The 230,686-nt window shown below is 52.8% G+C and carries 188 protein-coding genes and 1 tRNA gene (2 of these 189 running past the window's edge); 122 read left to right on the forward strand and 67 right to left on the reverse strand.

Features of this window, described 5'->3' with window-relative positions; genetic code table 11:
* Positions 1 to 1,658, reverse strand: partial view of a S9 family peptidase gene (locus tag J7I43_RS12575; RefSeq protein ID WP_209146027.1) — the 5' portion only. It extends 298 nt beyond the left edge of the window; the window shows 1,658 of its 1,956 coding nt (coding positions 1-1,658); the start codon lies at positions 1,656 to 1,658; the stop codon falls past the left edge of the window.
* Between the two features lie 149 nt (positions 1,659 to 1,807).
* Here J7I43_RS12575 and hflX point away from each other — a divergent pair, with 149 nt between their 5' ends.
* Both hflX and J7I43_RS12585 read left to right on the forward strand, forming a co-directional pair.
* Entirely contained in the window at positions 1,808 to 2,998 is a 1,191-nt protein-coding gene (gene hflX, locus J7I43_RS12580; protein WP_209146028.1) for a GTPase HflX, read from the forward strand.
* Positions 2,998 to 3,342 carry a Rieske (2Fe-2S) protein gene (locus tag J7I43_RS12585; RefSeq protein WP_209146029.1) on the forward strand — a complete coding sequence of 115 codons (345 nt, stop codon included), beginning with the start codon at positions 2,998 to 3,000 and terminating at the stop codon, positions 3,340 to 3,342. The genes hflX and J7I43_RS12585 overlap by 1 nt, the downstream gene beginning before the upstream one ends.
* 138 nt (positions 3,343 to 3,480) lie before the next feature.
* Here the strand turns inward: J7I43_RS12585 and J7I43_RS12590 are convergent, their stop codons facing one another.
* From J7I43_RS12590 to J7I43_RS12605, 4 genes are all read right to left on the reverse strand, one after another.
* Positions 3,481 to 5,934, reverse strand: coding sequence for a glycoside hydrolase family 31 protein (locus J7I43_RS12590; RefSeq protein WP_209146030.1), 2,454 nt, complete (start codon positions 5,932 to 5,934; stop codon positions 3,481 to 3,483).
* Positions 5,935 to 6,020: 86 nt separating this feature from the next.
* Positions 6,021 to 7,571: a RagB/SusD family nutrient uptake outer membrane protein gene (locus tag J7I43_RS12595; RefSeq protein WP_209146031.1), complete on the reverse strand. Its 1,551-nt coding sequence runs from the start codon at positions 7,569 to 7,571 to the stop codon at positions 6,021 to 6,023.
* 28 nt (positions 7,572 to 7,599) lie between these two features.
* Complete coding sequence (locus J7I43_RS12600) at positions 7,600 to 10,551, reverse strand: SusC/RagA family TonB-linked outer membrane protein (protein WP_209146032.1); 2,952 nt, start codon at positions 10,549 to 10,551, stop codon at positions 7,600 to 7,602.
* A gap of 226 nt (positions 10,552 to 10,777) precedes the next feature.
* Positions 10,778 to 12,370, reverse strand: a complete 1,593-nt coding sequence (locus tag J7I43_RS12605; RefSeq protein WP_209146033.1) for a DUF6377 domain-containing protein — start codon at positions 12,368 to 12,370, stop codon at positions 10,778 to 10,780.
* A gap of 138 nt (positions 12,371 to 12,508) precedes the next feature.
* On the opposite strand from J7I43_RS12605, the gene J7I43_RS12610 reads away from it, so the two are divergent.
* The 4 genes from J7I43_RS12610 to J7I43_RS12625 all read left to right on the forward strand — a co-directional run bounded on the left by J7I43_RS12610 (position 12,509) and on the right by J7I43_RS12625 (position 20,491).
* Positions 12,509 to 12,582, forward strand: a tRNA-Asn gene (locus tag J7I43_RS12610).
* A gap of 425 nt (positions 12,583 to 13,007) precedes the next feature.
* Positions 13,008 to 15,776 carry an SNF2-related protein gene (locus J7I43_RS12615; RefSeq protein WP_317197073.1) on the forward strand — a complete coding sequence of 923 codons (2,769 nt, stop codon included), beginning with the start codon at positions 13,008 to 13,010 and terminating at the stop codon, positions 15,774 to 15,776.
* Positions 15,777 to 15,867: 91 nt separating this feature from the next.
* The gene (locus tag J7I43_RS12620; RefSeq protein WP_209146035.1) at positions 15,868 to 17,799 is read left to right on the forward strand and encodes a site-specific DNA-methyltransferase; all 1,932 of its coding nucleotides are present in this window, start codon (positions 15,868 to 15,870) and stop codon (positions 17,797 to 17,799) included.
* Positions 17,792 to 20,491 (forward strand): DEAD/DEAH box helicase, encoded by a 2,700-nt coding sequence (locus tag J7I43_RS12625; RefSeq protein WP_236023390.1) that lies wholly within the window; start codon positions 17,792 to 17,794, stop codon positions 20,489 to 20,491. Before J7I43_RS12620 ends, J7I43_RS12625 begins: the two co-directional genes overlap by 8 nt.
* A 165-nt stretch (positions 20,492 to 20,656) precedes the next feature.
* On the opposite strand, the gene J7I43_RS12630 is transcribed toward J7I43_RS12625, so the two are convergent.
* From J7I43_RS12630 to J7I43_RS12640, 3 genes are read right to left on the reverse strand one after another with little or no spacing between them, the layout of a single operon-like run.
* Positions 20,657 to 21,643: a type II toxin-antitoxin system HipA family toxin gene (locus J7I43_RS12630; protein ID WP_209146037.1), complete on the reverse strand. Its 987-nt coding sequence runs from the start codon at positions 21,641 to 21,643 to the stop codon at positions 20,657 to 20,659.
* A gap of 2 nt (positions 21,644 to 21,645) precedes the next feature.
* Positions 21,646 to 21,969 carry a HipA N-terminal domain-containing protein gene (locus tag J7I43_RS12635; RefSeq protein ID WP_209146038.1) on the reverse strand — a complete coding sequence of 108 codons (324 nt, stop codon included), beginning with the start codon at positions 21,967 to 21,969 and terminating at the stop codon, positions 21,646 to 21,648.
* Positions 21,966 to 22,184 (reverse strand): helix-turn-helix domain-containing protein, encoded by a 219-nt coding sequence (locus J7I43_RS12640; protein ID WP_209146039.1) that lies wholly within the window; start codon positions 22,182 to 22,184, stop codon positions 21,966 to 21,968. Before J7I43_RS12640 ends, J7I43_RS12635 begins: the two co-directional genes overlap by 4 nt.
* A gap of 254 nt (positions 22,185 to 22,438) precedes the next feature.
* On the opposite strand from J7I43_RS12640, the gene J7I43_RS12645 reads away from it, so the two are divergent.
* Positions 22,439 to 23,002, forward strand: a complete 564-nt coding sequence (locus tag J7I43_RS12645; protein WP_209146040.1) for a nucleotidyl transferase AbiEii/AbiGii toxin family protein — start codon at positions 22,439 to 22,441, stop codon at positions 23,000 to 23,002.
* 378 nt (positions 23,003 to 23,380) lie between these two features.
* Here the strand turns inward: J7I43_RS12645 and J7I43_RS12650 are convergent, their stop codons facing one another.
* The 4 genes from J7I43_RS12650 to J7I43_RS12665 are packed head-to-tail and all read right to left on the reverse strand — an operon-like array spanning position 23,381 to position 28,772.
* Positions 23,381 to 23,935, reverse strand: coding sequence for an HD domain-containing protein (locus J7I43_RS12650; RefSeq protein WP_209146041.1), 555 nt, complete (start codon positions 23,933 to 23,935; stop codon positions 23,381 to 23,383).
* Positions 23,928 to 26,057 (reverse strand): DNA ligase D, encoded by a 2,130-nt coding sequence (ligD, locus tag J7I43_RS12655; protein ID WP_209146042.1) that lies wholly within the window; start codon positions 26,055 to 26,057, stop codon positions 23,928 to 23,930. The genes J7I43_RS12650 and ligD overlap by 8 nt, the downstream gene beginning before the upstream one ends.
* Position 26,058: 1 nt before the next feature.
* Positions 26,059 to 27,222, reverse strand: coding sequence for a zinc-dependent alcohol dehydrogenase (locus J7I43_RS12660; protein ID WP_209146043.1), 1,164 nt, complete (start codon positions 27,220 to 27,222; stop codon positions 26,059 to 26,061).
* Positions 27,223 to 27,227: 5 nt separating this feature from the next.
* Entirely contained in the window at positions 27,228 to 28,772 is a 1,545-nt protein-coding gene (locus tag J7I43_RS12665) for an FAD-dependent oxidoreductase (RefSeq protein WP_209146044.1), read from the reverse strand.
* A 201-nt stretch (positions 28,773 to 28,973) separates the two neighbouring features.
* Between J7I43_RS12665 and J7I43_RS12670 the strand changes: the two genes are divergently transcribed.
* From J7I43_RS12670 to J7I43_RS12685, 4 genes are all read left to right on the forward strand, one after another.
* Positions 28,974 to 29,594, forward strand: coding sequence for a Crp/Fnr family transcriptional regulator (locus J7I43_RS12670; RefSeq protein ID WP_209146045.1), 621 nt, complete (start codon positions 28,974 to 28,976; stop codon positions 29,592 to 29,594).
* 84 nt (positions 29,595 to 29,678) lie between these two features.
* Complete coding sequence (locus J7I43_RS12675) at positions 29,679 to 30,044, forward strand: helix-turn-helix transcriptional regulator (RefSeq protein WP_209146046.1); 366 nt, start codon at positions 29,679 to 29,681, stop codon at positions 30,042 to 30,044.
* A gap of 53 nt (positions 30,045 to 30,097) precedes the next feature.
* Positions 30,098 to 30,838, forward strand: coding sequence for a DUF547 domain-containing protein (locus J7I43_RS12680; protein WP_209146047.1), 741 nt, complete (start codon positions 30,098 to 30,100; stop codon positions 30,836 to 30,838).
* Between the two features lie 288 nt (positions 30,839 to 31,126).
* A complete protein-coding gene (locus J7I43_RS12685; RefSeq protein ID WP_378108751.1) occupies positions 31,127 to 31,885 on the forward strand; it encodes a 1-acyl-sn-glycerol-3-phosphate acyltransferase in 759 nt (252 codons plus the stop codon).
* On the opposite strand, the gene J7I43_RS12690 is transcribed toward J7I43_RS12685, so the two are convergent.
* Together J7I43_RS12690 and J7I43_RS12695 are read right to left on the reverse strand one after the other, a co-directional pair.
* Positions 31,865 to 32,881: a VOC family protein gene (locus J7I43_RS12690; RefSeq protein ID WP_209146049.1), complete on the reverse strand. Its 1,017-nt coding sequence runs from the start codon at positions 32,879 to 32,881 to the stop codon at positions 31,865 to 31,867. The genes J7I43_RS12685 and J7I43_RS12690 overlap by 21 nt on opposite strands.
* Before the next feature lie 10 nt (positions 32,882 to 32,891).
* Positions 32,892 to 33,686, reverse strand: coding sequence for an SDR family oxidoreductase (locus J7I43_RS12695; RefSeq protein ID WP_209146050.1), 795 nt, complete (start codon positions 33,684 to 33,686; stop codon positions 32,892 to 32,894).
* A 341-nt stretch (positions 33,687 to 34,027) separates the two neighbouring features.
* On the opposite strand from J7I43_RS12695, the gene J7I43_RS12700 reads away from it, so the two are divergent.
* The 4 genes from J7I43_RS12700 (at position 34,028) to J7I43_RS12715 (ending at position 39,380) form a co-directional block, all read left to right on the forward strand.
* Positions 34,028 to 36,166: an alpha-L-fucosidase gene (locus J7I43_RS12700; RefSeq protein ID WP_209146051.1), complete on the forward strand. Its 2,139-nt coding sequence runs from the start codon at positions 34,028 to 34,030 to the stop codon at positions 36,164 to 36,166.
* Positions 36,167 to 36,254: 88 nt separating this feature from the next.
* Positions 36,255 to 36,653, forward strand: coding sequence for a lipocalin family protein (locus tag J7I43_RS12705; RefSeq protein WP_209146052.1), 399 nt, complete (start codon positions 36,255 to 36,257; stop codon positions 36,651 to 36,653).
* Positions 36,654 to 36,835: 182 nt separating this feature from the next.
* Complete coding sequence (locus tag J7I43_RS12710; protein ID WP_209146053.1) at positions 36,836 to 37,534, forward strand: murein L,D-transpeptidase catalytic domain family protein; 699 nt, start codon at positions 36,836 to 36,838, stop codon at positions 37,532 to 37,534.
* Between the two features lie 52 nt (positions 37,535 to 37,586).
* A complete protein-coding gene (locus tag J7I43_RS12715) occupies positions 37,587 to 39,380 on the forward strand; it encodes a glycoside hydrolase family 9 protein (RefSeq protein ID WP_209146054.1) in 1,794 nt (597 codons plus the stop codon).
* Between the two features lie 3 nt (positions 39,381 to 39,383).
* Here the strand turns inward: J7I43_RS12715 and J7I43_RS12720 are convergent, their stop codons facing one another.
* Positions 39,384 to 39,935: an RNA polymerase sigma-70 factor gene (locus J7I43_RS12720; RefSeq protein WP_209146055.1), complete on the reverse strand. Its 552-nt coding sequence runs from the start codon at positions 39,933 to 39,935 to the stop codon at positions 39,384 to 39,386.
* A gap of 178 nt (positions 39,936 to 40,113) precedes the next feature.
* Between J7I43_RS12720 and J7I43_RS12725 the strand changes: the two genes are divergently transcribed.
* The 4 genes from J7I43_RS12725 to nagA all read left to right on the forward strand — a co-directional run bounded on the left by J7I43_RS12725 (position 40,114) and on the right by nagA (position 47,785).
* Positions 40,114 to 41,094 (forward strand): FecR family protein, encoded by a 981-nt coding sequence (locus tag J7I43_RS12725; RefSeq protein ID WP_209146056.1) that lies wholly within the window; start codon positions 40,114 to 40,116, stop codon positions 41,092 to 41,094.
* Positions 41,095 to 41,359: 265 nt separating this feature from the next.
* On the forward strand, positions 41,360 to 44,890 hold the full coding sequence (locus J7I43_RS12730) for a SusC/RagA family TonB-linked outer membrane protein (protein WP_209146057.1): 3,531 nt from the start codon (positions 41,360 to 41,362) through the stop codon (positions 44,888 to 44,890).
* Between the two features lie 19 nt (positions 44,891 to 44,909).
* Positions 44,910 to 46,655 carry a RagB/SusD family nutrient uptake outer membrane protein gene (locus J7I43_RS12735; protein ID WP_209146058.1) on the forward strand — a complete coding sequence of 582 codons (1,746 nt, stop codon included), beginning with the start codon at positions 44,910 to 44,912 and terminating at the stop codon, positions 46,653 to 46,655.
* A 23-nt stretch (positions 46,656 to 46,678) separates the two neighbouring features.
* A complete protein-coding gene (gene nagA / locus J7I43_RS12740; protein ID WP_209146059.1) occupies positions 46,679 to 47,785 on the forward strand; it encodes an N-acetylglucosamine-6-phosphate deacetylase in 1,107 nt (368 codons plus the stop codon).
* A gap of 3 nt (positions 47,786 to 47,788) precedes the next feature.
* Here the strand turns inward: nagA and J7I43_RS12745 are convergent, their stop codons facing one another.
* On the reverse strand, positions 47,789 to 48,568 hold the full coding sequence (locus tag J7I43_RS12745; RefSeq protein ID WP_209146060.1) for an RDD family protein: 780 nt from the start codon (positions 48,566 to 48,568) through the stop codon (positions 47,789 to 47,791).
* Between the two features lie 57 nt (positions 48,569 to 48,625).
* Between J7I43_RS12745 and J7I43_RS12750 the strand changes: the two genes are divergently transcribed.
* The 5 genes from J7I43_RS12750 to J7I43_RS12770 are packed head-to-tail and all read left to right on the forward strand — an operon-like array spanning position 48,626 to position 54,118.
* On the forward strand, positions 48,626 to 49,612 hold the full coding sequence (locus J7I43_RS12750) for a stage II sporulation protein M (RefSeq protein WP_209146061.1): 987 nt from the start codon (positions 48,626 to 48,628) through the stop codon (positions 49,610 to 49,612).
* Positions 49,609 to 50,562 (forward strand): DUF4129 domain-containing protein, encoded by a 954-nt coding sequence (locus J7I43_RS12755; RefSeq protein WP_209146062.1) that lies wholly within the window; start codon positions 49,609 to 49,611, stop codon positions 50,560 to 50,562. The genes J7I43_RS12750 and J7I43_RS12755 overlap by 4 nt, the downstream gene beginning before the upstream one ends.
* On the forward strand, positions 50,559 to 51,794 hold the full coding sequence (locus J7I43_RS12760; protein ID WP_209146063.1) for a DUF4350 domain-containing protein: 1,236 nt from the start codon (positions 50,559 to 50,561) through the stop codon (positions 51,792 to 51,794). The genes J7I43_RS12755 and J7I43_RS12760 overlap by 4 nt, the downstream gene beginning before the upstream one ends.
* A complete protein-coding gene (locus tag J7I43_RS12765; RefSeq protein ID WP_209146064.1) occupies positions 51,794 to 52,774 on the forward strand; it encodes an AAA family ATPase in 981 nt (326 codons plus the stop codon). The genes J7I43_RS12760 and J7I43_RS12765 overlap by 1 nt, the downstream gene beginning before the upstream one ends.
* A 9-nt stretch (positions 52,775 to 52,783) precedes the next feature.
* The gene (locus J7I43_RS12770; RefSeq protein ID WP_209146065.1) at positions 52,784 to 54,118 is read left to right on the forward strand and encodes a DUF58 domain-containing protein; all 1,335 of its coding nucleotides are present in this window, start codon (positions 52,784 to 52,786) and stop codon (positions 54,116 to 54,118) included.
* Here J7I43_RS12770 and J7I43_RS12775 read toward each other — a convergent pair whose 3' ends face one another.
* Both J7I43_RS12775 and J7I43_RS12780 read right to left on the reverse strand, forming a co-directional pair.
* Positions 54,119 to 56,785: an outer membrane beta-barrel protein gene (locus J7I43_RS12775; protein ID WP_209146066.1), complete on the reverse strand. Its 2,667-nt coding sequence runs from the start codon at positions 56,783 to 56,785 to the stop codon at positions 54,119 to 54,121.
* A gap of 402 nt (positions 56,786 to 57,187) precedes the next feature.
* Positions 57,188 to 57,940 carry an SDR family oxidoreductase gene (locus tag J7I43_RS12780; protein WP_209146067.1) on the reverse strand — a complete coding sequence of 251 codons (753 nt, stop codon included), beginning with the start codon at positions 57,938 to 57,940 and terminating at the stop codon, positions 57,188 to 57,190.
* A 158-nt stretch (positions 57,941 to 58,098) separates the two neighbouring features.
* Between J7I43_RS12780 and J7I43_RS12785 the strand changes: the two genes are divergently transcribed.
* Positions 58,099 to 59,592 (forward strand): OmpA family protein, encoded by a 1,494-nt coding sequence (locus J7I43_RS12785; protein ID WP_209146068.1) that lies wholly within the window; start codon positions 58,099 to 58,101, stop codon positions 59,590 to 59,592.
* A gap of 73 nt (positions 59,593 to 59,665) precedes the next feature.
* Here J7I43_RS12785 and J7I43_RS12790 read toward each other — a convergent pair whose 3' ends face one another.
* The 3 genes from J7I43_RS12790 to J7I43_RS12800 all read right to left on the reverse strand — a co-directional run bounded on the left by J7I43_RS12790 (position 59,666) and on the right by J7I43_RS12800 (position 63,749).
* Entirely contained in the window at positions 59,666 to 60,139 is a 474-nt protein-coding gene (locus tag J7I43_RS12790; protein WP_209146069.1) for a Dps family protein, read from the reverse strand.
* 29 nt (positions 60,140 to 60,168) lie between these two features.
* The gene (locus J7I43_RS12795; protein ID WP_209146070.1) at positions 60,169 to 61,077 is read right to left on the reverse strand and encodes a transglutaminase domain-containing protein; all 909 of its coding nucleotides are present in this window, start codon (positions 61,075 to 61,077) and stop codon (positions 60,169 to 60,171) included.
* A 98-nt stretch (positions 61,078 to 61,175) separates the two neighbouring features.
* Positions 61,176 to 63,749, reverse strand: coding sequence for an NACHT domain-containing protein (locus J7I43_RS12800; protein WP_209146071.1), 2,574 nt, complete (start codon positions 63,747 to 63,749; stop codon positions 61,176 to 61,178).
* A gap of 713 nt (positions 63,750 to 64,462) precedes the next feature.
* Between J7I43_RS12800 and J7I43_RS12805 the strand changes: the two genes are divergently transcribed.
* The 5 genes from J7I43_RS12805 to J7I43_RS12825 all read left to right on the forward strand — a co-directional run bounded on the left by J7I43_RS12805 (position 64,463) and on the right by J7I43_RS12825 (position 81,357).
* The gene (locus J7I43_RS12805) at positions 64,463 to 75,220 is read left to right on the forward strand and encodes an Ig-like domain-containing protein (RefSeq protein WP_209146072.1); all 10,758 of its coding nucleotides are present in this window, start codon (positions 64,463 to 64,465) and stop codon (positions 75,218 to 75,220) included.
* 90 nt (positions 75,221 to 75,310) lie between these two features.
* Positions 75,311 to 76,321 (forward strand): PorP/SprF family type IX secretion system membrane protein, encoded by a 1,011-nt coding sequence (locus J7I43_RS12810; RefSeq protein ID WP_209146073.1) that lies wholly within the window; start codon positions 75,311 to 75,313, stop codon positions 76,319 to 76,321.
* Between the two features lie 30 nt (positions 76,322 to 76,351).
* Positions 76,352 to 78,337 (forward strand): OmpA family protein, encoded by a 1,986-nt coding sequence (locus J7I43_RS12815; protein ID WP_209146074.1) that lies wholly within the window; start codon positions 76,352 to 76,354, stop codon positions 78,335 to 78,337.
* Between the two features lie 638 nt (positions 78,338 to 78,975).
* Positions 78,976 to 80,382, forward strand: coding sequence for an MATE family efflux transporter (locus J7I43_RS12820; RefSeq protein ID WP_209146075.1), 1,407 nt, complete (start codon positions 78,976 to 78,978; stop codon positions 80,380 to 80,382).
* 51 nt (positions 80,383 to 80,433) lie between these two features.
* Complete coding sequence (locus J7I43_RS12825) at positions 80,434 to 81,357, forward strand: PfkB family carbohydrate kinase (RefSeq protein WP_209146076.1); 924 nt, start codon at positions 80,434 to 80,436, stop codon at positions 81,355 to 81,357.
* A 156-nt stretch (positions 81,358 to 81,513) separates the two neighbouring features.
* On the opposite strand, the gene J7I43_RS12830 is transcribed toward J7I43_RS12825, so the two are convergent.
* On the reverse strand, positions 81,514 to 82,314 hold the full coding sequence (locus J7I43_RS12830; protein ID WP_209146077.1) for a S1/P1 nuclease: 801 nt from the start codon (positions 82,312 to 82,314) through the stop codon (positions 81,514 to 81,516).
* Positions 82,315 to 82,444: 130 nt separating this feature from the next.
* On the opposite strand from J7I43_RS12830, the gene uvrB reads away from it, so the two are divergent.
* The 4 genes from uvrB to J7I43_RS12850 all read left to right on the forward strand — a co-directional run bounded on the left by uvrB (position 82,445) and on the right by J7I43_RS12850 (position 88,380).
* The gene (gene uvrB, locus J7I43_RS12835) at positions 82,445 to 84,493 is read left to right on the forward strand and encodes an excinuclease ABC subunit UvrB (protein ID WP_209146078.1); all 2,049 of its coding nucleotides are present in this window, start codon (positions 82,445 to 82,447) and stop codon (positions 84,491 to 84,493) included.
* Positions 84,494 to 84,908: 415 nt separating this feature from the next.
* Positions 84,909 to 86,294 (forward strand): ammonium transporter, encoded by a 1,386-nt coding sequence (locus J7I43_RS12840; RefSeq protein WP_236023361.1) that lies wholly within the window; start codon positions 84,909 to 84,911, stop codon positions 86,292 to 86,294.
* A gap of 251 nt (positions 86,295 to 86,545) precedes the next feature.
* On the forward strand, positions 86,546 to 87,553 hold the full coding sequence (locus J7I43_RS12845) for a porin (RefSeq protein WP_236023393.1): 1,008 nt from the start codon (positions 86,546 to 86,548) through the stop codon (positions 87,551 to 87,553).
* A 164-nt stretch (positions 87,554 to 87,717) separates the two neighbouring features.
* Entirely contained in the window at positions 87,718 to 88,380 is a 663-nt protein-coding gene (locus J7I43_RS12850) for a DUF2461 domain-containing protein (protein ID WP_209146081.1), read from the forward strand.
* A 122-nt stretch (positions 88,381 to 88,502) separates the two neighbouring features.
* Here J7I43_RS12850 and J7I43_RS12855 read toward each other — a convergent pair whose 3' ends face one another.
* Positions 88,503 to 88,754: a hypothetical protein gene (locus J7I43_RS12855; RefSeq protein WP_209146082.1), complete on the reverse strand. Its 252-nt coding sequence runs from the start codon at positions 88,752 to 88,754 to the stop codon at positions 88,503 to 88,505.
* 479 nt (positions 88,755 to 89,233) lie between these two features.
* On the reverse strand, positions 89,234 to 90,223 hold the full coding sequence (locus J7I43_RS12860) for an aspartate-semialdehyde dehydrogenase (protein ID WP_209146083.1): 990 nt from the start codon (positions 90,221 to 90,223) through the stop codon (positions 89,234 to 89,236).
* A 99-nt stretch (positions 90,224 to 90,322) separates the two neighbouring features.
* On the opposite strand from J7I43_RS12860, the gene J7I43_RS12865 reads away from it, so the two are divergent.
* The 3 genes from J7I43_RS12865 (at position 90,323) to J7I43_RS12875 (ending at position 95,165) form a co-directional block, all read left to right on the forward strand.
* Positions 90,323 to 92,530 (forward strand): lamin tail domain-containing protein, encoded by a 2,208-nt coding sequence (locus tag J7I43_RS12865; protein WP_209146084.1) that lies wholly within the window; start codon positions 90,323 to 90,325, stop codon positions 92,528 to 92,530.
* 209 nt (positions 92,531 to 92,739) lie between these two features.
* Positions 92,740 to 93,360, forward strand: a complete 621-nt coding sequence (locus J7I43_RS12870; RefSeq protein WP_209146085.1) for a DUF5606 family protein — start codon at positions 92,740 to 92,742, stop codon at positions 93,358 to 93,360.
* An 86-nt stretch (positions 93,361 to 93,446) separates the two neighbouring features.
* Positions 93,447 to 95,165, forward strand: coding sequence for a M3 family oligoendopeptidase (locus J7I43_RS12875; protein WP_209146086.1), 1,719 nt, complete (start codon positions 93,447 to 93,449; stop codon positions 95,163 to 95,165).
* Between the two features lie 51 nt (positions 95,166 to 95,216).
* On the opposite strand, the gene J7I43_RS12880 is transcribed toward J7I43_RS12875, so the two are convergent.
* Genes J7I43_RS12880 through J7I43_RS12900 form a run of 5 tightly spaced genes read right to left on the reverse strand, consistent with a single transcriptional unit; the run spans position 95,217 to position 98,849 of the window.
* Positions 95,217 to 95,645, reverse strand: a complete 429-nt coding sequence (locus tag J7I43_RS12880) for a Fur family transcriptional regulator (RefSeq protein ID WP_209146087.1) — start codon at positions 95,643 to 95,645, stop codon at positions 95,217 to 95,219.
* A gap of 11 nt (positions 95,646 to 95,656) precedes the next feature.
* Complete coding sequence (locus J7I43_RS12885; RefSeq protein WP_209146088.1) at positions 95,657 to 96,283, reverse strand: SCO family protein; 627 nt, start codon at positions 96,281 to 96,283, stop codon at positions 95,657 to 95,659.
* A gap of 37 nt (positions 96,284 to 96,320) precedes the next feature.
* Positions 96,321 to 96,902, reverse strand: a complete 582-nt coding sequence (locus tag J7I43_RS12890) for a hypothetical protein (protein ID WP_209146089.1) — start codon at positions 96,900 to 96,902, stop codon at positions 96,321 to 96,323.
* Positions 96,895 to 98,223, reverse strand: coding sequence for an ABC transporter permease (locus J7I43_RS12895; protein ID WP_209146090.1), 1,329 nt, complete (start codon positions 98,221 to 98,223; stop codon positions 96,895 to 96,897). The genes J7I43_RS12890 and J7I43_RS12895 overlap by 8 nt, the downstream gene beginning before the upstream one ends.
* Entirely contained in the window at positions 98,220 to 98,849 is a 630-nt protein-coding gene (locus tag J7I43_RS12900) for an ABC transporter ATP-binding protein (protein WP_209146091.1), read from the reverse strand. Before J7I43_RS12900 ends, J7I43_RS12895 begins: the two co-directional genes overlap by 4 nt.
* 165 nt (positions 98,850 to 99,014) lie before the next feature.
* On the opposite strand from J7I43_RS12900, the gene J7I43_RS12905 reads away from it, so the two are divergent.
* From J7I43_RS12905 to J7I43_RS12915, 3 genes are all read left to right on the forward strand, one after another.
* Entirely contained in the window at positions 99,015 to 99,428 is a 414-nt protein-coding gene (locus J7I43_RS12905; protein ID WP_209146092.1) for a MerC domain-containing protein, read from the forward strand.
* Between the two features lie 117 nt (positions 99,429 to 99,545).
* Positions 99,546 to 100,772, forward strand: coding sequence for a GTP-binding protein (locus tag J7I43_RS12910; RefSeq protein WP_236023362.1), 1,227 nt, complete (start codon positions 99,546 to 99,548; stop codon positions 100,770 to 100,772).
* Between the two features lie 108 nt (positions 100,773 to 100,880).
* Positions 100,881 to 103,097, forward strand: coding sequence for a TonB-dependent receptor (locus J7I43_RS12915; protein WP_209146093.1), 2,217 nt, complete (start codon positions 100,881 to 100,883; stop codon positions 103,095 to 103,097).
* 138 nt (positions 103,098 to 103,235) lie between these two features.
* Here J7I43_RS12915 and J7I43_RS12920 read toward each other — a convergent pair whose 3' ends face one another.
* Both J7I43_RS12920 and purN read right to left on the reverse strand, forming a co-directional pair.
* Positions 103,236 to 103,898 (reverse strand): hypothetical protein, encoded by a 663-nt coding sequence (locus tag J7I43_RS12920; RefSeq protein WP_209146094.1) that lies wholly within the window; start codon positions 103,896 to 103,898, stop codon positions 103,236 to 103,238.
* 55 nt (positions 103,899 to 103,953) lie between these two features.
* Positions 103,954 to 104,541 carry a phosphoribosylglycinamide formyltransferase gene (purN, locus tag J7I43_RS12925; RefSeq protein ID WP_209146095.1) on the reverse strand — a complete coding sequence of 196 codons (588 nt, stop codon included), beginning with the start codon at positions 104,539 to 104,541 and terminating at the stop codon, positions 103,954 to 103,956.
* Between the two features lie 545 nt (positions 104,542 to 105,086).
* Here purN and J7I43_RS12930 point away from each other — a divergent pair.
* The 15 genes from J7I43_RS12930 to J7I43_RS13000 all read left to right on the forward strand — a co-directional run bounded on the left by J7I43_RS12930 (position 105,087) and on the right by J7I43_RS13000 (position 121,071).
* Positions 105,087 to 106,322 carry a c-type cytochrome gene (locus J7I43_RS12930; RefSeq protein WP_209146096.1) on the forward strand — a complete coding sequence of 412 codons (1,236 nt, stop codon included), beginning with the start codon at positions 105,087 to 105,089 and terminating at the stop codon, positions 106,320 to 106,322.
* Positions 106,323 to 106,381: 59 nt separating this feature from the next.
* Complete coding sequence (locus J7I43_RS12935; protein ID WP_209146097.1) at positions 106,382 to 109,483, forward strand: TAT-variant-translocated molybdopterin oxidoreductase; 3,102 nt, start codon at positions 106,382 to 106,384, stop codon at positions 109,481 to 109,483.
* An 86-nt stretch (positions 109,484 to 109,569) separates the two neighbouring features.
* The gene (nrfD, locus tag J7I43_RS12940; RefSeq protein WP_209146098.1) at positions 109,570 to 111,003 is read left to right on the forward strand and encodes an NrfD/PsrC family molybdoenzyme membrane anchor subunit; all 1,434 of its coding nucleotides are present in this window, start codon (positions 109,570 to 109,572) and stop codon (positions 111,001 to 111,003) included.
* A 41-nt stretch (positions 111,004 to 111,044) separates the two neighbouring features.
* Positions 111,045 to 111,635 carry a DUF3341 domain-containing protein gene (locus J7I43_RS12945; RefSeq protein WP_209146099.1) on the forward strand — a complete coding sequence of 197 codons (591 nt, stop codon included), beginning with the start codon at positions 111,045 to 111,047 and terminating at the stop codon, positions 111,633 to 111,635.
* Between the two features lie 209 nt (positions 111,636 to 111,844).
* Positions 111,845 to 112,369 (forward strand): c-type cytochrome, encoded by a 525-nt coding sequence (locus J7I43_RS12950; RefSeq protein ID WP_209146100.1) that lies wholly within the window; start codon positions 111,845 to 111,847, stop codon positions 112,367 to 112,369.
* 47 nt (positions 112,370 to 112,416) lie between these two features.
* Positions 112,417 to 113,616: a hypothetical protein gene (locus J7I43_RS12955; RefSeq protein WP_209146101.1), complete on the forward strand. Its 1,200-nt coding sequence runs from the start codon at positions 112,417 to 112,419 to the stop codon at positions 113,614 to 113,616.
* A gap of 62 nt (positions 113,617 to 113,678) precedes the next feature.
* Positions 113,679 to 114,761, forward strand: a complete 1,083-nt coding sequence (locus J7I43_RS12960; RefSeq protein ID WP_209146102.1) for a cytochrome c oxidase subunit II — start codon at positions 113,679 to 113,681, stop codon at positions 114,759 to 114,761.
* A 231-nt stretch (positions 114,762 to 114,992) separates the two neighbouring features.
* Positions 114,993 to 116,690, forward strand: coding sequence for a cytochrome c oxidase subunit I (locus tag J7I43_RS12965; protein ID WP_209146103.1), 1,698 nt, complete (start codon positions 114,993 to 114,995; stop codon positions 116,688 to 116,690).
* Positions 116,691 to 116,779: 89 nt separating this feature from the next.
* Positions 116,780 to 117,661, forward strand: a complete 882-nt coding sequence (cyoE, locus tag J7I43_RS12970) for a heme o synthase (protein ID WP_209146104.1) — start codon at positions 116,780 to 116,782, stop codon at positions 117,659 to 117,661.
* Positions 117,662 to 117,674: 13 nt separating this feature from the next.
* Entirely contained in the window at positions 117,675 to 118,229 is a 555-nt protein-coding gene (locus tag J7I43_RS12975) for a cytochrome c oxidase subunit 3 (protein WP_209146105.1), read from the forward strand.
* Between the two features lie 43 nt (positions 118,230 to 118,272).
* Positions 118,273 to 118,950 carry a cytochrome c oxidase subunit 3 gene (locus tag J7I43_RS12980; protein ID WP_209146106.1) on the forward strand — a complete coding sequence of 226 codons (678 nt, stop codon included), beginning with the start codon at positions 118,273 to 118,275 and terminating at the stop codon, positions 118,948 to 118,950.
* A 56-nt stretch (positions 118,951 to 119,006) separates the two neighbouring features.
* Positions 119,007 to 119,393, forward strand: a complete 387-nt coding sequence (locus J7I43_RS12985) for a cytochrome C oxidase subunit IV family protein (protein ID WP_209146107.1) — start codon at positions 119,007 to 119,009, stop codon at positions 119,391 to 119,393.
* Positions 119,394 to 119,526: 133 nt separating this feature from the next.
* Positions 119,527 to 120,210: an SCO family protein gene (locus J7I43_RS12990; protein ID WP_209146108.1), complete on the forward strand. Its 684-nt coding sequence runs from the start codon at positions 119,527 to 119,529 to the stop codon at positions 120,208 to 120,210.
* A gap of 12 nt (positions 120,211 to 120,222) precedes the next feature.
* On the forward strand, positions 120,223 to 120,792 hold the full coding sequence (locus J7I43_RS12995; protein WP_209146109.1) for a DUF420 domain-containing protein: 570 nt from the start codon (positions 120,223 to 120,225) through the stop codon (positions 120,790 to 120,792).
* A 54-nt stretch (positions 120,793 to 120,846) separates the two neighbouring features.
* A complete protein-coding gene (locus tag J7I43_RS13000; RefSeq protein ID WP_209146110.1) occupies positions 120,847 to 121,071 on the forward strand; it encodes a hypothetical protein in 225 nt (74 codons plus the stop codon).
* Here J7I43_RS13000 and J7I43_RS13005 read toward each other — a convergent pair.
* The gene (locus J7I43_RS13005) at positions 121,068 to 121,679 is read right to left on the reverse strand and encodes a MarR family winged helix-turn-helix transcriptional regulator (protein ID WP_209146111.1); all 612 of its coding nucleotides are present in this window, start codon (positions 121,677 to 121,679) and stop codon (positions 121,068 to 121,070) included. The two genes, J7I43_RS13000 and J7I43_RS13005, sit on opposite strands and share 4 nt — an antisense overlap.
* A 288-nt stretch (positions 121,680 to 121,967) precedes the next feature.
* Between J7I43_RS13005 and J7I43_RS13010 the strand changes: the two genes are divergently transcribed.
* Both J7I43_RS13010 and J7I43_RS13015 read left to right on the forward strand, forming a co-directional pair.
* Entirely contained in the window at positions 121,968 to 123,122 is a 1,155-nt protein-coding gene (locus J7I43_RS13010; protein WP_209146112.1) for a chloride channel protein, read from the forward strand.
* Between the two features lie 47 nt (positions 123,123 to 123,169).
* Complete coding sequence (locus J7I43_RS13015) at positions 123,170 to 124,012, forward strand: FkbM family methyltransferase (RefSeq protein ID WP_209146113.1); 843 nt, start codon at positions 123,170 to 123,172, stop codon at positions 124,010 to 124,012.
* 67 nt (positions 124,013 to 124,079) lie between these two features.
* On the opposite strand, the gene J7I43_RS13020 is transcribed toward J7I43_RS13015, so the two are convergent.
* Both J7I43_RS13020 and meaB read right to left on the reverse strand, forming a co-directional pair.
* A complete protein-coding gene (locus J7I43_RS13020) occupies positions 124,080 to 124,406 on the reverse strand; it encodes a DMT family transporter (protein ID WP_209146114.1) in 327 nt (108 codons plus the stop codon).
* 174 nt (positions 124,407 to 124,580) lie between these two features.
* On the reverse strand, positions 124,581 to 125,486 hold the full coding sequence (gene meaB / locus J7I43_RS13025) for a methylmalonyl Co-A mutase-associated GTPase MeaB (protein WP_209146115.1): 906 nt from the start codon (positions 125,484 to 125,486) through the stop codon (positions 124,581 to 124,583).
* Positions 125,487 to 125,539: 53 nt separating this feature from the next.
* On the opposite strand from meaB, the gene J7I43_RS13030 reads away from it, so the two are divergent.
* From J7I43_RS13030 to J7I43_RS13060, 7 genes are all read left to right on the forward strand, one after another.
* Entirely contained in the window at positions 125,540 to 126,415 is an 876-nt protein-coding gene (locus tag J7I43_RS13030; RefSeq protein ID WP_209146116.1) for a glycosyltransferase family protein, read from the forward strand.
* Between the two features lie 57 nt (positions 126,416 to 126,472).
* Positions 126,473 to 127,108 carry an LON peptidase substrate-binding domain-containing protein gene (locus tag J7I43_RS13035; RefSeq protein ID WP_209146117.1) on the forward strand — a complete coding sequence of 212 codons (636 nt, stop codon included), beginning with the start codon at positions 126,473 to 126,475 and terminating at the stop codon, positions 127,106 to 127,108.
* Positions 127,109 to 127,117: 9 nt separating this feature from the next.
* On the forward strand, positions 127,118 to 127,861 hold the full coding sequence (locus J7I43_RS13040; protein WP_209146118.1) for a type III pantothenate kinase: 744 nt from the start codon (positions 127,118 to 127,120) through the stop codon (positions 127,859 to 127,861).
* A 124-nt stretch (positions 127,862 to 127,985) separates the two neighbouring features.
* Positions 127,986 to 129,137: a hypothetical protein gene (locus tag J7I43_RS13045; protein ID WP_209146119.1), complete on the forward strand. Its 1,152-nt coding sequence runs from the start codon at positions 127,986 to 127,988 to the stop codon at positions 129,135 to 129,137.
* Positions 129,138 to 129,146: 9 nt separating this feature from the next.
* Entirely contained in the window at positions 129,147 to 129,698 is a 552-nt protein-coding gene (gene lptC / locus J7I43_RS13050; RefSeq protein ID WP_209146120.1) for an LPS export ABC transporter periplasmic protein LptC, read from the forward strand.
* Positions 129,699 to 129,851: 153 nt separating this feature from the next.
* Positions 129,852 to 130,841, forward strand: a complete 990-nt coding sequence (locus J7I43_RS13055; RefSeq protein WP_209146121.1) for a potassium channel beta subunit family protein — start codon at positions 129,852 to 129,854, stop codon at positions 130,839 to 130,841.
* A gap of 298 nt (positions 130,842 to 131,139) precedes the next feature.
* Positions 131,140 to 131,478, forward strand: coding sequence for a tRNA-binding protein (locus J7I43_RS13060; protein WP_209146122.1), 339 nt, complete (start codon positions 131,140 to 131,142; stop codon positions 131,476 to 131,478).
* A gap of 530 nt (positions 131,479 to 132,008) precedes the next feature.
* Here J7I43_RS13060 and J7I43_RS13065 read toward each other — a convergent pair.
* The 3 genes from J7I43_RS13065 to lysS all read right to left on the reverse strand — a co-directional run bounded on the left by J7I43_RS13065 (position 132,009) and on the right by lysS (position 136,509).
* Positions 132,009 to 134,144, reverse strand: a complete 2,136-nt coding sequence (locus J7I43_RS13065; RefSeq protein WP_209146123.1) for a S9 family peptidase — start codon at positions 134,142 to 134,144, stop codon at positions 132,009 to 132,011.
* A gap of 264 nt (positions 134,145 to 134,408) precedes the next feature.
* Positions 134,409 to 134,780, reverse strand: a complete 372-nt coding sequence (locus J7I43_RS13070; protein WP_209146124.1) for a DoxX family protein — start codon at positions 134,778 to 134,780, stop codon at positions 134,409 to 134,411.
* A 190-nt stretch (positions 134,781 to 134,970) separates the two neighbouring features.
* Positions 134,971 to 136,509: a lysine--tRNA ligase gene (gene lysS / locus J7I43_RS13075; RefSeq protein ID WP_209146125.1), complete on the reverse strand. Its 1,539-nt coding sequence runs from the start codon at positions 136,507 to 136,509 to the stop codon at positions 134,971 to 134,973.
* A gap of 202 nt (positions 136,510 to 136,711) precedes the next feature.
* Between lysS and J7I43_RS13080 the strand changes: the two genes are divergently transcribed.
* Positions 136,712 to 137,539 (forward strand): universal stress protein, encoded by an 828-nt coding sequence (locus J7I43_RS13080; protein WP_209146126.1) that lies wholly within the window; start codon positions 136,712 to 136,714, stop codon positions 137,537 to 137,539.
* A gap of 24 nt (positions 137,540 to 137,563) precedes the next feature.
* Positions 137,564 to 138,295, forward strand: a complete 732-nt coding sequence (locus J7I43_RS13085; RefSeq protein ID WP_209146127.1) for a DUF4197 domain-containing protein — start codon at positions 137,564 to 137,566, stop codon at positions 138,293 to 138,295.
* Positions 138,296 to 138,369: 74 nt separating this feature from the next.
* Here the strand turns inward: J7I43_RS13085 and J7I43_RS13090 are convergent, their stop codons facing one another.
* From J7I43_RS13090 to J7I43_RS13100, 3 genes are read right to left on the reverse strand one after another with little or no spacing between them, the layout of a single operon-like run.
* Positions 138,370 to 139,530 carry a DUF4268 domain-containing protein gene (locus J7I43_RS13090; protein ID WP_209146128.1) on the reverse strand — a complete coding sequence of 387 codons (1,161 nt, stop codon included), beginning with the start codon at positions 139,528 to 139,530 and terminating at the stop codon, positions 138,370 to 138,372.
* 25 nt (positions 139,531 to 139,555) lie between these two features.
* The gene (locus J7I43_RS13095) at positions 139,556 to 140,440 is read right to left on the reverse strand and encodes a flavin reductase family protein (RefSeq protein WP_209146129.1); all 885 of its coding nucleotides are present in this window, start codon (positions 140,438 to 140,440) and stop codon (positions 139,556 to 139,558) included.
* Positions 140,437 to 141,453 (reverse strand): fumarylacetoacetate hydrolase family protein, encoded by a 1,017-nt coding sequence (locus J7I43_RS13100; RefSeq protein ID WP_209146130.1) that lies wholly within the window; start codon positions 141,451 to 141,453, stop codon positions 140,437 to 140,439. Before J7I43_RS13100 ends, J7I43_RS13095 begins: the two co-directional genes overlap by 4 nt.
* Before the next feature lie 58 nt (positions 141,454 to 141,511).
* On the opposite strand from J7I43_RS13100, the gene J7I43_RS13105 reads away from it, so the two are divergent.
* Positions 141,512 to 143,449 (forward strand): polysaccharide deacetylase family protein, encoded by a 1,938-nt coding sequence (locus tag J7I43_RS13105; protein WP_209146131.1) that lies wholly within the window; start codon positions 141,512 to 141,514, stop codon positions 143,447 to 143,449.
* A gap of 62 nt (positions 143,450 to 143,511) precedes the next feature.
* Positions 143,512 to 144,174, forward strand: a complete 663-nt coding sequence (locus J7I43_RS13110; protein WP_209146132.1) for a sterol desaturase family protein — start codon at positions 143,512 to 143,514, stop codon at positions 144,172 to 144,174.
* 29 nt (positions 144,175 to 144,203) lie between these two features.
* Here the strand turns inward: J7I43_RS13110 and J7I43_RS13115 are convergent, their stop codons facing one another.
* The 7 genes from J7I43_RS13115 to J7I43_RS13145 all read right to left on the reverse strand — a co-directional run bounded on the left by J7I43_RS13115 (position 144,204) and on the right by J7I43_RS13145 (position 150,723).
* The gene (locus J7I43_RS13115) at positions 144,204 to 144,539 is read right to left on the reverse strand and encodes a hypothetical protein (RefSeq protein WP_209146133.1); all 336 of its coding nucleotides are present in this window, start codon (positions 144,537 to 144,539) and stop codon (positions 144,204 to 144,206) included.
* The gene (locus tag J7I43_RS13120; RefSeq protein ID WP_209146134.1) at positions 144,540 to 145,478 is read right to left on the reverse strand and encodes a DUF6263 family protein; all 939 of its coding nucleotides are present in this window, start codon (positions 145,476 to 145,478) and stop codon (positions 144,540 to 144,542) included.
* Positions 145,479 to 145,496: 18 nt separating this feature from the next.
* Positions 145,497 to 146,270 carry a TIGR02757 family protein gene (locus tag J7I43_RS13125; protein WP_209146135.1) on the reverse strand — a complete coding sequence of 258 codons (774 nt, stop codon included), beginning with the start codon at positions 146,268 to 146,270 and terminating at the stop codon, positions 145,497 to 145,499.
* 88 nt (positions 146,271 to 146,358) lie between these two features.
* Complete coding sequence (locus tag J7I43_RS13130; protein WP_209146136.1) at positions 146,359 to 147,498, reverse strand: cystathionine gamma-synthase; 1,140 nt, start codon at positions 147,496 to 147,498, stop codon at positions 146,359 to 146,361.
* Between the two features lie 392 nt (positions 147,499 to 147,890).
* On the reverse strand, positions 147,891 to 148,505 hold the full coding sequence (locus tag J7I43_RS13135) for a DUF2911 domain-containing protein (protein ID WP_209146137.1): 615 nt from the start codon (positions 148,503 to 148,505) through the stop codon (positions 147,891 to 147,893).
* A 100-nt stretch (positions 148,506 to 148,605) separates the two neighbouring features.
* Positions 148,606 to 150,093, reverse strand: coding sequence for a sulfatase family protein (locus tag J7I43_RS13140; RefSeq protein ID WP_209146138.1), 1,488 nt, complete (start codon positions 150,091 to 150,093; stop codon positions 148,606 to 148,608).
* A 36-nt stretch (positions 150,094 to 150,129) separates the two neighbouring features.
* Positions 150,130 to 150,723, reverse strand: coding sequence for an acyl carrier protein phosphodiesterase (locus J7I43_RS13145; RefSeq protein WP_209146139.1), 594 nt, complete (start codon positions 150,721 to 150,723; stop codon positions 150,130 to 150,132).
* A gap of 428 nt (positions 150,724 to 151,151) precedes the next feature.
* Here J7I43_RS13145 and J7I43_RS13150 point away from each other — a divergent pair, with 428 nt between their 5' ends.
* The 4 genes from J7I43_RS13150 to J7I43_RS13165 all read left to right on the forward strand — a co-directional run bounded on the left by J7I43_RS13150 (position 151,152) and on the right by J7I43_RS13165 (position 154,558).
* Positions 151,152 to 151,610 (forward strand): PepSY-like domain-containing protein, encoded by a 459-nt coding sequence (locus J7I43_RS13150; RefSeq protein ID WP_209146140.1) that lies wholly within the window; start codon positions 151,152 to 151,154, stop codon positions 151,608 to 151,610.
* 128 nt (positions 151,611 to 151,738) lie between these two features.
* Complete coding sequence (locus J7I43_RS13155) at positions 151,739 to 152,713, forward strand: deoxyhypusine synthase family protein (RefSeq protein WP_209146141.1); 975 nt, start codon at positions 151,739 to 151,741, stop codon at positions 152,711 to 152,713.
* A 411-nt stretch (positions 152,714 to 153,124) separates the two neighbouring features.
* Positions 153,125 to 153,733: a TetR/AcrR family transcriptional regulator gene (locus J7I43_RS13160; protein WP_209146142.1), complete on the forward strand. Its 609-nt coding sequence runs from the start codon at positions 153,125 to 153,127 to the stop codon at positions 153,731 to 153,733.
* 213 nt (positions 153,734 to 153,946) lie between these two features.
* A complete protein-coding gene (locus J7I43_RS13165) occupies positions 153,947 to 154,558 on the forward strand; it encodes an outer membrane beta-barrel protein (protein ID WP_209146143.1) in 612 nt (203 codons plus the stop codon).
* A gap of 645 nt (positions 154,559 to 155,203) precedes the next feature.
* Here the strand turns inward: J7I43_RS13165 and rho are convergent.
* Positions 155,204 to 156,895, reverse strand: coding sequence for a transcription termination factor Rho (gene rho / locus J7I43_RS13170; protein WP_262898733.1), 1,692 nt, complete (start codon positions 156,893 to 156,895; stop codon positions 155,204 to 155,206).
* Between the two features lie 375 nt (positions 156,896 to 157,270).
* On the opposite strand from rho, the gene asnS reads away from it, so the two are divergent.
* The 4 genes from asnS to J7I43_RS13190 all read left to right on the forward strand — a co-directional run bounded on the left by asnS (position 157,271) and on the right by J7I43_RS13190 (position 160,761).
* Positions 157,271 to 158,707, forward strand: a complete 1,437-nt coding sequence (gene asnS, locus J7I43_RS13175) for an asparagine--tRNA ligase (RefSeq protein WP_209146145.1) — start codon at positions 157,271 to 157,273, stop codon at positions 158,705 to 158,707.
* Positions 158,708 to 158,896: 189 nt separating this feature from the next.
* Positions 158,897 to 159,427 carry an ExbD/TolR family protein gene (locus J7I43_RS13180; RefSeq protein ID WP_209146146.1) on the forward strand — a complete coding sequence of 177 codons (531 nt, stop codon included), beginning with the start codon at positions 158,897 to 158,899 and terminating at the stop codon, positions 159,425 to 159,427.
* A gap of 54 nt (positions 159,428 to 159,481) precedes the next feature.
* Positions 159,482 to 160,438 carry an isopenicillin N synthase family dioxygenase gene (locus tag J7I43_RS13185; protein WP_209146147.1) on the forward strand — a complete coding sequence of 319 codons (957 nt, stop codon included), beginning with the start codon at positions 159,482 to 159,484 and terminating at the stop codon, positions 160,436 to 160,438.
* Positions 160,439 to 160,509: 71 nt separating this feature from the next.
* A complete protein-coding gene (locus J7I43_RS13190) occupies positions 160,510 to 160,761 on the forward strand; it encodes a hypothetical protein (RefSeq protein ID WP_209146148.1) in 252 nt (83 codons plus the stop codon).
* On the opposite strand, the gene J7I43_RS13195 is transcribed toward J7I43_RS13190, so the two are convergent.
* The gene (locus tag J7I43_RS13195; protein ID WP_209146149.1) at positions 160,762 to 161,808 is read right to left on the reverse strand and encodes an alpha/beta hydrolase; all 1,047 of its coding nucleotides are present in this window, start codon (positions 161,806 to 161,808) and stop codon (positions 160,762 to 160,764) included.
* Between the two features lie 198 nt (positions 161,809 to 162,006).
* Between J7I43_RS13195 and chrA the strand changes: the two genes are divergently transcribed.
* On the forward strand, positions 162,007 to 163,200 hold the full coding sequence (chrA, locus tag J7I43_RS13200) for a chromate efflux transporter (protein ID WP_378108712.1): 1,194 nt from the start codon (positions 162,007 to 162,009) through the stop codon (positions 163,198 to 163,200).
* On the opposite strand, the gene J7I43_RS13205 is transcribed toward chrA, so the two are convergent.
* From J7I43_RS13205 to trmB, 7 genes are read right to left on the reverse strand one after another with little or no spacing between them, the layout of a single operon-like run.
* On the reverse strand, positions 163,197 to 163,946 hold the full coding sequence (locus J7I43_RS13205) for a LytR/AlgR family response regulator transcription factor (protein ID WP_209146151.1): 750 nt from the start codon (positions 163,944 to 163,946) through the stop codon (positions 163,197 to 163,199). The genes chrA and J7I43_RS13205 overlap by 4 nt on opposite strands.
* A 29-nt stretch (positions 163,947 to 163,975) precedes the next feature.
* Positions 163,976 to 166,051, reverse strand: a complete 2,076-nt coding sequence (locus J7I43_RS13210) for a histidine kinase (protein WP_209146152.1) — start codon at positions 166,049 to 166,051, stop codon at positions 163,976 to 163,978.
* Positions 166,052 to 166,064: 13 nt separating this feature from the next.
* On the reverse strand, positions 166,065 to 166,304 hold the full coding sequence (locus tag J7I43_RS13215) for a 4a-hydroxytetrahydrobiopterin dehydratase (RefSeq protein WP_209146153.1): 240 nt from the start codon (positions 166,302 to 166,304) through the stop codon (positions 166,065 to 166,067).
* Between the two features lie 39 nt (positions 166,305 to 166,343).
* On the reverse strand, positions 166,344 to 166,787 hold the full coding sequence (locus tag J7I43_RS13220; protein ID WP_209146154.1) for an IPExxxVDY family protein: 444 nt from the start codon (positions 166,785 to 166,787) through the stop codon (positions 166,344 to 166,346).
* Positions 166,788 to 166,844: 57 nt separating this feature from the next.
* On the reverse strand, positions 166,845 to 167,237 hold the full coding sequence (locus tag J7I43_RS13225; RefSeq protein WP_209146155.1) for an MGMT family protein: 393 nt from the start codon (positions 167,235 to 167,237) through the stop codon (positions 166,845 to 166,847).
* Entirely contained in the window at positions 167,170 to 167,367 is a 198-nt protein-coding gene (locus J7I43_RS13230) for a DUF5522 domain-containing protein (RefSeq protein ID WP_209146156.1), read from the reverse strand. The genes J7I43_RS13225 and J7I43_RS13230 overlap by 68 nt, the downstream gene beginning before the upstream one ends.
* Positions 167,339 to 168,046: a tRNA (guanosine(46)-N7)-methyltransferase TrmB gene (gene trmB / locus J7I43_RS13235; protein WP_209146157.1), complete on the reverse strand. Its 708-nt coding sequence runs from the start codon at positions 168,044 to 168,046 to the stop codon at positions 167,339 to 167,341. The genes J7I43_RS13230 and trmB overlap by 29 nt, the downstream gene beginning before the upstream one ends.
* A gap of 569 nt (positions 168,047 to 168,615) precedes the next feature.
* On the opposite strand from trmB, the gene J7I43_RS13240 reads away from it, so the two are divergent.
* A complete protein-coding gene (locus tag J7I43_RS13240) occupies positions 168,616 to 169,083 on the forward strand; it encodes an Lrp/AsnC ligand binding domain-containing protein (RefSeq protein ID WP_109695159.1) in 468 nt (155 codons plus the stop codon).
* 92 nt (positions 169,084 to 169,175) lie between these two features.
* Here the strand turns inward: J7I43_RS13240 and J7I43_RS13245 are convergent, their stop codons facing one another.
* Together J7I43_RS13245 and J7I43_RS13250 are read right to left on the reverse strand one after the other, a co-directional pair.
* A complete protein-coding gene (locus J7I43_RS13245) occupies positions 169,176 to 170,225 on the reverse strand; it encodes a tryptophan 2,3-dioxygenase family protein (protein WP_209146158.1) in 1,050 nt (349 codons plus the stop codon).
* Between the two features lie 124 nt (positions 170,226 to 170,349).
* Positions 170,350 to 171,135, reverse strand: a complete 786-nt coding sequence (locus J7I43_RS13250; protein ID WP_209146159.1) for an SDR family oxidoreductase — start codon at positions 171,133 to 171,135, stop codon at positions 170,350 to 170,352.
* Positions 171,136 to 171,311: 176 nt separating this feature from the next.
* Between J7I43_RS13250 and J7I43_RS13255 the strand changes: the two genes are divergently transcribed.
* The 11 genes from J7I43_RS13255 to J7I43_RS13305 all read left to right on the forward strand — a co-directional run bounded on the left by J7I43_RS13255 (position 171,312) and on the right by J7I43_RS13305 (position 184,463).
* A complete protein-coding gene (locus J7I43_RS13255; protein ID WP_209146160.1) occupies positions 171,312 to 172,025 on the forward strand; it encodes a DUF4290 domain-containing protein in 714 nt (237 codons plus the stop codon).
* Positions 172,022 to 173,332 carry a UDP-N-acetylglucosamine 1-carboxyvinyltransferase gene (gene murA, locus J7I43_RS13260; RefSeq protein WP_209146161.1) on the forward strand — a complete coding sequence of 437 codons (1,311 nt, stop codon included), beginning with the start codon at positions 172,022 to 172,024 and terminating at the stop codon, positions 173,330 to 173,332. The genes J7I43_RS13255 and murA overlap by 4 nt, the downstream gene beginning before the upstream one ends.
* An 8-nt stretch (positions 173,333 to 173,340) precedes the next feature.
* Complete coding sequence (gene gmk, locus J7I43_RS13265) at positions 173,341 to 173,916, forward strand: guanylate kinase (RefSeq protein WP_209146162.1); 576 nt, start codon at positions 173,341 to 173,343, stop codon at positions 173,914 to 173,916.
* Positions 173,917 to 173,966: 50 nt separating this feature from the next.
* On the forward strand, positions 173,967 to 175,235 hold the full coding sequence (locus tag J7I43_RS13270) for a hemolysin family protein (protein ID WP_209146163.1): 1,269 nt from the start codon (positions 173,967 to 173,969) through the stop codon (positions 175,233 to 175,235).
* 635 nt (positions 175,236 to 175,870) lie between these two features.
* Entirely contained in the window at positions 175,871 to 176,716 is an 846-nt protein-coding gene (tatC, locus tag J7I43_RS13275) for a twin-arginine translocase subunit TatC (RefSeq protein ID WP_209146164.1), read from the forward strand.
* Between the two features lie 37 nt (positions 176,717 to 176,753).
* The gene (rpiB, locus tag J7I43_RS13280; protein ID WP_209146165.1) at positions 176,754 to 177,212 is read left to right on the forward strand and encodes a ribose 5-phosphate isomerase B; all 459 of its coding nucleotides are present in this window, start codon (positions 176,754 to 176,756) and stop codon (positions 177,210 to 177,212) included.
* 133 nt (positions 177,213 to 177,345) lie between these two features.
* Complete coding sequence (locus J7I43_RS13285) at positions 177,346 to 178,902, forward strand: M28 family peptidase (protein WP_209146166.1); 1,557 nt, start codon at positions 177,346 to 177,348, stop codon at positions 178,900 to 178,902.
* Positions 178,903 to 179,027: 125 nt separating this feature from the next.
* A complete protein-coding gene (locus tag J7I43_RS13290; protein WP_209146167.1) occupies positions 179,028 to 181,352 on the forward strand; it encodes an ATP-dependent helicase in 2,325 nt (774 codons plus the stop codon).
* A 62-nt stretch (positions 181,353 to 181,414) separates the two neighbouring features.
* A complete protein-coding gene (locus tag J7I43_RS13295; RefSeq protein WP_209146168.1) occupies positions 181,415 to 181,876 on the forward strand; it encodes a regulatory protein RecX in 462 nt (153 codons plus the stop codon).
* A 74-nt stretch (positions 181,877 to 181,950) separates the two neighbouring features.
* Positions 181,951 to 182,742 (forward strand): amidohydrolase, encoded by a 792-nt coding sequence (locus J7I43_RS13300; RefSeq protein ID WP_209146169.1) that lies wholly within the window; start codon positions 181,951 to 181,953, stop codon positions 182,740 to 182,742.
* Between the two features lie 32 nt (positions 182,743 to 182,774).
* Positions 182,775 to 184,463, forward strand: coding sequence for an ArnT family glycosyltransferase (locus J7I43_RS13305; protein WP_209146170.1), 1,689 nt, complete (start codon positions 182,775 to 182,777; stop codon positions 184,461 to 184,463).
* A gap of 69 nt (positions 184,464 to 184,532) precedes the next feature.
* On the opposite strand, the gene thiL is transcribed toward J7I43_RS13305, so the two are convergent.
* Positions 184,533 to 185,561, reverse strand: a complete 1,029-nt coding sequence (gene thiL, locus J7I43_RS13310) for a thiamine-phosphate kinase (protein WP_209146171.1) — start codon at positions 185,559 to 185,561, stop codon at positions 184,533 to 184,535.
* 6 nt (positions 185,562 to 185,567) lie between these two features.
* Entirely contained in the window at positions 185,568 to 186,338 is a 771-nt protein-coding gene (locus tag J7I43_RS13315) for an inositol monophosphatase family protein (RefSeq protein ID WP_209146172.1), read from the reverse strand.
* Between the two features lie 86 nt (positions 186,339 to 186,424).
* Here J7I43_RS13315 and J7I43_RS13320 point away from each other — a divergent pair, with 86 nt between their 5' ends.
* Together J7I43_RS13320 and J7I43_RS13325 are read left to right on the forward strand one after the other, a co-directional pair.
* A complete protein-coding gene (locus J7I43_RS13320) occupies positions 186,425 to 187,966 on the forward strand; it encodes a GH3 family domain-containing protein (protein ID WP_209146173.1) in 1,542 nt (513 codons plus the stop codon).
* Between the two features lie 15 nt (positions 187,967 to 187,981).
* A complete protein-coding gene (locus J7I43_RS13325; protein WP_209146174.1) occupies positions 187,982 to 188,620 on the forward strand; it encodes a LysE family translocator in 639 nt (212 codons plus the stop codon).
* A gap of 120 nt (positions 188,621 to 188,740) precedes the next feature.
* Here the strand turns inward: J7I43_RS13325 and J7I43_RS13330 are convergent, their stop codons facing one another.
* The 3 genes from J7I43_RS13330 to J7I43_RS13340 form a co-directional block, all read right to left on the reverse strand.
* Entirely contained in the window at positions 188,741 to 189,778 is a 1,038-nt protein-coding gene (locus J7I43_RS13330) for a 2-oxoacid:ferredoxin oxidoreductase subunit beta (protein ID WP_209146175.1), read from the reverse strand.
* A 508-nt stretch (positions 189,779 to 190,286) separates the two neighbouring features.
* On the reverse strand, positions 190,287 to 192,053 hold the full coding sequence (locus tag J7I43_RS13335) for an N-acetylmuramoyl-L-alanine amidase (protein ID WP_209146176.1): 1,767 nt from the start codon (positions 192,051 to 192,053) through the stop codon (positions 190,287 to 190,289).
* A 77-nt stretch (positions 192,054 to 192,130) separates the two neighbouring features.
* The gene (locus tag J7I43_RS13340) at positions 192,131 to 193,924 is read right to left on the reverse strand and encodes an acyl-CoA dehydrogenase family protein (RefSeq protein WP_209146177.1); all 1,794 of its coding nucleotides are present in this window, start codon (positions 193,922 to 193,924) and stop codon (positions 192,131 to 192,133) included.
* Positions 193,925 to 194,020: 96 nt separating this feature from the next.
* Between J7I43_RS13340 and J7I43_RS13345 the strand changes: the two genes are divergently transcribed.
* Both J7I43_RS13345 and J7I43_RS13350 read left to right on the forward strand, forming a co-directional pair.
* Positions 194,021 to 194,836 (forward strand): alpha/beta fold hydrolase, encoded by an 816-nt coding sequence (locus J7I43_RS13345; RefSeq protein WP_209146178.1) that lies wholly within the window; start codon positions 194,021 to 194,023, stop codon positions 194,834 to 194,836.
* A 5-nt stretch (positions 194,837 to 194,841) separates the two neighbouring features.
* Positions 194,842 to 195,987, forward strand: a complete 1,146-nt coding sequence (locus J7I43_RS13350) for a glycosyltransferase (protein WP_209146179.1) — start codon at positions 194,842 to 194,844, stop codon at positions 195,985 to 195,987.
* A gap of 35 nt (positions 195,988 to 196,022) precedes the next feature.
* Here the strand turns inward: J7I43_RS13350 and J7I43_RS13355 are convergent, their stop codons facing one another.
* The gene (locus tag J7I43_RS13355; RefSeq protein ID WP_209146180.1) at positions 196,023 to 197,015 is read right to left on the reverse strand and encodes a terpene synthase family protein; all 993 of its coding nucleotides are present in this window, start codon (positions 197,013 to 197,015) and stop codon (positions 196,023 to 196,025) included.
* A 515-nt stretch (positions 197,016 to 197,530) separates the two neighbouring features.
* Between J7I43_RS13355 and J7I43_RS13360 the strand changes: the two genes are divergently transcribed.
* The 22 genes from J7I43_RS13360 (at position 197,531) to J7I43_RS13465 (ending at position 217,554) form a co-directional block, all read left to right on the forward strand.
* On the forward strand, positions 197,531 to 198,661 hold the full coding sequence (locus J7I43_RS13360; RefSeq protein WP_209146181.1) for an ABC transporter permease: 1,131 nt from the start codon (positions 197,531 to 197,533) through the stop codon (positions 198,659 to 198,661).
* Positions 198,662 to 198,710: 49 nt separating this feature from the next.
* Positions 198,711 to 199,154 carry a hypothetical protein gene (locus J7I43_RS13365; RefSeq protein ID WP_209146182.1) on the forward strand — a complete coding sequence of 148 codons (444 nt, stop codon included), beginning with the start codon at positions 198,711 to 198,713 and terminating at the stop codon, positions 199,152 to 199,154.
* A 90-nt stretch (positions 199,155 to 199,244) separates the two neighbouring features.
* On the forward strand, positions 199,245 to 200,315 hold the full coding sequence (locus tag J7I43_RS13370) for a glycosyltransferase (protein ID WP_209146183.1): 1,071 nt from the start codon (positions 199,245 to 199,247) through the stop codon (positions 200,313 to 200,315).
* A 41-nt stretch (positions 200,316 to 200,356) separates the two neighbouring features.
* Positions 200,357 to 200,716 (forward strand): gliding motility protein GldC, encoded by a 360-nt coding sequence (gene gldC / locus J7I43_RS13375; protein ID WP_209146184.1) that lies wholly within the window; start codon positions 200,357 to 200,359, stop codon positions 200,714 to 200,716.
* Positions 200,717 to 200,744: 28 nt separating this feature from the next.
* Positions 200,745 to 201,197, forward strand: a complete 453-nt coding sequence (locus tag J7I43_RS13380) for a GatB/YqeY domain-containing protein (RefSeq protein WP_209146185.1) — start codon at positions 200,745 to 200,747, stop codon at positions 201,195 to 201,197.
* A 9-nt stretch (positions 201,198 to 201,206) separates the two neighbouring features.
* Positions 201,207 to 201,746, forward strand: coding sequence for a CvpA family protein (locus J7I43_RS13385; protein ID WP_262898711.1), 540 nt, complete (start codon positions 201,207 to 201,209; stop codon positions 201,744 to 201,746).
* Between the two features lie 71 nt (positions 201,747 to 201,817).
* Complete coding sequence (locus J7I43_RS13390) at positions 201,818 to 202,603, forward strand: alpha/beta fold hydrolase (RefSeq protein WP_209146187.1); 786 nt, start codon at positions 201,818 to 201,820, stop codon at positions 202,601 to 202,603.
* Positions 202,604 to 202,715: 112 nt separating this feature from the next.
* Positions 202,716 to 203,378, forward strand: coding sequence for a CBS domain-containing protein (locus tag J7I43_RS13395; protein WP_209146188.1), 663 nt, complete (start codon positions 202,716 to 202,718; stop codon positions 203,376 to 203,378).
* A gap of 10 nt (positions 203,379 to 203,388) precedes the next feature.
* On the forward strand, positions 203,389 to 204,903 hold the full coding sequence (locus J7I43_RS13400; protein WP_209146189.1) for a POTRA domain-containing protein: 1,515 nt from the start codon (positions 203,389 to 203,391) through the stop codon (positions 204,901 to 204,903).
* Positions 204,904 to 205,794, forward strand: coding sequence for an NAD kinase (locus tag J7I43_RS13405; RefSeq protein ID WP_209146190.1), 891 nt, complete (start codon positions 204,904 to 204,906; stop codon positions 205,792 to 205,794).
* 60 nt (positions 205,795 to 205,854) lie between these two features.
* On the forward strand, positions 205,855 to 206,718 hold the full coding sequence (porG, locus tag J7I43_RS13410) for a type IX secretion system protein PorG (protein ID WP_209146191.1): 864 nt from the start codon (positions 205,855 to 205,857) through the stop codon (positions 206,716 to 206,718).
* 143 nt (positions 206,719 to 206,861) lie between these two features.
* Positions 206,862 to 207,623, forward strand: coding sequence for an isoprenyl transferase (locus J7I43_RS13415; RefSeq protein ID WP_209146192.1), 762 nt, complete (start codon positions 206,862 to 206,864; stop codon positions 207,621 to 207,623).
* Positions 207,604 to 210,354 (forward strand): BamA/OMP85 family outer membrane protein, encoded by a 2,751-nt coding sequence (locus tag J7I43_RS13420; protein WP_209146193.1) that lies wholly within the window; start codon positions 207,604 to 207,606, stop codon positions 210,352 to 210,354. Before J7I43_RS13415 ends, J7I43_RS13420 begins: the two co-directional genes overlap by 20 nt.
* A gap of 65 nt (positions 210,355 to 210,419) precedes the next feature.
* The gene (locus J7I43_RS13425) at positions 210,420 to 210,938 is read left to right on the forward strand and encodes an OmpH family outer membrane protein (protein WP_209146194.1); all 519 of its coding nucleotides are present in this window, start codon (positions 210,420 to 210,422) and stop codon (positions 210,936 to 210,938) included.
* A 63-nt stretch (positions 210,939 to 211,001) separates the two neighbouring features.
* Entirely contained in the window at positions 211,002 to 211,544 is a 543-nt protein-coding gene (locus J7I43_RS13430; protein WP_209146195.1) for an OmpH family outer membrane protein, read from the forward strand.
* Positions 211,545 to 211,854: 310 nt separating this feature from the next.
* Positions 211,855 to 212,010 carry a 50S ribosomal protein L34 gene (rpmH, locus tag J7I43_RS13435; RefSeq protein WP_120517234.1) on the forward strand — a complete coding sequence of 52 codons (156 nt, stop codon included), beginning with the start codon at positions 211,855 to 211,857 and terminating at the stop codon, positions 212,008 to 212,010.
* Positions 212,011 to 212,032: 22 nt separating this feature from the next.
* Entirely contained in the window at positions 212,033 to 212,428 is a 396-nt protein-coding gene (locus J7I43_RS13440) for a ribonuclease P protein component (RefSeq protein ID WP_317197078.1), read from the forward strand.
* A gap of 22 nt (positions 212,429 to 212,450) precedes the next feature.
* Positions 212,451 to 212,681, forward strand: coding sequence for a membrane protein insertion efficiency factor YidD (yidD, locus tag J7I43_RS13445; RefSeq protein WP_236023364.1), 231 nt, complete (start codon positions 212,451 to 212,453; stop codon positions 212,679 to 212,681).
* A gap of 31 nt (positions 212,682 to 212,712) precedes the next feature.
* A complete protein-coding gene (locus J7I43_RS13450; RefSeq protein WP_209146197.1) occupies positions 212,713 to 214,371 on the forward strand; it encodes a S41 family peptidase in 1,659 nt (552 codons plus the stop codon).
* A gap of 100 nt (positions 214,372 to 214,471) precedes the next feature.
* Positions 214,472 to 215,278, forward strand: a complete 807-nt coding sequence (locus J7I43_RS13455) for an endonuclease/exonuclease/phosphatase family protein (protein WP_209146198.1) — start codon at positions 214,472 to 214,474, stop codon at positions 215,276 to 215,278.
* 88 nt (positions 215,279 to 215,366) lie between these two features.
* Complete coding sequence (locus J7I43_RS13460; RefSeq protein WP_209146199.1) at positions 215,367 to 216,758, forward strand: Gfo/Idh/MocA family protein; 1,392 nt, start codon at positions 215,367 to 215,369, stop codon at positions 216,756 to 216,758.
* A gap of 19 nt (positions 216,759 to 216,777) precedes the next feature.
* The gene (locus J7I43_RS13465; protein ID WP_209146200.1) at positions 216,778 to 217,554 is read left to right on the forward strand and encodes a 3-keto-disaccharide hydrolase; all 777 of its coding nucleotides are present in this window, start codon (positions 216,778 to 216,780) and stop codon (positions 217,552 to 217,554) included.
* Positions 217,555 to 217,625: 71 nt separating this feature from the next.
* Here J7I43_RS13465 and J7I43_RS13470 read toward each other — a convergent pair whose 3' ends face one another.
* On the reverse strand, positions 217,626 to 218,219 hold the full coding sequence (locus tag J7I43_RS13470) for a superoxide dismutase (protein WP_209146201.1): 594 nt from the start codon (positions 218,217 to 218,219) through the stop codon (positions 217,626 to 217,628).
* A 280-nt stretch (positions 218,220 to 218,499) separates the two neighbouring features.
* Between J7I43_RS13470 and J7I43_RS13475 the strand changes: the two genes are divergently transcribed.
* The 3 genes from J7I43_RS13475 (at position 218,500) to J7I43_RS13485 (ending at position 220,744) form a co-directional block, all read left to right on the forward strand.
* Positions 218,500 to 219,192, forward strand: a complete 693-nt coding sequence (locus J7I43_RS13475) for a LuxR C-terminal-related transcriptional regulator (RefSeq protein ID WP_209146202.1) — start codon at positions 218,500 to 218,502, stop codon at positions 219,190 to 219,192.
* Positions 219,193 to 219,410: 218 nt separating this feature from the next.
* A complete protein-coding gene (locus tag J7I43_RS13480) occupies positions 219,411 to 219,620 on the forward strand; it encodes a hypothetical protein (protein WP_209146203.1) in 210 nt (69 codons plus the stop codon).
* A 179-nt stretch (positions 219,621 to 219,799) separates the two neighbouring features.
* Positions 219,800 to 220,744: an SPFH domain-containing protein gene (locus tag J7I43_RS13485; RefSeq protein ID WP_209146204.1), complete on the forward strand. Its 945-nt coding sequence runs from the start codon at positions 219,800 to 219,802 to the stop codon at positions 220,742 to 220,744.
* A gap of 68 nt (positions 220,745 to 220,812) precedes the next feature.
* Here J7I43_RS13485 and J7I43_RS13490 read toward each other — a convergent pair whose 3' ends face one another.
* Together J7I43_RS13490 and ligA are read right to left on the reverse strand one after the other, a co-directional pair.
* Positions 220,813 to 221,256, reverse strand: a complete 444-nt coding sequence (locus J7I43_RS13490) for a nucleoside deaminase (protein WP_209146205.1) — start codon at positions 221,254 to 221,256, stop codon at positions 220,813 to 220,815.
* On the reverse strand, positions 221,253 to 223,349 hold the full coding sequence (gene ligA / locus J7I43_RS13495) for an NAD-dependent DNA ligase LigA (RefSeq protein ID WP_209146206.1): 2,097 nt from the start codon (positions 223,347 to 223,349) through the stop codon (positions 221,253 to 221,255). The genes J7I43_RS13490 and ligA overlap by 4 nt, the downstream gene beginning before the upstream one ends.
* Positions 223,350 to 223,421: 72 nt before the next feature.
* Here ligA and J7I43_RS13500 point away from each other — a divergent pair, with 72 nt between their 5' ends.
* The 4 genes from J7I43_RS13500 to J7I43_RS13515 form a co-directional block, all read left to right on the forward strand.
* On the forward strand, positions 223,422 to 225,062 hold the full coding sequence (locus J7I43_RS13500; protein ID WP_209146207.1) for an amidohydrolase: 1,641 nt from the start codon (positions 223,422 to 223,424) through the stop codon (positions 225,060 to 225,062).
* Between the two features lie 47 nt (positions 225,063 to 225,109).
* Positions 225,110 to 225,814: an NUDIX hydrolase gene (locus J7I43_RS13505; RefSeq protein WP_209146208.1), complete on the forward strand. Its 705-nt coding sequence runs from the start codon at positions 225,110 to 225,112 to the stop codon at positions 225,812 to 225,814.
* A 581-nt stretch (positions 225,815 to 226,395) separates the two neighbouring features.
* The gene (locus J7I43_RS13510) at positions 226,396 to 229,740 is read left to right on the forward strand and encodes a methylmalonyl-CoA mutase family protein (RefSeq protein WP_209146209.1); all 3,345 of its coding nucleotides are present in this window, start codon (positions 226,396 to 226,398) and stop codon (positions 229,738 to 229,740) included.
* Between the two features lie 41 nt (positions 229,741 to 229,781).
* A protein-coding gene (locus J7I43_RS13515) for a MutS-related protein (protein WP_209146210.1) crosses the window boundary here: on the forward strand, positions 229,782 to 230,686 show its 5' portion. It continues 874 nt past the right edge of the window; 905 of the gene's 1,779 nt are visible here — the first part of the coding sequence; the start codon lies at positions 229,782 to 229,784; the stop codon falls past the right edge of the window.

Here is a 230,686-nt window from a genome sequence, read left to right on the forward strand (position 1 = left end):
AGTTCTTCGGTGGTGCCGTACCAGCTGCGCAGGTCGAACAGGCCGTCGTGCGCGATGAAGGTTTTAAAACGGTTTTGATGAACGCCCGCCAGCATGTACACGGAATAACCGCCGTAACTCGCGCCCACCGCGCCCAGGCGCGATTTGTCCACGTATGGTTCTTTGCTCACGTCGTCGATGGCGGAGAGGTAATCGCGGATGGGCTGGCCGCCCCAGTCTTTGCTGATATCGGCATTCCATTTCACGCCGTGGCCGGGCATGCCCCTGCGGTTGGGCGCCACGATAATGTAACCTTCCGCCGCCATCAGCTGGAAGTTCCAGCGGTAGGAATAAAACTGGCTCACGGCGGATTGCGGGCCGCCCTGGCAATACAGCAGCGCAGGGTATTTTTTACTGGCGTCGAAATTTGGCGGATAGATCACCCACACCAGCATCTGCTGCCCGTCCGTGGTTTTTACCCAGCGTTCTTCCACTTTGCTTTGCTCCAGTTTGCCGTAAATATCGTTGTTCACGCCAGTGAGCTGTTTCACGGCGCCGCTTTTCAGGTCTACCGTATACAGTTCCGCGGCGTGGTTCATGTCCGTGCGCGTTACCACCATGGTATTGCCGTGCTGGCCCACGAAGCCGTTCAGGTCGTGCTGGCCTTTGGTGAGCTGGCGAACGTTTCCGCCGGTTACTTCAAATAACTGCTCCGTGCCTTTGGTAACGGCCAGGAAAAAAATGCGGCGGTCGTTTTTGCTGAAACAGGCTGCAGACACGGTGCCGTCCCACTTTTCGGTGAGATTGACGCGTTTGCCTGTAGCCAGGTCGTATTCGATGATGTCGTTTTTATCGGCCTCGAACCCGTCGCGCGCCATGCTGAGCCACAGCATACGTTTGCCGTCCGCGCTGAAAGCGGGCGCCACGTCGTAACCCGGCATGCCTTCGGAAAGATTTTCCGTTTGGCCGGTGGCGAGGGTGTAACGGTAAATGTCGGTATTGGTGCTAACGGCGTATTCCCTGCCGTATTTCTTTTTACTTACGTAAACGATCTGCTTGCCATCCGGGCTCCAGGTGAAGTCTTCCGCGCCACCGAAAGGCATCTGGGGGCAGTCGAACTTCTCGTCTTTCATGATGTCCACCGGCTCGCCGACCTTGCCCGTGGCCGCGTCCCAGTCGGCGAAGAATACGTGGTTGAAACTGCCGTCTTCCCAGGTGTCCCAATGGCGGTAGTTCAGGCTGGTATATACCTGCGCGTTGGATTTGGGAAGATCGGGATAACGGTCTGCCCCGGTGATTTTTTCCAGTTTCACTTCTTTGGAGAAAAGGATGTGTTTGCCATCCGGCGAAATGCGTGCATTCTGCAGCCCGCCTTCCGTTTCGGTGCGTTGTTTGGCGTTGGCGCCGTCGCTGTCCATTTCCCACAACTGGCCTTTGTAGCTGTACAGGATGCGGCCGTCGGGCAGCAGCTGCACTACGGATTCCCCGCCCGGGGCGGTCGTAAGCTGCCTGGCCGCGCCGCCGGAAACGGGGATGGACCAGAGATTGCGCTCGCTTTTGTTTTCCTGCATATTGTAGCGGGAAACGCCGAATATGACCGATCCGTCGTCTGTTATCGTTTCCCCGCTTACCCTGCCAAGTTGCCACAGCAGCTCGGGGCTCATTTTTTGTTGTGCCATGCTTTGCTGAATGAATAAAATACCTGCTAACAGGAATGTTTTACGCATTGGTGTAGATTTTGTTGTGGTGAGGCATAAATGTAGGAAAATTTAGCCTGATGCCTCACCCGGCGGTAATTCATTAACTTTGCAAAAATTCTGAATATACTTTGATAGAAAAAACACAGGCAGTAGCCCAGGACGAGCGCGCGGTGCTGGTAGGACTGATCCATAAAGAGCAAACCGAAGCGCAGGTGCAGGAGTACCTGGACGAACTGGCCTTCCTGGCAGACACGGCCGGCGCCACCGCGGTGAAACGTTTTACGCAGCGGCTGCCGCACCCGGACAGGGCCACTTTCATCGGCAAGGGCAAACTGGAAGAAGTAAGGCAATACGTGGCGGGGAAAGATATCAGCATCGTTATTTTTGACGACGAGCTTACCGGCTCGCAGATCTCCAACATACAAAAGGAGCTGAAAGTAAAGGTGATCGACCGGAGCGACCTCATTCTGGACATCTTCGCGCGCCGCGCCCGCACCGCACAAGCAAAAGTGCAGGTGGAGCTGGCGCAATACCAGTACATCCTGCCGCGCCTCCGCGGCATGTGGACGCACCTCGAGCGCCAGAAAGGCGGTATCGGCATGAGAGGCCCCGGTGAAACGGAGATCGAAACGGACCGCCGTATCGTGAAGGATAAAATTTCGCTGCTGCGCAAACGGCTCGCGGAAATCGACAAACAATCGCTTACCCAGCGGAAAGACCGCGGGGAATACATCCGTGTGGCGCTCGTGGGTTATACGAACGTGGGCAAAAGCACCATCATGAACGTGCTGAGCAAAAGCGAAGTGTTCGCCGAAAACAAACTGTTCGCCACGCTCGACACCACCACCCGCAAAGTGGTGTTCGAACAAACGCCGTTCCTGCTGAGCGATACGGTAGGGTTCATCCGCAAACTGCCGCACCACCTGGTGGAAAGCTTCAAATCCACGCTGGACGAAGTGCGGGAAAGCGACATCCTCATGCATGTGGTCGATATCAGTCATCCGAAATACGAAGACCAGATCGAAGTGGTGAACCGCACGCTGACCGAGCTGAAATCGCTGGACAAGCCCACGGTCCTCGTCTTCAACAAAATGGACCTGTACGAAAAACAGACCTTCGACGAATGGCTGACGGAGGATGTGAAAAAAGATATCCTCAACCAATTTAAAGAAAGCTGGCAGCACCGCTCGCACGGCAACGCAGTATTTATTTCCGCCACGGAAAGAATGAATATCGAGGAACTGCGCAAAACCATACTGGATAAGGTTGTGCAGCTGTACCGCGAACGTTACCCCTATAAATCCGAATTTTTCTTTTGATGGCCAAACAATACAACTGGCACCGCTTTGCCGACGCAGGCGACCCCGTGGCGGGCGAAGCGGCTATTTCCGTGCATGAAGTGAACGGCAAAAAGATCTGTTTTACCCGCTACCAGGGCGAGTTGTACGCCTTCGCGCACAAATGCCCGCATGCGGGCGGCATGATGTCTGACGGGTTTATCGACGAGCGTGGGAACGTAGTTTGCCCGCTGCACCGTTACAAATTCAATATCCGTAACGGGTACAACAGCAGCGGCGAAGGTTTTTACCTGAAAACATACCCGCTGGAACAACGGGAAGACGGGCAATACCTTGGCCTGGAAAAAAGCTGGCTGAGCTGGTAGCGGCGCGGCCCTAACGATCGCCTTACAGCAATTTGGCGGTCATTAAATTTAACGAAAACCGCGCGGGGGGATGTTAACAAATCGAAAAGGCCGCCCCCTCCGGAGCGGCCTGCGCCGGTGAGCGAACGCACCGGCATGTTATTGACCAAAACGAATTTTGATCACTTCAGCACTATTTAGCACCAGCACTTTTAATACCGCACAACTCACCGCGGGATTGGATTCTCCCTGCGGATCGAAACGGGATACGGGCTGGATGAATGCGGTATTTCCCTGTTCAACATCCGCCGGTTTACCATCGACCGAAATCTGCTGTTGACCGAAACCGTGGAGGACCAGCTGGATATGTTTGAATTTGGAGCGCAGTTTTCCGCTGGCCTGCTCCAGGGTGAGGGAATTTTCCTGCGGGCGGTAGGAAATGTTGCGCTGGAAAAATCCGTCTTTTTCATAATCGAACGTTTCCCCATCGTCTTCATAATACCTGAAATCGTTACCGATATTGCCTTTGTAAACATGGAGGAACAGCGTGTCCGAAGGTTTTTCCCGTGTGCTTTGCACCAGCGACTGCATGGGAATAATGCTGCTTTCTTTGACGTACACGGGCAGCGTGTGCATGCCCAGCGTCAGCATTTTTTCCCGGCCGCCGTTTTCTTTGCCGTCGTCGTACAGGTTGTACCAGTCCCCTTCGGGGAAATACACCGGCGCATACGCCTGTTTGCTTTCAAACGGCGCGATGAGGAACGCGGGGCCGAACTGGTATTCGTTCTGGAAACGCGTGTCGTACACTTTCGGGTCGTGCGTATTGGCCAACGCCAGCGTGCGCATGAGCGGCAGGCCGGTTTGTGTGGCGTCGTAAAAACAGGAATAGATGTACGGCAACAGTTTGTACCGCAGGTTGATGTAGTTGCGTGAAATTTCCAGCACTTCTTCACCGAAAGCCCATGGTTCCGCAGATTTGGTGTTGATGCCGGTGTGGCTCCTGCAATACGGCGTGAAAGCGCCGATCTGTATCCAGCGGGCGTACAGCGCGGGGCTGCCATTGCCGGTGAACCCGCCAACGTCCATGCCGGTGAAAGGCACGCCGCTGAGGCCCAAACTGTTCATGAGGCGAACGCCCAGCAGCATGTGATCGTCTTCGGCGCGGTTGTCGCCCGTCCAGATGGCGGAATAACGCTGCAGACCGGCGTAGCCGGCGCGGGTAAGGATGAAGGGGCGCTGGTTGGGCACGGCTTCTTTGGCGCCTTCGTAGCTGGCGCGCACCATGGCCAGGCCGTACACGTTGTGCGCCTGCTGGTGCGTCACCGGGTTGCCTTCAAAATCGAACAGCACATTGTCCGGCATACGCTGGCCCCAGGTAGCGATCTCGTTCATATCGTTCCAGAGGCCGGAAACGCCCGCGTTGGTAAAAAGTTTCACCTGCTGTTTCCACCAGCTTCTGCCTTTGGCGCTGGTGAAATCAGGGAAATGACACCAGCCGGGCCATACCTGGCCGGTGTAGTTTTTCCCGTCGCTGTATTTGATGAAAATGTCATCCTTCAGCCCGCTTTCATAAGCATGGTAACCCTTTTCCACCTTGATGCCCGGGTCTACGATCACCGTGGTGCGGAAGCCGAGTTTCTGCAGCTGCGCGTTCATGCCCGTGGGATCGGGGAAACGTTGTTTGTTCCAGGTGAAAAGTTTGTAAGCGTCCATGTAATGAATGTCCAGCGTAATGCCGTCTGCCGGCACCTGTTTTTCGCGCAGCGTTTGCGCGACGCGCAGCACTTCGGCTTCCGGGTAATAGCTATAGCGGTTTTGCTGGTAGCCGAGGCTCCAGAGCGGCGGCATTTTCATGCGGCCGGTGAGTTGCGTGTATGCGGAAACAATGCCCGCCACCTGCGGGTGGTAGATGAAATAATAATTCATTTCGCCGCCGTTGGCGGAGAAAGAGGAAAAACGGTCGTTGCTCGCGCCGAAATTAAAATCGCTGCGGAACGTGTTGTCGAAAAAGATGCCATAGCTCAGGCCGTGATGTACGCCGATGTAAAAAGGAATGGTGGAATAGATCGGGTCCTGCGTAACCGTATAGCCGTAAGCGTCGGTATTCCAGTTGGTGTAGGAGCTGCCTTTGCGGTCGAGATTGCCGGTCTTTTCACCCAAACCGATAAACCGTTCGCCTTCCTGCATCGTTTTGTATGTGGTCACTTCCTCGCCGATCCAGCTGGTGCCCAGCCCCGGTTCGTCTGCATTGATCACTTTGCCGTCTTTGGTGTAGAAGGTAACGGAGAAAGGATTTTTGCCGATGCGCGCCACCAGCGAATCCGTTGCTATCCGCACTTCTTCCCCGTTCTGCGTTACCTGTGGCGCAAATGCCTGCGGCTGGGCGGTCACGGCGTAAGAGAAGTCTTTGGCGAGCGGCTGTTTGTCCATTCTCACGCGTATCACGGAAGGACTGTAAGCAGTGATCACGGCAAATGCATTTTGCGTGCGGATGCTTACCTCCTGCCCTTTGATGTTTACGGCGGTTACCTTTCCGGGCGTTTTTACCGGCTGCGCCATGGCCGCTATGGAAAGCAGCAGGCAGCAGCAAAGTGTGATTGTTCCTTTCATCATGTCGTGGGTTTTTGCAAAAAAGAATCCGGCAAGAGGCGTGTGTTACGCCTCTTGCGGGGATGGTGCCGCCTGTGGAAACAAGGCGGTTAGTACCCTGGATTCTGTTTGAGGTTGGGGTTAACAGCCAGATCGCTTACAGGTATCGGGAAAAGCAGGTTCCGCGGATCGTCTGAAGGTTTCAGCTGCCAGGGTTGGAGATATTTGTTAAACCGGATAAGGTCCTGCCGGCGCCAGCCTTCCCAGTACAATTCGCGGCCGCGCTCGTCGAGCAATACGTCCAGCGTAAGAGCGGCCAGCGGTGTGGCTTTGCGTTTCACGCGCAGCTGGTTCACGATCAGCAATGCGCCGGCGGCGTTGCCATTGCGCAGCAGGGCTTCGGCTTTCATCAGCATTACGTCCGCCAGGCGGAAAAACACCCAGTCGTTGTTGCCGTTGTTGCTGTTGGAGCCGCCGGGCGTTACCATATCGGGCGGGTATTTCACCACGCGGATGCCTTTGATCTCGAGATCGTTGCCGCTTTCCTGCAGGGCCAGCTCGCGGGTGAAGGCGAGATTGTTGCCTTTGCGGTCTTTGAGGGCGTTGCCGTCTTTGTCGTACTGCTGACCGACGAGCATGCCTACATGCAGGCCGGTTAACGGCGTTACGCTGGCGTATGCGCCGCCGCGGCGGGTATCCACCGCTTCAAATTTGTCGTAGAAGGCGGATACGGTAGAAAAACCGTTCCATCCGCCCGGCGTCTGGTGATAATGCAGCGTGGGCGCCCAGTGGCAGAAGGCGGCGTTTCCCGCGCGCACGGTGCTTTGACCGGGACCGTTTTGCTGGGTGAAAATGTTTTCGGTGCCGATCTCGTCGTTGTTATAAGCGAGGTTGTCGAAATAATTATTGGCGAGCGAATAACGCCCGGAAGTGAGGATCTGATCGCAGAGCGTAACCACCTGGGTGAGGTCCGCCGCGTCGAACGCGGGCTGCGCCGGGTTGAGGAACGCGCCTTTGTTGAGATGCGTTTTGATGAGCAGCGTACGGGCCCCGTCTTTATTGGCGACATAAGCCGGCACGTTCGCGGAACGTTCGGGCAAGTCGGGTATAATCGCAGTCAGCTCCGCGATGATAAAATTCACCGCTTCCTCGCCCGCCAGCACTTTAGGCGCCTGGCGCAGGTCTTCGCCCGGTTCGCGGAACGGCACCTGGCCGAATGCGTCCAGCACGGAGAACATGGAAAGGGCGCGGAGAAAACGCGCTTCCGCTGCCTGTTGTTTCGACGGGCGGAAGTTCAGCACGTTGGTGGCGGAATACTGCAGCAGCAGCAGGTTAGTGAAAGTGGCGCCTATGATGGGATGTTCGGCCGTCCAGGTGTGGGTTTTGAGGGAACGCCACTGGCCGTTGTCGTCCCAGTCGCCGCCGCGGGTGGGGGCCACTGCTTCGTCAGACGGCATTTCCTGCAGGGCCCAGAGATTGCTCTGGTCCTGGTAAGGCAGTTGCAGCCCGTCATAGGCGGTTTTCAATAAGGATGCCACCTGGATCACGGAATCGGCCTGGCTTCTTTCGAGGGTGGAGCCGAGCTGTTCGTCCAGCTTGGTGCAGCTTGCCAGTGTAAGGCTGGCCAGCGCGACCATTGATATTTTTTTATAGAAATGCATGATCGTTCGTTTTTGAGTGAATAATGGATTAGAGAGACACGCTTACGCCAAGGATGATGTTGCGCGCCGTCGGGTAAGGCGAATATTCGATGCCGAATGAATTGACGCCGTTGATGCTTTTATCCGTATTCACTTCCGGATCGAACCCGCTGTAATTGGTGATCACAAAAAGGTTCTGGCCGGTGAGGGAAATATTCACGTTTTTGAAAACTTTGCCGATGTTGCCAAGACTGTAACTGACGGTTGCGTTTGTCAGTTTCATAAAATCTCCTTTTTCGAGATACCGGGAAGAAGTGGTGATCGGGTTGGCGAGGTTCTCGTTGTTGCCCATCAGGCTCCGGGCGATGTTGCGGGAAGAAAGGTTGTTCACCGGCAATACGGTATTGGCCGTGTTGTTGTAAATATCCTGCCCGAACGCGCCGTTGAAATTGATGGCCAGGTACCATTTTTTGTAAGACAGGTCGGTGCCGATGCCGAGCAATTGTTTCGGGTTCGGGTCGCCCATGTAGTACATGGTGTTGCCGTTGTCCGCATATTGTGCAAGACCGTCTTTATCGAGCCCTTCGTATTTGCGCACGTAGAACACGTTGAGCGGATGGCCGTTGGCGAAACGCTGAACGGTAGCGCCGGTTACGCCCTGGCCGCTGATCGCGCCGGTAAGCACGTCCGGCCCGGTGTAGTTCTGCAGTTCGTTGCTGATGAAAGTGGCGTTTACGCCGAGGCCCCAGAGCAGATCTTTACCCCGTACGATCTCCCCGCGCAGGGCCAGTTCCACGCCTTTGTTGGTGATATCCCCGGGCATGTTGATCCAAAGGTTGGAAGCGGGGCCGGGCACGATGGCGGTGTAGTTGAACAGGAGATCGGTGGTTTTTTTATGGAAATAATCCACGCTGCCGCTGATCCTGGAATCGAGGATGGCGAAATCGAGACCGGCGTTCAGCTGGTTGGATTTTTCCCATTTCAGGTCGGGGTTGGCTACGTTTACCTGTCTTGCGCCACCCGAGCCGGCCAGTGCGTATTGTTCCTGTGCGGCTCCGGCAGGGAATTCCTGGTTGCCGGTAATGCCCCATCCGAGGCGCAGGGCCAGGTTCTGGAAGAAGCTGCTTCCTTTCATGAATTCTTCACTGCTGATATTCCATTTCGCCGCGAAAGAAGGGAAATAACCGTAGCGGTTGTTCTTCCCGAATTTATTGGAACCGTCTGCGCGCATGGTGGCGGTGAGCAGGTATTTGTCCTGCAGGTTGGCCGTTACCCTTCCGAAAATGGATTGCAGCTCAGATTGCGGGTTCACGTAAGAAGAAATAAAAGTATTGCTCTGCAAAGCGTTCTGCAAAATACTGGTGTACGGCAGGGCGTCGGTGGTGAAGCCGAGCGCGCCGAGGTCTACGCCTTTGTACACAAAGTCCTGGTACTCGTAACCCACCACCGCGTTGAGATTGAGGGCGGTGGAAAGTTGTTTGTTGTAGCTCAGGGTGTGGGTGAACAGTTTGGTGGTGAGCTCGGCATTGCCGTAGTATGCCTGGCCGAGGCCTTCCACGCCGGGCAGGGTGATGTACCCTTTCAGTTCGGTGCGGCGGATGCCGGTTTGGCGGTTGATGGAAAAGAGGAAACGGTATTCCAGGTCGTCGGTGACCTTGAAATACGGGCTGATGCTGCCGAGGATGTAGGAAATATTGGCGTTATCGTCCCAGGCTTCAGACATGGCGAGCGGGTTCACCGCGGCGTTGCCGCCCAGCTGGTTCAGCGAGCCGTCCGGTTTATGCAGTGGCACCGTGGGGTTCCACTGCAGCGCCTGGCCGATGAGGCTTCCGCGATAGTCTGCGTTGTTGCTGATGGGGGCGAGCTGTTCCACGGTTTGTGCGGCCATGAGGTTAAAATCGAGGCCGAGTTTTTTGCTTTCCAGGAATTTGAACTGGCCGGAGAGGTTGCCGGTATATTTTTTCAGGCCGGATTTACGCACGATGCCTTCCTGGTTCATGAGGCCGAAAGAAGCGCGGTAACGGCCGTTTTCGCCGCCGCCGCTGATGCCGACGTTGAAGTTTTGCGTAATGCCGGTGCGGGTGATGGACTTCATGCCGTCTTCGTTGGCGCCGCCGTCGCCGCTGGTGAACTTATACGATTCGAGCACGCCGCGGAATTCATCCGCGCTCAATACTTTCAGTTTTTTCATGATGGTGGATGCGCCCACGGAATAGTTGAAATCCAGTTTGGCAGGGCCTTCCACACCCTTTTTGGTAGTGATGATGATCACGCCGTTGGAGCCGCGGGAACCGTAAATGGCGGTGGCGGACGCGTCTTTTAAAACGTCCATCGACGCGATATCGAAAGCGTTCACGAAGTTGAGCGGGTTAGCGTCTGGCGTAATGCCGAGCCCGTTCGCATTGATGTTGGGGCGGGCAACGCGGCCGTCCAGCGGAACGCCGTCTATCACGTAAAGCGGCTGGTTGCCGGAGCGAACGGACGATACCCCGCGGATGCGCACGGTAGTGGCTGCGCCGGGAGCGCCGCTGGTGTTCACCACCATCAGGCCGGCCACTTTACCCTGTATGAGCTGGTCCGGCGCATTGGCGATGCCCTTGTTAAAATCTTTGGCTTTCAGCGAAGCAACGGAGCCTGTAAGGTCTTTTTTACGGGCGGTGCCGTAGCCTACCACCACCACGTCGGTAAGGGTGGTGTTCTCGGTTTGCAGGGTCACGTTCACTTCCGATTTCCCCGCGATGCTCACTTCCTGCTGGGTGTAGCCGATAAAACTAACGAGCAGCGTAGTGGCGGAAGCGGGCACATTGAGCTTAAACACGCCGTTTGCGTCGGTAACGGTGCCGGTGGAAGTGCCTTTCACCTGTACGCTGGCGCCGATGATGATCTCGCCTTTGTCGTCGGTGATCTTTCCGGTAACGGGTTTTGTCTGGGCCACAACTGCCGCCGCGAAGAAAATAAGCGGACAGAAAAGCAGCGCTTTTAGTAGACGGATTTTGGTCATAACGTAGTATTTAGTGAGTTTTTAGGATAAGTACAGTGGGTGGAATACTGTACGTGGAATCGTGTTTTTGGTTGAACAAGATCAAAGTAACCGGGAATAACAGTGGCGGCAAATTAGTATGGTCGGATTATAGAAATTAAAGGGCGATTTGGATAAGTTGACCAAATTAAGGGGTTGGTATATAGAAGGTTATGATTACATATAAATAATCGTAATATTGCTCGGTTTATATCTTAATTTCCATGATCCGGTCTTCAAATTCCTCGTTTGGGAGGATGGATTTGTTGCGGATGCGGGTTTTGTAGGCGTAAATGGTGTTCACGGAATATTCGAGGATGCGGGCGATCTTTTCGTTTTCGGAGATGCCGATACGGATCAGGGCGTAGATGCGGAGGTCGGTATTGAGGAGCTCGTTTTCTTTGAGGTGGATGCGGTCTTCTTCTTTAAAAAAGGAGTTGAACTCGGAGACGAAATTGGGGAAGATGCGGAGGAAGATGCGGTCGAAGTTGTGGAAAAGCTCTTCGCGTTCCTGTTTGATATTAATATTATTGACGATGTAGCGGATCTCGGCGTATTTGTGGTCGGTAAGACGGCTGTCCACCTGGTTCTTCAGTTTTTCTATCTTTTCGATGAAGGACGTGGCGATATGGAAGCAGTAACCGATGTATTCTTCCTTTATCTTATTGGATTCCAGCAGTTTGTCGTTGATTTCCTGTTGGCGCTGGTGGGCTTTGGTGATGATGTTCTGGGCGGTTTTGAGTTTGCGGAACTGTTTGAAGATGATAAACGACAGAACGATAGACGCCAGCAGCAGGAAGATGGCGATGCCGAGGTAGACGAACAGCCGGTTTTTCTGGCTTTCGACGGTATTGAACCTTTCGCCTTCGATAATGGGGAGAATGGCGCTGACCTGCACTTTGCGCTGGCGGGCGCCGTAGAAGGTGGCGTCTTCCACCGCCCGTTCGATATATTTGGAGGCATTTTTCACGTCGCCCGTCTGGAACAGGATGGAGGCGAGGTTAAAAGCCGCGGTAGTTTCCTTGATGGAGCCCTTTGTATCGGCCATGGCTGATTCCGCGAGCAGCCCGATGGCTTTGTCGTATTCCTTCCGGGAGACGTAAATGGAGCCCAGGTTGGCCTTGATCATGGCTTGCTGGTGGAAGGTAAGGTTGAGGGCGAGGCATCGGTTGAGGTAATATTGGGCGGAATCCATCTGCCCCATTTTAAAGAATTTGTAGCCGAGACAGCTGAGGCGTTCGAAGTGATTGTCCGGGTACATGGCCGCCGCCGAATCCGTAAAACGCTGGGCTTCGCGGAGGTATTGGGGGGAATAGTGGCGGTCGTTCACATAATCGGCGAGGTCGTAATAATACCGCCGTACGAGCACGAAATACTCCGCCTTCATGGAATCCCGCAGGTGGCGGACGCTGAGGGTATCCAGCACGGCGGCAGTTTCGCGGAACATGCCGGAGGAGAGCAGGATAAAGCCGAGTTTGATATTGGCGTAAGCGATCCGGCCTGGGTCGTTCATTTTTTCGGCGATGGCGCCGAGGGTGAGGGCGTAAGAGAAGGCGGAATCGTAGTTAAAGGCCTTATAGGCTTCGTAGAGTTTGAGGCAGGCGTTGTATTTTTGTTCCGGGAGGCGGGCGTTGTGGAAGTTGATTTTGAGGGCGTTCAGCTGGGCATATTTTTGCGCATCGAATTCGCGGGTTTTTTCGATCGTGAGGTTGAGCTGATGCAGCAGGCTGTCTTTACCGGGCAGGGCAAAAACCCTGGGGTTTATGAAGATCAGCAGCAGGGTGAACGGGATCCACTTCATATTAATTCTGGCTGCTATAAAGATATCAGAAATAGGGGTGTTTAGAAAAAAAGTTGAAATAGATTTTGCAGAAATAAAATTTTGTCTATTTTTGCAATCCCAATTTGCGATTGAGATTCAATAACGAAGCGGGAAAATTCCTCCTTAGCTCAGTTGGTTAGAGCATCTGACTGTTAATCAGAGGGTCGCTGGTTCAAGTCCAGCAGGGGGAGCAGAAAGTTATCAAAACCGAATGAAGGATCGCGAGAGCGGTCCTTTTGTTTTTTTGGGAAATGTCAACAATGGAATAATGCCCTTAAATACTACTCCTTAACGTATCCGCTAATAATTGCCAGTAGAAATTTCGTTCTTTAGTATAAGAATGTTGTAGGCAAGGTTCTCCAATCCTTTCCAAATCAGCGAATGTTTCATTGCGGATTTTTTTATCTACAAAGCAATAAAAAATCTGAAATACAGTAAATTAGCTCTAATTTTTTGCTAGTAGAATGACATTAAGAAATAGAGAAAAACGATGCCCCTTACTTTATATCACGCCAAATACTTTTCATATGATCTAACGAGGCAACTCCCGTCGTCGGACCTGGGGAAGTTTGCGGCATCTCTCCAGAATGCTCAGGTAGACCTGAATCCTCATCAGGTGGATGCTGCACTATTTGCTTTTCAGTCACCTTTATCTCAGGGAGCTATATTAGCAGATGAAGTCGGGCTAGGTAAAACTATAGAAGCAGGAATTATATTATCCCAGCAATGGGCTGAAAAGAAACGAAAACTGTTAATCATTACTCCTGCTAATTTAAGGAAGCAATGGAGCCAGGAGCTGGCAGATAAGTTTTATCTGCCATCCGTTATCATTGAAACAAAATCTTTCAATGAAGAAATAAAAAACGGCAATCTCAATCCGTTTGTGCAGGCTGACAATATTGTCATTTGCTCCTATCAATTTGCGAAATCAAAGTCCGAATATATTGAACAAACTAAATGGGACTTAATTATTGTAGACGAAGCGCATCGCCTGCGAAATGTGTACAAACCGTCCAGCAAAACAGCCAATGCAATTAAGAACAGTATTCGCAGGTATAAAAAGGTATTGCTGACGGCTACACCGCTCCAGAACTCCATCCTGGAGCTATATGGATTGGTTAGTATTATTGATGATTATGTCTTTGGTGACTTAAAGAGTTTTAAAGCACAATATTCCAGGTTAATTGACGAGGGAAACTATCAGGAATTAAGGAGCCGTATCCAACCAGTTTGCCACAGAACGTTAAGGCGGCAGGTACTGGAATATATTAACTATACCGAACGCATCGCTATATGCCAGGAATTTATACCTACGGATGAAGAATATCAATTATATCGATTTGTTTCGGATTATCTCCAAAGAGATAAACTGTATGCTTTGCCCAATAGCCAAAGACAGTTAATGACCTTAATCTTGAGGAAATTATTGGCTTCTTCTTCGTATGCTATTTACGGTACGTTAGATGCATTAGTAAAGAAACTGGAAGGCATTCTTGACAAGCAAGAGACGGATAATTTATTGCTTAAATTAGATGCTGACTACGAAACAGCAGATGAGTTAGAGGATGAGTGGCAGGATGAAGACGTGTTAATTAATGACGAACCTTATTCCGACGATGATATTGAACAGATAAGAGCAGAATTAATAGACTTAAGGCAATTTCGTTCGCTTGCCTATACTATTCAGAAGAATTCAAAAGCTGAGCAGTTGTTAGTTGCTTTAGAAAGGGGATTTTCTGAGCTGCAGCGATTGGGCGCCAATAAAAAGGCATTGATATTTACCGAAAGCAGGAGAACGCAGGATTTTTTGTATCGGATGCTTGAAGTAAATGGTTATAAAGATGAGCTGGTTCTGTTCAATGGCGTAAATAATGACCGCGAATCGGGAAAAATTTATAAGAAATGGTTGGCTGAAAATAAGAAGACCGATAGGGTGACAGGTTCTCCGACTGCGGATAAACGAGCTTCTTTAGTCGAGTATTTCAAGAATAACGCGACTATAATGATTGCTACTGAGGCTGCTGCAGAGGGCATCAATCTACAGTTCTGTTCATTGATTGTCAACTTTGATCTTCCCTGGAATCCTCAGAGAATTGAGCAACGCATTGGTCGTTGTCACCGTTATGGACAGAAACATGATGTAGTTGTTATTAACTTTTTAAATAGGAAAAACGCTGCTGATGTAAGAGTTTATCAGCTTTTAGATGAAAAATTTCAGTTATTTAATGGTGTTTTTGGTGCGAGCGATGAGGTTTTGGGTGTAATAGGGAATGGCGTAGATTTTGAAAAAAGAATTGCCGCTATTTATCAGGATTGCCGCACACCGGAAGAGATACAGAAAGCTTTTGATAAATTGCAGGATGAATTGAAACCTCAGATTTCGGAGCGTATCCATGAAGTAAGGACAACTTTAATGGAAAATTTTGACGAAGAGGTAAGAGAGAAACTAAAGAGTAATTTGTTGGAAGCCAAAAGGCATCTGACAGGATTTGAAGATAAGCTTTGGAAAGTTACGCAGTTCTACCTGAGTGACTGCGCTGAGTTTTCCTCCGATTATACATTTAAGCTTACCAGTAACCCCTTTCCCGGGGAAAAAATCCATGAAGGGCCTTATATGATTCTAAAATCATCGGACGAGCAGCGAAAATCCGATATTCCAGTGCCTGATGATACCAATATTTACCGGATAGGTCATAAATTGGCTCAAAGAATATTGTCTGAATGTAAGTCTTTAGAGAGCCCGGTTAAAGAAATTATATTTGACTATAAAAATACACCTACGAAGGTCGCATTGTTGGAGCAACTTGTTGGCCAATCTGGCTGGATGCAAGTACATTTTTTTTCAATTCAATCTTTTGAGCCGGAGGATTATTTGTTATTGGTATGTATGACTGATAGCGGTAGGTTTATTGATCATGAGACCGCGCACCGGTTTTTTTCTTTGCATGCAGAGGAAAAAGGTATATGTGAGCTTACTGATAACTTGAAATTGACGCTGCAAGAGGAGGCTTATAAGATAAGACAGGGGATTGTCAATGATAATGCCGCCAGGAGCCGGGATTTTTTTGACACAGAAATGGATAAGCTGGATCAGTGGGCGGACGATATGAAAATTAGCCTGGAGAAAGAAATCAGGGATTTGGACGCAGAGATAAAACTGAAAAAGGCGGAAGCAAAAAAGGCCCTAAATCTGGAGCTGAAAATCGGGTTACAGCGAGAGGTGAAAGAATTAGAAAAGAAACGTAACGGGAAGCGCCAAACTCTTTTTGTAGCACAAGATGAAATAGACGCAAAAAAGGACAACCTGCTTTCGGAAATCGAAGCCAGGTTAAATCAAAAACTTGAACAAGAAGAGCTGTTTACTATTAGATGGGTTATTGTATAAGCATACGTCAAGCGATGCTTGAGCGCATTTATTGGTAGGCTATGACCCTGCTGGATGAAAAGAACTTATTATCTATAAGTGAAAAAAATTAATGGCAAAGAAACGACTACAAAAATTAGAACTAACGTGGATTGGTAAGGGCGAGGAGCTAAAGCTCGAGCCCCGTATTCTAGTAGAGAGTCCGGAATATTCTTATGGAGATCCGGATACCGGAAATATGCTTATTCAAGGTGACAACTTATTGGCATTAAAAGCACTGGAACAGGAGTACGCCGGGAAGGTAAAGTGCATCTATATAGATCCTCCTTTCAATACTGGCGCCGCCTTTGAAAATTATGATGATGGAATAGAGCATTCGATTTGGTTGGACTTAATGTATCGAAGATTACGTGTGTTATATTCTCTTCTTCACAACGAGGGCTCAATATTTGTTCATCTAGATGACAATGAAGCAGATTATTGCAAGGTAATTTTAGATGCTATTTTTGGCAGAAATAACTTTATAAGCAGAATCACCGTGGATGCCCGCTCCCCTTCTGCCTTTAGTACGGTAAATCCTGGTGTTTTCAAATCGTCTGAGTATATGCTTTGGTATGCAAAAAACAAGTCTGCTTGGGAGAGTAGGAGTATGAGAATTGCATCTACAAGAGATATGGCCTATAATAGGTTTATTGTAAATAGGGACGAAGACGAATCGAAATGGATTTTTATTCCTTTAAAGCAGGCTTTTCTGGAATGTGTAAATAAGGATAAGCTTGGTGAGATAGAGAGCTTTCTGGCAAGTATTTATAGCAAATGCCAAGGTTTAACAAAAAAACAGATCGAGTTGTGGATTAAAGAAAATATTACGTTTCATTTAGGGTTTAATTTGAAGCTCGTTTCAAACTATCTTCACAATAAGCTTGCTATGGAGAATTATTCAATCTTTAAACAAGCTGTTTACATGTATATTTTAGAGAAATGTTCTTATAACTATACCGAGGTGGATTTTGACGACTTTGTTTTTAAGAATTCTCACAGTGTGTTTAGAGAGACTGAAATATCTGATGATGGGGCTGGGCAGGAGATAGTTCGTTTGAAATATACGTCGCTTGAAGCGCCATCAAAAATATTTAAGTTAATTAGAGGTAACGAACTTGCTCCTGTTTACATATCGAATGGAAAACAAATATCTTTTTATAGCAAGAATGTTGAGGAAATAGACGGAAAACTTTCTTCAACTAAATTATTAACAAATATTTGGACTGATATTTCTTGGGAAGGAATAGCCAAAGAGGGAGGTGTGAAATTTAAAAAAGGAAAGAAGCCTGAAAGGTTATTGAAGCGTTGTTTAGAATTAGCGACAAATGAAGGTGATTTGGTTCTTGATTCCTTTTTAGGTTCAGGAACTACCGCAGCGGTCGCTCATAAAATGCGTAGAAAATATATAGGTATTGAATTAGGCGAGCAAGCTGTGACCCATAGTTTCTCTAGATTAAAATCAGTTGTCGACAATGATCAAACCGGTATAAGCAAAGCCGTCAACTGGAAAGGCGGCGGCGGCTTCAAATTCTATACCTTAGCCCCAAGTTTATTGAAGCTAGATAAATTCGACAACTGGATTATCAGCGAAGAATATAATGCCGATATGCTGGCGGCTGCCATGGCTAAGCAGGAGGGCTTTGTTTATCGACCAAGCGAAACACAGTACTGGAAACAAGGCCAGAGTAGCGAACAAGATTTTATTTTTACGACAACGCAATTTTTTACATTGGAGGCATTGGATCGTATCCATGAAACCATGCAGACTGGAGAAAGCCTTTTGATTTGTTGTAAGGCATTTCAACAAGAATGCATATCAAAATATTCCAATATTACCATAAAGAAAATCCCCCAACTTTTACTAAACCGATGCGAATTTGGTAAGGACGATTACAGTTTGAACATTGTCAATCTGCCTACTGAGAAGAAAAACAGTATTTCAACCAATGACAAAAGTAGTAAACAAATAAAACCCAAAACCTTGTTTGAAGAAGATGAATAAACAAATATTAGATAATATTAAACAACGTTTATCCCTGCGTCAGCCTTTGCAAAACGCATTGGACATTATGGCTGATATTGCTGATAAATTGAAGCTGTCGAAAGCAGCCGTCAAAGAAGCTGAATATGAGCATTATCTTAAAGAGTGTCAGGAACGCATTCTTAAAAATTATCCAGCCTGCACAGATTTTCAAAGAGCGTTTCCATCCATTACATTTTCAATTGCTACTGGCGTAGGGAAAACCCGGTTGATGGGTGCCTGTATTACCTACCTATACCTGGAAAGGGGAATCAGGAATTTCTTTGTTCTGGCGCCCAACCTTACTATTTATGATAAGTTGATTAAGGATTTTGGTGATCCGTCGCATGCTAAGTATGTGTTCAGTGGGATTGCTGAATTTGTACATAACCGTCCCGTTATCATCACAGGTGATAATTATTCGCAACAAGGAAGCCTGTATGCGGAGAGCGAGATTCGCATCAATATTTTCAATATTTCTAAATTCAACTCCGACAATAGAGGGACCAGAAAAGAAGGCGTATCGCTTGCTCCCAAAATCAAAAGACTTTCTGAATACCTGGGTGAATCCTATTGGAATTACCTTTCCGGCCAGGATGATCTGGTAATCCTAATGGACGAGGCGCATCGTTACCATGCTGATGCATCCAAGAGTGCGATTAACGAACTGAGCCCCGTAATGGGAATTGAACTGACGGCAACTCCCTTTGATGAAAAGAACATGCCTTTTAAGAATATTGTGTATGAATACAATCTGGCGCAGGCATTGGCGGATGGTCAGTATGTAAAAAATCCCGCTATTGCTAAGCGGAAGAACTTTCAGAAAGGCAATCTCACAGAGAAGGAGGTGGAACTAATCAAATTAGAAGATGCAGTTTCCATTCATCAGGATACCAAAACCGAACTGGAGCTCTACTCCAGGTCTAATAATGTAAAGTTGGTCAAGCCATTTATACTTGTTATCTGTAAGGATATCAATCATGCAAAGGAAACCTTTGACTTTATTAACTCGGAGGAATTTTATAAGGGAGAGTTTATTGGCAAGGTATTACAGATAGATAGCTCTACCAGAAAAGAAGAAGAAATTGATCGCCAGTTTGTTTCTTTGGAAGACCCTGATAACGAAATCGAAATTGTAATCCATGTTAATATGCTTAAAGAAGGGTGGGATGTTACCAATCTATACACGATTGTCCCGCTTCGGGCGGCAAATGCAGGTGTATTGATTGAGCAAACTATAGGCAGAGGGTTACGTTTGCCGTATGACGGCAAAAGAACTGGAGTAGATAAAGTTGATAAGCTAACCATTATTGCTCATGATAATTTTGATTCCGTTATTGCCGAAGCCCAAAATCCGAATTCGATACTCAATAAAGTATCTTTTGTAGAATTGGAGGATGCTGATCTGAATGTCAAAACTAAGGTAATCACGTCGCCTTCGGTAATAGATCAGCAACTGCAAACTGAGCAGGAAAAGATAGCGGCGATCGTTAACGTTAAAGAGAAGGAAAAGGCTCAGAATAATCTGGATGCGAAAAAGGCAATCGTCAATGTGTTGCCCTCTTTCAATAAATCCTCATTGGTAAAGAACGCCAGCGACTTAACAAAGCCTGAAGTAAAGGACGAAGTCATCCGTAGAATCACAGAAGATTTGAATAAGGGGCAAAGCAACTTATTTACACCTCAGATTGTAGAAGCAATTAAATTGGAATATGAAGACGTTGTAGCGGCATTTCAGCAACATATCATAGAGATTCCTCGCATGGACTTGGTTCAGGGAGAGATCAAAGCTTGGTTTGATGATTTTGATCTGGATAGCTCCGGTTTTGATTTCAAGGCGTTGGATGAACAAATAATTCGAATGGGGTTGAAAGACAGAGTGGTGGAAACCTTGGGGGTATATTCTAGTGGATCTTACGGAGATCCTCTTGATCTTATAGTAAGTGAATTGCTCAACTACCCGGAGATTGACTATGACGACAACGCCGACTTATTGTACAAATTAGCCACACAAGCTAACGAAGCATTAGCCAGTACGCTGGATGGGGAAAGGGAGATAAGCAAGACGGTATTTCAATTTAAGAAAGCTATCGCAGCTCGGATACACGACCAGATGCAAACACATTTTAGATTGACAAAACCTGATTATATAGCGCCTACCGTCTTGCCGTTCACCAGAATTGAACCGCATAGTTTTTCCGCTTTGGCAGATAACGGATATAGGGATTACAGAGATGTTGTAACACCAATATCATTCATACCTAAGCTGGTTTTTAATGGTTTTGAAAAGTCGTGTCATTTTGAATATAAGTTCGACTCGAAAACTGAACAAGATTTAGCGTTCGTTCTGGAGAATGATAAGGAAGTGCTGAAGTGGCTGCGTCCGGCGCCGAACCAGTTTCGGATTTATTGGAATAATAATTCTAGCCGCTATGAACCAGATTTCATAGTAGAAATTGCAGATACCATATTTATGGTAGAGCCAAAATCTAGCGCAAATATTCAGGACGTTGATGTACTGGAGAAAAAAGAGGCGGCTGTTCAGTATTGCAAATTTGCGACCGAGCATAATGTGAAAAATGGTGGTAAGCAATGGAGATATTTGTTGATTCCCCACAATGAAATTTCAAGAACTGTTTCTTTCAGTTATTTGACTGTCAAATTCGGTGAGTAGGAAAAAAATAGCACTAATTATTTTGGCATATTTACGGTAGTGTTTAGATAACTGTGTAAAGGTTAGGATGGTAGGAATGGGAGTTCAGGGATATTGTATCTGTAACATTACATTCTCCACCCATTCAAATTTCTATTGCCGAATTTGCAATCATCGATTAGTCTTTCACGTCTTTTCCAGTTGCCGCAGTCGACCTTGATACGATTGCCAGTAATTGCGTTTAGTGGTTTCATCCAGATAGGACGCCAACGTTAATTCCTGCACCTTATCTGTTTCGGAAAGCATAATTTGCCTGATTGCATCGAAGGAGGCCCGGGAAATGCCTGCCTGATCGGCCAATACGGAGAACTGCTGCATAATTTTCCCCTGCGCTAAATTTCCGGGTAACAGGCCATCATCTAAGGCGAAATCCTTGTCCTTAATATGAATCCGGCTGTTAAGCAAGTCATACGCCGGACTCAGACGGTAATCACCCATTGGTGTTTCGAGAAGAGAAAAATTCTTGAAATGTGCATCACCATTTGAAAAGAGATAGTTGAACATGAGCAGCTTCAGTAATTTCGGCGCTTCCACGGGATAAGCCGGGACGTGTACTTGCATGAGCAGGAATAGCTGCAAATAGTTGCCGAGATATTTATAGTGTTCTCCGTGTGATTGGGGCGTACGCCCGGCTAGTGATGCAAAATCTTCCTGCGCGAGTTTTCTATCATTTTCATCGACATCAAAACGTTTGGTGATGTACGCGGGTGCTCCATTCCGGAAGAAGATCAGCGCATTCTCCGCCGTTTCAATATGATATACTTGTCGCGCGATCTGCATGGTAAGGTGTTCATTTGCGGGCATCTGGTCCGGTCGCCGGCCGGCTGCCGGAATTGGTTTCAGGATGTAACTTCCTCGTTCGCCCTCGTTAATCAATCGAAGTTTGTTCTTCTCGAGCAGAACGGAGAATTTTTCTTGTACACCGGAGATAGATATGCGTTTTCTGTTCTCATCAAAGAGTTCATCCATTGCCGGATTAGTCGCGGGAGAATCATAGGGAAGAAGATGACTGACCTTGCGGCCCTTGAAGACCCTGACGAGTGCCGTTCGACTATAGGTATGGTAGCCAGCGGCCAGCGTACCGGGACAATGTTGGATATCTGGTAAAGGCATGGTTAATCGATTTTAGACACGGTAACCGCGCCGATGGTATCTGTTTGGGCAATCGTCAGCAGTAACCCGAAATAGTCGGTCTTGTCCAAGTGGTTAAGTTGGCAAACGACCTGTTTGTTTGATCCTTCCGGCAGCATGTTGTAGAAGAACGGGAATAGGTGATTAGAATGGTATGGGGAGGCGGTCTTCGGCAATGTAAGGCTGATCGCCGGCTTGCTACTGTCTTCTACCCACGATGCGTTATACTGGAATGTGAACGTACCGTCATCATGTTGTGTTAAGACGCCGGCTTCTTGCCCTTTGAAAAGAATGTTAGCTGCTCTCATGCGTTAATCCCCCTGTTTTTAATGATGACCGTTACCTCAAGGCCCAGTGCGTCACCGAGCTTTTGGAGCGTTTGCAAGGTAGGATTGCCCTTGCCGCTTTCAAATTGTTTCAAGGTTCTCAATGCTACGCCGGAAAGTTGAGCGAGCGTCTCCTGCGTCACATTTAGAGATTCCCTTCTGGCTTTCACGATGTTGAAAATTTCTTTGGAGTGCATTATAGTACCTATTTCATAGTAAAATTAAGCATTCTGGATTAAAATTCAATATAAAGTGCAGTGAAAAGCACTTTTTAATTAAAATATGTATGAAGCACGGGCAAATACAATAAAAAGGGCAGTATAGTGCCCTTTTTGAATAATTCATCTTTCCATTCGTCCTTAAAGCCACCCAATGCTGCAAATATTCCCTTTCCATCGAAACAGGGGCATAAATGCGTGAATTTTCTTGGAAAGCCATTCATTTCGGGTGTTTGGAAAAGAAAAAATCCATAAAATTCACCATAGAATCGGCATTCCTCAAATCCGAAACGTTTTGGAAAGAATTGGTGTTGGACGGCATTATTCTCCAGGCTGGCGTACAGGCGTCCCCGGGAATTAAGATCAAACTGGAAGTTGACCGACGGCCCCCACTCGGCTTCAAAACAGAAGAGAAATTGTTATTGAGACCGTTTTCGTTTTATGTAAAGTGTTTTACGCTGCCATGCCTTTTTGCAGAAAAAATGCATGTGCTGCTGTTCCGGAACTGGAAACAGCGGGTGAAGGGCCGCGATTGGTATGATCTTGAGTGGTATATTAAAAAAGGCATACCCCTCAACCTGCATCACTTTCTTCTCCGTGCGCAGGATACGGGCGATTGGCCTGCAGGCGAAATTACTGGAGAACAAGTCTTGCAATTATTAAAAGAAAAGATAGCCGCCGTTTCGTTTGACGCGATCCGGGAAGACATCGTCAGGTTTATTCCCGACGAAAACGTACTCGACATCTGGAGCCCGCAATATTTTAACGCCCTTGCCGACAAAATCAAATTCACCTGAACAGCACACCCACACCCAACCAGGCGGACTATGGTCTCACCCACCTCGTTGCGGATCCCGGAAAGAAAAAACAAACAATCGACAGGAGATTGGCGGGATAAACAGTCCACGGCGAAAGATATTTCGAAACAACCGGCGCACAGTTGCTGTAATGCAAGATCCGGCAGTTCGATCTGCACCTGCTGATGCTCACCTTCGCCCAGTCCTATGGTATAACGCCGCCCGGGCGCATACACGGCATAATAAGTAAAAGGCTCCAATGTTCTTTTCTGGCCGCGGGCATTTTCACTTTCCCCTCAATACCTTTCTTCGTTGCACCTAGATCCATAGCTAAGGGGTAAATGCTCTCCCGGTAAGTTAATTAGTTTGCTACGCAAATCAAAGATCCCCCATCTCCAGTCCTTCCTCCACCAAAGCCGCCGCCCTGGCCCGCAAGTCCTCATTCCCCTTATCACAGGTTTTCAGCACCGCCCGGTATTCCTTCAGAAAAACTTTCGCAAAATCCGGGTCATGCTCCACCACGTCTTTCGCATTGTCGAGAATGTCCGCGTATTTGATGGTTTGCGATTGGGGTGAAGTGGAAGCCAGCCGCATCAGCTCCCGTGTTTTCCTGGCGCGGCGGTTCAGGCGCGGATAGGCGGCTTTCGTGAAAACGTCCGTCAGTTCTGTTACATAACGCAGCACAAGGTTAGCAGTATCATGATCCATGACCGATTCGAGGAAATCAAGCAATTCACGCGAAGAAACAGGCGTATCCTCCACCACATCGTGCAGCAACGCGGCGGCAAGCATCGCCATATCGCTGGAATATTCGCGAACGGTTTCCATCACCCGGATGGGATGCACGATATACCGCTCCGGCGAATATTTCCGCGTCTGGTTGCCGTGCGCTTTGTCCGCAAAGTCGCGAACCGCCTGTAATATCTTATCCATTCTTCGACCTGTATTTTGAAATGACAGCCTGCAAAGCGATTCCCTTCCCCAGCACCGGTTTAAAAATATCCCCGAGGCTTTCGGCGCGTTCGGCGGCATTGAAAATGTTGAAATCCTTCATCCGCAAACCTTTCTTCACTTCATTCCACTCCAAAGGCATCGACACCGTGGCGCCCGGTTTTGGCCGGAGGGCATAAGGCGCGGCCAGCGTCGCATGCGGACGGTTCTGTAAAAAATCCAAATACATCTTCCCGCCACGGTCCCGCACCGCCCGCTCGATGCTCGTAAACCGCGGTATCTCCCGGTGCACCAGCGTTACGATGATGCGCGCAAACTCTTTCGATTGTTCGTAAGTGTATTTTGCGCCAAGCGGAATGTAAATATGCAGCCCGGTGGAACCGCTCGTTTTGCAATAACACGGCACTCCCATATCGTCCAGCACGGATTTGGTCACCAGCGCGGCTTCCACTACCTGGTCGAACGACTGCTTCGCAGGGTCGAGGTCGATGATGCACCAGGTAGGATGTTCCGGTTTTTTGATGGTGCTGCTCCAGGGGTTCAGCTCGATGCAGCCCAGGCCGGCCATATACAACAGGCTGGCCTCGTCCGTGGCGAGCATGAAGTTTTTTTTCTCCCCCTCGCTCGTTTCATACGGGTATTGCTCGATCCAGGCAGGAACTTTGCCCGTTACGTCTTTCTGGTAAAAACTTTCGCCGGTAATGCCGTTCGGGTGGCGGTTGAGCGACTGCGGCCGGTTTTTTAAATAAGGCAGAATAAACGGCGCAATGCGGTAATAATAATTGATCAGATCTCTTTTGGTGATCTTTTCCTTCGGCCAGTAAATTTTGCTGAGGTTCGTGAATTTCAGTTCTTCGCCGTTCACTTTCCGCACCTGCGTTTCGTCGGTCGGGTTCAGTAATGTTTTGCGGGAACTTTCCCCGCGAGGCGTAATGCCCGCCAGCGGTGAAACGATCTTCGAAACAGGAATTTCTTTTTCCAATCCCACCGCCTGCGCTTTTTTATCTTCCCGCAACCCTTCGAAAGACGGATGCCGCATCACCCCGTCAGATGTCATTTCCGCGAAGCTAACTTCCGCCACTATCGAGGGTTTCAGCCAAAATGCCTGCGCCTTCGGCGGATTGGGCCTGAAACGTGACGGTTTATTCACGTCCGGCTCTGTTGTGAACGGGCTCTTTTTTACCAGCAACGGCTTAAATTGCTGGAGCATGTCTTTTTGCTGCTGCTGGTTGAAGCCCGTGCCCACTTTGCCGGTATATTCCAGCTTGCCTTTGTTGTACACGCCCACCAGCAACGCGCTGAATGGTTTGGAAGAATCTTCATTTTTGGTATACCCGCCGATCACCACTTCCTGCCTTTTCTGCGATTTGATCTTCAGCCATTCTTTCGTCCGTTCTCCGCTGTGGTAAAGGCTATCGGCCTTTTTAGCGAGAATGCCTTCCAGCCCCATTTCCCGCGCCGCGTTCAGCATTTCTTCGCCGGAAGTTTCAAAATCATGACTGAGCCGGATGAGCCCGGTTTTCGGTATAAGTTTCTTCAACTGCTCGCGCCTCGCAGTCAGCGGCAGACCGGTAAGGTCTTTGCCTTGGTACCACAACAGGTCGAACACAAAATATTGCAGCTCGCCGTCCGCTTCGCTGCGCCATTGCTGCAACGCGGAAAAGTTCGCCGTGCCCTGCTCGTTCACCACCACTACTTCACCATCCACCACGGCATTAATTCCCCACTTTTCGAGCGCGGCGTAAACAGGATAAAATTTTTCGTTGAAGGATTTATTGTTGCGGGAACGAAGCTCCGTCATGCCTTTTTTCATGAAAGCGATGGCGCGGTAACCGTCCCACTTGATCTCGTACAGCCAGCCTTCGCGGTCGAACGGCTGGTCAACCAGCGTGGCGAGCATCGGCAGGATTTCCGACGGTAACGGTTTTGCCGGCGCTTTTTTCACCGCGACGGTCATTCCGCCGGAAGGTGGTTTTGCTGCAGCCGCTGTTTTCCCGGCAGGTTTTTTCGCCGCTGCCGCAATCTTCATCGCTGCTTTTTTCGCTGCGGGTTTGTCCTGCGCCTTTATCGCCTTTCCCTTTTTTATCGTCCGGGTTACTGCCATATTACGCTCCGGGTTTTAATATTACTTTAACGCAGTCGTCTTCTTTTTTGTTGAAGATCTCATACGCATGCGCCGCCTGGCTGAGCGGCAGGGTATGACTGATAATATCGTCCAGCTTCACTTTCCCGGTGACCACCAGCTCGATCAAATGATCGATATACTTATGCACCGGCGCCTGCCCCTGGCGGATCGTAATGCCTTTGTCGAACATGCGGTGAACGGGGAAATTGTCGTACGGACTGGCGTACACGCCCACAACAGTGACCGTACCGGCGCGGCGCACCGCCCTGAAACACATTTCCAGCACTTTCATGGAACCTTTCTCAAAATTCACCACGGCTTTCAGTTTGTCCATTACATCGCGCTCCGGTTCGTAACCCACCGCATCCACGCACACGTCCGCCCCGCGGCCTTCCGTGATGCTGCGGATGTATTCCACCGGGTCCGTTTCATGCGGGTTCACCGTTTCCACGTTATTCACCAGCCGCGCGCGTTCCAGGCGGTAATTGAGCGGATCGATGGCGATCACCCGGCTGGCGCCCTGCAGCCACGCTGCTTTCTGCGCCATCAGGCCCACCGGGCCGGAACCGAATATCGCCACCACTTCGCCGCCTTTCATCTGCGCCCAGTCGATGGCACTCCAGCCGGTGGGGAAAATATCGGTGAGGAACAATGCCTGTTCGTCCGTCAGCGTATCCGGCACGCGCCGCGGGCCGAAATCCGCGTAAGGCACACGCACGTAATCCGCCTGGCCGCCGGAATAACCGCCGTACAGATCGGTATACCCGAAAAGACCGCCGCCTTTTTCTTTCAGCAGGTCGCCGTCCGGGCCGTACATTTCGGGGTTGGAATGCTCGCAGTTCGTGCTGGAGCCGTGTGTGCAGAAAAAACAATGCCCACAGGCAACGGGAAAAGGCACTACCACGCGATCGCCCACTTTCAGGTTCGAAACGCCGCGGCCCGTTTCCATCACGGTGCCCATAAACTCATGCCCCATGATCATATCTTTCGCCTGCGGCACGGAACCGTGGAGGATATGCAGGTCTGAACCGCAAATGGCTGTAGACGAGACTTTCAGGATCACGTCGCTCATGTCTTCGATCTTCGGGTCGTCCACGGTGTCTACCTGGATCTTTCCCGGATGGTGAAATACTGCTGCTTTCATATCTTTTATTTTTTTGAATGTTCCAGGGCTTTTTCCATAGGGGCAGCTTCAAGGCTCATGGAAGCCGGGCCCGTCAGCACATTACCGTCCGGATCATAACGCGCGCCGTGGCAAGGGCAATCCCACGACAGCTCGGCGTTGTTCCACTTCACTTCGCACTGCAGATGCGTGCAAACGGGGGATACGGCGTGAATGCCGCCTTTGCCGTCTTTGTGTATCGCGATCTTTTCGTCTTCATACGACACCACTTTCCCTTCGCCCGGCGCCATATCGGCCAGCTGCTTCAGGTCTTCATGCGGCAGCAGTTTACTGACGAACTGTTTCACCACATCGGCATTATGGCTGATAAAACTTTTGAAGCCAGCCACAGGTTTGATGCGGTTGGGGTCGAACAATGTCTCGTATTGCGCGGCGCCTTTCGCAACCAGGTCGCGCAGCAGGATGGCAGCCACGTTGCTGTAGGTCATGCCGTTCCCGCCAAAGCCCGTCGCTACGTAAATGTGCTCCTGCTGCCCGGGAAGGTGCCCGATGTAAGGCAGCCCGTCCGCCGGTTCAAAGTACTGCGACGACCATTTATAGCTGATCTCTTTGACGTTGAAATATTTGCGGATGTGGCTTTCGAGCTGCGTGAAATGCGCGGCGGCATTGGCCGTTTCGCCGGTTTTATGGTCTTTCCCGCCCGCGATCAGGTATGGCTGCCCGTTTACCATCTGCGTGCGGTAATAATGATAAGGGTCTTCCATATCGTAACTCAGGTCTTCGGGGTATGCTTCATCGCTGAGGGTTACGGCCATGGCGTAACTGCGGTAAGGCACACAGCGGAGATGCAGCAGGTTTACGCCCGGCGGAATGTGTGTGGCGTAAATAAGGTCTTTCGCCACAAAGCGCCCCTGGCTGGTTTCAACGGTCACGCCATCGGCGTTATTCTCCACGCCGGTCACCCGCGTTTGCTGTAAAATGGCGCCGCCGAGCGATTCGAATGCGCGCGCCAGCGCAAACACATATTTTACCGGGTGGAATTTCGCCTGGCCTTTTACGCGCATGGCGGTAGTAAAAGGAATGGGCAGCGGAATGTTGTTTGCGGCAAATGCCTCCACGCCGGCGTCAACGGTTGCGTCTAACAGCTGTTGCAATGTCTTGTCCTGATCGCCGTTCTGGGCAAACAAATACGCATCTGCTTCGGAAAATCCACAGTCGATATTGAGCCGCGATACATTGCTGCGGATCAGCTGTAGCGCGTCCTGCGCCGCTTGTGCGGTGGCTTTGGCATTGTCTTTCCCGAAATTTTTCGCAATGGTTGCATACGGCGTGTCCAGTAAAGTATTGATATGCGCCGTGGTGCCGCCGGTAGTGCCGAAGCACAGCTCCCGCGCTTCCAGCACCAGGCAGCGTTTGCCGCGCTCCGCCATCAGCAGGGCCGTGCTGATGCCCGTAATGCCGCCGCCCGCCACGATCACGTCGAAATCTTTTGTATCGGTGATGGGCGCAGGCTTGTAGGCGGTTTCCCCGTTTTGCCAAAGACTGGTGCAATGGCCGTCGCGCTGGATCATGACAATCGGTTTTGGTTCATTACCTGTCTTCCAAAGCATATGCCCAAACCGTTTGATCACAAACAACTGTGAGCGTGGAAGCGGTTTTTCGCGGAATGAGTTCTTTCCATATATTTGCGCCAGCCTTTTTGTTAACCGCAGCATATCCGAAAAAAACCGATGTTGCATGCGTTCAACCAGAATTAACCCGGCGGTAACGACGTGTTGTGGAAACTCTCGCCAGATGAGCTATCCGCATTTTTGTACGACAACATGTTCAGTTATTTCAGGCGCATCTATCCGCTTTGCAGGGAAGTGGAAGATGAGATACTCGGCCATTCTGTGGTCGTAAAATTCAAAAAAGGAGACATTATTCTTAAACACGGGCAGGTATGCCGGTATTGTTATTTTGCAGGCCACGGGCTGGCAAGAGCGTATTATACCAGCGAAAGCGGGAAAGACGTTTCTTCCTGGTTCATGAAGGAAGGAGACATCATCATTGCCGTACAAAGTTTTTTTGAACAGATGCCCAGCAGGGAAACGATCGAAGCGGTGGAAGACCTCGTTTGTATTGGCCTGAAACATGGAGCGCTGCAGGAAATCTACCAAAAATTCCCGGAGTTCAATTTCATCGGCAGGATCTTAACGCAGAAATATTACATCCAGATGGAAGAAAGAGCGTTTATGCTGCGCATGGACAACTCGGATGAAAAGTACCGGAAATTCGAAGCGTATCACCCGGAAATACTGACGCGCGTGCAGATAAAGGACATCGCTTCCTATCTCGGCATTGCGCCGGCCACGCTCAGCAGGATCAGGAACAGAAGAAGAATGATTTCTTGACAAATGTCAAGCGAGGGAAAAAATGGTTGATGGAACTTTGTCTTGTCAGATGATATCCGTTAACCAATTAAACCTTGTTCTGATATGAAGAATACGATCGGCAAGAAATTTTTTTACATCCGGATGCTGCACGGCTTTACCCAGGAATACGTTGCGCGGAAAGCGGGTATTTCCACTACGTCTTACATCGACCTGGAAGCGGGCCGCGTGAAGAACCTGGCGGTGAAACGCATAGAGAATATCCTGGCTTTATACGGGCTTACGGTCGAGCATTTTTTTTCGTTCGGGCCGGACGATCTGTTAAAACTGATAAAAGGAGAGATCAGCATATCGGGAGAAAAACACCTACGGGAAATGACTATCAGGATAGAGGCCATGTACCAGTTATTATTTCATTTGGTGGATAAGTTGTCCGCCAGCCGGGTTGGCAATCGCGTTGGTAAAACGTAACTTTACCCAAACGCCCCAAAATCCGGTTCACCCCTAAATCCGTATCTATTACGATGCAACACCTTATTAAACCGTATCTGGTTTGTTACTCGGTGCTCAGCAGTCATGAGTACATCCACCAGGCCCAGGACGCGCTGGTGCCGCTTTCACAGGAATTGCTTTTTGCCGCCCGTACAGGCAATCCCGTTGTTGCCCAACTGCAGGCCCTTGCCACGGTAGACCGCAACGAACTGCTCCGCCAGCTGGATACAGACCGGCTGAAAATGACCTTCTGGATCAATGTTTACAATGCTGCCGTACAGATCGCGCTGGAGGGCAACAGCACCCTGTTTGAAAACAGGGCCGCGTTTTTCCGCAAAAACATCATCACCGTAGCCGGCCACCCGCTCAGCCTCGACGATATCGAGCACGGCATCCTGCGCCGCTCCTTGCTGAGGCTTCGCGCGGGAAGGCTGCTGCCCAACGGCTTCGAAAAAATGTTCCGCGTCACCCGGTTGGACCCCCGTATTCATTTCGCCCTCAATTACGGCGCCCGCAGCTGCCCGCCCATCGAGTATTACGACGACGCCCGCATCGACGAGCAGCTGGACCTCGCCATGAAAAGCCATCTCCAGGAAACCCGGCAAACCCCCGGCGCCATTTTCCTGCCGGCTTTTATGAACTGGTACCGCGGCGATTTCGGCGGCAAAAAAGGCATGCGCCGCATCCTGCAAAAGCTGGGCCTGCCCGAGTTTGAAGCCATCCGCTTCCAGCGGTTCGACTGGAGCCTGTTCCCCCATAACTACCGGGAATAAGATTTAGAATAATTTTTGGTTTTCAGGCTTGTTTTCAGCAAAACAATGAGCGATATTACAGCCCTTCTTTGTTCATTCAACCCCGTTTACCGGTGCACGGAATGTGAATGTTCCCGGTAAAAGGGCGGTTTTAAAAACTGTGCCGTCTTGTTGTACGCATTGCTGAAAATCTGGGCCAGGCTTGCTTTGTGGCTCTATTGCGGGAAAATTACCTTTCGTTACCGGGGCAGCAATGCGCCCTGCATTCTTGCCTGTACGCATCCCAATTCTTTCCTCGACGCCATCGTGATGGGCGCCTACATGCCGCGCAGCCTGCACTTCCTGGCGCGGGGAGACGCGTTCCGCAAACCGCGCGTCGCTTCCCTGCTGAAAGCCATGCATATGATCCCCATTTTCAGGCTGAGCGAAGGAAAAGAAAACCTCCAGCGCAACGAAGAAACGTTTAAGCTCTCGCTGAACGTGCTGCGGCAAAACGGCTGCATCCTCATTTTTCCCGAAGGCATTTGCGTGAACGAAAACAAGGTGAGGCCGCTCAAAAAAGGCACCGCCCGGTTGGGCGCCAGCGCCTGGGAAGAGCCCGGGCTCGATCACCTCGTCATCCAGCCGGTATCTATCAACTACAGCTCTTTCACGGCTGTGCCGAAACATATCGAGGTCGTATTCGGGGAGCAGATCAAAAAAGGAGACGCGGAAAATGTGCGGGAAGTGAACGACATACTGTACAACCGCCTGGAAGCCGGCATGCACAAAGCCGCAGCGCGTAAAGGGCATTCCATATTGCTGGTGTTTCCCGCATTGATCGGGTATATCACGCAGCGGTGGTTTTATGTGATGTGGAGGAATTTTGCGAAGAAAAAAACAAGGAACACCGTGTTTTACGATTCCGTGGTGTTTTGCCTGCTGATGCTGACCTATCCTGTTTTCGTACTGGCGGTAACGTTGTTGCTGGTATTGATCGCAGGCCCATGGGGCTGGCTGGCGTTTCCGCTCTTGCCATTCACCGCATGGGCCTACAAAGAATACCGTTTATTTCACACGGCTGAGTGACAGCATGCGGATCATCCAATCCGGCAGCGGCTTCTCCAGCGAGCGTTTTTTCAAATTCAGATAAAGCCCCCATTTCTTGAACAGCGGCACCTTATGCGTTTCCACCAGCTCTATCAGCGTGCCGTCAGGATCTTCGATATAACAGAAACGGCCCGCCGCGCTTTCCATGGCGAAAGAATCTTCGCTGTCGATCGAGAAAGTATACCCGTTCGCCAGCGCATGTTCTTTCAGCGCGCACATGTTGATCACGTCGAAACAAAGATGAATGAAACCGCAATCGCCCCAGAAACGGTTGTCGTAGATCTTTACCGGCTCCCTGTCCAGCGCCTGCACCAGTTCTATTTCCGCTGAGCCCAGCAGTTTATTGAACGCGCCGATGCCGCCGGGATGCTTGCGCAGCAACACTTTGCGGAAAGAAGGCGTGGTTTCGTCGTAGATCATGTCGCGGATGCCGAGAATGTCGCGGTAAAAAGCGATGGCCTTGTCCATATCGCGCACGCCGATCACCGCGCCAGACACGCCGCCGCATACGCCGCTGTTGTTATGGAACCAGTGGTGGCCGGGCACGAACTCGAAATGATTGTTGTTGGCGTCCGTTACCTGGAACCGCATGTGGCCTTCCGCGTCTTTGTAAGGCTCGCCCACCTGCAGCCCTTCGTATTGCAGCAGGTGTTTGCGCGCGGCGGCAAGGTCGCGGCATTTGATCTTGGCCGCATAGATGCCGAGGTCGCCGTATTGCGGTTTCTGTAAAGGTTCGGCGGGCTGCCTGTCCTGGAACTGCCAGATCTCGAAGCCGCCGCCGCCCTGCATATTCAGGGAAAGCACTGCCCTGCGGCGATATACGGTGCCTCCCGTGTAAGGCGTCATGAGGGCGGCTTCGGAAGTATCGTCGAAAATGAGCACGTTCATACCGAAGTGGTCCTTGTAACCTAACATGGATTCGCGCACGTTTTTCACGCCGATCCCTATTTGCTGTATTCCTGTGATATATGCCATAATAATAGGATTATGTGTGTTTCATCCCGGCTTTCCGGGCAATGGTATAGTATAAGGGACTGATATTTTTCCGTAGCCACCAGAGCACTTTTTCGCTCCTCGCTATCATTACGTGTTTTTCTTTTTTTCTCATCGCCTTCAGTATCCTCGCGGCACAGTCCGCCACGGGAATGCCGTTTGCCTGCCCTTCGTCCATCTGGTTGTGCGCGGCGCCGCTTGCGGTAACGGCGCTGAGCGAGATCGGCGTGTTCACTCTCCCCGGGCTTACGATGGTAATATCGAATCCCGGGATGGTGTGCTCTACCTGCAACGTTTCGAAATACCCTTTCAGCGCGTGTTTGGAAGCGGCATAAGTGGTTCTGAGCGGAAAGCCCATCAAACCGGCCATGCTGCTGATCACTACTACCTGCCCGTGTTTCCGCTGCCTGAAATGTGGCAGCAGCTGGCGGGTGAGGGTAACCGGCGCGAAAAAATTGATCTCCATCAGCCTGCGCTCCACTTCCGGCAGCGTATCTTCCGCCAATGCCCGCTGGGTAACGCCCGCGTTGTTGATCAGTATGTCTATCCCGTCAAAAGCGGCCAATGCGGCGGCGGCCAGTTCGGGCGTTGCGTCTTTTTCAAGATCGGCCGGCAACAGTTTGCAGGGCGTTTCGCATTGCTGCTGCACTGCTTCCAGCGCTCCGGCGTTCCTCCCGGTGAGTATCAGCTTCGCTCCTTCGCGGGAAAGCTGCCTGGCCAGCTCGGCTCCCAGGCCGGAAGAAGCGCCCGTGATCCACACCACTTTGTCTGAAAAATAACCCATCATCGTTTTCTTTGCGTTTCAACGGTTGCGCATATACGCGTGCAAGCCTTTAACGAAACCAGCTCAGGCAAATTGTGCCCTCCGGTCCCGGATTGCAGCATCTGGATGCGGCTGCCGTGCATACGCAGGCATTAAATAGTATGTTTCGCAGGGAGCAGCGTGGCGCTTGGTTAGTTCGCATATTTCCTGGCGTTGGTATAGTTTTATGAGCGCCGGCATCCCCGCAAGCTGAACGGTAAGACCCAGGTTTATGCATAGTTTCACACCCCTCATCTCTTCGAACAGTTGTAGTCGATACAGGCTGAAGATAAGCAATTTTAAAAATCTTTTAATACCTTGACCAGATGAAAAGATTATTGTATATAATCGCCGCCTGCCTGCTTTACGGCGTAACCGCGCCCGCGCAGATCAGCCCGGCGGCTATGCGGCAGTGGAAAGACCGGAAATATTCCATGTTCATCCACTTTGGCGTGTATTCCAAACTGGGCGGGGTATGGGAAGGCAAACCCGTCAGCCGCGGCCTCAGCGAACAGATCAGGGCCCATGCCGCCGGCCTTTACAGCGATACTTACGAAGAGGTGGCCGCCACCTTCGACCCCGAAAAATGGAACCCCGACAGTATCGCCCTGCTCGCCAAAAACGCCGGCATGGGCGCTATCGTGATCACTTCCAAACACCACGACGGCTTCGCCCTCTGGGACTGCGCTTATACCACGTTCGACATCATGGACGCTTCTCCCTATAAAAAAGATATCCTGAAAGGCCTGTCTGAAGCCTGCAAGCGCCATGGCATCGCATTCGGGTTGTATTTTTCGCTCATCGACTGGCATTTCCCGGCCGCCATGCCCATCTCCGGGCATAATTCCGATTCCATCCCGCCCGATCATCATACTTATAATAAAAACCAGGTGACCGAGCTGCTCAGCAAATACGGCCCCGTTTCCGAGCTGTGGTTCGATATGGGCAGCATGACGCTCGAACAAAGCCGGGAAATGCGCGAACTGGTGCACCGCCTTCAGCCCGATTGCCTCATCGGCAGCCGCATCGGCAACAATATGGGCGATTTTACCGTGATGGGCGACAACCAGGAGCCGGATTACATCATCGGCGTGCCCTGGCAAAGCCCCGCCTCGTTTTTCCACGAAACATGGGGCTATCGTTCCTGGCAGGAAAGGGGCGACATCCGTAAAAAAGAAAGGGAAAAACTGACCAGCCTCGTACGGGTAGCTTCCCGGGGCGGCAATTTCCTGCTCAATATCGGGCCGAAAGGCGATGGTACCGTGGTGCCTTTTGAAGAAGAAACACTGCTGGCCATCGGCGATTGGCTGAAAAAGAACGGCGAAGCCATTTACGGGACCAACCCCGATCCTTTCCATGTACCGTTCGAATGGGGCAGCGTTACCAGCCGGGAAAATAAACTGTACCTGTTCATGATGAAACAGCCGAACAACAATACCATCCTGCTGCCCGGTCTGAAAGGAAAAGTAAAGGAAGCCTACCTGCTCGAAGGCAAAATCCCGCTGAAAACCACTTCCATCAAAGAAGGCATGTTGGTACAGGTGCCCGCCGGGCTGGACGTAAGCCAGTGGTTCAAAGTGATCGTGCTCGACATGCCGGGCGGCTACACCGTGCCGCCGGTGAACATCGTACCGCTCGCGAAATCGGCGGAACTGGACAACGGGAACGCTTTCAAATATTTCAGCAACGCCACGGTAGATTACAACACCAGCTTCACCAGCACCATCAAAAACGCCTGGACGTTGCAGCCGGCTGCCAGCGGCACTTTCAAGCCGGTGTTGTATTATGCGACGGAAGAAAAGGACCGGAAAATAAAATTGCAGCTGGGCGCAAACACCAGCGAAGTAACGCTTGACGGCGGGGAAGAACTGAAGCTGGACAACGACCTCCGCAATACCCGCTTCAGCGAACTGTACCTGCTGGGGCCGCTGTATTCCGGCGTGGGCGGCACGCACGGCGACCTTCACAACGTAGACCTTTCCAAACCCTGGCCGCGCGCCAACGGGCAAAAATGGGCGAAACATCCCGGATACGCCAACGGCACGCAATATTCGCTGCCCGCCGGCCTGATGACGGGTTATTATGCGCTGCAGGAGATCACGTCTCCCCGCGCGCAGCAGCTCCTCGTAAAAGTGACCGGCGGCGATGCGGTAATGGTGTTCCTGAACGGGAAAGATCTCTTCATCCAGAACAATCCCTACAAAAAAGACAGCATCGTACATTATGTGCTGCTGCCGCTTTCCGAAGGAAAAAACCAGCTGGTGGTGAAACTTTTCAACCACTTCAAAAAATCGCTTCCTTTTAATATCGACTATGCCGTTCCGCAGGTGTATTACCGCAAAACGCTTCCGCCGGTGGAAATGGAGAAAGGAAAATATTATCCCGTCAGCTGGCAGCTGGCCAACCCGCTTACGCCGCACGACGAAATGGGAATGCCAAACTTAAAACTGGAGATCACCCAATAAATACAAAAGGCCCCGCCACCGCGGGGCTTTTTTTTCCGGGCAACCGCCCGCGCATTTTTCGCGTAACCATCGCAGTAACCATTACTTTATGAAGAAGCTCATTTTTCTCGCGGTGTTTTTCGCCGCATGTTCCTCCAACAACAACGATAACGCCGGCCCCGGCGCGGTAACGTCTGGTACCTGGCGCGTCAGCCACTTTTCCGAGCGGGGAGACGATGAAACGGGCGATTTTTCCGGCTACAGTTTCTCCTTTTCCGGCAACGGCAGCGCCACCGCCGTAAGATCCGGAAACAGCCAAACGGGCACCTGGTCGGTAAACGGCAGCAGCACCCGTTTTTCCATCGACTTCGGGGCGAAAACCGACGCCAATAAACCGCTCGGGGAGCTCACCGACGACTGGAAAGTGATCTCCATTTCGGCCAGCGAGATCAAACTGACGGACGACAATGCCACCAGCGCCGAATTCCTGACCTTCGCAAAGAATTGATTTTCAATAGTACATTTTTGACGGGAATTCGACAATTCAATGATTGTAACAACAATACCCATAATGGATTTTTCGTATCTTTGTGCCTGCCAACAACCATTATTGAAAAACCATTTTTTGTAAGGAAAGATATGAAGCGGATGAAATTACGCATTAGCAAAAAAAGATACATACTGCCTTTTGTGGCACTAACTTCTCTATTCAGCCTGAAAGTATCCTCTATCGGTAAAAAGAACAGCGGTATTGTGGCGCCCGTTGCGGCTACCGCCACTGCTATGTCTGCCGAAGCTGCTTTGTACGAAACTTTGTCGCTGGATTCGCTGGGGCTGTCGCCCGAGGCGTACCAGTACGCCTTGCAGGGGCACGACCGCCTGCAGAAAGAAGGGAAGCTTCGCAACGACGATATTTTGTCGATCGTGGACTTCAGTTTGCCTTCAACGAAAAAAAGGCTGTTTGTGATAGACCTTGCGTCGGGGAAACTGCTGTTTAATTCCCTGGTGAGCCACGGCAGAAATTCCGGGAGGGATATGGCTACGGCTTTTTCCAACGCGCCCGAAAGTTTTAAAAGCAGCCTGGGTTTTTATGTGACCGGCAACACGTACCGCGGGGCGCATGGTTATTCGCTGCGGCTCGAAGGCGAGGAAGAAGGGATCAACAATAACGCCATGGACCGCGGCATCGTGATGCATGCGGCGGATTATGTGAATGAAAAACTCGCCCGCATGCAGGGTTATATCGGCAGAAGCCTCGGCTGCCCCGCCATACCGCCCGCATTGCATAAAAAGATCATTGCGAAGATCCAGAACGGCAGTTGCCTGTTCATGTACAGTCCCGATGAAAAATACCTGTCTTCGACAAAGATGTTTCAGCATACTGTATAACAACCGTGCATAATTCGGGGATTGTCTTACTTTTGAGGACATCCCCGGCCAAATGAAGATACTTAGCACGATCACCCTTTTATTTCTTCTACCATTACTGATAGCTGCAGAGAAACAAACGCCGGAAGCATATATCCGTATCAATCAACTCGGGTATTTGCCTTCCGGCGTTAAAGCAGCGGTTTGGGGAAGCCCTGGTAACCAGACCATCAGCGATTTCCACCTGGTGGATTTCACCAATGGGAAAGTCGTGTTTACCGGCCCTGCCAGTAAGCCTTTCGGCAGTTACGGCCCTTTCGCGCAAACTTACCGTCTCGATTTTTCCGCTTTCCTGCGCCCCGGCGTGTATTACCTGAAGGCGGGCGGAGTAGTGTCTCCCGTGTTCCGCATCGGGAAAGACGTGTACAACGGCGCCGCGGATTTTTGTCTCCGTTACCTCCGCCAGCAGCGCTGCGGTTTTAATCCCTATTTAAAAGATTCCTGTCATACCGCAGACGGCTACACGCTCTACGGCCCCATGCCCGACAGCACGAAGATAGACGCCATAGGCGGCTGGCACGACGCCAGCGATTACCTCCAGTATTCCACTACGTCCGCCAACACCGTATATCACCTGCTGGCCGCTTACCGCGACTTCCCGCAGGTGTTTTCCGACCATCACGACGCCAACGGGCTTTCCGGGCAGAACAGTACCGCTGACGTGCTCGACGAAGCGCGCTGGGGGCTGGACTGGCTGCTGCGCATGCATCCGCAGCCGGACTGGCTGTTCAACCAGATCGCGGACGACCGTGATCACCGCGGCATGCGTCTTCCAGCGCTGGATTCTTTTTATGGAAGGGGGCATGAACGGCCTGTTTATTTCTGCTCCGGCCAGCCGCAGGTACAAGGCGTGAAATACAACAAAATGAACAAAAGCACCGGCATGGCTTCCACGGCGGGAAAATTCGCCAGCGCGTTCGCCCTCGGGTATGCGGTACTGGAAACAAAAGACCCGGCGTATGCCCGCAAACTCAGGATGAAAGCCGGAACGTCGTACGCGCTTGGATTGGAGAACCCCGGCGTGCAGCAAACCGCTTCGGTACTGTCGCCATACATCTACGCGGAAGACAACTGGACGGACGATATGGAGCTCGCAGCCGCGGAGCTGTTCGCCATCACGAGGGACCGCAGCTACCTGAAAGAAGGCATGAAATATGCGGCCGGCGAAACCATTACGCCCTGGCTGGGCGCCGATACGGCCAATCATTATCAATGGTATCCTTTCATTAATATCGGGCATTACGAAATGGCGCTGAACGCGCCCGGCAATGATAAAAAACTGCTGACGGGATATTACCGGGAAGGCATTGACCGGGTATGGCAAAAAGCGAACAAAAACGCGTTTTACCGCGGCGTTCCTTTCATCTGGTGCAGCAACAATCTTACCGCTGCTTTTGCGATACAATGTTACTGGTACGAAAACCTGAGCGGGAAAAACGATTACGCCGCGCTTGCGCAGGCGAATGTAGACTGGCTTTTCGGCTGCAATCCCTGGGGCACCAGCATGGTGTACGGTTTGCCCGAGTACGGCGATGCGCCGGCAGACCCGCATTCCGCATTCACACATTTAAAAAATTACCCGATAGACGGCGGGCTGGTAGACGGCCCGGTGTACGGCTCGATCTATAAAAGCCTCATCGGTATACGCCTTGCAGACCCCGACGAATATGCGCCTTTTCAAAGCGACCTGGTGGTGTACCACGACGATTACGGCGATTACAGCACCAACGAACCTACGATGGACGGCACCGCGTCGCTGATCTACTTGCTGGCGTTGAAGGAAAATGAAGGAATGAAAACAAAGTAGGCGTTACCACCATCCGATCAAAAAACCGATCAGCAGCGTGGTGCGCTGCAGGCCGTTGCGCAGCAGCCGCAAAGCCTTGCGCATATGCTGTTCCACCGTATTCACGGAAATGCCGGAACGTTCCGCGATCTCTTTGTTGCTCAGCTCTTCCGAGCGGCTCAGCAGGAACACCTGCCGGCATTTGTCCGGCAGCTGGCGGATGGCGTCGGCCATTTGAAGCGAGAGCTCTTTGTGTGAGAGATAGGTTTCCACATCGTTGGAAACGGCTGGCGGGCGCGTTTCCTGGAACACTTCGTATTTGTGATGGATGTATTGGCGGTGCAGGTAATTCAGCACACGGTTGCGCAACGCGGTAAAAACGTAGGCTTTGAATGAAGTGTGAATGTCGAGGCGGTCTTTCCTTTCCAGCAATTCCAGGAATACTTCCTGTACAAATTCGCGGGCGGTTTCTTTGTCGCCGGTTTTTTCATATGCCTTTTTCAGCAACATCACCGCATAACGTTGGTACAACGCGTCAAACGCTGCCTGGTCGCCCTTTTTCCAGTATGTGAGCAAATCTGCGTCCGTATGGTGTGTGTAGTGTGGGATAGACTTTGGTTGTTTTCGTAAATAAATGTAAGGAAAAATAAGGGCTATTTTCAAAGTCAAAACAAAAAGAAATATTTTTTTAATGGGGTAACGGTTCGTGTTTTATTGTTTGTCTTTTAGGATAAGAGACGTATAATTACCGCTTATGGGCATGATCGATGTAAAAGAACTGCTGGAGAAATATAAAGCGGGCGCCTGCACGCGGGAAGAGCTGCGTGTGCTGGAAGAATGGTATGAAAGCTGGCGCCATCCGGACGCAAAGCCTGTGCAGTGGCGGCCGGACGAAGAGCTCACACAGGAACTGCTGGAGGATTTCCGCGAGATACGCCGAAGCAGGGAAACGCTTTTCCGCCGCGGAACGGCCGGAGCCTGGTGGAAAGCCGCGGCAGTGGCCATTCCCATTATCGGGATCGGCGCATTGTTGTGGATAAGCCGGCCTTCCGTGAACACGCCCGCCTCCGGGCCGGTACTGGCCGTAGCGCCGCCCGGGCCGGACAGCAAACGTTTCATCCTGCTGCCCGACAGCAGTACCGTGGTATTGCGGGAGGGCAGCACCCTCATATATCCCGATGCGTTCACAGGCGATACCCGTGAAGTAACGCTCACCGGAGAAGGGTATTTCGACATCAAAGAACAATCCGGCAAACCTTTCCGCATCCGCTCGGGCAAACTGATCACCACCGTGCTGGGCACTTCCTTCAATATCAAAGCCTATCCGGGCCAGCCTTCCGTAACGGTCACCGTGTCTGCCGGCAAGGTGAAAATAGAAGAAGGCGGCAGCAACAAGCTGCTCGGCATTTTATTGCCGGACCAGCAGATCGTATATGAAAACGAAACGGCGGCCACCAAACCCGTGAAAGCCGCGGAGACAGTAGCCTGGATAAAAAAAGGCATGGACTTCAACAACGTGCCCTTCGAAGAGATCGCGCGGCGGATAGGGGAGCAGTACCAGGCGAAGATCTTTTTCGCCAACGACGCACTTCGTAAATGCCGCATCCGTGCTACATTTGAAGGCACCGAAACGCTCGATGAAATAATGTATATCCTTTGCACCGTCGGCAATGCCACCTACACTATCCGGAATAATGAAGTGACGCTCAATGGAGATGGCTGCATGAAAGAATAACACACCGCTAACAATGTTCAAGTAACCAAAATCTTATGCCATGACCCGGATAATTTCTCCGCCTTCCTGAGAATTACGGAAATGAAAAACCCCTCCGTGCTGTGGTAGGTCGGGAGGGGAACAGCTTAAAACGCAAACAGCCCGAAGGCTGATTCTTCAACATTTTAAACTATTGCAATTTATGCAAAAATCAGCGGTTTTTGCTAAAGAGCGGCTATTGCCTGCTCTGGCGTCAGCTGTTTGTTCCACGCAAATGCGTTTCATTATGAGATTGAGCCTTACCACCATCATTTGTATGCTGGTTAGTATTCACCTCCTTTGGGCCATGCCTATCAAGGGGCAGGCGCTGGATGATAAAAAAGTCACCATGGAGGCCGCCGACGTAACGCTTGAAAAGGCGCTGTCGCAGCTGGAAAAGCTGTCTGGCTTCCACATCGCGTATGCTTCCGAGAACGTGGAGCGTTTCGGCCGCGTGCGGCTGCCCATGGCCACGCGCAGCGTAAGCGCCACGCTCGTTGCGCTGCTGCGGCAAACCGGCCTGGGGTATCAGCTCACCGAAAAAACGATCATGATCGTTCCGGAACACGACCTGCCTTCCGCTGAAACCACCGCACAACCGGCCGATACCACCATCGAAATAAAAGGAAAAGTGACAGATGAAACGGGCCATCCCATGCCCGGCGTGTCCGTCCGCATCAACGGCACCACAAAAGGCGTATTCACAGACGGGCTCGGCGCATTTACGCTTTCTGCGAACCGCGGGCAGGTGCTTGTGTTCACTTCCGTGGGCGCCATTCCGCAGGAATACGTAGTGAGAAGCGCCGCCAATATCAACATCGCGCTGAAGGCAGACAGCCGGAAACTGGAAGACATTGTGGTAGTGGGTTACGGTAAACAGCGCAAGGCCAATCTTACCGGCGCCGTATCGACCGTAGACGTAAAACGCACGCTGGGATCGCGGCCTATTACCGACGTGGGGCGCGGGCTGCAGGGCGCGGTGCCGGGCCTTACCATCACCACCGCCAGCGGCGACCTGGGGCGCAACCCCAACATCCGGCTGCGCGGCATGACGGGCTCGCTCAACACCGGCGCGGCCGGCGCGCAACCGCTGATATTGGTGGATAACGTGGAGGTTCCCAGCCTGCAGATGATCAACCCGCAAGACATTGAATCCGTATCCGTATTAAAAGACGCCGCCTCCGCTTCCATTTACGGAACGCGCGGCGCATGGGGCGTGATACTCATCACCACCAAATCGGGCGCAAAAGGCGCACCCGCGGCCATCAATTATACCAACAACTTTTCCTGGAGCAAACCCACCGCCGTGCCCGAGATCGCGGGGGCCGTGGAAGGGGCGGAAGCCGTGCTGCTCAACCGCCGCCGCTCTTCCAACAATCCCGCCGTCAATTCTTTCGGCGTATTGGGCATGTATTTCGACGACATCGGCATCCAGAAAATGAAAGAATGGGAAGAAAAATACGCCGGGCAGGACCTTGGCGACGAAATGGTGCCCGGCCGCGACTTCGAAATAAGGAACGGCAACTTCTACCCTTACCGCCCCTGGGATGCGAACGAACGGTACATGAAGAAGTACGCCTTCCAGCAGAAACACGATCTTTCCGTGGCCGGTGGCGGCGATAAGACCAGCTATCATCTCGGGCTGGGATATCTCAGCCAGACGGGCATGCTCAAATTCAAAACAGACCGCTTCGACCGCTACAACGCCACGCTCAGCATTAACACCGCCGTAAACAGCTGGCTGGATGTACGCGGCAAAATGATGCTGTCGCAGTCGAAACTCGAAACGCCTTTTTCTTTCTCCGCCACACAACTCGGCCCATGGTATTATCTCTACCGCTGGCCGAAAGTATATCCTTACGGCACTTACCAGGGCAAACCGTTCCGCAGCGCCGTAACGGAAATGCAGCAGGCAAAAATGGACGAAGACAAAAGCACTTTCACGCGCGTGCAGGTGGGCGCTACGCTGAAACCCATGAAAGATCTGACCATCGATGTGGATTACACATATTCCAGCACTAACCAGCATATTCATTCCGTGGGCGGCGAAACCGGCGCGATCAACTTCTGGTTCGGCAATTTCAGCTATGTGCCCAATTACCAGGGTCCGGAATGGAACCGCGTAAAATATACTTCCAACTGGAACGATATGAACACCGGCCGCGCATTCGTCACTTACACGAAAAACCTCGGCGAACATCACCTCAAAGGCATCGTGGGCATGGACGTAGACCTGTTCCGCAACTGGTCGCAGGTGTCTGAAAGAAGGGGGTTGATAGACCCGAACCTCGGCGAGATCGGTTTGTCTACCGGCGACCAGTTCGTAAGCGGCAAACGTGGGCATTGGGCTACCAACGGGTATTTCGCGCGTATCAACTACGATTATAAAAATAAATTCCTGCTGGAAGTGAACGGCCGTTACGATGGTTCGTCCAAATTCCCGAAACACGACCAGTTCGGGTTTTTCCCCTCAGTGTCCGCTGGATATGTATTGACTGAAGAACATTTCATGGAGCTGACCAAACCTTTCCTGTCGTTCCTGAAACTGCGCGGCAGCTACGGCTCCATCGGCAACCAGAACGTAGGCGATGTAACGTTCCTTTCCGTGATGTCGTCCAGCACATCCAACTGGCTGATCGGCAATACGAACATGATCACGTTCAGCACGCCCAACCTCGTGCCACGCACGCTCACCTGGGAAACCATCTCGACGCTTGATTTCGGGGTAGACGCGCGTTTCCTCGACAACCGCCTCGGCGTCACTTTCGACTGGTACAACCGCACCACGCAGAACATGATCGGCGAAACCGTGGGCCTGCCTGCTACGTTCGGCGGTTCCGCGCCGAAAGAGAATTTTGGTGAAATGCAAACGCGCGGCTGGGAACTGGCGGTGGATTACATGCATACATTCGACAACGGCATCCGGGTGACGGCGCTCGCCACGTTAAGCGATTTCCAGGAAGAGATCAGGCGTTTCGCCAGCGCCACCACCAACGTGTACCGCAATTACCAGGGCCGCAAGATCGGCGAGATCTGGGGATATGTGACCGACAGGCTTTTCCAGGAAAGCGACTTCACCAAAGTGGGCGACAAATGGGAGCCGAAAGCCGGCATCCCCGACCAGGGCGCGCTTACGCAGGGCAGCTCGTGGTTCTACTACACGCCCGGCGACGTGAAATACAAAGACCTCAACGGCGACGGCCAGGTCAACTGGGGCTCCGAAACCACAGACGATCCCGGCGACCTGCGCGTGATCGGCAATTCCACCCCGCGTTACCAATACGGCATCAGGCTGGGCGCAAACTGGAAAGGCGTTGACCTCGGCGTGTTTTTCCAGGGCGTGGGCAAAAGAGAGCTTTGGCCTTCAGGCCCCATCTTCATCCCCGGCTTCAACGAAGCGGAAGCCTGGTACGAGCACCAGATGGACTACTGGACGCCCCAGCGCGCCGACGCGTTTTACCCGCGGCCGACGAACCACGACAAAAATGAAAGCAATAAAAATTTCTTCCGGCAGAGCCGTTATTTGCTGGATATGTCGTACCTGCGCCTGAAAAACGTAACGCTGGGCTACACGCTTCCCCCGGCCATCAGCCGCACGGCGCATATCAAATCCGCCAGGGTGTATGTAAGCGGTGAAAATTTACTCACATGGGATAACATGTCCGTGCCCATTGACCCGGAAATTGATTACACCGCCGAACAAACGGACCGTTCCGCATTCGGCAGGGTTTACCCCTACCGCAAGGAATTTTCTTTTGGCCTTCAAATCACTTTCTAAAGCGAAAAACCGACTGGTTATGAAATCGAAAATATTCATCGTGATACTGCTGGCGGCGCTGGGCGCGGGGTGCAAAAAGGATTTCCTCACCCGCCTTCCGCTGGACCAGATGGAAGACGCCACGTACTGGACCAATGAAAACAACGTGCGCACTTTTTCATACGGCTTTTACCCGACCTATTTTCCCGGTTACGGCAGGTTGTTTGCCCTGGAGGTGTATTTTTTCTCCGGCCAGCCGCTCAACGACGATTTTGCGCCCACCGCGCCGGTAGCGTTTACCAAAAATATTCCCGCTTCCGCCACCAATACCGCCTGGAGTTTTACCAACGTGCGCAAAGCGAACATCATGCTGGAGCGCGTGCAAAGCATGAGCATGCTCGACGGGGCCACGCGTGCGCATTGGGCCGGCGTTGCCCGCTTTTTCAGGGCCATGGCCTATTACAAGCTGGTAAAAACTTACGGGGACGTGCAATGGTACGGTAAACCGCTGGAGGTGGAAGACGAGCGGCAGCTTTACAAACCGCGCGACAGCAGAACGCTCGTGATGGACAGCGTGCTGCTGGACCTGCAATATGCCGCCGAAAATGTGCGCGACGCCGATGGAGAAAAAGGCCTGAACGTCACCAAATGGGTGGTGATGGCCTTTATGAGCCGCATCATGCTGTTTGAAGGCACCTGGCAGAAGTACCACCAGCTGAGCGAAACCAAAAGCCGTGAATACCTCGAAGCCGCCAAATGGGCCGCCAACGAAGTGATCACCAAAGGCGGCTATTCGTTCTCGCACAGTTACCGCGAATCGTTTAATTCGGCGGACCTCGCCCCCAACAAGGAAATCATCATGTACCGGCGGTACGTGGCGGGCATGATCACACATTCACTGATGAGTTACAACAATAAAGAACCGCAAACCGGCCCCAACAAAAACCTGATCGAAACGTACCTGTGTACGGACGGCCTGCCCATCGGCCTTTCCCCGTTGTACCAGGGAGACAAAACCATCGGCAACGTGCTGGCGAACCGGGACAGCCGCATGACGCACACCTTCAACCCCGAGCTTCGCCCGAACGGCTCGCGCACGCGCACGAACAATCTCGGCATCAGCACTTCCGGTTACTGCACCTGGAAATTCCTCGACGACGCGCTGCGCGAAGCGCCCACCGGCGAATCGAGCCTGAACGTATCGCATGCCCCGGTGATCCGCCTGGGCGAAGTGATGCTCAATTACGCCGAAGCCGCGGCCGAACTGGGCGGCCTTACACAGGAAGACCTGGACAAATCCATCAACAAACTGCGCGCCCGCACGGTAGGCAACGGCACGCCGCTGCCGGCTTTGCAGGTGATGGGCGGCGAGCCCGCGGTGAACGGCGCCGTGTATCACGATCCCGCGAAAGACCCCGGGGTGCCGTACATGATCTGGGAGATCCGCCGCGAGCGCCGCGTGGAATTTTGCATGGAAGGCGCCCGCTTCGATGATCTGCGCCGCTGGCACAAGCTGGATTACATGGACACGAAGGTTCACACCGACCTCAACCGCGGCGCATGGATCAAACGCTCCGAATGGAACAAACCCAACCCTCCCGGCGGTTCCTGGCTGAACAACGTTACGCTCGAAGGGCCGGAGGAAGGATATATAATTCCGTCGGTTTCGCCGCTGGCGGATCGCATTTATGACAACGATAAAGTATATTTGGAACCGGTACCGCAAGACCAGATCAAATTGTTCAAAGACAAGAACGTGACCCTGTCGCAGAACAAAGGCTGGTAATTCCAAATAAACAAATGATCAGTATGCTTACAGCGCTCACCCATGCAGTGATTTACACCGGCAAAGAAGAACTCAAAGGAAAGGCATTATTACTGGAGAATGGCATTGTAAAGGGGTGGACGGACGAGCAAAACATACCATCGGATTTTCATATCATCAACCAGAACGGCCGGCGCATCGCGCCCGGATTATTGGACCTGCAGATATACGGAGGAGGCGGCCTGTTGTTTGCCGACAGCCCCTCCTCCGCTGCTTTGAAAACCATTTCGGACGCATTGCTGAAAACCGGCACCACGGGTTTCCTGCTCACCCTCGCCACCAATGAAATGAGCGTGTTCGAAAAGGCGATAGACACGGTGAGGGACCATCCGCATCCTGCCTTGCTGGGCCTGCATCTCGAAGGGCCTTACATCAACCCCGTGAAACGGGGCGCGCACATTGCGTCGTGTATCAAAAGACCTACGCTGGAAGAAGTAAAAAACCTGCTGGACAGGGCGCAGGGCGCCATTAAAATGATGACGCTGGCGCCGGAAATGTGCGATCCCGCGGTGATCGACCTGTTGCTTGCCAACCAGGTGATCGTTTCTGCGGGCCATAGCAACGCTACTTTTTCCGAAGCGGCAGACGGCTTTAAAAGGGGCATTCAAACCGCCACGCATCTTTTCAACGCCATGAGCCCCTTCCATCACCGCGACACCGGTTTGCCCGGCGCGGTATACCAGAACCACACCGCGTACGCCAGCATTATTCCGGACGGTATTCACGTGAGCTACGAAGCGTTGTCCGTTTCCAAAAAACTGATGGGCGAGCGGCTGTTCATCATTACCGATGCCGTAGAAGCCAGCAACGGCGCATACACCCACGTATTTACCGGCGACCGTTATACTTTGCCTGACGGCACTTTGTCCGGCTCCGCGCTCACCCAGCTGCGGGGCGTGGCAAACTGCGAAAAATACGCCGGCATCAGCCTCCCGGAGGCCCTGCGCATGGCTTCCACCTATCCCGCACGATTGATCGGCCACCCCGAGAGAGGCGTTATTGCGCCGGGGCAGCCTGCTTACCTCACTATCTTCGACGATCAGTTCAAGCCCCAGGGCACCTACATCAAAGGCGAATTTTTTGAGGGGTAGATTTTATTTTCTCGTCACCAGGTAATTGTAATCGTTCAGCAGGGTTTCCAGGAAAGGAATGGCTTCCATATCGGTTTCTATATGCAACACTTCTTTGATCCTCAACGAAATACGTTCCGCCATCGAGGGGTCGCCGGTGCGGGCCACGGTATCGAGCACGGTTTTGATCTTGCTCAGGTCGCGGTCGCTCAGCCGCAGGATCTGTGAAAACTGGGGCGTATAATCGGGCTGATGCACCTCGCGGAAGATCGTGTCCTGGATGGTATGCCTTTCTTTCGTTCTCACCAGGATGGTACCGGCCGCCAGATCGCCCAGCCGCTGGTTGTAGGGGTTTCTGAGCACCACTACCACGGGCACGATGCCCATCAGCAGGATGATCATGGCGCCCCAGGCGTCGCTCAGGCCGGCCAGCGCAAAAACGCACAAGAGCGTGAACAGCGGCGATTCCACCAACCGGAACATCCAGCGGAGCACGATCTGGCTGGCGCTGGGCACATTTCCCATCAGGCTCACCACCCGGATGTCCATCACCCGTTTGCCCAGGCTCTGCCCTTTCATGGCCAGCTCCGAGATCAGGTAATAAAAAACGATAGGCGCCCCGATGAAGATGGTCACCGCAAAATACCCCTCCGCCCCGATCTTACCCAGGAAAAGGGACATCAGCAGGAGGTATGCCCCCCTGATCAGCAAGTCTATCAGGTAAGCTACCGCCCGGCGCCCGAGGTCGGCGGCTTCAAATTCCAGGTCGATGTTAAATACGGTAGGTATTTTGATAATAGGCATAACCAAAATTAAAATTTATTATATTTCCACTCCAGTAATTTTTAGGACCCGTACCGCATGAGAGAATCTTCATTTATTAAACGGAACCTTGACCGGTGGACAAAGATCCGTGAGCAACCCACCGACGACCCGGATGTGATGGCGGAACGCTTTACTTCCCTGCTTGACGATCTTGCTTACGCCAAAACTTTTTACAGTCACAGCAAGGTTACCCACTACATCAACGGTATGGCGTCCGGCATTTTTCAGCGCATTTACCGCAATCATACCGGCGATAAAGGCCGCATCGGCAACTTTTTTTATTACGTGCTGCCGCTGATCATCCGCAAACATCACCGGCTCTTCTTGTTCACGTTCTGTTATTTCCTGTTGTTCTGCATCATCGGCGCGTTTTCCGCCGCGCACGACGAAACTTTCGTGCGGGGCGTGCTGGGCGACGGCTATGTGAATATGACGGAGGAGAACATTGCCAACGGCGACCCCTTCGGCGTGTACAAAAACGAGAACGAATGGCAGATGTGGGCGCGGATCGCGATCAATAACATCAGGGTGAGCCTGATCTGTTTTATCTGGGGCATCGCCTGCTCGGTGGGCACGCTGTGGATACTGTTCTCCAACGGCATCATGCTCGGCTCTTTCCAGTATTTCTTTTTCTCGAAAGGACTGGGATGGGCTTCCGTACTGGTGATTTGGATACACGGCACGCTGGAGATATCTTCCATCATCATCGCCGGCACCGCGGGCATGATCATGGGCAACAGCCTGCTTTTCCCCGGCACGCATACGCGGGTGGAATCGCTGAAACGCGGCGCCATGGAAGGTTTGAAAGTCACCGTAGCGCTCGTTCCCATTTTTATCGTAGCCGCTTTCCTCGAAAGTTTCGTGACGCGGCACACCAGCATGCCTATCGCACTCAGCATCAGCATACTCATTATTTCCGCCGCGTTCATCGCCTGGTATTTTGTAGTGTATCCCATCAAAGTGCAGCAAAAAGGCTACCGCCTCGACCTGGACGGCAAACTTTTAAAACCGGGCGCAGCATGAAACGTTGGAAATATTTGATATTGCCCGCGCTTTTCTGCCTGAGCCTTCACGCCGCGGCGCAGGATCAAAAAGAAAAGAACAAGGATTTCGATGAAATGGAATGGCGCGTGCTCGATTCAACGGAAGAAGACAGTGACGAAGAAGCAAACCCCGAAGAAGTTTTTGCCGATTCCGTGCTGACGGCTGAAGTGGATACCACGCCTTTCACCGATGAAACGGCGGCGGAAGACAGCGAAGAAACCGAAGACCACCGCAGCGTAGAGCACAAGATCCGCAGCGGCGCAATTCCTTATTCGCGTTGGGACAATCAGCGCCTGGGCGACTGGAGCGAAAGCGGGCAGGTGCGGCTCACCATCCGCAAGCCCGCCGCGGGAGACCTGGCGGAACTGCGGGAAATGAGCGCGCTTAATTATGATAAAGACGAAAATCCTGTGAAAGCCTCCGGATCTTCCCCCTGGCTGCGCTCGTTGGGCGCCTGGGTAAGGGCCAACCGGAGCGCTCTCCTGTGGTCTTTTTATATTTCCCTGGGCGCGTTGCTGGTGATGGTACTGGTGCTTTTTATCAGGAAAAACGATATTTCGTTCCGCTGGTCTTCCGGCAGCCGGCGCTATGGCGACTTTAACACCGTGGCCGAGGAAGGGCCCCTGAATTATGAAGCGCTGGCCGCTTCGGCCGCCGCGGAAGGGCGGTTGAGAGACGCCGTGCGGTTCAGGTACCTGCACACATTGCAGCTGCTGGAAGCGCGGCAGCTGATCGCGCCGGGGAAAGACAAAACCAACATGGATTTCCTGCGGGAATTGTCGCGCACCGCATTTCACAAACCTTTCGCCGCATTAACGCTGCATTATGAGTACATCTGGTACGGAAAACTCCCGCTCAGCAACGGGCAATTCTCCCACCTGGACGATCAGTTTGCCGCCTTTACTCAATCCATAAAGCAATATCCGTGAGAACCGGCATCATCATAAGCATTTCCGTGATCATCACCGTGCTCGCCGTGCTGTTGTGGATCGGCGTGGCCACGAAGATTGACGGCGGCCGGCAATCGCAAAGCAGGCTTAACCGGGGGTACGTTACTTACAGCAGCCGCGACAAAGCGCCGTTCGGCAGTTACGTGCCTTACAAGCTGATGCAGCAGTTTTTTAAAGACGCCAAACCGAAAACGGCCACCCGGCCTTTCGTAAAAACATACCAGAAAACCAGCGACCTGCAGCTGCAGAACGCGGTGTACATCATCGTGGCCAGGCGGATGTGGCTCACTGAAGCGGACGCGGAAGCGATGGCGGAATTTGTATCCGCCGGCAACAAACTTTTCCTCGCCGTGGAAGAAACGGATTCCCTGCTGGAGACCACGTTCGGATTCAAGGTAAAGACCGGAAGCTTCATACAACATCCCACCACCGTCACCCAGCATTTTTCCAACCCGAACTTCGGGGCGGATACCACGTTCACCGCACCGCGGGGCATCCAGCTGAACAATTCCCTCGCCGCGCCCGATTCGGGCATCATCACGGCGCTGGGCACCAATAAAGACCATCTGCCGAACTTCTTCAGGGTGCCTTACGGCAACGGGCAGGTGTACGTGATGCTGAACCCGATGACCTGGACCAATTATTTCCTGATGAAAAACGACAACATCAGGGCGCTGGAACTGCAAATGGCCTATCTGCCGGAATATCCGTCCAGCGTGTATTGGGACGAGTTCTACAAACACCAGGACGGCCCGCAGCAAGGCGATTTTTCCAACTGGCAGGTACTGATGCGGCATCCTTCGCTGCGCTGGGCGTTGATCCTCGCCGTGGTGCTGCTGTTGCTGTACGTATTGTTCGAAGGTAAACGCAGGCAACGGCTTATTCCACCCAAACCCGCACTGGCCAACAATTCGCTGGATTTCGCGGAAACGCTCGGGCGGCTGTATTACCTGCATCACAACAACGCTAACCTCGCCAACAAAATGACGACGCACCTGATGGACTACATCCGGCAGAACTATTACCTGAACACCAGCGCCGTCAATGCCGAATTTATTACGGCGCTGTCGCGCAAAAGCGGCCATACGCGCGAATCGGTGGAAAGGCTGCTGACCATGGCGGGACAGGTGCGGCTGGCGGACAGCATCAGCGACGAACAATTGCAAGACTATTATAACAGCATCTATCAATTCTATTTAAAAGCGAACTAATGGAAATAAACACCTTTGAGCCCCGCACAGACCTCAGCGAGCTTCACGAAGCGATTGCGGCCATCAAAGCTGAGATCGGCAAAGTGATCGTAGGCCAGCAGCAGATGGTAGACCTCCTCACGGCGGGCCTGCTCGCCACCGGCCACATCCTGATAGAAGGCGTGCCCGGCGTAGCCAAAACGCTGGCCGCAAAACTGCTCGCCAACACGATCGACGCGAAGTTCTCCCGCATCCAGTTCACACCGGACCTTATGCCGGCAGACGTGCTGGGCACTTCTATCTTCAACCCGCAGAGCAAGGAATTCGAATACAAAAAAGGCCCTATCTTCGGCAATATCATTTTGATAGACGAGATCAACCGCGCCCCCGCCAAAACGCAGGCCGCGCTGTTTGAAGTAATGGAAGAACGCCAGATCACCAACGACGGGCAAACGCACCTGCTGGACCAGCCGTTTATGGTAGTGGCCACGCAGAACCCGATCGAGCAGGAAGGCACGTACCGCCTGCCCGAAGCGCAGCTGGACCGTTTCCTGTTCAAGATCGAAGTGAAATACCCGGCTTTGCAGGAAGAAATTGAGATCCTGCAGGCGGCGAACGTCCAGGGCGGTCATGCCCAGATGCTCGCACAGGTACGGCCCGTGGTGAGCGCTGCAACGGTGATCAGGTTGCAGCAGAAAGTGCGCGAAGTGATCATGGAAGACAAACTGCTGCAATTCATCGCCAGCCTCGTGCACGAAACGCGCATGAACCAGAGCATTTATCTCGGCGCTTCACCGCGAGCGTCCATTGCCGTGATGAATTGCGCGAAAGCCGTGGCCATCATGAACAACCGCGATTTCGTAACACCGGACGATGTGGTGTACATCCTTCCCCACATCCTCCGCCACCGCATCATGCTCACGCCCGAACGCGAAATGGAAGGCATTACGCCAGACGAGGTGATCGCAGAAATACTCAAAGCCGTAGAAGTACCCAGATAACAAGAACGGATGATCCAGTTTTATAAATCGTTTTTCCTCAGCATGCGGTTCTACCTGTCGCTGGGCGTGGTGATCGCATTATATGTGACCGCCTTTTTCGTGCCGGTGTTTTTCCACGTGGCCAGCACCGCGCTGGTGGTGTGCGCCGCCTTGCTGCTGCTGGACGTTTCGCTGCTGTACCTGGCGCGCAGGGCCGTGCAGGCCGAGCGCCGCATGAGCGACCGCTTCAGCAACGGCGACGAAAACGAAGTGGAACTGCACGTGCGCAACGGGTACACTTTCCCCGTGTCGCTGAACATACTCGACGAGCTGCCTTTCCAGTTCCAGCAACGCAATTTTTCCCTCAAAGGCCATCTTAAGACCCGCGAAGAAAAAACCTTCAAATACAAACTGCGCCCGGTAGAAAGAGGCGAATACCATTTCGGGCAGCTGCACGTGTACGTGCGCAGCGCCTTCGGCCTGGTAACGCGGCGTTATTCAGTTGCGGCGGAAAAGATGGTGAAAGTATACCCGTCTTTCATCCAGCTGCGCAATTACGAACTGTTCTCCATCAAACACAAGCTGAGCGAAATGGGCGTGCACCGTAAACGTGTGATCGGCCACAGCATGGAGTTCGACCATATCAAGGAATACATCCGCGGCGACGATGTGCGCACCCTCAACTGGAAAGCCACCGCCCGCCGCGGCACGCTGATGGTGAACAACTTCACGGAAGAACGCTCCCAGCAGGTGTATTGCGTGATAGACAAAGGCCGCAACATGAAAATGCCTTTCGACGGCCTCACCCTGCTGGACTATGCCATCAACGCATCGCTGGTGTTCAGCAACGTGGCGCTTGGCAAAGGCGATAAAGCGGGGCTGGTCACTTTCACCGGCAAACAAACCGAAGTGCTGCCGGCCAGCAACAAAAAAGTACAGTTAAATAAAATACTCGAACAACTCTACGGCCAAACCACCGCCTGGACGGAAAGCGACGTGGAAAGGCTGGGCGTGCACCTGCGCGCCTCATTGTCGCAACGTTCGCTGCTGATGCTGTTCACCAATTTCGAATCCATCACCGGCCTGCAACGGCAATTGCCTTTCCTGCGGCAGATCGCGAAATACCACCTGCTGCTGGTCGTTTTCTTCGAAAACACCGAGATCAAAAAACTGAATGAAACGCAGGTGAAGGAAGTGGAAGAGATCTATATCCAGGTGATCGCGCAGAAGTTCGCGCATGAAAAGAAACAGATCGTGAGAGAGCTGGCGCAGTACGGCATTATGTCGTTGCTCACCACGCCCGAACATCTGACGGTGGACGTGGTGAACAAGTATCTTGAGCTGAAATCACGCATGATGGCGTAGTTACAGCGGTTCTTCCTTCTCGTAGTCTTTCGGCCCTTTTTCGCCCATCTTCGTGAACTTGCGGATGTTGTACGTAACGTTCAGGCTGAAGAAACGCACATTCCTGCGGCTGTTCGAATATTGTTCGTACGTGTTGGTAAGCTCGTAGAAGTTCCGCACGGTAGACCCGAAAATGTTCTCACAAGTAAACGCCACGTTCAGCTTGCGCTGGAAAAGATTTACCTGCCCTTTCAGCCCGCTGTTGAAACGCGCTTCCTGCTTGCCTTGCGAATAATACCTCGGACCGTTGTACCGGCCGTTCACCGAAATGGAGAATACGCGGATGCGGTAAGCCGCCCACACGGTCAGGTTGGAAGTCCAGCCGGAAACGTTCGCAAATTTTTCACTTACCGCCTCCTTGCCCTCTTCGCCGCCGTCCGTAACGGTTTCGTAATACCGCAAACCGCCGCTGATGTTCATGTTGAACGAACCGTTATTGTTGCCCAGCGCTTTGAAGATATGCGAATTGAGCGTGACGTACGCGCTTTTATCCGTGCGCGACGCGAGGTTCACGTAGGTGCTGGTATTGATGATGGTGCTGTCGTTGATGTATTCCGCTTTGGTGTAGCGGCTTATAATGTCGCTCGCATCCTGCCTTTCAATGCCTACTTTCACCTGGTTGCGTTTGATCTGCGCCATGTATTCCATGCGGTAGTCTTTAGTGAAAGACGGGCGCAGGTTGGGGTTGCCCGTGCGGATGTTGAAGCTGTCTGCCGTGTTCACAAAGGGATTCAGCTGGTCGGGCGAGGGGCGGTCCATATTCCGGTTGAAGTTGAACGTGAGCTGCTGCTGTTTGTAATCGTACTGGAAGTTGACGCCGGGCGAGAAATTCGTGTATTTGAACGGCACCGCGTTCTTCAGCGAATCGAGCAGGGCCATCTGGTTGAAGTATTGAATGCCGGGGTTGAAACGCAGGTTGGCCATATGATCTTTCCAGGGGCTGTAATTGAGGCCCATGGAGCTGCGCACCTCATACGTTTCGTTGTTGAAACGGTTGCCCGCATATAGTTCTTCCGATTTGTTGCCCAGGTAACCCAGGCGCCCGGTGAAATTATAGCCCAGCTTGCGGCTGCGTTTGCCGACAGACACGTTGGCCGCGTAGTTTTGTTTGAAGTCCGAATAATCGGTAGACAATTTGGGAGCGGGCAGCAATTCAAAATCGTTCACGTTTTTACGGGTGGCGAGGTTGAGGTTCATGCCGCCGCCAACTTCCGCGCTGGCGCTGAGGTCGTAATATTTGCCATCTGAAAGCGGCTGGCGGAAGTGGATATTGGAACGGATGTTGAAATTCCCGTTCTTCCTGTCGTTGCGCTGCAGTGATGTATCGTCGGTGAGCAGGTAAAAATAATCGTTGTTGCCGTAGCCGTTGCCGCCGCTTTTGGTAAAGTTGAAGCCGGCTTCGAGTTTCTTTTGCGAATTTTCTTCGTATTCCTTAAAATAATACCAGTCGGTAACCGCGCGGTATCCTCCGCGCCTGTTGCGGCTTTCCTGGTTTTTGATCATCGTGGGTTTTTGGGCGTAGTTGCTGTTGATGCTATTGTTTTCAGCGTCGCTGCCGTCGCCGGTCCAGCCGAGGGTTACGGAGCCGCGCAGCCTTTCCTTTTCGGTGACCTTCAGTTCGTAACGGCCGTTCAGGTTGTGGTTGAAGTTATAGGACGTGCGGAAATTTTTCTGCGAAAGATAAGAGCTGTCGCCGCCGGGCGTTTTCGGGAAATAGGTACGGCTGAGGTAACTGCTGTCGGAATTATATTGCCCGTTGTTGAAATACGTTACCTGGAACGGCGCCAGGTTGAGGTTGTAACGCATCTTGGCGTTGAGGTTGCGGCGGCTGTCCACGCCCGCCGTAAAGGCTGCGGAATAACCGCGGAACTGTATTTTACGGGTAATGATGTTGATGTAACGGATATTGGTCCTTCCCTCCACGAGCGCCTGCTCCGCTTCCACCGCGTCCGGCGGGGCTTTGAGCACTTCGATCCGTTCGATCATAAACGAGGGAAGATTGTTGAGATAGCTGTTGGCGTCCATGCCGGTGAGCGCGATGGGTTTGTCGTCCACATAAAACTTCACACGGTCCTTACCTTCCATGGTGATGTTGTTGTTCGCGTCTATCGTTACGCCGGGCACGTATTCGAGCAGTTCCATGCCGGTGCCGCCGGGCAGGAAGTTTTCATCGGGGGTGAACACGATGCTGTCTTTATTCATCGTGAACATTTGTTTCTGCCCCACCACTGTCACTTCTTTCAGGCTGCGGGCGCCGGTTTCGAGCAGTATGGTGCCAAGGTCGCGCTGCGTTCTTTCCGCGGTGAGCTTCACTTTTATGAAATAAGGATTGTATCCCAGCGTGCCTACTTTCACGAGATAAGTGCCATATGGCACAGGTTTCAGGAGAAATCCGCCTTTTTCATCGGCGGCTACGCCGGTCACAATGGTGGAATCATCTTCATTCAGCAAAGCGACGGTAGCGAAGGGGATGGGTTCTTTATTGGTGGATTGCAGAACTTTCCCGCTGATGGCGCCCGTTTCTGTGTCTTTGTTAGACGGAGGCTGCTGCGCGTTTGCCGTGAAAAATGAAAACATACATCCCAGCAGGCACAGGAGGGCCATGCCGCGTTTTGGCTTGATACTCATCTATTAAAAACGTATAGGTTGATGTCGAAAAATACGATCCCGCTTTTTTCTATCCGTAATATTTACACATATGCATGATATGCAGGATAAATGGTAACGTACACGTTGCCGGAAATTCGCGGGAACGGGGTATCTAAGGTAAGACGTTATTTATCCGGTAATCTTTGCCCGAACAGGCGATCTTTCTTCAACAGGATGGATGAACGGCGTGAACGCGGGATTTTCGGCCCGCGATGATCCTGTCAGCATTCGCTGCGAAGGCGCTCCAACGGTACTGTCATCATAACGCTTTAGTAGTGCTTTAGTAGGGATACCGTAGCATAACCGTAGTAAATTGCGCAATTGCGCATAAAAAAATCCCGGCATTCGCCGGGACTTTTTCCAATTATGACCAAAATCCCGTCAGGGGGCAAGATATGCCCCGTCTACCGGGTAATAAGCGCCAGTAACGAAAGAAGCTTTTTCCGAGCTGAGCCAGATCACTAGTTCGGCTACCTCTTCGGCGCGGCCCAGCCTGCCGATGGGATGTTTGGACACCAGGGCGGCTTTCATTTCCGGGGGCGCCTGCGCCAGCAAGGGCGTATCGATAAAGCCCGGCCCTACGGCGTTTACGCGGATGCCCCGGGCGGAATACTCTATCCCGGCGTTCTGCGTAAGCCCCACCACGCCATGTTTGGCGGCCACGTAACCCGCGGAATGGGCAAAACCCACCTGGCCCAGGATAGACGACATGTTCACGATCGCCCCGCCGCCGTTTTCCAGCATGGCCGGTATCTGGGATTTCATGCAGTAAAATATGCTCGCGAGGTTCACGGCAATCACCTTGTCGAAGCCCTCCACGCTCATATCCGCTATCAGCGCCTGTTCCCCGCCTATGCCCGCGTTGTTGCAGGCAACGTCCAGCCGGCCGTAATGTTTCAGGGCGGCGTTCACGAGCCGCTCGCATTCCGCCGGTTTGCTCACGTCGCACTTTTCGAACTGCGCGTCGCCGCCGGCCTTGCGGATAACTTCCGTAACGCTGTTCCCGCCTTTTTCGTTCACGTCGGAAACGATCACTTTGGCCCCGGAAGCCGCGTACAGCAAGGCGGTAGCCTCCCCGATGCCGGAGCCCGCGCCGGTTACCACCGCCACTTTGCCGGAAAATAACTGTTCCATTTTCATACTGTTTTAAATGAATAATGGGCACAGGGAATGAAGTATTAACAAAAAGAGACGGAAAGGGTTAAACCTTTCTATTGCACAATTGTGTTAACTTGCCATAAGTATATAATAATTAATGTGTTTTTCTGTTATTATGATAGAGTTCCCGCGCTATGAAACTAACGTACAGGCACATATTATTTTTTATCCATGTCCTTGGCTGCTTCTCCACCGCTAAAGCACAGAACCTTATTGCCAATCCCAGTTTCGAAGATGTAAATATCTGTACCGAATATCATGCCCCCTGCAGTCCTTCCGCCTGGGAGAGCGTGGCGCCCGAGCACCTGAAAATGCATTATCTCTATTCGCAGGATGCCATGGCCGGCACTAATGTGGTGCGGTTGGTGCACCGCCAGCGCGGGATGCGGAGCTACATCCAGGCAAAACTGTTATGCCCGCTGGAAGCAGGCCGCCAGTATAAAGTGACCGTTGTGGCCGGGAAAGACTTCCGGGGCGCGCTGGAGCTGGGCCTGCGGCTGGACACGGGGTACATTTACCGCCTGAGCGCCGTTTCGCTGGACACGCTGCCGCCCACGATCGTGATCACCGAGAAAAATGCCGTGCAGGTCAAAAAAGGGGATATCGATTTTTACCGCATGGAAAAAGTGTTCACCGCCCCTGCAAAGGCCAGCCATTTAATAGTGGGAAATTTCGCGAAAGCGGTTCCCCGGGGCGAAATCGACCAGAGAGAAAGTTTTTACATAGACAGCATCGGCCTCGAACCGCTGGAAAGCGGCCCGCTTTGCGAAGGCGCCCAGCAGGTGAAAGACGAGCTGTACGCCCAGCACCGCCGCCATACCGTGCCCCCGATGTACTTTAAACAGGAAAAAACGAAGCTGGACATCCGGCAGGGCAGACGGAACTGCCTTACCCTTACCGTTAAAGACGAAAGCATTTTCACGCCGAAAGGCCGCTCCCGTTACCCGGATGCCGCCGCACGCCTCGATTCGCTGATACGGGTATACGATCCCTACGCGGGCACGAAGGTGATCGTGACGGGTTATTCCTTCAAACCCGGCACCGGCAATTACAACAAGATTCTTTCCACGGTGCAGGCGCAGAAGCTGAAAGACGTGCTGGTATACCGCCACGGCTTTACGGTAGACGATGTGGAGGTATACGGCCGCGGCAGCGCCGAACCACGGTACGATACCACCACGGAAGCCGGTAAAGAGGAAAATAATTTCGTGGAAATTGAGTTCTGCCTGCCCAAACCGCCGCCTGAACCGGTGGTGGCCGTCGCCCCGCCGCCGGCACCAGACACGCTCGTGATACCGGACGTGCTGTTTCGCTTCAACAGCAGCGAACTGAACACGAAGCTGTATGATGCGCTGGACAGCCTGGTGGCCCGCATCCCGCGCAACGACACCATTCAGCTGCAGATCCTCGGGTATACGGACAATGTAGGCACCGAAGCCTACAACCTCAATCTCAGCCGCATGCGCGCGGCCGCAGTGGCGAAATACCTGGAAGGCAAAGGACTGGAAAAATACATCCGGCATGTGTCCGGCCTTGGCGAAACCGCGCCCGTGGCGCCGAACGATTCGCAGGAAGGCCGGCAGCGCAACCGCCGGGTGGAGATCATCATCTACAAAGGCTCCGATTAAATATCGGCAGGGCAGCAAAAAAGAAAAGGCCGGTTCCTTTGCGGACCGGCCTTTTCAATTGTATCCCGGGTGATTATTTGCTCAGGTAAGAACGGAGCATCCAGGCCATTTTTTCGTGCTGACGCAGCAGGCCGGTCACGAAATCGCTGGAGCCAAGGTCTTTTTGTTTGTCGGCAAATTCGGTGATCAGTTCGCGGAGGACGCGGATGATGGTCTCATGGTCTTCCACCAGGTTTTTGATCTGCTCAGACTGGTTGCTGGTATATTCGGGCTCCAGCAGATTGGTCAGTTTCAGGAAATCCACGAGGCGGCCGGTGCTGTAATGCCCGATCATGCGGATGCGCTCTGCAATTTCGTCAATGATCTCTGCCAGTTCGCCATATTGCCCTTCATAAAAAAGGTGCATCTCGTGAAAATTGTCCCCGACCACATTCCAGTGATAGTTGCGGGTTTTGGTGTACAAAATGTGTTCGTCTGCCAGCAAAACCTGTAATTTTTCCGCAACGGCCTGCAAATGTTTTTCGGGAACTCCGATGTTTACTTTCATGGTTATAATGTTTTTGGGTATGAAAAATTCTATAGTTCAATCAGGGCATACACTTTATCGTTCAGATAACGGCCGCCGGGATTCCACGCGGAATAATCCAGGTTGATCCAGTATTCGCCTTTCATCTCATGATAATATAACTCTTTAACAGGCGGATTGTTGAAAAGGTGCACAATTGCCTGTTTCATCGTTTCGAAAGCTTCCTGGTCGCCGCAATACAGCTCCGGGTAAGCGTGCCCTTTGATCAGCACGATCCTCATGCGGGCGCCGATGCTTTCCATGCAGCTCGCCATCAGGATGGAATGGTCGTCGCAATCGCCGCCCAGCCCGTTCCGGATGGTTTCCATGGGGGTGGCGAAGTATTCATCGCGCTGGCTGTCGTTCACATATTTGAAATTGTGACGAATGTATTTAAAAAGCGAGAGATAACGCACCACTTTGCCGTATTTGGGAAAATATTCGTCGAAATAATCGAGTGAATGCCGCACGGCGAAATTGCGCACCGTGGAATCGCGGTAATCCGTCTTTTCACGGATGCCGCGCACGGTTTTGTCCATGTACGTCTCCACTTTGCGGGGGTAAAAACTGAGGATGTCCAGCTGTTTGTTGTCCCGCGTGCCCCAGTTGCCCTGCACCATGCCCTGGTAATCGTTCAGCACATTGGAAAAAGAATAACGGCCGGTAAAAAAATTGAAAACGAGGACGCCCGCCACCAGCACGAAAGCGGGGATGATGAGGGGCTTAAAAAGCCACAGCAGCAGGCGGGTGAACAGGAAAGCGATCAGGATGGAAAGGAAAAGGTCGATATGCCACTGACCCAGCTGCACGACGGGCATGAACCGGTTGATATACGGGGCCAGGGGCAGTATGGTCAGCAGGCTCAGGAGATTCAGCAGGAAATGCTGGAAAGTTGTGTATTTGCTTTGATCGATCGGCATTACGGTATCTGGTACCGTAAAATTATGCCAATTTATGCGGTGCGCCCCGGGAAATATTGTTAAAATGCTATCAATATTTCCCGGGGGCGGCCGGACGTTTAAATCTGCTCAAAAGCGGGTACTGCCTGTTTGAAAGAAGTGCTTTCGCGGATCAGTATCATTTTGCGCTGGGTGTCCTTCCCCTGTTTTTCCATTTGCAACTGGTGGTATATTCGGTTAAGTACGCTGTAGTTCAGCAATGCAAATATTTTGAAATCCAGCCGCTGCGCCATATCCATTGCGGATTCCGCTAAACGGATGGCTTTGTGGAAGTCTTTTTCGTGGTAATGTATCTGGGCGGCGATGGTTTTCTGGAGCGTATCGATGTGGCGGCCGTTGAAGAAGTCTGAGGAATAATGCCTGAGCACATTTTCCACATGCCTGCAGATGCGTTTGGCGGAAGGAAGGTCGCCGGTGGAAACATGCGCCTGCGCTTTCCAGCAGAGCACCATCAGGTGGAAAGGATCGGCGCGGTTGAAAAGAATGCCGGGATATTGTTCGAACAGCCGCCGGGTGAACAGCAGCAGCTGCTGGTAATCGCCCAGTGTGAGGAACACGAGGCATATGCCGCGGTACACCGCTCCTTCCCCGACGGTAATGGCCTTCTGCGGGGTGAAATTCCAGTATTGCGCATAATTGTAGATCTTTTCTTTCATCTTCCCGTCTACCTGCCCGAACTTGAGATATTCGTATACGAAAAGAAAAACCTCGTACGGGCTGATCCACATTTCCCCGATTATTTCGTTCCGCGCGCAGAGTTTTTTGATATTGGCCAGCTCTATTTCGCATTGTTCCGCATCCAGCTGCATCAGGGCCATGAAGAACAACGTGCTGCGCACCTGCAGCTTGTCTTCCGCCGATTCCGCCATTCCCAGCAGGGCGTTCAGCATTTTTCTTTTTTTGAAGCTGATGAAGTCGTCGTTGATGAACTGGCTGAATGGGTTTTTCTGGAAATAGCCCGGGGGGAAGATGGCAGACAGCGGCAGCTGCTGCGTGCTTTCCTGCTGGTAATGCAACACCACGTATTCCAGCAGGTGCGCCTTTTCCTGCGTGGCCAGCGGCAGCTGGAAAAAATGCCGGATGTTTTCCGCCTGCTGGCGGGTAATGGCATACCGCAGCAGCCATTTGAACACCGCGACGCGGAAAGGGCTTTGCGGGAAATAATCCAGCACATGGCGGAGCAGCGGTTCAGACACGTTTTGTTCCTGCTCCGCCAGGAAATGCATGGCGGTGAAATATTCCAGCAGGAAATTGTGCGCAAAACGCACTTTCACGTTGAACATGATCTCCTGGCTGAGGTTCTCCTCCACGAGAATGTTATCCGCCAGCAATTCTTTGTAAGCCGGGAAAAGGTCCGCGTTTTTATTGAGCAGCGTGCATTTGTCCGTATACAATCCCGCTCTTCCCATATCCAGCAGCTGCAGCATTTTATCGATGATCCGCACTTTGAATGAATTGGCGGGAGAACTGAACACGCGGTTCTGGATAAACCGGCTGATCACTTCGTACAGGCTCAGGTTCTCGTCTATGAAAGGCTGGCCCGGCGTGGCGTTCAGCTGGGTGAAAAGTTGCAGGTAGTAAGGATGCCTAAGTTTCTGCAGGAAGCTGTCTGAAAAGAGCCGCACGGTGGAAGGGTCGAAATCGAAATTATAAAGCACCGATTTCACTTCCTGTTCAGTAAGCAGCGGTATGTTGGTATTGGTGTCTTCGTCCATTTCCGGCCCGAGGTACCAGTATTTGCGGAATGAAGGGTATTGGTGGCTTTGGTGGAATACTTCGCCCCAGGTGCTGGACCGGATGGAGAGGATCACTTTCACCCAGGGATGCTGATCGTTGGAATACACGAAATCTTCCAGCTTATTATAAAGGAGCTTGAGTTTGTCGGCCCCGAGCGCGATCTCGTCGAACCCGTCGATGATCAGCACGAGCCGGCCGCCTTTTTCGCTGGCGTGGGTGGAAAAATATTCTCGGAAGTTGTCGCCGTTGCCGAGGCTGAGTTGATTATCGAGCCACGCGGAGAGGGAAAAGCCTTTGAGGAGGAGGCTTCCGGCGGCGTGCGCGTTGATGAACCAGCAAACGTCATTTTGATACACGGGGTCTCGCCCGAACCAATAATGTTCGGCGGCGTGCACGAGGGCGAGGGATTTTCCCCAGCCCGCGGGTGCGATGAACACGGTGGCGGCGTAGCTGCTTTCGAGGAATTTTTCGATGTGGGAAAGGCAGTACTGTCGCGGTGCGGTGTTTTCGAAAGGCACGCCACTGCGGTTCTTGAGGGTGAGCATGGTGTAATGGGAAACAGCGGCGGCGCGTTTCCGGATATCGGCCCATTTGGACTGGTCGTCTTCGGACTGAGGCCGGAAAGTTTTTTTATAGAAATGAGTTTGAAACTCTTCCCAGTCTCTGAACCTGCAAAACTGCGCCAGCGTGTTGAGGGTATAGCGTGAGAAGCTGTGTTGCGTGACCGCAAACCCGAAAACACGTTTAAGAGTGGTTTCGCTGACGAGTTTTCCTGTATGGTTAAGAATAGCCTGGGCGAGGTGTTTACACTGGTTTGGTTGAATGTTTTCCACCCCGAATTGTCGCAGCACTTCGCTTTGCAAAGTGATGATGAGGTCGTAGGACAGGTCGATCATAAGGGCACAATTAATGGATTAGGACTATAGAGGCCTCGTAATAATGGTACAGGTGAATAGATACGTAGGCGACTGAATGTTTGGATTTGAGTTTTTTGAAAATGAACGGACTGAACAAGAAATAGTTGATTGAACAAACATGTTTTTCATTTTGATTATCAATTAAATGTTATGAGCCGCACGCAATAAAAAAGTATAAATCTTTTTTTGCTGGATAATCCTTTTCACAAGGATGATTGAGTGCGGCAAAAAGAGTGAAAGCGCTGAACACACAGGTATGTTTTTACGGGTTCGTGACATTCGTACATGACTATACGAGATACGCAGCTTGAACATGTTTTGTTCACTGTTCATGAAAATGAACAGAATGAACAAGCTATTCAAAGAATGAACAGAGCGCTTTTTGTTCACGTGAATGAACAGGAATGGTACATCGATTCCCGGTTGAAGCCCTTTAATTTCGTGTTGTCAGATATGTAGTGCTTCCGAATATACCTTAGATCAAACCGAGAATGTATCCTATCAAAAACAAATTAAACGGCTCCGAATTACCTGGATTTTTTTTGACGTGATATCTGTGAAAATACCGGTTCTCCTATGTGTATGAAATAGGCTTATAAGGAAAGAAACCCCTGTGTCCTCACAGGCCGTATCCCGCTACATTACCAGGATCAAACGCAAACATTACTTCATTATAACCCAAACCATTGTATATGAGTTTTAATGTTACTCCTAAATGCCTTTTGCGCGCCCTTATTGTCTTTTCCGCGTTCTGGCTTTCCAGCTGGCCGGTGACAGGTGCGCGCGCTGCCGCGAATGCCGCGCCCACGGCCTTTACGCAGTACTGGTGGTACCCCGCCCAGGTTTCCGGCACGCCGGAATACCCGTACGGCAGATCACCGCTGACAACAGCCGGCAGCAGCACTTTCAAAGCAAACGCCTTTTTTGCCGCAGGCCCCATTTACAGCGCCGGCGCGAGCGACCAGGAAATCAAACCTTCCATATTGCTCTGCCCCCTCTGCGCTATCAACAACGACGGGCTCAGTCACGACGGCGACCCCAACACCGCCGCCGAAGTGAACGCCACGCTGGGGATTCTCGCCAACGTAGGCCAGCGCATTATATTCCCCGGTACGTACGAAGCGGGAGATACCGTAGTGGTAGACTTCGCGGTGCCTTCCACGGTAGTGGACCTTTCGCTGCTCGGCGGCATCCGCCTGGCCGCGTTCAACGGCACCTCCACCACGCCCGTGCTCGATGTTCCGCTTAATTCCCCTCTTATCAACGTGCAGGCGCTCGGGGTAGGCGCCGGCGGGAAACAACGCGCCAAAGTGGCCATCCCCGCGCAGTTCGACAGGGTGGAAGTTACCATCGGCGCGGTGCTGAACACGCTCAGCAACCTGCTGATCTACGAAGTGACCGCCATGGTGCCCGTTACCATCACGCCTTCCGGAACGCCCGTGATATCTCCCGCAGGCAGCTCCGCCGCGCTCACCGCTTCCATGCGCCTCGGCGCCGCCACCTTCGAATGGTTCGACGCGCCCACCGGCGGAACCTCACTCGGCACCGGCGCTACGTTCAACACACCCGTGCTTACGCGCGGCGTGCATACCTATTACGTTTCCGCCACCACCACGGCCGACGATAAAGACAGTTATCTGCGTACAGCCGTGACCGTAGACGTGGGCGGCGGTCCCGGTCTTTTATGGACATACGGCGACCAGCAGGCGAGCCCCCGCCTGTCCGGCATCTGCGCGTTGTGTACCGTGGTAGACCCGCTGAACGCCGTGGATGCGGATCCCAACACTTCTTCGCTGTTATCCGCCCCCGTGGGCGCGCTCAGCAGCGTAGGCCAGCTGATCCAGTTCCCCGGCATCTACCAGGCGGGAGACAGCATCGTGCTCGACCTGGAATTGCCCGGCCAGCTGTACACCAAATCGATACTGACCAACATCACCATACAACCTTACCTGGGCGCGGCCACATCCGGGCCTGCCACCGATCTCGGCACCGATCTCATCAACGTGCAATTGCTGGGTATCGGTATCGGCGGCACTAACAAGTTCAGGGTGAGCATACCCGCCACCGCCCCGTTCGACGGTGTGCAGGTGAACCTGAACGCCGTGCTGGCCGAACTGGCCGCCCTGCGCATCTATGAGGCCGCCGCCATGATACCCGTGGCCGTTACGCCTTCGCCCGCGCAAATACCTTATAATACTTCCGCTTCGCTGAACGCCACCGTGCGGCCTTCAGGCGCCACCATCAACTGGTACGCCACGCCCACCGGCGGTTCGCCGCTGCAAACGGGCGCTGCCTTTAACACGCCGCAGCTTACCCGCAGCACTACTTATTACGTGGAAGCTTCTACTCCCGATGGTCTTACCAGTTATTTACGTACTGCCGTTACCGTTACACTCGGCGGTGCAGACGGTCCGTTATGGAGTTATGGCGATACCGAACAAAGCCCGCAGCTGAGCGGCATCTGCGCCGGCTGCTCCGTGCAAAACCCGGAACTGGCCATCGACCACGATACCACTACCGCTTCGAATATCAGCATACCGCTGGGCGTGCTCAGCTCCGCCGGCCAGCTGATCCGCTTCCCGGGCAATTACCAGGCCCTGGACAGCATTATACTCGACCTGGCCATCCCGGCAGGACAATTGCTCAACGCGCAATTATTATCCGGCATCCGGGTAGAAACCTTTAACGGCGCCACTCCCAACAACGATGCGGCCTCGTTCAGCACCGCGCTTGCCAACGCGCAATTGCTGGGCATTTCAGTGGGCCCCACCGGTAAATTCAGGGTTGCGCTGCCTGCCACCGCTCCGTTCGACGCGGTGCAGGTATCGCTCACGCCCGTAGTAGGCGGTCTTGCCAACCTGCAGGTATTCGAAGCCACTGCCATGGTGCCGGTAACGGTAAGCCCCGCCGAACAAACCGTTCCGGCCGGCACCACCGCCTCCATCACCGCGGGCAACCGGCTTTCGGGCGCAATCTTCAACTGGTATACATCCTCCACCGGCGGTTCACCCGTAGGTTCCGGCGCAACGTTCACCACGCCGCCCATGAGCCGCCGCACTGTTTATTACGTGGAAGCATCCACGCCTGACGGTCTTACCAGCTTCAGCCGTACCCCCGCTGCCGTAAACGTAGGCGGCGGCCCCGGCCCGCTGTGGACGTACGGCGACCGCCAGGCCGGCGCCGTGATCACCGGCGTTTGCCTGAATTGTACCGTTACGGACGGAGACAATGCGGTGGATGAGGATACCGCCACTTCTTCGCTTATCACCACTACCGTTGGCGCATTGGGTTCCGTTTCGCAGCTGATCCATTTCCCCGGCACTTACCAGGCCGGCGACAGCGTAGCGTTCGACTTGGAACTGCCCGACCAGCTGTTCAGCCTGCAGGCGCTGAGCGGCCTCACCGTACAGTCATATACCGGCAATACGCCCAACGGCGATGCCGTTACGCTCGATAATAACCTTGTGAGAATAGAACCGCTGGGCCTCGGCGTTGGCACTACCGGCAAATTCCGCGTGATATTGCCGGTGAACAACGCGTTCGACGGTGTAAGCATCGGCACCAATTCGGCGTTGTCCGCGCTCGGCAACCTGCGCGTATACGAAGCCGTGGCCTTTATGCCCGTGACGGTTACGCCGCCCGCCCCGGTGATCCCTTCCGGCACCACTGCCACCATGACGGCCAGCGTGCGCGCTCCGGGCGCTACCTACGCCTGGTACGATGCGCGTACCGGCGGCACCTTGCTTGGGTCTACCGCAGACTTTACCACACCACCGCTTACCCGCAGCAAAGAATATTATGTGGAAGCGTCCACGCCCGATGGCAAAAAGAGCTTTGTTCGTACTGCCGTTCCAGTTACAGTTGGCGGCGGTCCCGGCCCGCTCTGGACGTACGGCGATAACCAGCAAAGCCCCGTCATTGGCGGCGTTTGTCTCGGCTGCATTGTGCAGAGCCCTGATCTTGCGGTAGACGGAGACACCACCACCGCTTCACAGGCCATCATCACCGTTGGCGCGCTTGGTTCGGTAGGGCAGATCATTAAATTCCCCGGCACCTACCAGGCGGGAGACAGCATTTCCTTCACGCTCGGCGTGCCCGCACAGGTACTGAGCGCGCAGTTGCTCTCCGGCATCCGGGTGCAGACGTTCAACGGCACCACGCCCAATAACGACGCCATTATGCTGGACAACGATCTCATTAACCTCCAGGCGCTCGGCCTGGACGTAACGGGCAATGTCAGCAAATTCCGTGTAACCGTACCCGTTAATGCCGGGTTTGACGGTGCGCAGGTAGACCTTACCGGTCTTGTTTCAGCGTTGGGCAGCCTGAATATTTATGAAGCCGCGGCATTTATACCTGTAACGGTAATGCCGCCTTCCGCCACGGTTCCGTTTGGCCACGATACGACGTTCATCGCGTCCATCAGGCTGCCGGACGCTACGTTCAGCTGGTACGATACGCCCACGGGCGGTACGCCGCTGTTCACCGGCACTGCTTTTAACACGCCGGTACTGATCGCAGACAAAACATATTATGTAGAAGCCGCCACGCCCGACGGGCTGAAGAGTTATATCCGCACGGCGGTGCCTGTTACGGTAACCGTTGGCCCGGCCAGTCCCGACCTGAGCTGCGGCCGCGGCGTTACGCAGAGCGGCTCCACTTTCGGACTTTGCCTGCTGTGCTCGATCCAGGATTCGACGATGGCGGTAGACGATAATGCGCAAACTTCCTCGTCGATACATGTGCCGGTGGGCCTGTTGGGCGCGGGCGCTTACCAGCGCTTCCAGTTCGGCAACCCAAGTGCTCCGGGCGACAGTCTTCGCATAGTGGTAGGCTCCACTACCGGCCTGCTCAACCTGCAATTGCTGGGCAACGTCACCATCCGCCCGCGCAATAACGGCGTTGAAAACGCGGCGGACGTGCGCCCGCTGAACAACGGCCTGCTTACCCTGCAACTGCTGGACGGCGGCAGCCGCCAGGTGATCTCTTTCGCGCCCTCCGCCATATTCGACGAAGTGGAAATAAGGATTGCCGGCGTTGCATCCGCATTGACGGAGATCAACATATTTTATGTACAGCAAATAACGCCGCGCGCAACGGCAGCATCCGATACCGTGAACGTATGCAGCGGTACGCCCGCTGTGCTGAACGCTTCCGGTCCGGCAGGCGCTACCTTCCGCTGGTACGATGCGCCGACAGGCGGCACGCTGCTCTTCACCGGCGCCACTTTTACCACGCCGGCTGTTACCGCCGACGGAGTGTACTACCTGGAAGCCGCTTCCGCAGGCTCCACCTGCCCGAGCGAAGTGCGCAGCCCCGTATTTGTAAAAGTCGGCCTGCCCACCGTTACCGTAACGGCCAATTCAGTGACCATCCCGCAAGGCGGTACGGCCACCTTTAACGTGAACACGCCGGATACCGCGCTTACCTACAACTGGTACAGCGCACCCGCCGGCGGCACTCCGCTGTTCACCGGCCCGAGCTTCACTACGCCGCCGTTGAATGCCACCACGACTTTCTATGTGGAAGCAAGCAATTCAGACGGTTGCGTAAGCGCGCAGCGTATCGCCGTGATCGCAAACGTAGTGATCACAGATCCTGACGCGCCCTGCGATATCGCCACCACGCAGGTCAGCAATGCGAACGGCATATGCCTGGGCTGTTATGTAGATAATCAAAATTCCGCCGCCGACGCGAGCACCACCACCTTCTCCAGCATGCACGTAATTGCGGGGCTGCTGGGAGGTTACGTGCAGCAAACGCTCATCTTCACAGGGGCCAGCGATGCGGACGACAGCGTGAGAATGCTGATCTCCTTCCCGTCTTCGCTTGCAGACGTGGGGCTGCTGGGATCGCTGCAACTGGCGACTTACAACGGCACGACATACAATAACGACCGCACCGATTTGAACGGAGGGTTGCTTTCGCTGAAACTGTTGCCTGGCAACACGCAGGCGCTGGTGTCCTTTGCTCCGTCAGCGATATTCGACAGGGTGGAACTTCGCATGAACTCAGGCGTGGCTACCGCGCTTAGCGCAGTGAATGTGCATTACGCACAACGTTTTGTGCCGGTACCCGATCTGCAGGTAGACACCGTGTCCACCTGCCCGGGCAGCACCGCCACGCTGGCGGTTGCGCCGAGGCCGAACACTGTGTTCCGCTGGTACAGCACGCCCACGGGCGGCACACCGCTGTTCACCGGTACTTCTTTTGAATCAGGCCCTGTAAGTTCCGATACGGCCTTCTATGTGGAAGCCGTTAAAACATCCACCAACTGCGCGAACCCGGTTCGTACCATCGGTGTGGTGAACATCGACAGCGTACCGGCTGCGCCGACGCTGGAAAGCACTGCAGTGACCACTTGCAGCGGCGGCAGCGCAACGCTGAGGGCAACCGCCCCGGCCGGCGCCACCTTCCGCTGGTACGATACGCCCACCGGCGGTACTGCGATATTCACGGGCGCTGCGTTTGTAACGCCCGCGCTCGACAGTTCCGTAGTGTATTATGCTGAAACGGTATCTTCAGGCGGTTGCGCCAGCGCGACCAGAACGGCGGTACAGGTAGATGTGACCGCGCGCCCCGGCACGCCGGATGTTACACCGAACGGCACCTCCATCTGCGCGGGCAATATGGCTACCCTCACGGCAAGCTCCGCAACGCCGGGCGTTACCTTCAACTGGTACGCCAGCGCCGCATTGGACAGCATCATCTTCAGCGGGCCGGTATTTACCACGCCGGCGCTTAATACAACGACCACTTATTTTGTTACGGCCGCAAACGGCCAGTGCCAGAGCGCAACGCCAAGGTCTGTGACCGTACAGGTGAACGCAGCGGCCATACAGCCGACCGTAAGCATGCTGCCTGCGGGAGGTATTATTGAATACGGTCAAACCGCCACGCTTACCGCTACATCCGGCACCGCAGGCGCAACATACCGCTGGTTCCTGGATTCGCTGGGCACTGTGCCTGTGTTTACAGGAGCGCAGTATGTAACGCCGCAACTTGCCACCACGACCAAATATTTCGTGGAAGCAGTAGCGCCGTCTGGTTGCGCCAGCATGCGCGCATCGATCACGGTGAGGGTGAACCGCAATTTTAATCCGGGCTGCGATTTCGCGAACGCGCAAACCTTTAACATAAATGGCATTTGCCTGCTTTGCGCCGTTACGGACGCGGATAATGCGGTAGATACCGACACGACGAACTTTGCGAACATCCAGCTGCCGGTGGGTGTTGGAGGCAGCGTGTCTTACTTCTTCGATTTCGGTACCCTCGCCGCGGCGGGTGATACCGCGAAGATCCGGTTCGCCACACCGGCCGGCCTGCTGGACGCGGCAGCATTATCCAACATCCGGGTAACGTCGTACAACGGCGCTACTTCCAACAACGACACGCGCACGCTGAGCAGCAGCGCGCTGAGAGTAGTGTTGCTGGGCGGCGGCAATCAGCAGGTGGTGCTGTTTGCACCCGGCGCGGCGTACACAAGAATAGAAATAAAACTCAGCGGCCTGGTAGGCGCGTTGCTGAATATGAACCTGTATTACGCGAACCGCGTGCTGGCATCGCCGGCCGTAACGGCGAGCGCAACCACGCTATGCGCCGGCGGACAGGCTACTTTAACGGCAACAGCGTCCGACAGTGCAACGGTGCGCTGGTACAACGTACCGACAGGCGGCACGCCGTTGTTCACCGGTAAAGTTTACACTACCGGCAATATCACCGCCACCACTACTTATTATGCGGAAAGCTACCGTGCGTCCACCAATTGCGTGAACCCGATCCGTACGCCGGTGACCATCAGCGTACTGCCGGTTCCCGACGCACCGGTAATTATCAGCGGCGATACATCCATCTGCACCGGCGGCGTAGCGATACTCCAGGCGAGAACGGTGGACCCCGCGCACAGCATCCGCTGGTTCGACGCGGCTTCCGGCGGGGTAGCGCTGTCTCTCGACAGTGTGTTCACCACCCCGGCGCTCTCCGCTAACAAGACTTATTATGCAGAAGCATACAACGGCGCATGTGGCAGTCTCACAAGAGTACCGGTAACGGTAACCGTGGGCACGCAACCGACCGATCCGGTGCTCGAATCCAATAACCTCACCATCTGTTCCGGCAACACTGCCGAACTGAAGGTAACTTCCAGCACGGCAGGCCTCACCATCCGCTGGTACACCGTACAGGCCGGTGGCACGCCGGTAGCTACGGGCGCCACCTTCGTTACGCCAGTGCTTTCATCCACCACCATTTACTACGTAGAAGCGGTGAACAACACAGGCGGTTGCATCAATCCTGGCGGCAGGCTGCAGGCAACGGTGAATGTGAATGCAACGCCGGCGGTACCGGTATTGCTGGATTCAGTGACCTCCATTTGCCGCAACCAGCCGGCTACATTGTCCGTGCGCAACCCGCAACCGGGCGTGACCTACAACTGGTACGACGCGGCCACAGGCGGTACGCTGCGCTACACCGGCGCCAGCATTACAACGGCCGCACTCACCGATACGGCCACGTTCTTCGTGGAAGCTGCAGGCACGGGCAACTGCGCCAGCACCAGCCGTGCGGTAGCCGCAGTAAGCGTGGTAACATTGCTGCCTGCACCGACAGTTGAATCCGCAAACGTATCCGTATGCCGCGGTTCCCAGGCGGTACTGCGCATCAGCAGCCCGCAGGCAGGGGTAACGTACAACTGGTACGACGCCCCGGGTGGCAACCTGCTGTTTACCGGCCCGGTTTACACCACCGGCGTAGCAGTGTCGAACGCTACTTATCATGTGGAAGCCGTTGGCTCGGGAGGCTGTGCCAGCGCGGGCCTTACCCAGGTGAACGTAACGGTGACCGATGCGCCCGCATTGCCGGTGATCGTCGGCAGCACCACCGTATGCCAGGGCAGCCCGATCAGCCTGAGCATTCAGAACCCCGTGGCTACGATCACTTATAACTGGTACAACGTAGCGACCGGAGGCACCCGTCTTGCACAAGGCGCCACCTTTGCACCCACGGGCGTAACCACCACCACGACCTATTATGTTGAAGCTGTAAACGGCAGCTGCACCAGCGCGGGCAGAACATCTGTGACCGTAACGGTGAACCCCGCTCCGCCGGCAGTAACCGTAGACGCGACTGCGAAAACAGTGTGCACCGGCAACAGCGCCGAACTGCATGTAACCAACGTGCAGGCGGGCATTACCTACCGCTGGTACGATGCGGCGACGGGCGGCACCCTGCTGGCCTCTACGCCGGATTACACGAGCGCGGCGCTTACAGCGAATAAAGATTTTTATGTTGAAGCGGTGAACGCAAGCAATTGCGTAAGTACTGGCAGAACGAAAATAACCGTAACCGTTGTGAGCGGGCCTACCCCGCCAACGGTTGAATCGACCAGCGTGGCCGTATGCCGCAATGCACAGGCTACATTGCGCGTAACAAATGCGGTGGCGGGCAACACCTACAACTGGTACGACGCCCCGGGCGGCACCCTGCTGTTTACGGGCACGGTATTTACCACCCCGGCCGCTACCGCACCGGCAGACTATTACGTGGAAGCCATCAGTGCCGGCAACTGCGGCAGCACAACGCTTACGAAAGTGGAGGTTACCATAACCGAACCACCCGCCGTTCCTGTTGTTGGCGGCACCACCACGATCTGCCTCGGCGCACCGGTAACGCTTACCATTACCAGTCCGCAAACCGGCCTGACCTACAACTGGTACAGCGCTGCCACCGGCGGCACACCCCTGGCACAGGGCACATCCTTTGCGCCCAGCGGCGTAACCGCTACCACTACCTACTATGTAGAAGCAGCGGCGGGCGCCTGCACCAGCACCAGCAGAACCACCGTGACCGTAACGGTGAACCCCGTTCCTCCGTCTGTAACGGTAGAAGCTTCCACGAAGTCTGTATGCGCGGGCAACCAGGCAACCCTGAACGTAACCAACGTGCAGCCGGGCCTTACTTACCGCTGGTACGACGTACCGACGGGCGGCACGGCGCTGGCCAGCACGCCGACCTACACGACCAGCGCGATCACGGCGAATAAAGACTTCTATGTTGAAGCCGTGAACACGTCCAATTGCGCAAGCGCAACCCGCACAAGAGTAAGCGTGACCATTACCAACGGTCCTGCATTACCTGCGGTAGCCGCTTCCGTAACGGTATGCCGCGGCAACCGGGCAACGTCCAGCATTATCAATCCGCGCACCGATCTGCAATACCGCTGGTACGACGCGCCGATCGGCGGCACGCTGCTGTTCACCGGCAGCATGTACACCAGCAATCCGCTCAGCGCAAGAGATACCGTGTATGTTGAAGCGATGGCTGCAGGCGGTACCTGCACCAGCAACGGGCGCAGCCAGGTAATACTGATCGCGTCGGACGCACCGGGCACCCCGGTACTGACAGATGGCGGCGCAGTAACGATCTGCACCGGTTCCACCGCTACCTTCACCGTACAGAACCCGCTGCCGAATACGACTTACCGCTGGTACGACGCTGCCGTGAACGGCAACCTCCTGCAGGATAATGCAAGCCCCACGTTCACCACACCGGCGCTTACCGCCAACCTGGACGTATATGTTGAAGCGGTGATAGGCGGAGGCTGCGCGAGTGCAGGCAGGGCCAAAGCGACCGCAACGGTAGGCAACATACCACAGCCGCCGGTTGTGAACGCGGACGCAGGCACTGTTTGTCCTGACAGCACCGCAACGCTCAGGGCCACATCGGCACAGGCAGGCGTAACCTTCACCTGGTACACGACGGCCACCGGCGGCAACGCCATATTCACCGGTCCAGTGTTCACCACGCCGGCGCTCACTGCGGCAACTACCTACTACGTAGCGGCCGGCTTTAGCGGCGGATGCGTCAGCGCAACCCGCACGCCGGTTACCATTAATATTTACGCGGTGCTGCCCGCACCGACGGTATCGGTGGCGAACAGAACGGCGAACTCCATCACCTTTACATGGAACGCCATTGCAGGCGCGCTGGGCTACAGGGTATCTACCGACGGCGGCGTAACGTTCACGCAACCGAGCTCCGGCCTCACCGGCACCACGCATACCGTTACCAACCTTCAGCCGAACCAGGTTGTCACCCTGCAGGTGATGGCTGTAGGCGCCAGCGAATGTGCGAACAGCGCATGGTTCCAGGGCGGCGGCGGAACGGATAACCCCGCGGGCAACCTCATCTTCGTACCGAATGCCTTTACCCCGAACAACGACGGTACCAACGACATCCTGTATGTATACGGCACCACGATCGCGACGCTGGAAATGAGGATCTACAACCAGTGGGGCCAGCAGGTATTTGAAACGAAAGATAAAGGCCGCGGATGGGATGGCACGATGAGCGGCAAAAAACAGCCGATCGGCGTATACAACTACGCATTGCGCGCTAGCCTGCAGGATGGTACAACCGTACAGAAACGAGGGACCATAACAATTATCCGTTAAACAGATAATCAGGCAAGCAAACACAAAAAACCGCCGGAGTGAAGCTTCACCCTTCATTCCGGCTAACTCAAACTCAAAAAAAATGTTCCTATGAAGAATAAAATATTAATCACTGTGACGCTCCTTTGCGCCTTGCTTGCAAATCCGGCACGCGCGCAGGTTGACCCGCATTTTTCCCAGTATTATGCTTATCCTTTATGGCTGAACCCTGCACTGGCGGGCGTGATAGACGGGGATTACCGGCTTACCGGAAATTACCGCAACCAATGGGCGAATTTCGGAAACCCGTATTCAACGGCCGGTGTGTCTTTCGATGCGCCAACGAAGAAAAATCTCGGCCTGGGCGTTACCGCGCTGAATATGTCCGCCGGCGATGCAGGTTACAACTATTTCAATGCAATGGCCACCGTTTCGTACAGCGGCGTAAAAATGGGTAAGAACGGTACCACGCAGCTGGTAGCGGGCATCCAGGCGGGGGTGATCAATCGCCGGGTGGACCAGAGCAAATTCCAGCTGGGCAGCCAGTACAACCCCGTAATGGGCTTCGACCCGAGCATCCCTTCCGGCGAAACGCTGAGGGCTACTTCATCCACTGTTTTTGACGCCAATGCCGGCCTTCTCCTGTTTGATGGAAACCCCAACCACCGCTTTAACCCATTCATCGGGGTAGCGGGCGCGCACCTTACGCAACCAGACGACCCGTTTGTAGCGGAAGATAAGGAAAGCCGTTCGCTGCCCATCCGATACACCGTGCATGGTGGTTCGCGTATACGCCTTACCGATATGGTGGGCATTACGCCGCACGGTCTTTACATGCGCCAGGGCAACGCCGAAGAGATCGTTGCGGGCGTGTATTCGCAGATCAGGGTGAACCTGGAATTCGACCTGCTGCTGGGCGCCAATTACCGCATCAACGACGCGGTATCGCCGTTCGCAGGTTTCCATTACAAAAATTTCACCCTCGGCCTCAGCTACGACGCCAATACGTCTAACCTGCGCAGGCTCACCAAAGGCAGCAATGCTTTCGAAGTGTCGTTGTCTTTCATCGGCCGCAAACGCAGGATCATGCAGCCCGAATATTTCATTTGCCCGAGGTTATAACCGCCCCGCTCACATCAAACGATGCACCTTATGAAAAGAATTACACTCATATGCATACTGGCGCTGACGGGGATCTTCGGGTCCCTGAAAGCCCAGTACGTACAGGATTACAAACGCACGGCCGATCTTTATTTCGAGCAGAAGGATTTTTATTCCGCCGCGCAATATTACAGCAAGGCGCTGGGCACCTTCGCCGTGAAACCCGGCGAATACAGGCCCTACCAGCTGGATAAAGACGGCAAGAACAAACAAAAAAAGCTCAAGGATTACGAACAGGTCGTGTACCGCCTCGCCGAATCGTACCGCATGTACCGCGACTTCGGCAACGCCGCCAAATATTATGAAGAAGCCACCAATTTCGACCCAATACAATTCCCGCTGGCCCGCTACTGGTTCGCGGTTTGCGTAAGAGCTAATGCAAAAACGGCGGCCGATTACGAAAAAGCGCTCGCACAGTTCAAACAATTCAAAAGCGGGTATAAAGCATTCGACGAGCCTTCAAAAACGGCCGACCTCGAGATCAAAAACTGCGAATTTGCCATCGAGGAAATGAAATACCCGCCGCGGTTCGAAGTGGAAAAAGTAACCGGCAACATCAACCAAGGCGGCGCCAATTATGCGCCCGTACCGGTGAACGAAGGCACTTTTTATTTCACTTCTTCCCGCCTGGATTCTACGCTTATCAATAAAAAAACAAACCCGTTCGTGAACACCTTGTATGTTGCAACGGGCGACGATAACAATTTCAACAGCCGCGAAAAAGTATCCATCCCCATGGAAAAAGGCGTGGAGCAAGGCGTTGCTTCCCTCACGCCGGATGGCAATACGCTTTACGTAACGCGCTGGACCGTAAAAGACGGCAACAAAAAATCCGCGATCTACCGCAGCACCCGCAGCGGCAACGGATGGACGGAGCCGCAGCTGATCTTCAAAGAAGCGGATTACAGCGATAAAGAACCGTTCGTGACGGCAGACGGAAAATACCTGCTCTTCGTTTCGGACCGCCCCGGGAGCGCCGGCAAATTCGACCTTTGGGTATCGGCCATCACGGGCGGAAGCCTCAGCGAGCCAAGCAACATGGGCAAAACGCTCAACTCCCCCGGCGACGAAAGCGCGCCGTTCTACGATCCCGCGAAACAGGTGCTGGTATTCAGTTCCAACGGCCGCGTGGGTTTCGGCGGCATGGACTTTTTCACCAGCAAAGGCGATTTCAGCAGCGCATGGTCCGCCCCCGAAAATCTCGGTTACCCCATCAACTCCGCGAAAGACGATCAGTATTACGCCGGGCTTACACCCGCCAGCGCCACACAGAAAGGCTTCATCAGTTCCGACCGCGAGTCCATCTGCTGCCTGGAAATATTCGCTTTTAAAAGAAGGGTGAAAATGGCCGGCGGCATGGTGCTCGACTGCGAGACCAACAAACCGCTGCAGGGCGCGAAGATCACTTTGCTGGACAGCGCGCAGAAAGCCGTGGAAGTGCAGCAGTCCGGTATTGCGGGTAATTACATGTTCGAAGTGGAAATGAATAAAAAATACCGCGTGGTGATCGAGAAAGACAATTATTTCTCGAAGAATTACACCTTCAATACGGAGCAGTTGTCTATGGTCGATTCCATGATGAACCCCACCGTTTGCCTGAAACGTTTTGAGATCGACAAGCCGATCGTAATCAACGACATCTTCTACGATTACAACAAAGCCACCTTGCGGCCCGAATCGAAAGTGATATTGGATACCCTGTATTATCTCCTGCTGGATAATCCCAAAATGGAGATCGAGCTGGGCGCGCATACGGACAGCAAAGGCACGGACGCCTACAACCTGAAATTGTCCAACGCCAGGGCCAAATCCTGCGTGGATTATCTCATCGGCAAAGGCATTCCCGCCAGCAGGGTGATCAGCAAAGGTTACGGCGAATCGAGGCCGGTGGCGCCTAACACGCTGCCCAACGGCAAAGACAATCCTGAAGGTCGCCAACTCAACAGGCGAACGGAATTCAAGGTGTTGAAAAATTAATGCAAACGCAGAAAGACGTTCTTACCGGGAATTCTTTCCCACCATGAACCATATCCTATTCATATACAATCAGCAGCCGGGCGCGTCCGGCTGCTCTCTTTTTATGCGGGGCATAAAAAAAACTGCCCTGTTAAACGTAACAGGACAGTCCGATCCATCTATCAACTAAAAGAATATAAAGTAACATTAAAGGAAGAAACATGCTCCGGAACAGCGGACTGATCACAGCGCCGCTGTTCCCTGGGGCATGGGTGAAATCCAAGCATGGTTTCCGTTAAATAATCTGGATTTCAGTTATGTTTCCGGTTGTGATACGTGGGTAAAACGGGGAAGGACTTCAAATGTTACAATCCGGCACGGAAATATTTGAAAATTACCGGGTTGTGCGCCTCACTTCCTTTACCGGAGGGCTTTTCCTGACAAAATCCTTTCGTCATGCCGGGCGGGTGGACGATGCCGTTTCGTAAAATAACGCGCGGCCGGATCAACTAATCATTTACCTTTGTGGCCTTCAATCCACTGCATATGATAATCTGATCAGTCGGCTGCTGTATGCTGACAAACCTCGCTCTCAACGATCCGCGTTTCAGCTGAAACGCTATGTAATCTCCTTTTAATTACTGAAAACAAGTGAAACAATGTCGCACGTAATGTCGCGTACAAAAAAACTATTTACGCTTATCAAAGAAGCCCTGAAAGGGGAAGAACGGGTATATACCGAAGGAAGCATCAACCGCGCGCTCATTTTGCTGGCCATCCCGATGGTGCTGGAAATGAGCATGGAATCGCTTTTCGCACTGGTAGACGCTTATTTTGTGGGTCACCTCGGCAAGGCGGCCATCGCCACCGTGGGGCTGACGGAATCGGTGCTGAGCCTTATTTATGCATTGGCTTTCGGCATCAGCATGGCCGCAACCGCAATGGTAGCGCGCCGGATCGGGGAAAAAGACCCGGAAGGCGCGTCGAAGGGCGCGGTGCAGGCGCTGTACCTGGCGCTGGGATTTTCGCTCGTGGTGAGCATCGTGGGATTGATCTGGTCCCGGGAAATATTGCTGCTGATGGGTGCAGACGCGGCGATGGCGGAATACGGGCAGGGCTATACTAAAATCGCCATGGGCGGCAATGCGGTGATCGTGCTGCTGTTCATCATCAACGGAATTTTCCGCGGCGCCGGCGACGCCAGCATTGCCATGAAAAGCCTGGTACTAGCGAACGCCCTTAATATCGTGCTGTGCCCGCTGCTTATCTACGGCTGGGGGCCTCTGCCGCCGCTGGGGCTGGAAGGCGCGGCCATCGCCACCATGATCGGCCGCGGCACCGGGGTGGTCTACCAGGTGTATTACCTGTTGGGCGGTAAAAAAACGATCACCGTCAACTGGCGGCATATCAAGCCAAGGCTCCCCGTTATCCTGCAAATGATGAAACTGGCCGCGGGCGGTGCTTTGCAGATGCTGATCGGTTCCGCCAGCTGGATCTTCCTGATGCGCATTATTTCGCAGTTCGGCGAAGACGCGATGGCCGGATATACTTACGCGATCCGCATCATCGTGTTCGCGATATTGCCGGCCTGGGGCCTTGCCAATGCAGCAGCCACGCTGGTGGGGCAGAACCTGGGCGCGGGGGAGCCGGAAAGGGCTGAAAAAAGCGTCTGGAAAGCCGCTTACCTCAATATGTTTTTCCTCGGCGGCATTTCCGTGATCTTTATGGTGTTCGCGCCGGATATTTTACGCGTGTTCTCGCAGGACCCTGCCGTGCTGGCTTATGGCATCGAAGGGCTGCGGCTGATCAGCATCGGGTACGTGTTTTACGCTTTCGGCATGGTGATGGCGCAATCGTTTAACGGCGCCGGCGATACGAAAACGCCGACCTACATCAACCTGTTCGGTTTCTGGCTGCTGCAGATCCCGCTGGCCTACCTGCTGGCCATCGTGCTCAAATGGGGCCCCACCGGCGTATTCTGGGCCATCGTGATCGCCGAATCGTCCATAGCCGTAACGGCCATTATTATATTCCGGAGAGGGAACTGGAAGAAAGTAAAGGTTTAATAGCGAATTTGTTACATTTGCTGCGTTTTTAAACCTCTAATCTTTTTATACATGTCTCTTACCGTAGTGGGCACCATGGCGTTCGACGATATCGAAACGCCGTTCGGGAAATCAGATAAGATCGTGGGCGGTTCCGCCTCATATATCGCATGGGCGGCTTCCAATTTTGTGCAGCCCATAAACCAGGTGTCTGTGATCGGGGGAGATTTTCCCCAGGAAGAACTGACCGCCCTCGTCAACCGCGGTGTTGCGATGGACGGTGTGCAGGTGAAAAAAGATGAAAAATCTTTTTACTGGGCCGGCCGCTACCACCTGGACATGAACTCGCGCGATACGCTGGTGACGGAACTGAACGTACTGGCGGATTTCCAGCCGGTGATCCCGCCATCTTACCAGGGCAGCGAATTCCTGATCCTCGGCAACCTCACCCCGCAGGTGCAGATGAGCGTGATCAACCAGATGAACCCGCGCCCGAAGCTGATCGTAATGGATACGATGAACTTCTGGATGGACGTGGCGCTGGAAGACCTGCTCAAAACCCTCAAAATGGTGGATGTGCTGATGGTGAACGACAGTGAAGCCCGCCAGCTGACCGGTGAATTTTCCATCGTAAAAGCGGCGAAAAAGATCCTGACCATGGGCCCGAAATACCTGATCATCAAAAAAGGCGAACACGGCGCGTTGCTGTTCCATGAAAATCATGTGTTTTTTGCGCCCGCCCTGCCGCTGGATGAAGTATTCGATCCCACCGGCGCGGGAGACACTTTTGCGGGCGGATTTGTAGGCCACCTCGCCAAAACAAAGGATATTTCCTTCGAGAACATGAAAACCGCGATCATCGTAGGTTCCGCCATGGCTTCTTTCTGCGTGGAAAAATTCGGCGCACAGAAGCTGCGGGAGATCACGAAAGAGGATATCAGCGCGAGGCTCGAACAGTTCGTTCAGCTCGTGAATTTCGATATCGACCTGGTGTAGCCGGTTTCATAAACGGCTTAGCATAAAAAGAGCGCGCAAATACTGCACGCTCTTTTTTTATTAAAAAAGTATTTAATAATTCTTTCACGGGAATGCCCCGCCAGATAAGCTCTTCGGGGGCAGATGTTGTATATGAAAGGAAGTATTTAAGAACTTTTACCGGTAAATATCGTTCAACACTTTCGCCAGCCTGAGACCGCCTTTCAGCAGCTGGTTGTTCAGGTCGTTCACGAACACATAATTATAACGGTAGCTCAGTTTCGCGCCGTTGGGGGAGCCGTCGTACACTTTGTCTGACAGTATATGCGACTGGTACATCCAGTCGGGAATGCCGCCGGACTGCATGGTTTTTACATCGGCGGGCGTTACCACGCGGGTGAGGATGTTGGTGTATTCGGTATAGCTGTACTGCTGGAAATCGATGAGGTATTCATCCCAGACCTTATGAAGATTGGTAGGCCGGTCGAACCAGCTGAGCTGCACCTTGTTGCCGCCCATGTCTTCGTCGCGGCCCACGTGCAGGGGCTGGTGCATGTCGCCGATCATATGCACGAGAAAGGCGAGGGCGAAACGTTTGCGCGCGGGCGTGGTGGAAGCTGTTTTAAGCTCTTTGATCATGGCGAGCGTCTGGCTGTAGAGGTTTTCGCCTTTTGTTTCTTTCAGCAGCCGGTCGAATTCCTGGCGGGAAATATGGCCGGGAAAATCGAGGTAATGCCAGCTGGAAGTATGGTTATACTGCCCGGTGGTGTCGGATTTGATGAAATCGGGCCAGTTGGCGATCATGGCCAGGCTTTCTTTGCCGATAATTTTGCTGACGCCGAGTTTGGCTTTGGCGGTCAGGTAAAAAGACGCGATTTCCGCTGTAACTCTGTGTCCTGTGGAGCCCCAGGCATTCGCCCGGATACTGCCGGCCAGCATGATGGCTGCCAGCGCCAGGCCGAAAAAGTGTTTCTTCATGTAAACAGGTTTGTCGAAATTTGTACCCGAATTTCGGACGGAAAATCTGAATTGAGAACAGAAAACTTTAACAAGTTATTCCCCCGATAAAATCCGACATTCGTTTTCCCGGATACAAAATCAGTAATTTATGCCTTTTAAACTCCAGGCTCCATATAAACCCGCCGGCGACCAGCCCGCAGCCATCCATCAACTGACGGAAGGGCTGCAGGACGGGGAGCTCGCTCAAACCCTGCTGGGTGTTACCGGCTCGGGCAAAACGTTCACCATCGCCAATGTGATACAGAACACGCAGAAGCCCACGCTGGTGCTGACGCATAATAAAACCCTCGTAGCCCAGCTCTATGGCGAGTTCCGGCAGTTTTTCCCGGAAAACGCCGTGGAATATTTCGTGAGTTATTACGACTATTACCAGCCGGAAGCCTACATGCCGGTGAGCGATACGTATATCGAAAAAGACCTCGCCATCAACGAAGAACTGGATAAATTGAGGCTGAGAGCCACGTCGAGCCTGCTTTCCGGCAGGCGGGACATTATCGTGGTGGCCAGCGTGTCCTGCATTTACGGCATGGGTAACCCGACCGACTTCGAAAACGGGATCATCCGCATCCACAAAGGGCTCACCATCGGGCGCAACACGCTGCTGCACGGGCTGGTAAACGCTTTATACAGCCGCACCACCGGCGATTTTAACCGCGGCAACTTCAGGGTGCAGGGCGATACGGTGGACATTAACCTGCCATACGTGGATTACGGCTACCGCATCACGTTCTTCGGAGACGAGATCGAAGAGATCGAAAGTTTCGACGTGAGCAACGGCAAACGCATCGGCGTGCTGGAAACGGCCGCCATTTTCCCCGCAAACCTTTACCTGGCGCCGAAAGACCTGATGGTGCAGATCCTGCACGAAATACAGGACGAATTGGCCGCGCAGGTGGAATATTTTAAAGCCGAAGGCAAGCTCATCGAAGCGCAGCGTTTATCCGAGCGCGTGAATTACGACATAGAAATGATCCGGGAGCTGGGATATTGCAGCGGTATCGAGAACTATTCGCGGTTCCTGGACAGGCGCAGGCCCGGAACACGGCCTTTTTGCCTGCTGGATTATTTTCCGAAAGATTTCCTGCTGGTGATAGACGAAAGCCACGTAACCATTCCGCAGGTGAGCGGGATGTACGGCGGCGACCGCTCGCGCAAGCTGACGCTGGTAGACTACGGATTCCGCCTGCCCAGCGCGCTGGACAACCGGCCGCTGAACTTCCATGAATTCGAAAACCTGCTGAACCAGACGATTTTTGTAAGCGCCACCCCCGGCGAATACGAACTGAAACAAACCGAAGGCGTCGTAGTGGAACAGGTGGTAAGGCCCACCGGCCTGCTGGACCCGCCGATCGAAGTGCGGCCGAGCAAAAACCAGGTAGACGACCTGCTGGACGAGATCGACAAACGCGTGCTGAAAGGCGACCGTGTGCTGGTGACCACGCTTACCAAACGCATGGCCGAGGAAATGGACAAATACCTGCATCGTATCAATATAAAAAGCCGGTATATCCACTCCGAAGTGGATACGCTGGACAGGGTGGAAATCCTGCGCGACCTGCGGCTGGGGAATATCGACGTGCTGGTAGGGGTGAACCTGCTGAGGGAAGGGCTTGATCTGCCCGAAGTGTCGTTGGTGGCGATCCTGGATGCGGACAAAGAAGGATTTTTGCGGGACGAGCGTTCACTGACGCAGACAGCGGGCCGTGCGGCGAGGAATGTGGACGGTTTGGTCATTTTTTATGCGGATAAGATCACCGACAGCATGCAGCGCACGATCGACGAGACGGACCGCAGGCGGGAAAAGCAGCGCAAATACAATGAGATTCATGGTATTGTGCCGAAAACGGTGAAAAAATCGAAAGAGCAGATCATGGGGCAAACGTCTGTATTGTCTATCCGCAGCTTCGACGAGAGCAGCCCGTACGCCGTGCACGATGAAATGGCCGTGGTGGCGGACGAAGGAGTTGTTTTTAACCAGAATACGATCCAGAGCATTCCGCAGATGGAAAAATCGATCCAGCGGGTGCGGAAGGAGATGGAAAAGGCGGCGAAAGACCTGGATTTTATGGAAGCGGCCCGTTTGCGCGACCAGATGTTTTCCATGCAGCAGGAACTGGAGAATATGAAGCGGAAATAGTTGCTGAAACAACAAACATTAAATAGAATTATTTGTAATATGAATGAAGGGATAGTCCTGTTTTTCGATAAACAGTATTATCCCTTATTATATTTAAATCCTTTATGGTCAAGTCTTTCGGGGCATTTTTCCAAATTTACGGTAGCACATTCATACCGCCGGATTAGATTTTCGTAATTTGTTGATCGTATATGCTTTAATTCGTTGATAAATAGCTAATTATACTCCATTTTCAGCCCTTCTTTACCCTTCCATATTACCCAAAAACATAATTTATATTATTACTAATCGATATATGATTGTTTTTGGAGCCCCATATTTCCCCATATTTTCAAAGTTTTCCAATTTTCGGGCCTTCTATTTGAGGTTTTAAATCACCTGCCTACTTTTATTACGAAATTTAAAACGATACGCTATGAAGAAAATTTCATTTCAGGATTATCTGCCATTCATATTTTTGACTGCGCTTGCAGTAATTGGCATCTTTTTTCCAACAGTGCCTACTTTTTCTGACGCAAGCAAGTACAACGCGGCAGATGTTGCCTGGATTCTGGTGGCAACTACCCTCGTATTCTTAATGACGCCTGGTCTCTCCTTCTTTTACGGAGGTATGGTGAACAAAAAGAATGTGATCTCTACCATGATGCAAAGCTTTATCGCGACCGGCCTCATCAGCATTATCTGGGTGGTGGTTGGCTTCAGCCTTGCATTCGGCGAATCCCAGGGCGGCCTGATCGGTAGCCCCACCACTTACTTTTTCTTTAATGGCGTAGGTTCCGGGCAGCCCTGGGGCACTATTCCCTTATTATTGTTCGCGCTGTTCCAGCTGAAGTTCGCCGTGATCACCCCCGCCCTCGTGGTTGGCGCCGTGGCCGAGCGTATCCGCTTCACTTCCTACGTACTGTTCATGGTACTGTTCAGCCTCCTGGTGTATGCGCCCATTGCACACTGGACATGGCATTCTGAAGGCATTCTCTTTAAACTCGGCGTGCTCGACTTCGCGGGTGGTACCGTGGTACATATTTCCGCAGGTTGCGCGGCCCTCGCAGGCGCCATCGTGCTGAAACGCCGTAAGGACCACATCCAGAAAAAAGAACTGCAGCCCGCCAATATTCCTTTCGTACTGATCGGTACCGGCCTGCTCTGGTTCGGCTGGTTCGGTTTCAACGCAGGTTCTTCACTGGCTGCAAACGGCCTCGCCGTTTCCGCTTTCGCTGCTACCAACACTGCTACTGCCGCTGCCGGTCTCTCCTGGATCTTCTTCGACGTGATCCGCGGCCGCAAACCTTCCATGCTCGGTTTCTGTATCGGCGCTGTAGTTGGTCTCGTTGCCATCACGCCCGCCGCCGGTTATGTGGGTGTTCCCCAAAGCCTTTTCATCGGCTTCGTTGCAGCGATCATCTCTAACCTGGTGGTTCATTTCAAAAACAAATCATCCATCGACGATACGCTGGACGTATTCCCCTGCCATGGTGTAGGCGGTATGACCGGCATGCTGCTCACAGGCGTGTTCGCTTCCACCGCTATCAACCCTGCCGCGGCAGATGGTTGGGCTTACGGAAACTTCAGCCTGTTCTACAAACAAGTGCTCGGCCTGCTGCTGGTGGTAGCTTACAGCTTCACCGTATCCTGGGCTATCTTCAAGCTGATCAATTTCATTCACCCGCTGCGCGTATCTGAGGAAGAAGAAGAGCTCGGCCTGGACGTTACCCAGCACAACGAGATCTACCATCCGAACATGATGAGCATCAACGGCAATGGCAAGATCGCCGAGGAAGAAGTAGGTGTTCAGCACCACTAGTCCTTACATCCCTTACAATTTTTATCAACCAGTATACTTAGTTTTTTTGTTTGATCCGGAATTATTGTTTGTCGCCACGGTAGCCGAAAAACGCCGTGGCGGCAAGCGGTCCGGACCCGCTTTGCCCCGGCCGAATCAGCGCCTTAACGTAAAATCAGCAGCCATTCGACGATCATTTTATTAACCAATTTTCTAAAATTCCCATGATGATGAGAAAAAGTTTATTCGCAATCCTGGCTGTCTTGTTCGCTATGTCTGCCCAGGCCCAGGATTCCTTACGCTTACTGCCTCCCGGTTTTAAACTGTCCGGTTCCGCCGACGTGTATTATAAATACAATTTCAACGAAAGCACCGACGGTAAGACCAGTTTTACCAATACGCACAATTCTTTCGAATTGAACATGATCTCCCTCAAGCTGGAAAGCTCCTTCAAAAATGTGGGCATGGTGGCGGATATCGGTTTCGGTAAAAGAGCGGAAGACTTCTCTTACAACGACGACAAAACCCGTCTCGCCATCAAACAGCTGTACATTTCCTATGCGCCGGCCGAATGGCTGAAATTCACCATGGGCAGCTATTCCACGCATGTGGGCTACGAACTGGTAGACGCTTACGCCAACAGGAACTACAGCATGTCATATATGTTTTCCTATGGGCCCTTCTTCCACACCGGGGTAAAGGCAGATTTGACGTTCGGGTCGCACAGCTTCATGGTGGGGGTGTTTAACCCGACGGATTTCAAATCCGCCACCTGGGGTGGGATCAAATTCATCGGCGCACAGTATGGATTTGCGCCTTCCAGCGTGCCGTTCAAGTTTTACCTGAACTATATCGGCGGCAGGGATACATTCCAGACCCGCAACGACCAGCTGGACGCGGTGATCACTTATCAGCTTACGCCCAAGTTCGGCCTCGGTTACAACGGTACGTACTCCATGTATAAGAACGGCGTGAACACGAACTGGTACGGTTCCGCGCTGTACCTGAACTACGACCCGGTTGAAAGCCTGGGCTTCACGCTGCGCGGCGAGTATTTCGGCGATAAAGACAACATCAAAGTATATACTGATAAACTGGAATATCCTGAAGGCGGGAACATTTTCGCCCTCACGCTTTCCGCTCAGTACAAGGTAGGCGGCTTTACGCTGATCCCCGAGGTGCGGTTCGACAGCGGATCGAAAGACGTGTTCTTCGACAAGAACGATGCGCCGAAAAGCTCTTCAGCCAACGTTTTGCTGGCGGCGATCTATAAATTCTGACCTTAATTTACAGGCTCATATAATAAGGTTTAACACGACCACAATGCTTCGGAGGCCGGTTATTTTAGCCGGCCTTTTTTATGCTCCTGTTTTGCCCGGCGGAAAATTTCCGCTTGGCAAACAGGAGTTTTTGTATCTTTTTGCGCCCAAATGGGGGTAAAATTATGCTACAACGTTCCACATTGAAATTCCTGAAAGACCTGAGGCAACATAACGAGAAGCCCTGGTTCGACGATAACAAAACCCATTATCAGCAGGCGAAAGAGGATTTCGAGAGCCTTACCCGGCAGTTGATAGACGGTTTGGCGCGCATAGACCCGGCGATGGAATCGTTGCAGGTCAAAGATTGTGTGTTCAGGATATACAAAGACGTTCGCTTCTCGAAAGACAAAACGCCTTACAAAACCAATATGGGCGCGTATTTCGCAAAGGGCGGCAAAAAGAGCCCTTATGCGGGATATTATTTCCAGCTGGAGCCGGGCGGAAACAGTTTTGTAGCGGGCGGCCTCTGGATGCCCGAAGCGCCGGTGCTCAAAAAAGTGCGGCAGGAAATCGATTATAATTTTGAAGAGTTTCAGGGCATCGTTGGCCAGAAAGACTTTATCCGCGTATTCGGCAAAGTGAACGGCGATTCGCTGAAGTCGGCTCCGCAGGGTTATCACGAAGACAATCCGGCGATTGCATATATTAAACTGAAAAGCCTGGTGGTGAATTCAGGCTTTACTGATGAAGAAACGATCCAGCCGACATTAGTTAGGGAAATACTCAAAAAATTCGCGGTGATGCAACCCTTTATCAATTTTCTCAATCACGCGCAGGACGAATAATGGCCTTTTTTGCCTCCCGGACTAGTTACCGGAGAAAAACTCTTTTTGGGGAAGTTCTTCCGGCAACTAGTGTCAATACCAATACATGAACAGGACAGAAACAGTTGGAAGAAAACAGTAAATCAATTCTTGTGTATCAAAAACTCAAATGGGCGTGATTTACGGTTCTTCAATAGATTTTCTTTGTCAACCCTCGTTTGCGCAAACTGCTGGTTATAAACGTTCGCTACTTCGATGATCGGGATGATACCGTCTAATGTATCTTTCTGATCGACAATGTTCATGATGCGGGAGACTTGTGAGGAAAAGTTAGTGCTCCACTCTTCTGTAAACTTGTGCATTAACAAAAGTTCACGGTTCGTGTTGGTTTTCATAGGATAAAGGGTGTTTAGTTTGATAGTTTAGTTTTCATGGAAAAGTCAGATAAAGAATTTATTAGCATAGGATTGTAATTCAAAGTTGGAGTTTATCCCTCACATATCTATACTACTTCTGTGTAGTTTTTATTAGCAATGCATTAACAAAAAATGAACGAAGGAATAATAGTTGGACAGGTAGCACGCTCTCAGTGCACGCAACGACAGATTTTCGTATAACCCACATCGTATTTTTTTGACGGGGAAATGAAATTACTATAAAAAATTACAAATTCCAAATGTTCAACTGTATAATTCCTTGACCCTAAAGGTTCGATGACAGGCTTGTGAAATTCCCGGCCAAAGCCAATTGAAAAATCGGTTGAAAATAGCCAGTGGTAATTGATTGAGCTACAACTGCATAAAGGATTTAAACAAAAAGGCTGAAGAACGTTACAACGCGCTTCAGCCTTTTTAAAATTTATTTTTTAACCGGCTTATAACCAGTTCTTTTCATTGAGGTATTCCGCAATTTGTACAGCGTTGGTTGCCGCGCCTTTACGCAAGTTGTCTGCAACGATCCAAAGATTTAACGTGTTAGCCTGCGATTCGTCCCGGCGGATGCGGCCCACAAAAACCTCGTCTTTATCATGTGCGTCTTTCGGCATCGGGTACACGGCGTTCGCCGGATCGTCCGTCACTACCAGGCCCGGCGCAGCGGCCAGCAGGCTACGTACTTCCGCCAGGTCGAAGTCTTTGGCGAACTGGATGTTCACGCTTTCGCTATGACCGCCCATTACCGGTATTCGTACAGTCGTGGCCGTTACTTTCACATTTTCGTCGCCCATGATCTTCACGGTTTCTTTCACCATTTTCATTTCTTCTTTCGTGTAACCGTTGTCCAGGAACACGTCGATCTGCGGGATCACGTTCAGGTCGATCTCGTGCGCATAAGCCTTCGGGCCTTCAACGCCTTTGCGCTCATTCATCAGCTGATCAACGGCTTTTACGCCGGTGCCTGTAACGGATTGATAAGTGGAAACCACAACGCGCTGAATGCCATACTTCTTATGCAGCGGCTCCAGTACCAACACCATTTGAATGGTGGAACAGTTCGGGTTCGCGATGATCTTGTCTTCCGGCGTCAACGCATGGGCGTTCACTTCGGGCACTACCAGTTTTTTGGTAGGGTCCATGCGCCAGGCTGAAGAGTTGTCGATCACCGTGATGCCCGCAGCGGCAAATTTGGGCGCCCATTCCAGGGACGTGCCGCCGCCGGCGGAAAAGATGGCTACGTTCGGTTTCATGGAAATAGCCGTATCCGCGTTCACAACTTTGAACTGCTTACCCTTGAATGTCACTTCCTTGCCAACAGATTTCTCGGAAGCTACGGGTATCAGTTCCGTTACGGGGAAATTCCTTTCCGCGAGTACTTGCAACATTTTAGAGCCTACCAGTCCGGTCGCTCCTACTACGGCTACTTTCATTGTTTTATTTAATTATTAAAATGAGGACCCAAAATTAATACAGAAAAAGAAGAATTTTTTAAATTCGGTGAGTTTGTTAACCTATTAAATAGTTCTATCATGCAACCCATTGTTTGCGGCCTCCTCATGGCCCTGTTGCCCGTGGCTGCCACGGCGCAGTTTTCAGAATCTTTTACGGACGGTGATTTTTCTCAAAACCCGCGCTGGCAGGGCATGGACACGTCGTTCCGGGTAGAAGGCGGCATGCTCCGCAGCAGTCATTCCCAGCCAAACAGCTCCTTTTATCTTTCCACCGCGTCCGCCGCTGCGCTCGCCACGCAGTGGGAATTTACGGTGCATCTCGACTTTTCCACCTCCGCCCTGAATTATGCGGACGTGTTTCTCACCGCGGAAACGCCGCAGCTGGAAGCGGGATATTTCGTCCGCATCGGGTATACCACGGATGAAGTAAGCCTTTATTACAAAAACCGCGAAGGTTTTACCACTAAGCTCATCGACGGCCGGGACGGCGTTACCAATCACGCGCTGCAGCTGCGCGTCACCCGCACTTCCGGTGGCGTATGGACATTATATACCGATGGCGTGGAAGAAGGTAAGGTTAGGGATACTACCTACATGTTATCTGCCTGGTTCGGCGTGATGGTACGGCAATCCACCGCATCGTTTTTCGGCAAACATTTTTTCGACGACATCGGGATAAAACCGCTGGACGCCACGCCGCCTTACGTTCCGCGGCGTTACGATGTGCTGATACACGAGATCATGGCAGATCCTTCGCCCACGGCCGGTTTGCCGGAAGCGGAATACGTGGAGCTGCGGAATGTGAGCGGGAAAGATATTAACCTGGGCGGATGGTTGCTGAAAGGCAGAAGCATTCACGCTGTATTGCCTGCGTACAAGTTGTTAGCAGACAGTATAGTGGTGATCGCTTCCTCATCCAATGCTTCAATGTTCTATCCTTCTCTCAGCGGCGGCAGTTCATTTTCTATTTCGAATGAAGGGGAGTTGATGGTGTTGTACGATAATAAAGGACAAGTGATACATGCGGTGGATTTCCGCGCGGAATGGTATGGCGGCGGCGTGCGGGCGCAGGGCGGTTGGAGCCTTGAAATGAAGGACGTGCGATGGCCCTGCGCCTGCGCGGAGAATTTCGGGCCGGGCGGCACGCCGGGGAAAAATAACCGGGTGGAAGAAAATATCGAAGCGCCCGTTTTGCCGCGGCTGCTGCATGTTTCCGTGGCGGATGCGCAGCATGTGCGCCTGCACTTCAGCGCCCCGTTGGACAGTGCGGCCGCTTCGCAGGCGGGCCGCGCGGATGCGCCGTTGTTCAGTACGTTGCTGATCGGTTTGACGGTGCCCATGACTGCCGGAACTATTTACGATCTGAACGTGGCCGGCCTGAAAGACTGCGCCGGCCGCGGGTTACCGGATGTCAGCGTACGGTACGGCCTGCCACAAATCGCCGATACCGGCGATCTTGTATTCAGCGAATTGCTGTTTGACCCGCCACAGGGCGCGCAGGATTTTATCGAGTTGTACAACCGCAGCACGAAGCCGGTGGAGCTTAACGGTCTTTATTTCGCGCAGCGCGACGAACCGGGCGGGCTGAAACCGGCCGTGCCGCTGGTGCAAACGCCTTACCTGCTGATGCCGGGCGAATACATCGCGTTTTCGGAAGATGCGGTTTCGGTTTGCCGGCATTACGCCTGCCTGGGCCGCCTGGAAAATATCGCCGCGCTGCCGTCTATGCCGCAGGACGAAGGAACGGTGGTATTGTTGAGGGCAGACGGCCTGGAGCTGGACGAGTTCGGTTACAAAAAGGCCATGCATACAGATGTTTTCCACGACACGAGAGGCATATCGCTGGAAAGGCTGTGGATGGACAAAGCGGCGCCGGAGCCGGGAAACTGGCATTCCGCCGCGTCTACCGCAGGTTATGCCACGCCGGGCTATCGCAATTCGCGCCGGGCGCCGGAGACGGCGGGAGAAGAAGGTTTCAGGCTGGAGCCGGAAAAGTTCAGCCCGGACAACGATGGTCACGACGACCTGGCGTTTATCCACTGGAATCTTCCCGCGGCGGGTTTCACCTTCAACATTACCGTGTATGATGCCGAAGGCCGAGCCGTTCGCCAACTGGCGCAGAATGTGATGGCAGGCAGCAGCGGCAGCATAGGCTGGAACGGCAGTCTGGAAAACGGGATGCCCGCGTCACCGGGGATTTACGTTATTTTTGTCAGGGCATACGATGGCGAAGGCAGGGTAAAACAGTGGAAATCCGCCGTGGCACTGCAGTTGGACGGAAAATGACGGAACGCCCGGCCGAATTTCGCCTGGTTTTGCTGAAAAGATCCTGAACGGCTGTACAAGCAGGCCCTCCCGGGATTAACAATTTTAACCAAATCCGCTTCTATGGCTGGTTTTACGGCAATGCCGGCGCCGGGGCGGAAGGGGTGAAAATTTGTCAGCATTATATCTATTGCTAATTTTTTATATTTGCCGTTCTTAAAAATCAATTCATGCAGTACAGAGAAATTGTTGCAGTAACCGGATTAGGCGGTTTATTTCAATTGCTGGCCAGCAAACAGGACGGCGCTATTGTAAGATCGCTGGAAGATAAAAGCACCCGCTTCGTATCTTCCCGGGTACATAATTTTACCCCATTGGAGAGCATCGAAGTATTCACCACGGGCGACAACGTGAACCTGACAGCGGTTTTCAAAGCAATGCAGGAAAAAGAAGCGCAGTTTGCACCTGCGGACGCCAAAGCGGATAACAACGCCATCAAAGCATATTTCAAAAACGTATTCCCCGAATTCGACGAAGACCGCGTATACGTAAGCGATATGAAGAAAATGGTGAAATGGTTCGCCATTCTCAAAAAGAACGACCTCCTGAAATTCGAGGAAGAAACAGAAGAAACCGTAGCGGAAGAAGCTGCCCCCGCACCTGTGGAGGAAGCCAAACCCAAAGCCAAGGCAAAAACAAAGAAAGAAGAAGCTGCAGGCGAAACGCCCGCCGAAGAGAAACCGGCCCCGAAGAAAAAAGCCGCCGCTAAAAAAGCTGCTGCCGACGCTGAGCCCGCAGAAGGAGAGGAAAAGAAACCAAAGACCACCCGTAAGAAGAAAACAGAAGAATAAAACAGAACTGCCGATACCGGACTGGGCTGTACCTTGAACATGGTACGGCCCTTTTCTTTATTTTTACTATCCTTAATTTTTATATCATGCAAAATGCTCATATCACTGCCCCGGCAAGGCAGTTTTTACCGAAAGACTTTACCGTAACCACCTGGGACGCATTGCAGCCGTATTTCGAAACCTTGCAGAACAGGGAGATCGACAGCAAAGAAACCATGGAAAAGTGGCTGGCGGACCTCAGCGAACTGGAAGCCGTGATCAGTGAAGACGCCTGCTGGCGCCAGATCCGCATGACGCGCGACACGGCGGACAAATCTTACGAAGAAGCGTTCACTTACTTCTGCATGGAAATTCAGCCCAAGCTGCAGCCCTACGCAGATGCGCTCAACCGCAAGCTGCTGGCGAGCGGGTTTAAAGACCAGCTCGATCAGCAATTGTATTTCACATACCTGCGCAACGTTCAAAAACAAGTGCAGCTGTTCAACGAACAAAACATTCCCATCCAGGCGGAACTGAGCGTAATGGCGCAACAGTTCGGCGTGATCTCCGGGGCCATGACCATCAACATAAACGGTCAGGAATTTACTTTGCAGCAGGCCGCCAAGTTCCTGGAAAGCCCGGACCGCAGCCTGCGCGAAGAAGTATTCACCAAAACCAATACCCGCCGCCTGCAGGACAAGGATAAACTGGACGAGCTTTACACTTCGCTGGTGGGCAAACGCCACCAGGTTGCCCTGAACGCCGGTTACGAAAACTACCGCGACTACAAATTCGTGGAACTCGGAAGATTCGAATACACCAAAGAAGATTGTTTCCAGTTCCATACCGCCATCAAGGAACATATCCTGCCGCTGGTGCGCCAAACGCTCGAGCGCCAGCGCGTAAAACTCGGGCTGGACGAGCTGCGCCCCTGGGACAGCGACGCGGAGCCGGAAGGCACGCAACCGCTGGAACCGTTCAAAAGCGGCGAAGAAATGCTCAACAAATCGATCCAATGTTTTAATGAACTGCGGCCGTTTTTCGGGGAATGTCTCAGTGTGATGAAAGAAATGGGCCGTCTCGACCTGGACAGCCGCAAAAACAAAGCGCCCGGCGGGTATAATTGTCCGCTGGCGGAAACCGGCGTGCCGTTTATTTTCATGAACGCCGCAGGGCAGATGAAAGACCTTACCACTATGGTGCACGAAGGCGGTCATGCCGTACATTCGTTCCTCAGCCATCCGCTGAAACTCAGCGCCTTTAAGGAATACCCGATGGAGATCGCGGAAGTGGCCAGCATGAGCATGGAATTGTTTACGATGGACCACTGGCATATTTTCTTTGACAATCCCGAAGAACTGCGCCGCGCGAAACTGCAGCAGCTGGAGCGCGCGATCGTGATCTTCCCCTGGATCGCCACGATCGACAAATTCCAGCATTGGGTATACGAACATCCGCAGCATACGGTGGAAGAACGCACCGCTGCGTGGACGCGCATCCTGGATGAATTTTCTCCCGGAAACGTGAACTGGGAAGGATTTGAGCATTTCCGTGCCGGCAGCTGGCAAAAACAGCTGCACCTGTTTGAAGTGCCGTTTTATTACATCGAATATGGTATTGCACAACTGGGCGCTATCGCAATGTGGAAACAATACAAGGAAAATCCCCAGCAGGCGCTCGACAATTACGAAAAAGCGCTCAGCCTGGGTTACACCAAAACCCTCCGCGAACTGTACGCCGCCGCGGGCATCCGTTTCGATTTCTCACCGGAATATGTGAAAGAGCTGGCGGGTTTCGTGCAGCAGGAGATCGATAAGATCGTGTGACAAAAAAGGCGCCCCATGCCGGGCGCCTTATAAAAAATTCGGAGAAATAATTTAGTGACAAGCCTTGCAAACTCCGCTCACCACCACTTCCACATTGTGAACGTCGTATCCCTTCGGCAGAGACAGCACCGGGATGTCCGTTTCTTCAAGACATTGCGTGCTGCCGCATTCTTCACAACGGAAATGCACATGATGATCGTGATGCTCATGCTCGCGGCATTCCGAACGGCAGATCGCATAACGAACGGAAGTGTCAGTGGTCGGGATCTTATGTACGATGCCTTTGTCGAGGAAAGTTTGCAGCGTACGGTAGATCGTAACCCTGTCAAACGACTTTCCGCTCAGTTTCTCAAAATCCGCGTGCTCGAGCGCGCCGTTGCTTTTGAGGAACAGCTCCAGTATTTTCACCCGCGTATCCGTCACGCTCAACTTGCTGGACTTCAGCAGTTCCACAATAAGCTCTTTGTTCTTTGAAGCCATGTTAAAAACTTTTATTCATGTACAAGCCGGTCGATGTCCGTGATCAGCTTTTCCACATCTTTTATTTTCGTTCCTTCATACAGCCCGCGTATCCGGCCGTCGCCGTCTACCAGCGCAAACCATTGCGTGTGTATGAAATCGTCCGGCCCGGTGTACTGGCCATCGTCTACCAGGTAACTTTCGCGCGCCATTTTATACAGCTCGCGTTTGTTGCCCGTGAGGAAATGCCAGTTCTTCGCGTCCGCGCCGTGTTTTTCGGCGTATGCCTTCAGCACCGGGATGGAATCATAATCCGGGTCGGAGGTGTGCGACAGGATCATGAAATTCGGGTTCGATTTATAAGCGGCATAAACCTTTTCCATGTTCTTGTTCATCACGGGGCAGATGTTGGTGCAGGTGGTGAAAAAATATTCCGCCACATAGATCTTCCCCCGCATATTGTCCTGCGTGATGGTATCCCCGTTCTGGTCCACAAAAGAAAAGCCCTGCACTTTATGCCCGGGCGTGCCCAGCACCGGCAGTTTCTCTTTCCCGAAAAATTCCCCCGTGCCTTCTTTGATCATCAGCCCTGAATAGCCCATAAAAGCTACGCTCAGCAGCACAAAAAAGATGATATAGAAGATCGCTTTTTTTGACATATCAATTCAGCTTAAAATCTGACCTGTAAAGTTAAGACTATTTGCCGATCAGCACGGCATCGTCCAGGTTATAATATAATTCATAAATGTTTTTCTCGTTGAGCCTGAGCTTTCCTTTAAATTTCACGTAATCATCCGTTTCAAATTCAGGTTTGCCGGATTTGAATTTCAGCGCCATGATCGTTTCCGGTCCCGCGCCGCCGCAGAAAAAACAGGAGCTGTTCGGGTTGGCGGAAAGCACGTACATGCCGCCTTTTACGTCTACCGGTATCACGTAACCGCTGATCACGATCGTTTTCCCGTTCATGGCTTTGATGTTGCGTGAAAAGGACGGGTAAAGCATGGGCATCTGCATCTTTTCGTCCCACTTGCGGTCGAAGATCACGTCCGCCAGCTGTTTCCAGGAAACGTTCACCGCCGCCGTGTCTACCCAAACCCGCGTCATGGGCACGTCTGTAGTGGAAACGGGAAGACTGGCGCCCGCTTTTTGCCTGAGCTCCAGCACCTGGCCGAGATAACCGGCCGCAGCGCCGCCATGTCTGCAGTACTGCGAAATGTTGGAGCAGGAAACCATCAAAAAAGCCATCAGGCCGAGTAATATTTTTTCTGTTTTAAGCATTGGCGAGCGTTTTGGAAATATTGAGCCTGAAAGCCCTCACAGCAGGGAAAAGCGCGGCCAGCAAACAGGCGGCCAGGATGGCGGCCGCGGTGTAACCGTCTGCGGCGGTGATTTTCCAGGCGTTGGAAAAATTCAGGTGATAATGTGTAAAGATCTCTTGTTGTAAAAGGAACAAAGCGGCGCGGCTCAGCAAAAATCCTCCGATGATGCCCGCCAAAGCCAGCATGGCCGCTTCGGAAAGCACGAGGCCCAGCAGTTTTGCCCGTCCGCTGCCCATGCTGCGCATCAGGGCCAGCTCGAAGCGGCGTTCGTGCGTTCCCTGTACCAGCATTACAAAGATACTGCAGGCGGCCAGCCCGGCCAACAGCCAGCCCAATATGCGGAGTATCTCCGTGCCTGCGCCCAGCAACGATTGCAGCCGGTTCACCTCGATGGCGGGCACGGCGGCCTGCATATTCGTGTTTTCGTTGATCATCCTCGGCAGCTGCAATTGCGCCAGCGGGCTTCTGAATTTGATCAGCACCGCGGTGATCTGCTGTTCCGCTTTCGCGGGCTGCATCGCCATAAACGGCACGCCTGCGGGAGCGGCTTTTTCAGCGGCTTCTTCGTGATGATCATGCTCTTCATGACCGTCGTGCCCTTCGTGTGAAATTACGGCCTCTTCGCTGGTTTTTTTATGATCGTGCTCATCCCGGTCATGACTTTTCACGGTTTCATGGATCTGCCAGACGCTGTTGAGCGGCGTAAGTATCAGCTGGTCCAGCGAAAGCCCGGTTAGCGGCAAAATGCCCGTTACCACGTACTGATGTTCTTCATGCACATGCCCTTTTTCGCCCAGGCCATGCGTTCCCGCGAAAGTTTGACCGATTTTCAAACCCGTGCGTTTCGCAACGGTAGCGCCGATCACCACTTCCATGCTCTGGCTGAACACCTTGCCGGACGCGGGTTTTACCTGGTATTTATCGAGGTAGGCGGGCGTGGTGCCGATGATGCGGTAACCGTGATAAGAATCGCCGAGCGACAATGGGATGGCCGATTCCACCAGCGGGTGCTGCATAAAGCGGCCGGCTCCCGCGAGGGAAATATTCCCGGTGGGCGCGTCCAGATGGTATACGCTGCTGAGGATCAATTGTAAGGGGCTGCCTTTGGCGCCCAGCACCATGTCTATGCCGTCGATCTGTTTTTCGAGCTGCTCGCGGGATTGGCGGTTCAGTGAAATGAGCACGAGCAGCACGGCGGTGCTGCAGGCCAGCAGCAGCCAGCAAAGCACGGCGTAGAGCGGTTTATGTAAAAGATTTTTGAACGCGATTCGAAGGATCATAGGAGCTGGATATGGTCTTTGAAAATTTGTTTCAACCGGTTGTCGTGCGTAACGATCAGCAGCGCGGCGTTTTGCTGTTGCGCCTGTTCCGCCAGCAGTTGTGCGACGGCTTCGCAGTTATGATCGTCGAGGCTGGCGGTGGGCTCGTCTGCCAGCAGCACCTGCGGGCTTTGCAGCAAAGCCCTGGCGATGGAGGCGCGTTGTTGTTCGCCCTGGCTGAGCTGAGCCGGTTTTTTATGCAGCAGTGCGGTGATGCGGAGTTTATCCGCCAGCAGAGGCAGCCGTTCCCGCGGATGATCTTCTTTTACCAGCGCGGCGGGCAGCAGGAGGTTTTCTTTGATGCTCAGCGAAGCGATAAAATGCGAACGCTGAAAAACCAGCCCGATGTTTTTTCCCCTGAAAGCGTCCATGGCGGAAGGTTTCAGCTGTGGCAGCGAGGTGCCGCCTACCTGTACGTCTCCCGAAGCGGGGCGCAGCAGGCCGGCCAGCAGGTGCAGCAGCGTGGTTTTGCCGGCGCCGGACGGCCCGGTGATAAGCAGGGCATTCCCGCCTTCGCAGGCGAGATCGGGGAATTGCAGCAAGCGCCCGTTGGGATGGGCGTACGCGAGGTTTTTGGTGTAGATCATATCCTTCCCGGTTCTTTAAGGCAACTATGTTGCATTTCTATATTTATGAGCGGCTAAGATAGCCATCGATGCTAATAATTCTCAGAAAAAATAAATTAATTTGCAACAATGTTGCAAAAGTACTGTAGATTTGTTCCCTCACAAAATAAATTCTGACGGATGCGGATGAATGTCTTTTCAAAATGGAACCTGGACGCGGTGGGGATCGGTGCGTCTCTCGCCTGCGCGTTGCATTGCGCGTTGCTGCCTTTGCTGATCACGGCTTTGCCTTTGCTGGGGCTTGAAGTGCTGGAGAACGACAGGCTGGAATACGGATTGCTGGCGGTGTCGTTCGTGGTGGGATATGCGGCGCTTTTCAGGGGATATCGTCGTTATCACCGCCATTGGTGGCCATTGCTGTGGTTCACGCTGGGGTTTGCGGGTTTGCTGGCGGGGCATTTCCTGGCGCCGGAAGGGCTGGAGGCCGCCATTATCACGACCGGGGCTTTGCTGATCATTATTGCGCATATGTTGAATCTGCAGGGTTGTAAAAAATGCCGGGTGGTAAAAAAAGAGCGGGAAGACCGTGCCGCCGCGTGAAACGCCTGAATGCTCACGCGGTGATCCCGGCTGAGCGGCCGATGCAGCGCATGGAACGAACCACCCGCCGGGATAATCAATGCAAGTGAAACCTTGAACACAACAAACCATTTAACCATGCCCAACACACTTCAACTTTCCCCTCAAATGTTCCGCAAATTCCCGCCGAAGCTGCCTGTAACCGTGCTGAGCGGATTTCTCGGCGCGGGAAAGACCTCTTTGCTGCAACACGTATTGCACAACCGTGAAAATCTTCGTGTAGCCGTTATCGTGAACGATATGAGCGAAGTGAACATCGACGCGCAGCTTGTTCGGAATACCGGCACGCTCAGTAAAACAGAAGAAAAACTCGTTGAAATGAGCAACGGCTGTATCTGCTGCACGCTCCGCGAAGACCTGCTGCTGGAAGTACAGCGCCTTGCTGAAGAAAGGCGTTTCGATTACCTGCTCATCGAATCCAGCGGCATATCGGAACCTTTGCCCGTAGCGCAAACTTTTACTTACAAAGACGACCGGCAGAATATCGATCTCGGCGCGTTTAGCACGCTGGACACGCTGGTGACCGTGGTAGACGCGTTTAATTTTCCACGCCTGTTCGGCAGCCGGCAATTGCTGCAGGATGAAGGGCTGGCCGATGATACAGATCATCGCAGCATCGTGAACCTTCTCACCGATCAGATCGAATTTGCCAATGTGATCGTGCTTAATAAATGCGATCTCGTCAACGAAACGGAAAGGAACACGCTCAAATCTATTCTCCGCAAACTGAACGCGGACGCGCGCATCATCGAAGCGGAACAGGGAAAGGTGCCGCTTGAAGAGATCCTTCACACCAAAAGTTTCGACTTCAACAAAACCTCCCAAAGCGCCGGCTGGATAGCCGAACTGGAAAAAGAGCACACGCCGGAAACGGAAGAATACGGCATTTCATCCTTTGTATACCGCCAGCGCGCGCCTTTCCACCCTGCGCGTTTCTGGCGATTCATTCAACGGGAATGGCCCGCGGAAATCATCCGCTCTAAAGGTCTCTGCTGGATCGCCAGCCGGCCGGATGTTGCGATCAACTGGAGCCAGGCAGGCGCTTCACTGATGGCGGACCGCGCCGGGTCATGGTGGTGCAGCATCCCGAAAAATGAATGGCAGCTCGATAGGAACTCCGCAAAGATCATCTACGACCGGTGGCACCCGTTGTTCGCAGACAGGTACAGCGAGATCGTGATCATCGGCCAGAACATAGACCGGCAAAGGATTACCGCGTTGCTGGACAACTGCCTCTGCAACGATGGCGAAATAAATGAATGGCTGGATGGCGTGAAATTCGAAGATCCCTTTCCGGAGCTGTAATTTAGGCTAATCTAAAAATAAATTTAGATTGCTATTTATTTAGATTTTAAATTTGTCTCAGAAAATCTACATATGATCCCCCGGATTTTACATAGCCTGACTATATGTTTGTTCCTCACACCGGCCCTGGACGCAGAAGCGCAGGGCCGGTTAAAAGGAACGGTAACCGCCGGCCGCCAGCCCGTGCCTTTCGCTTCCGTTGGATTTAAAGATCTCAAAACAGGCGTAGTAACAGACACCGCAGGTGCTTTCGATCTGAAAAACGTGCCTGCCGGCAAACGCGTAGTGCAGGTGAGCGCCGTGGGATATGTTACCGCGGTGCAGAACGTGAACGTAAAACCTTCCGGCATCACCACTTTCAACATTACCCTCGAGCCCACTTCCTCCAACCTGAACGAAGTGGTGGTAAGCGGCACTTTACGACCCGTTACGAAAATGGAAAGTCCCGTGCCGGTGGAAGTATACTCGCCCGTGTTTTTCAAGAAAAACCCCACCCCCAGCATTTTCGACGCGCTGCAAAATGTAAACGGGGTAAGGCCGCAGCTCAACTGCAACGTGTGTAACACGGGAGACATTCATATCAACGGCCTGGAAGGCCCCTACACAATGGTGATGATCGACGGCATGCCGATCGTGAGCGCGCTTTCCACGGTGTATGGTCTTTCCGGCATACCGAACAGCCTGGTAGACAGGGTGGAGATCGTAAAAGGCCCCGCATCTACGTTGTACGGGTCCGAAGCGGTGGCCGGGCTCATCAACATCATCACCAAATCGCCCGCCACTTCGCCGAAATTCACGGCGGACGTGATGGGCACCAGCTGGCGGGAATACAGTGCAGATCTGGGCTGGCGTTTTAATGCCGGCGCAAAGGCGCAGTCGTTGCTGGGACTGAACTATTTTAATTACCAGCACCCGGTGGATAATAATGGAGACGGGTTCACGGACATTACTCTGCAACACCGCATTTCCGTGTTCAACAAATGGAACTTCCGCCGGAAAAACGACCGTGTGGCCACCATTGCCGCGAGATATTTTTATGAAGACCGCTGGGGCGGGCAAACGCAATGGAACAAATCCTGGCGCGGAACAGACAGCGTGTACGGCGAAAGCATTTACACCGGCCGCGTGGAAGTGCTCGGTCAATACCAGCTGCCAACGCGCGAGCACATCATGTTCCAGACTTCTTTTAATTACCACGACCAGAACTCCGTCTACGGCTCCACTATATTCCTCGCCAAACAAAGCATTGCGTTCGCGCAGCTGACCTGGGACAAACAGGTAGGCAAACACAACCTGCTGGCGGGCGTTCCGTTCAGGTACACCTTTTATGACGACAATACCGTAGCCACCGCTGCGAAAGAAAAAAACAATCCGGACAAAACAATCCTTCCCGGCGTGTTCGTGCAGGACGAGATCAAACTGGCGACGGGGCATAATCTGTTGCTGGGCATGCGGTACGATTACAATTCCATTCACGGCAACATTGTGACGCCGCGCCTCGCGTACAAATGGGCGCCCAACTACCGTAACGTGCTGCGGCTGAATGCCGGGACCGGTTACAGGGTGGTGTCGCTATTTACGGAAGACCATGCTGCGCTGAGCGGCGCCCGTACGGTGGTGGTGCAATCCGAGCTGAAACCGGAACGCAGCTGGAACGCAAATCTCAACTACACCAAAAAGATCCCGCTGAACAACGCTTTCCTCAACCTGGACGCAACGGCCTTTTATACTTATTTCTCCAACCGCATCATGCCGGACTATTCGAAGCCCGACACCATATTATATGACAACCTTCACGGCCACGCCATTTCCAAAGGCTTCAGTCTCAACGCCGACGTAATGTTTGCTTTCCCGCTGAAGATCATGGCCGGGGCTACCGTGATGGACGTGTATCAAAAAGAAGGGGGCCGGAAAACCCGTCAAATGCTCACCGAACGTTTTTCCGGCACCTGGGCGGTATCGTATGCGTTCAGCAGGCTGGGGCTGACGGTGGATTACACCGGCAATATCTACGGCCCCATGCTGTTGCCCGTGCAACCGAACGACCCGCGGCCGGACCAATCGCCGGTCTGGAGCATCCAGAATTTGCAGCTGACGAAAAAGCTCGGGAAGGAGTGGGAATTGTACGTCGGGGTGAAAAACCTGCTGAATTTCCTGCCGCCGAAAAATTCCATCGCGCATGCGCATGATCCGTTCGACAAACGGACGGGGTATAATGCGGACGGATCGGTTGACCCTTATAATTTGCTTTTCGACCCCACTTATGTGTTCGCCCCGAACCAGGGCATCAGGGGATTTTTAGGGGTGCGGTTCACCAAACAATAGTCTATAGCCAGGTTTATACCGCTGCGGCGCTGATCTTAAGGGATGGCGCCGCGTTTTTTGTAGCGCATGACAATTTCTTGTGACAATCTTGTGGTTGCTTGATTGTCAATTGTTTGAGTGATTTGTGTAAAAACGCTATTAAAGGCTCAGTCCTACTTTTATCCCCAAATGGAGGCTGGGGAGCACGTTCCAGAGGTCGTTCTGTTCGGTCGTGATCGTGTTGCCGTTGATGTTATGCCGGGTGTATTTATATTGTTTCCCGCGGATGCCGATGCCGAGGTACGGGTCGAGGATGAACTTGTCGCGTTTGATCTGGCGGCCGAGCAAAAACTGGATGCCGTAGACATTTTTATCGGCGCTGTTCACATACACGGAGTTTTCGAAATTCACGTCTTCGTCCGGGTAAAACACTCTTTTATAGAACAGTACGGGCTGGAAGTAGGTGCCCTGGGCGTTGAAGGCGGATTGCCGGCGGAAGAGGTACCATTTGAGGCCGGCCCTGAACCCGAGGCCGCGGCCTTCCACGAATTGTTCGGTGCTGATGCCGGGTTTTCGCTGGCCGATGTCTACCCGTTTAAAAAAAACGAAATCCGGGTAATCGGTATAGATCCCGCTGACGCCGAGCTCGAGGCTGAGTTTTTCGGAGAGGTCCTGCTCGAGGTAAATATCCAGTTCATTAATAATAGTGGTGGGATTTACCTTGAGGTAGGTCCTTTTGCGGAAGGGATCATCCTGGTTTTGGGCGGCGGCGGTCAGGCCGGTGATTACTAGCAGGAGAAAAAAGGGTATTGTTCTTTTCATACAGCGGTAGGTTGAAGCTGTTGAGGCGGACAGTTTACGGCAACAGCCATGCAAATTATGACAATAATCGTTCCACAATCAGGGGGAACCAGTGGTGCTCGAGGGCCTGTATTTTTTTGGCGAGGACGTCTGCCGTATCGCCTGGCAGCACGGCGCAGCGTTCCTGGAGGATCACGCCGCCGTCATCGTATTTTTCATTGACGAAATGAATGGTGATGCCGCTTTCGGTATCGCCGGCGGCCAGCACGGCTTCGTGCACGAAGTGGCCGTACATGCCTTTGCCGCCGTATTTGGGCAGGAGGGCGGGATGTATATTAATGATACGTCCCTCGAAAGCCTGCACGAGGTTGGCGGGCACTTTCCAAAGGAAACCGGCGAGTACGACCAGGTCAATATGATGATCCTGCAATAGTTTAACGTAAGTATCGCCGCGGAAGAACTGTTCTTTGTCGATGAGCACGGCGGGGATCTGTTCTTTTTCGGCTATTTTGAAGATGCCGGCTTCCGCTTTGTTGGACACGATGAGGGAAACCTTTGCCAGGGCTGAGTTTCGGAAATGATCGATGATCTTTTGGGCATTGGTGCCGGCGCCGGAGGCGAAAATGGCGATATTTTTCAAGCTGGTCTGTTTGATCAGCTGCAAAAATAGGCAGATTAAGCGTTTATGAATCAGCTCTTTTTTCCTAAATTTAGGGAACGGGCTATCCTATTTGTGCGCAAGTTGATGATAATCATCGTGTGTGTTTGACGAAAATCAGGGGAACTCAACCTTTATTATTCTATCTTGTTAAGGATTGTTAGCTTCTTTCGGCGCTGGGCATTTATTCGCCAGGCAGGAACTTGATATCGGGCCGGCCATTTTCTTTCTTGCAAAAATAGTATCACTGAACTCCGTCGTTTTCCGCTGTGCGGGAAATATGATTTTTATCAGGAATTTATAACGGAGTTGAAGCGGGCAGTCTGTTAGGTAGGGTTACAATCAGCTACAGCAAAGCGTTTCCGCCGGTTTCGGCCACGCGGATGATAGATAAAAAGTGCTTTCAAAACAAGGACAATTTTTTTTCCGTTGTTGGTAAATTGTCAACATTCTGTCTTATTTTTGCTGGCACTTTTAAGAAACCTTAGGTCAAATCATAAACTAAATAGGCTGTGTATCGTCGTGTTTCCATTCGTTTGCGTAAGCAATTTGTGAGTGTTCTTATCCTATGCGCGGGACTGGTTAGTTCTTTTTCCGTTGCTCAGGCTGCAGACCCTGCTGCTGGTAAGGCGCTATTTCAGCAGAATTGTGCTTCTTGTCACAATGTTCATAAAAAATTGACCGGTCCTGCCCTTGCAGGCGTTGAAGACCGGTGGGCTGACAAGAAACTGCTCCATTCGTGGATTCGCAACTCTGCGGCAGTTCTGAAAACTGGCGACAAGTACGCCAATGACCTTTTCAATCAATATAACAAGCTGCCGATGACCGCGTTTCCCGCGCTCACCGACGCCAATATTGATGATATCCTGGCCTACATCGGCGCCGAAGCGGCAAAACCTGCGGGTGGCGCTAAAGGGGCGGACGGCGCAACAGCGGGAGCAGGGGCTAAAGAAGAAGGCGGCAACAGCCTCCTTTTCGGCATTATCACCCTCATCCTAGCGATCGTTGCGGTGATCCTGATGCAGATCAACAGCAACCTGAACAAACTCGCTGCTGAGAAAGAAGGTCACGAGCAGATGGAGCCTGTTCCTTTCTATAAGAACAAAGCGTACATCGCGCTCTGCATCGTTCTCCTCTTCGTGGTAGGCGGTTACTTCACCATCCAGGGCGCTATCGGCCTGGGCCGCCAGCAGGATTACATGCCGGAGCAACCCATCTTCTACTCCCACAAAGTGCATGCGGGCATCAACCAGATCAACTGTCTGTACTGCCACTCTTCCGCCGAGAAGAGCAAACATGCCATGATCCCTTCCGAGAACGTTTGTATGAACTGTCACAAGGCCATTACGGAATACACCGGGCCGGACCTGTTCACCGCGGAAGGCAAAAAAGTGAACGGTACCGCTGAGATCCAGAAACTGTACGATCACATCGGCTGGGACAAAGACGCGCAGCGTTATACCAAGCCCGCCACGCCGATCGAATGGACCAAGATCCACAGCCTGCCCGACCACGTTTACTTCAACCACTCCCAGCACGTAAGCGCCGGCAAAGTACAATGCCAGACCTGTCACGGCGAAATCCAGAACATGGACGAAGTGAAACAGTTCGCGGATCTGAGCATGGGTTGGTGTATCAACTGTCACAGAACTACCAAAGTGCAGTTTGCTGAAAACGACTACTTCACCATTTTCGAAAAATTACACAAAGATTTTGCTGATAAAAAGATCGACAGTGTAACCGTGGAAATGCTGGGTGGTACGGAATGTCAGAAATGCCACTATTAATATAATAAGGTCTAATTAGGAAGAGACAAATTTTTCAAATCGTAACTCGATATAATCACATGGAGCAAAAAAAGTATTGGAAAGGCTTGGAGGAGTTGCACAATACCGCTGCGCATCAGGAAGTAGTGAAGAACGAATTCAAAGAGGAACTGCCTTTTGAAGAGAGTGACAGCTTTCTGGGTGCAACCACCCCCCGCCGGGACTTTCTGAAGTACCTGGGTTTCACCACTGCGGCCGCTACGATCGCAGCCAGCTGTGACATCCCTGTAAAGAAGGCCATCACTTACGTGAACAAGCCGCAGGAAATTACGCCCGGCGTAGCCAACTATTATGCTTCTGCCTATACTGTAGACGGTGAGTACGTTCCCCTGGTGGTGAAAACCCGTGAGGGCCGCCCCATTAAAGTGGAAGGCAACGAATTGTCCGCCATCACCGGCGGTTCTACCACAGCACGCGTTCAGGGCTCCGTTCTGGCGCTGTACGATGTGGCCCGTCTCCGTTATCCCGGTATCAATAATGGTCCTGATAAAATCAAACTGGAAGATCGCGTAAAGGAACTGACCTTTGCGGACCTCGACAAACAGGTGGCCGCCGCTATCGCAGGCAAACCGGTCGTACTGCTGTCTTCCACCATTCTCAGCCCTACCACCAAGAAACTGATCGGCGAATTCCTGGCTAAATATCCCGGCAGCCGTCACGTTACCTACGACGCGGTTTCTTATTCCGGCATGCTGCTCGCCAACGAAGCATCTTACGGCAAAAGAGCGCTGCCCACTTACCATTTCGAAAACGCGAAAGTAGTGGTAAGCCTTGGCGCCGATTTCCTCGGTACCTGGCTCAACCCTTCAGAATACTCCCGTCAATATGGCGTTGGCCGCAAGATCAACCAGAAGAGCCCGGAAATGAGCAAACATTTCCATTTCGAAAGCATGATGACCCTCACCGGTGCGAATGCGGACGAAAGGTACACGCACCGCCCTTCCGAAGCCGGCGTAGTTGCGCAGGCCCTGCTGGCGGCGCTGGGCGGCGGCATTTCCGCTCCGAACATCGCTGACGCGCGCCTGAAAGAAGGCATCGCCAAAGCGGCGAAAGCCATCCAGGCAAACCCCGGCAAAACGCTGGTGGTTTCCGGCAGCAACGACGTGAACGTTCAGACGCTCGTTAACGCGATCAATAACCTCGCGGGTTCCAACGGCACTACCATCGACTGGGCAGTGACCAGCAACTACCGCCAGGGCATCGACGCAGACATGGTACAGCTGGTGAACGACATGAACGCAGGCAGCGTAGGTGCGCTCCTCGTTTACGGCGCAAACCCCGCTTACGATTATTTCGACGCAGAAAAATTCAAGGCCGGCGTTAAAAAAGTAGGCGTAACCGTTTCTTTCAACGACCGTTACGACGAAACCACCCAGCTTTGCAAATACATCGTGCCCGACCATCATTACCTCGAAAGCTGGAATGATGCGGAAGGCCGCAGCGGTTACTTCGCGTTTGTGCAGCCCACGATCGCGCCGCTGTTCAAAACCCGCGCTTTCCAGTCTTCACTGCTGAACTGGAGCGGTAACACGACCGCCTGGGAAGATTACCTGAAGAACGAATGGATCGCGAAACTCGGCTCACAGGAAGCATGGGACAAAACCCTGCAGGACGGTGTGATCGAGCCCGCCCCGGGCGCGGCACTGGCCGGCGCCGCCTTCACTGGCGACGTTGCTTCCGCTTCCGCCAAGATCTCCGCTCCGAAAACCAGCGGTTTCGAACTGGCGCTCTACGAAAAAGTAGCGATCGGTAACGGTAAAGAAGCGAACAACCCCTGGCTCCAGGAAATGCCCGATCCTATCACGCGCGCTACCTGGGACAACTACGCCTGTATATCCAATAAAGTGGCTAAAACCTTCAAAACCGAACTGGGCGACGATTACGAGATCAACGCGGAGAAAGAGGTGCTGAAGATCACTTCCAAAGGCAAAACCGTTGAGCTGCCGCTGCTGATCGTGCCCGGTATCCATCCCGAAACGATCGCCATTGCAGTAGGTTACGGCCGCGGCAAAAAAGAATTCATCGGTAAAGCCGCCGGCGAAGTAGGCGTAAACGCTTATCCTTTCGTATCCTTCAACGGCACTACATTCGATTATTTCGCACCTGAAGCCAAGATTGAAGCTACAGGCGCCACATACGAGGTTGGCCTGACCCAGACGCACAACAGCTACGAAGGCCGTCCGATCATTAAAGAAACCACCCTCGAAGAGTTCATCAAGAACCCGAAAGAGGTGAACCACGACCGTGCGCACCTGTTCGAAACATTCGGTGAGAATTTCCGCAACGACGCCACGCTGTACCACGAGCACCAGTACCCCGGCATCAAATGGGGCATGAGCATCGACCTGAACACCTGCTTCGGTTGCGGCGCCTGCGTGGTGGCTTGTACAGCTGAAAACAACGTGTCTGTGGTAGGTAAGGAACAGGTGATCAAAGCGCACGAAATGCACTGGCTGCGTATCGACCGCTATTTCAGCGGCGACGAGAACAACCCTGAAGTGGTGTTCCAGCCGATGTTGTGCCAGCACTGCGACAATGCTCCCTGCGAGAACGTTTGCCCGGTAGCCGCCACCAACCACTCTTCCGAAGGTATTAACCAGATGGCTTATAACCGTTGTATCGGTACCCGCTATTGCGCTAACAACTGTCCGTATAAAGTTCGCCGCTTCAACTGGAGAGACTGGAACGGTGCGGACAGCTTCGACGACAACCTGCTGGACGTTGCTGATATGAACGATGCGCTTACCCGCATGGTGCTGAACCCCGACGTGGTGGTTCGCAGCCGCGGTACGATGGAGAAATGTTCCTTCTGCGTACAGCGTTTGCAGGATGCCAAACTGGCTGCGAAAAAGGCCGGCCGCCCGATGAAAGACGGCGAAGCCCGCACCGCCTGCCAGCAGGCCTGCGCTACCGATGCGATCGTGTTCGGCAACGTGAACGATAAAGAAAGCCGCATTTACAAGGTTCGTAACGAAGAGCAGACAGACCGCCTCTACTACGTGCTGGAAGAAACGCATACGCTGCCTTCCATCAACTACCTGGCTAAGATCCGTAACAAGGACGCAGCTCCGGCAGCCGCAGCGCACGGCGCTGAGCACAAAAAAGAGGAAGCTCATCACTAGTATTAGAACAAGTAAAGAATCAGTTTTAAGTTTTGAAACAACCTAGTCCCGGAAGCGATTCCGGGATGAGCAAAGCTCAGAATACTATGCATTTGAAGTACGAATCCACACTGAGAGAACCTTTAGTAGACGGGGTTAAGGATTATCACCAGGTAACTGAAGATATCATCAGTCCCATTGAGGCCAAGCCCGGAAAGCTGTGGTATATTGGTTTATCTATCTCTGTCCTGCTGCTGCTGTTCGGCGCGTTCTCCGTTACCTGGGAAGTATACTGGGGCACCGGGGTGTGGAACCTGAACAAGACTATCGGCTGGGGCTGGGATATCACCAACTTCGTATGGTGGGTAGGTATCGGTCACGCCGGTACGCTGATCTCCGCGATCCTCATGCTGTTCCGCCAGGGATGGCGCACCGGGGTGAACCGCGCGGCTGAGGCGATGACGATCTTCGCGGTAATGTGCGCGGGCCAGTTCCCGATCTGGCACATGGGCCGTGTTTGGATGGCGTTTTTCGTAATGCCTTACCCCAACACCCGCGGACCGCTGTGGGTGAACTTTAACTCCCCGCTGCTGTGGGACGTGTTCGCGATCTCTACTTATTTCACGGTTTCCCTGCTGTTCTGGTATTCCGGCCTGCTGCCGGACTTCGCCACCGTTCGCGACAGGGCTAAAACCAAACTCCGCAAATACCTGTATGGTGTTGCTTCTTTCGGCTGGACCGGTTCCACCAAACACTGGCAACGTCATGAATCCTTATCGCTGGTGCTGGCGGGTCTTTCCACCCCCCTCGTACTTTCAGTGCACACCATCGTATCTTTCGACTTCGCCACTTCCGTGATCCCGGGCTGGCATACCACCATCTTCCCCCCGTACTTCGTAGCGGGTGCGATCTTCTCCGGTTTCGCCATGGTGCAAACCCTCCTGATCATCACCCGTAAGATCCTGGGCCTGGAAGATTATATCACCATCGGCCACATCGAGGCAATGAACAAAGTGATCGTGCTGACCGGTTCCATCGTAGGTGTGGCTTACCTCACCGAACTGTTCATGGCATGGTACTCCGGCGTTCAATATGAATTCGATTCCTTCTACAAGTTCCGCGCCGCGGGCCCCCTGGGCTGGAGCTACTGGATCATGATGACCTGCAACGTGATCAGCCCGCAGGTGTTCTGGTTCCGTAAAATGAGAAGGAACATCATGGTAACGTTCATCATGTCCATCATCGTGAACATTGGCATGTGGTTCGAACGTTTCGTGATCATCTGTACTTCGCTGTACCGCGACTACCTGCCGTCCAGCTGGAGCTACTACCGCCCGTCCTGGCCCGAGGTTGGTTTTTACCTCGGAACTTTCGGCCTTTTCTTCACCTGTTATTTCATGTTCGCCAAATACTTCCCGGTTATTGCAGTAGCGGAGATCAAATCCATTCTGAAAACATCGGGTCAGAACTTTAAGGAGAAAATGACGGTTTACGAAGACCAGGACGCTGAAAAATTCGCGCACGATCAGGCGCATCACTAAGATTAGAATCAGATTAACAGAATTACAGAATAATTATCCATATGGCTGTTAAAAAATTTGTTGTAGGCAATTTTGATGACGAGGCGGTATTGTTCCCGGCCGTTAAGAAAGTTCGCGCGGCTGGTTACAAGATCCACGACGTGTATACGCCTTTCCCTGTGCACGGTTTGGACCATGCGCTGGGCCTGAGAGAGACGAGCCTGCACACGGCGGGGTTCATCTACGGCATCACCGGTACCACTACCGCATTGTCTTTCATGAGCTGGATATTTACAACAGATTGGCCGCTGAACATCGGCGGTAAACCGCACTTCCCCTTACCGGCGTTCATTCCCATCACCTTCGAGCTGACTGTACTGTTTTCGGCCGTGGGCATGGTAATGACCTTCATGTATCTCTGCCAGATGGCGCCGTTCGTGAAGAAACACATCTTCCACCCGCGCCAGACGGACGACCAGTTTGTAATGGTGATAGAGCTGACCGAAAAAACGCCCGCGGCGGATGTAAAAGCATTCCTCGACAGCGTGGGAGCGAAAGAGATCAACGAACAAACGGTGGAAGCCGGATGGTGGATCGGCCGTTTCGACAGGGAAGACAAGCTGTTTTCCAAACAGGTAGCGGTGAATGCGTAATTAAATTAGAAAGATCAGTTACAATAATGAGGCGAATGAAACCGAGCAAAGCGAGGTTCCATCCGGCCCTGAGAAAAGTCAAATAATAACGGATGAAAATCACTTCCAACATACTGATTGTAGCGGCCCTGGCAGGTGGAGCCTTCCTGGCTTCCTGCGGAAATAAAGGACCGCATCACAGAAAGCCCGGGAAAATCTATATGCCGGACATGTACGATTCCCGTGCGTACGAGTTTTACAATCCCCGCCTGGCAAGCCTGAAACCGGTGGAAGGTACGGTGAAAAGAGGCGATATGCTGCCTTATCACCTGAAAGCGGAAGATACGGCGCAGGCGAACGGTGTGAAGAACCCGCTCGTGTTGGACGAAGCCGGCCTGAAAGCAGGCAAACACTATTACGATATCTATTGCGGCGTTTGCCACGGCCAGAAGCTGGACGGCAACGGCCCGCTCTATAAAGGCGGCGACGGCCCGTACCCCGCAGCCCCGGCAAACCTGCTGACAGGCAAGGTGCTCGGTTATACGGAAGGCCGCATCTTCCACGTTATCACTTACGGGTACAACGTGATGGGCAGCTACGCCAGCCAGCTGGATATCGAGCAGCGCTGGAAAGTGGTAGGATATATCAAGAGCATGCAGAACGGCGGTAAAGCGCCGGAAGCTCCGGCCGCTCCCGCTGCGGATTCAGCGGCTACCGCGGCAACTCCCGCGCCGGCAGTGGCGGCAGCGAAATAATTTGTTTTAAACGCATTTCGAACTTCGTATTTTAATATACAACAGTAATGAAGGACCAATTTGTAGTACCAGCAAGATTAAAAACGACCAGCTTCGTGCTTTTGGGTATAGGCTTGCTGACTTTATTGATCGGATTATTTGCATTCTCGGATGAGCACGGTTCTACCCGCTTCTGGGCAGGGATACTGCAAAACAGTACTTTCTTCCTGATGGTGGCGCTGGCCAGCACCTTCTTCATCTGTGTGACCACGCTGGCGCAGGGTGGCTGGCAGATCGCCTTCCGCAGGGTGCCCGAAGCCATCTCCATGGCAGTGCCCGTACTGGGCGGCATTTTGCTGGTAGTGCTGGCGTTCCTCATCTTCGGGAACAAAGGTCATATTTACCACTGGCTGCACCCGCATGGCGACCGTATCCTGGAAGGCAAATCGCCTTTCCTGAACGCCGGTTTCGTGTCTATCGCTTCGGTGATCACCATTGGCCTGTGGGCGTTCCTGAGCATCAAGCTCCGCAATATGTCCCTCGCCGAAGACAAAATGCAGCTGGACCACGAAGGCCGCAAAAGCCTGATCTGGAAGGGTACCGTTTGGTGCGGCATTTTCGCTGTTGTATATGCGCTGAGCATGGGTTCCACCACGCCCTGGCTCTGGTTGATGAGCATCGACGCACACTGGTTCAGCACCATGTACAGCTGGTACACCTTCGCCAGCACCTGGGTTTCCGGTCTGAGCCTCATCGCGCTGTTTGTTATCTACCTGAAAAGCAAAGGATACCTTCCGATGGTGAACGAAGAGCACATGCACGACCTCGGCAAGTTCATGTTCGCCTTCAGCATCTTCTGGGCATATCTCTGGTTCAGCCAGTACATGCTGATCTGGTACGCCAACATGCCTGAAGAGACCATTTATTTCCAGCCGCGTGTTTGGGGCGAGTTCCGTTCGGTGTTCTTCCTGAACCTGATCATCAACTTCATCGCGCCGCTGCTGATCTTTATGAAACGCGCTACCAAGCGTAACAATACAATCGTTGCATTTACGGCAGGTCTGATCATCTTCGGCCACTGGCTCGACTTCTGGCAGATGGTGGCACCCGGCACGGTGAAACACCTCGTGTTCCCCTGGTACGAACTGGGCGTTGGTCTTGGTTTCCTTGGCCTCACCATTTACCTGGTGGCCATGCAGCTCGCGAAAGCGCCGCTGACACCGAAGAACCATCCGTACCTGAAAGAAAGCATTATTCACCACACCTGATGCGTGGCATAAAGCAAGAAACAACGTTTAGCATTAGATAACTTAATTATTATTCATTAGCAATGTCAGGATATTTAGCAGTTTTTGTAGTTGTTCTCATATTCGTCGTGATCTTCCAGATCGCGAAGGCCAGCGAATATGTGTCCATTCTGAAAGGTGAAAAGAAATCGCGGGAGCAATCCAACCGTATCAACGGTTTCCTGATGATCGTATTCCTGGTATTGGGCCTGATCGGTGTATGGTGGTGCCACGATCTGCTGGAAGGCAGAATGCTTGGCGAGCCCGCTTCCGAACAGGGGATCGAGATCGACAGGCTTATCAAGATCACCTTCATCATCACCATGGCCGTGTTTGTGGCAACCCAGATCCTGCTGTTCTGGTTCGCTTTCAAATACCAGGAAAAAGAAGGCAAAACCGCCTTTTATTTCCCGCACAACAATAAACTCGAAGTGATCTGGACGGTGATCCCCGCTATCGTGCTCACTGTGCTGGTTGCCTTCGGTATCCGCCACTGGCTCCGTATCACCTCCGAAGCGCCGAAAGACGCGATGATCGTGGAAGTGACCGGCAAACAGTTCAACTGGATCGTTCGTTACCCCGGTAAAGACGGCCAGCTCGGGCGCAAGAACTTTAAAAATATCAACAACGAAGACAATCCTGTTGGCCAGGATTGGGCTGATAAACTGAACGAGGACGATGTGATCGCTCCGGACCTGCACGTTGTGGTAGGTAAAAACGTGAAGCTGATCATCGGCAGCCGCGACGTGGTGCACGACGTTGGTTTGCCCCACTTCCGCCTCAAAATGGACGCTGTGCCGGGCATCCCGACCACCCTGTGGTTCAAGCCCCTGTACACTACCGCGGAAATGAAAAAACGTACCGGCAACCCGGATTTCGTTTACGAACTTTCCTGCGACCAGATGTGCGGCAGCGGCCACTACTCCATGAAAGCGAACATTATCGTAGAGACACAGGAAGAATATGACAAATGGTTAGCCACTCAGCCTACGCAGTATGCCCAGGCACACCCTGCAGACAGCAAGGACGCGCCGCCCGAGCCCGCGAAGGATTCTACCGCCACCGCTGCCAACGCAGCCGATGCCGGTAAAAAAGTAGCCCTGGCGGAAACTGCTGAAAAGCACTGATCATTTAAGCCGACTGAGATTTTAGGAGCGAAAAAAATTTAAGAAAAAGCCGGAGAGCCTGCCCCGTTTAACGGCTGATCATAAACAGAACTTATTATGAGTAACGACGCAACATTGCACAATCAGGATTTAGCGCATCACGGCCACGTGGAGCATGGGCATGGAAATGGCCACGATGGTCACGGTCACGACCATCACCATGAAACCTTCATATCGAAGTATGTGTTCAGCATGGACCATAAGATGATTGCGAAGCAATTCCTCATTACCGGTATCATCTGGGCCATCATTGGTGCATTCTTCTCTGTATTGTTCCGTTTGCAACTGGGTTATCCCGAAGCTACCTTCCCCTGGCTGGAAAGCATTCTCGGCCATTGGGCAGAAGGCGGCAGGATCACAGCTGAAGCTTATTACGCGCTGGTTACCATGCACGGTACCATCCTCGTGTTTTTTGTATTGACCGCCGGTTTGAGCGGCACCTTCTCCAACCTGCTCATTCCCCTGCAGGTAGGCGCCCGCGATATGGCTTCTCCCTTCATGAACATGCTGAGCTACTGGTTCTTCTTCCTGGCCAGCGTTATCATGATGAGCTCCCTGTTCGTGCAGACCGGCCCCGCTTCCGGCGGCTGGACCAGCTACCCCCCGCTGAGCGCGCTGGGCGACGCTTCCATCGGTTCCAAGATCGGTATGGACCTCTGGCTCGTGAGCATGGCGATCTTCGTTGTGTCTTCCCTCCTCGGTTCACTGAACTATATCTCCACCATCCTCAACATGCGTACGAAAGGCATGAGCATGACAAAGATGCCGCTCACCATCTGGGCGTTCTTCTTCACCGCGGTGCTCGGCGTTCTGTCTTTCCCCGTACTGCTGAGCGGTTTCGTGCTCCTGCTGTTCGACCGTCACGGCGGCACCAGCTTCTACCTGAGCGAACTGTTCGTACAGGGCAAAGTACTGCCCAACGAAGGCGGCTCCGCGATCCTCTACCAGCACTTGTTCTGGTTCCTGGGTCACCCCGAGGTGTACATCATCATCCTCCCCGCGATGGGTATGGTATCTGAGATACTCGCAGTAAGTTCCCGCAAGCCGATCTTCGGTTACCTCGCGATGGTGGGCTCTATATTTGCCATCACTGTGCTGGCGTTCCTGGTATGGGCGCACCACATGTTCGTGACCGGCCTCAACCCGTTCCTCGGCGCGTTCTTCGTACTGCTGACGCTGCTGATCGCGGTGCCTTCCGCCATCAAGGTGTTCAACTGGATCACGACGATCTGGCGCGGGAATATCCGTTTCACGCCGGCCTCCCTGTTCTCCATCGGTTTCGTGAGCACGTTCATCTCCGGTGGTCTTACAGGTATCTGGCTCGGTAACTCCGCTATCGACATTCACCTGCACGATACTTACTTCGTGATCGCGCACTTCCATATCGTAATGGGCGTATCCGCATTCTTCGGTATGTTCGCCGGTATCTACCACTGGTTCCCGAAAATGTATGGCCGTTACATGAACCAGACGCTCGGTTTCATCCACTTCTGGATCACGCTGGTGGGCGCTTACCTGATATTCTGGCCGATGCACTACGAAGGTATGGCCGGTATGCCGCGCCGTTACTTCGATTACAGCAACTGGCAGTCCTTCAACATGTTCGGCGGCCTCAACCAGTTCATCAGCTTCGTGGTGATCATCGTGTTCGCAACACAATTATTATTCGTATTCAACTTCTTCTATAGCATTTTCAAAGGCCGTAAACTGACCACGCCTAACCCGTGGGATGCTACGACCCTCGAATGGACTACGCCGATCCACCCCGGTCACGGTAACTGGCCTGGCGAGATCCCCGAAGTTCACCGCTGGGCTTATGATTACAGCAAAGACGGGAAAGATTTCATCCCGCAGACGGTGCCTGTATCGCCTGACGAATCCAAGCACTAATGCCGTTATGCAGGGTGAAACCTGCATACAGGGAAGTTGTGGAACAGAAATAGTGAAGAAACAACATGTTGCAAGAAAATTCCATAAAGTTGTCTTTATCATACGCCATTGCAAGCAGGGTGAAGGATTACTTCATGATGATGAAGTTTACGCTCACATTCATGGTAGTTTTCTCCTGCGTGGTTGCCTACTTGCTGGTACCAGGCGTGGAATTTGACCTGATAAAAGTTCTTTTATTATTTGCAGGCGGCATCCTGGTTTCCGGTTCTGCGAACATCATTAACCAGATCCTGGAAAAGGAAACGGACAAACTGATGGCGCGTACGGCCCCGAGGCCGCTGCCCGCAGGGCGTCTTTCCATATCGGAAGCCGCAGTGGTATCGGTAGTTACCGGTTTGGCCGGCATCCTGATCCTCGGTTTCGGTTTTAACTGGCTGAGCGCCATGGTGAGCCTCGTTTCCCTCGTGCTGTACGGTTTTGTGTACACGCCCTGGAAAAAATGGAACTCGCTCGCCGTGCTGGTAGGCGCCGTTCCGGGCGCTTTGCCCCCGCTGATCGGCTGGGTGGCCGGCGCAGGCTCGTTCTCCGAAGGCGGCTGGGCGTTATTCGCCATACAGTTCCTCTGGCAGTTCCCGCACTTCTGGGCGATAGCCTGGGTAGCGCATACGGACTATACCAGGGCGGGCTTCAAGCTGATGCCTACAGACCGCGGCCCGGGAAAGATGATCGCGATGCAGGCGGCCATGTACACCATGCTGCTGATCCCTGCTGGTGTAGCGCCTTACCTGCTGGGCATTACCGGCGCCATTTCGGCGGTAGTGGCGATACTCATAGGCGGATTTTACCTGTACAGGGCTATCGAGTTATACCGGAAATGTGATGTGCCATCCGCCAGGAAACTGATGTTCGGTTCTTATATTTACCTGGCGGTAATTTTACTGGCGCTGTTGTTTGATAAAGTTAAACTGTGAGGAAATGTTGACAATGAACGCTCAAAAAAACAAAATACATCCGCACAAGTATTCCATGTGGATCGCTATGGCCAGCATTACGATGATGTTCATAGGTTTCACAAGCGCATACGTAGTCAAGCGGGCACAGGCCAACTGGTTCAGCTTCGAGCTGCCGGCTGTTTTTTATGTGTCCACCGGGGTGATCTTGCTGAGCAGCCTTACCATTTACCTGGCCCAGCGCCAGTTCAAGGCAAGGAACATGAGCGCATACAAACAGCTGATCTCCGTAACCGCCCTGCTCGGCATCGCATTTGCGGTTTGCCAGATCATCGGTTTTGCGGACATGAAAGATCACGGGCTGCCGTTGAACAAGACCGTATCGGCCAGTTTCATTTATGTGATCGTAGGCGCGCACGTGCTGCACGTGATAGGCGGGGTAGTAGTGCTGCTGGTGCTGTTTGCAAGGGCCTTCCGCACCAGGGTCAGAACATACAGCGCGGTGCCCATCGAAGTGGCCTCCACATACTGGCATTTTGTTGACGGGCTTTGGATTTATCTGCTGATATTTTTCAGCCTGGCACGTTAGAATAAGAGAAGTTTAGAACCAATAAAATTCATAATTCGTACAAATGGATAACGCAGTAACAGCGAAGAAAAAATGGTGGAACGGAGGGCATTCGCCCTTTAGCGTGAGCTATGGAAAGTTGATGATGTGGTATTTCCTTATCTCGGATGCCTTCACGTTCGGCGCATTGCTGATCGCATACGGCACGCAACGTTTCATGGCTGAAGCATGGCCCGACCCGAACGTGGTGTTCCACGCATTCCCGTTCATGGGACATATGGATCTGCCGCTGGTATTCGTGAGTTTGATGACCTTCATCCTCATCATGAGCTCCGTGACCATGGTACTGGCCGTAAACGCCGGTCATTACATGGACAGGAAGGCGGTTATCAAATGGCTGAGCCTGACCATCGTAGGCGGTATCATGTTCCTCGGCTGCCAGGCCTGGGAATGGACGCACCTGCACGAAGTAGGCGCTTGGTGGGGCAGCAACCCCTTCGTTAACCACGACGGTTCCGCTGCATTGTCCACCAACTTCACCGACTTCTTCTTCACCATCACCGGCTTCCACGGCCTGCACGTAACATCCGGCGTGGTGCTGAATATCATCGTACTGATCAACGTGCTCAAAGGCACTTACGAGCACCGCGGTCATTATGAAATGGTGGAAAAAGTAGGGCTGTACTGGCACTTTGTAGACCTGGTTTGGGTATTCGTATTCACCTGCTTCTACCTGCTGTAAGCATCCCTTAATTTGAACTGAACGAATTTTTATAAAGAGAAAAGTATTCTGAAAACATGGCGCATACACAAAACGCAAACGACAGGCAGGCAGCCATCAAATCCATCTGGAAAACGTTCTGGATCCTGCTGATTGTAACCATGGTGGAAGTAGGGCTCGCGTTCCTGCACCTGTATACCGGCTTCCCCGGCAAACTGCTGCTCAACTCCATCTTCATCGGCCTCACCATCGTGAAAGCATTTTTCATCGTGGCAGAGTTTATGCACCTTGGCCACGAAGTAAGGAACCTGATCATGACCATCCTGTTCCCGCTCCTGCTGTTCGTATGGTTCATCATCGCTTTCCTGGCAGACGGAGACAGCTGGAAGAACATGCGCAAAGACCTGGCTCCCGGTACCCCGGTGAAAAAGGAAGCCCCGGCCCACGCGCCTGCGCATCATTAACAAGTTAGCATAACCATAACGCAGAATGTAAAAGTGATTCCATCCACGCTGATAGCATCACTTTTACATTTTTGCTTTTATAAACCCTTTAAAACTTACCGTCATTTCCAGAAAAGCATTATTAGGCGTTGCATTGGCCATCCTGGTGCCCTTAACCGGTTACCTGATCGTGGACCATTACGGCAGGGACGTGATACACGTGCCGCCCTATCTCATTGCTGAGAGAGTAGATACCGTGGTGAAAGATGGAAAGACCTCCTACGACACCGTTTTTCACCAGGTGAAGGACTTCACCCTCACCAACCAGCTCGGCGAGCAGGTAAGCCTTAAAAACGCGGAAAACCGGATCGTGATCGTGAACTTCTTTTTTACCAGCTGCCCCGTGATCTGCCCCCAGCTGATGAAGAACCTGAAACGCGTGCAGGATACCTACAACAAAAACGATACGCTCATCCAGATCGTGTCGCTTACCGTAGACCCCGCCCGCGATAGCGTGGAAACGCTGAAGAAGTACGCAGACAAACGCGGCATCGACCCGAAAAACTGGTGGATGCTCACCGGCGACAAAAAAGAGATCTACGACCTCGCCCGCCACGAATTTTTTGTGAACGCCCTCGAAGGCACCGGCGGGCCGGACGATTTTATCCATACCGAAAAATTCGTCGTGATCGATAAAGACCGCTACATCCGCGGGTATTACAACGGGATGGACAGCAACGACGTGCGCCGGATGGTGAACGACATTGCCGTGCTGCACCTTGCCAAAGACAAAAAGAAGCCCGGGCTGCTCAAACGCCTTTTTTCCTCCGGCAATTAAAATTTGTGAACGATGAATCTGAAGAACAGGAACCTGAACATCCCTATCGCCCTCGTGTCTATCCTGATACCCGTGGCGGTGGCCATACTTTTTGTACTGCCCAAACCCGATATGGAAGTAGGGTTCGACGTGAAAATGATGCCTTTTTTCCATGCCGTGCTCAATTCCGCTACGGCCGTGCTGCTGCTGGCCAGCCTGTATTTCATTAAAAACGGCCACCAGAAAGCGCATAAATGGGCGAACCTTTCCGCCGTAATACTCTCCGTGTTTTTCCTGCTTTCTTACGTTACCTATCACTTCCTCACGGAAAGCACGAAGTTCGGCGACATAGACCACAACGGCGTGGTGGACGCCGCCGAAATAGCGCTGGTAGGGGGCGTACGGTATGCGTATTATTTCCTGCTGCTCACGCACATCCTGCTGGCGGTGGTGATCGTGCCGATGGTGCTGTTCACCCTGCTGTTCGCCTTCCAGGGCAACAACCCGAGGCACCGCAAACTGGCCCGTTTTACCTGGCCCGTTTGGTTTTATGTGGCGGTAACCGGCGTGATCGTGTATATCATGATCCAGCCGTATTATTGAGCGGAACTGATATAGATCAGTGACTGTAATGGAGAAAACCTGTAATTTCGGAAAGTGAAAAAGATATTCCTTCTCATCATGATCGTTGCGCTGCTGGTTCCCTGCAGCGATTTACTGGCCCAGTGCTCGTTGTGCACCAAAACCGCGCAGCAGCTCGGCGAAGGGCCCGCAAAAGGACTGAATAACGGTATCCTGATGCTGGCGTTCACACCGCTGGCGCTTGGCGCATTCCTCGGCTGGCGCTGGTGGAAATCCCAGCGCGCCGTTAGCGACAATTAACCCGCCGGCATCCGGAATTCCGGGCAATCCACTCTTAGATCTCCCGCTTTCAAAAAAGCATTCACAAGGTTGCAGTAATGCAGCTTTCCTTTCTTTTCGTAGAACCGGCAGTTCAGGCACATCCGCTGCGGCGTGATCACAAGTTGCCCGTTGAGGTCCTGGATCAGGTAGAGCAGCTGTTCCAGTATGCCCGACTGTTTTTCGGGCCCCATTTTCTGAACGGATATTTCCATCGGTTCCGCGAAACGCTCCACTTTGCGCGCAAGTGCTTTGCCTTCGCGGGTAAGATGCAGGGAATGACTGCGGCTGTCTTCCGAATCTTCTTTTCTTTTTACAAAACCTTTCGCGGCGATCGATTTGATGGCGTCGCTCACGGTCGCTTTGGTCATGTTGAAATGTGCAGCCAGATGTGTGACAGTCTTCAGTTTTTCCGGATAATGAAGTAAGTAGGTAAGTATCTGTACCTGGATAGGACTGATCCCGTATTGTTTGGCTTCCTGCCAGAGCATCACGCGGAAAGCTTCAGAAATTCTTTCCAGTGCCGCCACCACTTTGCTGGACGTGTGGGTAGCCTGATGCTCAGGATTAAAGGTAGATTCCTTTGCCATTTTTTTAGTTGAACTGTATCGTTTTAGTATGGTTTCTTAATTTAAATTGAATTTTTTCATCGGAAAATGGGCCTGCACGGGAGGGCCGAATGTACGAAACTTTTGGTGCGTGTGCATAGCACATTCATGGTGTTTCATGAAACACTTCGAAATCGTCGTAATTCTTTTTGTGCAAGCATTTCAGCGGATTATTGAACAGTCGTCCCGGGCCTTTTACACAATCTAGTTGGCATTTTTTTATTTGCTATATTTATCACGTTAAAGGATAAAATCCTAAACAACATCTCCTTGAAACTACCCGCATTTTTTTCCCATCGTGAAGGGTTGCCCATAGCAGATGGCCTGCCCGTTCCGCCTTATATCCATCAGCCACTCAAACGAGTGGGAGTATTGTGTCTTTGCATCGTTCTGCTTTCAACCGTCATCGGCGCGGCTGCGCTTTTGCTGTTGGAGGGTTTGCTTGGGCTGGAACATTTTGCAACGAATATTGTTCCGGGTATTGCGCTCGCCGCGCTGATCGTGGCCGGCGCGCTGGCCGCCGGCTGGCTTTGGAAAAAGACCGGGTGGTGGAAACCCTTGTCCCAGCTCGTTTACAGCGTTACGGGCATGCCGCTGGGGCCGGAGGGAATTTTATTGAAGGTGGCTGTGTTACTGCGGTTGGGCCGCAGTTTTTCGTCCGCGGAAAAAGACGTATTGGCCGTTAGCGCCATTGCGGCGGGTATTGCCGCATGGTTCGGCACACCGCTCGCCGCGGCCGTCATGGTCTGGTTCTCCATCACGCGCAGAAGAACGGGATATGTGCTACTGGCGGCTTTCACGGGCGCGGCCCTGCATTACGCATGGTTCGGCCCCCGGTCTTTGGGACCGTTTGAAATGCCCGGAGCGGCGGCCACGGGCGTGTATATTTTACTCGGCTTATTGATGGGCATTTTATCCGGTCTTATCGTGCGCGCGGTGCAGGCGCTCAACATGTTCAGCGGGCGTTATCTCAGCATTGCCGCGGTGGCGCTCATTGCGGTGCTGGTATGCCTGAAACCCTTGCTGTTCGGGCCTGGCATTGGACTCGGCCGGCAGGCGCTGACGCTGGAAAATGTGACGCTTTCGCTGCTGATCAATATAGCGTCTTACAAGCTCATTACCTTGATAGCCGCCGCCGGCGCGCGTTTCCCGGGAAGCCTCCTTACGCCGTTTGCGGCGGTGGGCGCGGCTTCGGGCGTGCTTACGGCCTTGTGGCTGCAATCGCTTTTCAGCACGGTGCCGCTCAATCCTTCGCTGGCGGCGGTTGTTGGCATGGCCGCCATGCTTGGCGGCGTTACGCGGCTACCGCTGATGGCCGCGCTTTTCGCGCTGGAAATTTCCTGGCAGCCCGCTGCCATAGCGCCCGTGGCGCTGGCCTCGCTGGCGGCTTACGCGGCTTCCACCGTTTTCCTCCGGAGGCTGTGAGAAAATAAACAAAATGGAAGTATCTTGGCGAAAACAACCAACAGCTCATGTCCATCTTATCCTATTTCAAAGCGTCGTTCGCACGGAAAAAAGCGCGCCGCGTGTTCCGGCAGTACGGCACCAGGACCGATACCTTCCATCTCGCCAACAACGAGACCATCGAGTTCGCCAACTGGCTGAACCCCCTGCTGAAACCGAAGGTCATCACGCAACATGAAGTAGATTTCTTCCGCAAATACATCCCCGAAGGTTCACTGGCGATCGATATCGGCGCCAACATCGGCGACCTTACCGTGGCCATGGCCATCGCCGCGGGCGGCTCCGGCAAAGTGCTGGCGCTCGATCCCAACCCGCACGTGTTCAGCGTATTGCAGGAAAATGCGAAACTCAACAAAGGCAAGGCCAACATCGTACCGCTGCAGTTCGCCGCGGCAGACAAAGACATGAACTTCTACTACGCCTCTTCCGAAGCTTCCATGAGCAACGGCGGGCTCATCACCGACCTCAACGACAACCGGCACGGCAAATACAAACTCAAAGAGCCCATCAAAGGCAAACACCTCGGTAATTTCCTCGAACAGGAATACGCCGGCGAGCTGCAGAAACTTTCCCTGATAAAGATTGATACGGAAGGGCTGGATTATTTCGTGCTCACCACGCTGGAGAATATCCTCGAAAAATATCACCCCGTAATTATCGCCGAGATCTTCCTGGAAATACCGGTGAGCATGCGCAACGATATATTCGACCTGCTGAAGAAACACGGCTACACACTGCTGAACGCCGGCCTGCTGGAAACAGACAAGCCGATGGTGACCAGGCCGGTGAATACGAAGGAGGACATGCCTAAGGTGGGGCAAACGGAAAACATCATCGCATATAAGGCTTAAAAACGCCTTTTTTTACCTGATAAAGTAACAGGCCCGGACTAACACGTTCCGGGCCTGTTTGCGTTCCTTAATGCCCTTCCGAAACAAATTTCAGCCCGATGATGGAGCCGATCAGCATCGCCAGGAAAAATATGCGCCAGAGCGTGGCGGGCTCTTTGAAAAAAAAGATTCCCGCGATAGCGGTGCCTGCCGCGCCAATGCCCGTCCATACCGCGTAGGCCGTACCGATCGGCAAACCGTTATTGATCGCTTTGTTCAGCAGGAAAAAGCTCAGCGAGATGCAAGCTACGAAGCTCAGCGAAGGCCAGAGCCTGGAAAAATTCTCGGAATACTTCAATGAAATGGTGAACCCGATCTCGAAAAGACCGCCCAATACTAAAAATAACCAGGCCATAACAAAATGATTTGTTCTGTTTAAAATAGAAATATGTTGAAATGAAATGTGTGGGTTGCGCGCGCAGGATCAGCCGCCGTAATTGAACACGGCGTAAGTGAAGAAAAGACGGAATACTCTTGTAACAGTAACCATTCCTGCGTTTTTTTGTTCAGACGGGGCGAAGATACGATTTTACCGGGTATACTGCTGAACGATGCGGTAAAGATTGAACTGCGGGTCGTTCATTTGCCGCTGCACGTCTGCGTACAGCGATTGTTTGTTCACGTCCTGCATGCGCCGGTGCTGGATGAGCTGGTAAGCCTTTTCCGCCAGCAGCAGCGCCTTGCGGTGGCTGTGCCCCTGCACCTGGTCGCGGTGCGCGTCCAGCGCGGCAATCAGCTCGCCGATGCCTTCGTGTTGTATGGCGATGGTTTTTACGACGGGCGTTTCCCAGTTGTCGCTGCGCCGGGTATGCGCCAGCAGCCGCAGGTTGCGGGCGAATTCGTCTGCCTTCGGCCGGTCGGCCTTGTTCACGGCGAACACGTTGGCGATCTCCATCAGCCCCGCTTTCATAGTCTGTATTTCGTCTCCTGCTTCGGGTACTACCACCACCACGGTGGTATCCGCGATGCCGGCGATCTCCACTTCGCTCTGGCCTACGCCGACGGTTTCGATGAAAAGATAATCGAAGCCTGCCGCTTTGATGAGGTCGCTCACTTCCATGATCTTCGGGCTGAGGCCGCCGAGCGCGCCGCGGCTGGCCATGGAGCGGATGAATACGCGGGGATCGGAAAAATGTTCGCTCATGCGGATGCGGTCGCCCAGGAGCGCGCCGAAATTAAAAGGGGAAGAAGGATCTACCGCGATGATGGCGATCCGCTGGTCACGATTTAACAATTCCGTGATCAATGCATTCACGAGCGTGCTTTTGCCCGCCCCCGGCGGGCCTGTGATGCCGGTAACGCGCGTGTGGCCGTTGGGCGGCAATGCTTCGAGCAACCGTTCATAACCCGGTGTTTCGTTCTCCACCAGCGATATACAGCGGGCCAGGGCGCGGGTATCGCCTTTCAGCAGGCGTTCTAATAACGGCGCAGACATAGAACAAATGTATCGATGATTTTTCACATCTTTGCAGCACCTTAGTTTGTTTCATGAAAGTTACCGGATTTACATTTGTCAGGAATGCCGTAAGGTTCGATTATCCCGTAACGGAAGCCATTCGTTCCATCCTTCCGCTTTGCGACGAGGTGGTCGTTAGCGTGGGTAACTGCAACGATGGTACGCTGGAACTGATCCAGTCCATCGGCTCTCCCAAGATCCGCATCTTTCATTCCGAATGGGACGATAGTTTGAAAGCGGGCGGGCGAGTGCTGGCCGTGGAGACCGACAAGGCGCTGCAGCATATCAGCAAAGACACTACCTGGGCGTTTTACATACAGGCGGACGAGGTGGTGCATGAATCGGACATTCCCGCCATCCGTGCCGCTATGGACCGTTACCGGCACAATGAGGAAGTGGAAGGATTGTTGTTCCGCTATCATCATTTTTACGGCAGCTACGATTACGTGGGCGATTCGCGCAGCTGGTACAATCATGAAATAAGGGTGATCCGTTTTAACCCCGCCATCCGCTCCTACCGCGACGCGCAGGGCTTCCGGCTGAACAACCGCAAGCTGCGCGTGAAACCCGTCAACGCATACGTATACCATTACGGCTGGGTGAAAAACCCCGAAGAACAGGCCCGCAAGTGGATCAATTCCACTTCCCTCTACCACGGCAACAACCGCCCCCTCATGGACCGCATCTCCGCCACCGCGGTGTTCGATTACTCCGAAGTGGATTCCCTCGAACGTTTCAACGGCCGCCACCCCATGATCATGGCCGACCGCATCAACCGGAAAAACTGGCAGTTCGAGCACGACATCAGCCGCAAACAATTCCGGAACATCAAGCGCAGAGTGCTCTACTGGTTCGAAAAACGGTTCGGGGTAAGGCTTTGGGACTACCGGAACTACAAAATAATTTAGCCCGCCCCCGCGCCAACAGCAGCGGGAATTTTTTCCCAAATAATGTATTTTAGCACTATGACGAATTTCATCCCGATTTTTCCATTAGGCATAGTGGTGTACCCGGGCGAACAGCTCAACCTGCACATCTTCGAGCCGCGGTACAAACAACTGGTGAGCGAATGCATCAGGGAAAACAAACCTTTTGGCATACCGGCGGTGATCGACAAAAAAGTGAACGAATACGGCACGCTCGTGGAAATCGCGCGGGTCGAAAAAGTATATGAGACCGGCGAGCTGGACATCCGGACCAAAGGGCTGAAAGTATTCCGCATCCTCGAGATCATCCGCGAAGTGCCCGAAAAGCTTTATGCCGGCGCTATCGTTAATTACCCCGACAACCAGGAACGTTCCAGCGCCAAACTGCAGCAGCAGGTGGTAACCGCCGTGCGCGAGCTGCACCAGATATTGCAGGTCAGCAAAAGTTTCCCGCAGGCAGACGACGTGCTGCGTTCCTACGACCTGGCACACCATGCCGGGCTTTCGCTGCAGGAAGAATACGAGATCCTCCATCTTTTCCATGAAATGCAGCGCCTGGAATATCTCAAACGCCACCTCCAGAAGGTGATTCCCGTGATGAACGAAATGGAACGGCTCAAAGACCGCGTAAAGCTCAATGGGCATTTCCGGAATTTATCCGTGGATAATTTTTAATTTGGCGGCATGACCGGACCTGTTTTTTGTATGGACCTGGGCAATTCGCGCCTGAAATGCGGTATAATGCAAAACGGCGAACTGCTGCGGGAATTGTTTTTTTCGGAAGCGGGTTTTCTCGGTGAAGTGAAAGCCGCGCTGGACCAATACCGGCCTTCCGCCGCCATCCTTTCCTCGGTGATAGACCATCCGCCCGCGCTGGAGGTTTTGCTGGCGGAACATACTTCCTTCGTAAAACTGCAGCACGGCACGCCAATGCCTATCCAGCTGGCGTACGACAAACCCGAAACGCTAGGGGTAGACAGAATGGCGCTCGCTTCGGGCGCCTGGGCCACGTTTCCCGGCAAACACAGCCTCATAATCGGTACCGGCACCGCCATCACGTACAATTTCGTGCATAAAACCGGGGTATTCCTGGGCGGGGGAATCAGTCCGGGCATAGACATGCGTTTCAAGGCGCTGCACGAGTTTACCGACAAGCTGCCGCTGGTGAAAGCGAGCACGCAATATTCTTTCATCGGCTACAACACGCGGCAAAGCATCCTGAGCGGCGTGCAACAGGGGGCGCTGGCCGAGGTGGAAGGCATGATAGCAGCGTATTCCGCGCGGTACCGGAACTTTAACGCGCTTTTAACAGGGGGTAATTTGGAATTTTTTGCTTCCCGCCTTAAAAGTAAGATATTTGCAAGCCCGTATTTAATGTATAAAGGTTTAAATTCAATCGTAGAACTCAATGTATTGGACAAAAGCTAGCTTCTTTTGCCTGCTTGGCGTTACTGTGCTTTCCGCAAAGAATGCTGCCGCTCAGGACAACACACCTTACTCTCGCTTCGGATTAGGCGAGCTTTCCCGTTCGGAAAATGCCGTCAATCTTGGTATGGGAGGCGCAGCCCAGGCTTTTGCCAGTCCCCAGTCCGTAAACTACCTCAACCCCGCCAGCTATTCCCGGCTGCAGCTGGTAACGTTCGACGTAGGCGTGAACGGCGGCGTACGCCGCCTTGCCACCCGCGACGAAAGCTCCCAGTCCGGTTTCGGCACCCTCGCTTATCTCCAGCTGGGCATGCCCCTGAGCAGGAAGTGGGGCCTCAACATCGGCCTCCGGCCCATGACCCGCGTAGCGTACAACATCGCCGAATCAGAGGAAAGAACGTTCTTCGATACCCTTAAAGTGCCCATGGTGAACCAGTTTGAAGGAAACGGCGGTATTTACCAGGCCTACGCCGGCACCGGCATCGCCTTCGGCAACTTCAGCATCGGCGCCAACTTCGGTTACCTTTTCGGGAACGTGACCAACAGCACCAAAGTGCTGTATCCCTCCGAATCCACCATTCTGCCCTCCCGCGCCAGCAAAAGGACCAGCTACGGCAGCTTCTTTTATACCGTGGGCCTGCAGCAGGTAGTGCCGCTGGGCAAAGACCTCAGCCTTTCATTCGGCGTTAGCGGAAGCCTCGAGCAAAAACTCAGCGCCCGCCGCGAAACCATGAAAGAAACCCTCTTCTACGACGCTTCTTCAGACGAATACGATACCCGCGATACCATCGAATACACCAGCGGCGACCGCGGCGACGTGCTCTACCCGCAGAATATCGGCGGTGGCATCATGATCACCAAAACCGACAAATTTATGTTCGGGATCGATTACAACACCGCCAAATGGAGCAATTTCAGGAACTATGAAGCGAAAGACAGCACGCAGGACAGCTGGAGGCTCAATTTCGGCGGCCAGTTTGTGCCCAACGCCACTTCCTTCACCGGTTACTGGAACAAAGTCGCTTACCGTGCCGGCGGGTTTTTCGGAAAAGATTACATAAAATTGGGGAATGAAGACATGAACATCTGGGGCTTCTCCATCGGCGCAGGTTTTCCTGTAAAAAGGATCATGCCCGCCATGAACCAGTTCACGATGATCAACACGGCATTTGAAGTGGGCTCCCGCGGAAACCAGGACCGCCTGAAGGAAACCTATTACCGGGTTACCATCGGCTTCACCCTTAGCGACCGCTGGTTCATCAAAACCAAATACGACTAACCGATCCGCTTGAAACGAATTTTTATATACCTGGGCATCGCCCTGGCTTTTATCAGCTGCGAAAACGACGTCAACGCCGTGCGTGCCTTCGATATTAAAAAGCTGGGCGTGGAGCAGGCGTATGATATCGAAACCATCATGAGCCAGACGGCCCATGTAAAAGGCGTGCTCACCGCACCGTACATGGAAAGGCATCTCAACAACCCGCCGCATACCGATTTTCCCAGGGGGCTCCAGGTGGTTTTTTACACGGATTCGCTTACCAAAGAAAGCATTCTCACTTCCAAATTCGGCACTTACGAAGAAAATTCAACGGACATCTACCTGCGCGACAGCGTGGTGTTCATCAGCCTCACTACCGCGCAGCGCCTCGATTGTAAAGACCTCCGCTGGGATTCCAAACAGAACCTCTTCGTAACGGACCGCTTCTGCCGCCTTTCTACTCCCGTGGACACGCTTTACGGCCAGGGCTTCAGGGCCAATCAGGATTTTTCCCGCAGCGAATTTATCAATGCTTACGGATCGTTCGCCCCGCAGGACAGTACGCTTTCCTTCCAATAAATAACAACGAGACTTCCAATAACAAAAGAACCCGGTCGATTGACCGGGTTTCTTTTGCTTTAACCTATTTTTTAACCTAAAATTTCCTGCCCGATAATAGTCAATAACTATGCCAGATTGTTATTTTTATGGGCATTTTAAAAATACATGATCATGGAATACAGAAGATTAGGAAAATCGGGCCTGCAGCTCAGCGTACTGTCCTTCGGCAGCTGGGTGACCTTTCACGGGCAGGTAGACGATAGTTTGTCAGACCGCCTGATGGGCCTTGCCTACGACAGCGGCATCAACTTCTTCGACAACGCGGAGATCTACGCCCTGGGCGAATCCGAAAAGATGATGGGAAGGGTGTTGAAACGGAAGAACTGGGACCGTACGTCGTACACCGTGTCCAGCAAAGCCTACTTCGGCTGGAGAGGCGCGAACAACAAGCCCAACCAGACCGGCCTGAGCCGCAAACACCTGGTAGAAGCCTGCCACGAAGCCCTGCAGCGTATGCAGCTCGATTATCTCGACCTGTTCTATTGCCACCGGCCAGACAGGAACGTGCCCATCGAAGAAGTGGTGTGGACCATGACCAACCTGATACAGCAGGGAAAAATATTGTACTGGGGAACTTCCGAATGGACGGCCGCGGAGATCATGCACGCGCATATGATCGCCCGCCAGTACAACCTGATCGGCCCCGTGGTGGAACAGCCCGAATACAACCTGTTCCGCCGCGAAAAAGTGGAAGTGGAATATGCACAGATCTACAAAAACGAAGGTTTGGGCACTACCATCTTCAGCCCGCTGGCTTCCGGTATATTGACCGGGAAATACAACAAAGGCGTGCCGGAAGGCTCCCGTTTAAGCCTGGAAGGGTACGAATGGCTGCGCAATCGCAACCTGCTCGACGAAAACCTGGCGAAGGTAGCGCTGCTGCAAACGGTGGCGGACCAGCTGGGCACAAGCCTCGCCGTTCTGGCCGTGGCCTGGTGCATTGCCAACCCGAACGTAACCAGCGCGATCCTCGGGGCTACGAAAGAAGAGCAGCTGAAAGAAACGCTGAAAGCGCTGGAAGTATATCCGAAACTCACGAAAGAGCTCATGCACGAGATCGATACCATCATGGGGACAGCGCCTAAAGTACCAACTCACTAACAGGGTGAACTGATATTGGTTAATTTCTTGTTAACATACGATATTTCGATACGTTCACGAGACAAAACCTTCCTTTTACGAAAACCAGGTTTTGAGTGTGACCCGCAATCATATCTTTGTATCGGTTTTTCATAGGATATGGTTAAAAATATTTGAGGGCGGTATTCTTACCGCCCTATATTTTTTCTCTCCACTCAACGCTGACGTATCCTTTACATCCCTTTTACCGCCTTTTCCACCTTTTCACCGGTTCCATTTTCCGCAAACCGCTTAATTTCCGTTCCAAAACTTCATACGAATGGAAACGATCACCTGGAATGATTTTGAAAAAGTACAGATCCGCGTGGGAACGGTATTGAAAGCGGTGAATTTTGAAAAAGCGAAAAATCCCGCTTACCAGCTCGAAATCGACTTTGGCCCGGAACTGGGTGTCAAACGTTCGTCTGCCCAAATCACGCGTTTATATCAGCCGGAAGAACTGGCCGGGAGGCAGGTAGTGGCCGTGGTGAACTTCCCCGTGAAACAGATCGCTAATTTTTTCTCCGAATGCCTGGTGCTGGGCGTAGTGGGAGACGATCAGCAAATAGTGCTGCTGCAGCCGGACCGCCCCGTGAAAAACGGCCATAGGATTGCATAGGGCTAAATAATTTAATTTAAAATTAATCATAATCTATTTGCAAAAACACCGATTTCCTGACTTCACGAACAAAAACGCTACGTTCACGGAAATAGACTTGCAATGGAAAGTTCCCGCCTTATCTTTGACTTAGGTTTTTCATAGGATATGGTTAAAATTATTACAAAGGCGGTATTCTTATCGCCTTTTTTAATTCCCTTCCCCCGATATTGTTGTTACTCCCCTCATATTTCCCATATTATAATTTTATTTGTGATGATTTGCGCTGCAGAACAGGATTTGCAGCAAATGAGCTTTCTCGCCAATCGTTCAAGGCGGTTTTCTTTACGTTAACTGGAAAAAATATAGCGTTCGCTAGTTTGGATATTGGACTTGTTTCTAAATTATGGAAATTTGTAACAGGTTTTTCAATAAAGATATGGTTAAAATTTTTCGGGGCTGTATTCTTGCAGCCCTGTTTTTTTGCCCCTACCTCATTAAAAAGGCCCGGAGATGTCTCCGGGCCTTTTCGTTTTATATCGGCGAATAACTTAGTTCGTGCCTTTGAAATAATCGGGCAGGGGCTTTTGTAACAGGTTCGCGTATACGAAACGGTAGCCTTCGTTGCGGGAATGCGCCGCTTTTTTGCCGCCCCATCCATGGCGTTCGCCGGGGTAAAGCATCAGTTCGAAATGTTTGCCCAGGTCTTCGAACAGGTTTACCAGCTGGATCGTGTTCTGCAGGTGCACGTTGTCGTCCATCGTGCCATGAACGATCCGCAGCAGCCCTTTGTATTTATCCGCGTGCGTGAGCACGGAAGTGATCTTGTAACCTTCGGGATTGTCTTTCGGCAGGTCCATGAAACGTTCGGTGTAATGACTGTCGTACAGCTGCCAGTCCGTTACAGAAAAGTTCGCCATGCCATGGGTGAACACATCGGCGCCGTAGGTAAGGGCCATGCAGGTCATGTACCCGCCGAAGCTGCCGCCGGTAATGCCCATGCGGCTGGCGTCCACGCCCGGCTGGGTGCCGAGCCATTTCGCGGCGTCCATGTAATCTTCGATCTCATATTTGCCGAGCTGGCGGTGAATGTAATTCATGCCCATCTTACCGAGGTGCCCCGCTGCGCGGTTGTCTATCGCCACCTGGATGAGCCCTTCCAGCGCATACCATTGCGAAGACAGGCTCGTGCGCCAGGTATCGTAAACGGTGCCCGCGTCCGGACCGCCGTAGATGCTGATCAGCACGGGATATTTTTTACCCGGCTCCATGTGCAGCGGCCAGATGATGGTAAGCGGCAGCGTCAGCCCGTCGCGGGTTTTGTAGGTTTTTAGTTCGGTGGGGGCGAGTTTATAGGTGTTGAAAGTTTCGCCGCGGGAATTGCCCAGCTCGCGGATCACCTTTCCTTTTTCGTTCAGCAGCGCCATGCGCGGGGGCGTATTGAGGTTGCTGTAGGTGGTCACGAAATATTCGCCGGTGGGGCTCAGCTTCACGTCGTGCGAAAATTCGCCGAAAGTGAGGCGTTGCGGCTCTCCGCCTTTCAGATCGGCTTTGTACAGGTCGAAGCGGGTGGATGCTTCTTTGCGGGCGGTGAAATAAACGGCTTGTTTCTTTTCGTCGATCAGCAGCACTTCGCGCACGCGCCAGTTGCCGCTGGTGAGCTGCTGCTTCAGGCTGCCGTCCATATTGTGCAGGTACAGGTGGTCCCAGCCGGAGAGATCGCTTTTTACGATAAAACCTTTATTGTTCTGCAGGAAATAAATATCGGTGAACCAGTCGATCCAGGTTTTTTGTTTTTCGTTGTACAGCGCTTTTTTAGCGCCGGTTTGCGGGTCGATGGCGTAGATGATGAGATTGTTCTGCTCGCGCGGCATCCATTGCGCCCAGAGTGCGCTGCCATCGGGGCTCCAGAAGGGCTGGCCGAAATACTGGTCGTCTTTTTCGTTGAAGTCCGCCCAGGTGATCTTCCCACCCGTAACGGGCACCACGGCCAGTTTTACTTCGGGGTTGGTATCGCCGGCCTTGGGGTAGCGCGTGTTTTCGAGAAAACCGTGCTGGCCTGCTTCGCTGTAGATCGGGAATACCGGCACTTTGGAATCGTCGAAGCGCATAAAAGCGATCCTTTTACTGTCCGGGCTCCACCAGAAGGCGCGGTAGCGGCTCGGGCGGCCGAGGATCTCTTCGTAATACACCCAGGAGGCCCAGCCGTTGTAGATCACGTCAGACCCGTCGGTGGTGTATTGTATTTCTTTTTTGGTGGCTACTTCCACTGCAAACAGGTTGTTGTTGCGGGTAAAGGCCACATATTTTTCGTCGGGTGAAAGGGTGGGGTTCTTTTCCGCCGTTTCGCTGTTGGTCAGCCTGATCTCTTCCCCGCCGTTGGGCATTTGCACGTACACGTCGTTCCCTTTCATGCTTACGGTGGCGCCGGTAGCGGGCGGCGGCGTGTAAGGGGCGGTGTTGCCCGTTTTTACGTCCACGCTCAAAGCTTTGCCCTGGCGGTATTCAATGTAATGATCTTTGTTGGCCCAGCCTCTAACGATAGGCAAAGGATCGGTGAGCGATATGGGATTGGAAAAAATCTTGTCGAAATCCAGTTCCTTTTTTTCCTGTGCTCCCGCCGGCAGGGCAGCCAGCATAGTTAACCCGGCAATCCACGCCGGCAGCGATTGTTGAATGCTTCTCATAATTAACAGGTTGATGAACATGCGGGTATTTCCGCCGCAAGGCAACGAAAATAAAGATCAAATATCAAATTCAACAATGAAATATACCAGCGGCAATGGTTTTAACCGGATATACAGAGGAATATGCCGGTTATAGGCTAAAAGCCGCGTTCCGTGAAATGCAGTATGCGGGCGATGCAAAAGCAGCCTACTTTAGAAGTGGTTTTTCATAGGATATGGTCGAAATTTAAGGGGGCGGTGAAATCTTTCACTGCCCTGTTTTTTTTATAATTCCCTGATCCGGTGCCGCACATTCCCGATCACAACGGAGGCGGCCAGCAGCCCCAGGTCTTTCAGGATGTTGAACGGAGCATAAACATTCCCTTTGTTCAGCGCCGGGATATGTATCACCACGATAAATATCAGCAGCATCAGCGCCAGCAGGTAACAGGCCGGCCGCGTCCATTTGCCCCATATCATGGAAATACCCGCCAGTATCATGCAGGCGCCGGTAAAATAGATCCAGAAAGTGCCCCCCGGCACGGTGGAGGCCATAGACGCCAGGGTATCCGCATTCACGAGGTGGTTGATGCCGAAATAAAGCCATACCAGGGCGAATAACACCACGGCGGCGAACGTAGGGACCTTTATTTTCATGGGATGAAGGTTTTTAACAAAAACGGGAGAAAGCCCGTTTTGTTCGCCGGTGACGTAAAGCGATTTACTACGGTGAGAACGCTTTTACCCTACTAAAGCCCTATCAATGCAGTTTTTTTATTATAGAGCCGTTCCATAAAAAAAGCGCCTCGCGGGTGCAGGGCGCCTTCGATCTGTTAAAAATTTGACTTTAATCGGCTATCACGGGCTTTTCGGGCCGCATTTGCGGGAAAAACAGCACGTCCTGGATGCTCGGCTGGTTCGTCATCAGCATGGTAAGCCGGTCTATGCCGATACCGATGCCCGAGGTGGGCGGCATGCCATATTCCAATGCGCGGAGGAAGTCCTGGTCGATGTACATGGCCTCGTCGTCGCCGCGGGCCATCAGTTCCACCTGGTCTTCAAAACGCTGGCGCTGGTCGATCGGGTCGTTCAGCTCGGAGTAGGCGTTGGCGATCTCCTTGCCGTTTACGATCAGCTCAAAACGTTCCACCACGCCGGGTTTGTGGCGGTGTTTTTTGGTCAGCGGGCTCATTTCTACGGGATAGTCGATAATGAAGGTGGGCTGCACGTAATGGTGCTCGCATTTTTCACCGAAGATCTCGTCGATCAGTTTGCCTTTGCCGGAGCTGGCTTCCACGTGGATGTTCAGCTGTTTGCAAACATCGCGCAGCTGGGTTTCGTCCATGTTGGAAATATCGAAACCGGTATGTTCTTTAATGGCATCGTACATGCTTACGCGGCGGTACGGCGCTTTGAAGTCGATCTCTTTATCGCCCGCGGTCACTTTGGTGGAGCCGTTCACGTTAACGGCCACTTTTTCGAGCAGGGCTTCGGTGGTGGCCATCATCCAGTTGTAATCTTTGTACGCGGCGTACATTTCCATTACGGTGAACTCGGGGTTGTGCGTACGGTCCATGCCTTCGTTTCGGAAGTCTTTCGCGAACTCGTACACGCCTTCAAACCCGCCCACGATCAGCCTTTTCAGGTACAGTTCGTTGGCGATGCGCAGGTAAAGCGGCATGTCGAGCGCATTGTGATGGGTGATGAAGGGCCGCGCCGCTGCGCCGCCGGGAATAGCCTGCAGGATGGGCGTTTCCACTTCGAGGTAACCCAATTCGTTATAAAAGTCCCGCATGGTTTGCATCAGGCGGGTGCGTTTGATGAATACTTCTTTCAGCTGCGGGTTGATCACCAGGTCCGCATACCGCTGGCGGTATTTGAATTCGGGATCGGTCACTTCGTCGAAGTTTTCCCCGTCTTTCGTTTTCACCACCGGCAGCGGGCGCAGGGCTTTTGCCAGCACGGTCAGCTCTTTTACGTGTACGGAGGTTTCACCCGTTTTGGTAACAAAAGCATATCCTTTCACGCCGATAAAATCGCCGATATCGGTGAGTTTTTTCCAAACCTGGTCGTAGAGGGATTTATCTTCGCCGGGGCAGATGTCGTCCCGTTTTATATAAAGCTGAATTCTACCCTTGCTGTCCTGCAATACGGCAAAGTTCGCCTTGCCCATGTCTCTTGTGCTCATGATACGGCCGGCCAGGCATACGTCCTGGTACTGGTCTTTCGTTTCTTCCGAATAGCCGGCCTTGATATCCGTGGAATATGCGTTCACGGGATATTCGGGGGCCGGGTAAGGGTCTATGCCCAGGCTTTGCAATTCCTTCAGCTTGTCCCGGCGGATAATTTCCTGTTCCGAGAGCTGTTGTTGGGTAGTTACGCTCATTTTTGTGATTAAATACTGGTTTTAAGGAAGTGCATGCACTTCCTGTACTGAATGGAACGCAAAAATAGAGGTTTTCGGGCGGATTTGCTCATGTGCCGGACCGTACCGCTTATTGCAGGTTTTTCTAATTTATTTATTACTTTCTTCCAACGATTGGTGCGGTTATTGTGTAACTTTAGGATGATTAAAAAAACCTTCCGTCATGAAAACCATCATTGTACCAACGGACTTTTCAGAAACAGCATATAACGCGGCCCGCTACGCGATCGGGCTGGCTGGGCAAACGGGGGCAACCAGGGTGATCCTTTACCATGCTTACGAGCTCATCGTTCCCATTCCCGACCTGCCTACCGCCGTGCCGATGGTGAATATGGAAGACCTCCGCGAATCCAGCCTCGAAGGCCTCCGGCGCATGCAAACGGAACTGGCGCCCATGGTGCCTTCCGGCGTACGGCTGGACATGCGGGCCGATAATCATCTTCTCGCCGCCAATATCGACCAGGTATGCCGCGAAGAACTGGCGGACATTATCGTGATGGGCATCACCGGCGGCAGCCAGCTCGAAGAGATACTGGTAGGTTCCAATACGGTAGACGTGGTAAAATCTTCCGCTTACCCCGTAATCGTAGTGCCTACCAAAGCCGCTTTCAGGCCCATCCGCAAGATCGTGTTCGCCTGCGACCTCCGCAAAGTGGCTAAAACCACCCGCCGTGAGCCGCTCCTGAAAATACTCGACGAGTTCAAACCCGAACTGCATGTCGTGAACATTCAAAAAGAAGGAAAAGAAAATATACATCCTGAAGAAAACCAGGAGCTGGACAACATGTTGCATAACTACAACCCGCAATATCATTTCATCGACCGGCCCAACATCGCGGATGCCATCACAGGGTTTGCGGAAGAACAATATGCGGACCTGCTGCTGATCATTCCGAAAAAACATGGTATTTTCGACAGCATATTCAAAAGAGGACATACATCCAGGATCGCATTCCAGACGAATGTGCCTTTGTTGTCCATCCACGAATAAACACCTATATCAATTTTAGAAGCTATGCTTAAAAGAACATTACTATTGGCGGCGGGCGTATTGTGTCTCGCCATTTCATCCGAGGCGCAGATCCTCAAAAAAGCGCAGGGCCTGTTAAATTCCGCCGGCGGCGGCACCGGTTCCGTTACCGAAGGGGAAGCGGGCATGGGCATCAAGGAAGCGCTGGAAAAAGGCGTGAGCGCCGGTATTTCGCTGCTCAACAAAGAGAACGGTTTTTTTGGCAACGATCTGTATAAAGTATTGCTGCCGCCCGATGCGCTGAAGGCGGAGAAAACGCTGCGCAGCATCGGTCTTGGCGGAGAGGTGGACAAAGCCATCCTGCAGATCAACCGCGCCGCGGAAGAGGCCGTCGGTTTTGCCAAACCGATCTTTGTGAACGCCATCAAACAAATGACCATCACCGATGCGCTCAACCTGCTCCGCGGCGGGGAACGTTCCGCAACGGATTATTTCCAGTCGAAAACGACCGCTTCGCTCACGGAAGCGTTTTCGCCGGTGATAGACAGCGCGCTGAACCGCACTTCCGCCACTAAATATTACAGCACCATCGTAACCAAATACAACGAGCTGCCCATCGCTTTCAACAAAGTGAATCCCGATCTGAAAGGGTATGTTACGGAAAGAGCGATCAAAGCCCTGTTCGACCAGATCGCGAAGGAAGAGCTGGCCATCCGCCAGAATCCTGGCGCGCGCACTACTGAGCTGCTGAAAAAAGTGTTTGGCGGGAAAAGCTGATCAACTCAAAAATATTGACGGATTATAGGCTGCTCCCCACCGGGAGCGGCCTTTTTTGGGTTGTATGCAGGAGATCAATCTTCTCCCAAGAGTTCCTGAGTGTCGCTGCCAGCACTTAACAATGCTGTTTTTAATTCACCGGTGAATGGTTTTACGGCTTTCTCTAGCTTATTAATATGTGTGATGAGGAAATCAATGATAGCGGGCCATTCGTCTTCATTGTAATAATTTTGGCCTTGCTTATAAAAAACGATTGAAGACCTAATGATCTCTTCCGTCCGTTCCCATGAAAGATGCTCTCCGAATGCCGCATCAATCTCATCTTTATGGCGATATAAAGCATCGAACAATAGTTTGTTTTCCTCTTGCGAGGACCGTCCAAAATTTACCTTTACATACGAATTGCCATTACTAATGACTACTTGGTAAGTGATATAGGTTACACCTAAGCCTCCTGCAATAAGAGAGTTTTCCTTTGTTGCGCTAGAGCTTTGGAATAAGGTAGATTTTCCTTTAATAGCCTTCAAGAATTCTCCCCAGAACTTTAAACGGATCTTATGCCGGGTTTTATTGGATTCGTCGGTGCTAAACTCTTCCTGGGCTTTGTTATTCATGGAGATAATATAGTCTTGCGCGTCTTTGATCGGAATGATCTGATCAATCGCTAGGAAGTACTGACCATTTAATTCGTAGGGAGTAGCTTTAAAACATTGTAAATGAATTTTAAAGTTCATCAGCCACAAAACAGTAGAAGTAACTTCCATGCGAAAATTTGCAGCAACCAGGATGATTCTTTGCGACATTCGTTGATTTAACACGAGTTCGGAATACTCCCGATCACCAAAAAAATCTTCTAATACTTCTGTTGCATTCTTGCCCTGGGCCTGGCCCTCCAGATACTTTTGAAAAATATCCCGAATGTCTTCTTTCTTTAACGTGCTGCAGTAGCTTGCATATTTTAAAGCCTGCCAAGTCACATCCCGGCCGGAATCATCCAGTTTATTCTCAATGATGACAAGATTTCCATCTTTATCGAGTGCCAATAGGTCAAGCCGTTCATATGTATCGGGGAAACCACTGAATTCTTTCTGGATGATCAGTAATTTTTCTCCGAACACTTCCGGGTGGCTAACGATCCATTCCTGGAGATGCTTGCGTTCCGAAAATCCGGATTCCGAAAATGTTTTCTTACCTAGTGGCTGGATGGTATTATTCGTCTGGTTTACTACATACATTGGAGATAGTTTGTTTTTTTAAGCCTCAACTCCCCGCCAGCAGCACCTGCCATGCCTCCGTTACTTTATTTTGCTCCAGCAGTTTTTTCGCATAGGCATGCAGTTCCTTTTCCATTTCTTCAGGATTGATGCTGTAGTATTGGATGATGTTTTTGAGATGATCGTCATTGAACGTGGCGTCTATCACCGGCAATTCGTTCACGTTGCCTAATTGGCCGAGGTTATTGCCCGTGAGGATGTGACTGTTGCGGATACCCGCCGGCAGCGCATCTACGCCGATGCCGACTTTCAGGTTGGGTTTCTCCACTTCAAACACGGCGTCGCCGGAAGCGCGGCAATAATAATCCGCGCCCATTCTCGCCACGAGATCTATTTTCTGCGGATCGATCTTTCCGCCTGCGTCGAGAATTTCTTCGTTGATATGCAGCAGCACCGGCTCGCAGATCACAAGATTGCCCGCGCCGCCGCCCTGGCCGGTTTCAATGATGTCTCTCACCACGCATTCCATTTGCACGGGGCTTTCTTTTACGCGGAACGGTTTTATTTTTTCTGAAGGCAAAGACGTGAAACCCGCCTTTTCAAATTCACTTACGCCCTTCGGAAACTCGCAGCTGGAAAGGGATGCCTGCTGCACCATGGCGTAACTCACTACGTTGATCACCACTTCGCGGGTGGCGTAAATATTCTCCAGCGTATGTTTGATAGTGTTGTCGCGCACGCGCCGCGAAGGCGAGAACACGAGCGTGGGCGGGTTGGAGCCGAACACGTTGAAAAAGCTGAAAGGGCTCAGGTTGGGCCGGCCTTCTTCATCGACGGTACTGGCGAAACAGATCGGCCGCGGCGCTACCGCACCGAGCAGGTATGCATGCAGCAGGGCGGTTTTCACCTCGCCCGGTATCACTTTCATCATACGTTCTTTTTCTGCGCCAGTATTGAAAAGTCGGATTCTTCCGCTACGATGGTGTTCACAAGCCTGCCCAGCCCTTCAATCTCCATTTCCACCACGTCGCCGGCCTGCAGCCATTGCGCCTGGTAATTGGGATCGTTCAGCTTGCCGGTGCCGTTCAGTTCAAGAAAACATCCCGTGCCCACGGTGCCGCTGCCGATGATGTCTCCCGGCATAATGTCCGCCCCGTACGCGCAACGTTCGATGATCTCGGCAAAGGTCCAGTCCATATCGCCCATATTGCCTTCGCTTACCTGTTTGCCGTTCACCCAGCACTTCATGCCAAGGTTGTAATTATTGCCGGTATGGCCCTCTTTGGCAGGGACCAGGTAAGGTTCCAGCTCGTCCGGCGTTACCAGTATGGGGCCAATTACGGTGGAGAAATCTTTTCCTTTGGCGGGGCCGAGGTTGAGCTTCATTTCTTCCATCTGCAGCAGGCGCGCGCTCATATCGTTCATGATCATATAACCGCCGATGTATTCGTCCGCTTCCGCAGCAGTAATGTTCCTGCCGCGTTTGCAGATCACGACGGCCGCTTCCAGCTCAAAGTCCAGGTTCTGGAAATGGTCCGGCATACAGAGCACTTCGCCGGGACCCTGGATGGCATTGTGATTGGTGAAATAAAAGATAGGGTATTGATCGAATTCGGGGATCATGTCTGCTTTGCGGTTCCTGCGCGCCGCGGCCACATGCTGGCGGAACGCGTAACCGTCGCGGCAGCTGGTAGGGAAAGGCACGGGCGCCAGCAGCTGCACCTGGTCGTAAGGCACGCCGTATACGCTGGAACGCGGGTTCTTACCGGCTTTCAGCTGCGCGTCGATGGCCGTGGCGAGGCCGATCACATCGTCCCACATCTGGAGGAACATGTGCATTGTGGAAGGAAGATCGGGATGAAGTTCCTGCATATTGTAAAGCTGTCCGTTCACGAGGATCGCCAGCTGGTCAACGTCTTCGCGGATGTAGGTAACGAGTTTCATGTGTTGTTCCGGTGGTTTTTGTTCGCCAAATATATCGGTTTTTTTATAGCTTTAAGGTATGCTTCGATTATCTGCCGTATTCCTTTGCCTGCTCTGCTGCTTTACTGCTGCGGCCCAGCAGCGCACGGACAGGTTCCTGGAAAAATTGTTGCTGGAGCGCGCATCGCCGCGGCTGAAACATATCCTGCAACATCCCGATTCGTTCCAGGTGCAGCTGATCTACACGCAGATCGACCGCGATGCGAAGAACCGCCCGACGTTCAAACACTACTATTATCACGTCGGCAATAAAACTTATTTCAACCCCGCGTCTGCCGTAAAAATGCCGCTGGCCTTCCTGGCGCTGGAAAAGCTGAACGGACTGGGCATCGACAAATACACGCCGATGCTGACAGACAGCGGGTACTCCGGTCAAACCCGCGTGTGGAAAGATACGTCTTCCCCCGGCGGCCTGCCTTCCGTGGCGAATTATATCAAAAAAATATTTCTCGTCAGCGATAACGACGCTTACAACCGCCTGTACGAATTTATCGGGCAGCAAACCATCCACGAAAAACTCTGGGCCAAAGGGTATCCCGAAATGCGCATCGTGCGCCGTTTTGTGGCGATGAACGAAGACCAGAACCGGCATACGAACCCCATCCGTTTCGAACAAGACGGCAAACTCGTGTACAGTCAGCCCGCGGCAGTGAGCACCCTGCAGTACGACTTCAGCCGGCCTTTGCTGGTGGGGCGCGGGCATTGGGACAAAAACGATAAACCGGTGGATGCGCCGATGGATTTCACCCGCCACAACAACGCGCCCCTGGCCGATCTGCAGCAAATTCTGCAATCCGTGCTGTTCCCGGGATCGGTGCCCGCCAGTAAACGTTTCAACCTCACGAACGACGATTACCGGTTCCTGTACCGGTACATGGCCGCGCTGCCGCGTGAAAGCACAAAACCAGGCTACGATACATCCGAATTTTTCGACAGCTATACGAAGTTTTTCCGTTTCAAAGCCGGCCGCGGGAAGATCCCGCCTTACATCCGTGTGTTCAACAAAACCGGCTGGAGCTACGGTTTCCTTACCGATATCGCCTATCATGCCGATTTTAAAAACAAGACCGAATTTATGGTCAGCGGCAACATTTACGTGAACCGCGACGGGGTTTTGAACGATAACAAATACGAATACGAGGAAGAAGGATACCCGTTTTTTAAAGAAGTGGGCGATATTTTGTACAATTACGAGCTGCAACGGAAACGCCCCCACGTACCGGACCTGCAGGTGTTCGAAGACGCGGTGGCGGGCCTGGGCGAAGCGCCCAAAGCCATTACCCGCGGCGATACCACGAAAAAACAGGTGGCGCTGGCGTTCACCGGTCATGAATTTGCGGACGGCGGGCAATATATCGCGGGCGTGCTGCGGAGAAATCATGTCCCCGCTTCATTTTTCCTGACCGGCACCTTTTACGAAACGCCCGCTTTTGCGCCCGTTATCAGGCGATTGAAGGCAGACGGGCATTACCTGGCCGGGCATTCCGGGAGGCATTTGCTGTATTGCGATTGGAGCAAGCGGGACAGCTTATTGGTTACCCGGCGCCAGTTTGAGGAGGACCTTGCGCTGAATTACAAGGCCATGGACAGGTTCGGCATCCCGGCGGCGCATTATTTCCTGCCGCCGTATGAATGGTACAACGATTCCATCGTGAAATGGACGGCCGAACTGGGGCTTCAACTGGTGAATTTCAGTCCCGGCACCCTCAGCCATGCCGATTATACTTATCCAGAAATGGGGAAAACTTACCGGGACAGTAAAAAAATAATGGAATCCATTACTACCTTTGAAAATCAGCGCGCTGGGGGGCTGAACGGGTTTATCCTGCTGATGCATATCGGTACGGACCCGGGGCGTATAGATAAATTTTATTTTCAATTGAATAAATTGATACGATATTTGCAGGGTAAAGAATACGTTTTTGTGACCATACCCCGGTTATTGTCCAAACAATAACCTTTTAGTTTCCCTACTCCTGTTTGCTGTTTACTACATCGTTTAATTAAAAAAAAGGAGTCATGAAATTTGAGAAGATCAAGAATAAAGGACAGGCAAGGTTATTTGAAAGCCGCTATCTCGAAATGCTGACCAAAACGCACCCGCTGATCATTTGGGGGATGTACATCCCGATCATGGGTTATATGCTGTATTACAGTCACAATACTTTAGGCAACAGCCTGGGCCACATCGGCCTCGTATTTGCCGGCGCGCTTTTTTTCTGGACGTTTTTTGAGTACATCATGCACCGTTTCCTGTTTCACCTGGTATCCGAAAGCCCGGTCTGGATCAGGATCATTTACGTGCTGCACGGTAACCACCACGAATACCCGAGAGACAAACAGCGCCTGTTTATGCCGCCTGTGCCGAGCCTGTTATTGTCTTCCGTGATCTTTGCCGTGATGTACCTCATCATGCAGGGCACGGCGTTCATATTTTTCCCCGGCTTCATCCTGGGTTACCTGATCTACGGCACCATGCACTATGCTATCCACGCCTGGAACCCGCCGTTCAAATTCCTGAAACCGCTCTGGCGCAATCATCACCTGCACCACTACAAAAGCGACGATAAAGGGTTCGGGGTTAGTTCCTCTTTCTGGGACAGGGTATTCGGCACGTTCTTCGACCTGGATAAGGAGAAGGACGATAAAGAAAAAGTGAAATCGTTAATGTTCGATAAATAAGAAAAAGGCCTCCGAGGAGGCCTTTTTTATTACCATTTTTCTTCGTCGTTGTTGAGGCTTTCAGGCGGCTGGCGGTAGATCTCGCGGCTCCTGCTCTTTTCGGCCTGCCGTTCGATAATGAGGCGGGCCACGTTACGGTAAACGTCAGGGTAATTTTGGGTGGCGAGGATCTGTTTCACTTTTTCCTCCGACACATCCACCTGGTACAGCAGGAGCACGAACTGCTGGAAGTCTTTTTCCACCAGCATTTCCAGCTTTGCGGCAAGCCTTTGTTCCAGCTCTTCGAAGCTGATGCCTTTTTTAAGCCGGATGCCGGCATTTTCCTTCAGCCAGGCGCCCGCTTCCTTTAAATAACGGTCTTCCATTTATTTCATCTGCTTGATCTTGTAAGATGCGTTGGTAACGATCTTTACGGGCACTTTCAGGTCTTTTTTGAGCTGTTTTTTGCGGTTGGCGAGATAAACGTACTCGCCGGTCATTTCCGTATTCTGTACGCAAATGCTCGGGAAACCGCTTTCACGGCTGATGAGGTAGTTGCTGGTGAGTTTTCCGTCGATGGCGGCGGTAGCCTGGATGCCGTCTTCAATAGTGAAGGTTTCCACCTTGTCGGTTTTGATATTGCCGGTGCCGTTTACTTTGGCGGTCTGGCTGTCCCAGTGCTGGAGGTTCCAGTAAAGGTCTACCCGGCCTTTGAGCCCCGTGCGGATAGGCACGCTTTCTTCCCATTGCGTGCCGTTTTTGATGCCGTGAACGGGATATACGACCAGCAACTGCTCCAGCCATCCGCGGAAGGCGTCTGTACCGAACTGGTCTTTCAGGAGTTTTTTATAGGCTTCCTGTTCGTCGCTTTTGAGTTTGGAGAAGGCAGCGGAGGCTTTATCCAGCACGGCGTCCAGCTGTTCCACGTTCACGATGAAGCCGGTGGATTGCAGCGTTACGGTAAAAGGCTGGTCCAGCATCAGTTTCAGGGCGCCCTGCAGCGGTTCGGCGTCGTTGGTCACCTTGGCGTCCACGAAAATGTTCTGGTTTTTGGCGTTGAAGTTGAATTTGATGTCCGTATACGACCAGGTCAGCAGGTACCTGCCGGAGCCGGCTTCGGTCACGACCACTTTCATTTTGTTGTTGTAGTCGCGGGTCGTGCGCTGGATCACTTCCTGCACCGTAATATAGGTTTCGCTGCGGCTTTCCTGCGTCAGATCGAATTCACTACCCTGTTTGAGAGTATAGACCAGCTCCACATATTCCTGCGCGGAGAGTGTAAGTACGAGGCAGCATAACGCCACGATTCCGGTGAGTTTCTTCATTTTCTATTCTTCAATTGATCAAACATATTTTTCGATCACCCCCAGCCCGAACAATGCGAAATCGTATTTCACAGGGTCTTCCGGGTCCAGGAGGCGAAGTTGTTCCGTAAGCTCCGTGGCTGTTTTCCAGTTGGCTTCCGCTTTGGGGATAAGCCCCAGTCTTGCCGCCACCCGGCTTACATGCACATCTACGGGACATATCAGCTGGGAAGGCGAGATATGCTTCCACAGTCCAAAATCCACGCCATTTTTGCTGTCGCGCACCATCCAGCGGAGGAACATGTTCAGCCGTTTGCAGGCGGAATTGCGGTCCGGCGTGCTGATATGTTTCCTCGTTCTTTCGGGATGCTCCAGCGAAAAGAACATTTTGTGAAAACCTGCAAGGGCTTTCGTCACATCCTCGTCTTCAGCGGTAATATGCCCGCTGAACGCGAATTCGAGGGAGGTGATGTTCGTATAATAATGCTGGAGGAACTCTACAAAGTAGAGCAGGTCCAACCCGTTGAACGTACGGTGTTTAAAGGCCATCAACCGCATCCTGTCCCGCGCCTGGTGATTGCGCACAAAATCGTAGGGTGCGTTGTCGAAAAGCGTCATCAGTTCCGTGCATTTGTTGATGATAGTCGTTCGGTTGCCCCATGCGAGGATGGCGGCGAACAGCCCGGCTATTTCAATGTCCTGCAATAATGTAAACTTGTGAGGGACGCTAACGGGGTCCCCTGGTACAAATGCAGGCTGGTCGTAATAAGCTGCTTTGGCGTCTAAAAATTCCTTTAGTTGTTGGGACTTCATCGGTTATGGTATATGGAAACCTCCCGTCCATAGCGGGAGGTGTAGGTGTAATGAGCTAAAAGTAAACAGATTATCCCAACTTTTAAAATCAACCGATCGCTTTTTTCAGGTCTTCCGTAAGGTCTGAGGCGTCTTCGATGCCTACGCTCAGGCGGATCAGTGAATCTGTCAGGCCGTTTTTCAGGCGTTCTTCCCTCGGGATAGACGCGTGCGTCATGCTGGCGGGGTGACCGATGAGGGATTCTACGCCGCCCAGGGATTCCGCCAGGGAAAAGAGTTTCGTGCCGCTGAGCACTTTCAGCGCCGCGTCCATGCTGTCGTCTTTTAAGGTAAAAGAGATCATGCCGCCGAAACCGCGCATTTGTTTTTTGGCGATGTCGTGATTGGGATGGTCTTCAAACCCGCACCAGTACACTTTATTCACTTTCGGGTGCTGCCGCAGGAAGCGGGCCACCGTTTCGCCGTTCTCGCAATGGCGCTGCATGCGCACGTGCAGGGTTTTAAGGCCGCGAAGCACGAGGAAGCAATCCTGCGGGCCGGGCACCGCGCCGCAGCTGTTCTGTATAAAATACAATTGCTGCGCCAGGGCCTCGTCTTTCACGATCACCGCGCCATGCACCACGTCGCTGTGGCCGCCGAGGTATTTGGTGGCGGAATGCACCACGATGTTCGCCCCGAGGTCCAGCGGGTTCTGCAGGTACGGCGAAGCAAAGGTATTGTCCACCGCCAGCAGGATATTTTTTTCCTTCGCGATGGCCGCAACGGCCGCTATATCAATGATGTTGAGCATGGGATTGGTCGGCGTTTCGATCCAGATCATTTTCGTGCGCGCGTTGAGCTGGGGGCGGAGGGCTTCCGCATCGCGGAGGTCGGTGAAATGGAATTGAATGCCGTATTTGGCGAATACTTTCGTGAAAATACGGAAAGTACCGCCGTATAAGTCGCTGGAAGCCACTACTTCATCGCCGGGGGCCAGCAGCTTCAGCACTGCGTCGGTGGCCGCGAGGCCGCTGCCGAACGAAATGCCGTGAGAACCGTTCTCTATGGCAGCTAATGCGTTCTGCAAAGCGTCGCGCGTGGGGTTCTGCGTACGGGCGTATTCGTAGCCCTTATGATCGCCCGGCGCAGCCTGCACGTAAGTGGAGGTCTGGAAAATGGGCGTCATGATCGCGCCGGTAGACGGGTCCGGTTCCACCCCCGCATGTATGAGCTTGGTTCCTAACTTCATGGTTTGGTTCGTTTTACAGAAAGTACCAAAGGTACGGAATTTAGCAGCGCCCCGAGACGGCCGCACGTAGTTATACGATAACACGTACGTAGTACTTCTCCGCGTCGAAAACCCTTTTTGTACGGGCCTTTCAGCGGATTTGCCGCAGTGAGGGGCATCATACGGACCATATCCCCGCACTTACGAGATAAATTCATGCATTCACCAGAAACGGGTTTTCCCGTAACCTTTCCCGGGTTAATTTTACCGTAGGTTTTTCATAGGATATGGTTAAAATTTCTGAAGGCGGTATTCTTACCGCTTTTTTTTATGGTTACACTTTCACTTCATATATTTAAAAAAGGCAGCGGAATTCCGCTGCCTTTTTCGTTATCTCTTTCAGCCTCCGGCTGTTATTTCTTTTTCGCCGGTGTGGTGGCGGCCACGGTCTTCGATTCCGTCCAGCGGATGGGAAGGCTTACCATGGTCTTGTCCCAGCCCATCAGCAGGTTGGCGCCATAAGCGGCCTTTTCGAACACCATGCTGAATGCCTCCATTTCGTCCGCCGGGGCGGTCACGGGCACGTCTGTACGTACCAGGTCGAGGGAAGATTCATATTTATAAGCGCCCCAGATATCCGTTTGTTTATTGATGATCACGGTCCATTTGGTTTCCGTGGGGATCACGTAAAGCGTATAACGGCCTTTGGGCACCGTTTTGTTACCGATCACAACGGGGCGGTAAAATTCCACTTCAGTGGCCTCGTTCGCGCCAAGGCGCCAAACTTTGCCGTATTCCACGAGGTTGCCGAAAATGGGACGGCCTTTTTTCTGCGGGCGGCTGAAAATGGCGCGCGCCACCAGCGTTCCCGGTTCACCTTTCACCTTGCACACATACGGGTACATTACAGGATAATAAGCCATATCCATCGGGCTGGGGTCTACCGGCGGCATTTTCTTTTCCTGGGCGTTGGCTAACGATGCGGCGGCGAGGCCCGCAATCACCAGTAATGATTTGAGCGTATTCATATTCTGTGGACGTTTAGATTTTTGCCCAAACCTACGTGTTTTTCAGAAATTCAGAAAAAAGGGAAATGGCCGGTGGTAATTATTCCCTTACCGCCGGTTATCAGGATTTCTCTTTACGCATGTCCACCGCCACATCATTCGATTGCACAGGCCCCGGCGTGCTTCTCCCCTTATCTATCAGCTCCTGCAGCAGCGCGGTAAGCCTGGCCACCACCGCCGGTTCGGAAGCCTGGAGGTTATGCCGCTCGGCCTTGTCTGTCCGCAGGTTGAACAATTGCCGCTCCGGCAGCCCCTGCTTGCGCGCGGCGGGATCGCGCGGCTCGCTCCAGCCGCCGGAACCGGGGCTGAGCAACAGTTTCCAGTCGCCCTGCCGGATGGCGAAATGCCCTGAAATGCTGTGATGTATGGTAGAAGTGCGTTTGTATTGTTTGTTGCGCCCCTGCAGCAAAGGCAGCAGGCTGAAGCTGTCCGGCCCCGCGTCCGGCGGAAGCGGCTTGCCAACGATCGCGGCGCAGGTGGCCATCAGGTCGGTGAGGCAAACAGTGGCTGCATTCACCGTGCCCGGCTTCACTTTCCCCGGCCATTGCACGAGAAAAGGAATGCGGTGACCGCCCTCGTAAAGGTCGGCCTTGTTGCCCCGGAAACCGGCGGACGGGTCGTGCCCGGCGGCTTTCAGCTTGTCGTACTCCGCGTAGGGCGCATACCCGTTGTCGCTGGTGAAGATCAGTAAAGTATTATCCACCAGGCCTTCCTGCTCGAGGTACGTCATCACCTGCCCCAGCAGCCAGTCCGTTTCCATCACGTAATCCGCGTAATTGCAGATCCCGCTTTTGCCTTTAAAAGCGGCGCCCGCCGCCAGCGGCGTATGCGGTGAAGGCAGCGCCAGGTACAGGAAAAAAGGGTGTTGTTTGTGGTCTTGAATATATGCCTGCGTTTTGTTTGCCATCGTTTGCAAGGCGTGCTCAAAAACAAAACCGGGGCCTTTCGGGCCGGGGCGCGTGTTGGGATATTGTTTGGCCACCACGGTGTCTGTCGGCATTTCGGTGAGTTGATCGTTTTCGATGAACACATACGGCGGCATGTCCAGCGAAGCGCTGATGCCGAAATAATAATCGAAGCCGTTGCTGAGCGGCGTATGCCGCAATGGCTGCGTGAAATCGGGCGTTTTGCCGTTCATGGCCCAGGTCATGCCCAGGTGCCATTTGCCGATGATGCCCGTGGAGTAGCCGTTATTTTTCAGCAATTGCGGAACGGTGAGCCGCGCGGAATCGATCAGCGGGGGCGAATAACCGTTCAGCACGCCGCTTTGCAGCCGGCTGCGCCAGGAATAACGGCCGGTAAGAATGCCGTAACGCGTGGGCGTGCATACGGCGGAGCCGGAATGCGCGTCGGTGAAACGCATGCCTCTGGCGGCCATTTTATCGGTGTTGGGCGTGGCTATTTTGCCGGAAGGATTGTAGCAGCGGGCGTCTCCGATGCCCATATCGTCTGCCAGGATATAAATGATGTTCGGGCGCGTGGAATTTTTTTGCGCGGAAGCGCCGGTGGCGCTCAATAACGTGAAAGTAAGAAAGACGAGCGTTTTCATGTTTCAATATAAAGAACGCGCCCGGGAAATTCAAGCTCAAAGGCCCTTCAGGCCTTCATTTCGCATAAAAGCAACAGCATCCGGGAAGAAACTATCATAACAATGTTGCAGCGCGGCGTAGTGGTTTTCGAACACGCCGAAAGGCACGTCCACCGGATGGGGGAAGTATTTGGAGCGGCGCACCATGCCTGTGAAACTCTTCAGCACGCCGTCTTTGAACCGGTAACCATACAGCCAGTTATGCGTGCGCATATAATAAAATACCTGCTGAAAAAGCGGCGGCAGCTCGTCATGGCGCCCCTGCAGCAGCCGGTAAGTGTCTTCGGCAAACTGGATCAAAGAAGCGGAGGATGTGAAATGTTTTTCGTCGTTGGCGAGGTAATGATCGTACACGATGTCCATAAACACGCCGCCATAAAGCCCGCAGGTGGGGCGGAAAATAGCCTTGGCTTCGAGGGTGGCGGGGTGATGGTCGGTGTATTCGTCCAGGGCGCGGTGAAGGTGGATGCCGCGGCGGACGTCTTCCGGGAACGTATAGATCTGTTTGCCTTTCACGAAGTCCGCGATCATCTGCCCGGTGGTAATGGCCGGATCATGAAAAGATAGATATGCGTGCGCCAGGTAATTCATGTGCTGTTGAGCGGCGTTGATGGTCAATAAGCGGCAAAGGCTGGGTAAATACGGCTTTGCGTATGCCGAAGATAGTTATAATCCGCCAAGGCTGTCCGTTTGCGGAACGGATTGTCCGCTTTTGCAAACACGCGGGCCGCGTCTACCGGCCGTCACCGTACTTTCACTTTAACAAAGTCTTAACCTCCCGGCGTGCAACATTTGCCTTTTCCGCTCAACTCCTTTACTGGCAAGGGTTATAGAGGGTGTTGAAAAATGAAATTATATATGCGTCATAACATCCATAACATTCGCTTAATGTTTGTAAACCAATCATACTAATCCGCTTGCCGCACGTAATGCGCGGATGTAATTTTACATCGTTAACAACAAACAAAGTTCTTTATTTAGTAATCATCATTTAAAAATCAGGATAAAATTTTTCCGCCATGAAAAAACTTATCGCCATTTTGACCTTCGCAGCTGTACTTACCAGCAGCGCGGCCTTCGCCTTCGATCCGTTCGACGGGGCCACCATCGACAACAAAAAAGTGATGGAATCTTTTAACAAGGAATTTGTCGGCGCGGCCGATGTTTCCTGGTATCACACGGCAGACAAATACGTCGCTAAATTTACCATGAAATCATCCAAAGTGACGGCGCATTTCGACAAGGAAGGGAACCTGCTTGCCACTTCCCGTTACATTACCGACACGGAACTGCCGCTGAACGTAATTACGAGGATGATGAAAAAGTATCCCGACCAGAAGATCCACAGCATCGTGGAATACGATTCACAGGGTTCCACCACGTACGTGATCACGCTGGAAAGCGACACGCACTGGACCATCCTGAAAGCCGAATCCAACGGCAATCTTACCAGGATGAAAAAATTAGAAAAAGCATAACCGAGTTTTAGTTTTAGTTTTAGTCAGTATAACCGTTCCGTTTCCCACGGAACGGTTTTTTTATTTGTGGTAAACAGCCCGTTTATTGTACCTTTGCGGCTTGTACACAAGCAAAATATTGTACTGATATGAACAAAGGACCGATTTCTCAATTCATCCAGCATCATTACCGCCACTTCAACGCGGCGGCACTGGTAGATGCGGCCAAAGGATATGAAACACATCTGCTGGAAGGCGGCAAAATGATGGTGACCCTCGCCGGGGCCATGAGCACCGCGGAGCTGGGTATTTCCTTCGCAGAAATGATCCGTGCCGGCAAGGTGGACATTATCTCCTGCACCGGCGCCAACCTGGAAGAAGATATCATGAACCTCGTGGCCCATACCCATTACAAACGCGTGCCGCATTACCGCGACCTCAGCCCGCAGGACGAATGGGAACTGCTGGAAGGCGGCTTTAACCGTGTTACAGACACCTGCATCCCCGAAGAAGAAGCGTTCCGCCGCATTCAGCAGCATATCGTGAAGATCTGGAAAGAGGCCGAAGCAAAAGGCGAACGTTATTTCCCGCACGAATACATGTATAAACTGCTGCTCAGCGGCGCCATGAAAGAAAATTACGAGATCGACCCGAAAAACAGCTGGATGATCGCGGCCGCCGAAAGGAACATTCCTATCGTGGTGCCGGGCTGGGAAGACAGCACCATGGGCAACATCTTCGCTTCCTACGTGATCAAGGGCGAACTGAAAGCCACTACCATGAAAAGCGGCATCGAATATATGGTGGAACTGAGCGACTGGTACCGCAAAAACTCATCCGGCAAAGGCGTGGGCTTTTTCCAGATCGGTGGCGGCATCGCGGGCGACTTCCCCATTTGCGTGGTGCCGATGATGTACCAGGACCTGGAGTGGACGGACGTTCCGTTCTGGAGCTATTTTTGCCAGATCTCCGATTCCACCACTTCTTACGGTTCTTATTCCGGCGCCGTGCCCAACGAAAAGATCACCTGGGGCAAGCTGGACATCCATACACCCAAATTCGTGATAGAATCAGACGCCACGATCGTTGCGCCGCTGATCTTTGCGTACCTGCTGGGCTGGTAATAAACCTGCAGAACATTCATTTTAATACGGAAAAGGCCGCATTTTTGCGGCCTTTTTTATGTTTTGAAGTCTTTGCCCGGCAAAAATATTTCCGCATGGCAGGCGGCCTGAAATGATCTTATCCAGTTTGGTTAATTCCGTCTTCGCCAACCACTTAAATCTTCTTATCAACCTCAAAATTTCCTTTCCGATTCCCCGCTTTTCCTTATTGCTGCTGTTTTAACAAATCTTTACGCAGTTACATATTGTGAATATTAAATATTTCTTTATGTTTGCACCACAATTGAATTACGTATTTAAATTGTTAAAGTTCTTTGCGTCCGGAGAAGAAATTCTTTTTGCTGAATCGAAATTACTCGTACATTTGACCCGCAAAGTCAAAAAGTCAAACAGGGATTTTGTATTTCATAAATGGCTGAACAGGATCAGAAAAGGGAAATGATACTGGAGGCAGCGCTGAAACGTTTCAAACGTTTTGGCCTGGCAAAAACGACCATGGAAGAAATTGCGAAAGACCTGGAGATATCAAAAGGCTCTTTATATTATTATTTCCCTGACAAAGATAGGATCTATGTGGCAGTAGTGGAAAAGATCGTATCGCAGTGTTTTACGGACATCAGCAGCAGCCTCGAACAGGCCGCCTCCGTGCAGGAAGTGATGGACCGTTACCTGTCCGTAAAGGAAAGAATATTACTCGACTACCATTTCCTGTTCGGCATTCACGAGTGGGTGACGGACAAACCCAGCAGTCTTAACCGGCAGGTGGGGGAACTGGTACATCAGTCGGAGATCAGGTTTTTATCGCAGTTTATCCGCAAGGGGAAAGCCCTTGGCGAGATCGCGGAGAAACATGATCCTGAAAAAACGGCCGACCTGTTAACGCATGTGTTGTTTGGTTTGTGGGTGATCTGGTGCAAGTGGCAGGCCGCGGGTTTCGAACTTCAGCAAACAGACAATATTAAAGAATTTATGAACCGGGAACGGATGGTACTGACCATCTTCTTCCAGGGATTACGGTAAACCATCGACAAAGCCCAGCTTTTATTTTCCCCGGGTTGCGCGCCAACGCAACATTGTAAAGTTGTAGCTCACCAGTTATTGACATATTAAGGCACCTGAAAAACATACGTCAAAAAATGAAAAATTGACCGTAACGGGAATCATATGCCCTTTTTACACACAAATTTCGGCTCATCAATTATTGACATAATAAACCTAAAAATTGTACGACAGATGAAAAAGATGATCATTGTGGCCGCTCTGGGCCTTTTCGGAATCCAATTCGCTAATGCACAGGTAAAAAAAGGCGATGTGCTGGTTGGCGGTAACGTAGGTATCGCTACCAGTTCAGAAAAAGTGGACGGCACTGATGGCAAAACCACCAGCACTACGTTCAACATCAGCCCCAAAGCAGGCTACGCACTGAGCGACAAATGGATGGTAGGTGTTTTTGTAGGTACGGACTTTACCAATAGTAAAGACAAAACCGTTGAACCTAACACCGAATTAAAATCTACCGTTATCGCTCCGGGCATTTTCGTTCGTAACTACCACATGCTGGGCGAAAAAGTAGCGCTGTTCGGCGAAGCGAACGTTGCTTACGGCTTTGGCACGGTTAAGGCCAACGATACCAAAACTGCATCCGTTAACAGCATCGATGCGAACATCGTTCCGGGTATCAGCTATTTTGTAAACAAACGTTTCGTACTGGAAGGCGTTTTCGGTGGCATCAACTACAGCAATGTAAAAAGCACCAACGAGATCAACAACGTTGAAACTACCAACAGTTCGTTCAATTTCGACTTTACCAAGAAGTTCCGCGTAGGCGTTTCTTTCCTGTTCTAGTCTAAATATTAGCGTTTTTTATAAGGGCATTGTCTTTGAAAGACAATGCCCTTAACTTTTTCCGGGGAGTTTGGCAGAGTTTTGGTAAAGGTTATGGAAAGAAATAATCAAACTATGAAAAACAACCGTGTACACCTTCTTTTCGCATTGGCGGCAGTATTGCTTTTCGGCAGTTGCACAGTTTATCACGATGCGAACGGGCACAGGATTCCGCCGGGCCAGGCAAAAAAAATATACGGCACAAAATCCGCCAAACCTTTTGCGCCGGGGCAGCAGAAAAAACGACATTAAATCATATTTAAAAACGAGTGATATGAAAAAGGGATGGATCATAAAAAGCGCGGTAGCAGCCATGATGATATTTACGGTAAGTTGCGCGGTGCCACGCCCGCCGGCCCCGCCGCATCCCCCGGGAGCGCGGCCTCCGAAACCGCCTACGCCGCCAGGCCCGCCCCATGGCCCGATGGAAACGCAGGACGTACAGCAGTTAACGGATATTACCATAGCATACCCTCACAGATAACACTTAACACTTAAAAAGAAAGGAAAGCCCCGCCATCGCGGGGCTTTCCTTTTATCTAATCGAAAAAGGCCCCGGAATTAACCGGAGCCTTTTCTTTTTTCTACATGTACATCTCAATATGTTTACCTGTTCATCGTGACCAGGAACTCTTCGTTGTTGCGGGTGCCGCGCATGTGCTGCAGCATGAAGTTCATCGTTTCTTCCGTGTTCATGTCCGCCAGGTGATTGCGCAGGATGTAAATGCGTTGCAGCATTTCTTTTTCGAGCAGCAGGTCGTCGCGGCGGGTAGATGACGCGGTAACGTCGATGGCGGGGAAAATGCGGCGGTTGGCCAGCCTGCGGTCCAGCGCCAGTTCCATGTTGCCCGTACCTTTAAATTCCTCGAAGATCACCTCGTCCATCTTGGAACCGGTGTCTATCAGCGCGGTGGCGAGAATGGTCAGCGAACCGCCGTTCTCGATCTTGCGCGCCGCGCCGAAGAACTGTTTGGGTTTCTGCATGGCGTTGGCTTCCACGCCGCCGCTCAATACCTTGCCGGATGCAGGCGCCACGGTGTTGTGCGCACGTGCGAGGCGGGTAATGGAATCGAGCAGGATCACTACGTCGTGACCGCATTCTACCAGGCGTTTTGCTTTCTGCAAAGCGATGGCGGATACTTTCACGTGTTTTTCCGCGGGCTCGTCGAAGGTGGAAGCGATCACTTCCGCTTTCACGGAACGTTCCATATCGGTCACCTCCTCGGGGCGTTCATCGATCAATACGACCATGAGATAGATCTCGGGGTGATTGGTGGCGATGGCGTTGGCTACTTCTTTCAGCAGCATGGTTTTACCCACTTTCGGTTGCGCAACGATGAGGCCGCGCTGACCTTTACCGATCGGCGTGAACATGTCCATGATACGGGTGGAGTAGTTGTTGGACGTAGTGGTAAGCGTGAGCTTTTCGAAAGGGAACAGCGGTGTGAGGTAATCGAAAGGCACGCGGTCGCGTACTTCTTCGGGAGATTTACCGTTGATGCTTTCCACTTTCAGCAATGCGAAATATTTCTCGCCTTCTTTCGGCGGGCGAACAGAACCGCGCACGGTGTCGCCGGTTTTGAGGCCGAACAGTTTGATCTGCGAAGGGGAAACGTAAATATCGTCGGGAGAGCTGAGGTAGTTGTAATCGGAGCTGCGCAGGAAACCGTAGCCGTCGGGCATCATTTCCAGTACGCCTTCGCTCAATATTACACCGTCGAACTCTATATTGAACACGGGTTCTTTTTTCGGGTATTTATGCCCGCCCTGCTGGGCTTTGGGCTGTGCTACCGGTTCCGGCACGGTCACAAAATCATCCTCTTCCTCTTCGGCTTCCGGCAATGCTATTTCTTCTTCCTCTTCCGTAAGCGCGGGCAACACGATGTCGTCGTCGTCGTCGAACGTCAGCGAAGGGATATCGAGATCGATATCGAGCTTACGCTTGGGTTGCGGTTGCGGTGTGGCCTGAACTTCTTCTTCTGGTTTGGAAACTTTTGCGGCGGCGGCGGGTTTGCGTCCTCTTTTTGCGGCGGGTTTGTCTTCAGCGGAGGTAGGTTCTTCAGGTGCGGCTGGGGCTTGGGCGGCTTCTTCTTTTTTCGAGACGGGCTTTCGTTTTCGTGCTTTCTTTTCGTCTCCGTTTCCCTGCTGATCCTCCGACGCTATGACCGCTTGTTTATCGAGTATTTTATAAATTAGTGCTTGCTTGTCCAGTTTTTTCGAGTTTGGAATGTCCAGCTTTTCTGCAATGTCAAGCAGTTCAGGAACGAGCATGTCGTTCAGTTGTAAGATGTCGTACATCATCTGCGTTTGTCAAATTTTAGAAGTGTCGAAAGGTGGGTACCACTGCATACCAATGTCACCAATTAACAAATAATTGTTTTGAGTCAATAATAAAACTTTGATCGTTAAATTGATAGGGATCGATTTGAGTTAAGGACTGCTGATGAAGATGGCAAAAAAGGAACTTATCAGACAGATTGTAAGTACAAGATTAAAACAAGTTTTGCTATTCTCCAAAAAAATATTGACCTGCCCGGCCTAACGTATAACGGAAATTTGTCAAGCCTGTACCCCTTTCCAGCCATTTCCTCATACCTCTCCCAGCGCAAATTCCCGGCCAAATATGCGCCGGTTTATCTATTTTTGCTGCTCAATAAAAAAATGTCATTTATCATGAGCCAAAGAGTAAAGATCAAGCAGATTTTGCTTAGCGACAGCGTAAACTATGAAGTAACGGTGAAAGGATGGGTCCGCACCTTCCGGAATAACCAGTTTATAGCGTTGAACGATGGCTCTACCAATAATAACCTCCAGGTAGTGGTGAACGAAGCCGATACCGATCCCGCCGTTTTTCGCCGCATTACCCGCGGGGCGGCCATTTCCGTGACCGGCCAGATCGTTCCTTCCCTTGGCGCCGGCCAGAAAGTGGAGCTCAAAACCGCCACCCTGGAGATCCTCGGCGATTGCGACGCGGAAGTGTTTCCCATCCAGCCTAAAAAACAAAGCCTGGAATTCATGCGGGAGATCGCGCATCTGCGCTTCCGGACCAACACCTTCGGCGCCGTGTTCCGCCTCCGCCACGCGCTGGCTTTCGCCGTGCACAAGTTTTTCAACGACAAAGGTTTCGTATACCTGCACACGCCCATCATCACCGCGTCCGACGCGGAAGGGGCCGGCGAAATGTTCCGCGTGAGCACGCTGGACCCGAAAAACCCGCCGCTCAACGAAAACGGCGACATCGACTATAAAGAGGACTTCTTCGGCCGCGCCACCAACCTCACCGTGTCCGGCCAGCTGGAAGGCGAGCTGGGCGCCATGGCCTTCGGCGATATCTACACCTTCGGCCCCACCTTCCGCGCCGAAAACTCCAACACCGCGCGCCACCTCGCGGAGTTCTGGATGATCGAGCCGGAAATGGCGTTCTATGAGCTGAAAGACAATATGGACCTGGCCGAAGAGTTCATCAAATACGTGATCCGTTACACGCTTGACAACAACCGTGAAGACCTCGACTTCCTCGCGCAGCGCCTTGCCGAAGAGGAAAAACAGAAACCGCAGGCGGAACGCAGCCCCATGGGCCTGATCGAAAAGCTGGAGTTCGTGCTGAACAACGAGTTCACCCGCATCACCTACACCGAAGCGATCGAGATATTGAAGAACAGCAAACCCAATAAAAACAAGAAGTTCCAGTTCCCGGTAGACGAATGGGGCACCGACCTGCAAAGCGAGCACGAGCGTTACCTGGTGGAAAAACATTTCCAGAAACCCGTGATCCTCACCGATTACCCGGCCGCCATCAAATCGTTCTACATGAAACAGAACGACGATGGCAAAACCGTTCGCGCCATGGACATCCTGTTCCCCGGCATCGGCGAGATCGTGGGCGGCAGCCAGCGCGAAGAGAACTACGACAAACTGGTGAGAAGAATGAACGAGCTGAAAATACCCGTGGAAGAGCTTTACTGGTACCTCGATACACGCCGCTTCGGCACCGCGCCCCACGCGGGGTTCGGGCTTGGCTTCGAGCGCCTCGTGCTGTTCGTTACCGGCATGACCAACATCCGCGACGTGATCCCTTTCCCGCGCACGCCGAAGAACGCAGAATTTTAATTTATCACTTTTACGGATATACAGGGCCGGCTTTTACGCCGGCCCTTTTTTATTGCATTCGTTTATGGAAACTTTCCCGCGCCGCATCTAAAGGGTATTGAGCAAAACAATACAGTGTGTGTTAATTTACCGGCAGCGGGTTTTCGCGCCCGCCGCCGGTAGATCATCCTTTACCTTAAACCCTTCACCATGGCCGAAATAAATACTTCCCCCGAAAACGGCCGCCGGAAAGGCGGCAGGCGCAGCAAAAAATTATCCACCCGTGTAGACATGACGCCGATGGTAGACCTCGGTTTCCTGCTCATCACCTTTTTTATGCTCACCACCACCATGTCCAAACCCAAAGCGCTGCCGCTTGTAATGCCCGCCGATGGCCCGGCTACGGCAGTTGCAGACAGCAAATCGCTGACGCTGCTGGTGGATAAAGACAACCGTGTGGCCTGGTACGAAGGCCTGACGGTGCGCGACGGGCAGTTCCCCGTATTGGGCCGCAGCGACTTCTCCGTCGAAAACGGCATTGGCAACGTGATACGCGACAAACAGCGACGCGTGGCGAAAACATATGGAGATGCGGATGAGCTGGTGGTGATGATCAAAGTGGCGGAAGGCGGCAGCTACCGCAATATGGTAGACGCGCTGGACGAGATGAAGATCAACCGGGTGGCGCGTTACGCCGTGGTGGACATTACTGCCGAAGAGGTAAAAATGTTGGCCGAATAAGCGCGCGGGCTGCGGTGAATTTGCCTTAACTTAGTATTCCAAAACAATACTGATATGGCAACCGTTAATTCCATTCCCTCCGTTGACCTGGCAGACTTCACTTCAGGAGACCCCGCCCGCAAGGCAGCGTTTGTTCAGCAACTCGGCAAGGCTTACGAAGACGTGGGTTTTGTAGCTGTGAGAAATCACGGCATCCCCGCCGACCTGATCGCCGACCTCTACAAATACGTGCAGTCGTTTTTCGCGCAGCCTTCCGATGTAAAACACCGGTACGAGATCCCTGAACTGGCCGGCCAGCGGGGGTATACATCCTTCGGGAAGGAACACGCCAAAGGGTTCGACGCGCCCGATCTGAAAGAGTTTTTCCAGTTCGGGCAAAGCGTGGAAGACAACGATCCCGTGAAAGCCGAATACCCGGATAATGTGCAGGTGAAAGAACTGCCCGAGTTCACGCCTACTTTTTTTAAGGCGTACCGTGCGTTTGAAAAGTCCGGCAAAGCGCTGCTGCAGGCCATTGCGATCTATCTCGGGCTGGACGAGCATTATTTCGACGACAAGATCCATAACGGTAATTCCATTCTCCGCGCCATCCATTACCCGCCCATTACGCAGGAGCCGAAATCGGCCATCAGGGCGGAGCAGCATGAAGACATCAATCTCATTACCCTGCTGGTTGGCGCGTCTGCAGACGGTTTGCAGATACTCGACAAAAAAGGCGAATGGGTGCCCGTTACTTCACTGCCCGAACAGATCGTGGTGAACGTGGGCGATATGCTGCAAAGACTTACCAACAACCGCCTGAAATCCACGACGCACCGCGTGGTGAACCCGCCGCGCGAAATGTGGAACACTTCGCGTTATTCCATCCCGTTTTTCCTTCACCCCAAATCGAACATGGACCTTACCTGCCTGGAAGGCTGCGTGGACGCGCAGCGCCCCGCGGAGTTCGCGCCCATTACCGCCGGGGAATATCTCGACGAGCGGTTGAGAGAAATAGGATTAAAAAAATAAACTGTAAGCCGGGGCGATGTTCCCGGCTTTTTTTATGCGGAATGAACAATCGTGCGGCGGGAAAAACAGGAATGAACAAACTGAACGATTGCCGGGAAGGCCGCCATCCTTATTTTGCGGGCATGTTACCAACCATTCTGACTGAACTGTCTGTTACCGACATGAGAAACATTGCAGGCGGAAAATCCGGCCAGCATGATGAAGCAGGAGAGAACGGCCTGCCCGCGCTGCCTCCCGTCAAGTTCGGGGAAACGCCCGATCTTGCAAAGGCAATGACCGCGCCGGTGGAAGAGGAAGAAAAGGAAAAACAAAAAGGGCGTTAGTCACATTCTTGTATCCACGGTTTTTTGTGTGGCCAGCAGCGTCGTCGCTTCGTTGGACGAAATGCCCTGCCCGTTGAAAAGACGGGAGAAATAAGCCACCATGGCCGGCGTGAGCTTGAACTCGTTGTACGGGAAGTTCATAAAATAACTGTGCTGCCAGCCCGCCATGCCGCGAAAGTTTATGTAGACGGCATTTTCCGCGCGTCTTTTTTTGTTGATCTTTTCGCCAAGCTGTTTGCGGAGCGTGAGCAGGTGCGCGCCTTTCAGCTGAAGGTCGCGGCGGTTGAAATGCACGTAAACCTGTTTGGCGAAACCGATCCGTTCCACCCATTCCGCGTGCCTTTTGGAAGAAACGCAGGCCGCGTTGATCACCAGGTTGTCTATGAAGGGCGTTTCGTTAATGCCATTGATGTTATGATGGCGCACCATCTGTTCGAGGATAATATTACCCATACTGTGGTAAAAAGTAGTGAGTTTTGCCCCGCTGATCCATGCTTCCTGCCGTTGTTTGGCGTCTTTCAGTTCCTGCAGCAGCAACAGGTATTGACCGGCCGAAAGCGCGGCGTTGTTGCGCGCGAAACGGAAGTTTTTGGAAGGTTTGTACGTGGTGTTGGTACTGGCATAATCGAACATGATCACGTTCACGTTGTACTGGCTGCTCATCAGCTGCGCACGTTCCACGTTGGCGGTGAAGATCTTGCCCATGCCTTCCGCGTACACCACGATGTCTTTTTTCTGCGGAAGGTGCTCCATGGCTTCCCGCAGCGTATTTTCCTTGTATACGTTCCATTTGCCGTCTATTTTTTCGAGGAAAAAATATTTGAGGGAAGTGGTGTCGAGAAATTCATCCACGAAACGCAGGCTCTGCGGGTGGATGTATCGGTTGGAAACAAATACGAGGCAGGTATCGCTGTAGGTGACCGGCTCCAGGTCTTCGGGCTGCAGGGAAAATCTCGCCCAGGATTCATTGCTGTTGTAAAGTGGGGCCTGCGCCCGTGCCGCTGCGACATTGGCGATGAGAAGGATCGCTAAAAGATACCGTTTCATAAACTACAATTGACCTGTCTTTTCTTAAACGCCTAAACGAAGGCATTTGTTCTGCTATAAAAAACCGTTGCAACTTTTATGCCCGGCCGGGCATAAACCGCCGGTTTCCTCCTGTATGTTCCCGGTAATCAGTACCTTCGCGCAGCCGGGGATGGATTTTTTTGTGTATTTTCAGAACTGGCAGCCGAAACTTATACCGTGTTTTTACGTCACATCTCATTCCTGAAGGCAGTTTTTTTGCATAGCGTCACCGCATTCGGGGGGCCGCAGGGCCACCTGGCGATGATGATGAAAACTTTCGTGCAGCAACGCCGCGACCTGACGGAAAAAGAACTGATGGAATACAACGCTTTCTGCCAGCTGCTGCCCGGCGCTTCTTCTTCACAAACACTTACCCTCATTGGTTATAAAAGAGGGGGCATTCCCCTCGCGGTAGCCACGCTGGCCATCTGGATCACGCCCGCCTGCCTGCTGATGGGCTCGCTGAGCTTTTTGCTGCAGTTTATGGACAAGCGGGCGCTGCACGTGGATATTTTCAAATACGTACAGCCCATGGCGGTCGGCTTCCTGGCGTTCGGCGGGTTGCGCGCTTACCAGGTGAGCATCCACAGCCTGGCTACCATGGCCATTATGGTTGTGGCGCTGCTGGCGGCCGTGTTCATCAAATCGCCCTGGCTTTTCCCTGCGCTCATCATCCTCGGGGGCATCGTTTCCAATTTCAGCGACAAACGTATCCCCGACCTCAACGAGCCGAAGAAAAAGATCCAGTGGAACAACCTCTGGCTGTTCGCATTGATCTTCATCCTCGCGGGTTTTTTCTCCGAGCTCGCGCGTACCAATAACTGGATCACCCGCAGGCCGTTTAACCTTTTCGAGAACTTTTACCGTTTCGGCAGCCTGGTGTTTGGCGGGGGAGACATTCTCATTGCGATGATGCTCGAGCAGTATGTGCAGCGTTCCAAATCCATGTTCATGTCCGCGGAAGAATTGCTTACCGGCGCGGGCATCATGCGGGCCATGCCGGGGCCGACCTTTTCCGTGTCTGCTTACGTGGGCGGCATGGTGATGCGCAACCTCGGGCCGGGTTACCAGTTCCTGGGCTGCCTGCTGGCGCCCATCGCGATCTTTTTACCGAGCATGCTGCTGGTATTGTTCTTTTTCCCGATCTGGAACAATCTTAAAAAACATGTGATCATTTACCGTGCGCTGGAAGGCATCAATGCAGTGGTGGTGGGCATTATGTGGGCGGCTACGTTTATCCTGTTCACCTCTATCGTCGGCACCTGGTACAACTGGGCGATCATGCTCAGCACGCTGGCGCTGCTGTATTTCTCAAAACTTCCGTCTCCCTTTATCGTGATCGCCTGCCTGCTGGCGGGCTGGCTGCTTTAGCTCTGTTTCCAGATCGCGGCCAGTTCCTTTTTCCTTCTTTCCGTTACTTCAAGCATGGTTTTATTCCGGAGCCAAAGGCGGTGCTCGTCCTGGTCTATTTTCTGGATATGCGGCACCTGCACCATCTGGTGATTGTTCACCTGGAAAAAACGCATGGCGGCGAACAGTTCGGTGTAATACCGGAAAGGGCGCGGGCTGTGAAGAGCCGTGCCGTCCGCGAGATAAAAAATGGTTTTTTCGGTAAGGCCTTCGAGGTAACAGATGTCTTCCACGCTCACCACCGCTTCGTCTCCTTCCGCGGCAGGCAGCACCAGCTGGCGCATTTCGCCGGCTGGTTTGCCGAAGTTGCTGAGCAGCACGTCGTACCGTTCGTGGCGGCGGGGGCGCAGAATGCGCGCCGTTACCGCGTTCACGGCCTGCAGCAGGCTTTCCTTGTCGATCGGTTTGAGGATCAGTTCCACTTCGCTGAGGCGGATGGTGTGAAGGAAACGTTTTTCGAAGGCGGTCACGAATATGGCTTCGAACGAAGCGTCGTATGCGCCGGCGAGCACGTCGAACCCGGTGCCGTCGGGCATTTCAAGGTCGAGGAACACCAGCTGGGGTTTGTGTTTACGGATCTGCTCGATGCCTTCTTTGCAATTGGCGGCAGATGCTACGGCTTCAATCTCGGGGCAATATTTGTTCAGCATCAGGGAAATGATGTCCCTGCTGTTCCGTTCGTCGTCTATAATTACTGCGCGGATCATAACATAATTTGATTATTGGCACAATTCAGCTAGAGTTGGGGTATAAGTACCCGGATAACGGTACCGCTGTCGTTGGCCTGTTTTTTTGATTTATCGATGATCTCTATCTGGATTCCCGTGTTATACATTTTGTTGAGCAGTTCGGCCCGGTTCAGGCTGATCTCCATGCCCTGGCTCTGGTGATGCCCCGGCAGCGTGCGCAATGCGCGCGACCGTTCGATGCCGATGCCGTTGTCTTCGATCATACATTCCAGCATATCCCCCGCCAGCAGGTTGAAGCGGATCATCAGCAGGCCCGAAGCGTGATCTTCATTATTCATGCCATGTTTCACCGCGTTCTCGACGTAAGGCTGCAGCAGCATGGCAGGCACTTCCAGCTCGGCGGTGGCGATGGAGGGGTCTGTAACGATCTCGTAGCTCATTTTTTGCTCAAAACGCATCTTCTCAAGGCCAAGATAAGTATTTAAGTAAGTTATTTCGTCGGCCAGCGTGATAAAGTTGCGGCGCGAAAAATCGAGCGTTTTGCGGATGAGGAATGAAAAATCCGACAAATATTTTTGCGCATGCTCGTAATCGCGCTGCATTACGAACAGCTGGATGGAGTTGAGGCAGTTGAAAATGAAGTGGGGGTTGATCTGCGCGCGGATGGCCTTCAGTTCTATCTCCGCCAGTTTTTTACTGTATTCGATCTCCAGCTGCAGCTTGCGCTGTTCTTCCAGTTCCATCTTTTTGCGCAGGATCTCGGTGGTCTGTTCTTTCACCAGTTCTTCCAGCTGCTCGTTGAGCTTGCGTTGCAATTCCTTGTTTTTGTTGAGCTGTTTGATCAGCATTTCCTGCGTCTTCGTTTTTTCCTGGTGCACGAGTTTGTTGCGGTAGCTGAGCCCTGCGGCGAAAAACAGCGCCTGCAGCAGCACGCCCAGCACCAGCACGTTGTAGGGGCCTACCAGTTCCGGCAGCGGGGTGAACGGCACCGGCTCGGTATTATTGAGGAACGCCCAGATGGTAAGCAGGTAGAGGCTGATGGAGCCGAAAAGGTAAAAACGGATCAGCGGGTGATGCCGCGTTCTCCGCGCCAGCGCGATAAACGAGATGCCGAATGGGATCAGCGTAAAAAAGTACGTCCAGGTATAGATCATTGCGGGCGCGCGGAAATTGCCCGTAGCAATGAGCGCAATGCAGCAAACGATCAGAATGCCGGTGAGCACCGCGCCGTAACGGTATATTTTTTCCATGAGCGGGTAACGCTCGCGCAGGTTGAGGAACATGTTGCCGAACAGCATGTACATGAAATAAAAGCAGAACAGCAAAGCGGGTATGTCCCAGTAAAATTTGAACAGCGGGCAGAAATGGAAGAACGACAGCTGGAAAGGTTTCAATTCCAGCCGTAACGTAAAAAAGAGGATCAGCCCGAGCAGGTAAGCCGCGAAGTACAGCGACGAACGGTCCGGCAGCTGGGTGTAATTGATGATGGTAATGCTGAGCAATACCAGCAGCATGCCGACGAGCATTTGTATCACGAGCACTTCGCCTTTATACTGGTCGGTTTGCGCGTGGCGGAACTCCGCGTAATGGATCGGGTCGTACAGTACGGGGAGAAATTCGTTTTCGCGGTAGAAACTGTTGCGCACGTGCACGTAAAAGGTGCGGGTTTCGCCGGCGCGCACATGCAGGGGAAAGGTGTAATGATTCCATCGTTCCACGTTGCCGCGGTCTACCATCAGCCCGGTATGCATCATCAGTTCGGGCTGGCCGGCGGCGTTGGCGGCATAAAATGCCAGGTCGTCGTGCCAGCCGGTAAAAAGGTACAGCAGCGAATCCACCGGCCCGGAATTGCGGAGCCGCAGCCGGAGCCATAGATTATTGACGTGGTTGAGCGGTTTTTTACGGGAGTGGAACAGGGCGCTGTCTGGCCTGAAAACGAGACGGGGCACTTCGGCGGCGGTTACTTTCCCTTCGTGGTCTTCGAAGGCCCAGGTATGGGAACGCACGTCCGCCCCATTAACGGGACGGGAGAAATCAAGGGAAAGTGTGTCCTGTGCGGCCGCTCTGGATACGGGGTAAATGGAGCAACAAAACAACAGGCCGAGAATTAAAAGCCGGTTCACTTAAACGGTGGTATTAGGATGATGCATACGTTTCGTCGATCGCTCTCGCCAGCGCACGGTCTTTGTCTGTCACGGTATTTCCTGCGCTGTGCGTATTCAGCCAGATCTCCACCTTGTTCCAGGTATTGCTCCAGGTGGGGTGATGGTCCATCTTTTCCGCCGTCAGCGCCACTTTGGTCATAAATGCAAATGCTTCGCGAAAATCTTTGAAAGTAAACGCGCGGTAAAGATGTTGATCTGTTTCCTGCCACATATGATTGAATTTTTAGGCCATAACGTGTAAACAAGGCGTTCAGAAGATCAGGTTGATCTTGTTTTTAATGTCTTTCATATCCAGCAGGGTCACCAGCTGCACGGTTTCCACCTTCCTGCATTGTTCTGTCAGCAATTTTACGTCCGCTGCCTGGTAATAATTCCCTTTGATCAGCCAGATATAGTCCACGTGTTTTAATTCCGGCAGTAAAAACTCCGCTTTACAGTGATTGTTATAAAAATAATGGGCCGCCGATTTGGTCAGCTCCTGGTATTCAAACACGGTAAAGTAGTAGGAACGCCGGTTTTTGGTGAGATTGATCTCCAGGGAATTGTTCACCCTGAGATCCAACCCCAGTTGTTTGTTGATCTGCCAGCACACCTGGTAATCGCGGGCCTGGGAAATGATCCCGGCCAGCCACGTATCCTCGAAAAAGTCTTCCACCAATTGCTCCTGATCCAGCTTGAGTTTGAGTACTGACATATTTTAAAGTAAACGGGAACCTGTAATGATGTAAAGGTATTGAAAGTAAATAAAGCGCTATGCTTTCTTTTTCGGAAGTGGCGGGTTCCAGAAAACCTTGTCGAAATGCTGTACCTGGTCGTTTTTCACTTCGATGCCCTCGGCTTCCAGCAGCTCCTGCATGAGGGTGGGGGTGGGAAAATGATGTTTGCCGGTAAGCAGCCCTTTGCTGTTCACCACGCGGTGGGCCGGCACGGGTTTGGGCGCCGAGCCGGCGGCGTTCATGGCCCAGCCTACCATCCGGGCAGACAGCCGGATGCCGGCTCTTTCGGCGATGGCGCCGTAACTGGTCACGCGCCCTTTCGGGATGCGCCGCACGATGGCGTACACCGTGTCCAGGAAATTAGGCTCCTTTTTGGGCTTTGCGGGCTTCGAGGAGGCGGCTTTTTTTATCTTCGGGGACGTTTTCATAATCAAAAGGACAATGCAGGCATCCATTTCCGCAACAATACCCCCGCTCACGATGGTATTTCTCCGTGAGCACTACATATCCCTGCTCGTTGTAATAAAAATCAATAAGCTCTACCAGCGGCTTCTTCATCCGTGTCCAGGTTTACCGCTTTCCAATCGATCGGCTGTGCGGGCAATACAAATTTAAGGAACCGGATGGTTCTGCCATCGGCCAGGTGCATGCCTTCGTAATAGGTCTGTATGCGCAGCAGCGGCGAAATTTCAGCCTGTGCGTACACGTCCGGTATATCGGTCAGTTTTTCGGAGCCGGTTTTGGCGATCACCATGCGGGTGAAATCGTACAGTTCCTTCGAATCGGTTTTCAGGTTGATGGTGCCACCCGGGGCCAGCAATTGCTGGTACATGGCGAGAAAACGCGGGTGCGTGAGGCGTTTTTTGGCCTTGGACTGTCGCAGGAACGGGTCGGGGAAGGTGATCCAGATGTCTTTTATCTCGCCCGGGGCGAAATAATCGGTGAGCGCCTCGATCTGGGTACGGAGAAAGGCCACGTTGGCGAGTTTTTCATCCAGGGCGGTTTTGGCGCCTTTCCAGATGCGGTTGCCTTTGAGGTCTACCCCCATAAAGTTCCTTTCCGGGAACAGCCTTGCCAGGCCAAGGGTATAATCGCCCTTGCCGCAGGCCAGCTCCAGGGTAAGCGGGTTTGTATTGCCGAAATGCCCCGCCCAGGCGCCCTGCATGTCTTTCGGGTAGATCAGCACGTTGGGGAATGTCTCGATCTCGGCGAACCGTATAAGTTTTTTATGTCCCATGAGGGGGCAAAAGTAATGAAAATGAGGGGCATGATGTGTGCGGGCGCAGGGAAAGTAATGGTATATTATCTGGTATGCGGGGTACAACGATCCTTATAGGATCGATATACGAGTGAAGGTAGAGAGAAGAAGGAGAGCAAAAGGCAAAATGATATGACCGGAGGGGGGATAAAATAGTACCGGGCAAAAAAAAAGCGTACAAGTATCAAACTTATACGCTTCTTTTGCTGTAGGAGTAGGATTCGAACCTACACGAGGCAGTTAGCCATAGCACAAATAAGATTAGTGGTCAACCCATTACGCTACGTTTATCCCGTGATCCTCACCCCCGAGACGAGAGGGCATGTCTGCCAATTCCATCACCCCACAAAGTTGGAATTCCTTTGGGCGAACAAGCTGCTTTCCAGCTATTTTCAACCCCTGAATGGAATGGTTGTTTTCAACGATTATGATGCAAATCTAAAGAGAGGGGGTATTTTTTGCAAATATTTTAATAGAAATTTTGGAAATTTCGATATTTTTTAAATATTTGCATGTAAGTTTAAAACAATCAAAAACAATTTGTCAAAATGAGCCACAATTTGAATATTGACAAACTGGACCTACAGATCATCAGCGAGATGATGTCTAACGCTGAAATCTCCTATGCAGACCTGGGGAAGAAACTCTTCGTTTCCGGCGGTACCATCCACGTTCGAATGAAAAAACTGCAGGAGCTGGGTATAGTTAAAGGTACGAGATTACATGTAGATTTAAAAATGATCGGCTACGATGTGATCGCCTTTATCGGTATTTTCCTCGAAAAAAGCTCCTTATACGATTCCGTAGCCAAGGAACTGCGTAAAATGCCCGAGATCGTAAGGCTCAACTATACTACCGGCAGCTACAGCATGTTCGCGGAGATCATCTGTAAAGACATTACCTCCCTTCGCCGTGTGCTGCACGACGAATTGCAGAAGATCAAAGGCATCGAACGCACCGAAACATTCATCTCGCTTGAAGAAAGTTTTACGCGTACCATCAACGTAGTTGAGTAACAGGTACGGTTTCCACAGTTATGAGCAGGGCAAAAAGGATGGCGGCAGTACCGCCACCCTTTTTGTTGTTTTTAGACCTGGCTATAGGCATTTTATTTAAATCCCAGCCGCCGGCTCATCTCATGACTGAGCGCCGGCAGTTTTCTCCGTTCGATCAGGAAGCTGGTCAGCTTTGCGATGTCTGCAAATATGAAATGTTTGTCCAGCGCGCCTTTCAGGTAATCTTTCCCCGTGCTTCCCCCCGTTCCGATGCGGGTGCCGATCATCCTGTGCACCATGCTCATGTGCCGGTAACGCCAGGTGCTCATCTGTTCGTCTATTTCCAGCAAACTGTTCAGTACCTGGAAAGGCAGCTGCAGCAAGGGATAGCCGCGATAGAGCATGATGAACAGCGCTGCGCGGCTGGCTTTGGGTGAAAGATGCCTTTCGCCGCCGGCGTTTTCGTCGGAGAACACGGTGTTGAAATATTCCCGGTTGTTTTTTTCCGCTTCCGCAAGGCCGCCGCTGTATAGCTGGCGGTAATCCTGCCAGAAAATATGCTCCGCGCCGGGCGTTACTTCGGTAACGGGCTGATATTTCGTCCAGTTGCCGGGCTCGTCGAAGAAAGGCATTCTTTCCAGCCATTCGTTCAGCAGGGTGAGAATGCTTTTTTCGTTTTCCGCTTTGCGGATGATGTCGATTTTGTCCTGTTTGAGCTGCGAAATGTAATACTCCTGCCCGAAACGGTGCTGGTATTGCAGTCCCAGCCTGGCTTCCAGCGCTTTGAACTGCCAGCTCTGGAATCCGGACGCGGGGCGCAGCATATCGCGGAAATCGAGGAAGTCCATGGGCGTCATCGTTTCCATTACGTCGATCTGGTGCACCAGCAGCTTGAGGATCGTGACCATGCGGGAAAGCCGGTGCACGACGGTTTGCAGTTCCGGCGAATTGTCGTTCACCGCGGGCTGGTTCATAATGCCGGCCACCGAATCCACTTCGTACAGCAGTTGTTTGAACCAAAGCTCGTAAGCCTGGTGGATGATGATAAAAAGCATTTCGTCGTGCGCGGGCAGCTGGTGTTTGTCGCTTTCCGGGAACTGGGCGTTGAGTATGGCGTCGAGTTGCAGGTACTCGCCGTATTGCACATTCGTATTCGTCGTCATGTGAGTTATGGGTAAAGTGATACAATAGGCCCTTTGGGCCGTTCAGAAAATAATAACGGACGGGAATGCGCTCAGGTTGGGCTTTTGATGATATTCTTCCAGATATTCATGTGGGGGGTGAAATTTAGAGGGAAGGGGTTTTGCCGCCGTCTACCGGCAGGTTCACGCCGGTGATGTACGATGCGGCGGGAGAGGCCAGGAAGGCCACGGCCGCGCCGAATTCCGCCGGTTCGCCAAACCGCTGCATGGGTATTTCCAGCCGCCATTCTTCCGCCACATTTTCGACGGGAATGCCGCGCATCTCAGCGTTCGTCTTAAAAATGCTGCGCAGGCGGTCGGTGGTCATGGAGCCGGGCAATACATTGTTGACGGTGATGCCGAAAGGCGCCAGCTCGTTGGCCAGCGTTTTGGCCCAGTTGGCCACCGCGGCGCGGATGGTGTTGGACACGCCGAGGTTGCGGAGCGGCGTTTTAACGGAAGTGGAGATCACCTGGATGATCCTGCCGTAACCATTGGCTTTCATGCCGGGCACCACGGCCTGCGCGAGCACCTGGTTGCATACTACATGCATTTCGAAAGCTTTGAGGAAGGCGGGGCCTTCGGCCGCGAGAATGGGGCCACCGGAAGGGCCGCCTGTATTGTTCACGAGGATGTGCACGATCTGTTCGTTGGCGATGGCGCCGATGGTGGCTTTTACTTTTTCCGGCTGGTTGAAATCGGTGACGAAGTAATTGTGGCGCTGGCCCTGGGAAACGTCGAGCGAGGCCACGGCCGCGGCGAGGCTTTGTTCGTTGCGGGCGAGCAGGATGCAGGAAGCGCCCAGCAGGGCGAGTTCTTTGGCGGAAGCCAGTCCCAGGCCCTGGGAAGCCCCGCATACCACGGCGGTTTTACCTGTCAGCGAAAGATTCATGGCGTAAAAGTAAGGAATCGCGCGCTGTCAGGATGCGGCATAAATATTTTTCACTAATATTGCATGAGCTTGACTGCACTTACAGCCGCTCCGCACCCGGGTATATTTTTTGTTACTTCGCGGATGAAAGGCTGGTAATCAATCACTTTTTTTACGGATCTTTTTAAATTACAGCAATGGAATATAATACCGCCCGCAATCACCTGATCATGCGCGAGTATGGCCGGAATGTACAGCGGATGATCGAATACATCCTTACCATTAAGGACCGCCAGCACCGCCAGCAGCAGGTGATGGCCGTGATCGAGCTGATGGGCACCCTTCAGCCGCATCTGCGCAACGTGGAAGATTTCAGGCATAAACTGTGGGACCACCTGTTCCTCGTGTCTGACTTCAAACTGGACGTGGATTCGCCGTACCCCATCCCCACCCGCGAAACACTGCGTGCAAAGCCGGACAGGCTGCCTTACCCGAAAAAATACCCCCGCAACCGCCACTTCGGCAAGAACCTGGAAATGGTGATCGACAAAGCGGTGAAGGAGGAAAACCCCGAAATGAAGGAAGGTTTTACGCAGGTGATCGGCAACTACATGAAACTGGCTTACAGCAACTGGCATAAAGAGAGCGTGCACGACGACGCGATCAAAGGCGAACTGGCCGCCATTACCGGCGGAAAACTGCATTACCAGCCCGGCGTAAGCAGCGGCCCTTCCGCTCCCGTTACCAATGCCCCCTCGTTCAACAACTTTGCTGGCGATCAGCAGTTCAGGGCCGGCGGCAGCCAGGGCGGCGGCAACCAGAAACGCAAAGCCTACCAGCAGAACAAATTCAAGCAAAATTCCGGCAAAAGCAATAAACACAACAAACACAACAAAAACAGGAACAAGTGAGCAGCGCTTTCGAAGTCAGAGGCGGCAACCGTCTGAAAGGAGAAATTATACCGCAGGGAGCAAAGAACGAAGCATTACAGATCATCAGCGCGGTACTTTTAACACCTGAAAAAGTCACGATCAGCAACATTCCGGACATCCTGGACGTAAACCTGCTGATCGAATTGTTGGGCGATATCGGCGTGAAACTGAACCGTATAAACCGCGCCACCTGCGAGTTCCAGGCAGACGATATCGATTTCGTTTACCTCGAAAGCCCGGAATTTAAAAAGAAATCGGGCCGCCTGCGCGGCTCCGTGATGATGGCCGGCCCCCTGCTGGCCAGGTTCGGCAAAGCCTACATCCCCAAACCCGGCGGCGACAAGATCGGCCGGCGCAGGCTGGACACACACGTGATCGGCTTCGAAAAACTGGGCGCCGCTTTTGTGTACGACAACGACGACAATTACTTCCGCCTCGAGGCCAAAACCGGCCTGAAAGGCACGTATATGCTGCTGGACGAGCCTTCCGTGACCGGCACCGCCAACATCGTGATGGCCGCCGTACTGGCACAGGGCACTACCACTATTTACAACGCCGCCTGCGAGCCTTACCTGCAGCAGCTTTGCAAAATGCTGAACAGCATGGGCGCGAAGATCTCCGGCGTGGGCTCCAACATGCTCAGCATCGAAGGCGTAAGCGGCCTCAAAGGCTGCAGCCACGCCATGCTGCCCGATATGATCGAGATCGGCTCCTTCATCGGCCTCGCCGCCATGACGCAAAGCGAGATCACCATCAAAAACGCCGGCATCCAACACCTGGGCGTGATCCCCGAAAAGTTCCGCCAGCTGGGCATACAAATGGAGATCAAAGGAGATGACATTTACATTCCCGCGCAGGACAGCTACGAAATCCAAACCTTTATCGACGGTTCTATCCTTACCATATACGATAACCCATGGCCGGGCTTCACGCCCGACCTGCTGAGCATCGTGCTGGTGGTGGCCACACAGGCCAAAGGCAGCGTGCTCATCCACCAGAAAATGTTCGAAAGCAGGCTCTTTTTCGTGGACAAGCTCATCGACATGGGCGCCCAAATCATCCTTTGCGACCCGCACCGCGCGGCCGTTATCGGCCTCGGCAGGCAGCACAAGCTGAGGGGCATCACCATGAGCAGTCCCGATATCAGGGCAGGCGTTGCATTGCTGATCGCCGCACTCAGCGCGGAAGGCAAAAGCACGATCCACAACATCGACCAGATAGACCGCGGCTACCAGTACATCGACGAACGCCTGCGGAACCTGGGAGCAGACATCAAGCGCGTGTAAATCATAACATGTCATCACACAAAATAATTATCATTACCGCGCCTTCAGGGGCAGGTAAAACCACCATTGTAAAAAGGCTGCTGCGCGAAATGCCCGAGCTGGCCTTTTCTATTTCCGCCGCCACCCGCACCCCGCGCGAAACGGAAGTGCACGGGCGTGACTATTATTTCCTCAGCGCGGACGAATTCCAGCAGCATATCGACAATAACGATTTTGCGGAATACGAAATGGTATACGCCGGCAAATATTACGGCACGCTGAAAAGCGAACTGGAGCGTATCTGGGAAAAAGGGCAATACCCGATGGTAGACATCGACGTGAAAGGGGCTCTCAGCATCAAGGAAAAGTACCACGGCGCGGCGCTCACCATCTTTATTCAGCCCCCTTCGCTGGACGCGCTGCGGGTGCGCCTGAGCGAGCGCGGTACTGAAACCCAGGCCTCGCTGGACGAAAGGTTGGGCAAAGCGCGGTACGAGCTGTCTTTTGCCCGGGAATTCGACCATATCGTCGTAAACGACGAGCTGGAGAGAGCTTACGGGGAAGTAAAAGCCATTGTGGACAACTTTCTGGCACGACGCGTTTAATTGAACGGTTGGCCGCCCGCACTTTCAGTTAATTTCATATCTTCGTTTGGATGGATATTTATACGATTGTTTTACTGGTCATAGTGATCCTCGTAGCCGGCTTCTTTGCCGGTATGGAAACCGCTTTTGCCAATGTGAACCGGCTGAGTATCGAACTGAAGAAAAAACAGGGCCGCGCCACCGGCAAGATCCTGTCCGGCTTTAACGAGCACCCCGCGCGTTTCCTGGCCACCAGCCTCATCGGCCTCACCATCAGCATCGTGATCTACAGCATGCTGGTAGCAGGCTGGATCGATTCGCTCTGGGCCATGATCATCCCGCAGAACAAATTGCCGGAGATCGTGGTGGTAACGCTGCTGGTGGAAATACTGGTAGCCACGCTGCTGATCCTGTTCTTCGGTTTTTTCATCCCCCGCAGCATTTTCCGCTCCCGCCCCGAAGCCCTGCTGGGTTTCTTCGCATTGCCGATCTCAGTGCTTTCCAAGCCGCTGTACATCCTGGGCAACCTGCTGGAATCCGTTTCCGAATGGATACTCAAATATCTTTTTAACGTGCGCATCGTGGAGAATAAAAGTTCCTTCGCACGGGTAGACGTAGAATATTTCACCCGCCAAAGCCAGCAGCACATGGGCGAAGGCCAGGAGCTGAACACCGAGCTGTTCGAGAACGCGCTCAGCCTCGTACATGTAAAGATCAGGGGCTGCCTCATTCCCCGGAAGGAGATCGAAGCGCTGGACATCAACAGCGGCATTGCCGAAGCCCGGAAAAAATTCATCGATACCAAATTGTCCAAGGTTATCATCTACGAAAATAATATTGACAATATTCTCGGATATGTGCACCAGCTGGACATGTTCAAGAACCCGGACGATATCCGTTCGGTGATCCACCCCATCCTGGCGGTGCCTGAAACGATGAGCGCGATAGACCTGCTCAGCAAGTTCAACAAAGAGCGCAGAAGCATTGCCTGGGTGGTGGACGAGTTTGGCGGCACGGCGGGCATTGTGACGATCGAGGACGTGCTCGAGGAAATTTTCGGGGATATCAAAGACGAGCACGATGTGGAGGAATTTGTGGAGAAACAGATTGCGGAAAAAGAGTACATTTTTTCGGGCAGGCTGGAGTTGGATTACCTCAATGAAAGATATGGTTTCGATTTCCCGGAAGACGAAAGCGAAACTTTATCCGGTTACATCATTTCCCATTACGAAACGATCCCAAGGCTGAAAGAACGCATCATCATCGATGATTATGAGTTCGACATTCTCAATGTGACGGATACGCGGATCGAGATGGTGAAAATGAAGATCCTGAACTAAGAGGAATCCGGCGCGAAAATTGTTACATATACTAACAGCGACAAATAACAGCAAGACCCCGGCAGGAATGGAACAGTGACAATAAAAAATGGATTACCGCGTTTACAGCCTGGTAAACAGCATTTTAAGGAAATAGCTATTTAAGAATTATTTTTTTGTGTAATATTATCGGTGCTAAATCGTTTTTGAAGGGAGTAGTAGTAAATTAACACGAATTGAATTAACATAGGTGCTGATAAGTAACACAATAATTTGATTTTTGTTAAAAGGTTGTAAAAAACTTTGTTGCAACATTGATAATACGATATTTCTTTCTATTTTTGTTTTAGAAATTTAAAAAGCTCTTGCAAGGGTTGTGACTTATATCTGATAGCTTGCCATAAAGGAATAAGTTATTGACACAGCAGAAGCGAATAAAGACATTCTCGAATTCAACTTTTTTGGGGTTAACAAACAATGGATGAAAGGCCGGCTCTTGATTCTTCTCGGGCTGGCTCTTTTTTTAAGCATAAATTAAGCGCCCCGATCCCTTCTTCTTTCTTTTCCCTTTGTTTTTATTCTTAACTTGTCCCGTTTTTTAGACTAGACTATTCACCGGGCACACGTTATATTTGTGCTCCTGATCCAAAGCGCACATGTTAAAGAAGTTATTTTCGAATAATGAGGACAAGGCAGAGATGTCGTTTTTTGACCACCTGGAAGAGCTCCGGTGGCACCTGGTGCGCTCTGCCGCGGCCATTGTGATATTGAGTATTTTCGGTTTCGTATTTACAGACTGGATTCTCACCAACGTGATTTTCGGCCCTACGCAGCCTTCCTTCCCGACTTATCAATGGCTGTGCTCCGCCAGTCATGCCCTGGGGCTGGGAGACAAAATGTGTATCGTGCCGCCGGAGATAAAATTCCAGAACACCAAGCTGGCCGGGCAGATCACGCTGCAATTCAAACTCGCGTTCATTCTCGGCATTATTTGCGCGTTCCCTTACATTTGCTGGGAATTCTGGCGTTTCGTGAAACCCGCGCTGAAAGAGAACGAAGCCCAAGGCTCCAAGGGCGTGATCTTTTGGGTAAGCCTGCAGTTCCTGATGGGCGTGGCTTTCAGCTATTTCCTGATCGCGCCTTTTATGATCAACTTCCTCGCCAGCTATACCGTATCAGACGTGATCAAGAACGACTTCTTCATCGACGATTATTTCGCGCTGATGACGCAGATCATTCTCGGGATGGGCGCGTTGTTCGAAATGCCCATTCTCGTGTATTTCCTGACCAAGCTCGGCCTGCTGACGCCCGACTTCATGCGCACCTACCGCCGTCACGCCGTGGTGGTGATACTGATCCTCGCGGCGGTGATCACCCCGCCCGACGTATTAGACCAATTGCTGGTTTTCGTACCTTTATACCTGCTGTATGAAGTGAGCATCGCCATTTCCGCCAGAACGTACAAGAAAATGGAGAAAGCCGAAGCGGAAGAATGGAGCTGATAACAGCAAACATAAACCCGGAAAAAAAAGCAGCTTTATGGAACAACTGATATTTAATCTCGAATTGCCCGTTGCGATCGGTTCAGACCACGCGGGGTTTGAATATAAGGAGGAAGTGATTTCTTACCTCGAAGGAAAAGGCGTACAGGTAAAGGATTTCGGCACTCATTCGCTCGATTCCGTGGATTACCCCGATTTTGCGCACCCGGTAGCCAGTGCGGTGGAAGCAGGTTCTCATGCTTTCGGCATCCTTATCTGCGGCAGCGCCAACGGCGTAGCCATCACCGCCAACAAACACCAGGGCATCCGCGCCGCCATCTGCTGGGGCGACGAGCTGGCCCGCCTGGCCCGCAGCCATAACAATGCCAACGTGCTCTGCATTCCCGCAAGGTTCGTAGACCATGCCACGGCGAAGGAAATGGTGGACATTTTCGTGGAAACTCCCTTCGAAGGCGGCCGCCACGAAAACAGGGTGAAAAAGATCGCCTGCGCATAAACGAAAATATTTTTGCTGGAAAGGCTGCCCGGAACAGAACGCCGGGACAGCCTTTTTTGATACCCGCCGCTTTTGATGAGTGGTAGCGCGTACAACAACCGTAAACCTTAACTTAGAGAACAAACTGAACCCAATGAGAAAGCTCCCGCTACTGGCTTCAATGCTGGCCGTCGGAACCGTAGCCTGCGCACAGGCGCCGAAGAAGCCCGCCAAACCCGTGGCTTCCAGCCCATATGCGAACGGCATCACCGCGGCCGACCTCAAAAAACATCTTTACATTATCGCCAGCGACGACATGGAAGGCCGTGAAACCGGCACGCCCGGCCAATATAAAGCCGCGAAATATATCGCCGACCAGTTTAAACGCGTGGGCCTGCAGCCCGGCGCCAACGGGCAATGGGAACAGCCTTTCAGTCTTTACCAGGACACGCTTACCCGCAGCACCATTACCGCCAACGGCAAAACCTACGAGTTCGGCAACGGCTTTTATTCCGCCCTCCGCGAAACCGTGAACCAGGAGCTGGGGCAAACGCCCGTGGTATTCGCCGGCTATGGCATTACGCATGAGCAGTACGACAGCTATAAAGACCTTGACCTGAACGATAAGATCGTTGTTGTGGCAGACGGCGAGCCCTTGAACGCAGATGGCAAACCGCTGATTACGCGCGAGGCGAACGCGCCTCAGGCCGCACAGCTGAAAGACAAGCTGCGCGCAGCTGCGAACAAGGGCGCAAGGGCCGTGTTCCTCGTATCCGACCGGGTGCCCGCCATGGGCCGCGCGGGCGACAGGCTGCGCCGCACCGGGCTGTATTTCCCGGCCATGACCACCATGGAATTTATTCCCAACGCATATTTCATTTCCCCCGAGCTCGCTTCTGCCGTGCTGGGCAAGCCCTGGGAAGAAGTTGTCGCCCATCTTAAAGGCGGCAAGCAGGACACTGTTACGGGCCAGGTGGCGTCGCTGGTGTTTGAAAAAGGGAAAAACGAGATCAAATCCAGCAACGTACTGGGCATTCTTCCCGGAACGGACAAAAAAGACGAATACCTTTTCATCACCGCGCACTACGACCACATCGGCGTGATCAACGGCAAAGTGCATAACGGCGCGGACGACGACGGTTCAGGCACCGTATCCGTGATCGCCATGGCGGAAGCCTTCATGAAAGCCAAAAAAGCCGGCAAAGGCCCGCGCCGCAGCATCGTGTTCATGACCGTTGCGGGCGAGGAAAAAGGCCTGCTCGGCTCGCGTTATTATACAGACAATCCCATCTACCCGCTCAGCGAAACCGTAGCCGACCTCAACATCGATATGATCGGCCGCATCGACGCCGATCACCAGAAAGACAGCAACTACGTGTACATTATCGGCGACGACAAGCTCAGCTCGGACATGCGGCCCATCAGCGAAAAGGCCAACGAACAAACCCGCCTGAAGCTGGATTACCGCTACAACGACCCGAACGATCCGAACCGTTTTTATTACCGCTCGGACCATTACATGTTCGCGCAGCATAAGATTCCCATCATCTTCTACTTCAACGGCGTGCACCCGGATTATCACGGCGAAGGCGACGAGCCGCACAAGATCAGTTACGGCCTGCTGGCGAAACGCGCCCGGCTGGTGTTTCACACCGCATGGAGCATCGCCAACCGCGACGACCGCCCAAAGGTGGACCGGAACGAAAAATAAGATCTTTGGAAAAGGGAGACGATCGTCTCCCTTTTTTTATGGCCGTTGACGGAAAAGGAGTTATCCACCGGATTTCGCAGTCCGCCGCTCAAATCGTACTTTTACAGCCTGCAAAAAATCCATTGATGAAGGCAAACTATTTAGACGATCTGAACGAGCGGCAGCGGGAAGCTGTCATCACCCTGCAAGGACCATTGATGATCATTGCGGGCGCTGGTTCGGGTAAAACCAAGGTACTGACGACCAGGATCGCCCATCTCATGCGTAACGGGGTGGACGCTTTTAACATATTGGCACTCACCTTTACCAATAAAGCGGCGAAGGAAATGAAAGAGAGGGTGGAAAAGATACTCGGCGGCCATGAAGCCCGCAATCTATACATCGGCACTTTCCACTCCGTATTTGCCCGCCTGCTGCGCAGTGATGCGCCCAAGCTGGGTTATCCCAGCGATTTCACGATCTACGATTCCGACGATGCGAAAAGCGTGGTAAAAACCATCGTGAACGAGTTGAACCTGGACGACAAACATTACAAGCCCAACCTGGTATACAACCGTATTTCCGCCGCGAAAAACAGCCTGATGAGCCCGGAAGCATACCAGCAGGATTATTACATCCAGCAGGAAGACCAGCGCGCCAGCCGCCCGCTTACCGGCAAGATCTACGACATGTACGCCAAACGCTGTTTCAAGAACGGCGCCATGGATTTCGACGACCTGCTGTACAAAATGTACGTGCTGCTGAAAAGTTTCCCGGACGTGCTCGCCAAATACCAGCACAAGTTCAAATACATCATGATCGACGAGTACCAGGATACCAACCCGGCGCAGTACGAGATCGTGAAGCTGCTGGGCGCGGTGCATGAGAACATTTGCGTGGTCGGCGACGATGCGCAGAGCATCTATTCCTTCCGCGGCGCCACCATTCAGAACATCCTGCAATTCGAAAAGGATTACGACGACGTGAAAGTGGTGAAGCTGGAGCAAAACTACCGCTCCACCAAAAGCATCCTGAACGTGGCCAACGAAGTGATCGCGAAAAACAAAGGGCAGATCGAAAAGAACCTTTGGACAGACAATGCCGAAGGCGAAAAGATCAAACTGATCCGCACCAATACCGACAACGAGGAAGGCAAAACGGTGGCGGACACCATCGCGGAACAAAAGCTGCGCAATCACTACGCCAACCGCGACTTCTGCATTCTTTACCGTACCAACGCGCAGAGCCGCGCTTTCGAGGAAAGCCTGCGCAGGCTGGCCATTCCGTACAGGATCTTCGGCGGCCTTTCGTTCTATCAGCGAAAAGAGATCAAAGACTTCATCGCTTACCTGCGCGTGATCATGAACTCCCGCGACGAGGAAGCCATCAAACGCATCATCAACTATCCCGTGCGCGGCATCGGGAAAACCACGATAGAAAAGGTTTCCATCTATGCCAACGATCAGAACATCACATTCTGGGAAGTGCTGGAACGTGCGAAGGAATTTGGTTTCAAAGCCGGCACGCTCGACGCGCTCGACGGTTTTGTGACCATGATCAAGAGCTTCCGCATCATGCTCGACAAACACAACGCGTACGAAATAGCCCTGCAGGTAGGCAAAAGCACCAATATCGTAAAGGAGCTTTTTAACGATAAGACCACGGAAGGGCTGGCGCGTTACGAGAACATCCAGGAGTTGCTGAACTCCATCAAGGAGTTTACCGAAACGCCGAACGAAGACGGCGAGCTGGAAGACAACAAATCCCTCGGCATCTATCTCCAGCAGATCACCCTGCTCACCGATGCGGACAATACCAACGACGAGAACAGCGACGTGGTGAAACTGATGACCATTCACGCGGCGAAAGGCCTCGAGTTCCCGGTGGTGTTCACCGTAGGCATGGAAGAAAGTCTTTTCCCGAGCGGCATGTCCATCAACTCGCGCGAGGAACTGGAAGAAGAAAGACGTTTGTTCTACGTAGCCGTTACCCGCGCCAAATCGCGCCTGTTCCTCACTTACGCCAACAGCCGCTACCGTTTCGGGCAGCTGCAGCAGAACGAGCCGAGCCGTTTCCTGGAAGAAGTGCCCGAACAGTTCCTCGACCGCAGCTATGCGGGCGGCGGATTGCGCAACAGCGGCAGTTTGGGCGGCGGCGCTTCTTGGGGCAATATGTTCGACAAACGGAAAACGGCCGCGCCGCCGCAAGGCCCGCAGCCCGCGAGAACCGCGCCCAGGCCAACGTCTTCCGCGGTGAGCAACCATACGCCTTCACCCAATTTCGCGGCGGACAATCCCCACGAAATGGAGCCGGGCATGGACGTGGAGCACCAGAAATTCGGCTTCGGCAAGATCCTGAGCATGGAAGGCGCGCCCAACAACCGCATTGCCACGGTGATGTTCCCGAAAGGCGGCGGAGAAAAGAAGATCATGCTGAACTACGCCAAACTGATGATCGTACGGCAGCAATAACCATAACATTTTACGGGGGCTGACCGAAGTAACATTTGGCCAGCCCCTCTTATTTTGAGGCCATGAGCAGCAGCGATATATTGAAACTCCGCCACTACTGCGCCTACCAGGAGCGGTGCCATATGGAAGTGCGGGAAAAGTGCCGGGAGCTGAAACTTTATGGCGAAGAAGCGGAAGAGGCCATCGCGCATCTCGTGACCGAGGGTTTCCTGAACGAGGAACGGTATGCCAAAGCCTTTGCGGGCGGCAAGTTCAGGATGCAGCAATGGGGCCGGAAAAAGATCCGGCAGGCGCTGAAACAAAAACAGATCTCCGATTACTGCATCCGCAAAGGGCTGGCGGAGATAGACCCTGCCGCGTACGAACAGGCGCTGCTGAGCCTGGCCGAACGGAAATACCAATCCCTGCGCGGCGAACAATACCTCAAACGCCAGTACAAAACCCTGCAATACCTGCTGCAAAAAGGCTTCGAACAGGAGCTTGTACGGGAGGCGATTGAACAAATCGCAAAAAAAGAGGATTAACGGGGGAATAATTTAAAACTTTCTAAGCCCGCGCGCCGTAAATTTGAGGTCGTTTTGCAGTAATCCGAATTTTTATGTCTGATTTAACGGTTTCGCTCATACAGGCGAATTTGCATTGGGAAGATAAAGCGGCCAACCTGGCCATGTTCGATCAAAAGATCGATTCCATCAAGGAAAGAACGGAAGTGATCATTTTGCCTGAGATGTTCAGCACTGGCTTCAGCATGCAAAGCGAGCGCCTCGCCGAAACCATGGACGGCTCCGCCGTGCAGTGGATGAAAACAAAATCCCGCGAAAAGAACGTCATCATCACCGGCAGCCTCATTATCGAAGAGAACGGGCAGTATTTCAACCGCCTCCTCTGGATGCTTCCCAACGGGCAGTTTGGCATCTACGACAAACGCCACCGTTTCGGGTTTGCCGGCGAAGAGGATCATTATTCCGCCGGGGACAAACGCCTCATCGCCCAGGTGAAAGGCTGGAAAATAAACCTCTCCATCTGCTACGACCTGCGTTTCCCCGTGTGGAACCGCAATACCATACAGGAAAACGGCGAGCCGGCCTACGACGTGCTCATCAACGTGGCCAACTGGCCCGAGCGCCGCAGCACGCCCTGGAAAGCATTGCTGCAGGCCCGGGCGATCGAAAACCAATGTTACATGATCGGCGTGAACCGCGTGGGCAACGACGGCAACGACATCTATCACAGCGGCGACAGCAGCCTGATAGACCCCGTGGGCGAGATCATTTACCGCAAGGAGCACGACGAAGACGTGTTCACCTACACTCTTTCCCGCCAGCATTTGTCCGAGCTTCGTGCGCGCTTCCCCTTTATGAAGGATGCGGACAAGTTCATGATCCTGTAATTTGCGGGGGAACTTGCCTAACTTCGCGGACTATGATCCGTTTTTTTACCAAAGATCAATACAAGAACCTGGTATGGGCCGTGTGGGTCCTGCTGGCGTTGTTCCAGGCCGGGTTCACCCAGCTGATGGACGATGAAGCGTACTATTGGGTATACTCCCGCCATCTCGACTGGGGTTATTTCGACCATCCGCCCATGATCGCGCTGCTGATCAAGGCCGGGTACGCGCTGTTTCACAACGAGCTGGGCGTAAGGCTCGGAATGGTGGCGCTCAACCTGGGCACGCTGGTGCTGACGGACAAACTTATCCCGCAGAAAGACAACCGGGTGTTTTACCTCTTGCTTGCCGGTATGGGCGTTATGCAGCTGGGCGGCATGCTGGCCGTGCCCGATCTGCCGCTGATCTTTTTCGCCACCCTGTATTTTTACATCTACCGCGGGTTCCTGGAATCGCAGAGCTGGAAGAACACTTTGCTGCTGGGGCTTAGCATGGCGCTGATGTTTTACAGCAAATACCACGGCGTATTGCTGGTGTTCTTTACCGTGCTCAGCAATCTTTCACTGCTCAGGCTCTACCGCTTCTGGATAGCGGTATTCATTACCACGGCGCTGTTTTTCCCGCACCTGTACTGGCAATACAGCCACGACTTCCCTTCCCTGCAATACCATCTCGTTGAGCGCAATTCCAACCGTTATCATTACAGTCATACCCTCGATTACATCCTCGGGCAGGTGCTGCTGTTCGGCCCGCTGGTGGGCTGGCTGATCCTGTACTACGCATTTCGTACGCCCATTGCCGGTACTTTCGAGCGCGCGCTGAAGTTCAGCCTGGTGGGCGTGCTGGTGTTTTTCCTGTTCAGCACCTTTAAAGGCCGCGTGGAAGCCAACTGGACCGTGATGATCTTTACGCCGATGATGATACTGGCGCACCAGGGCATTGTAAGGCATGGTTATTCCGCGAAAATATTTCAATATACCTGGTGGCTCTCCATTCTGATCGTTTGTATTACACGCGTGTACATGGTGTGGGACTTCCTGCCCGGTGTGCGCATCCGCCCCGAGATCCATCACAACCGGGAATGGACGGCCGCGATCGCTGAAAAGGCGGGCGGCAGGCCGGTGGTGTTCATGAACAGTTACCAGCGCCCTTCCAAATACATGTTTTATACGGGGAATGAAGCGTACAGCCTCAATACGATCCCCTCGCGCCGCAGTCAGTACAATTTCTGGCATACGGAAGAAGACTTATGGGGGAAAGAAGTGCTTATCAGCGCGCCTGACAAATATTATTTCGGGCCGTACGAAGGCGTGGACAGTTTGAACACTTCGCAGGGGAGATTTTTTAATCGTGTTGAAAAGGAATATTATTCCTATTCGCTCATCCAGTTCGTGCCTGCCGGAAAATCTTTCACCATCAATAACGATAAATCCATTACGGTGCGATTTGCGGTGAAGAACGGGTACAATGTGCCGGTGAAATTCCCGTCATCAAAATCTCCTGAAATCGGATATACTATCTGGAATAAGGATGATCTGAAAGAAGAAAAGTACCAGCAAAGCCTTAGCGAAGTATTAACGCAGGATAGCGTAGACATTGTGATCTATTCGCCCGGCGCCACCTGGGGCGAGTTTAAGGTGAAGGCCGGTATTACCGCTCCTCCTTATCCATCGGCTTTGATGACGCACAACAGCCCGGTGATGAAACTGGATATTAAAATGTGAGCAATGAAGCGCTAAATAAAAAGAGGATGCATTATCGTAATGCATCCTCTTTTTTTATGTTGAAGATTTTTATTTGAACGCATTCCACCCTTGCGCGGTGATCTGGTGTTTGTTACCGCCTTTGGTGATGATGTGGGCGCCCAGTTCCGGCTCGGTGATGTAGCCGATCACGGCGATCTCTTCGTTCAGCGTGATCTTGTCGTAATCTTCCTGTTTCATGGTGAACAGCAGTTCGTAATCTTCCCCGCCGCTTAACGCGCAGGCGGTAGGGTCGAGGCCGAATTGCATGGCCATGCTGCGGCTCTGGTCGTGGATGGGAATTTTTTCTTCGTAGAGCACGCAGCCTACGTTGCTTTGTTTGCAGATGTGCAGGATCTCGGAGCTGAGGCCGTCGCTCACGTCCATCATGGATGTAGGGCGGATCTCTTTTTCGGCGAGGAATGCGATGATGTCCTGCCGGGCTTCCGGTTTCAGCTGGCGGCCGATGATGTAGGTCTGATTTTCGAGATCGGGCTGTACCTGCGGGTTTTCAAGGAAGATCTGTTTTTCCCTTTCCAGCAGGGTGAGGCCGAGGTAAGCCGCGCCGAGGTCGCCGGAAACGCAGAGCAGGTCGCCTTTTTGGGCGCCGGAACGTTTTACGAACTGGTCGGGCGTTATTTCGCCGATGGCGGTTACGCTGATCACGAAACCTTTTTTGCTGGAGGAAGTGTCTCCCCCGATGAGGTCTACGTTATACCGTTCGCAGGCCGCATACACGCCTTCGTAAAATTCGTTGAGCGCTTCGAGCGAAAAACGGTTGGAAAACGCGATGCTGATGGTGATATGCGTAGGCACGGCGTTCATGGCGTAGATGTCGGACAGGTTCACGACCACCGATTTGTACCCGAGATGTTTGAGCGGGGTATACATCAGGTCGAAGTGAATGCCTTCCACGAGCATGTCTGTCGTGATTACGCCCTGTTTGCCGAACTGGTCGATCACGGCGGCATCGTCGCCCACGCCGAGAATGGTGCCGGCGTTGCGGATCTCTATATTGCGGGTGAGATAGTCGATCAGGCCGAATTCACCGAGGTTTTCTATTTCTGTTCTCTCTTCCATGTATGATTAAATACTGTTGATCTCTTTCAGCAGGTCGTTATGGATAAAGCCGTTGGTGGCTACGATCTGTTTCTGGTAAGGGGAATAGGCTTTGCCGGAAAAATCCGTCACTTTTCCGCCTGCTTCCTGTACGATGAGGTAACCGGCGGCGGAATCCCAGGCGTTGAGGTGCCCTTCCCAGAACCCGTCGAAACGGCCGGCCGCCACCCAGCAAAGGTCGAGGGCGGCGGAGCCGAGGCGGCGTACCGGCAGGCCCTGTAAAATAAACCTTTCCAGCACGGCCAGCGGTTTCATGGCCGATTGTTCGTACTGGTAGGCAAAACCCGTTACCAGGCAGGCGTTTGCAAAGCTGGTTTTGGAGGAAACGCTGATCCGCTGGTCGTTCAACGTTGCGCCAAAGCCTTTCTGGGCAAAGAACAGTTCGTTCATCAGCGGGTTGTACACGGCCCCGAGGATCATTTCACCGTCCTGCTCCACCCCAATGCTCACGCAGCAGATGGGGATGCCGTGGGCGAAATTCACCGTACCGTCGATAGGGTCGATGATCCATTTCACGGAAGAACCGGTGGAAATGGAGCCGATCTCCTCGCTGAGGATCTGGTGGTCCGGGTAATCGGCCTGAATGGCTTGAATAATAGCGGCTTCCGCTTTTTTATCCGCTTCCGTCACCAGGTCGTTCACCGTACTTTTATGGGAAATTGTGAAAGTACCGTTAAAATATTCCTGTAAAACTTTTGCACCGGCTTGCGTAGCTTTGAGTAACGTTGATTTTAACATGGCGCAAAGGTACGAAGTGTGCGCAACTTCCCCTGATTTACGCACGAATTAAGTATTTTTGCTTTTTATAACTAGAATCGCAATTAATGGCCATTATAGGTAATCTGATATCCAGATCACTTCGCATTCGGAAACAGTTCACGTTCAAGCTGGGAACGCCCCGCCAGTACCAGTTACAGGTGCTGCGCAGGCTGATGGAAAAAGCCAAGCACACGCAGTTTGGCGAGCATTACGGGTATGAGCAGATCCTGAACTCCCCCAACTGGGTTTCCCAGTTCCGGCAGAAAGTACCTGTGCATAACTACAACAAAATGCACAAAGAGTGGTGGCACAAATGCCTGGAAGGCATCCCCAACGTGAGCTGGCCTGAAAAGATCAAATATTTCGCCCTCAGTTCCGGTACCTCGGAATCCGCGAGCAAACACATCCCCGTAACGAGGGACATGCTCAGGAATGTGAAAAAGGTCGGGGTGAAACAGCTATATTCCATGGCGAACTTCAACGTTCCGCCCAAATCCTTCACCAAAGGCATCCTGATGCTCGGCGGTACCACCTCGCTTTTCGAAAAAGGCGATTATTACGAGGGGGACATGAGCGGCATCCAGGCCAAAAACATTCCTAAATGGTTCCGCCGTTTTTACAAGCCAGGCGGCAACATTTCCAGAAAGCCCAATTGGGAGCAGCGCATCAAACTGATCGTTCGCAAAGCCCCGCAGTGGGACGTAGGCACCGTTTGCGGCGTGCCCGCCTGGGTGCAGATCGTGCTGGAAGAGATCATCAAATACCACAACGTTAAAAATATCCATGAAATATGGCCCAACCTGGCCATTTATATTCATGGCGGCGTAAGTTTCGAGCCTTACCGCGGTAGTTTCCAGAAGCTGCTGGGCAAACCCATCACCTTTATCGAAACCTATATGGCTTCCGAAGGCTCTTTCGGGTTCCAGGCGAGGCCGGGCGTAAAAGGCATCAAGCTGGTGCTGAACGCGGGCATCTTCTACGAGTTCATCCCCTTCAACGAGGAAAATTTCGATGCGGACGGCGAAGTGAAGCCCAATCCGAAATCGTACATGATCCACGAAGTGGTGGAAGACCAGGAATACGCCGTAATGCTGAGCACCTGCGCCGGCGCATGGCGCTACCTGATCGGCGACGTGGTGAAATTCACCTCCGTGAAAGAACATGAGATCACCATCGTGGGCCGCACCAAGCAGTTCCTCAGCCTGGCGGGCGAGCACATGAGCATCGATAACATGAACAAGGCGATAGACAATGTGCAGAAAAAACTGGGCATTACCATCCGCGAGTTCACCGTGGCGGGCTTTGGGTACGAAAACCTGTTCGCCCACCGCTGGTATATCGGTACGGACGCGCCGAACGTAGACGCGGCAAGGGTCCGCGAGATCATCGACCAGACCCTCAGCGATGTGAACGACGACTATGCCGTTGAACGCACCTCCGCTTTGAAAGAAATATTTGTAGAAATACTGCCTAACCAGGTTTTCCTCGATTACCTGCGTTGCAAAGGCAAAGAAGGAGCCATGAATAAGTTCCCCCGTGTGCTGAAAGGCGAGAAGCTGAAAGACTGGGAGCAATTTCTTACCACCAAAGCAGGCGTGAAAGCCTAACCACGAATTGAATACATGACTGCAGCTGTTATCGCGGGATTATTGCTGGGAATGTTCTTGTCTGTATCCGTCGGGCCGGTGATCTTTGCTATTATCAAATATAGCATCAGCAACGGTTTCAGGGCGGGTATCAGTTTTGCCATGGGCGTATCCGCCAGCGATATCATGTTCGTGCTGCTGGGCAACCTCGCTACTTCCTTCATCAGCAACCTCAGCGCGCATACCCATATTATCGGTATCGTGGGCGGCATATTGCTGATCGTGATGGGCGTGTACGGGCTGCTGTTCAAACAGGTGAAGATCGTAACGGGAGACGAGCGCCCGGAAATGTTCAGCACCCGCGATTACGCCAAGATCTGGCTGGGCGGTTTTCTGATGAACACCCTCAACCCCGGCGTGATCGTTTTCTGGCTGGGCGTTTGTGTGGCCAACGCGCCCACTTCCGTGTCCCACCGCGTGATCATGTACAGCATCTGCCTGGTATTCGTACTGTCTGCGGACATTCTGAAGGTGTTCGTTTCAGACAAGATCCGCCACAAGCTCACCCTCACCAACGTGATCTGGCTGAACCGCATCGCCGGCGTATGCATGATCGTTTTCGGCCTCGCATTGCTGTACCAGGTCTGGTTCGGCGGCGGGGAATTTTCACATTAGTCTATTAACCAGGACCATATATTGAATTGCAGGAAAGAGAAGGCAGCAGGTCTTCTCTTTTTAAGAAAAGGCCGCCCCGGGAGGAACGGCCTTTGAATGTATAATGTATGCCCGGAGGACTTAACGGATCGTCCAGGTTTCGTTGCCGGCGAGCAGTTTGTCCAGATTGCCGGGGCCGCGTTTTGCGGTGGCTTCCTGGAGCTGTGCCGCCATAATGTCGTCGTAAGTAGGACGGAAGATCTGGTAAAACACGCCGAAGGGCCTGGGAAGGTGGCCTTCGATGCGCGCATCGTCGAACATGCGGGTGAGCAGCTGGGCTTTCCCGAAATCCTGTTCGTCGTGCACCCAAAGGTCCGAAGCGCTGTATTCGCCGGTGGTAAGGTCTACTGCAACGGGTTTCAGCCCGTCAAGGCGGATGCCTTTGTTTTTCTGCGCGCCAAACACCAGCGGCTGGCCCTGCTCAACGAAGATCGTTTCGTCTGCCTTGCTGGATTTTTCGGTGAACACTTCAAAAGCGCCGTCGTTGAAGATGTTGCAGTTCTGGTAGATCTCCAGGAAAGACGCGCCTTTGTGCGCATGGCTGCGTTTCAGCATTTCCTGCAAATGTTTGGGATCGCGGTCCATCGAACGGGCGATGAACGTAGCATCCGCGCCCAGGGCCAGCGCCATGGGATTGAACGGGTGGTCGATGCTGCCGAAAGGCGTGCTCTTCGTAACCTTGTTCTGCTCGGAGGTCGGGGAGTATTGGCCTTTGGTAAGACCATAGATCTGGTTGTTGAACAGCATTACGTTCACATCGAAATTACGGCGCAGCAGGTGAATGGTGTGGTTACCGCCGATAGACAGCCCGTCCCCGTCGCCGGTCACGATCCAGACGCTCAGCTCGGGCCGGGTGGCCTTCAGGCCGGAAGCGATGGCCGTGGCGCGCCCGTGGATCGAGTGCATGCCGTAAGTGTTCATGTAATATGGGAAACGTGACGAACAGCCGATACCGGAAACGATCACTATATTTTCGCGCGGGATACCCAGTCCCGGCATGATGGTCTGAACCTGTTTTAATATGGAATAATCCCCGCAACCCGGGCACCAGCGTACTTCCTGGTCCGTTGCAAAGTCCTTGGCCGTTAAGGGCTGCGGAGGGATAATGGTAGTTGACATTTTTGTATATATCGGTTTGGTGTAAAGTTACGAATTAACAAGCTACGGCCGGTACCCGTGATATCCTTTCACAACAACTGGCTCATAATCACTTGTTCCTGAATGTGTAACGCTAAAGATACAAAATATACCCGTGTTACAGCGGAAGCAAAGATAGTCATTAATCTACTAAGATGGTAGGATAATCCGCAGGGAAAAAATACCCAGTTCTAAGTATTGCAGGGCTGCGCCGGATGTTCCATTTTTGTGATATGTTCGCTAACCCAGGTTATCCACCCCCGGTCGCGACATTAGACAAGAGAAAAAATACAAGCATACCGTATAATTCCTGCGCCGGAGCGGCCGGAAAATTAAAAGATGCATACCTGATTTGGGATTGGGCGAACCCTTTTATCGAGACAAAAAGCTGGTTTTCCATTCCATAAAGTTTCGTTCTGGATATGGAAATACCGTGAACAATATTAGATCGCGGTCTTCACATGGCTCCCTCTGCGGGAGCCATTTCTTTTTATTGCTGTTCTTCCGCGCCCGCATACCCCGCCGCCACGAAATCTTTAATGCCCAGCACGATCTTCCCCGCCATCTGCTGCCGGAAATCCGCGTCCAGCACTTTCATTTCGTCTTCAGGATTGCTCAGGAACAGCGTTTCCACCAGCACGTTGGGGTATTCGGTAGGACTGTTCAGCGCAAAATTGAAACTGCCCACGTTACCGAACTCTTTCAGGCCCAGCTCCAGCATGTGTTTGTAAATGTACTGGCTCAGCGGCCTGAAACCGATGTGTTTGTAATAGGTGCTCGTGCCCTGGATGCGAACGGGGTCGGAGGAAGAATTGAGGTGGATGCTTACGAGCAGATCGGGGTCTTTGTCGCGGTAAGACACTACGCGGTAGTTGTTGTCCACATACGAATCGTTCACGCGCGTCATCAGCACCCTTGCGCCTTCGGCCTGCAATGCGCGCTGAAGGGCGACGGCCACCGCCAGCGCCATTTCTTTTTCATACACGCCGGTAGGTCCTTGCGCGCCGAGGTTGCGGCCGCCATGCCCCGCATCTACCGCGATGGTCAGGTTGCCGAGCCCGGGCTGCGAAGGCGGCCGTTTTACTTTGAGGGTAAGCGTATTGTTATTGTAATAAACCTGGTGGCCCCAGTGCTGCTTGTGTTTCAGCTCCACGATCACCCGCAGGATGTCGTCTTCCACCTGTTCGTAATAAGCGTTTTTGATCTCCTGCGTGTTTTCCAGCTGCGTGATCCAGTTGGTATTGGCGGTGGCGCCGTAAATGTCGAGCACGATGCGGGAAGGATCGGTTTGCTGCGTGGTGCGATAGGGCAGTTTTTGGGTGAGCGCAACGGTCACGTAATCGAACTGCTCGTCTCCCCAAACGCGCCAGCTGTTGCTGAGCGACGAGGGCGGGAAAGTGCCGGGAGCCTGCATCACCACTTGTTCCTGCGGGATGTAGGCGGTGAAGTTTTTTGAGAGTTTTACGCGGTAGTCTGATCCTACTTTGCCGTTGATGTTGAGATAGACGCCCGTGTCGAGTGAACCTACGCGCGCGCCGCCAAGGCGGTCTTCGCCGAGACCGTATTTAAGAAAAGGATTGTCTCCGGTGGTTTTACCGACCATCGGCTGCACCTGGGGATCGCGGAGCATAAAGGTATAGGCGGTGTTGCGGCGCACTTCCGTGCCTTCCGCCTCGAGCGTTACGGGAAGGCTGCGGCCGGTGATCATCGGGTCGTCGCATTGCACGGTGTAAGTGCCCTGGTAAATGCCCGGCATCGTTTGAGCGCCGCTTACCGGCAGTTCCATCAGTTTGAATTGCCCGCCCACGGTAACGGTGCCGCCGGGGATGGCTTTTACGCGGAAACGGATAAGATCGCCGGGCGCCAGCAGCAAATTACCTTCTGGAAAGGTTTGAACGTATGCGATATTCACGGAGCTAACGGGCACGGGCTCCTGCGGTTCGTTGAAAGTAAAGTATACGGTGCGTTGGGCGGAATCGCCGTCGGGGCCGAGCGATTTGACGACGAACTCGTTGGCGCCTTCCTCCAGCGCCAGTTCGATGGCGAAAGCGCCGGTGGGATAAACTTTCTGCGGTTCGTCGTTTACGAATACCTGGCACGATTTGCAGGTGCTGCCTACGAGAAACTGCCGGGCGGTAGTAACTGAATTTTGCTGCCGGCCCGGTTGCGTGAGCCGCAGAAAATTTTTTTCCTGAGCGTGAGACTGTAATACAAACAATGCTGCGAGCAGCAGGCTTCCTCCTAACCTTTTTTTCATGACTCTCGGTATTTATAAAACAAAGGGAACAAGGATTGTGCCTTGTTCCCCGCAAAGATATTTATAAGCGTGAAAGATCAGAACGTATAGGCATTGTCTGCGATCAGTTTCTCTGCAATGCGGCGGCGCGCTTCTTTGGTATTGAAAGGCTCTGTTTTGGTGAAACGTTTCAGCCCCAGCAGCATCATGCGCTGTTCGTCTCCTTCGGCGAAACCGTTAATGGCGTCTTTCCCGGATTTGTTCACCCTGTCTGCCGCGTCGGTCAGGTAAGTGCGCACCATGTCCGCCTGCAGGGCCACGGCTGCTTCGCCTTTCAGTTCGGTGAGCTTGATGATGCGCAGCAGCGCGCTTTCGCTCACGAAGGTTTCGATGGCCATATCGGCGATGTTCATCAGTATTTCCTGTTCCTGCTCGATTTTCATCATGAGTTTCTGCACCGCGGCGCCCGCCGTCATGAGGATGGCTTTTTTCATATTGGCGATCTGCTTTTTTTCTTTGGCGAAAGGCCCTTCGTCTTCATTGCCGAAATCGGGGATGCTCATCAGCTCCTTCATTACGTTCATGGCCGGGGTCATAAGGTCGAGCTTGCCTTTCATGGCGCGTTTGAGCGTCATGTCGAGCGTGAGCAGGCGGTTGATCTCGTTGGTGCCTTCGAAGATGCGGTTGATGCGGCTGTCCCGGTACGCTTTTGAGATCACGTATTCGTCGCTGAAGCCGTTGCCGCCGTGGATCTGCACGCCTTCGTCCACCACGAAGTCCAGCACTTCGGAGCCGTTCACTTTCAGGATGGCGCATTCCACGGCGTATTCTTCCGCGGCCCCGAGCAGCGCTTCGTTGAAGGCTTTTCCTTCGGCCAGCAGTTCGTGCTCTTTCTGGTCTATCAGCTGCGCGGTGCGGTACAGGGCCGATTCGCAGACCCAGATGCGCGTGGCCATTTCGGCCATTTTATGTTTGATGGCGCCGAACTGCGCGATGGGCTGTTTGAACTGTTCGCGGGTATTGGCGTAATGAATGGCGATATCGAGGCTTCCTTTTGCGCCGCCGAGCGCGGCCGCGCAGAGTTTCAGCCTGCCGATGTTGAGGATGTTGAAAGCGATGAGATGGCCTTTGCCGATCTCGCCGAGCACGTTTTCCACGGGCACCTGCGCGTCCTGGAAATAGATCTGGCGGGTAGAAGAGCCTTTGATGCCCATTTTATGTTCTTCCGGCCCGAGCGTGAAGCCGGGCGTGCCTTTTTCGACGATGAAGCCGGTGAATTTATCGCCGTCTATTTTGGCAAAAACGGTGAACACATCGGCAAAGCCGGAATTGGTGATCCATATTTTCTGGCCGTTGAGCACGTAATGTTTGCCGTCGGCGCTGAGTTTGGCGGTGGTTTTGGCGCTGAGCGCGTCCGAGCCGGAATTGGGCTCTGTGAGGGCGTATGCGCCTTTCATTTCACCGGAAGCCAGTTTGGGAATGTATTTCTGTTTCTGCGCTTCGGTGCCGAAATAAAGGATGGGCAGCGAGCCGATGCCGGTATGCGCGGCCATTGCCACGGAAAAAGAATGGCCTGAACCGAGGGCTTCGTTGATAAGGGTTGCGGTGATGAAATCTTTGCCGAGGCCGCCCAGCTCTTCCGGGAAAGCAGCGCCCAGCAAGCCCTGTTCGCCGGCTTTATCGAGCAGGGAAGGCATAAGGCCTTCCTCGAGTTTGTCCAGCCGGTCCAGCACGGGCGTTACCTCTTTGGCAACGAACTGTTCGGCCATTTCTTTGATCATCAGTTGTTCTTCCGAAAAATCTTCCGGAATAAAAACTCCGGCCGGGGCCGTCTCTTTCACCAGGAACTCCGCCCCTTTGAGGGCTGCTTTGCTGTTAACCGCGGTATCCATCTTGCATGATTTTTTAGTCTACTCGTAATTTACCGAGTTTATGGCAATTGGCAAATTATGATTACGGTGCAATAAGTTCTAAATTCGCCATTCGTATTGAAAAACAAAGTGGACATTTCCCTTCCATATCTCAACAGTTCGTTTTCCGGCATCGTAACCGGTTCGGGCGGCGATTTGCTGATCTGCCTTCACGGGTTCGGCGAAAGCGGGGCGCACTTCCATGCGTTGGAACCGGCGCTGGGCAATATATTCACTATCGTCGCGTTAGATATGCCCTTTCACGGGCAAACCGTTTGGAACGAGCAGCGGGCGTTTGAAAAAAAGGACCTCCGGGCGCTGGTCGGAAAAATATTGGAAAGGTTCGGCAAACAAACGTTCTCCCTTATGGGTTATAGTATGGGTGGCAGGCTGGCTTTGTGCCTGGTGGAAGAAATGGCGGCGCAGATCGGTTACCTGGTAATGGCCGCGCCGGACGGGCTCAGGAATAACCCGTGGCATATGTTTGCCACGCAAACCAAAATTGGCAACCGTATCTTTTTGTACAACACGCACCACCCCGCCCTGTTCTTCCGGTTGCTCACCCTCTGGAAGAAATGGGGGATGCTGAACGAAAGCGTCTATAAGTTCGCGTTTTACAGCATGGACAAAACAGAGAAACGCCAGCTGGTTTATAATGTATGGACCGTTATGAGGAAAATGATGCCCTCCCGCCGCCGCTGCAAAAGCCTGCTGGCGCGTTACAACATCGATACCATTTTGATCTTCGGGCGGTACGACCGTGTTATTCCTCCCGCCTTCGGGGAGCGTTTCGCGGACGGGACCTTTCCCGCTAAAATACTGGTGCTGGATAAGGGGCACCAGCTGATCTCGGAAGAATTAGGATTCATCATCAGAAAAAATATCAGGAGCTAGTAAGCATGAATGCTTTATTGATCATCACTCTCGGCCTCGCATTTTTGTATGGGATATTAATGCTGTCGTATACATACGGCTGGCGCAGATTAAAAAAATTTGATCCTGCTTCTCACGCATATACTTTCAATACGAAAGTTTCAGTGATCATCCCCGCAAGGGACGAAGAAAAAAACCTGCCCGCGCTGCTGGAAGCGCTGCAGCAGCAAAGTTATCCGGCCAACCTGTTCGAAGTGATCGTTGCGGACGATTTCTCCAGCGACGGCACTGCGGACGTCGTGCGGTATTTCCCGGCATCCAATGTGCGCCTCATCCGCATGAGCGACCGCCTCAGCCAACACCAGCGCCTCAACTCCTACAAGAAAAAAGCCATCGAGTTCGCCATCAGCGAAGCTACCGGCCACCTCATCGTAACCACCGACGCGGATTGCGTGATGGGCCCCAAATGGCTCGAATCCATCGTGAAATTTTACGAGACCTACCGCCCACGCTTCATCGCCGCGCCCGTGGCGTATCACCGGGAAGAAGGATTTTTTCAGAAACTCCAGTCGCTCGACTTCATGACCATGCAGGGCATTACCGGCGCGGTAGCGTACCTGCAATCGGGCACCATGTGCAACGGTGCGAACCTTGCGTATGAAAAGACCGCCTTCGAAGAGGTCGGCGGCTTCACCGGCATCGATATGATCGCTTCCGGAGACGATATGCTGCTCATGTACAAGATCTATCACGCATACCCGGACGGCGTACGGTATCTCAAAAGCCGCGACGCCATTGTGCGCACGCTGCCCGTCGAAACGGTGAAAGGTTTTATGAACCAGCGCGTGCGCTGGTCGTCGAAGGCGGACAAGTACGAAGACAAACGCATTACCCGCGTGCTGGTGCTTGTATACCTCTGGAACGTGATGCTTACGTTAACAGCCATCGTGGCCATTTTCAGCCCGCAGTTGTGGATGTGGCTCGGCTGGCTGATCGTATTCAAGATCGTGGTGGAAATGATCTTCCTTGCGCCGGTGGCGGGTTTTTTCGGGAAAAATTCTTTGCTCCCCTGGTTCGTCCCTGGTCAGCCATTCCACATTTTGTACGTCGTGCTCGCCGGCTGGCTGGGCAAGTTCGGGACGTACGAATGGAAAGGGCGGCTGGTGAAATAACCGCCCCTTCCGTGTTTCATCGTCTTTTCAGCAAACTACAAACGTGAGATCAGCCAGTTGCCGCTCGCGGTTTCGGTAATGTTCATGCGGTAACGCGCAGTGTCCTGGAAGCTCCAGTCGAGATTGGCGCGCATCCACGCCATCAGCACCGTTACATAACGCTGCAGCTCTTCCTGCACTTCCGCACCGAAGGCCGGCAGCGATTCGCTGAGCGCGATAAAGCGGCGCACTTCCGCGTCGTGCATGCGTGCGGCTTCAGCCACGGCTTCTTCCAGGCTGAGATCCCTTTCTTCCTTCAGTACCACCACCAGGTTGTGCACATCGCCCTGGCGGCGTTCCTTGTCGAAAGAAAAGAGATCGTTGGCCCAGCATACCACGTTGTTGCAGGCAAGCGACAGCTGCACGACGGTTTCATGCATCCGCACTTCGTCAGGCAGGTAAATGCTTTCCAGCACTTCGATCAGCTCGATGTCTGCAAACAACGCGCCGGTGTACGGGCGTTTTTCGATGTAATCCGCTACGGTCGGGGCCTGGTGACGGATGCGGTTTTCCACTTCCCAGAGGCATGCGTCCAGGTAATCGGTCATGCTCTGCACAAAACGTTTCTGCCAGGCGTGGCTGCTGATGCGTTTCATGCGTTTCCACAGGTCTTCGAAACTGAGCGCCAGCGGCATGCCTTCGTCCGGCGCCACCACGCGGTTGTTCTGAAGGATCATGCCTACGAAGGAATGCACCATCTGGAGAAAATCGAGTTTGCCGAACATGGACTCGTCGTTTTTGTCGTCCAGCAAAAAGAGCCAGGTGTTGAATTCCGCGGCAATACAAAGCTCGTACCTGCCGGCAGTCGGGAAGGCACGGGAAGAAAGCATGGCGAACTTGGCGCGGCGGAAACGTTCCCAGGCTTTTTCAGATTTAACGAGGCCAAAACGGCTCACCCATTCTGTGGTGTGTTTTTCTGCTTCTTTGGCGAAGGGATTGAGCATAGTCGGGAAAGGGCAGTAGATCTGCGGCAATTGGAGTGTAAGCATAAACGTCGTTTAATGATTAAATATTAATGGTTACTAGAAAAAGCATCATGGATTGCGGCGGGCATACGCCGTAAAAGGGATGTTCCATCCTGCATCTGTGTCTGAACGTGAATAATGGGTACCGGACGTTTGCGGGAGCCCGCTCCCTGCCTGTGTCTTAAACTGTTCTGCGCCTTTTGTCGGAACTCTCCTGGAAACAAATTGGATATTACCCCACCGTAACGCTAATCAGATTTTGAGTTGATTATTTGTCCTAAACTGTCCTTCATCAGGTATTTTGTCTTAAACGGGATAACGTGCATAAAACTTGTCTTAAACTGAACTTCATGTTCTTAAAATTTAAGGCTTTTTTTGCTGCGTAAGTGAAAGCGGGAAGATAGAAGGGCGTTGAATTTCGTGTGATGCGCTGCGAATATGTAACAGGCAATGAATTACACATAAACTATATAAATAAATGAAAATAAATGAACAGGTGTTAATGTGAATAAATCCCCGCTTTGGCTTAACTTGGCGTAATGGCATCTTTTTCCCAACAGGCGTCGAAGCGGCTGAAACGCAACAAAGGCGCGATGGCGGGCATGGCGGTGATACTGCTGGCCCTGCTGGCGGGCATTTTCGCTTATTTTCTCAGTCCCGACCATACGCCCTACGCCAACCGTATGATACTCGAGATCAGCGGTCAGAAACCCGGCTTCCGCATCCATATGCTTGCCGTTCCTTCCGCCGTGCCGCCGCCACAGCGCAGCTGGCTGCACCGCCTGGTGTACGGGCAGGAATCCGGTGATACATGGGTACCCGTTACTGCCTGGAAGTTCGACGGCGATTCGTTGTACGTGGAGAAATATGTAGACGAAGCTACCACCGCGCCCGGCGTGTACTCGCTGGCGCAGGCACTGTACGGCAAAGAGACCGTAGTGGCGGATGTGAAAGCGGCGCGGGAGAAGATCGGAAAAGAACAGATCGTGCTGCGGCATTATCGTTTGGGAACGGATAAATTCGGCCGCGACATTTTAAGCCGTCTCTTAGTGGGCACCCGCGTAAGCCTGAGCGTGGGCTGCATCGCGGTATTGATCTCGCTGACCATCGGTATTTTCCTGGGCGCGGTGGCCGGTTATTTCCGCGGCGCGACGGACGAGGCGGTGATGTGGCTGATCAACGTGATCTGGAGCGTGCCCACGTTGCTGCTGGTATTTGCCATCACGCTCGCGCTGGGCAAGGGTTTCTGGCAGGTGTTCATTGCCGTGGGGCTTACCATGTGGGTAAGCGTGGCGAGGATCATCCGCGGGCAGGTAATGGGGCTGCGCGAGCTGCAGTTCGTGGAAGCCACGCGGGCGTTAGGTTACGGGCATGTGCGCACGGTATTGCGGCATATCCTGCCGAACATTCTCGGCCCCGTGATGGTAGTGGCTGCCAGCAATTTCGCCACGGCCATCGTAGTGGAAGCGGGCCTCAGTTTCCTGGGCGTGGGCGTGCAGCCGCCGCAGCCTTCGTGGGGACTGATGATCAAGGAAAACTATAATTTTATCATCACCCATAACCCTCTTTTAGCTTTGGCGCCGGGCTTCGCGATCATGTTGCTGGTGCTGGCCTTCAACCTGTTAGGCAACGGCCTCCGCGACGCGATGGACGTGAAAGGAAAAATTTGAATAGCATTAGAATTATTTCTAATTTTAATAAGTTTTAACCACATCTGCTATGCCCTACAAGAAATACCTCCTCATTCTCCTCTGCGTTTTCACCGTGGCGGCCGTTGCATGCAAAAAGAAAAAGAAAGGCGACGGCGACGGAGATCCCGTACCGCCTCCGCCGAAAGAAGCAGAACTGGTGATCACGATGCCAGACATCAAACTCAACCGCGACGATAATGCCGCGCCCGGCGCCACGCTTGGCGTAAAGGTGAACATTACTTCCACGCCGCTGCCGAAAGACGGCGTGACCATCACCGTTACCGCGCTGGACCCGGCAGGGCAGCCCATCCCGCAGAACGCGCCGGTGACCGTTACCGCCAACACGGCGGATATCAGCCTGATCAACCTGCCCAGCCTGAGAGTGGCCAGCATCGTGGTGACCGTCACTTCCAAAAACGATCCTACCAACACCAAAACCTTCCGGTTCGGCGTGTTGAACAAAGTGCCTTAAAAATATACTTCTTTCAATATAAAAGGGTGATTCCGGAACGAACACCCTTTTTTTATTTAGGTTTGTGCATTGTTGGAACAGAATTGAATCATGCGAATAGCCGTAAATGCGCTCCCCCTGATGCAAGACAGTGCGGCAAACACGGGGAATGTGCCGTTTGAACTGATGAGCCGGTTGTGCAGCCTGCACCCCGATGCGGAGTTTATTTTTATTGCAGGCAAACCCTGGGAGCCGCGCCCCGCGCTGCCGCCCAATTGCGAGATCGCCGTGCTGAAACCTTTTGCGGGCGGAGGCATCGGCCAGTATTTCTGGCGCCGTTTTCAATGGAACCGGCTGCTGAAAAAATATAAGACCGACCGGCTGCTGTGCATCGACGATGTATTGCCTTTTCCGGCGGAAGTGCAGGCCCACCTGCTGCTCACGCGCAAAACCTCGTTGCCCGACCGGCCGTCTACCTCCGAATATATCCGCCGCTTCCGTTCCGTGAACGTATTCTCCGAATTTATGAAAGAGCAGATCGGCGGGCGTTACGGCGGGCTGGAACAAAAATTTAACATGCTGGTTCCCGGCGTTTCCGAGATCTTTATGCCGCTGAACTGGGAAGAGCGGGAACTGGTGAAACAGGAATTTGCCGGCGGCATGGAATATTTTATCGCCGTAGGCGAAATTCACCCGGACAATAACATCATCCCGCTGCTGAAAGCCTTTTCGATGCTGAAAAAACGCCTGCGCTCCAATATTAAGCTGGTGCTGGCGGGCGACCTTACGCCGGAAGGGGAAGAGATCGCGGAAGCTTTGCAGACCTATAAATTCCGGGAAGACGTGATCTGGCTGCAGGAAGTGGAAGAAGAAAACCTGGCGAAGCTGATCGGCGGCGCCTATGCGCTGGTGCACGCCGCCGGTGCGGACGGCCTGGCGGTACCCGTATTGCAGGCCCAGCGGTGCCAGGTGCCCGCCGTGGTGCTGTTTGCCGGCGCTTCCACCGAAGCGGGGAAAGACGCGGCCCTCAACGCGGTGCCCGGCGACGTGACGGACCTGTCCGAAAAAATGAGCGCCCTTTACAAAGACGAGCTGTTGCGCAGCCGCCTGCTGGATCACATCAGCCGCGTGCCCAGCTGGGACGATGCCGCGGGCCAGCTCGGGCAGGCCATTACCGCCTAGCGGGAAATGCTTATTTTTGCATCTTCTAATCAAAACAACGTATGTTAAAGAAATCTACCATAACGATCCAGGTGGGGCTGGACGAACAGAAAGTGCCTGAAACGATCGAATGGACGGCCACAGACAGCACGGCAGACAAAATGAACAAAGCAAAAGCTATGATGGTGGCTTTCTGGGACGGGGCAGACAAAACCGCCCTGCGCATAGATCTTTGGACGAAAGAAATGATGGTGGATGAAATGGCCGATTTCTTTTACCAGACCTTCATGACCATGGCCGATACTTACCAGCGCGCCACTCCCTGGGGCGACCAGGCTAACGACCTGCGCAAGTTCGCCGAGGATTTCTACAAAAAATTCGAGGAAAAGCTGAAGAACCAGGAACAGGAACAGAAAAAATAAGACCCGAAGACCTTAAATCACAGGAAATATGTCATTGGAACTCAATATCAACGGCGCTATCAAAACCGCCATGCTGGCTAAAGCGGAAGCGGAGCTGCGCGCCCTGCGCGCCATCAAGGCGGCGGTGCTGGTCGCTAAAACAGCGGAAGGCGCCAGCGGCGAGCTTACCGAAGCAGACGAGCTGAAGCTGCTGCAGAAACTCGCCAAACAAAGAAAAGATTCTATCGATATCTTCCGCCAGCAGAACCGTGCAGACCTTGCCGTGAAAGAAGAGGAAGAACTGGCGGTGATAGAGCGTTACCTGCCCAAACAAATGGACGAAGCCGAGCTGCGCGTTGCGGTGCAGGGCATCATTGCAGCCGTGGGAGCATCTTCACCCGCGGATATGGGCAAGGTGATGGGCGCGGCCACCAAAGAGCTGGCCGGCAAAGCGGACGGCAAAACGATCTCCGCGCTTGTAAAGGAATTGTTGACCAAATAACCTGGCAAATTGGCCATAGACGTTGTTTTTGCGATCCTAATGGCATTTGCCGTATACCGGGGTTTTTCGCGCGGCCTCATCATAGCGGTGTTTTCGCTGGTGGCCTGCATTTTAGGCCTGGCGGCCGCGCTGAAACTCTCCGCCGTGCTGGCCGCGTACCTGGAGCAATCGGGCATGCAGGGCCGCTGGTGGCCGGTGCTTTGTTTTATGGCGGTGTTCCTGGGCGTGGTGATACTGGTAAGACTGGGCGCCGCCGCCCTGGAAAAGATCGTGCAATGGTCCATGCTGGGATGGCTGAACCGCCTGGGCGGCATCCTGTTGTATGTGCTGATATTCACGGTGGTATTCAGCGTAATGTTATGGATGGCGAACCAGGTGTACTGGCTGAGCCCTGAAACCAAGCTGCAATCCGCCGTTTATCCTTATATTGAACCTGTGGGGCCCTGGGTAATGCAAAGAATGGGAAGCGTGATCCCCGTTTTCAAGGATATGTTCGCCGCGCTGGAAGGATTTTTTGAACACGCTGCCAGGGAAATACCCGTAAAATAGCCTCATCCAGGGGAGTAATTGAATTAAGAAAAAGAATTATTTTAGCGCAAAATTGACTTCAAGCATAGGTAATGAATTACGAAATCAAAACACAGGGCAAGTTTAAATACATCGAAGAAGGAGAAGGAGAACCGGTGATTTTGCTGCACGGTTTATTCGGCGCCCTGAGTAATTTCAGCGGGCTGCTCGAATACTTCAGGCAGTACAACAAAGTGGTGATCCCGATGCTGCCCTTATTTGATCTGAACATCCTGGAAACCTCCGTAAGCGGCCTCGCCAAATACGTGCACAAATTCATCGAAACCCGCGGTTACAAGAACTATCACCTGATGGGCAACTCCCTCGGAGGGCATGTTGCGCTCGTGTATATCCTGAAACACCCTGAAGACGTAAAATCCCTCATACTTACCGGCAGCTCCGGCCTGTTCGAGAACGGCATGGGCGAAACCTACCCCAAACGCGGCGACTATGAATACATCCGCCGCAAAACCGAGCTTACCTTCTTCGACCCGGCCATGGCCACCAAGGAACTGGTAGACGAAGTGTTCGAGATCACCAGCAACCGCCTGAAAGTGATCAAGATCATCACTCTTGCCAAATCCGCCATCCGCCACAATCTCGGAGACGAACTGAAAACCATCACAGCGCCCACCTTGCTGATCTGGGGCAATAACGACACCGTTACGCCGCCCATGGTGGGCGAAGAGTTCCACCGCCTGATACCTAATTCGGAGCTCCACTTCATCGACAAATGCGGTCATGCCCCCATGATGGAAGTACCCGCAGAGTTCAACGTCATCATGCACGACTTCCTGAAAAGACTGAACAACAAGGCTGTAGGGGCCAATGCGGGCTAACCGTTCATCCCGGCTGCTGCGCCATTGCTCCGTGTTTATGTAATTTTTAATACTCCCTGTTGGCGGTATTGGAATATTCTTTGCTATTATTGTAACTGAAACACGAACGAATATGTTGGCACAGGAACTCATCTCTACCGTTGTGCCGGTACTTCACGCAATGGATACCGGTGCAAAAGCTTTGCGTCTCATGAACGAATTTCACCTGACGCAATTACCGCTGGTAGTGGACAATAAATACCTGGGCCTCGTGGAGGAAGACCAGATACTCGATTGGGAAGACCCCGACCTGCTGCTGGAATCGGCCCCCCTCAACGCGTTCAAGCCCGCCGTGATGGAAGGCGCCCATTTTTACGAAGCGCTCAAACTTTTTTACGACCTGAAACTCTCCGTACTGCCCGTGATCACCCGGGAGGGAGAATACCTGGGCCTCATCACGAAAGACAACCTGCTGGCCATTCTCGCCCAATACAACGGCGTAAAGGAGCCCGGCGGCCTGCTGGTACTCGAAGTGGAGCCCAGGGATTACAGTCTCAGCGAGATCGCCCGCATCGCGGAAAGCAACGAAGTAACCCTTCTCAGCGTCAATACCATCAACAATCCCGGCACCGCCAAACTGGAAGTGCTGCTGAAAACCAACCGGCAAGAGATGCAGGGGCTCGTAGCCACGTTCGAGAGATTTAATTACAACATCAAATACATGTTCAGTGAAGAGCTGGAAGAAGACCTGCTCAAAAAGAACTATGACCTGCTCATGAATTACATCAGCATGTAGTTTCCGACAAATGTTCCTACGCACTGTTATTTATACGACCGGCTTCTGGCTGTGCCTGCTGTTTGCGCAGGCCGCACACGGCCAGGCAGGGAATTTACCGCCCGCCGGAGACACAGTGCCCGAGCCCCTCAAGGAAACCGTGCAGAAGATCATCAAAGACAGCGTTCCCCAACCCGCTCCTGTGCCCGTTATCGGCGCCGTGGCAGACACTGCGTACATCGTGGTGCGCAATATCCTCGTATCCGGCAACAAACGCACCCGCACCTCTATCGTGCTGCGCGAGCTGGGCATTCAGTCCGGCGACACCATCCGCCTGCGCAACCTGGCCCAAACCCTCGAAACCGACCGCAAACAGCTGCTCAATACTTCCCTTTTCCTCAACGTGGTGGCCAATGTCAAAAATTGGGAAGGCAACCAGGCAGACCTTGCTTTCGACGTGCTGGAACGCTGGTACCTGCTCGCTTTTCCCATATTCAAGCTGGCAGACCGGAACTTCAACCAGTGGTGGGTCGAGAAAAACCATAGCCTCGACCGTGTGAACGTGGGCCTGAAAGTGTTCCAGGACAACCTGACCGGCCGCAACGACGATGTGTACGGCGATGTAACGGTAGGGTATACACAGAAATTCCTGCTGGGCTACAACCTGCCTTATATAGACCGGAAGCTCCGCCATGGGGTGGGGTTTGTAGTGTCTTACAGCCGCAACCGCGAAGTGAACTATATTTCCGATTACAACAAACAGCAATTTTACCGGGAAGACGACTTCCTGCGGCGCCAGTTTTCCGCCAGCGCCACCTACACCTACCGCAAGGCAATTTCCACCAAACACCAGTTTTACATCGGTTATTACAACGAATCCGTGAACGATACCGTGGCTCGCCTCAACCCCGGTTACCTCGGCGGCGGGCGAACGGACATCCGGTACCTGGAGCTGGGTTACCGGCTGCAGTTTATCCAGGCAGACAGCTGGCAATACCCGCTGGTAGGGCGTTCGTTTCTCGGGGAAGTGTCGAAAGCGGGCCTGGCGGGCCTCAGCGACCTCGATTATGTGCGGGTGCGCGTGAAAGCGGCGCGTTACTGGCAGCTGGCGAAAAAAACGTACGGGGCTTTGAGTTTGCTCGGGCAGGGCAAACTGCCTGATAAACAGCCTTATATCGGCGTAAGGGCGTTGGGGTATGGTGACGATTATCTCCGCGGCCTGGAATATTACGTGGTGGACGGCACGGCCTTTTTTATCCTGAAAAGCACGCTGCGCCGGGAATTGCTTAATTTCAAGATACACCTGCCCATCGTGCCCAAAAAGTTCAGCAACCTCCCCATCCGCGTGCTGGCGAAGGCTTACGGCGACATGGGTTATGGTTACAGCCGGCAAAGCCTGCATGGCCGCCTGAATAACCGTATGCTGTACACGGCCGGGCTGGGCATCGACGTGGTATCGTTTTACGACACCTGCGTGCGCTTCGAATACAGTATCAACCAAATGGGAGAAAAAGGACTATTTTTACACGCTAAACTGGATATGTAAATGCATGTAGCCCTTTACAGCCGCGGCTTTGTTAAAGAAGACCTGGAAGATATACAACTGTTGCTGGATGAACTGGGCCGCCAGGAGATTATCCCGGTGGTGTATGAGCCTTTTTTCAAGGAGATCCGCCAGCATATCCGCTTCCCGGCGCAAACCGACACGTTTTCCAAAGCCGAGGACCTGGACGGGCGCATCGAGTTTCTCGTAAGTCTCGGCGGAGACGGCACGCTGCTCGATACGGTGAGCTTTATCCGCGAAAAAGATATCCCCGTGATGGGCGTGAACTTCGGCAGGCTGGGCTTCCTGGCCAGCATCGGGCGGCACGAGATACACGAAGTGGTGAACTCGCTGGTGAGCCGAAATTATGTGATAGACAAACGTACCCTGCTTCACCTCGACGCCAGTTCGCCCCTGTTCGGCGAAGTGCCTTACGCGCTCAACGAATTTACCATTCACAAAAAAGACACCTCCGCGATGGTCAAGATCCATACTTACCTGAACGGGGAGTTCCTGAATACTTATTGGGCGGACGGGCTGATCGTGGCCACGCCCACCGGTTCCACCGGTTATTCCCTCAGCTGCGGCGGCCCCATCGTGTTCCCCGAAGCGGCGAACTTCGTGATCACGCCCGTAGCCCCGCATAACCTCAACGTGCGGCCCATCGTGGTGCCGGACGACAATGTGATCTCCTTTGAAGTGGAAGGCCGCAGCGACCAGTTCATCTGCACGCTGGACAGCCGGATGGAAGTGATAGACAACCGCGTGCAGCTGGCCGTGAAAAAAGAGGATTTCAGCATCAACCTGTTGCGGCTGAACGAGAGCAATTTCCTTCACAGGCTGAGAAACAAATTGTTATGGGGCATCGATACGCGCAACAACCGTGGTAAATAGCTTGCCATTACCCCTTTTTTTCATACGAAAATGCTTTAATTTACGTTCTTAGTCATATTTATGCTGCTTTCGCGTATCCACTTTAAAGTTATGGGCATCGCCTGCCTGCTGACCGGTTCGCTGCTGAACAGGGCCGTGGCCCAGCAGGAGCTGAGTTATGTCGGCGAACTGGGCTTCACCGCCGGGGGCGCCCATTATTTCGGCGACCTCAACACACATGCGGGCCTGCAGGCCGTGAAACCCACGGTGGGCATTTATTACCGCAAATATTTCAACGATTATGTGGGCGCCAGAGCCCAGTTCAGGTACATGAAGCTGGGGTATTCCGACGTGTACAGCTCCAACAGCTACCAGCAGCGGCGCAACCTGAGCTTCAACACCGATCTGTTCGAGCTGGCCCTGCAGGGGGACTTTAACTTCTTCCGTTTCGAGCCGGGCAGCCGGGATTACCGGTTCAGCCCGTACCTTACCCTCGGGGCGTCCGTATTCCATTACAATCCCTACGCATTCCTCAACGGCAACAAATATTTCCTGCAGCCTATGCATACCGAAGGGCAGGGCACATCCCTGTATCCCGAGCGCAAGCCTTATTCGCTGTTCTCTTACGCCTGGCTGATAGGCGGGGGGTTGAAATACAGCCTGAACAGCAGGCTGAACCTTGGGCTGGAAGTGCTTTTCCGCTATTCGCAAACCGATTACCTGGACGATGTGAGCACCACCTATGCCGGCCTGGCCGCCTTCCCGACAAAGAGCGACGGCACCGCAACCGTTGCTTCCGTGCTGCAGGACCGTTCCTATGTGACCGGGCCCGTGCCGATCGGCGAGGCCGGGAGGCAGCGGGGCAACAGCCGCGACAAAGACCAGTTCGCCACTATCGAACTGACGCTGGGCATCCTTTTCACCTCTTACCGCTGTAAATTCTGACCGGGCTAAAATGCCCTACCAGCCGCCTTTCCCGTTAAAACTACGTTAAAACCACCCCGCAGCCTTGGCCGGAAAGGCCATAAAGTTATTTTTGTATCTTTGCACACTTTTAGTAAAACTGTATTAACACGCCTGAAATAGTCATGAGTTTGAAGGATCAATTAGACCTGCAACGACTTCCCCGACACATTGCCATCATTATGGACGGCAATGGCCGCTGGGCTAAGGAGCGCGGGCAGGACCGGCTCTACGGGCATCATCAGGGAGTGGAAAGTGTGCGGGATATCGTGGAAGGCTGTGCCGAACTGGGCATCGGCTACCTGACCTTATACGCCTTTTCCACCGAGAACTGGGACCGGCCGGTATACGAAGTGAATGGCATCATGGAGCTGCTGGTGACCACGATCCGGAACGAGGTGAGCACCCTCAACAAAAATAATATCCGGCTGCACGTGATCGGGGATATGGCCATGCTGCCCCCGCATTGCCAGCGCGAGCTGGAGGAAGCCAAAGAAATGACGGCGGCCAACACCGGCCTGGGCCTCGTAATGGCGCTGAGCTACAGCGCCCGCTGGGAGATCCTGCAGGCCGTTCGCAATATCGCGAAAGACGCGAAAGACGGGAAACTGAACCCGGACGAAGTGACACCCGAAGTGTGGGAAAAATACCTGTGCACCGCAAAACTGCCCGATCCTGAACTGATGATCAGGACGAGCGGCGAACACCGTATAAGCAACTTCCTATTGTACCAACTGGCCTACGCGGAGCTTTATTTCACCAACACCCGCTGGCCTGATTTCCGCAAAGAGAATCTATACGAAGCCATCTTAAATTATCAAACCAGAGAACGTCGATTCGGCAAAACAAGCGAACAAATACAGCAGAATGAAGAAATTGTTTCCTAAAAGCCTACTGGCCGTAGTTTTATGTTGCAGCGCGGGAATATCTGTGCGTGCCCAGCAGCGGGACACCTTGCCCCCGCCGCCTCCCGGAAGGCCGCAAACGGACATTACGCCGTTTACACTCAGCAGCCCGCAGCAATTCGAAATTGCCGAAATTGCCGTAACCGGTACCGAATTTCTCGATAAATCATTACTGCTTTCCCTTTCCGGCCTCGCCGTTGGCGATAAAGTCGTGCTGCCGGGAGACCATTTTGCCAAAGCTATCCAGAACCTTTGGGGCCAACGCCTCTTTTCAAACATCGCGATCTATATCACTAAAATAGAAGGGAACAAGATCTTCCTGGAAATCGAGCTCGTGGAAAAACCACGCATGTCCAGCTTCACTTTCAAAGGCGTGAAGAAAACCGAAAGCGACGATTTTATTACCAAGACCGGCCTGCGCAAAGGCCAGGTGATCACCGACGCCATCGAGCAGAACACGCTCGCCGTGGTGAAAAAACACTTCGCCGAAAAAGGTTACCGTAACGTTAGCGTGCGCATGGAAGTGAAAAAAGACCCGCCGCCGGCCATCAACTCCGCCACGGTGATCTTTTGGGTAGACAAAGGCCACAAAGTGAAAGTGAACGACATTCACATGGTGGGCAACTATGCGCTGGCAGACAATGTGCTGAAGAAAAAAATGAAAGACCCGAAGGAAACGCCGCGCTTCACGCTGTATCCTGAAATGGCCGACGCCTGGGTAGACAGCATGGCCACGACGGACGATTACTGGAAAACCAAAAGTTATCTTTCCCCCACCCGCACCCTGCAGAAACTCAACCCGTATTTCCGCCCTAACTTCTTCGCCAATGCCAAGTTCAACGAAGTGAAATACGACGAAGGGAAGGAAAAACTCATCGCATATTACAACTCGAAAGGTTTCCGCGACATGCAGATCGTGGAAGACACCCTGTACCCTTCCGCCAAAGGCAATCTCAACATCGAGCTGCGCGTGGACGAAGGCAGGAAATATTATTTCGGCAACATCATCTGGAGAGGCAATACCATTTACAGCGACACCGTGCTGAGCCGTGGCCTTGGCATCAAAAAAGGCGACGTGTACAACCTGGAGCTGCTCAACAAACGCCTCGGCAACCCTCCCGGCCCTGAAGGCGGCGACATTGGCTCGCTTTACATGGACGACGGTTATCTTTTCTTCCAGGTGGAACCTGTGGAGATCGGCATCCGCGGCGATACCATCGACTACGAGATCCGCATCCAGGAAGGCCCGCAGGCAACTATCAAGGATATACGCATCGCGGGTAACGAAAAAACCAACGAGCACGTGGTGCGCCGTGAGCTGAGGACCCTTCCCGGCGAATGGTTCAGCCGCCAGAACCTGATCAGGTCGCAGCGTGAAATTTCACAGCTCGGCTTCTTCAACCCCGAAACCATCGGCATCAACCCCGTGCCCAACATGCAGGAAGGCACGGTAGACATCGACTATAAAGTGGAAGAACGCGCAAACGACCAGCTGGAGCTGTCTGCGGGCTGGGGCGGTTACATCGGCCTCACCGGTACGCTCGGCGTAACGTTCAACAACTTCTCCCTCCGTAATATTTTCCGGAAAGAAACCTGGGACCCGCTGCCCAGCGGCGACGGCCAGAAGCTGAGCGTGAGGATCTCTTCCAACGGTAAAGCTTACCGCTCTTACAACTTCTCTTTCACCGAGCCCTGGCTGGGTGGTAAAAAAAGGAATCCGTTCTCCGTAAGTTTTTACAGCACTTACCAGAACCCGAACGCGTTCGCGGAATATTATAACCAGCCGGTACCCAATCCCGGCGCGTATTTCAGGGTGCTCGGCGGTTCCGTTTCCCTCGGTAAACAGCTCCGCTGGCCAGACGACTTCTTCTCGCTGATGTACACCATCAACTATCAGCGTTACAAACTGAAAGACTTCAATTATTTCGGTTTGGAAGGTTTTGATAACGGCGTGGCGAACAACCTGAGCTTAAGGCTTACGCTGGCCCGCTCTTCGGTAGACCAGCAGATCTTCCCGCGCAGCGGCTCCAGCTTCATGCTATACGGGCAATTCACGCCGCCTTATTCCGTTCTTAATCCTGACAAGGACTACAAAAGCCAGGCGATACAGGAACAGTTCAAATTCATTGAATACCAGAAATACCGCTTGAACGCCGAATGGTACGTGCCGTTGAGCAAACCTTCCGGCAGCGATCACAAATCGCTGGTGTTGAAAGTGGCCGCCAAATTCGGTTACCTCGGGCGTTACAACAACCGCACCACGCTGTCTCCCTTCGGCAGGTTCGAATTGGGCGGCGACGGTTTGAGCAACTTCGCGGTATACGACAGGGACATCATTTCACAACGCGGCTACCCGGTGTATTACACCTCCAATCCGAAGCTGAACCCGGAAAGCAGCGGTCCCCCTCCGGGATATTCCGGCTTTACCATGTTCAACAAATATGTGGTGGAACTGCGTTATCCATTCAGTCTGAACCCGAGCTCGACAATTTTCGGCCTGGTGTTCCTGGAAGCGGCGAACGGTTACAGGGACTTCAAGGAATACGATCCCTTCAGGCTGAGACGCTCTGTGGGCGTGGGCGCCAGGTTCTATCTGCCGATGTTCGGCCTGCTTGGTTTCGACTATGGCATAGGATTGGATAGAATACGACCCGGGGGCGGCCTGAAAGACGCAGCGAAATTCACATTCATGCTGGGCTTTGAACCGGAATAAAATATTTATTATATATTGCGAAGCCTGATTGCAAAGCAAAACCTTATTCTCAAAAACTAGTACAGATGAAAAAGTTATTCATTACCGCGGCTTTAGTACTGGGCACCGTGTTTGGCGCCCTGGCTCAGCGTTACTGCGTGATCGATACGAAATACATACTGGAAAGCATTCCCGATTATAAAGACGCGCAGAAAAAACTGGACGCCGTGGCGGAACAATGGCAGAAAGAGATCGACGCGAAATTCCAGGAGGTGGACAAGATGTACAAATCGTACCAGGCCGAACAGGTAATGCTCACCGACGATCTGAAACGTAAACGGGAAGACGAGATCATTGCGCGTGAAAAAGAAGCGAAAGACCTGCAGAAACAACGTTTCGGCTACGAAGGCGACCTGTTCAAAAAAAGAGAGGAACTGGTGAAACCGATCCAGGACAAAATATACAATGCTGTGCAGAAGCTGGCAGCCACCAGGATGTACGATTTCGTGCTGGACAAGTCCGGCGGCATCACCGTCATCTTTTCCGATCCTAAACTGGACAAAAGCGAAGAAATACTGACATCCCTGGGGGTGAAGAAGCAGTAGTCCTTATACTTTGACCTATAACTATTTTAAAATTTCTTTTAAACTCAGAACAACATCATCATCATGAAGAAGTATGTAATTATTGCAATTGTCGCGTTTACCGGGTTAAGCAGTGTGAAGGCCAGCGCGCAAGCCAAAATCGCGCACATCAACGCACAGGCATTGATCGAGGCCATGCCGGAAACTAAAAAAGCTCAGACAGACATCGAAACCTTCGCGGCCAGCCTGGAAAAGGAAAGCGGCAGCCTGGTTGCAGAATATAACAAAAAAATGGCCGACTTCGAAAAATCCTCCGCTACAGACAGCGAAACGCTGAAGCAGGTGAAAGTGAAAGAGATCCAGGAAGCGCAGAAACGTATCCAGGATTACGAAACCCTCGCCCGTGAGAAGATCGGCCAGAAACAGAACGAACTGCTGAAACCCGTATACGATAAAGCCCGCAAAGCCATCGAAGACGTGGCGAAAGAAAAAGGCTACACTTACGTGATCGACAGCTCCGGCGGCTCCCTGCTGGTTTCTCCCGCAGGCGACGACATCCTGGCGGCTGTAAAGACCAAACTGGGCGTTCCCGCTACTGCGGCTCCCGCGGCACCTGCTACCCGCTAAGATATAACTGATTGATTTATAATAGCCCCGGGCGCAGTCCCGGGGTTTTTTTATAGGGGAGCGACTTTTTTTGACGCATCTCTTTTCATTTTTAATTATTTACGCTACCTTTGCCTTCCGTTTGAAACGGGGCTGATCACAGTCTGCCTTCTCAAAAACGGGAATGGGAACAAGTTTTAAGTACAAAAAAAACTGATAAATGAGACCGAGCTTTTGCGAGGTCCCATCAGGCAAAAGCAAAAAATTATTAACTGATGAGATCGAGCTTTTGCGAGATCCCATCAGGCAAAGAAAAAAAAATTATTAACTGATGAAACGTACTTTTCAACCGCACAACAGACGCAGAAAGAGCGTACACGGTTTCAGAAAGAGAATGGAAACTGCCAACGGACGTAAAGTATTGGCATCCCGCAGAGCTAAGGGCAGGAAAAAACTGACCGTATCTGACGAGAGCAAGCTGAAATAATCTGCTATAAACTCATATTGCCATAAAAACTTATTCTTTTAACAAGGAGGAAAAGTTAAAGAGCAGGAAAATGATTGAAACGCTTTTTCGGGACGGAAAAGCGTTTTCTATTTTCCCCTATCGCGTGATCTTTATGCCCGCGCGCCTGCAAACGGACAAATACCCCGTTCAGGCGGGCTTCAGCGTATCGTCGCGCAAATTCCCCCATGCGGTAGACCGCAACCGTATTAAAAGGCTCGGCCGCGAGGCTTACCGCCTTCAAAAACAACCCTTCTACGACGCACTCCGCCAAAACGGCCTCCAGCTCGCCGTTTTTTTCGTGTATACCGACAAAAAAATCGCTGATTTCGATACCCTTCACCGCAAATTTTCGGTAATTTTAGAGAAACTGACCAGGGAAGCCGGCAGGAAAGACTAACGCTTTAAAAGACTTTGTGCGGATGCAACGATTGATGCAAATACTCAGTATCCCGTTTATCATACTCATCAAGCTCTATCAATGGTGCATCAGCCCATGGCTGGGTTCGAGATGCAGGTATACGCCCACCTGCTCCCAATACGGCCTGGAAGCATTCAAAAAACACGGCCCCTTCAAAGGCGGCTGGCTCACCGTTAAACGCATCCTGAGCTGCAACCCCTGGGGCGGCCACGGATACGACCCGGTTCCCTGAACCATATCCCTCACGCTTTAATCCATCCACCATGCGGATTTCCAAAAAGATCGTACTGTTTTCACTGCTGGGCCTCTGCCTCGTGTTCACCGCGTTCCGCAACAACGACAAATACTTCCTGATCGCTAAAAACCTGGACATATTTGCCGCTTTTTACCGCGAGCTGAACACTTATTACGTGGAAGACCTGCCGCCTGAAAAACTCATGCAGCGCGGCATAGAGGCCATGCTCGAAGAAACGGACCCATATACCGACTTCGTGCCCGAAGAAGAGCTCGACGAGCTCCGCTTTATGGCCACCGGCCGTTACGGCGGCGTAGGCACCTCCATTTACACCGACGGGGAATGGACCTCCATCACCGACGTGTACGAAGGCAGCCCTATGGCCAAAGCCGGCGTAAAAGCCGGAGACATCATCGTGTCGCTGGACGGCAAAAGCGCGAAGAACATGGAGCAGGACGAGGTAAGCCGTTTCCTGAAAGGAAACCCCGGCACCACCCTTTCCATCGTGCTGCGCCACCCCATCTCCAACGTGGAGAAAACTTACAAGATCGTGCGGGAAGATATCAACGTAAAACCCGTGAGTTTTACCGGTTATGTGCAAAAAGACGTGGGTTTCATCAAAATGACGCAATTCACCGAAAGCAGCGCCGAACAGGTGCAGGCAGCCTTTGAAAAGCTGAAGAAAGACAATCCCCAGCTCAAAGGCGTGATACTCGACCTCCGCGGCAATCCCGGCGGCCTGCTGGAAGAAGCCGTGGCCCTTTCCAACATCTTCATCGAAAAAAATAAACTGATCGTAAGCACCAAAGGCAAAGTAAAAAGCTGGGACCGGGAATACCGCACCGCCCAAACGCCCATAGATGTTAACATCCCGCTGGTAGTGCTCACCAGCCGCTCTTCGGCCTCTGCCGCCGAGATCGTGGCAGGCGCCGTGCAGGACCTCGACCGCGGTCTTGTCGTGGGCCAGCGTTCCTACGGCAAAGGGCTTGTGCAAACAACCCGCCCCCTGCCTTACAACGCCAAGCTGAAAGTGACCACCGCGCGTTATTACACGCCAAGCGGCCGCTGCATCCAGGCGATCGATTACAGTCACCGCAACGAGGACGGCGAAGCCGATTATGTGCCCGATTCCCTGCGCAAATCGTTTGTAACGGCCGGCGGCAGGCCCGTGAAAGACGGCGGCGGCATTGAGCCGGACGCGAAAGTAGACAACATGATGCTCAGCCAGGTGGCCATCACCCTGCTGCGCAAACAATATATCTTCGATTACGCCACACAGTATTATTACGCGCATCCTTCCGTAAAAGGCCCCGCTGAATTCGACCTTACGGACGAGGAGTTCGAAGCGTTCGTGAAGTTCCTTGACGGGAAAGACTACAGCTATAAAACGCGCAGCGAAGAAGCCCTGGAAAACTTCCGCAGCACCGCCAGCCGCGAGAAATATTACGACGGCCTGGCGAAGGAATTCGAGGCCCTTCAGCAGAAAATGAAACACGACAAAAAACAGGACCTGCTGAAGAACAAGACCGAGATCAGGCAGCTGCTGGAAGAAGAGATCATGAACCGTTATTACCCCCAGGTAGGCCGCATCGAAAAGAGCCTGAGCTGGGATAAAGACGTGGAAGAAGCCGTGGCCCTGATCGGCAATGCAGACAAATACCGGCAGCTGTTGGGGAAAAAGAACTGAACAGGCTTTTAAATTTTTGAAATAACAATTTAACCATGCGGTAAACATTGCATGGTTAAATTGTTTTTTGTTTTTTTACGGTTCTACTCAAAGCAACCGTATGAAAGCAATCCGCTACGCTACCGCATTCATGATGACGGCGCTCGCCGCCTGTTCAAGCCAGAAAGCCGTTACAGATAACGCGCAATCGGCAAACATCAACGTACTCTGTTACAACATCCATCACGCCAATCCGCCTTCCACCCCGGATAAAATAGACATTCCAGCGATCGCGAAAGTGATCAATGATACAAAGCCCGACATCGTGGCTTTGCAGGAGGTGGACGTGCATACCGATCGTTCCGGTAAAAGCCTGCACCAGGCCGAAGAGCTGGCAAGGCTCAGCGGCATGAAAGCGTTTTTTGCGAAAGGCATCGATTACGGCGGCGGCGAATATGGCGTGGCCATTTTGAGCCGTTACCCGATCCTGGAAACGAACCGTTACCCGCTCACCACCGTGGCCGGTACCAACGGCGAACCGCGCGTGCTGGCAACCGCTTTGCTGCAGCTGCCCGGCAACCGCAAAGTACTCATGGCCTGCACGCATCTGGATGCACAGCGCGGCGATACGAACCGCAGTGTACAGATCAGGGAAGTAAACGCGATATTGAGCAAACAACCGTACCCGGTGATCGTTGCGGGCGATCTGAATGCACCTGAAGGAAGTAGTGTAATCAACACACTTGATCAGCATTTTCAGCGCAGCTGCACCAATTGCGCGTTCACGATACCCGTCGAAAACCCGCGCCGCTGCATTGATTTCGTGGCATTTACGCCCGGTAAGTTCGAAACGTTGAGCCATACCGTGATCCAGGAAAAATATGCGTCAGACCATTTGCCGGTGAATGCCGTGCTGCGCCTCAAATAAGCGAGGGGATTGGATTTGCTGAAATTTATCGTTAAATTGAAGGTTTGAGGGAACCACGTTCATCATCATTATAAAAAGCTAACAGCATATGAGTAATCAATCAAACGGAAACTCCCGCCGCGGTTTTATCACCAAGCTGGCAAAAGGGGTTGTGGGTGCGTCGCTGGTGCCTAACATCATTACGGCGGCAGACAGGAAACGCAGCCTGGAACAGCTTTCCAGGCAGAAAGACCACTACAGCGCAAACGATAATATCCAGATCGCACTGATCGGCGCGGGCGGAATGGGCAATGCCGATGCGGACACGGCCATCACCGTGCCCGGTGTAAAACTGATCGCCGCCTGCGACCTGTACGACGGCCGCCTGGCGGACGCGAAGAAAAAATACGGCAGCGATATTTATACCACGCGCGATTACAAGGAGATACTCGCCCGGAAAGACATTGACGCCGTAATTATCGCCACGCCGGACAGCTGGCATAAAGATATTTCCATCGCCGCGATGAACGCAGGCAAAAGCGTGTATTGCGAAAAACCGATGGTGCACGATATTACCGAAGGCCATTCGGTAGTGGAAGCGCAGAACAAGAGCAAGAGCAAGGTAGTGTACCAGGTAGGCAGCCAGGGCGTAAGCTCGCTGGGTAACGAAAAAGCCCGCCAGCTGCTGAAAGACGGCGCCATCGGGCAGCTTAACTATGCGGAAGGTTTCTGGGCACGCATGTCTCCCTTTGGCGCATGGCAATATCCCATTCCGGCCGATGCATCGCCTAAAACCGTAGACTGGGACGCATTCCTGGCCAACAATACCAAACGCCCGTTTGACCCGCTGCGTTTCTTCCGCTGGAGAAATTACCGCGATTACGGCACCGGCGTGTCCGGCGACCTGTTCGTGCACCTGTTCTCCAGTCTTCACCTCGTAACCGGTTCCATCGGCCCTGAAAAGATCATGGCCACCGGCGGCCTGCGTTACTGGAAAGACGGCCGCGAAGTGCCCGATGTAATGCTCGGCATGTTCGACTACCCGCAAACCGACATTCATCCCGCATTCAACCTTTCCCTGCGCGTGAACTTCGTAGACGGTACCGGCGGCACCAACTACCTGCGCATGGTAGGCAGCGAAGGCTCCATGACCGTTGAGTGGGACAAAGTAACGCTTTACCGCAATAAGGCATATGCTGCAACAGACGATCCCTTGCTGCAAACCAAAAAAGCGCAGGACAGCGGCAAACAATACGTGTACGAAAGAAAAGACATGCTGCCGCCCGACCAGATGGAATACGTGGCCGAAAAAGGATATAAAGGCGCGCACTTCGATCACTTCTACAATCTGTTCAACGCCATGCGCACCAAAGGAAAAGTAAGTGAAGACGCATTGTTCGGCTTCCGCGCGGCCGCGCCTGCCTTGCTTTGCAACGACAGCTATTTCCAGAACAAGATCATGTACTGGGACCCGAAGAACCTGAAAACAGTTAACAAGTAAAACGTAAACTACAGATAGTATGAAAAAATTAGTATTACCTGCGTTTGCAGCAGCGTCTCTCGCCCTGGCTTCCTGCGGCGGCGGCGCGAAAACGGACGATCACAAAGATTCGGCTTCCATCGGCAGCGAAAACAAAGCCACTACCGAGCCGCAGGCCAACGTGCTGACGGCGGAAGAGCAGGCGGCGGGATGGAAGCTGTTGTTCAACGGCTCGAACCTCGACGGCTGGAGGATCTACAAAAACAAACCTTCCAATACCTGGGGCGTGGTAGACGGTACCTTGCACTGCACGGGCAGCGCCACCGATAAAAGCGATATGCGCGGCGACCTGCTCAGCAACGAACAGTACGAGAACTTCGAGCTGGAGGCAGATTGGAAGCTGGCCCCGCAGGGCAACAGCGGCATCCTTTACCTGGTTACCGAAGAGTTCAAAGCGCCGTATGAGAGCGGCCCCGAATACCAGCTGATCGACGATGAAAACTTTCCTCAAAAGCTGGAAGGCTGGCAGAAGTCAGGCGCCAACTACGCCATGAACCCGCCGTCGAAACTGGCTGCGAAGCCGATCGGCGAATGGAACCATACCCGCATCGTGGTGAACAAAGGCCATGTTGAGCACTGGCTGAACGGCGAGAAAGTGGTGGATACGCAGATGTGGACGCCCGAGTGGGAAAAAGAAAAAACCACCGGCAAATGGAAAGATTACAAAGGCTACGGCACCGCCAAAAAAGGCCATATCTGTTTGCAGGACCATGGCAGCGAGATCTGGTTCAAAAACATGAAGATCAAAAGCCTGTAAAGGAAATAAAGCATAAAAAAGGGCTGACAGCGTTTTGCTGCCAGCCCTTTTTATTTGAAGCCGGAAGGCTGTTAGAACCTTTTGCTAACGGCGTCCCAGTTTACCACGTTCCAGAAAGCGGCGAGGTATTCCGCGCGACGGTTCTGGTATTTGAGGTAATAGGCGTGTTCCCACACGTCTACGCCAAGGATGGGAGTGCCTTTCACTTCGGCAACGTCCATCAGGGGATTGTCCTGGTTAGGGGTGGAAGTGATCTCCAGTTTGCCGTCTTTCACGATCAGCCAGGCCCAGCCTGAACCGAAGCGGGAAACGCCGGCTGCGTTGAATTTTTCTTTAAAGGCGTCGAAAGAGCCGAAAGCGCTGTTGATGGCGTCGGCCAGTTTGCCGGAGGGAGCGCCGCCCGCGTTGGGGCCGAGGCTGGTCCAGAAGAAAGAGTGGTTCCAGTGGCCGCCACCGTTGTTGCGTACTGCCGGGCTGATAGCGCCTGCTTTGGCAACCAGGTCTTCCAGTGATTTATTCTCGTTTTCGGTACCGGCGATCGCCTTGTTCAGATTGTCTACATAAGCCTGGTGATGCTTGCCGTGATGGATTTCCATGGTCAGCTTGTCGAAGTGCGGTTCAAGCGCATCGGAAGCGTACGGCAATGCAGGAAGTGAGAATGCCATAATTCAATTTTTATGGGTTTAAGAATTGTTTTTTGAATAGAGCACCAAATTTACTTCCCTTTGCGGGAATTGTCAAACCCTTTCTCCGGCAGTTCGGCGAACCCTTTGCCCGATGCTTTGTTATTACGCCGAAACGCGTGTTAACGCCGTTTGGATATATGGCTTTTTCTTTTATATTTACATAAAGGTGTTATAACCTTTGTTTCGCATTTATTTATATTCGTATAGTATTCATCGTTAGTTTTCACTATTGTTTGTTTAAAACATTCATATGCAGGACATGGGCACAGAAAACCGCGACTCTCATGATGCGCTTGTATCGGAGAATGCGCAATTGAGGAGCCGGCTGGAACATTTGGAGGCCATAATAGAGAAGGTTCCCGCCATGTTATATACGTCCAACAACTCCAAAAAGGCAATTAACTGGTGCAATAGCCGCTTAACGGAAACCCTTGGTTATTCGCGCGAAGAGATCATCACGCTCGGCGTAGAGTTCTTCAGGCAGGTAACCCACCCGGAAGACGCCAGTATTCTCACTATTTCGCAACAGTCGTTCAGGGAAAAAAAAGGAATGTTCGGCGGCGTAATGCGCGTGCGGAAACGCGGCAGCGTCGAATGGTTCTGGGTGGTCGGATTAGGTGTACCTTTTACGTTTGACCCGGTGGGGAACGTGGTGGACGTGATCTGCGTATTTCTCGACTTTTCCAACGCGATAGATACGGGAAACCAGATCAGTGAAGCGCTGCGCGTAGTGCTGCGCCGCAGGAACGAAGACGTCCTCAACAAACTCACCACCCGCGAAAAAGATATCTTTACGCTGGCCGCCAGGGGCCACAACAACAAGGAAATAGCGGAAAAACTGAACCTCAGCAGGTATACCATTGAAACCCACCGGAAAAACATACGGCTTAAGCTCAAAGTAAGAAATACCCCCGAACTGGTGGCCCTCGCCAAACAGATTGGTTTACAATAACCCGCATTTATAAGGATTTTTTCCCATATTGATTATCAGGATACATAAGCTCATTTTCTAATTTGTAAAATGGCTACAACGCTTGTGTGATCTGCGATTCAGCGGAAAAAATACCCAAGCTTGGGTATTTTCCGGCGTCTTAAACTCCAGTAATTTAGTAGCCTGAATTTAAAGAACGGAGTTCATTTGGATAGTTTTTTGAGGTAATACTTATCACTATGATAACCGAAGACAAGGCGTACGATATCCTGGCGTTAAATCAAACCGCCACACCCGAAGAAATACTTGCCAGGTATCAGACATTAAAGGACCAGTACAAGAAAATCAAAGAAGAGACGAAGGACCTGAAAACCCAATTGGCCTATCAATTAAAACAAATTGAGCTGGACGATGTATTCATTTACCTGCGTACCTGCCAGAAGATATAATTTTTGTTTCGTTCCTTCATGCATTGTATCGTGTTAACCCGCGGTTCATCCATTGTTTGTTCACCACAAAACCTTACCACCCGGTCTTTACATCCACAGGTTTGGAAACCCGCTTATCCGCAAATTAATGTTCGTAGTGAGGGATTTTGATTACATTTATAGTTCAAATCCTTTACACTATGGATAACATTTTTTTGTATGTTGTTATTGCCCTCGTAGCGCTCATATTGCTGTCTTCCTTCGTAACCGTACAGCAGGGAACCATCGGCGTCACCACTATCTTTGGTAAATACAACCGTATCCTTTTTCCCGGTCTTAACTTCAAGATCCCCCTCATCGAAAAGGTCTTCAAACGCATTTCCATCCAGAACCGCTCCGTGGAGCTGGAATTCCAGGCTATTACGGTAGACCAGGCCAATGTGTACTTCAAAGCCATGCTGCTTTATTCCGTGCTTAACCAGGAAGAAGAAACGCTGAAAAACGTGGCCTTTAAGTTTATGGACGAACGCAGCTTCATGCAGGCGCTCATCCGCACCATCGAAGGCTCCATCAGGGGGTTTGTGGCCACTAAACGCCAGTCTGAAGTGCTCGGCCTCCGTAAAGACATTACCGAGCACGTAAAGGAACAGATCGATAACGGGCTCGAGCAATGGGGTTTTCACCTGCAGGACCTCCAGATGAACGATATCACTTTCGACGATGCCATTATGCGCTCCATGGCGCAGGTAGTGGCTTCCAACAACCTGAAAGCCGCTGCTGAGAACGAAGGCCAGGCATTGCTCATCACCAAAACCAAAGCCGCCGAAGCCGATGGTAATGCCATCAAGATCGCCGCCGAGGCGGAAAGGCAGGCCGCACAGCTGCGCGGCCAGGGCGTTGCGCTCTTCCGCGAAGAAGTGGCCAAAGGTATGACCATGGCCGCCAAAGAAATGCAGCAGGCCAACCTGGACACCTCCGTGATCCTGTTCAGCATGTGGGTGGAAGGCATCAAACATTTCTCCGAAAACTCGAAAGGCAACGTCATTTTCCTCGACGGCTCTTCCGAAGGCATGGAAAAATCGATGAAACAGCTCATGAGCCTCAACCAGCTGATGGAGGTCAAACAACAACAGCCGGCCAAATAAAAGGCTTTCGATAAAAAAAAGAAAGGCAGTACGCGATGTACTGCCTTTTTTATTGCGGTGAAACGTAATTACGATTTTCTTCTCGCCTGGAAAAAGGATTTCACCAGCTGCAGGCTTTCCGCTTCGCAGGGGCCGCTTTCCAGTTTTGTTTTGGGGTGGAAGGGAGACGTTGCGCCCGTTACCCGCCGGTACCCGTTCTTCTCATCCGCCGCCGCGTACACGATGCGGCCGATCTTGCTCCAGTACAGCGCGCCGGCGCACATCACGCAGGGCTCCAGCGTAACGTACAGCGTGGCTTCCATCAGGTACTTGGAGCCAAGATAATTAAACGCGGCCGTTAACGCGATCATTTCCGCATGCGCGGTGCAGTCGTTGAGCATTTCCACCTGGTTGAATCCGCGGCCGATCACCTGCCCGTTCATCACTACCACCGCGCCGATCGGCACTTCTCCCTTTTCCTGCGCTTTGCGCGCTTCTTTCAGCGCCTGCTGCATGAAAAACTCATCGTTCATGATTGCACCATGTTTATAAATTCATCTTCGCTCAATATCTTGACGGTATTGATCTTTTTCGCTTTTTCGAGTTTGCTGCCCGCGTCGTCGCCCACGATGAGGTAATTGAGCTTGCTGCTCACGCCGCTGAGTATTTTACCCCCGTGCTGCTCCACCAGCGCTTCCGCATCGCTGCGCTTGAGCTTGTGAAGCGTGCCGGTGAACAGGAACGTTTGCCCGCTGAGCGTGCCTTCCGCGGAGCGGGAACCTGTGTTGCCCTTGAGGTTGAGGCCGAGCTCTTCCAGCCTTTTCAGCATGTGAATGTTGTCTTCGTTCAGGAAAAACTGCCGCACGGAACCGGCCACTTTCGGCCCGATGTCTTCCAGCGCCAGCAATTGTTCCTCCGTATAGCCGGCGAGGTTAAGCAGGTGCTCCGTGGAATTGGCGAGGGTTTTCGCGGTGGTTTCGCCCACATAACGGATGCCCAGCCCGAATATCAGCCGGTGCAAAGGCTGGCTGCGCGAGGTTTCTATGGCGGTTTGCAGGTTGGAAATGGATTTCGGGCCAAAACCTTCCAGTTTGCTGATGGCGTCGAAGTCGAGGGTATAAATGCCGGGCACGTCTTTCAGCAGCCCGAGCGACCAGAATTTGCGCACGTTGCTTTCGCCGAGGCTGCGGATGTCCATCGCGTCTTTGCTTACGAAATGGATCATTCTTTCCACCACCTGCGCTTCGCAGTTGATGTTCACGCAGCGCCATACGCTTTCGCCTTCGGGCTTGAACAGCGGGTCTTTACACACCGGGCAGTTCTTCGGGAACACGATATCCCTTTCTTCGCCCGTGCGCAGGTCCGCAATGGATTTTACGATGTAAGGGATCACGTCCCCCGCTCTTTCCACCAGCACACGGTCGCCCAGCTTGAGGTCTTTTTCGCGGATCACGTCTTCGTTGAAAAGGCTCACGGAACCTACCATCACGCCGCCGATGGGCACGGGGTCTATCTTCGCCACGGGCGTGATGGAACCGGTGCGGCCCACCTGGAATTCCACGTCGCGCAAAATGCTGGTGGCCTGCCGCGCCTTGAATTTAAAAGCGATGGCCCAGCGCGGGTGATGCGTCGTCATCCCCATCCGGTCCTGCAGATCGTAATCGTTCACTTTGATCACCATCCCGTCGATCTCGTACGGCAGATCGTCGCGTTTCGTTTCGAAGTCGAGGCAATGATCGATCACGGCCTGTATGCCTTTCACGACTTTCATTTCACGCGCCGGGCTTCTGAAGCCCAGCTGCCAGAGCATCGCGAGGGTATTGCTGTGCGTTTGTATCGCCGGCGGTTCGGTTATGCCGTCGTTCATGGTGTGATAGCTCATGTTGTAAAGAAACGCTTCCAACCCGCGTTTCGCCACTTCTTTCGGGTCTACGATGCGCAGCGAGCCGGACGCCGCGTTGCGCGGGTTCGCCAATGGCGGAAGGTTTTCCGCCGCGCGTTGTTCGTTCAGTTTTGCAAAAGTGGTTTTGTTGATGAGCACTTCACCGCGCAGTTCTATCTGCTGGATACCGTAGTCTGAAAACCTGGCAGACAGTGGGATGGAACGTATCTGCCGGATGTTCGTCGTGATCTCGTCGCCCTGCACGCCGTCGCCGCGCGTGGCGCCGCGGGAAAGCAGGTCGTTTTCGTAAATGAGGGAAATACTCGCGCCGTCGAATTTCGGCTCGATGCAATATTCGATCTCTTCCAGCCCTGACTGTTCGCGGGCTTTGCGGTCCCAGTCCAGCAGATCGTCCGCATCGTACGAATTCTCGAGGCTGAGCATCGGCACGAGGTGCTGCACGGAGGGAAATACTTTGGTGAGGCCCTGCGCTACGCGCTGGGTGGGAGAATCGGCGGTAACAAGCTCCGGATGGGCTGCTTCCAGCTTTTTAAGCTGCGAAAAAAGCTGGTCGTATTCCTGGTCGCTAAGCACGGGATCGTCCTGGATATAATACCGCCAGTCGCTGTGACGGATCACGTCGCGAAGGGATGCGGCCGCTTCTTCGGGTTTGCCCGGCAATTTACCGGCCAACAGCGATTTCGCCAGCGTAGCCAGCGTTCTTTCATTGTCTCTGGTATACATCGTGTATGGATAAAATCAAAAGTCTGGCGTAAATTTAATCTTTAGTTGCCACGCAAGAACAAATTTCCTGCTATGAAACAATGCGTTTACGTTACCCTCGTTGCCACGCTGCTGTCTGCCTGTGCCGCCCGCAAAGAAAAAGCCGACCTGCTTATTCATCATGCCATGATCTATACGGCGGATTCCATGAACACCGTAGCCGCCGCCATGGCCGTGAAAGACGGGAAGATCCTGATGGTGGGCACCAATGAGCTAGTGCAGCGCTCGTTCGACGCGGATTCCGTGATAGACGCCAAAGGCGCCGCCGTGTTTCCCGGTTTCAACGACGCGCACGCCCACTTTTTCGGGTATGCCAATTCGTTGCGAAGCGTAGACCTGGTAGGCGCCAAAAGCTGGGACGAAGCGGTGGCCCGCGTGCGGGACTTTGCGGCCGAACATCCTTCCGCCTGGGTGCTGGGCCGGGGCTGGGACCAGAACGATTGGGAAGTGAAAACATTTCCGGATAAATCGAAGCTGGACAGTCTTTTCCCCAACACGCCGGTATTGCTGGAACGGATAGACGGTCATGCTTCGATCGCGAACCAGGCTGCGCTGGACGCGGCGGGCGTAAAAGCCGGGCAAACCATCGCGGGCGGCACGATAGAAACGAAGAACGGCAGGCTTACGGGCATATTGGTAGACAATGCGGACGAGCTGGTTTCTTCCAAAATCCCCGCCGCGCCCCTCGAAGAGATCATAGCATCGCTGGAAGCGGCTGAGCGCAACTGCCTTGCGGCGGGCCTTACGAGCATTACCGATTGCGGGCTGGACCTCGATGCCATGCATTTGCTCGATACGCTGCTGGCGCAACGGAAACTGCATCTTCGCCTCAACGTGATGCTGAGCGACAATGAAGAAAATATTAGCTGGCTGCTGAAAAACGGCGTCTATGAAAAGGACCGGCTGCTGGTGCGCAGCGTCAAGTTCTACGGGGATGGGGCGCTTGGCTCGCGCGGCGCCTGCCTGAAACATGATTATACCGACCGGCCCGGATGGAAAGGATTTCTGCTGAAAGACGCGCGGTATTTCGCGGAAAAAGCGGCGCTGCTGGCTGAAACTGACATACAGATGTGCACGCATGCCATCGGCGATTCGGCGAACGGCGTTATCCTGAAAATATACGCGGACGCGCTCAAAGGCAAAAACGACAAACGCTGGCGGATAGAACATGCGCAGGTAGTGGATTCCATCGATTTTCACTGGTTCGGGGAAAACAATATCGTGCCTTCCGTGCAGCCTACGCACGCCACGTCGGACATGTACTGGGCCAAAGACCGCCTGGGCCCGCAGCGCGTGCGTTTCGCCTATGCATTTCAACAGCTGTTGAGGCAGAACGGGTGGCTGCCGCTCGGCACGGACTTCCCCGTGGAGCATATCGACCCGCTGCGCACGTTTTACGCGGCCGTGGCGAGAAAAGACCAGGCCGGTTACCCGGAAGGCGGGTTTCAGCCCGAAAATGCGCTCAGTCGTGAAGAAGCGCTCAAAGGAATGACGATCTGGGCGGCCCGTGCATCGTTCGAAGAAGAAAAAAAAGGGAGCCTCGAGCCCGGTAAAGCAGCGGATTTCGTGGTGCTCGACCAGGACACTATGAAAGTTCCCGCAGAGAAAATTTTGGCAACTAAAGTGTTAGCAACTTATATTTACGGACAGGCGCTCCACAGGGCAGGACTTTAGCAGCGGACAGCAGCGGCCTTTTTCCTGACATTCCACGATATGCATGTATGCACACCAAAAACATCAACACCCATCTCACCGAGATCAAGGATTATTTCAAAGCGGCAATTTCCGTAGACTGCGTGATTTTCGGGTTCGACGAAAACGAACTGAAAGTATTGCTGATCGAATCCGACCTGAAAGAATACAAGGGCAAGTGGTCGTTGCTGGGAGACATCGTGCACCCGGACGAAGATATCGAGAGCGCCGCTTACCGCGTGTTGCGGGAACGCACGGGCCTGGAAGACGTGTTTATGGAACAGGTGCAGGCGTTTGGCGGGCTCAACCGCCATCCGGCGGGGCGCGTGGTGACCATCGCGTATTATTCCCTCGTCAACATCCAGCACGTGGAATTAAAAACGCTGCAGAACGAATTGCACTGGCATGCCGTGAAAGATATCCGGCAAATGGCCTTCGATCATAAAGACATCCTGGCCACCTGTTACCAGCGGCTGCAGCATAAAGTGATCGACCAGCCGGTGGGTTTTAACCTATTGCCCAAAAAATTCTCGCTGCGCGATTTGCAAAACCTTTACGAAGCGATCCTCGACGTGAAGCTGGACAGGCGCAACTTCCGGAAAAAATTCTTCGCAATGGACTACCTCGTGGATCTCAACGAAGAAGAACAGGATGTAAGGCACCGCCCCGCGCGGTTGTACAAATTCAACCAGGACAAATACGACCTGCAGCACAAAAAGAGCCTTGGTTTTTGATAGGATTTTAACCTGCGCCCCGGCTTGCCGGCACACGCTGAACCGCTTTGCCATCTGCGGTTTGAAGCCCTTGCGCCCAGTACAGGCAAGGCCCCCTTGTTTAAGTATATTTTAAGTAAGTAGCGGGAAAAAATTGTTTTTTAACAAAATATTAATTAAGATTGTGTAAGATATACACACTAGCATTTCAGGGGTATATAATTGTAGCCAGAGACCAGACATCTAATCGCACATTCAACAAATTCTTTTAGGAAAAGAAAACCCGTATACGCGCATATATTTGCCATTTCACGCGAATGGTTTTACATACTCTTTATGCATCGCATTTTATCAAATTCCACGTTATGAACCAGGACAATCTGTTTTGTCCGAATTATAATGGGAACGGTCCTTTGGGTCGTTCCCATTTTTTTCTTTTCAAATTTTAATCAACAACGGGTTGCAGTTAAAGAATTTCCAAGGAATCAGCAGAATGCTTGCACCGCTTCAAATATCCTTCCATCAGCCGCCAGCAGCGCTATTTTCGTATCTTGCATGCTTGTCCGCCATATCGATCATATGGCATTAAGCAGCTGAAGAACATGTCTTATACACCACAAAACAAAGTACGCATTGTAACGGCGGCCGCCCTGTTCGACGGTCACGATGCAGCCATCAACATCATGCGCCGCATTATGCAGAGCACCGGCGCCGAAGTGATCCATCTTGGCCATAACCGCTCCGCGGCGGAGATCGTAGACTGCGCCGTGCAGGAAGACGCGCAGGGCATTGCCGTCACCTCCTACCAGGGCGGCCACATCGAGTTTTTCAAATACATGTACGACCTGCTGAAAGAGCGGGGCTGCGGTCATATCCGCATCTTCGGCGGCGGGGGCGGCACCATCCTGCCTTCCGAGATCGAGGAGCTGCACGCTTACGGCATCACCCGCATCTATTCGCCGGACGACGGCCGGAAATTCGGCCTGGGAGGCATGATCGAAGACGTGATCAGGCAGTGTGATTTTGAAACGGTAAAACAAGGCGAATGGAAACTGAACGCCGCGAAACTGACGCAGGACGATGCGCCTGAGATCGCAAAGGCCATCACGTACGCCGAGAACTTCGCCATGAACGGTCAGCTCGAAGACCTGAAAATACTGGCTTCCCGCAAAAGTCCCGTGCTGGGCATTACCGGCACCGGCGGCGCGGGTAAAAGCAGCGTTACCGACGAGCTGGTGCGCAGGTTCCTGCGGGAATACGACAACCGTACCATCGCGGTGATCTCCGTAGACCCTTCCAAGAAAAAAACGGGCGGCGCGCTGCTGGGCGACCGCATCCGCATGAACAGCATCCATCACCCGAGGGCGTACATGCGCTCGCTGGCCACCCGCGAAAGCGACAAGGCCATCAGCCTGCACATCCAGGAAGCCATCGATATCTGCAAGGCCGCGAAGTTCGATTTCATCATCCTCGAAACTTCAGGCATCGGCCAGAGCGACACCGCCATCGTGGATTACTGCGATGTGGCCCTGTACGTGATGACGCCCGAATACGGCGCGGCTTCGCAGCTGGAGAAGATCAACATGCTCGACTACGCCGATCTTATCGCCATCAACAAATTCGACAAGGCCGGCGCGCTCGACGCCCTGCACGACGTGCGCAAACAATATAAACGCAACAACAGCCTTTGGGACGCGAAAGACGACGACCTGCCCGTTGTGGGCACCATCGCCTCGCAGTTCAACGATCCCGGTGTGAACCAGCTGTTTGAACGCCTCATGCACCGCATCGCCGAAAAAACGGAAGTGCATTTCGGGGAAGACAGGCCAGACAAGCCGGTGATGGCCACTTCCACCAAATCGCTCATCATTCCCCCGGCGCGCGTCCGTTATTTATCGGAAATATCCGCCACCATCGGCGACTATCGGGCATGGGTAAACGAACAATGCGCCATCGCCACGCAATGGTACCAGGTGGAAGGCGCGCTGCAGGCGCCGGGGCTGAAACATGCAGACGAACTGAAAAACATCAGTCAGCGCCTGCAAACGCAGCTCAGCCCCGAAAACAAAGCGCTGATCACCGGCTGGCCCGCTTTGACGGAGAAATACAAAGCCGATCATTACGCGTTCCAGGTAAGGGACAAAACGATCAAACTGCCGCTGTACGCCGAAAGCCTTTCCCACACCCGCATACCGAAAGTATCGTTGCCGAAGTACAAAGACTGGGGCGACATCCTGCGCTGGCAGCTGATGGAAAACCTGCCGGGCGAATTTCCTTACGCGGCGGGCGTGTTCCCGCTGAAACGCGAAGGTGAGGACCCCACGCGCATGTTCGCCGGCGAAGGCGGGCCGGAAAGAACGAACAAAAGGTTTCATTATGTGTCCGTTGACCAGCCGGCCAAACGTTTGTCCACCGCCTTCGACAGCGTGACGCTTTACGGCGAAGACCCCGCTTACCGCCCCGATATTTACGGAAAGATCGGCAACTCCGGCGTGAGCATCGCCACGGTAGACGATGCGAAAAAACTTTACAGCGGTTTTGATCTCTGCGACCCGAAAACGTCCGTATCGATGACCATCAACGGGCCCGCGCCGATTTTGCTGGCGTTTTTTATGAATGCCGCCATCGACCAGGAATGCGAGAAATACATCGCGCAGAACGGGCTGGGAGAAAAAGTGAATGCGATCATCCAAAAGAAATTCAAAGACCACCCGCTGCCGCATTACAACGGCGATCTGCCGCATGGCAACAACGGCCTGGGCTTGCGGCTGCTGGGCATTTCCGGCAGCGATGTGCTGGAGCCGGAAGTGTATGAAAAAATAAAGGCGCATGCGCTGAGCACCGTACGCGGCACCGTGCAGGCAGACATTCTGAAAGAAGACCAGGCACAGAATACCTGCATCTTCTCTACCGAATTTGCACTGAAACTGATGGGCGACGTGCAGGAATATTTCATCACCCAAAAAGTACGGAACTTTTATTCCGTCAGCATTTCAGGCTATCACATCGCCGAAGCGGGCGCGAACCCCATCACCCAGCTGGCGTTTACGCTGGCCAACGGTTTCACTTACGTGGAATATTACCTCAGCCGCGGCATGCACATCGACGATTTTGCGCCGAACCTTTCGTTTTTCTTCAGCAACGGGATGGACCCGGAATACGCCGTGATCGGCCGTGTGGCGAGGATCATCTGGGCGAAGGCCATCAAAAACAAATACAAAGGCAACGACCGCTCGCAGAAATTAAAATACCACATCCAGACATCTGGCCGCAGCCTGCACGCGCAGGAGATCGACTTCAACGACATCCGAACCACGCTGCAGGCGCTGTATGCGATCTACGACAACTGCAATTCCCTTCACACCAACGCATACGACGAAGCCATCACCACGCCCACGGAAGAAAGCGTGCGCCGGGCCATGGCGATCCAGCTGATCATCAACCGCGAATTGGGCACGGCGAAAAATGAAAATCCCACGCAGGGAAGTTTTTTCATCGACGAACTGACGGACCTGGTGGAAGAGGCCGTGCTGATGGAGTTCAACCGCATTACCGAGCGCGGCGGCGTGCTGGGCGCGATGGAAAGGATGTACCAGCGCAACAAGATCCAGGAAGAAAGCCTGTATTACGAATCGCTGAAACATTCAGGCGAGTTCCCCATCATCGGCGTCAATACTTTCCTCAATAAAAACGGCTCCCCCACCGTGATCCCCGCTGAAGTGATCCGTTCCACCAAAGAGGAAAAAGAGTTCCAGATCGACACGCTGCAGGCATTCCGGGAAAGGCATGAAGACCAGCGCGCGGCGAAGCTGAAAGCCTTGCAGGACGTAGCCGTGCGGAACGGCAACCTGTTTGAAGAGCTGATGGAAACCGTGAAATATTGCAGCCTCGGGCAGATCACGCACGCGCTGTATGAAGTGGGCGGGCAGTACCGGAGGAATATGTAGAATTTCACGCGGCATTTTTCCATTTCGCGTATCTTTCCGATATGCAAACGGCAACCACTTATCAGCAAAGAATCGATGAATTTACCCTACAGCTGGGCCAGACCGAAAGCCGGTTGAAACAGCTCAGCCTGGCGAGGCTCCTGTGTTTCGTGGGTATCCTTTTTTTCGGCGTTCAGTATTTCCGGCACAACTTCGGGGTGGAATGGTTGCTGGGAGCGGCTTTGCTACTGGCCGGATTTGTGTGGAGCCTGGTGCGGTATCAGCACGGCAAAGACCATCAGGCTTTGTTGCAGGCGCTGCTGACGCTGAACAGGAAAGAGCTTCGCGTGGTGACGGAACAGGTGGCCGATTTTGAGAACGGCGAAATGTTCATCGACGATCAGCACGATTTTTCCGGCGACCTCGACGTATTCGGCCCCTCTTCGCTTTACCAGTATCTCAACCGCACGGGCACGCTTACCGGCAGGCAGTTCCTTGCAGACTGGCTGCAGCGGCCGCAGCAAAACGTTGCGGACATCAAAGCCGTGCAGGAAGCGGTGCGCCGGCTGAGCGGGGAATTGGAATTCAGGCAGCTGTTTACCGCGCATGCACAGCTGGCGAAAGAAGGAGAGAACGATGTACAGGAGATCCGTTTGTGGAAAGAAGCGCCGTTGCAGTTCCTGAGCCGGAAAACCTTGCGCATGGCGGCTTACGTGATGCCGGTGCTGGTGGTGGCAGGCATTGTGTATTACGGCTTCAGCGGCAATTATGTGCCGATGCTGCTGGGCATGTTCGTGAACTGGATGATACTGTTGGGAAATGTGAAAAAGGTAAACGCGCAGCACATGCTGCTTTCGAATAAAGAAGGGTTGCTGAAGAAATTCGCGGCGTTGCTGCGGATGATCAAGGCGGCGGACTGGAAAGGCGTGCCCTGGCTGGAAGCGCGGCAGCAAACGGCCGCGGAGGC

The sequence above is a fragment of the Chitinophaga chungangae genome, from assembly GCF_017742215.1.
GTDB lineage: Bacteria > Bacteroidota > Bacteroidia > Chitinophagales > Chitinophagaceae > Chitinophaga > Chitinophaga chungangae.

Bases quoted from the DNA above. Each gene is read 5' to 3' on its own strand.
- J7I43_RS12585 (WP_209146029.1), top strand. From the start codon at position 2,998: ATGGCCAAACAATACAACTGGCACCGCTTTGCCGACGCAGGCGACCCC.
- J7I43_RS12590 (WP_209146030.1), bottom strand. From the start codon at position 5,934: ATGATGAAAGGAACAATCACACTTTGCTGCTGCCTGCTGCTTTCCATA.
- J7I43_RS12595 (WP_209146031.1), bottom strand. From the start codon at position 7,571: ATGCATTTCTATAAAAAAATATCAATGGTCGCGCTGGCCAGCCTTACA.
- J7I43_RS12600 (WP_209146032.1), bottom strand. From the start codon at position 10,551: ATGACCAAAATCCGTCTACTAAAAGCGCTGCTTTTCTGTCCGCTTATT.
- J7I43_RS12605 (WP_209146033.1), bottom strand. From the start codon at position 12,370: ATGAAGTGGATCCCGTTCACCCTGCTGCTGATCTTCATAAACCCCAGG.
- J7I43_RS12620 (WP_209146035.1), top strand. From the start codon at position 15,868: ATGGCAAAGAAACGACTACAAAAATTAGAACTAACGTGGATTGGTAAG.
- J7I43_RS12625 (WP_236023390.1), top strand. From the start codon at position 17,792: ATGAATAAACAAATATTAGATAATATTAAACAACGTTTATCCCTGCGT.
- J7I43_RS12630 (WP_209146037.1), bottom strand. From the start codon at position 21,643: ATGCCTTTACCAGATATCCAACATTGTCCCGGTACGCTGGCCGCTGGC.
- J7I43_RS12635 (WP_209146038.1), bottom strand. From the start codon at position 21,969: ATGAGAGCAGCTAACATTCTTTTCAAAGGGCAAGAAGCCGGCGTCTTA.
- J7I43_RS12640 (WP_209146039.1), bottom strand. From the start codon at position 22,184: ATGCACTCCAAAGAAATTTTCAACATCGTGAAAGCCAGAAGGGAATCT.
- J7I43_RS12650 (WP_209146041.1), bottom strand. From the start codon at position 23,935: ATGGATAAGATATTACAGGCGGTTCGCGACTTTGCGGACAAAGCGCAC.
- ligD (WP_209146042.1), bottom strand. From the start codon at position 26,057: ATGGCAGTAACCCGGACGATAAAAAAGGGAAAGGCGATAAAGGCGCAG.
- J7I43_RS12660 (WP_209146043.1), bottom strand. From the start codon at position 27,222: ATGAAAGCAGCAGTATTTCACCATCCGGGAAAGATCCAGGTAGACACC.
- J7I43_RS12665 (WP_209146044.1), bottom strand. From the start codon at position 28,772: ATGATCCAGCGCGACGGCCATTGCACCAGTCTTTGGCAAAACGGGGAA.
- J7I43_RS12675 (WP_209146046.1), top strand. From the start codon at position 29,679: ATGAAGAATACGATCGGCAAGAAATTTTTTTACATCCGGATGCTGCAC.
- J7I43_RS12680 (WP_209146047.1), top strand. From the start codon at position 30,098: ATGCAACACCTTATTAAACCGTATCTGGTTTGTTACTCGGTGCTCAGC.
- J7I43_RS12685 (WP_378108751.1), top strand. From the start codon at position 31,127: ATGGGCGCCTACATGCCGCGCAGCCTGCACTTCCTGGCGCGGGGAGAC.
- J7I43_RS12690 (WP_209146049.1), bottom strand. From the start codon at position 32,881: ATGGCATATATCACAGGAATACAGCAAATAGGGATCGGCGTGAAAAAC.
- J7I43_RS12695 (WP_209146050.1), bottom strand. From the start codon at position 33,686: ATGATGGGTTATTTTTCAGACAAAGTGGTGTGGATCACGGGCGCTTCT.
- J7I43_RS12700 (WP_209146051.1), top strand. From the start codon at position 34,028: ATGAAAAGATTATTGTATATAATCGCCGCCTGCCTGCTTTACGGCGTA.
- J7I43_RS12705 (WP_209146052.1), top strand. From the start codon at position 36,255: ATGAAGAAGCTCATTTTTCTCGCGGTGTTTTTCGCCGCATGTTCCTCC.
- J7I43_RS12715 (WP_209146054.1), top strand. From the start codon at position 37,587: ATGAAGATACTTAGCACGATCACCCTTTTATTTCTTCTACCATTACTG.
- J7I43_RS12725 (WP_209146056.1), top strand. From the start codon at position 40,114: ATGGGCATGATCGATGTAAAAGAACTGCTGGAGAAATATAAAGCGGGC.
- J7I43_RS12730 (WP_209146057.1), top strand. From the start codon at position 41,360: ATGAGATTGAGCCTTACCACCATCATTTGTATGCTGGTTAGTATTCAC.
- J7I43_RS12735 (WP_209146058.1), top strand. From the start codon at position 44,910: ATGAAATCGAAAATATTCATCGTGATACTGCTGGCGGCGCTGGGCGCG.
- nagA (WP_209146059.1), top strand. From the start codon at position 46,679: ATGCTTACAGCGCTCACCCATGCAGTGATTTACACCGGCAAAGAAGAA.
- J7I43_RS12745 (WP_209146060.1), bottom strand. From the start codon at position 48,568: ATGCCTATTATCAAAATACCTACCGTATTTAACATCGACCTGGAATTT.
- J7I43_RS12750 (WP_209146061.1), top strand. From the start codon at position 48,626: ATGAGAGAATCTTCATTTATTAAACGGAACCTTGACCGGTGGACAAAG.
- J7I43_RS12755 (WP_209146062.1), top strand. From the start codon at position 49,609: ATGAAACGTTGGAAATATTTGATATTGCCCGCGCTTTTCTGCCTGAGC.
- J7I43_RS12765 (WP_209146064.1), top strand. From the start codon at position 51,794: ATGGAAATAAACACCTTTGAGCCCCGCACAGACCTCAGCGAGCTTCAC.
- J7I43_RS12770 (WP_209146065.1), top strand. From the start codon at position 52,784: ATGATCCAGTTTTATAAATCGTTTTTCCTCAGCATGCGGTTCTACCTG.
- J7I43_RS12775 (WP_209146066.1), bottom strand. From the start codon at position 56,785: ATGAGTATCAAGCCAAAACGCGGCATGGCCCTCCTGTGCCTGCTGGGA.
- J7I43_RS12780 (WP_209146067.1), bottom strand. From the start codon at position 57,940: ATGGAACAGTTATTTTCCGGCAAAGTGGCGGTGGTAACCGGCGCGGGC.
- J7I43_RS12785 (WP_209146068.1), top strand. From the start codon at position 58,099: ATGAAACTAACGTACAGGCACATATTATTTTTTATCCATGTCCTTGGC.
- J7I43_RS12790 (WP_209146069.1), bottom strand. From the start codon at position 60,139: ATGAAAGTAAACATCGGAGTTCCCGAAAAACATTTGCAGGCCGTTGCG.
- J7I43_RS12795 (WP_209146070.1), bottom strand. From the start codon at position 61,077: ATGCCGATCGATCAAAGCAAATACACAACTTTCCAGCATTTCCTGCTG.
- J7I43_RS12800 (WP_209146071.1), bottom strand. From the start codon at position 63,749: ATGATCGACCTGTCCTACGACCTCATCATCACTTTGCAAAGCGAAGTG.
- J7I43_RS12805 (WP_209146072.1), top strand. From the start codon at position 64,463: ATGAGTTTTAATGTTACTCCTAAATGCCTTTTGCGCGCCCTTATTGTC.
- J7I43_RS12810 (WP_209146073.1), top strand. From the start codon at position 75,311: ATGAAGAATAAAATATTAATCACTGTGACGCTCCTTTGCGCCTTGCTT.
- J7I43_RS12815 (WP_209146074.1), top strand. From the start codon at position 76,352: ATGAAAAGAATTACACTCATATGCATACTGGCGCTGACGGGGATCTTC.
- J7I43_RS12820 (WP_209146075.1), top strand. From the start codon at position 78,976: ATGTCGCACGTAATGTCGCGTACAAAAAAACTATTTACGCTTATCAAA.
- J7I43_RS12825 (WP_209146076.1), top strand. From the start codon at position 80,434: ATGTCTCTTACCGTAGTGGGCACCATGGCGTTCGACGATATCGAAACG.
- J7I43_RS12830 (WP_209146077.1), bottom strand. From the start codon at position 82,314: ATGAAGAAACACTTTTTCGGCCTGGCGCTGGCAGCCATCATGCTGGCC.
- uvrB (WP_209146078.1), top strand. From the start codon at position 82,445: ATGCCTTTTAAACTCCAGGCTCCATATAAACCCGCCGGCGACCAGCCC.
- J7I43_RS12840 (WP_236023361.1), top strand. From the start codon at position 84,909: ATGAAGAAAATTTCATTTCAGGATTATCTGCCATTCATATTTTTGACT.
- J7I43_RS12845 (WP_236023393.1), top strand. From the start codon at position 86,546: ATGTCTGCCCAGGCCCAGGATTCCTTACGCTTACTGCCTCCCGGTTTT.
- J7I43_RS12850 (WP_209146081.1), top strand. From the start codon at position 87,718: ATGCTACAACGTTCCACATTGAAATTCCTGAAAGACCTGAGGCAACAT.
- J7I43_RS12855 (WP_209146082.1), bottom strand. From the start codon at position 88,754: ATGAAAACCAACACGAACCGTGAACTTTTGTTAATGCACAAGTTTACA.
- J7I43_RS12860 (WP_209146083.1), bottom strand. From the start codon at position 90,223: ATGAAAGTAGCCGTAGTAGGAGCGACCGGACTGGTAGGCTCTAAAATG.
- J7I43_RS12865 (WP_209146084.1), top strand. From the start codon at position 90,323: ATGCAACCCATTGTTTGCGGCCTCCTCATGGCCCTGTTGCCCGTGGCT.
- J7I43_RS12870 (WP_209146085.1), top strand. From the start codon at position 92,740: ATGCAGTACAGAGAAATTGTTGCAGTAACCGGATTAGGCGGTTTATTT.
- J7I43_RS12875 (WP_209146086.1), top strand. From the start codon at position 93,447: ATGCAAAATGCTCATATCACTGCCCCGGCAAGGCAGTTTTTACCGAAA.
- J7I43_RS12880 (WP_209146087.1), bottom strand. From the start codon at position 95,645: ATGGCTTCAAAGAACAAAGAGCTTATTGTGGAACTGCTGAAGTCCAGC.
- J7I43_RS12885 (WP_209146088.1), bottom strand. From the start codon at position 96,283: ATGTCAAAAAAAGCGATCTTCTATATCATCTTTTTTGTGCTGCTGAGC.
- J7I43_RS12890 (WP_209146089.1), bottom strand. From the start codon at position 96,902: ATGCTTAAAACAGAAAAAATATTACTCGGCCTGATGGCTTTTTTGATG.
- J7I43_RS12895 (WP_209146090.1), bottom strand. From the start codon at position 98,223: ATGATCCTTCGAATCGCGTTCAAAAATCTTTTACATAAACCGCTCTAC.
- J7I43_RS12900 (WP_209146091.1), bottom strand. From the start codon at position 98,849: ATGATCTACACCAAAAACCTCGCGTACGCCCATCCCAACGGGCGCTTG.
- J7I43_RS12905 (WP_209146092.1), top strand. From the start codon at position 99,015: ATGAATGTCTTTTCAAAATGGAACCTGGACGCGGTGGGGATCGGTGCG.
- J7I43_RS12910 (WP_236023362.1), top strand. From the start codon at position 99,546: ATGCCCAACACACTTCAACTTTCCCCTCAAATGTTCCGCAAATTCCCG.
- J7I43_RS12920 (WP_209146094.1), bottom strand. From the start codon at position 103,898: ATGAAAAGAACAATACCCTTTTTTCTCCTGCTAGTAATCACCGGCCTG.
- J7I43_RS12935 (WP_209146097.1), top strand. From the start codon at position 106,382: ATGGAGCAAAAAAAGTATTGGAAAGGCTTGGAGGAGTTGCACAATACC.
- nrfD (WP_209146098.1), top strand. From the start codon at position 109,570: ATGCATTTGAAGTACGAATCCACACTGAGAGAACCTTTAGTAGACGGG.
- J7I43_RS12945 (WP_209146099.1), top strand. From the start codon at position 111,045: ATGGCTGTTAAAAAATTTGTTGTAGGCAATTTTGATGACGAGGCGGTA.
- J7I43_RS12950 (WP_209146100.1), top strand. From the start codon at position 111,845: ATGTACGATTCCCGTGCGTACGAGTTTTACAATCCCCGCCTGGCAAGC.
- J7I43_RS12955 (WP_209146101.1), top strand. From the start codon at position 112,417: ATGAAGGACCAATTTGTAGTACCAGCAAGATTAAAAACGACCAGCTTC.
- J7I43_RS12960 (WP_209146102.1), top strand. From the start codon at position 113,679: ATGTCAGGATATTTAGCAGTTTTTGTAGTTGTTCTCATATTCGTCGTG.
- J7I43_RS12965 (WP_209146103.1), top strand. From the start codon at position 114,993: ATGGACCATAAGATGATTGCGAAGCAATTCCTCATTACCGGTATCATC.
- J7I43_RS12975 (WP_209146105.1), top strand. From the start codon at position 117,675: ATGAACGCTCAAAAAAACAAAATACATCCGCACAAGTATTCCATGTGG.
- J7I43_RS12980 (WP_209146106.1), top strand. From the start codon at position 118,273: ATGGATAACGCAGTAACAGCGAAGAAAAAATGGTGGAACGGAGGGCAT.
- J7I43_RS12985 (WP_209146107.1), top strand. From the start codon at position 119,007: ATGGCGCATACACAAAACGCAAACGACAGGCAGGCAGCCATCAAATCC.
- J7I43_RS12995 (WP_209146109.1), top strand. From the start codon at position 120,223: ATGAATCTGAAGAACAGGAACCTGAACATCCCTATCGCCCTCGTGTCT.
- J7I43_RS13005 (WP_209146111.1), bottom strand. From the start codon at position 121,679: ATGGCAAAGGAATCTACCTTTAATCCTGAGCATCAGGCTACCCACACG.
- J7I43_RS13015 (WP_209146113.1), top strand. From the start codon at position 123,170: ATGTCCATCTTATCCTATTTCAAAGCGTCGTTCGCACGGAAAAAAGCG.
- J7I43_RS13020 (WP_209146114.1), bottom strand. From the start codon at position 124,406: ATGGCCTGGTTATTTTTAGTATTGGGCGGTCTTTTCGAGATCGGGTTC.
- meaB (WP_209146115.1), bottom strand. From the start codon at position 125,486: ATGTCTGCGCCGTTATTAGAACGCCTGCTGAAAGGCGATACCCGCGCC.
- J7I43_RS13030 (WP_209146116.1), top strand. From the start codon at position 125,540: ATGAAAGTTACCGGATTTACATTTGTCAGGAATGCCGTAAGGTTCGAT.
- J7I43_RS13035 (WP_209146117.1), top strand. From the start codon at position 126,473: ATGACGAATTTCATCCCGATTTTTCCATTAGGCATAGTGGTGTACCCG.
- J7I43_RS13040 (WP_209146118.1), top strand. From the start codon at position 127,118: ATGACCGGACCTGTTTTTTGTATGGACCTGGGCAATTCGCGCCTGAAA.
- J7I43_RS13045 (WP_209146119.1), top strand. From the start codon at position 127,986: ATGGGAGGCGCAGCCCAGGCTTTTGCCAGTCCCCAGTCCGTAAACTAC.
- J7I43_RS13055 (WP_209146121.1), top strand. From the start codon at position 129,852: ATGGAATACAGAAGATTAGGAAAATCGGGCCTGCAGCTCAGCGTACTG.
- J7I43_RS13060 (WP_209146122.1), top strand. From the start codon at position 131,140: ATGGAAACGATCACCTGGAATGATTTTGAAAAAGTACAGATCCGCGTG.
- J7I43_RS13065 (WP_209146123.1), bottom strand. From the start codon at position 134,144: ATGAGAAGCATTCAACAATCGCTGCCGGCGTGGATTGCCGGGTTAACT.
- J7I43_RS13070 (WP_209146124.1), bottom strand. From the start codon at position 134,780: ATGAAAATAAAGGTCCCTACGTTCGCCGCCGTGGTGTTATTCGCCCTG.
- lysS (WP_209146125.1), bottom strand. From the start codon at position 136,509: ATGAGCGTAACTACCCAACAACAGCTCTCGGAACAGGAAATTATCCGC.
- J7I43_RS13080 (WP_209146126.1), top strand. From the start codon at position 136,712: ATGAAAACCATCATTGTACCAACGGACTTTTCAGAAACAGCATATAAC.
- J7I43_RS13085 (WP_209146127.1), top strand. From the start codon at position 137,564: ATGCTTAAAAGAACATTACTATTGGCGGCGGGCGTATTGTGTCTCGCC.
- J7I43_RS13090 (WP_209146128.1), bottom strand. From the start codon at position 139,530: ATGTATGTAGTAAACCAGACGAATAATACCATCCAGCCACTAGGTAAG.
- J7I43_RS13095 (WP_209146129.1), bottom strand. From the start codon at position 140,440: ATGATGAAAGTGATACCGGGCGAGGTGAAAACCGCCCTGCTGCATGCA.
- J7I43_RS13100 (WP_209146130.1), bottom strand. From the start codon at position 141,453: ATGAAACTCGTTACCTACATCCGCGAAGACGTTGACCAGCTGGCGATC.
- J7I43_RS13105 (WP_209146131.1), top strand. From the start codon at position 141,512: ATGCTTCGATTATCTGCCGTATTCCTTTGCCTGCTCTGCTGCTTTACT.
- J7I43_RS13110 (WP_209146132.1), top strand. From the start codon at position 143,512: ATGAAATTTGAGAAGATCAAGAATAAAGGACAGGCAAGGTTATTTGAA.
- J7I43_RS13115 (WP_209146133.1), bottom strand. From the start codon at position 144,539: ATGGAAGACCGTTATTTAAAGGAAGCGGGCGCCTGGCTGAAGGAAAAT.
- J7I43_RS13120 (WP_209146134.1), bottom strand. From the start codon at position 145,478: ATGAAGAAACTCACCGGAATCGTGGCGTTATGCTGCCTCGTACTTACA.
- J7I43_RS13125 (WP_209146135.1), bottom strand. From the start codon at position 146,270: ATGAAGTCCCAACAACTAAAGGAATTTTTAGACGCCAAAGCAGCTTAT.
- J7I43_RS13130 (WP_209146136.1), bottom strand. From the start codon at position 147,498: ATGAAGTTAGGAACCAAGCTCATACATGCGGGGGTGGAACCGGACCCG.
- J7I43_RS13135 (WP_209146137.1), bottom strand. From the start codon at position 148,505: ATGAATACGCTCAAATCATTACTGGTGATTGCGGGCCTCGCCGCCGCA.
- J7I43_RS13140 (WP_209146138.1), bottom strand. From the start codon at position 150,093: ATGAAAACGCTCGTCTTTCTTACTTTCACGTTATTGAGCGCCACCGGC.
- J7I43_RS13145 (WP_209146139.1), bottom strand. From the start codon at position 150,723: ATGAATTACCTGGCGCACGCATATCTATCTTTTCATGATCCGGCCATT.
- J7I43_RS13150 (WP_209146140.1), top strand. From the start codon at position 151,152: ATGAAAAAACTTATCGCCATTTTGACCTTCGCAGCTGTACTTACCAGC.
- J7I43_RS13155 (WP_209146141.1), top strand. From the start codon at position 151,739: ATGAACAAAGGACCGATTTCTCAATTCATCCAGCATCATTACCGCCAC.
- J7I43_RS13160 (WP_209146142.1), top strand. From the start codon at position 153,125: ATGGCTGAACAGGATCAGAAAAGGGAAATGATACTGGAGGCAGCGCTG.
- J7I43_RS13165 (WP_209146143.1), top strand. From the start codon at position 153,947: ATGAAAAAGATGATCATTGTGGCCGCTCTGGGCCTTTTCGGAATCCAA.
- rho (WP_262898733.1), bottom strand. From the start codon at position 156,895: ATGTACGACATCTTACAACTGAACGACATGCTCGTTCCTGAACTGCTT.
- asnS (WP_209146145.1), top strand. From the start codon at position 157,271: ATGAGCCAAAGAGTAAAGATCAAGCAGATTTTGCTTAGCGACAGCGTA.
- J7I43_RS13180 (WP_209146146.1), top strand. From the start codon at position 158,897: ATGGCCGAAATAAATACTTCCCCCGAAAACGGCCGCCGGAAAGGCGGC.
- J7I43_RS13185 (WP_209146147.1), top strand. From the start codon at position 159,482: ATGGCAACCGTTAATTCCATTCCCTCCGTTGACCTGGCAGACTTCACT.
- J7I43_RS13190 (WP_209146148.1), top strand. From the start codon at position 160,510: ATGAACAAACTGAACGATTGCCGGGAAGGCCGCCATCCTTATTTTGCG.
- J7I43_RS13195 (WP_209146149.1), bottom strand. From the start codon at position 161,808: ATGAAACGGTATCTTTTAGCGATCCTTCTCATCGCCAATGTCGCAGCG.
- J7I43_RS13205 (WP_209146151.1), bottom strand. From the start codon at position 163,946: ATGATCCGCGCAGTAATTATAGACGACGAACGGAACAGCAGGGACATC.
- J7I43_RS13215 (WP_209146153.1), bottom strand. From the start codon at position 166,304: ATGTGGCAGGAAACAGATCAACATCTTTACCGCGCGTTTACTTTCAAA.
- J7I43_RS13220 (WP_209146154.1), bottom strand. From the start codon at position 166,787: ATGTCAGTACTCAAACTCAAGCTGGATCAGGAGCAATTGGTGGAAGAC.
- J7I43_RS13225 (WP_209146155.1), bottom strand. From the start codon at position 167,237: ATGAAAACGTCCCCGAAGATAAAAAAAGCCGCCTCCTCGAAGCCCGCA.
- J7I43_RS13230 (WP_209146156.1), bottom strand. From the start codon at position 167,367: ATGAAGAAGCCGCTGGTAGAGCTTATTGATTTTTATTACAACGAGCAG.
- trmB (WP_209146157.1), bottom strand. From the start codon at position 168,046: ATGGGACATAAAAAACTTATACGGTTCGCCGAGATCGAGACATTCCCC.
- J7I43_RS13240 (WP_109695159.1), top strand. From the start codon at position 168,616: ATGAGCCACAATTTGAATATTGACAAACTGGACCTACAGATCATCAGC.
- J7I43_RS13245 (WP_209146158.1), bottom strand. From the start codon at position 170,225: ATGACGACGAATACGAATGTGCAATACGGCGAGTACCTGCAACTCGAC.
- J7I43_RS13250 (WP_209146159.1), bottom strand. From the start codon at position 171,135: ATGAATCTTTCGCTGACAGGTAAAACCGCCGTGGTATGCGGGGCTTCC.
- J7I43_RS13255 (WP_209146160.1), top strand. From the start codon at position 171,312: ATGGAATATAATACCGCCCGCAATCACCTGATCATGCGCGAGTATGGC.
- gmk (WP_209146162.1), top strand. From the start codon at position 173,341: ATGTCATCACACAAAATAATTATCATTACCGCGCCTTCAGGGGCAGGT.
- J7I43_RS13270 (WP_209146163.1), top strand. From the start codon at position 173,967: ATGGATATTTATACGATTGTTTTACTGGTCATAGTGATCCTCGTAGCC.
- tatC (WP_209146164.1), top strand. From the start codon at position 175,871: ATGTTAAAGAAGTTATTTTCGAATAATGAGGACAAGGCAGAGATGTCG.
- rpiB (WP_209146165.1), top strand. From the start codon at position 176,754: ATGGAACAACTGATATTTAATCTCGAATTGCCCGTTGCGATCGGTTCA.
- J7I43_RS13285 (WP_209146166.1), top strand. From the start codon at position 177,346: ATGAGAAAGCTCCCGCTACTGGCTTCAATGCTGGCCGTCGGAACCGTA.
- J7I43_RS13290 (WP_209146167.1), top strand. From the start codon at position 179,028: ATGAAGGCAAACTATTTAGACGATCTGAACGAGCGGCAGCGGGAAGCT.
- J7I43_RS13295 (WP_209146168.1), top strand. From the start codon at position 181,415: ATGAGCAGCAGCGATATATTGAAACTCCGCCACTACTGCGCCTACCAG.
- J7I43_RS13300 (WP_209146169.1), top strand. From the start codon at position 181,951: ATGTCTGATTTAACGGTTTCGCTCATACAGGCGAATTTGCATTGGGAA.
- J7I43_RS13305 (WP_209146170.1), top strand. From the start codon at position 182,775: ATGATCCGTTTTTTTACCAAAGATCAATACAAGAACCTGGTATGGGCC.
- thiL (WP_209146171.1), bottom strand. From the start codon at position 185,561: ATGGAAGAGAGAACAGAAATAGAAAACCTCGGTGAATTCGGCCTGATC.
- J7I43_RS13315 (WP_209146172.1), bottom strand. From the start codon at position 186,338: ATGTTAAAATCAACGTTACTCAAAGCTACGCAAGCCGGTGCAAAAGTT.
- J7I43_RS13320 (WP_209146173.1), top strand. From the start codon at position 186,425: ATGGCCATTATAGGTAATCTGATATCCAGATCACTTCGCATTCGGAAA.
- J7I43_RS13325 (WP_209146174.1), top strand. From the start codon at position 187,982: ATGACTGCAGCTGTTATCGCGGGATTATTGCTGGGAATGTTCTTGTCT.
- J7I43_RS13330 (WP_209146175.1), bottom strand. From the start codon at position 189,778: ATGTCAACTACCATTATCCCTCCGCAGCCCTTAACGGCCAAGGACTTT.
- J7I43_RS13335 (WP_209146176.1), bottom strand. From the start codon at position 192,053: ATGAAAAAAAGGTTAGGAGGAAGCCTGCTGCTCGCAGCATTGTTTGTA.
- J7I43_RS13340 (WP_209146177.1), bottom strand. From the start codon at position 193,924: ATGGATACCGCGGTTAACAGCAAAGCAGCCCTCAAAGGGGCGGAGTTC.
- J7I43_RS13350 (WP_209146179.1), top strand. From the start codon at position 194,842: ATGAATGCTTTATTGATCATCACTCTCGGCCTCGCATTTTTGTATGGG.
- J7I43_RS13355 (WP_209146180.1), bottom strand. From the start codon at position 197,015: ATGCTTACACTCCAATTGCCGCAGATCTACTGCCCTTTCCCGACTATG.
- J7I43_RS13360 (WP_209146181.1), top strand. From the start codon at position 197,531: ATGGCATCTTTTTCCCAACAGGCGTCGAAGCGGCTGAAACGCAACAAA.
- J7I43_RS13365 (WP_209146182.1), top strand. From the start codon at position 198,711: ATGCCCTACAAGAAATACCTCCTCATTCTCCTCTGCGTTTTCACCGTG.
- J7I43_RS13370 (WP_209146183.1), top strand. From the start codon at position 199,245: ATGCGAATAGCCGTAAATGCGCTCCCCCTGATGCAAGACAGTGCGGCA.
- gldC (WP_209146184.1), top strand. From the start codon at position 200,357: ATGTTAAAGAAATCTACCATAACGATCCAGGTGGGGCTGGACGAACAG.
- J7I43_RS13380 (WP_209146185.1), top strand. From the start codon at position 200,745: ATGTCATTGGAACTCAATATCAACGGCGCTATCAAAACCGCCATGCTG.
- J7I43_RS13390 (WP_209146187.1), top strand. From the start codon at position 201,818: ATGAATTACGAAATCAAAACACAGGGCAAGTTTAAATACATCGAAGAA.
- J7I43_RS13395 (WP_209146188.1), top strand. From the start codon at position 202,716: ATGTTGGCACAGGAACTCATCTCTACCGTTGTGCCGGTACTTCACGCA.
- J7I43_RS13400 (WP_209146189.1), top strand. From the start codon at position 203,389: ATGTTCCTACGCACTGTTATTTATACGACCGGCTTCTGGCTGTGCCTG.
- J7I43_RS13405 (WP_209146190.1), top strand. From the start codon at position 204,904: ATGCATGTAGCCCTTTACAGCCGCGGCTTTGTTAAAGAAGACCTGGAA.
- porG (WP_209146191.1), top strand. From the start codon at position 205,855: ATGCTGCTTTCGCGTATCCACTTTAAAGTTATGGGCATCGCCTGCCTG.
- J7I43_RS13415 (WP_209146192.1), top strand. From the start codon at position 206,862: ATGAGTTTGAAGGATCAATTAGACCTGCAACGACTTCCCCGACACATT.
- J7I43_RS13420 (WP_209146193.1), top strand. From the start codon at position 207,604: ATGAAGAAATTGTTTCCTAAAAGCCTACTGGCCGTAGTTTTATGTTGC.
- J7I43_RS13425 (WP_209146194.1), top strand. From the start codon at position 210,420: ATGAAAAAGTTATTCATTACCGCGGCTTTAGTACTGGGCACCGTGTTT.
- J7I43_RS13430 (WP_209146195.1), top strand. From the start codon at position 211,002: ATGAAGAAGTATGTAATTATTGCAATTGTCGCGTTTACCGGGTTAAGC.
- rpmH (WP_120517234.1), top strand. From the start codon at position 211,855: ATGAAACGTACTTTTCAACCGCACAACAGACGCAGAAAGAGCGTACAC.
- yidD (WP_236023364.1), top strand. From the start codon at position 212,451: ATGCAACGATTGATGCAAATACTCAGTATCCCGTTTATCATACTCATC.
- J7I43_RS13450 (WP_209146197.1), top strand. From the start codon at position 212,713: ATGCGGATTTCCAAAAAGATCGTACTGTTTTCACTGCTGGGCCTCTGC.
- J7I43_RS13455 (WP_209146198.1), top strand. From the start codon at position 214,472: ATGAAAGCAATCCGCTACGCTACCGCATTCATGATGACGGCGCTCGCC.
- J7I43_RS13460 (WP_209146199.1), top strand. From the start codon at position 215,367: ATGAGTAATCAATCAAACGGAAACTCCCGCCGCGGTTTTATCACCAAG.
- J7I43_RS13465 (WP_209146200.1), top strand. From the start codon at position 216,778: ATGAAAAAATTAGTATTACCTGCGTTTGCAGCAGCGTCTCTCGCCCTG.
- J7I43_RS13470 (WP_209146201.1), bottom strand. From the start codon at position 218,219: ATGGCATTCTCACTTCCTGCATTGCCGTACGCTTCCGATGCGCTTGAA.
- J7I43_RS13475 (WP_209146202.1), top strand. From the start codon at position 218,500: ATGGGCACAGAAAACCGCGACTCTCATGATGCGCTTGTATCGGAGAAT.
- J7I43_RS13480 (WP_209146203.1), top strand. From the start codon at position 219,411: ATGATAACCGAAGACAAGGCGTACGATATCCTGGCGTTAAATCAAACC.
- J7I43_RS13485 (WP_209146204.1), top strand. From the start codon at position 219,800: ATGGATAACATTTTTTTGTATGTTGTTATTGCCCTCGTAGCGCTCATA.
- J7I43_RS13490 (WP_209146205.1), bottom strand. From the start codon at position 221,256: ATGAACGATGAGTTTTTCATGCAGCAGGCGCTGAAAGAAGCGCGCAAA.
- ligA (WP_209146206.1), bottom strand. From the start codon at position 223,349: ATGTATACCAGAGACAATGAAAGAACGCTGGCTACGCTGGCGAAATCG.
- J7I43_RS13500 (WP_209146207.1), top strand. From the start codon at position 223,422: ATGAAACAATGCGTTTACGTTACCCTCGTTGCCACGCTGCTGTCTGCC.
- J7I43_RS13505 (WP_209146208.1), top strand. From the start codon at position 225,110: ATGCACACCAAAAACATCAACACCCATCTCACCGAGATCAAGGATTAT.
- J7I43_RS13510 (WP_209146209.1), top strand. From the start codon at position 226,396: ATGTCTTATACACCACAAAACAAAGTACGCATTGTAACGGCGGCCGCC.